Annotated in this window: 155 protein-coding genes, 4 tRNA genes and 1 pseudogene; 77 read left to right on the forward strand and 83 right to left on the reverse strand. The window is 64.4% G+C overall.

The features are described 5' to 3' along the window. Positions 1–115: 115 nt before the first annotated feature. Positions 116–1111 carry an aldo/keto reductase gene (locus tag ACVOKO_RS02625; RefSeq protein WP_346497011.1) on the reverse strand — a complete coding sequence of 332 codons (996 nt, stop codon included), beginning with the start codon at positions 1109–1111 and terminating at the stop codon, positions 116–118. A gap of 82 nt (positions 1112–1193) precedes the next feature. On the opposite strand from ACVOKO_RS02625, the gene ACVOKO_RS02630 reads away from it, so the two are divergent. Together ACVOKO_RS02630 and yccS are read left to right on the forward strand one after the other, a co-directional pair. Continuing rightward, positions 1194–2114 carry a LysR family transcriptional regulator gene (locus tag ACVOKO_RS02630; RefSeq protein ID WP_346497013.1) on the forward strand — a complete coding sequence of 307 codons (921 nt, stop codon included), beginning with the start codon at positions 1194–1196 and terminating at the stop codon, positions 2112–2114. A 90-nt stretch (positions 2115–2204) separates the two neighbouring features. Beyond that, positions 2205–4400 carry a YccS family putative transporter gene (gene yccS / locus ACVOKO_RS02635; protein ID WP_346497015.1) on the forward strand — a complete coding sequence of 732 codons (2196 nt, stop codon included), beginning with the start codon at positions 2205–2207 and terminating at the stop codon, positions 4398–4400. A 581-nt stretch (positions 4401–4981) separates the two neighbouring features. Here yccS and ACVOKO_RS02640 read toward each other — a convergent pair. Then, on the reverse strand, positions 4982–6181 hold the full coding sequence (locus ACVOKO_RS02640; RefSeq protein WP_430980700.1) for an MFS transporter: 1200 nt from the start codon (positions 6179–6181) through the stop codon (positions 4982–4984). A 108-nt stretch (positions 6182–6289) separates the two neighbouring features. Between ACVOKO_RS02640 and ACVOKO_RS02645 the strand changes: the two genes are divergently transcribed. The 5 genes from ACVOKO_RS02645 to ACVOKO_RS02665 all read left to right on the forward strand — a co-directional run bounded on the left by ACVOKO_RS02645 (position 6290) and on the right by ACVOKO_RS02665 (position 10332). Continuing rightward, a complete protein-coding gene (locus ACVOKO_RS02645) occupies positions 6290–7162 on the forward strand; it encodes a LysR family transcriptional regulator (RefSeq protein WP_346497019.1) in 873 nt (290 codons plus the stop codon). 82 nt (positions 7163–7244) lie between these two features. Then, complete coding sequence (locus ACVOKO_RS02650) at positions 7245–9134, forward strand: MFS transporter (protein WP_346497021.1); 1890 nt, start codon at positions 7245–7247, stop codon at positions 9132–9134. Positions 9135–9231: 97 nt separating this feature from the next. Beyond that, positions 9232–9564 (forward strand): hypothetical protein, encoded by a 333-nt coding sequence (locus tag ACVOKO_RS02655; RefSeq protein ID WP_346497023.1) that lies wholly within the window; start codon positions 9232–9234, stop codon positions 9562–9564. 21 nt (positions 9565–9585) lie between these two features. After that, positions 9586–9867 carry a CD225/dispanin family protein gene (locus ACVOKO_RS02660; RefSeq protein WP_346497025.1) on the forward strand — a complete coding sequence of 94 codons (282 nt, stop codon included), beginning with the start codon at positions 9586–9588 and terminating at the stop codon, positions 9865–9867. Positions 9868–9915: 48 nt separating this feature from the next. Then, entirely contained in the window at positions 9916–10332 is a 417-nt protein-coding gene (locus ACVOKO_RS02665) for a DUF2752 domain-containing protein (RefSeq protein WP_346497027.1), read from the forward strand. Between the two features lie 147 nt (positions 10333–10479). Here the strand turns inward: ACVOKO_RS02665 and ampE are convergent, their stop codons facing one another. The 5 genes from ampE to ACVOKO_RS02690 all read right to left on the reverse strand — a co-directional run bounded on the left by ampE (position 10480) and on the right by ACVOKO_RS02690 (position 14007). Continuing rightward, positions 10480–11364, reverse strand: a complete 885-nt coding sequence (ampE, locus tag ACVOKO_RS02670; RefSeq protein WP_346497029.1) for a regulatory signaling modulator protein AmpE — start codon at positions 11362–11364, stop codon at positions 10480–10482. A gap of 73 nt (positions 11365–11437) precedes the next feature. Further along, the gene (gene nudC, locus ACVOKO_RS02675; RefSeq protein ID WP_346497031.1) at positions 11438–12343 is read right to left on the reverse strand and encodes an NAD(+) diphosphatase; all 906 of its coding nucleotides are present in this window, start codon (positions 12341–12343) and stop codon (positions 11438–11440) included. A gap of 67 nt (positions 12344–12410) precedes the next feature. Next, a complete protein-coding gene (gene erpA, locus ACVOKO_RS02680) occupies positions 12411–12797 on the reverse strand; it encodes an iron-sulfur cluster insertion protein ErpA (RefSeq protein ID WP_057626417.1) in 387 nt (128 codons plus the stop codon). A gap of 32 nt (positions 12798–12829) precedes the next feature. After that, positions 12830–13264 (reverse strand): bactofilin family protein, encoded by a 435-nt coding sequence (locus ACVOKO_RS02685; RefSeq protein WP_346497034.1) that lies wholly within the window; start codon positions 13262–13264, stop codon positions 12830–12832. Between the two features lie 2 nt (positions 13265–13266). Next, positions 13267–14007 carry a DUF6776 family protein gene (locus ACVOKO_RS02690; protein WP_346497036.1) on the reverse strand — a complete coding sequence of 247 codons (741 nt, stop codon included), beginning with the start codon at positions 14005–14007 and terminating at the stop codon, positions 13267–13269. A gap of 168 nt (positions 14008–14175) precedes the next feature. On the opposite strand from ACVOKO_RS02690, the gene ACVOKO_RS02695 reads away from it, so the two are divergent. From ACVOKO_RS02695 to ACVOKO_RS02705, 3 genes are read left to right on the forward strand one after another with little or no spacing between them, the layout of a single operon-like run. Continuing rightward, positions 14176–14817, forward strand: coding sequence for a DUF4126 domain-containing protein (locus tag ACVOKO_RS02695; RefSeq protein ID WP_346497038.1), 642 nt, complete (start codon positions 14176–14178; stop codon positions 14815–14817). Positions 14818–14831: 14 nt separating this feature from the next. Further along, a complete protein-coding gene (locus ACVOKO_RS02700; protein WP_346497040.1) occupies positions 14832–16652 on the forward strand; it encodes an EAL domain-containing protein in 1821 nt (606 codons plus the stop codon). After that, complete coding sequence (locus ACVOKO_RS02705) at positions 16649–19069, forward strand: hybrid sensor histidine kinase/response regulator (RefSeq protein ID WP_346497042.1); 2421 nt, start codon at positions 16649–16651, stop codon at positions 19067–19069. The genes ACVOKO_RS02700 and ACVOKO_RS02705 overlap by 4 nt, the downstream gene beginning before the upstream one ends. Before the next feature lie 16 nt (positions 19070–19085). Here the strand turns inward: ACVOKO_RS02705 and bfr are convergent, their stop codons facing one another. The 3 genes from bfr to ACVOKO_RS02720 all read right to left on the reverse strand — a co-directional run bounded on the left by bfr (position 19086) and on the right by ACVOKO_RS02720 (position 20562). Beyond that, positions 19086–19556, reverse strand: a complete 471-nt coding sequence (gene bfr, locus ACVOKO_RS02710) for a bacterioferritin (protein WP_346497044.1) — start codon at positions 19554–19556, stop codon at positions 19086–19088. Positions 19557–19669: 113 nt separating this feature from the next. Continuing rightward, positions 19670–19870, reverse strand: a complete 201-nt coding sequence (locus ACVOKO_RS02715) for a (2Fe-2S)-binding protein (RefSeq protein WP_057626424.1) — start codon at positions 19868–19870, stop codon at positions 19670–19672. An 80-nt stretch (positions 19871–19950) separates the two neighbouring features. After that, positions 19951–20562, reverse strand: a complete 612-nt coding sequence (locus ACVOKO_RS02720; RefSeq protein ID WP_057626425.1) for an RNA pyrophosphohydrolase — start codon at positions 20560–20562, stop codon at positions 19951–19953. 118 nt (positions 20563–20680) lie between these two features. On the opposite strand from ACVOKO_RS02720, the gene ACVOKO_RS02725 reads away from it, so the two are divergent. The 3 genes from ACVOKO_RS02725 to ACVOKO_RS02735 all read left to right on the forward strand — a co-directional run bounded on the left by ACVOKO_RS02725 (position 20681) and on the right by ACVOKO_RS02735 (position 21034). Next, a tRNA-Met gene (locus tag ACVOKO_RS02725) sits at positions 20681–20757 on the forward strand. 26 nt (positions 20758–20783) lie between these two features. After that, a tRNA-Gln gene (locus ACVOKO_RS02730) sits at positions 20784–20858 on the forward strand. 101 nt (positions 20859–20959) lie between these two features. Further along, positions 20960–21034 (forward strand) — tRNA-Gln (locus ACVOKO_RS02735). A gap of 178 nt (positions 21035–21212) precedes the next feature. On the opposite strand, the gene rpsI is transcribed toward ACVOKO_RS02735, so the two are convergent. Together rpsI and rplM are read right to left on the reverse strand one after the other, a co-directional pair. Next, on the reverse strand, positions 21213–21605 hold the full coding sequence (gene rpsI / locus ACVOKO_RS02740) for a 30S ribosomal protein S9 (protein ID WP_057626426.1): 393 nt from the start codon (positions 21603–21605) through the stop codon (positions 21213–21215). 2 nt (positions 21606–21607) lie between these two features. After that, positions 21608–22036: a 50S ribosomal protein L13 gene (gene rplM, locus ACVOKO_RS02745; RefSeq protein ID WP_346497047.1), complete on the reverse strand. Its 429-nt coding sequence runs from the start codon at positions 22034–22036 to the stop codon at positions 21608–21610. 206 nt (positions 22037–22242) lie between these two features. Between rplM and coq7 the strand changes: the two are divergent. Then, positions 22243–22884: pseudogene (gene coq7 / locus ACVOKO_RS02750) on the forward strand (2-polyprenyl-3-methyl-6-methoxy-1,4-benzoquinone monooxygenase); the annotation flags it as partial. A 200-nt stretch (positions 22885–23084) separates the two neighbouring features. Here the strand turns inward: coq7 and ACVOKO_RS02755 are convergent. Together ACVOKO_RS02755 and speD are read right to left on the reverse strand one after the other, a co-directional pair. Next, complete coding sequence (locus tag ACVOKO_RS02755) at positions 23085–23399, reverse strand: DMT family transporter (protein ID WP_057626429.1); 315 nt, start codon at positions 23397–23399, stop codon at positions 23085–23087. Positions 23400–23541: 142 nt separating this feature from the next. Continuing rightward, a complete protein-coding gene (gene speD, locus ACVOKO_RS02760; RefSeq protein WP_057626430.1) occupies positions 23542–24336 on the reverse strand; it encodes an adenosylmethionine decarboxylase in 795 nt (264 codons plus the stop codon). Between the two features lie 150 nt (positions 24337–24486). On the opposite strand from speD, the gene crp reads away from it, so the two are divergent. Further along, positions 24487–25176 carry a cAMP-activated global transcriptional regulator CRP gene (gene crp, locus ACVOKO_RS02765; RefSeq protein ID WP_346497049.1) on the forward strand — a complete coding sequence of 230 codons (690 nt, stop codon included), beginning with the start codon at positions 24487–24489 and terminating at the stop codon, positions 25174–25176. A 756-nt stretch (positions 25177–25932) separates the two neighbouring features. Further along, complete coding sequence (locus ACVOKO_RS02770; protein WP_346497051.1) at positions 25933–26694, forward strand: sulfite exporter TauE/SafE family protein; 762 nt, start codon at positions 25933–25935, stop codon at positions 26692–26694. Between the two features lie 478 nt (positions 26695–27172). Here the strand turns inward: ACVOKO_RS02770 and ACVOKO_RS02775 are convergent, their stop codons facing one another. From ACVOKO_RS02775 to ACVOKO_RS02830, 12 genes are all read right to left on the reverse strand, one after another. Next, positions 27173–27895, reverse strand: coding sequence for a haloacid dehalogenase-like hydrolase (locus ACVOKO_RS02775; protein ID WP_346497053.1), 723 nt, complete (start codon positions 27893–27895; stop codon positions 27173–27175). Continuing rightward, positions 27892–28686, reverse strand: coding sequence for an indole-3-glycerol phosphate synthase TrpC (gene trpC, locus ACVOKO_RS02780; RefSeq protein ID WP_346497055.1), 795 nt, complete (start codon positions 28684–28686; stop codon positions 27892–27894). Before trpC ends, ACVOKO_RS02775 begins: the two co-directional genes overlap by 4 nt. A 63-nt stretch (positions 28687–28749) precedes the next feature. Beyond that, entirely contained in the window at positions 28750–29787 is a 1038-nt protein-coding gene (gene trpD / locus ACVOKO_RS02785) for an anthranilate phosphoribosyltransferase (protein WP_346497057.1), read from the reverse strand. 14 nt (positions 29788–29801) lie between these two features. Beyond that, positions 29802–30314 carry a DUF1543 domain-containing protein gene (locus ACVOKO_RS02790; RefSeq protein ID WP_346497059.1) on the reverse strand — a complete coding sequence of 171 codons (513 nt, stop codon included), beginning with the start codon at positions 30312–30314 and terminating at the stop codon, positions 29802–29804. Then, entirely contained in the window at positions 30311–30961 is a 651-nt protein-coding gene (locus ACVOKO_RS02795; protein WP_346497061.1) for a LysE family translocator, read from the reverse strand. The genes ACVOKO_RS02790 and ACVOKO_RS02795 overlap by 4 nt, the downstream gene beginning before the upstream one ends. Further along, the gene (locus ACVOKO_RS02800) at positions 30955–31539 is read right to left on the reverse strand and encodes an anthranilate synthase component II (RefSeq protein ID WP_346497063.1); all 585 of its coding nucleotides are present in this window, start codon (positions 31537–31539) and stop codon (positions 30955–30957) included. Before ACVOKO_RS02800 ends, ACVOKO_RS02795 begins: the two co-directional genes overlap by 7 nt. 10 nt (positions 31540–31549) lie before the next feature. After that, on the reverse strand, positions 31550–32317 hold the full coding sequence (locus ACVOKO_RS02805; RefSeq protein ID WP_430980703.1) for an SIMPL domain-containing protein: 768 nt from the start codon (positions 32315–32317) through the stop codon (positions 31550–31552). A gap of 70 nt (positions 32318–32387) precedes the next feature. Continuing rightward, positions 32388–33878, reverse strand: coding sequence for an anthranilate synthase component I (gene trpE, locus ACVOKO_RS02810; protein ID WP_346497067.1), 1491 nt, complete (start codon positions 33876–33878; stop codon positions 32388–32390). Positions 33879–34061: 183 nt separating this feature from the next. Beyond that, positions 34062–34991: a lipid kinase YegS gene (gene yegS / locus ACVOKO_RS02815; protein ID WP_346497069.1), complete on the reverse strand. Its 930-nt coding sequence runs from the start codon at positions 34989–34991 to the stop codon at positions 34062–34064. A gap of 256 nt (positions 34992–35247) precedes the next feature. Further along, entirely contained in the window at positions 35248–35739 is a 492-nt protein-coding gene (locus tag ACVOKO_RS02820) for a GNAT family N-acetyltransferase (protein WP_346497071.1), read from the reverse strand. 3 nt (positions 35740–35742) lie between these two features. Continuing rightward, positions 35743–36417 carry a ribulose-phosphate 3-epimerase gene (rpe, locus tag ACVOKO_RS02825; protein ID WP_346497073.1) on the reverse strand — a complete coding sequence of 225 codons (675 nt, stop codon included), beginning with the start codon at positions 36415–36417 and terminating at the stop codon, positions 35743–35745. Between the two features lie 11 nt (positions 36418–36428). Further along, positions 36429–36758 carry a J domain-containing protein gene (locus ACVOKO_RS02830; protein WP_346497075.1) on the reverse strand — a complete coding sequence of 110 codons (330 nt, stop codon included), beginning with the start codon at positions 36756–36758 and terminating at the stop codon, positions 36429–36431. Positions 36759–36923: 165 nt separating this feature from the next. Here ACVOKO_RS02830 and ACVOKO_RS02835 point away from each other — a divergent pair, with 165 nt between their 5' ends. From ACVOKO_RS02835 to ACVOKO_RS02870, 8 genes are all read left to right on the forward strand, one after another. Further along, positions 36924–37850, forward strand: coding sequence for a phosphoribosylaminoimidazolesuccinocarboxamide synthase (locus ACVOKO_RS02835; protein ID WP_057626444.1), 927 nt, complete (start codon positions 36924–36926; stop codon positions 37848–37850). A 92-nt stretch (positions 37851–37942) separates the two neighbouring features. Next, the gene (locus ACVOKO_RS02840; RefSeq protein ID WP_346497078.1) at positions 37943–38416 is read left to right on the forward strand and encodes an Mpo1 family 2-hydroxy fatty acid dioxygenase; all 474 of its coding nucleotides are present in this window, start codon (positions 37943–37945) and stop codon (positions 38414–38416) included. A gap of 535 nt (positions 38417–38951) precedes the next feature. Beyond that, positions 38952–41780, forward strand: a complete 2829-nt coding sequence (locus tag ACVOKO_RS02845; RefSeq protein WP_346497080.1) for a monovalent cation/H+ antiporter subunit A — start codon at positions 38952–38954, stop codon at positions 41778–41780. Beyond that, entirely contained in the window at positions 41780–42160 is a 381-nt protein-coding gene (locus ACVOKO_RS02850; protein ID WP_346497082.1) for a Na+/H+ antiporter subunit C, read from the forward strand. Before ACVOKO_RS02845 ends, ACVOKO_RS02850 begins: the two co-directional genes overlap by 1 nt. Beyond that, the gene (locus tag ACVOKO_RS02855; protein WP_346497084.1) at positions 42157–43707 is read left to right on the forward strand and encodes a monovalent cation/H+ antiporter subunit D; all 1551 of its coding nucleotides are present in this window, start codon (positions 42157–42159) and stop codon (positions 43705–43707) included. Before ACVOKO_RS02850 ends, ACVOKO_RS02855 begins: the two co-directional genes overlap by 4 nt. Continuing rightward, a complete protein-coding gene (locus ACVOKO_RS02860; protein ID WP_346497086.1) occupies positions 43704–44210 on the forward strand; it encodes a Na+/H+ antiporter subunit E in 507 nt (168 codons plus the stop codon). The genes ACVOKO_RS02855 and ACVOKO_RS02860 overlap by 4 nt, the downstream gene beginning before the upstream one ends. Before the next feature lie 38 nt (positions 44211–44248). Then, positions 44249–44491, forward strand: a complete 243-nt coding sequence (locus ACVOKO_RS02865) for a K+/H+ antiporter subunit F (RefSeq protein WP_312371080.1) — start codon at positions 44249–44251, stop codon at positions 44489–44491. Then, positions 44488–44820: a Na+/H+ antiporter subunit G gene (locus ACVOKO_RS02870; RefSeq protein ID WP_346497088.1), complete on the forward strand. Its 333-nt coding sequence runs from the start codon at positions 44488–44490 to the stop codon at positions 44818–44820. Before ACVOKO_RS02865 ends, ACVOKO_RS02870 begins: the two co-directional genes overlap by 4 nt. A gap of 118 nt (positions 44821–44938) precedes the next feature. On the opposite strand, the gene ACVOKO_RS02875 is transcribed toward ACVOKO_RS02870, so the two are convergent. Together ACVOKO_RS02875 and ACVOKO_RS02880 are read right to left on the reverse strand one after the other, a co-directional pair. Next, positions 44939–45892: a calcium/sodium antiporter gene (locus tag ACVOKO_RS02875; protein WP_346497090.1), complete on the reverse strand. Its 954-nt coding sequence runs from the start codon at positions 45890–45892 to the stop codon at positions 44939–44941. 76 nt (positions 45893–45968) lie between these two features. After that, a complete protein-coding gene (locus tag ACVOKO_RS02880; RefSeq protein ID WP_430980704.1) occupies positions 45969–46535 on the reverse strand; it encodes a lectin in 567 nt (188 codons plus the stop codon). 156 nt (positions 46536–46691) lie between these two features. On the opposite strand from ACVOKO_RS02880, the gene ACVOKO_RS02885 reads away from it, so the two are divergent. After that, positions 46692–47234 (forward strand): hypothetical protein, encoded by a 543-nt coding sequence (locus ACVOKO_RS02885; protein ID WP_346497094.1) that lies wholly within the window; start codon positions 46692–46694, stop codon positions 47232–47234. A 1-nt stretch (position 47235) separates the two neighbouring features. On the opposite strand, the gene hmgA is transcribed toward ACVOKO_RS02885, so the two are convergent. The 3 genes from hmgA to hppD form a co-directional block, all read right to left on the reverse strand. Beyond that, a complete protein-coding gene (gene hmgA, locus ACVOKO_RS02890; RefSeq protein ID WP_346497096.1) occupies positions 47236–48534 on the reverse strand; it encodes a homogentisate 1,2-dioxygenase in 1299 nt (432 codons plus the stop codon). 25 nt (positions 48535–48559) lie between these two features. After that, positions 48560–48958 (reverse strand): endonuclease domain-containing protein, encoded by a 399-nt coding sequence (locus tag ACVOKO_RS02895; protein ID WP_346497098.1) that lies wholly within the window; start codon positions 48956–48958, stop codon positions 48560–48562. 101 nt (positions 48959–49059) lie between these two features. Continuing rightward, positions 49060–50169 carry a 4-hydroxyphenylpyruvate dioxygenase gene (gene hppD, locus ACVOKO_RS02900; RefSeq protein WP_346497100.1) on the reverse strand — a complete coding sequence of 370 codons (1110 nt, stop codon included), beginning with the start codon at positions 50167–50169 and terminating at the stop codon, positions 49060–49062. A 128-nt stretch (positions 50170–50297) separates the two neighbouring features. On the opposite strand from hppD, the gene ACVOKO_RS02905 reads away from it, so the two are divergent. Continuing rightward, entirely contained in the window at positions 50298–50792 is a 495-nt protein-coding gene (locus tag ACVOKO_RS02905) for a MarR family winged helix-turn-helix transcriptional regulator (protein ID WP_057626456.1), read from the forward strand. Positions 50793–50805: 13 nt separating this feature from the next. Here the strand turns inward: ACVOKO_RS02905 and ACVOKO_RS02910 are convergent, their stop codons facing one another. From ACVOKO_RS02910 to ACVOKO_RS02925, 4 genes are all read right to left on the reverse strand, one after another. Next, positions 50806–51924: a hypothetical protein gene (locus tag ACVOKO_RS02910; RefSeq protein WP_346497103.1), complete on the reverse strand. Its 1119-nt coding sequence runs from the start codon at positions 51922–51924 to the stop codon at positions 50806–50808. Between the two features lie 262 nt (positions 51925–52186). Further along, entirely contained in the window at positions 52187–52780 is a 594-nt protein-coding gene (locus ACVOKO_RS02915) for a thioredoxin family protein (RefSeq protein WP_430980701.1), read from the reverse strand. 11 nt (positions 52781–52791) lie between these two features. Beyond that, positions 52792–54300: a peptide MFS transporter gene (locus ACVOKO_RS02920; protein ID WP_346497105.1), complete on the reverse strand. Its 1509-nt coding sequence runs from the start codon at positions 54298–54300 to the stop codon at positions 52792–52794. 205 nt (positions 54301–54505) lie between these two features. Continuing rightward, positions 54506–55366 carry a tryptophan 2,3-dioxygenase gene (locus ACVOKO_RS02925; RefSeq protein WP_346497107.1) on the reverse strand — a complete coding sequence of 287 codons (861 nt, stop codon included), beginning with the start codon at positions 55364–55366 and terminating at the stop codon, positions 54506–54508. A 521-nt stretch (positions 55367–55887) separates the two neighbouring features. Between ACVOKO_RS02925 and pdhA the strand changes: the two genes are divergently transcribed. The 9 genes from pdhA (at position 55888) to ACVOKO_RS02970 (ending at position 62888) form a co-directional block, all read left to right on the forward strand. Beyond that, on the forward strand, positions 55888–56976 hold the full coding sequence (pdhA, locus tag ACVOKO_RS02930) for a pyruvate dehydrogenase (acetyl-transferring) E1 component subunit alpha (protein ID WP_346497109.1): 1089 nt from the start codon (positions 55888–55890) through the stop codon (positions 56974–56976). Continuing rightward, on the forward strand, positions 56969–58048 hold the full coding sequence (locus tag ACVOKO_RS02935; protein ID WP_346497111.1) for an alpha-ketoacid dehydrogenase subunit beta: 1080 nt from the start codon (positions 56969–56971) through the stop codon (positions 58046–58048). The genes pdhA and ACVOKO_RS02935 overlap by 8 nt, the downstream gene beginning before the upstream one ends. Position 58049: 1 nt before the next feature. Continuing rightward, positions 58050–58403, forward strand: coding sequence for an SH3 domain-containing protein (locus tag ACVOKO_RS02940; RefSeq protein ID WP_346497113.1), 354 nt, complete (start codon positions 58050–58052; stop codon positions 58401–58403). After that, on the forward strand, positions 58400–59779 hold the full coding sequence (locus ACVOKO_RS02945; protein WP_346497115.1) for a dihydrolipoamide acetyltransferase family protein: 1380 nt from the start codon (positions 58400–58402) through the stop codon (positions 59777–59779). Before ACVOKO_RS02940 ends, ACVOKO_RS02945 begins: the two co-directional genes overlap by 4 nt. 347 nt (positions 59780–60126) lie before the next feature. Next, positions 60127–60468, forward strand: coding sequence for a hypothetical protein (locus ACVOKO_RS02950; protein WP_346497117.1), 342 nt, complete (start codon positions 60127–60129; stop codon positions 60466–60468). A 24-nt stretch (positions 60469–60492) separates the two neighbouring features. Next, positions 60493–61122: a DUF998 domain-containing protein gene (locus ACVOKO_RS02955; protein WP_346497118.1), complete on the forward strand. Its 630-nt coding sequence runs from the start codon at positions 60493–60495 to the stop codon at positions 61120–61122. 39 nt (positions 61123–61161) lie between these two features. Further along, positions 61162–61548 carry a VOC family protein gene (locus tag ACVOKO_RS02960; protein WP_346497120.1) on the forward strand — a complete coding sequence of 129 codons (387 nt, stop codon included), beginning with the start codon at positions 61162–61164 and terminating at the stop codon, positions 61546–61548. A 70-nt stretch (positions 61549–61618) separates the two neighbouring features. Further along, positions 61619–62041 (forward strand): hypothetical protein, encoded by a 423-nt coding sequence (locus tag ACVOKO_RS02965; protein ID WP_346497122.1) that lies wholly within the window; start codon positions 61619–61621, stop codon positions 62039–62041. A gap of 82 nt (positions 62042–62123) precedes the next feature. After that, positions 62124–62888 carry an SDR family NAD(P)-dependent oxidoreductase gene (locus ACVOKO_RS02970; RefSeq protein WP_346497124.1) on the forward strand — a complete coding sequence of 255 codons (765 nt, stop codon included), beginning with the start codon at positions 62124–62126 and terminating at the stop codon, positions 62886–62888. Positions 62889–63033: 145 nt separating this feature from the next. On the opposite strand, the gene ACVOKO_RS02975 is transcribed toward ACVOKO_RS02970, so the two are convergent. Next, positions 63034–63666 carry an NAD-dependent epimerase/dehydratase family protein gene (locus tag ACVOKO_RS02975; protein WP_346497126.1) on the reverse strand — a complete coding sequence of 211 codons (633 nt, stop codon included), beginning with the start codon at positions 63664–63666 and terminating at the stop codon, positions 63034–63036. A gap of 118 nt (positions 63667–63784) precedes the next feature. Here ACVOKO_RS02975 and ACVOKO_RS02980 point away from each other — a divergent pair, with 118 nt between their 5' ends. The 3 genes from ACVOKO_RS02980 (at position 63785) to ACVOKO_RS02990 (ending at position 66606) form a co-directional block, all read left to right on the forward strand. Continuing rightward, a complete protein-coding gene (locus tag ACVOKO_RS02980; RefSeq protein ID WP_346497128.1) occupies positions 63785–65326 on the forward strand; it encodes a GGDEF domain-containing protein in 1542 nt (513 codons plus the stop codon). Positions 65327–65393: 67 nt separating this feature from the next. Then, positions 65394–65939: an RNA polymerase sigma factor gene (locus ACVOKO_RS02985; RefSeq protein WP_346497130.1), complete on the forward strand. Its 546-nt coding sequence runs from the start codon at positions 65394–65396 to the stop codon at positions 65937–65939. A gap of 4 nt (positions 65940–65943) precedes the next feature. Continuing rightward, positions 65944–66606, forward strand: a complete 663-nt coding sequence (locus ACVOKO_RS02990) for a hypothetical protein (RefSeq protein WP_346497132.1) — start codon at positions 65944–65946, stop codon at positions 66604–66606. A 135-nt stretch (positions 66607–66741) separates the two neighbouring features. Here ACVOKO_RS02990 and ACVOKO_RS02995 read toward each other — a convergent pair whose 3' ends face one another. Then, a complete protein-coding gene (locus ACVOKO_RS02995) occupies positions 66742–67650 on the reverse strand; it encodes a DUF808 domain-containing protein (protein WP_346497134.1) in 909 nt (302 codons plus the stop codon). Positions 67651–67793: 143 nt separating this feature from the next. Between ACVOKO_RS02995 and ACVOKO_RS03000 the strand changes: the two genes are divergently transcribed. Both ACVOKO_RS03000 and ACVOKO_RS03005 read left to right on the forward strand, forming a co-directional pair. Beyond that, entirely contained in the window at positions 67794–69488 is a 1695-nt protein-coding gene (locus tag ACVOKO_RS03000; protein ID WP_346497136.1) for an ABC1 kinase family protein, read from the forward strand. Positions 69489–69954: 466 nt separating this feature from the next. Continuing rightward, on the forward strand, positions 69955–72054 hold the full coding sequence (locus ACVOKO_RS03005) for a phosphoglycerol transferase I (RefSeq protein WP_346497138.1): 2100 nt from the start codon (positions 69955–69957) through the stop codon (positions 72052–72054). Between the two features lie 452 nt (positions 72055–72506). On the opposite strand, the gene ACVOKO_RS03010 is transcribed toward ACVOKO_RS03005, so the two are convergent. Continuing rightward, entirely contained in the window at positions 72507–74933 is a 2427-nt protein-coding gene (locus ACVOKO_RS03010; protein ID WP_346497140.1) for a DUF3772 domain-containing protein, read from the reverse strand. 88 nt (positions 74934–75021) lie between these two features. Then, a complete protein-coding gene (locus ACVOKO_RS03015) occupies positions 75022–75270 on the reverse strand; it encodes a hypothetical protein (protein WP_346497142.1) in 249 nt (82 codons plus the stop codon). Positions 75271–75455: 185 nt separating this feature from the next. Between ACVOKO_RS03015 and ACVOKO_RS03020 the strand changes: the two genes are divergently transcribed. From ACVOKO_RS03020 to ACVOKO_RS03030, 3 genes are all read left to right on the forward strand, one after another. Then, positions 75456–75950, forward strand: coding sequence for a lipocalin family protein (locus ACVOKO_RS03020; protein WP_346497144.1), 495 nt, complete (start codon positions 75456–75458; stop codon positions 75948–75950). A gap of 28 nt (positions 75951–75978) precedes the next feature. Further along, positions 75979–77190: an NAD(P)/FAD-dependent oxidoreductase gene (locus ACVOKO_RS03025; protein WP_346497146.1), complete on the forward strand. Its 1212-nt coding sequence runs from the start codon at positions 75979–75981 to the stop codon at positions 77188–77190. A 106-nt stretch (positions 77191–77296) separates the two neighbouring features. Beyond that, the gene (locus ACVOKO_RS03030) at positions 77297–77749 is read left to right on the forward strand and encodes a hypothetical protein (RefSeq protein WP_346497148.1); all 453 of its coding nucleotides are present in this window, start codon (positions 77297–77299) and stop codon (positions 77747–77749) included. A 111-nt stretch (positions 77750–77860) separates the two neighbouring features. Here ACVOKO_RS03030 and ACVOKO_RS03035 read toward each other — a convergent pair whose 3' ends face one another. Further along, a complete protein-coding gene (locus tag ACVOKO_RS03035; RefSeq protein WP_346497150.1) occupies positions 77861–78184 on the reverse strand; it encodes a DUF6122 family protein in 324 nt (107 codons plus the stop codon). 179 nt (positions 78185–78363) lie between these two features. Here ACVOKO_RS03035 and ACVOKO_RS03040 point away from each other — a divergent pair, with 179 nt between their 5' ends. Continuing rightward, entirely contained in the window at positions 78364–78834 is a 471-nt protein-coding gene (locus ACVOKO_RS03040) for a YehS family protein (protein WP_057626481.1), read from the forward strand. Between the two features lie 207 nt (positions 78835–79041). Here ACVOKO_RS03040 and ACVOKO_RS03045 read toward each other — a convergent pair whose 3' ends face one another. From ACVOKO_RS03045 to ACVOKO_RS03060, 4 genes are all read right to left on the reverse strand, one after another. Next, the gene (locus ACVOKO_RS03045) at positions 79042–79497 is read right to left on the reverse strand and encodes a hypothetical protein (RefSeq protein WP_346497152.1); all 456 of its coding nucleotides are present in this window, start codon (positions 79495–79497) and stop codon (positions 79042–79044) included. A 355-nt stretch (positions 79498–79852) separates the two neighbouring features. Further along, positions 79853–80428 (reverse strand): OmpO family porin, encoded by a 576-nt coding sequence (locus ACVOKO_RS03050; protein WP_346497154.1) that lies wholly within the window; start codon positions 80426–80428, stop codon positions 79853–79855. 210 nt (positions 80429–80638) lie between these two features. Further along, complete coding sequence (gene cueR / locus ACVOKO_RS03055) at positions 80639–81094, reverse strand: Cu(I)-responsive transcriptional regulator (RefSeq protein WP_346497296.1); 456 nt, start codon at positions 81092–81094, stop codon at positions 80639–80641. Positions 81095–81118: 24 nt separating this feature from the next. Further along, positions 81119–83617, reverse strand: coding sequence for a heavy metal translocating P-type ATPase (locus ACVOKO_RS03060; RefSeq protein WP_346497156.1), 2499 nt, complete (start codon positions 83615–83617; stop codon positions 81119–81121). 132 nt (positions 83618–83749) lie between these two features. Here ACVOKO_RS03060 and ACVOKO_RS03065 point away from each other — a divergent pair, with 132 nt between their 5' ends. Further along, on the forward strand, positions 83750–83938 hold the full coding sequence (locus ACVOKO_RS03065; protein WP_346497158.1) for a heavy-metal-associated domain-containing protein: 189 nt from the start codon (positions 83750–83752) through the stop codon (positions 83936–83938). A 397-nt stretch (positions 83939–84335) separates the two neighbouring features. On the opposite strand, the gene ACVOKO_RS03070 is transcribed toward ACVOKO_RS03065, so the two are convergent. Then, positions 84336–84740 (reverse strand): hypothetical protein, encoded by a 405-nt coding sequence (locus ACVOKO_RS03070; RefSeq protein WP_346497160.1) that lies wholly within the window; start codon positions 84738–84740, stop codon positions 84336–84338. 140 nt (positions 84741–84880) lie between these two features. Between ACVOKO_RS03070 and ACVOKO_RS03075 the strand changes: the two genes are divergently transcribed. Next, complete coding sequence (locus ACVOKO_RS03075; RefSeq protein WP_346497162.1) at positions 84881–85270, forward strand: DUF6165 family protein; 390 nt, start codon at positions 84881–84883, stop codon at positions 85268–85270. A 247-nt stretch (positions 85271–85517) separates the two neighbouring features. On the opposite strand, the gene tsaC is transcribed toward ACVOKO_RS03075, so the two are convergent. From tsaC to ACVOKO_RS03110, 7 genes are all read right to left on the reverse strand, one after another. Continuing rightward, positions 85518–86078 carry an L-threonylcarbamoyladenylate synthase type 1 TsaC gene (tsaC, locus tag ACVOKO_RS03080; protein WP_346497164.1) on the reverse strand — a complete coding sequence of 187 codons (561 nt, stop codon included), beginning with the start codon at positions 86076–86078 and terminating at the stop codon, positions 85518–85520. Between the two features lie 229 nt (positions 86079–86307). Next, positions 86308–88809, reverse strand: coding sequence for a DNA topoisomerase I (locus tag ACVOKO_RS03085; protein ID WP_346497166.1), 2502 nt, complete (start codon positions 88807–88809; stop codon positions 86308–86310). A 188-nt stretch (positions 88810–88997) separates the two neighbouring features. Then, positions 88998–89948 (reverse strand): RDD family protein, encoded by a 951-nt coding sequence (locus tag ACVOKO_RS03090; RefSeq protein ID WP_346497168.1) that lies wholly within the window; start codon positions 89946–89948, stop codon positions 88998–89000. 33 nt (positions 89949–89981) lie between these two features. After that, positions 89982–90731: a GYF domain-containing protein gene (locus ACVOKO_RS03095; protein ID WP_346497170.1), complete on the reverse strand. Its 750-nt coding sequence runs from the start codon at positions 90729–90731 to the stop codon at positions 89982–89984. Between the two features lie 19 nt (positions 90732–90750). Further along, on the reverse strand, positions 90751–91224 hold the full coding sequence (locus ACVOKO_RS03100; RefSeq protein WP_282268100.1) for a DUF494 family protein: 474 nt from the start codon (positions 91222–91224) through the stop codon (positions 90751–90753). 45 nt (positions 91225–91269) lie between these two features. Continuing rightward, positions 91270–92421, reverse strand: a complete 1152-nt coding sequence (gene dprA / locus ACVOKO_RS03105) for a DNA-processing protein DprA (RefSeq protein WP_346497173.1) — start codon at positions 92419–92421, stop codon at positions 91270–91272. Positions 92422–92501: 80 nt separating this feature from the next. Next, positions 92502–93626: a LysM peptidoglycan-binding domain-containing protein gene (locus tag ACVOKO_RS03110; RefSeq protein WP_346497175.1), complete on the reverse strand. Its 1125-nt coding sequence runs from the start codon at positions 93624–93626 to the stop codon at positions 92502–92504. 129 nt (positions 93627–93755) lie between these two features. Here ACVOKO_RS03110 and def point away from each other — a divergent pair, with 129 nt between their 5' ends. The 4 genes from def (at position 93756) to ACVOKO_RS03130 (ending at position 97686) form a co-directional block, all read left to right on the forward strand. Next, positions 93756–94271 carry a peptide deformylase gene (gene def, locus ACVOKO_RS03115; protein ID WP_346497177.1) on the forward strand — a complete coding sequence of 172 codons (516 nt, stop codon included), beginning with the start codon at positions 93756–93758 and terminating at the stop codon, positions 94269–94271. Positions 94272–94442: 171 nt separating this feature from the next. Then, positions 94443–95366 (forward strand): methionyl-tRNA formyltransferase, encoded by a 924-nt coding sequence (gene fmt, locus ACVOKO_RS03120; RefSeq protein ID WP_346497179.1) that lies wholly within the window; start codon positions 94443–94445, stop codon positions 95364–95366. 4 nt (positions 95367–95370) lie between these two features. Then, positions 95371–96708, forward strand: coding sequence for a 16S rRNA (cytosine(967)-C(5))-methyltransferase RsmB (rsmB, locus tag ACVOKO_RS03125; RefSeq protein WP_346497181.1), 1338 nt, complete (start codon positions 95371–95373; stop codon positions 96706–96708). 210 nt (positions 96709–96918) lie between these two features. Continuing rightward, complete coding sequence (locus ACVOKO_RS03130; protein ID WP_346497183.1) at positions 96919–97686, forward strand: glycosyltransferase family 25 protein; 768 nt, start codon at positions 96919–96921, stop codon at positions 97684–97686. A 26-nt stretch (positions 97687–97712) separates the two neighbouring features. On the opposite strand, the gene ACVOKO_RS03135 is transcribed toward ACVOKO_RS03130, so the two are convergent. The 5 genes from ACVOKO_RS03135 to ACVOKO_RS03155 form a co-directional block, all read right to left on the reverse strand. Then, positions 97713–98630 (reverse strand): glycosyltransferase family 2 protein, encoded by a 918-nt coding sequence (locus tag ACVOKO_RS03135; RefSeq protein ID WP_346497185.1) that lies wholly within the window; start codon positions 98628–98630, stop codon positions 97713–97715. Then, on the reverse strand, positions 98627–99574 hold the full coding sequence (locus tag ACVOKO_RS03140; protein ID WP_346497187.1) for a UDP-glucuronic acid decarboxylase family protein: 948 nt from the start codon (positions 99572–99574) through the stop codon (positions 98627–98629). Before ACVOKO_RS03140 ends, ACVOKO_RS03135 begins: the two co-directional genes overlap by 4 nt. Positions 99575–99676: 102 nt before the next feature. Continuing rightward, a complete protein-coding gene (locus tag ACVOKO_RS03145; RefSeq protein ID WP_346497189.1) occupies positions 99677–100597 on the reverse strand; it encodes a glycosyltransferase family 2 protein in 921 nt (306 codons plus the stop codon). Next, complete coding sequence (locus tag ACVOKO_RS03150; protein ID WP_346497191.1) at positions 100594–101847, reverse strand: O-antigen ligase family protein; 1254 nt, start codon at positions 101845–101847, stop codon at positions 100594–100596. The genes ACVOKO_RS03145 and ACVOKO_RS03150 overlap by 4 nt, the downstream gene beginning before the upstream one ends. Before the next feature lie 239 nt (positions 101848–102086). Then, positions 102087–102914: a glycosyltransferase family 2 protein gene (locus tag ACVOKO_RS03155; RefSeq protein WP_346497193.1), complete on the reverse strand. Its 828-nt coding sequence runs from the start codon at positions 102912–102914 to the stop codon at positions 102087–102089. A 101-nt stretch (positions 102915–103015) separates the two neighbouring features. Here ACVOKO_RS03155 and ACVOKO_RS03160 point away from each other — a divergent pair, with 101 nt between their 5' ends. Then, positions 103016–104047, forward strand: coding sequence for a CDP-glycerol glycerophosphotransferase family protein (locus ACVOKO_RS03160; RefSeq protein ID WP_346497195.1), 1032 nt, complete (start codon positions 103016–103018; stop codon positions 104045–104047). Positions 104048–104206: 159 nt separating this feature from the next. Here the strand turns inward: ACVOKO_RS03160 and ACVOKO_RS03165 are convergent, their stop codons facing one another. From ACVOKO_RS03165 to ACVOKO_RS03180, 4 genes are all read right to left on the reverse strand, one after another. After that, positions 104207–105718, reverse strand: a complete 1512-nt coding sequence (locus tag ACVOKO_RS03165; RefSeq protein ID WP_430980702.1) for a PH domain-containing protein — start codon at positions 105716–105718, stop codon at positions 104207–104209. Next, positions 105715–106224 (reverse strand): PH domain-containing protein, encoded by a 510-nt coding sequence (locus tag ACVOKO_RS03170; protein ID WP_346497197.1) that lies wholly within the window; start codon positions 106222–106224, stop codon positions 105715–105717. Before ACVOKO_RS03170 ends, ACVOKO_RS03165 begins: the two co-directional genes overlap by 4 nt. A gap of 210 nt (positions 106225–106434) precedes the next feature. Beyond that, entirely contained in the window at positions 106435–107556 is a 1122-nt protein-coding gene (ribA, locus tag ACVOKO_RS03175; protein ID WP_346497199.1) for a GTP cyclohydrolase II RibA, read from the reverse strand. A gap of 74 nt (positions 107557–107630) precedes the next feature. Continuing rightward, a complete protein-coding gene (locus ACVOKO_RS03180) occupies positions 107631–108551 on the reverse strand; it encodes a lauroyl acyltransferase (RefSeq protein ID WP_346497201.1) in 921 nt (306 codons plus the stop codon). A gap of 63 nt (positions 108552–108614) precedes the next feature. On the opposite strand from ACVOKO_RS03180, the gene dtd reads away from it, so the two are divergent. The 3 genes from dtd (at position 108615) to ACVOKO_RS03195 (ending at position 111311) form a co-directional block, all read left to right on the forward strand. Continuing rightward, positions 108615–109055, forward strand: coding sequence for a D-aminoacyl-tRNA deacylase (gene dtd / locus ACVOKO_RS03185; RefSeq protein WP_346497203.1), 441 nt, complete (start codon positions 108615–108617; stop codon positions 109053–109055). A gap of 93 nt (positions 109056–109148) precedes the next feature. Beyond that, the gene (rpoD, locus tag ACVOKO_RS03190) at positions 109149–110999 is read left to right on the forward strand and encodes an RNA polymerase sigma factor RpoD (RefSeq protein ID WP_346497205.1); all 1851 of its coding nucleotides are present in this window, start codon (positions 109149–109151) and stop codon (positions 110997–110999) included. A gap of 236 nt (positions 111000–111235) precedes the next feature. Then, positions 111236–111311: transfer RNA gene (locus ACVOKO_RS03195), tRNA-Ile, on the forward strand. 235 nt (positions 111312–111546) lie between these two features. On the opposite strand, the gene ACVOKO_RS03200 is transcribed toward ACVOKO_RS03195, so the two are convergent. The 3 genes from ACVOKO_RS03200 to ACVOKO_RS03210 all read right to left on the reverse strand — a co-directional run bounded on the left by ACVOKO_RS03200 (position 111547) and on the right by ACVOKO_RS03210 (position 115183). Beyond that, positions 111547–112347, reverse strand: a complete 801-nt coding sequence (locus ACVOKO_RS03200) for an aminoglycoside phosphotransferase family protein (RefSeq protein WP_346497207.1) — start codon at positions 112345–112347, stop codon at positions 111547–111549. A 242-nt stretch (positions 112348–112589) separates the two neighbouring features. Beyond that, positions 112590–114401: an outer membrane beta-barrel protein gene (locus ACVOKO_RS03205; RefSeq protein ID WP_346497209.1), complete on the reverse strand. Its 1812-nt coding sequence runs from the start codon at positions 114399–114401 to the stop codon at positions 112590–112592. Then, a complete protein-coding gene (locus tag ACVOKO_RS03210; protein WP_346497211.1) occupies positions 114401–115183 on the reverse strand; it encodes a TonB-dependent receptor in 783 nt (260 codons plus the stop codon). Before ACVOKO_RS03210 ends, ACVOKO_RS03205 begins: the two co-directional genes overlap by 1 nt. A gap of 791 nt (positions 115184–115974) precedes the next feature. Between ACVOKO_RS03210 and ACVOKO_RS03215 the strand changes: the two genes are divergently transcribed. Continuing rightward, positions 115975–117072: a serine hydrolase domain-containing protein gene (locus ACVOKO_RS03215; protein WP_346497213.1), complete on the forward strand. Its 1098-nt coding sequence runs from the start codon at positions 115975–115977 to the stop codon at positions 117070–117072. Between the two features lie 112 nt (positions 117073–117184). On the opposite strand, the gene ACVOKO_RS03220 is transcribed toward ACVOKO_RS03215, so the two are convergent. Together ACVOKO_RS03220 and ACVOKO_RS03225 are read right to left on the reverse strand one after the other, a co-directional pair. Beyond that, complete coding sequence (locus ACVOKO_RS03220) at positions 117185–118315, reverse strand: alpha/beta fold hydrolase (RefSeq protein ID WP_346497215.1); 1131 nt, start codon at positions 118313–118315, stop codon at positions 117185–117187. A gap of 41 nt (positions 118316–118356) precedes the next feature. Further along, positions 118357–119223, reverse strand: coding sequence for a helix-turn-helix domain-containing protein (locus ACVOKO_RS03225; protein ID WP_346497217.1), 867 nt, complete (start codon positions 119221–119223; stop codon positions 118357–118359). Positions 119224–119362: 139 nt separating this feature from the next. Here ACVOKO_RS03225 and ACVOKO_RS03230 point away from each other — a divergent pair, with 139 nt between their 5' ends. Then, complete coding sequence (locus ACVOKO_RS03230; RefSeq protein ID WP_346497219.1) at positions 119363–119740, forward strand: SRPBCC family protein; 378 nt, start codon at positions 119363–119365, stop codon at positions 119738–119740. A gap of 52 nt (positions 119741–119792) precedes the next feature. On the opposite strand, the gene ACVOKO_RS03235 is transcribed toward ACVOKO_RS03230, so the two are convergent. From ACVOKO_RS03235 to ACVOKO_RS03245, 3 genes are all read right to left on the reverse strand, one after another. Next, positions 119793–120089, reverse strand: a complete 297-nt coding sequence (locus tag ACVOKO_RS03235) for a hypothetical protein (RefSeq protein WP_346497221.1) — start codon at positions 120087–120089, stop codon at positions 119793–119795. 31 nt (positions 120090–120120) lie between these two features. Further along, positions 120121–120762, reverse strand: coding sequence for a CDGSH iron-sulfur domain-containing protein (locus tag ACVOKO_RS03240; protein ID WP_346497223.1), 642 nt, complete (start codon positions 120760–120762; stop codon positions 120121–120123). A gap of 180 nt (positions 120763–120942) precedes the next feature. Beyond that, positions 120943–121785 (reverse strand): class I SAM-dependent methyltransferase, encoded by an 843-nt coding sequence (locus ACVOKO_RS03245; protein WP_346497225.1) that lies wholly within the window; start codon positions 121783–121785, stop codon positions 120943–120945. A 287-nt stretch (positions 121786–122072) separates the two neighbouring features. Between ACVOKO_RS03245 and ACVOKO_RS03250 the strand changes: the two genes are divergently transcribed. Continuing rightward, entirely contained in the window at positions 122073–123575 is a 1503-nt protein-coding gene (locus tag ACVOKO_RS03250; protein WP_346497227.1) for a SulP family inorganic anion transporter, read from the forward strand. Positions 123576–123982: 407 nt separating this feature from the next. Here ACVOKO_RS03250 and ACVOKO_RS03255 read toward each other — a convergent pair whose 3' ends face one another. Beyond that, positions 123983–125731 carry an acyl-CoA dehydrogenase family protein gene (locus ACVOKO_RS03255; protein WP_346497229.1) on the reverse strand — a complete coding sequence of 583 codons (1749 nt, stop codon included), beginning with the start codon at positions 125729–125731 and terminating at the stop codon, positions 123983–123985. A gap of 183 nt (positions 125732–125914) precedes the next feature. Here ACVOKO_RS03255 and ACVOKO_RS03260 point away from each other — a divergent pair, with 183 nt between their 5' ends. Continuing rightward, entirely contained in the window at positions 125915–126877 is a 963-nt protein-coding gene (locus tag ACVOKO_RS03260) for a hypothetical protein (RefSeq protein WP_346497231.1), read from the forward strand. 187 nt (positions 126878–127064) lie between these two features. Continuing rightward, complete coding sequence (locus ACVOKO_RS03265; RefSeq protein WP_346497233.1) at positions 127065–128135, forward strand: chitinase; 1071 nt, start codon at positions 127065–127067, stop codon at positions 128133–128135. Between the two features lie 146 nt (positions 128136–128281). Here the strand turns inward: ACVOKO_RS03265 and ACVOKO_RS03270 are convergent, their stop codons facing one another. Then, positions 128282–128590 carry an ASCH domain-containing protein gene (locus ACVOKO_RS03270; protein WP_346497235.1) on the reverse strand — a complete coding sequence of 103 codons (309 nt, stop codon included), beginning with the start codon at positions 128588–128590 and terminating at the stop codon, positions 128282–128284. A 121-nt stretch (positions 128591–128711) separates the two neighbouring features. Here ACVOKO_RS03270 and ACVOKO_RS03275 point away from each other — a divergent pair, with 121 nt between their 5' ends. Continuing rightward, positions 128712–129485, forward strand: coding sequence for a lytic transglycosylase domain-containing protein (locus ACVOKO_RS03275; protein ID WP_346497237.1), 774 nt, complete (start codon positions 128712–128714; stop codon positions 129483–129485). Between the two features lie 270 nt (positions 129486–129755). On the opposite strand, the gene ACVOKO_RS03280 is transcribed toward ACVOKO_RS03275, so the two are convergent. Next, positions 129756–130217 carry a hypothetical protein gene (locus ACVOKO_RS03280; RefSeq protein ID WP_346497239.1) on the reverse strand — a complete coding sequence of 154 codons (462 nt, stop codon included), beginning with the start codon at positions 130215–130217 and terminating at the stop codon, positions 129756–129758. Positions 130218–130304: 87 nt separating this feature from the next. Here ACVOKO_RS03280 and ACVOKO_RS03285 point away from each other — a divergent pair, with 87 nt between their 5' ends. Continuing rightward, a complete protein-coding gene (locus ACVOKO_RS03285) occupies positions 130305–132386 on the forward strand; it encodes a gluconolaconase (RefSeq protein ID WP_346497241.1) in 2082 nt (693 codons plus the stop codon). A gap of 82 nt (positions 132387–132468) precedes the next feature. Here the strand turns inward: ACVOKO_RS03285 and ACVOKO_RS03290 are convergent, their stop codons facing one another. Together ACVOKO_RS03290 and ACVOKO_RS03295 are read right to left on the reverse strand one after the other, a co-directional pair. Next, complete coding sequence (locus ACVOKO_RS03290) at positions 132469–135501, reverse strand: TonB-dependent receptor (RefSeq protein WP_346497243.1); 3033 nt, start codon at positions 135499–135501, stop codon at positions 132469–132471. Between the two features lie 381 nt (positions 135502–135882). Further along, complete coding sequence (locus tag ACVOKO_RS03295; RefSeq protein ID WP_346497245.1) at positions 135883–136257, reverse strand: YciI family protein; 375 nt, start codon at positions 136255–136257, stop codon at positions 135883–135885. Positions 136258–136421: 164 nt separating this feature from the next. On the opposite strand from ACVOKO_RS03295, the gene ACVOKO_RS03300 reads away from it, so the two are divergent. The 10 genes from ACVOKO_RS03300 to ACVOKO_RS03345 all read left to right on the forward strand — a co-directional run bounded on the left by ACVOKO_RS03300 (position 136422) and on the right by ACVOKO_RS03345 (position 146478). Continuing rightward, positions 136422–136853 carry a YciI family protein gene (locus ACVOKO_RS03300; RefSeq protein WP_346497247.1) on the forward strand — a complete coding sequence of 144 codons (432 nt, stop codon included), beginning with the start codon at positions 136422–136424 and terminating at the stop codon, positions 136851–136853. Positions 136854–136883: 30 nt separating this feature from the next. Further along, positions 136884–137324, forward strand: coding sequence for a VOC family protein (locus ACVOKO_RS03305; protein ID WP_346497249.1), 441 nt, complete (start codon positions 136884–136886; stop codon positions 137322–137324). Next, complete coding sequence (locus ACVOKO_RS03310; protein WP_346497251.1) at positions 137321–137728, forward strand: VOC family protein; 408 nt, start codon at positions 137321–137323, stop codon at positions 137726–137728. The genes ACVOKO_RS03305 and ACVOKO_RS03310 overlap by 4 nt, the downstream gene beginning before the upstream one ends. A 13-nt stretch (positions 137729–137741) precedes the next feature. Beyond that, positions 137742–138098: a DUF1428 domain-containing protein gene (locus ACVOKO_RS03315; RefSeq protein ID WP_346497253.1), complete on the forward strand. Its 357-nt coding sequence runs from the start codon at positions 137742–137744 to the stop codon at positions 138096–138098. A 222-nt stretch (positions 138099–138320) separates the two neighbouring features. Beyond that, on the forward strand, positions 138321–139571 hold the full coding sequence (locus ACVOKO_RS03320; RefSeq protein ID WP_346497255.1) for an RNA polymerase sigma factor: 1251 nt from the start codon (positions 138321–138323) through the stop codon (positions 139569–139571). 65 nt (positions 139572–139636) lie between these two features. Then, complete coding sequence (locus ACVOKO_RS03325; RefSeq protein ID WP_346497257.1) at positions 139637–141286, forward strand: M28 family metallopeptidase; 1650 nt, start codon at positions 139637–139639, stop codon at positions 141284–141286. Positions 141287–141523: 237 nt separating this feature from the next. Next, positions 141524–143497 carry a WD40 repeat domain-containing protein gene (locus ACVOKO_RS03330; RefSeq protein ID WP_346497259.1) on the forward strand — a complete coding sequence of 658 codons (1974 nt, stop codon included), beginning with the start codon at positions 141524–141526 and terminating at the stop codon, positions 143495–143497. A 499-nt stretch (positions 143498–143996) separates the two neighbouring features. Beyond that, positions 143997–145352 (forward strand): histidine kinase, encoded by a 1356-nt coding sequence (locus ACVOKO_RS03335; protein WP_346497261.1) that lies wholly within the window; start codon positions 143997–143999, stop codon positions 145350–145352. Then, positions 145342–146115, forward strand: a complete 774-nt coding sequence (locus tag ACVOKO_RS03340; RefSeq protein WP_346497262.1) for a LytR/AlgR family response regulator transcription factor — start codon at positions 145342–145344, stop codon at positions 146113–146115. Before ACVOKO_RS03335 ends, ACVOKO_RS03340 begins: the two co-directional genes overlap by 11 nt. 27 nt (positions 146116–146142) lie before the next feature. After that, positions 146143–146478: a hypothetical protein gene (locus ACVOKO_RS03345; RefSeq protein WP_346497264.1), complete on the forward strand. Its 336-nt coding sequence runs from the start codon at positions 146143–146145 to the stop codon at positions 146476–146478. A 318-nt stretch (positions 146479–146796) separates the two neighbouring features. On the opposite strand, the gene ACVOKO_RS03350 is transcribed toward ACVOKO_RS03345, so the two are convergent. Next, positions 146797–147399 (reverse strand): hypothetical protein, encoded by a 603-nt coding sequence (locus tag ACVOKO_RS03350; RefSeq protein WP_057629895.1) that lies wholly within the window; start codon positions 147397–147399, stop codon positions 146797–146799. 331 nt (positions 147400–147730) lie between these two features. On the opposite strand from ACVOKO_RS03350, the gene ACVOKO_RS03355 reads away from it, so the two are divergent. Continuing rightward, on the forward strand, positions 147731–148657 hold the full coding sequence (locus tag ACVOKO_RS03355) for an oxygenase MpaB family protein (RefSeq protein WP_346497267.1): 927 nt from the start codon (positions 147731–147733) through the stop codon (positions 148655–148657). Positions 148658–148753: 96 nt separating this feature from the next. Here the strand turns inward: ACVOKO_RS03355 and ACVOKO_RS03360 are convergent, their stop codons facing one another. Next, positions 148754–150856 (reverse strand): M13 family metallopeptidase, encoded by a 2103-nt coding sequence (locus tag ACVOKO_RS03360; RefSeq protein WP_346497269.1) that lies wholly within the window; start codon positions 150854–150856, stop codon positions 148754–148756. 321 nt (positions 150857–151177) lie between these two features. Between ACVOKO_RS03360 and ACVOKO_RS03365 the strand changes: the two genes are divergently transcribed. Continuing rightward, complete coding sequence (locus ACVOKO_RS03365) at positions 151178–154123, forward strand: bifunctional diguanylate cyclase/phosphodiesterase (RefSeq protein ID WP_346497271.1); 2946 nt, start codon at positions 151178–151180, stop codon at positions 154121–154123. Here the strand turns inward: ACVOKO_RS03365 and ACVOKO_RS03370 are convergent. Then, positions 154115–155017: a LysR family transcriptional regulator gene (locus tag ACVOKO_RS03370; RefSeq protein ID WP_346497273.1), complete on the reverse strand. Its 903-nt coding sequence runs from the start codon at positions 155015–155017 to the stop codon at positions 154115–154117. The two genes, ACVOKO_RS03365 and ACVOKO_RS03370, sit on opposite strands and share 9 nt — an antisense overlap. 97 nt (positions 155018–155114) lie before the next feature. On the opposite strand from ACVOKO_RS03370, the gene ACVOKO_RS03375 reads away from it, so the two are divergent. Both ACVOKO_RS03375 and ACVOKO_RS03380 read left to right on the forward strand, forming a co-directional pair. After that, positions 155115–155909: a DODA-type extradiol aromatic ring-opening family dioxygenase gene (locus ACVOKO_RS03375; protein ID WP_346497275.1), complete on the forward strand. Its 795-nt coding sequence runs from the start codon at positions 155115–155117 to the stop codon at positions 155907–155909. 251 nt (positions 155910–156160) lie between these two features. Then, entirely contained in the window at positions 156161–157804 is a 1644-nt protein-coding gene (locus ACVOKO_RS03380) for a Na+/H+ antiporter (protein ID WP_346497277.1), read from the forward strand. A 253-nt stretch (positions 157805–158057) separates the two neighbouring features. Here ACVOKO_RS03380 and ACVOKO_RS03385 read toward each other — a convergent pair whose 3' ends face one another. Beyond that, positions 158058–158306 (reverse strand): DUF3297 family protein, encoded by a 249-nt coding sequence (locus ACVOKO_RS03385; RefSeq protein WP_346497279.1) that lies wholly within the window; start codon positions 158304–158306, stop codon positions 158058–158060. A gap of 129 nt (positions 158307–158435) precedes the next feature. Here ACVOKO_RS03385 and ACVOKO_RS03390 point away from each other — a divergent pair, with 129 nt between their 5' ends. Continuing rightward, positions 158436–158978 (forward strand): DUF6630 family protein, encoded by a 543-nt coding sequence (locus ACVOKO_RS03390; RefSeq protein WP_346497281.1) that lies wholly within the window; start codon positions 158436–158438, stop codon positions 158976–158978. Between the two features lie 233 nt (positions 158979–159211). On the opposite strand, the gene ACVOKO_RS03395 is transcribed toward ACVOKO_RS03390, so the two are convergent. From ACVOKO_RS03395 to msrB, 5 genes are all read right to left on the reverse strand, one after another. Next, positions 159212–159490, reverse strand: coding sequence for a DUF4031 domain-containing protein (locus tag ACVOKO_RS03395; RefSeq protein WP_346497283.1), 279 nt, complete (start codon positions 159488–159490; stop codon positions 159212–159214). Positions 159491–159503: 13 nt separating this feature from the next. After that, entirely contained in the window at positions 159504–159983 is a 480-nt protein-coding gene (locus ACVOKO_RS03400) for a hypothetical protein (protein WP_346497285.1), read from the reverse strand. A 275-nt stretch (positions 159984–160258) separates the two neighbouring features. After that, entirely contained in the window at positions 160259–161200 is a 942-nt protein-coding gene (gene motB, locus ACVOKO_RS03405) for a flagellar motor protein MotB (protein ID WP_346497287.1), read from the reverse strand. Between the two features lie 12 nt (positions 161201–161212). Then, positions 161213–162067 (reverse strand): flagellar motor stator protein MotA, encoded by an 855-nt coding sequence (gene motA, locus ACVOKO_RS03410; protein WP_346497289.1) that lies wholly within the window; start codon positions 162065–162067, stop codon positions 161213–161215. Between the two features lie 242 nt (positions 162068–162309). Continuing rightward, on the reverse strand, positions 162310–162777 hold the full coding sequence (gene msrB / locus ACVOKO_RS03415) for a peptide-methionine (R)-S-oxide reductase MsrB (RefSeq protein WP_346497290.1): 468 nt from the start codon (positions 162775–162777) through the stop codon (positions 162310–162312). A gap of 122 nt (positions 162778–162899) precedes the next feature. On the opposite strand from msrB, the gene ACVOKO_RS03420 reads away from it, so the two are divergent. Continuing rightward, on the forward strand, positions 162900–163283 hold the full coding sequence (locus ACVOKO_RS03420) for a classical arabinogalactan protein 4 (protein ID WP_346497292.1): 384 nt from the start codon (positions 162900–162902) through the stop codon (positions 163281–163283). Positions 163284–163383 lie beyond the last annotated feature (100 nt).

Raw genomic sequence — 163383 nt, forward strand, 5'->3', positions numbered from 1 at the left:
AGCCATGCTCGGCAGGGGCTCTACCGGTAATGCCCCAGCCGAGCATGGCTCGGCTCTACATTTGCAGGCCCCAGCCGAGCGTGGCTCGGCTCTACATTTGAAGCAGAGCTCGGCCCTAGCGATGCACGCTACCAATGCTCGCCGCCGGGTAACGCAGGCCCGCGGCCGCATCCACCGGGAACACCGCATCAATCCGTGCCAGGTCCTGCGCACTGAGCACCACATCCAGCACACCAAGGTTCTCCTCCAGGTACGCCAGCCGCTTGGTGCCCGGGATCGGCACCAGGTCATCGCCCTGCGCCAACACCCAGGCCAGCGCCAACTGCCCCGGGGTCACGCCCTTGTCGGTGGCAATCGCATTTACCTGCTCCACCAGCGCCAGGTTGCGGGCGAAGTTCTCACCCTGGAAGCGCGGCGAATTGCGCCGGTAATCACCGTCCTCGAAATCGGCAGGGCTGCGGATCGCGCCGGTCAGGAAACCGCGCCCCAACGGCGAGTACGGCACGAAACCGATACCCAGTTCGCGCACCGTCGCCAGCACCTCGTTCTGCTCCGGCTCGCGTGACCACAGCGAATACTCGGTCTGCAGCGCGGTGATCGGGTGCACCACATGTGCGCGGCGGATGGTCTGCGGCGCCGCTTCGGACAGGCCCAGGTAACGCACCTTGCCCTGCTCGACCAACCGCGCCATCGCACCGACGGTGTCCTCGATCGGCACCTGCGGATCGACGCGATGCTGGTAGTACAGATCAATATGATCCACGCCCAGCCGCTGCAGGCTGGCCTCGCAGGCAGCCTGCACGTATTCCGGACGGCCATCGACCCCACGCGCCTGCGCATCGTTGGCATCCAGTCGCACGCCGAACTTGGTGGCCAGGAATACCTGCCCGCGACGGTCAGCGATGGCCTTGCCCACCAGCACCTCGTTGGTATGCGGGCCATACATGTCGGCGGTGTCGAGCAGGGTCACACCACGCTCCAGCGCCCGGTGGATCACCGCAATCGAGGCGGTGTCATCGCCACGGCCACCGTAGAACGCGCTCATGCCCATGCAGCCCAGGCCCAACGCGGAAACAACCGGGCCATCACGGCCAAGCACTCGGGTTTTCATGGGCAACTCCAACTCAGGAATGGGGATGGCCACTGTAGGCGCTCGCCACTATGCCGATAAAGACGGATACTCCGCACTGACCATGAAGCCTGACTTCACAGTAGAACCCTCACTGTTGCCGGCTCTGGCGGCTTTCGCCTGCGTGGCAAGGCATGCCAGCTTCCGCCATGCCGCGATCGAACTGGCGGTGTCGCCGTCGGCGCTGTCGCAGACCATCCGCAACCTCGAACGCCGGCTCGGCACCCGACTGCTGCAGCGGACCACGCGCCGGGTTGGCCTGACCGAAGCCGGCCAGCGCCTGCTGCAGGACACCGCGCCGGCTCTGGCCCGCATCGGCGAAGCCCTGCACGCGGTGGAAGCCAACCGCGACGTCGCCACCGGCCAACTGCGCATCACCGCGCCGCGCTTTGCCATCGAATACCTGCTGCTGCCGCACCTGCCCGCCTTCCATGCCGCCTATCCGCAGGTGGAAGTGGAGCTGGCGATGCAGGCGGCCCTGGTCGATGTGGTCGGCGAAGGCTTTGATGCCGGCATCCGCCTGGGCGAGTCGCTGGCCGATGGCATGATCGCGCTGCCGCTGGGGCCGCCGCTGCGCTGGACGGTGGTAGCCGCGCCCGGCTATCTGCAACAGCACGGCGCGGTGCAGACACCCGAAGCACTGATCGGCCATGCCTGTATCCGCCACCGCAACAGCAACGGCCGGGTCATGCCTTGGGAGTTCAGCCGCGACGGCCGCGACTTCACCCTGGATGTCAGCGGGCCGCTGCTGCTCAACGACAGCACCCTGGCCCTGCAGGCCGCGCGTGAAGGTGTCGGCCTGCTGCAGGTGTTCGAAGCCATCGCCCGTGCCGACCTCGCGGCCGGCCGCCTGCACAGCCTGCTCGATGATTGGCAGCCACCGTTTGCCGGCTTCCACCTGTACTACCCATCGCGCGAACAACTGGCACCAAAGTTGCGGGTTTTTCTCGATTTCATGCGCGCTGCCAACGCGTCCGCGACATGAGAGCTGACTTCCGGACGTGTCGCGCTTGCCTGCATGGCAACAGCACCGCAAGCTGATAGCCCAATACCTCCGCGAGCACCCGATTCCGGCATGCGCCGCCTCGACCGTCACCTGGGCCAGCTCTGGGCCCACGAAAAAGCCAGCTACGGGCTGCGCGTGTTCATCGCGCTCACTGCCGCCATCGCCTATGGCTGGTACGACGGTCATATCGAAGCCATCCCCGGCCTGTTCCTGGGCATCATCGCCAGCGCCATCGCCGAGACCGATGACAACTGGTGGGGGCGCACCAAATCGGTGCTGCTGTCGCTGCTGTGTTTTGCCGCCGCTGCGGCCGCGGTCATCGTGCTGTTTCCGCATCCACTGCCGTTCATCGCCAGCCTGGCACTGGCCGCGTTCGGGCTGACCCTGCTCGGCGCGCTGGGCGAACGCTACGCCTCCATTGGCCAGGCCACGGTGACGCTGGCGATCTACGCGATGATCGCGCTGGACCAGCACCACAATGTCAGCCAGCAGCAGGCACTGCGCGAAGTGGTGCCGCTGCTGGTCGGCGCGGCCTGGTACGGGCTGCTGTCGATCCTGTGGACGGCGATGTTCGCCAACCGCCCGGTGCGCGAGCGGCTGGCGCGGCTGTTCTTCGAACTCGGCCACTACCTGCAGCTCAAGGCCGATCTGTTCGAGCCGGTGCGACAAGGTGATCTGGAAGCACGGCGGTTGGCCCTGGCCGAGCAGAACGTGCGCGTGGTGCAGGCGCTGAACATCGCCAAGACCGCCATCCTCAGCCGCTTCGGCCGCTCCGGCCGGCCCGGCGTGCAGTCCGGCCTGTACTTCCGTCTGTATTACATGGCGCAGGATTTCCATGAGCGCGCCAGCTCCTCGCATTACCCCTACGAAGCCTTGGCCGACGCCTTTTTCCACAGCGACGTGCTGTACCGCTGCCGGCGCCTGCTGTCCCTGCAGGGCAAGGCCTGCCAGACCCTGGGCCAAGCCATCCGGCTGCGCCAACCCTTCGACTATGGCGAGCGCACCCGCATCGCCGGCCAGGACCTGCAGTCGTCCCTGCAGTACCTGCGCGAACAGCGCAATCCGCAGTGGACGCGCCTGCTGGGCTCACTGCAGCTGCTGGCCGCCAACCTGACCAACATCGAGCGGCAGCTGTCCGAAGCCGCCCTGGCCGACACGCCGCTGGAAGGCATCGACACGCGCCTGCGCGATTCCTCGCCGCACACCCTGCGCGAGATGGGCACGCGCCTGCGCCAGGCGCTGACCCCTGGCTCGCTGCTGTTCCGGCACGGCGTACGCATCGCACTGGCGCTGATCGCCGGTTACGCACTGCTGAAGCTGGTGCATCCGGAAAACGGCTACTGGATCCTGCTGACCATCGTCTTCGTCTGCCGGCCCAACTTCGGTGCAACCCGCCTGCGGCTGGTGCAGCGCATCGCCGGCACCCTGCTTGGCCTGGGCGTGACCTGGGCGTTGATGCAGCTGTTCCCCGGCACCGGCCTGCAGTTGCTGCTGGCGCTGGCGGCGGCGCTGTTGTTCTTCATCACCCGCACCGACCGCTACCTGCTGGCCACGGCCGCGATCACGGTGATGGCCTTGCTGTGCTTCAACCTGATCGGCAATGGCTTCGTGCTGATCTGGCCGCGCTTCCTGGACACCTTGATCGGCTGCGCCATCGCCGCCACCGCCTCGCTGCTGATCCTGCCGGACTGGGAAGGCCGGCGCCTGCACAAGGTGATGGCGCAGGTGATTGCCACCAGCACCGCCTACCTCGATGCCGTGCTGGCCCAGTACCGCAGCGGCATGCGCGACGACCTGCCCTACCGCATCGCCCGTCGTGACATGCACAACGCCGACGTGGCGCTATCGGTGGCCCTGTCGAACATGTTGCGTGAGCCCGGCTATGCGCGCGGCAATCTGGATGCGGGCTTCCGTTTTCTCGCCCTGTCCAACACCTTGCTGGGCTACCTGTCGGCCTTGGGCGCACACCGCGCGCAGGCCGATGCAGTCAATGAAGATGCCCTGGTCGCCAGCGGCCAGCGGCAGCTGCAGCAGTCACTGCTGGAGTTGGCTTCCGCGCTGGGCAAGCGCCAACCTGCAGCACCGCAGGAAGATGAGATCGCGCTGGCCGATGCGCTGGAGCAGATGCCCGATGAGATTGATGACAAGTCGCGGCTGGTGCGCACCCAGCTGGCATTGATGTTGCGGTTGTTGCCGAAGCTGCGGGCGGCAGCGGAAGAGGCGATCTTGCCAGCGTCTGTGGGAGCGGAAGCAACAGCGCGTTGAGCTGCTGCTGGGTGAATTGGGCTTTTGGTTTGCGGTTGGCTTTAGCTGTTGCTCTTCTCCTCTCCCCTTGCGGGAGAGGATGCCGAAGGCAGGAGAGGGGAAGCGGCGAAGCCGCTTGGCTCACGCAGCCTCAGATTGCATACACATCGGCCGCGCACTGTCGCCAGCTTCGCGGCTTACGCCGCTCCTACAAACGCGGGGTCACCGCCAACGTTGGCATTACGAGCTTCGCGGCTCATGCCGCTCCCACAACTTTGGCTTTAGCTTTAGCTTTGGCTTTGGCTGTCGTTCTTCTCCTCTCCCCTTGCGGGAGAGGATGCCGAAGGCAGGAGAGGGGAAGCGGCGAAGCCGCTTGGCTCACGCAGCCTCAGATTGCGGACACATCGGCCGCGCACTGTCGCCAGCTTCGCGGCTTACGCCGCTCCTACAAACGCGGAGTCAGCTTCTATCGATGGGTTGCTAGCTTCTCGGCTTACGCCGCTCCTACAAACGCAGGGTCAGCTTCTATCGATGGGTTGCTAGCTTCGCGGCTTACGCCGCTCCCACAAAGGCGGGGGCAGTGCTTACTGCGGATTCGCGGCTCATGCCGCTCCCACAGGCTTGCCGGCCTGCTTGCGCACCGGCAGGAAATACACCAGCAGGCTGATCAGCGCCAATACGCCGCCCAGCATGCAGACGCCGTTCCAGCCATAGCGCGTCCAGGCCATCGTGCTCGCTACCGAGCCGCTGGCGCCGCCAATGAAATAGCAGGTCATATAGGCCGAGGTGATGCGGCTGCGTGCACTCTCGTCCAGCTGATAGATCACGCTCTGGTTGTTGATGTGTACCGCCTGCACCGCGATATCCAGCAACACCACGCCAACAACCAGTACCGCCAGCGACACCGGTGCGAGTGCCAGCAATACCCACGACAGCAGCATCATCAACAGGCCACCTATCGCCACCGCGCGGCCATGGCCGCGATCGGTCAGCTTGCCGCCGCTGCTGGCGGCCAAGGCACCGGCCGCTCCGATCAACCCAAACAAACCGATCGTGGCAATCGAATAGCCGTACGCCGGGCCGGACAACAGAAACGCCAGCGGCGTCCAGAACACGCTGAAACCCGCGAACGACAACGCACCCAGCAGCGAACGCTGGCGCAGCACCGGCTCCTCACGCAGCAACACCAGTACCGAGCCGATCAGTCGCGGGTACGACATGCGGGCGCTGGGCTGATGCGCTGGCAGCAGCCGCGCCAGCACCACCGCCAGTACCAGCAGCGCCACGCAGGCCACCCAGTAAATGGTGTGCCAGGAACCCAGCCCGGCCAGCAGGCCGGAAGCCGTGCGCGCCAGCAGGATGCCCAGCAGCAGGCCGGCCATGACGGTGCCAACTACCCGGCCGCGATGCTCTGGCGCGGCCAGACCCGCCGCATGCGCCAGGATCACCTGCGCCGCAACCGCACACAGGCCGGACAGCGCCGTGCCCACCAGCAGCTGCGTGAAGTGGGTGGCGCTGGCGCAGATCGCCAAACCCACCGCCGCCAGCACGAACAAGCCCACGATCAGGCTGCGGCGTTCCAGCTTGTCGCCCAGCGGCACGATCAGCAGCAGGCCTGCGGCATAGGACAGCTGCGCCACGGTCACCACCCAGCCGGCCTGCTCGGCGCCGATCTGGAACGCATCGGCCAGGATCTGCAGCAGCGGCTGGGCGTAATAGTTACCGGCCACGATCACGCCGGTTGCCGCCGCCAGCAGCAGGACCAGCGCCTGGCTCAAGGGGCGATGGAGGGAAGAGGACACAGGGGTATTCATGGGCAGGCCTGGAGGGGTACGGCGCTCAGTCTGGGCCGCAGCCATTGATGACACAAATGTATTGTTTTCATCCCATCCATCTGTTTCAGTGATGGCATGTTCACATTGCGCCAGCTCGAATTTGCCGTCGCCGTTGCCGAGGAAGGCGGCTTCACCGCCGCCGCGGCACGCTGCCACACCGTGCAGTCGGCGCTCAGCCACCAGATCGCGCGGCTGGAAGATGCCTTTGGCTCACGCCTGTTCGAACGCAGCCACCGGCGCGTACGCCCCACCGCCGCAGGCGAGGTTTTCCTGCACAACGCCCGGCTTACCCTGCAGGCCGCTGCGCGCCTGCAGGAAGAAATGGCGCTGACCCTGGGCACGGTGCGCGGGCGTATCAACATCGGCCAGATCACCTCACTCAACGTGGTCGACGTGCCGGCCCTGTTGGCCGCCTTCCGCGCGGCCCATCCGGCCGTGGAGGTACACCTGAAAGTCGGTATGAGCGATGTGCTGCTGGCCGAACTGGAGGACGGCCGGCTGGATGTGGCCCTGGTCGGCGTCGGCCCGCAGATAAGCCTGCCGCCCCAGCACCGCCTGCTGCACGAGGAAGGCCTGTCGCTGGTGATGCCCATCGACCACCCGCTCACCCAGCAACGCACGATTCCGTTGCAGGCCTTGCAGGGCCTGCCGCTGGCGGCATTGGTGACCGGTGCCGGGGTGCGGCGCATGCTCGATGACGCTCTGCGCGAGCGCGGTATCCAGGCGCAGCTGCAATATGAGGTTACCCACAGCGAACTGCAGCAGCAGCTGGTCGCCGCCGGCCTGGCCGTTGCCGTGGTCCCCGACAGCATGGCCGCCCGCATGCAGCGCACGGTGGTGCGGCCGCTGGTCGAGGACTTCCGCTTCCGCACCTGTGCGGTATGGCGGGCCGATCCCACGCCGGCAGCCCGCGCCTTGTTGGGCCTGCTGCCTGCAAGCCAGGCCTGAGAGGCGTCTGCAATACACGCGCAGCTTGATCAATAGCGACACGCGGTTCTGCTAATGTGCCGCGCAGCACCGAGGAGACACGATGTCCGGCCACAACCAGTTCGCCCTGCTCAAGCAGCGCCGTTTCCTCCCGTTCTTCATCGTCCAGGCGCTGGGCGCGTTCAACGACAACATCTATCGCCAGGCGATCATCGGCCTGCTGTTCTATCTGGGCGTCAGCAGCGAAGAACGCACGCTGTACACCAACCTGGCGCCGGCGCTGTTCATCCTGCCCTACTTCCTGTTTTCCGCCCTGGCCGGGCAGATCGCCGAAAAACTGGAGAAGCAGAAGCTCATCGTGATCACCACCACCATGGAGATCGTGGTGATGTCGCTGGCCGCCGTGGGCTTCCTCACCCAGAACATGCCGGTGCTGCTGATCGCGCTGTTCTGCACCGGCCTGCAATCCACCTTGTTCGGCCCGGTCAAATACTCGGTGCTGCCGTCCATCCTCAAGCCCGAGGAACTGACTGGCGGCAACGGCCTGGTGGAAATGGGCACCTCCATTTCCATCCTCACCGGCATGATCGCCGGCGGCATGATCTTCACCCTGGCCGGTGCCTACGGCCCGATCGTGGCCGCTGTCGCCATCATCGCGCTGGCCCTGATCGGCAATATCACTGCGCGCATGATTCCCCGCGTGGATGCCGGCGCCCCCGAGCTCAAGATCAACTGGAACCCGATCAGCGAATCGCTGGCGGTGCTGCGCCTGGCCAAGAAGCAGAAAGCGGTGCGCAACACGATTCTGGGCGTGTCCTGGTTCTGGTTCTTCGGCACCGTTCTTACCTCGCAGCTGCCCACCTATGCCGTGGTGAATCTCGGCGGCGACGAGGTGCTCTACATCTTCGCGCTGGCGCTGTTCTCGCTGGGCACCGGGGTTGGCTCGCTGCTATGCGAGAAGCTGTCCGGGCGCATCGTCGAGATCGGCCTGGTGCCGTTGGGCGCGTTCGGCATGAGCGCGTTCCTGCTGGATCTTTACTTCGCGCGTACCGGCGTGGTGACCGCCACCGGGTTGGATGTTGTCGGCTTCGTCCAGCAACCTGGCAGCTGGCGCATCATCATCGACCTGCTCGGCATTGGCCTGTTCACCGGCTTCTTCGTGGTGCCGCTGTTTGCGCTGATCCAGAGCCGTACGCCGAAATCGGAAATGTCGCGCGTGTTCGCCGCGCTCAACATCCAGAATTCCGGCTTCATCGTGCTGGCAGCGGTGTTGGGGCTGGTCACGCAGAGTCTGCTCGACTGGACCATCCCGCAGTTGTTCCTGGCGCTGGCCATCGGCAACGCCCTGGTCGCGATCTACATCTTCAGCATCGTGCCCGAGTTCCTGATGCGCTTCCTCAGCTGGGTGATGGTGCACACCCTGTACCGGTTGCGGGTCAAAGGCGTGGAGACCAACGTGCCGGATGAAGGCGCGGCGCTGATCGTCTGCAACCACGTCAGCTTCATGGATGCGTTGATCCTGTCGGCCGTGATCCCGCGTCCGGCGCGCTTCGTCATGTATTACCGGATTTTCAACGTGCCGGTGATGCGCTGGATCTTCAAGACCGCCAAGGCCATCCCGATCGCCAGCCCCAAGGAAGACGCCGCGCTGATGCAGCGCGCCTTCGACGAGGTGGATGCGGCGCTGGCCGAAGGCGAACTGGTCTGCATCTTCCCCGAGGGCGCCTTGACCAAGGATGGCGAGATTGCCGCCTTCAAGTCCGGGGTGGAGAAGATCCTGGCGCGGCGGCCAGTGCCGGTGGTGCCGATGGCGCTGAAGGGCATGTGGTCCAGCATGTGGAGCAGGCGCGACAGTCGATTGGGGCAGATGCGGGTGCCTCGGCGCTTCCGCGCCCACATCGAAGTGGTCGCCGGGCCGCCGGTGGACGGGGCCAGTACCGATGCCCCCCAGCTGGAAATCCTGGTGCGCAAGTTACGCGGAGACGAGGCCTGAGTAGGAAAGACCACTTTCCAGAAATAGGACAAGTGGCTAGGCTAGCCTCCAATGTGTCTGCCGGGGAACGCAGCACAGCTCAGGAGCAAGGGGATAGATGGACAGCACCACGCCAGCACTGCCAGCCGTACCGCCTGCGCCGCCAAGCGCGCCGCAGCAGGTACATCACTACTATCACCCGCAGAAATCCGGCGGGATAGCCGCGCTGCTGGAAGTGCTGCCGGGGTTTTTCCAGGTTTTCGGTATTGGTCATCTGTACGCGGGCAATGTCGCCACCGGGCTGATCATCATGTTCGGCTACTGGGCGCTGGCGTTCGTCAACTTTCTGCTGTGCTTCGTCTTCATCGGTTTCATCACGTGGCCTCTATGCTGGGTTGCCACAATGATCATCTCGCCGCTGACTGCGGCGAATGCCTGCAAGTCGCGCTGATTTTTCAACAAGGAGTTTTACGTGAATACAAGCAGTCCCGCCGTATCCAACAACCTCGTCTGGGCGATCCTGTCCACCCTGTTCTGCTGCCTGCCGCTGGGTATCGTTTCCATCATCCACGCTGCCAAGGTCAATGGCCTGCTGGCTGCTGGCGATATCGCCGGCGCGCGTGATGCCGCCGACAAGGCCAAGAAGTGGGCCATCTATGCTGCTGGTGCGGGCATCGTCGTCAGCATCCTGTACATCGTGCTGGTGATGGTGCTCGGCGTCGGCGGCGCAATGAGCGGCGCTTCCGGCTACTGATGAAACCGACAGGCCGGCCGAATCTGGCCGGCCTGTTGTTGTCCTGACATGCGGTTCCCGCAACACCTGCTGCGCTACATGCCCTTGGCCGCGATTGCCGGCATCGGCGTGGGCGCGGTGGCGGTACTGAGCCGCATCGACCCGAATGCTCCGGGCAACCCGCTCCCCTCCTGTCCCTTCTATGCCTTGACCGGCCTGTGGTGCCCGGGCTGCGGCAGCACCCGCTGCCTGCACGCGCTGGTGCACCTGGACCTGCCCCAGGCGATGGCGATGAATCCGCTGTTGATCGTATCGATCGTGCCGGTGCTGGTGATGGCACTGCATGGTGCAGGGCTGTGGCCGGCAAAGCTGGGCTGGCTGGTACGGTTATTCGCGCAACCGATCCCATGGCTGGTGCTGATCGTGTCCTATTGGCTGCTGCGCAACCTGCCCTGGTACCCGTTCAACCTGCTGGCACCGGGCTGAAGGCCGGCTCGGCATTCGCGTAGCCCGGGTAAGCGCAGCGCACCCGGGGCAGCGGCCAACAGCCAACAGCCTTGGATCCAACCAGATTTTTGCTTCCCGGGTGCGCGGCGCTTACCCGGGTTACGGCCGCTTCCGATTGACGTTGGCTCAGCCCACCCAGCCGGCAATAACCAGCAGCGCCAGCACCGCCATCCACAGCAGCAGCGTGCGCCAGACCAGGCTCATCGCATCGCGCAGTTCCGGATAGCGCTCGTCCACCGGCACCTGCCCGGCCAAGCGCGCCTCTTCTGCTTCTTCGACCAGCTCGGCACCCACGCTGGCACGCGCGGCCTCGGCCAGAAAGCCAAGCTGCAGCGACCAGCGGTTGCCCGCCGCGCGGCGCCAGGCCGAAAACACCGTATCGAAATTGCCCACCAAGGCCATCGACAGCGTCATCAGCTGTGCCACCGGCCATTCCAGCACCGCCAGCAGCCAATCACCTGCGCGCCGCTCCTCGGCGGACAACAGCACCGATTGCGCGCCCTGCGAGGACTGCGCCAGCAAGCGGTATAGCAGCACACCCAGCGGGCCCAGCAGCAGGAACCAGAACAGCGGCGCAAACCAGCGTCGCAGTGCATTGAGCACGGTTGCCTCGACCAGGCCGGGCGCATCCTCGCGCAGGCTGCCGCCGGCCGACTGCAGTTTGGACACCGCCAGCGTGGCGGCCGCAGCGTCCTCGGCATCGATCACCGCTTCAACATCGCGGTCCAGGTCACGCGGCCCCCAGCACAAGGCCAGCACGATGATGCCGAACAACAGCGATGGCAGGCCGAACAGTCGCCCGTCCAGCGCCCATTGCAGCAGGCCCATCAGCACTACGCAGGGTGCGATCGCCAGCAGTACCGCATAGCGGCCCGCCGATTCACCCAGCTGCGCGCGCACCCAGCCCAGGTAGCGCCCGAACCAGCGCCAGTCGCGCAGGCTGGCCAGCAATGTGGGTGCCACATGGCCAAGTACCAGCGCTGCGATTACCGCTACCAAGGTTGTGAACATGCGGGTCCTCCGGCCTGCGATTGTAGGCCCTGGCGGGTCGTCCCCCGCCGCCGCTGCACCTGCCAGCCCGCACTCATGGGCGCTGGCTCTGGTACCAGTGCTCGATCAGGGTGCGAGCAATCGACAGCCGTTGCGGCAGCAGGATGCCCTGCCCGTCATCGTCAGTGTCACGTTGCAGGGCCGCGCCCACTTCCTCGACGCTGAACCAGCGCGCGTCCTCCAGCTCGCCGTCCACGGTCGGCACGTCGTCGTGCGCGCTGGCCCGGAAACCGACCATCAACGCGCCCGGGAACGGCCACGGCTGGGTGCCCTGGTAATCCGCCTGGATCACCCGCACCCGTGCTTCCTCGAATACTTCACGGGCCACGGTCTGTTCAAAGGTTTCACCGGGTTCGACGAAACCGGCCAGCACCGAATAGCGGCGCGCGATCCAGTTGCTCTGCCGCCCCAGCAGCAGCCGGCCATTGTTTTCAACGGCGACGATGACCGCGGGGTCGACACGCGGGTAATGCTCGGTGCGGCACTGGTCGCAATGGCCAATGAAACCGGAACGGCCAAAACGCACCGCCGAACCACACACCCCGCAGAACCGGTTGCGCGAATGCCAGTACGACATGCCGCGCGCATAGCAGAACACGTCGACCACCTCGGCCGGCCAGTTCACCGCTGCCTGCCGCAGGTCCATGCGTTGCGGTGCCTGCACGGTCAGCGTTGCTGCCTCGGCCACGAACCAGGCCCGGCCCTCACGCAACCCAAGAAAGATCGCCACGCCCGGGCCACCGCCCAGCTCGCCACCACTAAACAGCGCCGGCTGTTGGTGATCGTCAGCGAACGCGGTGCCATCGGCATCGAGTACAAGCACCTGTGCATTGGGCCACAAGGCCGCCAGCGCATCAGCGTCACCGCGCACGCCATCGGCACGGTCCAGCGGCGCGCCGACAAAGGCGTGCCCGGCAAAACGGGATTCAGAATTCAGCATCCGCCAGAGCCTGACGACAAAGCGCCGCCATCGCAAGCGTGGCCGGCCGCAAAGCGGCCGCAACGGCTTACATCGAGAAGCTGCTGCCGCAGCCGCAGGTGGTGCGGGCGTTGGGATTGCGGATCACGAACTGGGCGCCGGTCAGGCTTTCGCTGTAATCCACCTCGGCACCCATCAGGTACTGCAGGCTCAGTGGATCGACCAGCAGGGTGACGCCTTCGGTGATCACCGCCAGATCGTCTTCGGCACGGTTTTCATCAAACTCGAAACCGTACTGGAAGCCGGAACAGCCGCCGCCCTGGATGTACACACGCAGGGCGAGCGCATCATTGCCCTCGTCCTGGATCAGCTCACGCACCTTGGCCGCAGCCGCCGGGGTGAAATTCAGCGGACGGTCCAAGGATTGGTAATCAGGCGCCGGCTGAACGCCGGGCAGGGAAACTAGGGTGCTCATGGTGCTCAGGATGGGGGCGGCAGGCCCCTGTTTCAAGCTGCAGCGGCTTCAGCTTTCTTGGACTTCTCGGTGGTCTTGGCATCTGGTGCCGGCAGCGCGGCCATCGCGGCGGTATGCAGCAGGCGGCCATTGAGCTGGGCACCGGCGCTCATTTCGACCACGGTGTAATGCACATTGCCGGTGACACGGGCGCTGGGCGTCAGCTCGATGCGCTCACTGGCGTGCACGTCACCTTCCATGCTGCCACTGAGCACCACCACGGCAGCGCGTACTTCGCCCTCGATCCGGCCATGCTCGGCCAGGGTCAGCATTGCCTTGGCGTCTTCCTCGGCCACCACTTTGCCGATGATCCGGCCTTCCACATACAGGCTGCCGCTGAACACCACGTCGCCGCGGATTTCCACCTGCGAACCGATCAATGCGTCTACGGCCATGTCGCCGTCGTGCTTGGACTTGCTTTTGAACATGTTTATTCCCCTCTGCCGTTGCCGGCGAGTTTCCAATCGAATGTCTGGTTGGAGCCCCCCCCGGGTCCGGAGAGGGAGACTCGCACACGTTGCGGCGTGAAATCCCGGGGCAGCATCACGCTACCGTCCAGTTGTTGAAAATAACGGAAGGAATAATCCTGCCCCGGCGCACCTTTGCGCTGATGTAGGTCGTCCCAGCTGACTGTTGTCAGCTTTCCGTCCTTCACCCCCTCAACCGAGAACCGCAGCTGGCCCTGGCTGATCGCGCCGCGATTCAGGTTCTGGGTCAGCACCACGCTGTAATGCCAGGTGCCGGCCGCTTCCGGGGAAAACTCCACTGAATGGGCGTTCAGCCCCTTGCGCTGACTGGTGGAGCCCACCAGCCGTTCATAGAAAGCCACGTCGGCACGCAGGCCGGCAATCTCTTCATCGCGCTCGCCCAGCGAAGTCTGCACTTCATTGTTGGCGGCGCGGCTGATCTTGTCCGAGGCCTCCAGCGTGGCTTGGCGTTGCCGCAGCTCTTCCAGCTGGCTGCGCTGCTGGCTTGCCAGCGCCTCGCTCTGGCGCAGTTTTTCGCGCATGCCGCCGGCATCGGGCGAGGCGTAGCGCGCCGCCAACCAGCCAACCAGCAGCAGCGACAGCAGCCAGGCGCCAGCCAACAGGGCAATCGGCACCCAGCTCGGGCGCGTACTCGCACCGCCGCGCGGGGTGATCTGGAAACGGGAAGAAGGTCGGTGGGTCATGGCAGGCTCCAGTGGCCCCGGAAGGGCGGCACATGCGCTCAGTCTGAAACGACGGGCCAGTGTAAACGACACGCCTGTACACGCGCTTGCGGGTGGATGGCTGGCAATCACCGCAGCCATGCTCGATAGTTGCGATCCTGCTCACAGTACTCCGGCCGGACTCTCCCCATGACTGAAGCCCATGTATTCGTCATCGGCATCTTGCTGGCCTGGCTGGCCGGCATCCGTGTCTACCTGACCGTGTTCGGCGTCGGCATGGCCGGGCTGATGGGCTGGGTGGACCTGCCCCCGGCGCTGCAGGCCACCGAGTCCTGGTGGGTACTGGGCACCTCCGGCGCGCTGGCCGTGGCCGAGTTCTTTGCCGACAAGATCCCCGGCGTGGATTCGATCTGGGACCTGCTGCAGACCCTGGCGCGGGTTCCGGCCGGCGCCTTCCTCGCTGCCGCCACCCTGTCGCCCAATGGCGAACTGAGTACCGGCGTATTGGCCGCGGGCGCCGGCATCGCGCTGACCAGCCATGGCCTGAAGGCCGGCACCCGCGCCCTGCTCAATACATCACCGGAGCCAGCCAGCAACTGGGTGGCATCGTTTGCCGAAGACAGCGTGGTGATCGGCGCCCTGGCATTGGCCTTTGCCCATCCGTGGTTGGCATTGATCTTCGTGATCAGCGCCAGCGTCATCGGCGCCCTGGTTGTCTGGCTGGTTTGGCGCACGCTCTGGCGTGGGCTCAAGCGCATGTTCGCCAGCGCCGACACGCCAACATCGGCAATCCCCACGCCCGGCGACCACTCGCTGCCGCCCGCCCCCTGAACCATAATCCCCTGATGGCCAGCACCGACACACTCACCGCATCTGCCCGCCCGCTACGCGCGGAAACTCCTCCTGCCGATTACTCGCAGCGCTGGAGCGTGCGCAACGCGCCGCCTACCGAGGCGGTGCAGGCGCAGCTCAAGACCGGCCAGGACAGCGGCGCGGCGGCGCTGGCCAGCGATGTCGGCGATGACACCCCGTACCGGGTGCTGATCGTCGAGGACAACCGCTCGCAGGCGCTGTTTGCGCAGAGCGTGCTGCACGGCGCCGGCATGCAGGCCTTCGTGCAGATGGACGTGGAAGGCGTGCAGCAGGCCATCAGCGAACACCGCCCCGACCTCATCCTGATGGATCTGCACATGCCCGGGCTGGACGGCATGCGGCTGACCGCGATGATCCGCCAGCAGCCGCACCAGCAGCTGCTGCCGATCGTATTCCTCACCGGTGAGGCCGACCCCGACCGCCAGTTTGAAGTGCTCGACTGCGGCGCCGACGACGTGCTGGTCAAACCGATCCGCCCGCGCCATCTGGTCGCCGCCGTTGCCAACCGCATCCGCCGCAACCGCATGCAGCCGCTGGGCAAGGTCGAGGCCGGCCCGCTGTTGAACAACCCCGAAACCGGCCTGCCAACCCGCCACAACGTGATGCAGCAGCTGCACGCCGCTATCGCCGAGCGACAAGCGGCCGGGCTGCTGTTCATCGAGATCGCCAGCGCGCTGGGCCTGCGTGAGCGCTATGGCTACGCCAGCTACGAGCGCTTGATGGTGCAGGCCGGGCAGCGCCTGGCCGAGAACCTGCGCCCGCATCTGCTGGCCCGGCTCAATGACAACAGCTTCCTGCTGCTCAGCCGCGGCATGGACGCAGCCGATGTGCCGGCGCTTGCGCAGCGGGTCCGCGAAGGCCTGTCCGCGCAGCCGTTTGCGCCACGCGAGGAAGAATCGGTGTTCCTTCGCTGCGTGGTCGGCCATGCCCACCTGTCACAGGACCTCAACGACGCCGATGCCGCGCTGGAAGCGGTGGAGCGCACCGCCCTGCAGGCGCGGCTGAGCACGGCCGGCATCGCCGCCTATGAAAGCAACGACGTCGCCATCAACAACGAACACCTGGCCCTGCTGGAAGGCCAGATCGAGCTGGCCTACCAGCCCATCGTCGCCGTCGCCGGCGGCGATACCGCCCAGTACCAGGTGCTGCTGCGCCTGCGCCAGAGCAATGGCACGCTACTTTCTGCCGGCCAGGTTATTCCCGCCGCCGAGGCCGCCGGCCGCATCGCCGACCTTGACCAGCAGGTGGTCGAACACGCGCTGGGGCTGCTGCATCTGTACCAGTTCGCACAGCCGCCAATGCGTCTGTTCCTTTCCCAGTCGATGCGCAGCCTGGCGCGCAGCGCCTATGCGGAATGGCTGCTCAATGCGTTGCAGGAACGCCAGGTGGCCGGCAACGGCCTGGTCATCGACGTGCGCCTGTCCGATGCCCTGGTGCACGCGGTGAGCCTGCAGCAATTCTGCGCGCAGCTGATGCCGGCCGGGGTGCAGTTCTGCCTGAGCCAGTTTGAGCCCAGCGCCGAAGCCAATGCACTGCTCACCCAGCTGCCGTTGAGCTTTGTGCGCATGGCCGCGCGCTACGCCGAAAGCCACACCAACCAGAAGCTGCGCGACGAACTGCGCGGTGCGATCGATCTTGCCCACCGCGCCAACCTGCAGATCATCGGCCAGCAGATCGAAGACCCGCAGGCCGCCGCAGCCATGTGGATGGGGGGCATCGATTTCATCCAGGGCAATGTGGTGCAACGCGCAGGTAGCGAGCTCAACTTCGACTTCCAGAACGCGGTGCTGTGAGCGCGCCCACATCGGCGGCTTCGCGCGTCTGGGCGCTGCTTGCAGCCGGCAGCGCCGCGGCTGCGGGCGCGCTGGTATTTGTGCCGGCAGCACCTGCACTGGCTGTCCCTGGCTGCGCTGCGGCGGCCACGGTCGCGGCATTGCTGGCCGCCTTCTGCGCCAGCCGTCACCTGCGCCAGATCCACGCAATGCAGCTGCGGATCGAGGAAGCGCAGCTGGAAAACAAGCGCCTGCAGGTTGCGGCGCAGGGCCACAGCACGCTGGAACAGGCATTGCTGCAGGCCAAGCAGGCTGCCGAAGCCGCCACCTTGGCCAAGGGTGAATTCCTGGCCACGATGAGCCACGAAATCCGCACCCCCTTGAACGGCATCCTGCCGATGCTGGAGCTGGTCGCACAGGGCCCGCTGAGCCTGGAACAGCGCAACATGCTGGACACCGCCACCGACAGTTCACGGCAGCTGTTCCGCATCGTCGACGACATCCTTGATTACTCCAAGCTGGAAGCGAACCGGCTGGAGCTGGAAATCACCACCTTCAACCTGCGCGAAACCCTGGACGGCATGCTGCGGCTGATGCAGCGCGCCGCCGAGCACAAGGGCCTGCGCCTGTCACTGCAGATCGACCCGGCGGTACGCCTGTCGGTGCGCGGCGACCCGGTGCGGCTGCGCCAGGTGCTGGGCAACCTGCTGGTCAACGCGATCAAGTTCACCGAACTTGGCGAGATCAGCATCCACGTCAAGCGCCTGGGCGAAACCGCTGCCCAGCACCGCCTGCGTTTTGAAGTCCGCGACACCGGCATCGGTCTGGACGCCAGCCAGGCGCAGCGCCTGTTCAACGCCTTCACCCAGGCCGATGCCTCCACCACCCGCCTGTACGGCGGCACCGGTCTGGGCCTGGCCATCTGCAAGCGCATCGTCGACCTGATGCAGGGCAGTATCGGCGTGCAATCCGAACCGCTGCGCGGCTCGACCTTCTGGTTCGAGATCCCGCTGCTGAAAGTGATCGGCGACCTGCACCAGCCCGAACACCTGCGCAACGTCCGCCAGGTGCTGGTAGTCACCCCCGAGCCACGGCTGCGCCAGCGGCTGCAGCTGGTGCTGCCCAACTGGGGCTATGAGCCGGTGATCGCCAACAACCTGCAGGAAGCGCTGGAGCGCCTGCGCAAACCCACCGTCTCCGGCATCTTCCATGCGCTGATCGGCGACTTGGAGCCGCTGCGCAACAGCGCACCAGCGCTGCAGCGCGCAGTCGAGCGCATGGAAGACAACCGCCCGCGCGTGCTGTGGCTATACGGTGACGCGCCGATAGCCGATGCATTGCGCGACGGCGCTACCCTGCTGCCGCGGCAACTGCCCGACACGCAGCTGCGCAACGCCCTGGCCGAACCGCTGCAGCTGGCGCCGAGTCCGGACCCTGCACTGCAGTTGTGGAAAGGCAGTGATATCGCCGCACCGCCGCAGGCAATCCGGGCAACTGCCGCCTCCAGCGCGCCTGCGCTGGCGACGCCGGCCCAGGCTGCAGTCGCGGTTGCTGCACCGGCAACGACCAGCCCGGCCACCGCAGTCGCCGACCTGGCCGGCATGCAGGTACTGCTGGTCGAGGACAACTCGGTGAACCTGATGGTCGCGCAGAAGCTGCTCAAGATACTGGGCGCGCAGGTCGACACCGCCGAGAACGGCGCCATCGCCATCGACAAGATGCACGGCAAGCGCTACGACGCGGTACTGATGGACTGCCAGATGCCGGTACTGGACGGCTTTGCCGCCACCGGCCGCTGGCGCGAACATGAAGCCAGCAGCGGCGCACAAACGCGCCTGCCGATCATCGCCATTACCGCCAATGCGATGGCCGGCGACCGTCAGCGCTGCCTGGACAGCGGCATGGACGAATATCTGTCCAAGCCCATTTCACGCCCGCAACTTCTGTCCTGCCTGCTGGCGTTCAAGCCCGCATCCACTGCAACTACCGATCTGGTTACCCGCATGCCCACCGCCGACCTCTCCGCCAACGCACTGGCTGCCGCCTCCACCGCACATACCGATGGCATCACCGCCTCGGTGCTGGAGCGCAGCGTGCTGGACGAACTGTTTGACATTGCCGGTGAGGAAATCAACGCCATCATCGACGTGTTCCTGGAAGAAACCCCGCAGCTGGTAAGAGACCTGCAGGAAGCTGCGGTAATGCCCGACCTGCTGCGGCTGGGGCAGCTGGCGCACAGCCTCAAATCCTCCAGCGCCAATGTCGGCGTACTGGCCCTGTCCGAAGCCGCTCGCCGGCTTGAGCACGGCGCACGCACCGGCACCCTGGAGCGACCAACAGTGATGGTGGCCTTGATAGTGGCCGAGTTCGGGCGTGCGCGGCTGGCGCTGACCGACTATCAAGCCAGTCAGCGCGGGCAGGCCCCGGCCGCGTACTGATCGCGCTGCTGCGCGATCAGTCTTCCAGCTTGGTGAGCAGGTAGTTCGGCTCGCCGATGCGCGCGATCAGATCGAGCTGGGTTTCCAGCCAATCGATGTGCTCTTCCTCCGAATCGAGGATCTTCACGAACAGCTCGCGGCTGACGTAATCGCTGGTCGATTCGGCATAGGCCACGGCGTCGCGCAGCACCGCCGCCGCTTCGTTCTCCAGCGCCAGATCGCACTTGAGGATTTCGGTGGGGTTTTCGCCGATGCGCAGCTTGCCCAGCGCCTGGAAGTTGGGCAGGCCTTCAAGGAACAGAATGCGATCGGAAAGCACATCGGCGTGCTTCATCTCGTCGATCGATTCCTTGTATTCGTGTTCGGCCAGCTCGTTCAAACCCCAGTTCTTCAGCATCTTGGCGTGCAGGAAGTACTGGTTGATGGCGGTCAACTCGTTGTAGAGGACCTTGTTGAGAAATTCGATGACCTTGGCGTCGCCTTTCATGGCGCTGACTCCGACTATTGGAACCAGCGCACTTTACCGTTTGCCGGCAGACAATGAAGGAACGCGAATCGTGATCATTAGCCAGCGCTGTTGGCGCTGGCGGCAAGGCCGGCTCAGGCCGCCCGCAGCAATGGCAGGGGCAGTTCGCGGCTGGCGCGTGCCTGCTCCAGCAGGCCGGCGGCCATGTCCAGGCAGGACCCGCAATTGGAGCCGCAACCGGTACGCATGGTCAGCTCGGACACGCTGTCGCAGCCGGCAAGCGCGGCTTCACGGATCTGATGATCGGTAACCCCAGTGCAGATGCAAACGTACACGGCTTGACGCCCCTGAACCCGGCACGTATCGGCCGTGTCAGCATTCAATCGCAAATGCGAATGGTTGTCAATTTCGGGCGTTAATCATTATTAATCTTCTTGCCGCGCCACACGCCAGGCCGCCGCGGTCGCTTGCGCGGGCGCTCATGGCCGGCACTGCTGCCAGGCATCCACGCCTCCTGTGCGGCCGCTGGCATCGCCTGCACGCCCTGCCCGGCGATACCCCGCGCCAACGGCGCCAGGTGGCGCAGGGCGCGTGCATAGACGCCACGCTTGAAGATCACCACATGTTCCACCGGGTACCAGAAGTCCACCCAACGCCAGTGATCGAACTCCGGCGTATCGGTTTCATCCAGACGCACATGCGCCTCGTCACCGGTCAGGCGCAGCAGGAACCAGACCTGCTTCTGGCCGATGCAGACCTGTTTTTCGGTGTGCCGGATGGCCCGCGTAGGCAGGCGGTAGCGAAGCCAACCGGGGGTCGCCCCCAGGACTTCAACGTGTTCAGGCAGCAGGCCGGTTTCTTCCTGCAATTCGCGATACATGGCCTCGACCGGGGTTTCGTCGGTATTCATGCCACCTTGCGGGAACTGCCAGCCATCCCGGCGCACACGTCGTGCCCAGAACACCTGCCCGTCTTCCCGCATCAGCACAATGCCGACGTTCGGTCGATAGCCGTCCGGATCGATCACGATGCGGACTCCTAAAATTTCTACTGTCGACGACTCTGCCATGGCTGCTGTCATGCCACAAGCAAAGAAAAACCTGTTGACAAAATGGTGCGACACCACCAGAATTACCGGCTCCCAAGGCTATGTAGCTCAGCCGGTTAGAGCACAGCACTCATAATGCTGGGGTCGGTGGTTCGAGTCCACCTATAGCCACCATGGGACGCAGGTTTGACCTGCACTACAGCCCCGTCGCCAAGCGGTAAGGCATCTGACTCTGACTCAGACATTCGGAGGTTCGAATCCTTCCGGGGCTGCCAGACACAAAAGGGCCTGATCGAAAGATCAGGCCCTTTCTGTTTCATCCCGCTACACCCAGGCCAACCCACCGGCCAGATGTGCGATAATTGCCACACACAATAGCCCCGTCGCCAAGCGGTAAGGCATCTGACTCTGACTCAGACATTCGGAGGTTCGAATCCTTCCGGGGCTGCCATATTGAAAAAGACCTGATCGCGAGATCGGGTCTTTTTTTTGTCTGGCGTTCCGGTACTGGAGAGGCCAGCGGCGCGCCGAATCAAAACCGCCCAGCCAACCCCAAAACGACAAAAGCCCGGCCGAAGCCGGGCTTTTGCTTTCCCAGTGGGATTCCGAAGAATCCCACCCCGAAGCGATTAACGCTTGGAGAACTGGGTGGCGCGACGTGCCTTGTGCAGGCCGACCTTCTTACGCTCGACTTCACGAGCGTCACGGGTCATGAAGCCAGCCTTGCGCAGCTCGGACTTCAGGGTTTCGTCGTACTCGACCAGCGCACGGGCGATGCCCAGACGGATCGCACCGGCCTGGCCGGTGGTGCCGCCGCCGGCAGCAGTGACAAGAATGTCAAAGCTCTCGGTGTTCTGGGTCAGTTCCAGCGGCTGACGCACGATCATGCGTGCGGTCTCACGGCCAAAGAACTCGTCCAGCGGACGGCCATTGACGGTGATGTTGCCAGTGCCCTTGCGCAGGAACACGCGAGCGGTGGAGGACTTGCGGCGGCCAGTGCCGTAGTTTTGAGTGATAGCCATGATTAGATATCCAGAACCTGCGGCTGCTGTGCTGCGTGCGGATGCTCAGTGCCGGCGTAGACTTTGAGCTTGCGGTACATCTGACGGCCCAGCGTGCCCTTCGGCAGCATGCCCTTGACGGCGTGCTCGATCACGCGCTCCGGGTGACGCTCAAGCGCCTGCTCCAGAGTTTCGGTCTTCAGGTTACCGATGTAACCGGTGAAGCGATGGTACTTCTTGTCCTTCAGCTTCTTGCCGGTAACAGTAATTTTGTCGGCATTGATGACGACCAGGTAATCACCGGTGTCAACGTGCGGGGTGTAAACCGGCTTGTGCTTGCCACGCAGGCGGCGAGCCAGCTCGGTGGAAAGACGACCCAGCGTCTTGCCGGCGGCGTCAACGAGGTACCAGTCGCGCTGGACGGTCTCGTTCTTTGCAGTGAAAGTGCTCATAAAGAACTCAGGTAGGTCGGGCTGATTGCGGCGAGATGAACCACCGGAACTTTGCCACGCGTTGTGAAGGTGAAACAGAAGAGGCGGGATTGTACTGGCCGCAGGCCCCCGGCGCAAGCCGCGCCCCTGAACGGCCACCTGCCCGTGGCTTGGCAGGTCAAGGGCCAGCGGCGAGAATCGCCACATACCCCACAGCACTGCCCGCCATGATCACCGCCCGCGTACACACGCCACTGGACCACCTGCTGACCGAAGCCCAGCGCGCCCTGGATACGGTGTTCGGCAATCCGCCGGCCGCCCGCCCCAACCCGGCTGGCGACACCCCCGAGGTGGTACTGGAGCCGGCCGAGGTCCGTCATGCCGCCGGCCTGATGCGCATCAACCACGTCGGCGAGGTCTGCGCGCAGGGCCTGTATTTCGGCCAGGCAGCGGTCGCCCGCGACCCGGCCACGCGCGCGCACCTGCTCGAAGCGGCGCAGGAAGAGACCGACCACCTGAGCTGGTGCGCGGACCGCCTGCGCGAACTGGACAGCCGCCCCAGCCTGTTCAACCCGCTCTGGTATGCCGGCAGCTACACCATCGGCACCTTGGCCGGCCTGCGCGGCGATGGCTGGAACCTGGGCTTCGTGGTGGAGACCGAGCGCCAGGTGGAAGCCCACCTGGACGAGCACCTGGAAACCCTGCCAGCGGCCGATCAGCGCAGCCGCGAGATCCTCAAGGTGATGAAGATCGACGAAGCACGCCACGCAGAACACGCCGAACATGCGGGCGCGCGCAAGCTGCCCTTCCCGATCCCATCGGTGATGGCGCTGGCCTCCAAGGCAATGAAGGCCGTGGCGTCCCGGATGTCGCGCCGAGCCCTGCGCGGCTGGGGCCTTACCTGTTGCGCCGAGCCATGCTCGCCGGTGGCTTTACCGGGAAAGCTGCTGCCGAGATTGGCTCGGCACTACATGGCCACGGTTTCTGCATAAGGCCCTGCCGAGCATGGCTCGGCACTACATGGTCAGGGCTTCTGCATAGGGCCCTTGCCGAGTATGGCTCGGCACTACTAGCTGACCATTTTCAGGCCGATCACACCGGTCACGATCAGGCCGATGCACAGCAGGCGCGGCCAGCTGGCGCTGTCACCGAACAGGATCACGCCCGCGATCGCCACGCCCACGGCGCCAATCCCGGTCCAGATCGCATAGCCGGTACCCACCGGTATCGTGCGCAGCGCCTGGGTCAGCAGCCATAGGCTGATGCCGGCAAACACCACGGTGAACACACTCGGCCAGAGCCGGGTAAAGCCTTCGCTGAACTTCAGGCCCAGCGCAAATCCAATCTCGAACAGGCCCGCAAGCAGCAGGTAAATCCAGGGCATCGCCAACTTCCTTTACAAAAAAAAAGACGGCGGCCCGGTGAATTCACACCGGGCCGCCGTCGGCAAACGTCTGCATCAGATGCAGGGCGGGCCGTCCCGCCTGTTTTTGCGCAGACCGGCACGCCGGCCTGCGCGGTTTTGCTTACTCGGCCAGGTTGCGGCCGTGGAACAGCTCTTCGATCTCGCGGCGCAACAGTGCCTCGATCTTCATGCGTTCCTTGAAGGACAAGTTCTTTGCCTTCTCTTCGAACAGGTACTTGTCCAGGTCAAAGTCCTGCAGGTGCATCTTCGTGTGGAAGATATTTTCCTGATAGACATTGACGTCGAACATCTCGTAACGCGACTTGATGTTCTTGGCCAGGAAGTTCTGGATCGAGTTGATCTTGTGATCGATGTAGTGCTTCTTGCCCTTTACGTCACGGGTGAAGCCACGCACGCGGTAATCCATGATCACGATGTCTGATTCCAGACTCTCGATCAGGTAGTTCAGCGCCTTCAACGGCGAAATCACGCCACAGGTAGCCACGTCGATATCGGCGCGGAAGGTTGCAATACCTTCCTGCGGGTGCGTTTCCGGATAGGTGTGCACGGTGATGTGCGACTTGTCCATGTGCGCGACCACGGCATCGGAGATCAACTCCTTGCCGGCCTGCTTCTTGTCGATCACCGGTTCCTCGGAAATGAGAATTGTGACCGAGGCACCCTGTGGGTCGTAATCCTGACGCGCAATGTTCAGGATGTTCGCACCGATGATTTCAGCTACATCGGTGAGGATCTGCGTGAGTCGATCGGCGTTGTATTCCTCGTCGATGTACTCGATATAACGCTGGCGCTCTTCTTCAGTACGCGCATAGCAGACGTCATAAATGTTGAAGCTCAAGGCCTTGGTGAGGTTGTTGAATCCTTGCAACCTCAGGCGAGGCAACGGCTTGACCACGGCGGTCGATCCTGTAGATGGTGGGAAAGGCGGAAGTATGGGGCAAAGTTCCTCCCTGTGATACTTGCACCGTGATGCCCGTTTGCCCCTTATGCTCAGCGTCGTTAAGCTTGCCCATTAAGCAAGTTCATCCAAACTGTGAACGCCATCATGAGCCAAGGTAACGCCAACACCGTGTCCAACGTGCGTCTTGCCTCCAGCCCGCTGGCGCTGGACATCGCTACCATCGACCGATTCCTGGCCCACAGCCACCGTCGCCGCTACCCGGCGCGCACCGATGTGTTCCGTCCGGGTGACCCTGCAGGAACCATGTATTACGTGATCAGCGGCTCGGTCAGCATCATTGCCGAGGAGGACGACGACCGTGAATTGGTCCTGGGCTACTTCGGCGCCGGGGAGTTCGTCGGCGAAATGGGCCTGTTCATAGAGTCGGACAAGCGCGAAGTCATCCTCCGCACCCGCACCCCCTGCGAACTGGCGGAGATCAGCTACGAAAGGCTGCACCAGCTGTTTCTGGGCCCACTGTCAGTGGATGCGCCCAAGCTGCTGTACGCCATTGGCTCGCAGATTTCCCGCCGCCTGCTGCACACCAGCCGCAAGGCCAGCCGCCTGGCCTTCCTGGACGTGACCGACCGCATCGTGCGCACCCTGCACGATCTGTCCAAGGAACCGGAGTCGATGAGCCACCCCCAGGGCACCCAGCTGCGCGTCTCGCGCCAGGAAATCGCCCGTCTGGTGGGGTGTTCGCGGGAAATGGCCGGCCGCGTATTGAAGAAGCTGCAGGCCGACGGGCTGCTGCATGCCCGCGGCAAGACCGTCGTGCTGTACGGGACGCGCTGACCGGCGCTGATCCGTATTCACGTAGCAAGCCCGCGGGTTTGCGGCCCGCTGTGCGGCGCCGCAGACCGTGTGGCCACAAACAGGCGCGTAGCAACGCGCCTGACCGGGCCGGCGCCTCGAAACTGTTGAGGCACGGCCCCAGCGCATCAGCCTTCAAGGCCCCGCGCCTGACCTCGCCCCCTTTGCCAAAGGGGGCTATGGCCTGATTTACCTCGGGACAGCCCGCTGCCATGCAGCCCGGGCAAGCACCGCGCACCCGGGGCTTTGACGCATTGGTGGGCACAGCCGCCCACCGATGGCGCTTTCGCAAACTTCCCAGTGGCAGTGCGTTTACCGGGACTACAAGGGAGCGCCCTGTTCACCTGACTCGAAAAAGCGTGTTGCCGCGGCGCGCCGGCTACGGCACCGGGGCTCTGTACCCGTCATTTGGCGAACACCACGTGAGTGATTCCACCGACATCCGTTCACAGCATCCCCCTGTTGCGCAAAACAAGACACGGCCATTTGCTGCAGAAAATGACGCCTTCAAACTGTGAACTCTGTCGTCGGCCAAAATCTCAACACGTCCTGCGAATTGATCGATTTTCAGGATCTGTGTGGGTCCGCCGCTTCAGCCCCTTAAAAGCACGATGATTGAGGATATAGCGGCAACTTAGCTGCTGTTTGGCGCTGATTCGCGTAAGGAATCAACTCAATTCATTACTTGCCGATGTAGCTTTCCTTGACCTGCCCTGCCCCGGACCGCAGGCTTGGGGAATGGAATTTGGCAGCGAATTTTACTGGTTCATCCTGATCGGCCTGGGCGCGCAGCTGGTGGACGGCGCTTTGGGCATGGCGTTCGGGCTGATTTCGTCCTCGGTCCTGCTGAGCATGGGGCTGCCGCCAGCGGCGGTCAGCGCCAGCATCCATACCGCCGAGGTGTTCACCACGGGCGCGTCCGGGGTCTCGCACCTGGTCGCCGGCAACGTCGACAAGCGCCTGTTCTTAAGGCTGGCGATACCTGGCGCCGTTGGCGGTGCGATCGGTGCCTATGTACTGACCCAGCTACCCGGTGACGTGGTGCGCCCCTTCATCTACCTCTACCTGCTGGTGCTGGCGATCTTCATCCTGGCGCGCGCGGCGGGCAAGTTCATGGCCACGCAGGAAGTGAAGCGGGTGCCGGTACTGGGCTTCTTCGCCGGCCTGCTGGACGCCACCGGCGGCGGTGGCTGGGGGCCGGTGGCCACTTCCACCCTGCTGGCCCGTGGCGGCCAGGCACGCACCACCATCGGCTCGGTCAACGCCGCCGAGTTCGTCGTGACCTTGTCGATCTCGGCCACCTTCCTGTTGTCGATGGGCCTGCAGCACCTGTCCATCGTCGCCGGCCTGCTGGTCGGCGGGATGATGGCCGCGCCGGTGGCGGCCCTGCTGGTGAAGCGGGTCAAGGAGCGCTGGGTGCTGATCGCCGTCGGCGTGCTGGTGCTGTCGATCAGCCTGTTCCAGATCGGCATGGCGGTGGTGAAGCTGCGCGGGGCTTGAGGCGCTTGAGGCGATCTTGCTCTTAATAGCCCCTCTCCCGTTCACGGGGTGAGGCGTAGCTTGCGAACCACAGGTTCGCTGCCCGTCGAACGACCTTGCGCCAGCGCAAGGGCCGGGGCGCATAGCGGGGGTTGGGGGTGAGGGCAGCTTTTGCCTTGAAGCCTTAAAAGCTCCCCTCATCCGCCCTGCGGGCACCTTCTCCCGCATGCGGGAGAAGGGAGATTCCCACATGCCTGCAATCTGATAGCCCCTCTCCCGTTTAGGGGAGAGGGGTTGGGGTGAGGGCGCTTTTAAGCTCCAAAAGCTCCCCTCATCCGCCCTTCAGGCACCTTCTCCCGTAAACGGGAGAAGGGATGTCGGCTCCGGTGGGCTCTGCAGGTGCGTCAAGAGCGCCCTCATCCGCCCTACGGGCACCTTCTCCCGCAAGCGGGAGAAGGGATGTCGGCTCCGACTGGATCGTTGCCTGCTCCGCTTTGGATTACTTGGGCAGCGGCTCGCCGCCGCGCCCCGGGCAACCCCAGTTGAGGATCGGGGTGCCGGCCGGCAATACCTTGCCGAAGTAGGCCACGCGCGAATGCTTGGGGTTCACCACCACCGGCGCCTTGGCGGCTTGCAGCAACGGCAGGTCGGCGGTGCTGTCGGAATAGGCGATGGCGATGTCACCGTAGCCGCGTTCGCGCAGCATGCGCATCTTCTCTTCGTTGTGGCAGTGGCGGGTGGCGCCCATCGCGCCCAGACGCGGGCCTACTTCACTGCCGATCACCGGCACGCCCTGCTCGGCCACGAACGCCAGGATCGCGCGGGCCAGTTCCGGCGGCGCGCCAGTGGCCACGATCACCCGGTCCCCGGCACGCCGGTGCGCGGCAAATACCTGCAGGGCATGCGGCAGCAGATGCTGGCGGATCTGCGGCTCGTGCCTGAGCACGTACTGGTCGATCACCTTGTTGAACTCACGCGCCTGATGCAAGCCGAAGGTGGCGATCCAGACATAACCGGAAATACCGAAACGGCGCGTCGGCAGCAGCGCGACCAGCGGCCCCAGCAACGGCGTGGCGAGGATGGCCGCCAGCAACCGCAGCGGATTGCGCTTGATCAGCCAGGCGAACAGGTGGCTGCCGGAATCACCGTCATACAACGTGTGATCGAAGTCGAAGACGACCAGCTGCGCGTCGTCGCGGGGGGGCGGATAGGGCTCAGTCATGCGGGGAAGAATAGCTGACGCAGGCCCTCACCCGGCTCTTCAACGCGCATGAAGGTCTCACCCACCAGGAAGGCGTTGACGCCCGCATCGCGCATGATCTTGACGTCGGCCGGGCCCATGATGCCGCTCTCGGTAACCAGCAGGCGGTCACGCGGTACCGCGTCCTTCATCGACAAGGTGTTGTCCAGCGACACCTCGAAGGTGCGCAGGTTGCGGTTGTTGATGCCGACCAGCGGCACCGGCACCTGGATGGCGCGTTCCAGTTCGTCGATGTCGTGCACTTCCACCAGCACGTCCATGTCCAGTTGCATGGCCAGGTCGGACAGCTCGGCCAGCTGCCGGTCGTCCAACGCCGAGACGATCAGCAGGATGCAATCGGCGCCGAGTACGCGCGCCTCGACCACCTGGTACGGATCGATGACGAAATCCTTGCGCAGCACCGGCAATGTGCACGCCTCGCGCGCCTGCCGCAGGTACAGGTCGGCGCCCTGGAAGAAATCCACATCGGTCAGCACCGACAGGCAGCTGGCACCGCCCAGCTCGTAGCTCACCGCGATATCAGCCGGATGGAAGTCCGGGCGGATCACACCCTTGGACGGGCTGGCCTTCTTGACCTCGGCGATCACCGCCGGGTCGCCGTTGGCGATGGCCGCATTCAGCGCATTGGCGAAGCCGCGCACCGGTGAGGCGTCGGCCACGCGCGCCCGCAACTCGGCCAGCGGCACGCGGCTGCGGCGCTCGGCTACCTCCTGCACTTTGCGGGCGAGGATGGTGTTGAGGATGTCGCTCATGGATCTGCTTCCTGGAAGACGGGCGCTGCTGACGCGGTTGATCGGGTGACTACTGGGCAATTATCAGGGATTGCCGGCCAGACTGCGGCTGGTGGCAACGTACTGCTGCATGCGCGCGCGGGCGCTGCCATCGGCAATCACCGCGCGGGCACGGGCCAAGCCGTCGGCGATGCTGTCGGCGACGCCGGCCACATACAGCGCGGCGCCGGCGTTGAGCGCGACGATATCGTTGGCCGGGCCCGGCTGGTTGTCCAGCACCGCGCGCAGCATGGCGATGGATTCCTCAGGATTCTCAACCTTCAGGTTGCGGCTGGCCGACATGGCGATGCCGAAATCCTCCGGATGAATCTCGTATTCGCGCACCTTGCCATCGCGCAGCTCACCGACCAGGGTGCCCGCGCCCAGCGAAATCTCGTCCATGTTGTCGCGGCCCCACACCACCAGCGCACGCTCGGCGCCCAGCTCGCGCAGCACACGCGCCTGGATACCGACCAGATCCGGGTGGAACACGCCCATCAGGATGTTAGTGGCGCCCACCGGATTGGTCAGCGGACCGAGGATGTTGAAGATGGTGCGCACGCCCATTTCGCGGCGTACCGGCGCGACAACTTTCATCGCCGGGTGGTGCATGGGCGCGAACATGAAGCCGATGCCGGTCTGCTCGATGGCCTGCGCCACCTGTTCCGGCTGCAGCTCGATAACCGCACCCAGCGCTTCCACCGCGTCGGCACTGCCAGACTTGGACGACACACTGCGGTTGCCATGCTTGGCCACTTTGGCGCCAGCCGCAGCCACCACGAACATCGAGCAGGTGGAGATGTTGAAAGTATGCGAGCCATCACCACCGGTGCCGACGATATCGACCAGATGGGTCTTGTCGGCCACCTGCACCGGCAGCGCGAATTCGCGCATCACCGTCGCCGCGCCGGCAATCTCGCCCACGGTTTCCTTCTTGACCCGCAGGCCGGTGAGGATGGCCGAGGTCATGGTCGGCGAGATTTCGCCGCGCATGATCTGCCGCATCAGATCGACCATCTCGTCGAAGAAGATCTCGCGGTGCTCGATGGTGCGTTGCAGGGCTTCCTGCGCAGTGATGGTCATGACAACTCCAGAAATCAGGAAATAACGATGTAATCGCTTTGGCTGTGGATGCCAGCGTGCGCGCCGCCGCGCAGCTGCACGTGCAGGCCACCGATCGGCCCGACCGGCAGGCAGCTGTCCACTTCCAGCAGCGCATCGCGGTGCGGCATGATCCACTGCGCTTGCGCCTGTGCCAGCGCCTTGCGCTTGGCCTCGGCGACATCGGCAGCGACCACCAGCAGGTAGCTGTGGGCCTCGCCGAATTCGCCTTCGACGTAGCCGCCGAGATTGACGAAATACAGCGCCGGTGCACCGGCAGCGGGCGCGTCCTGTGACAGGCGCACCTGCCAGTCCTCGACGCCATCCACCGTCATCCACGAATCCAGATGCAGGCCGGCAGCCTCGCCGAACCATTGCTGGCGCAGCTGCGGATAGGTCTGTTCGATCGTGGGGCCGATGGCGAACACCACGTCATGCACTTCGGTGTTGGCACGCGCATGGCGGCCGCCGAGCATCACCACGAATAGACGGAAATCTTCCAGGCTCATGCCGTCGGCCTCGCACTCAGTGCCAGGCGCAGGCCAAAGCCAATGAAAAGCACGCCGGCCAACTTGTCCAGCCATTGCAGGCCACGCGCGGCCCAGCGGCTGCTGCGCACACGGTCGGCAGCCAGCACGTAAGCGGCATTGATCGGCAGCGCATTCACCATGAAGATCAAACCCAGCAGCGCGAACGCCAACGGCTTGTTCTGCACGGAAGGTGCGATGAACTGCGGCAAGAACGCAAGAAAGAACAGCACCACTTTCGGGTTCAGCACATTGGTCAGGAAGCCACCGGCAAACACCTGCCAGAACGAGCCGGCGCTGCCACTACTGGCCGCGATATCGGCCTGCAAGGTGGAGTCGCCGGTGTTGCGCAGCAGGCGCACGCCTACCCACAACAGATAGGCCGCGCCGATCCACTTGATCATCGTGAACAGCATGGCCGATGTCGCCAGCAACATGCCCAGGCCAAACGAGGCCAGCGCCACATGCACCAGGCAACCTGCGTTGATGCCGGCAATGGCGGCAAACCCCGCGCGGCGGCCGCCGCGCAGCGAGCGGCTGATGATGTACAGCACATCCGGGCCCGGCGTCAGGTTCAACAACCAGCCGGCCAGCATGAACAGCAGCAGCTGGCTGGGTTCGATCAACATGTGCGGTCCAGGAAGTTCTTCATCAGCGCGTGACCATGCTGGGTGAGGATGGACTCGGGATGGAACTGCACGCCCTCGACCGGATACTCGCGGTGGCGCAGGCCCATGATCTCTTCCATGGAACCGTCCGGGTTTTCGGTCCAGGCGGTGATTTCCAGTACCGACGGCAGCGTGTTCTTGTCCACCACCAGCGAGTGGTAACGGGTGGCCTCGTAGCGGTCCGGCAGGCCGGCAAACACGCCCTTGCCTTCATGGCGGATCGGCGAAGTCTTGCCGTGCATGATGTTGCTGGCGCGGATCACATCACCGCCATAAACCTGGCCGATTCCCTGGTGGCCCAGGCACACGCCGAACACCGGAATCGTCGGGCCCAGCTGGCGGATAACCTCCAGTGACACACCGGCTTCGTTCGGCGTTTTCGGGCCGGGCGATACCACGATGTGCGAAGGCTGCAGCGCGGCGATTTCAGCAACGCTCATCGCGTCATTGCGCACCACCTTCACTTCGGCACCCAGCATCTGCAGGTATTGCACGAGGTTGAAGGTGAAGCTGTCGTAGTTGTCGATCATCAACAGCATGGTCAGGAACTCATTGGGCGATCAGGAAGATCGCGTAGACGTTTTCGGAAAGAGTGATGCTGCCGGCTTCCAGCGATTCGGCGAGGCCATCAGCTGCGCGTGCATTTGCCTGGATGTCGGTGGGGGGCGCAGGTGGACCCGGAAGGCCGCCGGACCCGTGCGACCCCGGCCATGTCCCCGCTTGAACGCCGTAAGCGAAATTCGGAGCGACCTCGGAAATCGTGTACAGCCCACCCAGGCGCACGCCATAGGAATCAGCCAGTTTCTGGGCCGTATCACGGGTTTGTTGCGCGGCTTGGCGCTTCAACTCGGCGCGCACTGCGGCCTCATCCTTGTAGCTGGTGGTGATACCCGACACCTGCAGTTCTTCGCTGGTTTTCAAATTGCCGAGCAGGCGACGCACCTCGTCCAACGAAGTGAACTGAGCGGACAAGGAGCGCTCGACCTTGGTGCCGGAAAAAACTCGCGCGTTGTTCTCGTACTTGTACTCGGGAGCGATACTAAGCGCGGACGCCTGCACACTGTCGCGCAAGGCGTGCTGCGCCTTGAATGCGGCCAGTATCTGCACCGCATTGGCTTGCGCGCGATCGCGCGCAGCGGCGGGATCCTTGTCAATCGAGCGCAGAGTCACATTGATGCCGAATTGATCCGGCACAACTTCCCGCTGCGCCTGACCTTTCACCAGCAGATGTGGCTGCGACGGAAGGCTGTTGGCCTGCCCCCATGCCTGCGGAGCGACAGCCAGCAACAACGATGACCACAGCAACATGTTCGACAGCTTCATGCGGCACTCCTTGTCAGGGTGAAAAGAACAACGGTGAGATCACTACGGTGCAGTCGGGGGCCAGTTACAGCCCCTTCGCCGCCTGCGCCACCGCACGGAACAGCGCGCGGCCCTTGTTCATGGTTTCCTGCCATTCGGCATCCGGATCAGAGTCGTAAACCACGCCGCCGCCGGCCTGCACGTACAGGTAACCGTCCTGGATCACCGCCGTGCGGATGGCGATGGCGGTATCGGCATCGCCGTTCCAACCGATGTAACCGACCGCGCCGGAATAGACGTTGCGCTTGACCGGCTCCAGCTCGCGGATGATTTCCAGCGCACGGATTTTCGGTGCACCGCTGACGGTGCCGGCCGGGAAGGTCGCGCGCATCACGTCGCTATAGCTCAGCCCAGCCTTCAAGGTGCCGGTGACTTCGCTGACGATATGCATGACATGGCTGTAACGCTCGATCACGAACTGCTCGCCAACCTTGACCGAGCCCGGTTCAGCGACACGGCCGACATCGTTGCGGCCAAGATCAATGAGCATCACGTGCTCGGCGCGCTCCTTGGGATCGGCCAGCAATTCGACTTCCAGCGCCTTGTCCAGCTCCGGCGTAGCACCGCGCGGGCGGGTACCGGCGATGGGGCGCACGGTGACGATGCCATCGCGCAGCCGCGCCAGGATTTCCGGCGAGGAGCCGACCACCTGGGTGCCGCCGACATCGATGAAATACATGTACGGCGACGGGTTCAACGCACGCAGCGCGCGGTACACATCGATAGGCCGCGCACGGAACGGCACGCGCAAGCGCTGGCTCGGGACTACTTGGAAGATGTCGCCGGCACGCACGTATTCCTGCGCCTTGCGCACCACCGCGTGGTATTCCTCGCGGGTGAACGAGGATTGGAAATCCTGCTCGTCGATGGCATCGGATACCTGCGACTGCGGGTAACCGGCACCGCCCTGGCGCAGGCGATGGGCCAGCTCATCGAGGCGACGGTTGGCGCGTGCCCAGGCCTGCGGCTGCGCCGGATCGGCGTGCACGATCAGGTAAAGACGGCCCTTGAGGTTGTCGAATACTGCCAGCTCTTCGGACAGCATCAGCAGGATGTCGGGCGTGCCCAGTTCGTCAGGCTTGTCGCCCGCGCCCAGGTGCGGCTCGATGTACTGGATGCACTCGAAACCGAACCAGCCGACCAGGCCACCGGTAAAGCCCGGCAGGCCGTCCAGCTGCGGCACCGAGTACTGCTTGCGCAGCACTTCCACCTCGGCCAGCGGATCGGCCACTTCGCGGCGCTCGACCACTTCGCCCAGCTCGCTGACTTCCAACGTATGCCCGCGGAAGCTGTAGATGCGACGTGCCGGCATGCCGATGATGGAATAACGCCCGAAGCGTTCGCCGCCTTCGACCGATTCAAACAGGTAGGTATACGGGCCGTCGGCGAGCTTCAGATAGACCGAAAGCGGCGTGTCCAGGTCGGACAGCACTTCGCGGACGACGGGTACGAAATTATGCGGGTGTGCGGCGTGGCCTTCAGCGGCCAGCTGCTGGAACTGCTCTTGCGTGATCAAGACGGCTTTCCTTCCGGGAATCGACGGTGGCGGTACGGACGACGGCAACGGGCCACCATCGCCACCAGCGGCGAGCGGAAGAAAGGGAACGCTTGGTCGTCAAATTGAACACCCTGCAACTCTACCGCAAGAAGGCGCCCGTGTGCATCTGCAACATGGGCAGATGCTTGCAGCAGCAACGATTCAAGCGCCCAGCAAGGGGGTGTGCGCCGGCAGATGCAGGCGCACCCGGCCCACCACGCACTGTATGTGGAAGCGCCGTGCCTGCAGCGGCTCGCCGTCCAGATTCAGCGTCAGCGGCTGCTCCGCCTCGATCCATACCTCGCGCAGCCGCGCGCGTTCAGCCACCTCCTCCAGTGCGGCGTGCTTGCCTTCGCTGAACAAGGTACCCAGGGTCGACATGACTTCACCGGACAGTTCCGGCACCACGGTGAGGTCCAGTAGGCCGTCATCAAGCAGGGCGTCCGGACACAGCTGCTGGCCGCCGCCGGCCTGCCGACCATTGCCGACACCCAACGCGATGAAATCGCCCTGCCAGTCGAAGCCTTCGCCATGGATATGCGCCTGGATCGGCTCGATCCGGCCCAGCTTGGCCACGCCGGTGATGACATAGGCCAGGCCGCCAAGCATTTTCTTCAAGCCATCGTTGGTTTCGACGGTGACTTCGGTACCGAAACCGCCGCTGGCCAGGTTGGCGCACCAGTGCACCTTGCCGTCGCCGTCAACGCGCAGCAGATCGATCAGCCGCGCCGGCGCCTGGCTTGGCAGTTGCAAGGCTGCCAGCGGCTCGATCGGAATACCGGCTGCGGTGGCGAAGTCGTTGGCGGTGCCCAGCGGCAACAAGGCCAGCGCCGGCAGCTGCGCTGCATCCTGGCCGGTATGCGCGAGGGCCTCGGCCACTTCGCTCAAGGTGCCATCACCGCCACCGGCGATCACCACCGGTGCAAGCGCGGCGATGGCTTCGCGCACGTAGCGTTCGGCATCACCCGTTTCCCAGGTCACCCGCACCTGCAAGCCCTGCCCTTGTGCACGCAGCTGCGCGACCGCTTCACGCACGGCATCGTCACCGGCGGATTTACCATTGAGGATCAGGTACCAAGGCGCTGCTTGCATGCGGTTCTCCATTGAAGGCGCTCAGCCTAGCAAGCGGCTCACTGCAGGCAGATGAATGTCACACCCTTGTCATGAGGCATCCGGAGAATGAAAGGCCATAGCAAGGAAGACGGATGGAGGCAGGATCAGCCTCCCACAGCATTCCCCGGCCGCAACGGTAACGTTGCGGCTTTTTTTTGCTTCACCTGTAGAGCCGAGCCAAGCTCGGCTGGAGCATTGCCGGCAGAGCCTCTGCCGAGCATGGCTCGGCACTACCTCATTCGCCTTTGGCGAATTTCTCCAATGCATCGCCTTGCAGGCGATACACCGTCCATTCGTCCTGCGCTACTGCACCGGCCGCTTTGTAGAAATCAATGGCCGGTGTATTCCAATCCAACACCGACCACTCAAACCGCCCACAGCCCTGCTCCACCGCCAGCTTGGCGATGTGCTGCAGCAAGGCCTTGCCAGCACCGCTGCCACGCGCCTCGGGGCTGACGTACAGATCTTCCAGGTAGATGCCGTTGCGGCCCAGCCAGGTCGAATAATTGTAGAAAAACACCGCATAACCGATGGCCTGGCCATCGCGTTCGCAGATCAGCGCCTGCGCCTTGGCATCGGCGCCGAACAGGCTGGCACGGATGCCGGCCTCATCGGTCTGCACGGAAGATTCAGCCTTCTCATAGATGGCCAGTTCGCGGATGAAGTGCAGGATCAGGCCTGCGTCATCGGCAACTGCCGGACGAATCTGCACTTCAGCCGCGCGCATTACTCAGCCCCGTGCCGCAGCGACATTGCCGCGCATCCTGGCAATCATCGCGGCGTAGTCGGGTGCGTTGAAGATGGCCGAACCGGCGACGAAAGCATCCGCACCTGCGGCAGCGATCTCACCGATGTTGTCGGCCTTTACACCGCCGTCCACTTCCAGCATCACCGGCTTGCCGAGCTTGTCGATCATCGCCCGCACTGCACGCAGCTTGTCCAGCGTGGACGGGATGAATGCCTGGCCGCCGAAGCCCGGGTTGACCGACATCAGCAGCACCAGGTCCAGGTCTTCCAGCACCCAGTCCAGCACCTCGACCGGGGTGGCCGGGTTCAGCACCAGGCCGGCCTTGCAGCCGTGCGACTTGATCAGCTGGATGGTGCGGTGGACGTGGCGGCTGGCTTCCGGGTGGAAGCTGATGATGCTGGCACCGGCCTCGGCGAAGTCCGGCACGATGCGGTCCACCGGCTCTACCATCAGGTGCACGTCGATCGGCGCAGTCACGCCGTGCTTGCGCAGCGCCTGGCAGACCATCGGGCCGATGGTCAGGTTGGGCACGTAATGGTTGTCCATCACGTCGAAATGGACCCAGTCGGCACCGGCCGCCAGGACGTTGTCGACCTCTTCGCCAAGCTTGGCGAAATTGGCCGAAAGAATGGACGGGGCAATGATGCAGTTGGACATGACGGAGCCTTTCAGCGCTTGCGCAGGGATTTGATGCGGTCGTAGGCGGCGTTGATCTGCCGGGCCTTCTTCTCGGCCTGGGCGCGCAGTTCAGGCGCGGCGCCGGCCACTTTGTCGGGGTGGTACTGGGACATCAGGCGGCGGTACGCCAGGTCGATTTCCGCATCGGTGGCCTCACGGGTGACCCCCAGTTCACGGTAGGGCAGGTCCTTGCCCAGCTTGAACCAGTCGCTGTCGAAGGCGTGCCCGAGCAGCAGACCAATAATCCCGCCAAACAAGGGGTTGGGCCTGAAAAGCAGGGCCCCGGCGATGAAGCCGAACAGTTTTCCGTACCAGCGCATGAGTGAGTGAATGGCCTGAGGACAATCAAGACGTGCATTTTATGCCACAGCGGCCCGATCCGGCCGTACACTAGGCCGCCCGCCGACCAGCCGCGGGCCCTGCGGGTCCTCCAGACTCGGGTCCTCCAAGCCGGCGGCATTCATTGCCAAGTCCCAGGAGTGCCCGTGCCGACCACGCTGTTGCAATCCGATCTTCCCGGCCTGCCCTTGCGCCATCGCGGCAAGGTGCGTGATGTGTTTGATATCCCGCGCGAACGTCTGCCAGCCGGTACTCCCCCGGGCGAATACCTGTTGATGGTTGCCACCGATCGCCTGTCGGCGTTCGACGTGGTGCTGCCCGACCCGATCCCGGGCAAGGGCGAAATGCTGTGCCAGGTGTCCAACTTCTGGTTCGCCAAGACCGCGCACCTGATGCCCAACCACCTGACCGGCATCGACGTGGCCAGCGTGCTGCCCGAAGGCGTGGACCCGGCGCTGTATGCCAAGCGTGCGGTGGTGACCAAGAAGCTCAAGCCGGTACCGGTGGAAGCCATTGCCCGCGGCTATGTGATCGGCAGCGGCTGGAAGGACTACCAGCGTACCGGCAAGATCAGCGGCATCGCCCTGCCCGACGGCCTGCAGCAGGCTGAAAAGCTGCCCGAAGCCATCTTCACCCCGTCCACCAAGGCGGCGGTAGGCGACCACGACGAGAACATCGATTTCGATGCGATGGTCAAGGCGGTGGGCGCGGACATGGCCGAAAAGGTGCGCGATGCAACGCTGCGCATCTACAAGTTCGCCGCCGAATACGCGGCCGAGCGCGGCATCCTGCTGGCCGACACCAAGTTCGAGTTCGGTACCGACGCCGACGGCCGTCTGTACATCATGGACGAGATGCTGACCCCGGATTCCTCGCGTTACTGGCCGGCCGACGAGTACCAGGTGGGCATCAGCCCGCCCAGCTATGACAAGCAGTTCGTGCGCGACTACCTGGAAACCCTGGACTGGGACAAGACCGCCCCGGGCCCGGCGCTGCCGGCCGAGGTGATCGAGCGTACCCGCGCCAAGTACGCCGAGGCGCTGGACAAGCTGGCAGGCATCAGCGTCGACTGATCGCGCTGTCCATCACGGATGCGCACGGCCACCGTGCGCATCCGTAGGGAAGCCGCGCTATGCTCTGCCGCTCAACCCGGGAGGGACGTGGAATGAGTATTGCGCGACCGGTGGATCGTTACTTCGCCAGCTACTCCGGCGATCACGTCAACCACACCAACCAGGCCATCCACGTGTTCGCGGTGCCCGCGATCCTGTGGTCGGTGATTGCCCTGCTGTGGTGCATCCCGCCATTGGTGCCGTGGTTCCAGCATGGCATCTGGGCCGCATTCGCCATGTTCGGTACCTGGGCCTATTACAACCGCCTGTCGCGCCCGCTGGGCATCGGCATGCTGATCATCTTCTTCGTATTCGGCTGCACCTGCCGGCTGCTGGAAGACCGGCTCGGCATCCAGATGCTGCTGTACATCGCCATCGGCGTATTCGTGGTGGCATGGATAGCGCAGTTCATCGGCCACAAGATCGAAGGCCGCCGCCCCAGCTTCCTCACCGACCTGACCTATCTGCTGATCGGCCCGATCTGGGTGCTGGCCAAACTGTTCCGGCAGTTTGGATGGCGCTACTGAGCGGGGAAGATATTCCTGGCGGGCCTTGCACAGGAATGTCGTTCTCCTGGGAGCGGCCCTGTAGTGCCGAGCCATGCTCGGCAAGAGGCGTCACTGGTAAAGCTTCAGCCGAGCATGGCTCGGCGCTACCTCGGTGGTTCCGGCATTGCGTGCTTCGCGGCTCACGCCGCTCCTACAATCAGAGCGGCCTGGCACAGGAATGTCGTTCTACTGGGCGCGGCCCTGTAGTGCCGAGCCATGCTCGGCAAGGGGCGTCACCGGTAAAGCTTCAGCCGAGCATGGCTCGGCTCTACCTCGGTGGTTCCGGCATTGCCTGCTTCGCGGCTTACGCCGCTCCTACAAGCTGTCAACCCGCTCCGGCGGATCGGAGTGAGCCTCGGCAGTTCGCCACAATGCGGCACTTTTGCGTTTCCCGGCCGCAGCCGCTGGCAGTACTGGCTTGGGCGATCTAACCCGAACGGATCATTCATAAAAAGTCGCGGATCGAAAAAATCGCCTGTTAGACTGCAAAACCCCTTTATGAACCGCGCCCTACATGACGCCAGTCCTGTTGCTGCTGCTTGCGCTGCCCTTTCTGTTGGCAGCGGCCATCGCCCTGATAGGCCGCCTGTCCCGCGGAGCAGCCGCATGCATGGCCGCAGCCGCACCGGTGCTGGGCCTGGCCCTGCTCGGCAGCGTGACGCCGGCGGTGATCGATGGCGAGGTGATCCGCAACAGCTGGCAATGGCTGCCGCAGATCGGGCTGGACTTCAGCCTGCGCCTGGATGGGCTGGCATGGATGTTCACCGGCCTGGTGCTGGGCATCGGTGCGCTGGTAGTGCTGTACGCGCATTACTACCTGTCGGCCAAGGACAGCGCGCGCCGCTTCTACAGCTACCTGCTGCTGTTCATGGGCGCGATGCTGGGCATGGTGCTGGCTGGCAATCTGTTGCTGCTGGTGGTGTTCTGGGAATTGACCAGCATCAGTTCATTCCTGCTGATCGGCTTCTGGTCGCACCGCAAGGACGCCCGCGAAGGCGCACGCATGGCCTTGATCGTCACCGGCGCAGGCGGCCTGGCATTGCTGGCCGGCGTGCTGCTGATCGGGCGCATCGTCGGCAGTTTCGATCTGGACGTGGTGCTGGCCTCCGGTGACCTGATCCGCGCCAGCACCTTGTACCCGTGGGCACTGCTGCTGGTATTGGCCGGCATTTTCACCAAGAGCGCGCAGTTCCCGTTCCACTTCTGGCTGCCGCAGGCGATGGCCGCGCCCACCCCGGTCTCGGCCTATCTGCATTCGGCCACCATGGTGAAAGCCGGCGTGTTCCTGCTGGCGCGGCTGCACCCGGCCCTGGCCGGCACCGAGCTGTTCTTCTACGTGGTCAGCGGCATTGGCGCGATCACCCTGCTGGTCGGCGCCTGGAATGCGATCTTCCAGCACGATCTCAAAGGCCTGCTGGCCTATTCGACCATCTCGCACCTGGGCCTGATCACCCTGCTGTTTGGTCTGTCCACGCCGATGGCGGTGGTGGCGGGCGTGTTCCACATCCTCAATCACGCCACCTTCAAGGCCTCGCTGTTCATGGCCGCAGGCATCATCGACCATGAAACCGGCACCCGCGACATGCGCAAGCTCGGCGGCCTGCGCAAGCTGATGCCGATCACCAGCGCGCTGGCCATCGTCGCCTCGCTGGCCATGGCCGGCATCCCGCTGCTCAACGGTTTCCTGTCCAAGGAAATGCTGTTCGCCGAAGCGTTGGCGACGCAGGGCCCGGACTGGATGCGCTCGGCAATCAGCGCCGCCGCCCTGCTGGCCGGCGTGCTCGGCGTGGCCTACAGCCTGCGCTTCGTCCACGACACTTTCTTCGGCAAGGGCCCGGTCGACATCGACGTGGTGCCGCATGAGCCGCCGCGCTGGATGAAGGTGCCGGTGGAAGTGCTGGTGGTGATCTGCCTGGCGGTGGGCATCGCGCCGGCGCTGACCATTGCGCCGGTTCTGCAGACCGCGGCCGCTTCCATCCTGGGTGCCTCGATGCCGGCGTACAGCCTGTCGGTATGGCATGGCTTCAACCTGCCGTTGGCGATGAGCGCGGTGGGCGTGGTTGGCGGCGTGGCGTTGTATTTCGGCCTGCGTCGTTTCACCGATCTGTACGCCGCGCGCAACCGCCCCACCGGCAAGCACCTGTTCCACCGCGCCCTCGATCTGCTGTTCGGCTTCGCCCACAGCCTCACCACTGCGTTGGCCAATGGCAGCCTGCAGCGCATGTTGTTTGCCCTGGTGCTGGTTGCGGTGATCGTCGCCGCCGCGCCGTACATCGCCAACCCGGCCATGCCGGTGTGGCCGGCGCCGCAATCCTTGCCGCTGCTGGGCTGGACGCTGTGGCTGGTGATGCTGGCGTGCGCATTTGCCGGGCTGTTCCTGTACCAGCAGCGCCTGCTGGCGGTGATCGTGATGGGCGGCACCGGGCTGATGGTGGCGCTGACCTTCGTGTTCCTGTCGGCCCCGGATCTGGCCCTGACCCAGTTGATGGTGGAGATGGTGACGCTGGCGCTGATGCTGCTGGGCATGAACTACCTGCCAACGCAGTCACCGCCGGAACACTCACGCTGGCGCAAGCGCCGCGATGCGCTGCTCGCGATCATTGCCGGCACCGGCATCGCTGCGCTGGCCTATTCGCTGATGACGCTGCCGCCCAACACCATGTCCGGTGAGATGCTGCTGCGCTCCCTGCCCGAGGCTTACGGCCATAACGTGGTCAACGTGATCCTGGTCGACTTCCGCGGCTTCGATACCTTCGGCGAGATCACCGTGTTCGGCATCGCCGCACTGGTGGTGCACGCCATGCTGCGGCGCACGCGGATGGCGCCGGAACAGATCATGCCCGGCCCGCCGATCAAGCTGCCGGTACCGGCCGATCTGGCCCAGATCATGTTCCCGCTGACCCTGACGGTGTCGATCTTCCTGTTCCTGCGTGGCCACAACGCGCCGGGTGGCGGCTTCATCGCCGGCCTGGTGCTGGCGGTGCCGCTGCTGATCCAGTACGTGATCCAGGGCACGGTGTCGGTGGAGTCGCGCTTCGGCTTCGACTACATCCGCTGCATCGGCCTGGGCCTGCTGATCGCCCTGCTCAGTGGCGCGGCCTCGATGCTGTTCGGCGTGCCGTTCCTGACCAGCGGCCACCTGGACCTGGAGCTGCCCTTGATAGGTACCGTGCCGCTGGCCAGCGCCATTGGTTTTGATACCGGCGTCTACCTGGTGGTGTTCGGCGGAGTGATGCTGATCCTGTCGATGATGGGCACCATCAAGCCCTCGCGCACCCGCAATGCCCGCAATGGCGAAATCGATATCCACCGCCGTTCGGCACGCACCGGGGAGATGCACTGATGGAACTGGCACTGGCAAGCGCCATCGGCGTACTGGCCGGCATCGGCATCTACCTGCTGCTGCGTGCGCGCAGTTTCGACGTGATCCTGGGCATGACCTTCCTGTCCTACGCCACCAACCTGCTGATCTTCAGCGCCGGCCGGCCGGTGATCGGCAAGGCGCCGGTGCTCAAGGATGGCGTGGCCACCAGCCTGGCCCATTACACCGATCCCCTGCCGCAGGCGCTGGTGCTGACCGCCATCGTGATCGCCTTTGCGATGACCGCGGTGAGCATCGTGCTGGCCATGCGCAGCCGCAGCGACAACAACAGCGATCACGTGGACGCGCACGAGCCCGAGTTGCCGGCTGACGATGCGACCAAGCCGGGAGCCGGCGCATGAACCACCTGGTGATCCTGCCGATCCTGATCCCGCTGCTTGGCGCTGCACTGTCGTTGTTCATCGAACACCGCCGCTACGGCCCCAAAGTGCAGCGCAGCGTGGCCTGGGCCAGCATGGCGGCGCTGGCGGTGGCGGTGGCATTGCTGGTCGCGCAGACCAGCCAGGGCCAGATCTCGGCCTACCTGCTGGGTGACTGGCCGGCGCGGCTGGGCATCGCCCTGGTGGCCGACGGCCTGGCCGGCTGGATGCTGGCCACCACGCTGCTGCTGGCCATCCCCTGCCTGCTGTATGCCTGTACCGGTTGGGACCGGCGCGCACCGCACTTCCATGCGCTGTTCCAGTTCCAGCTGGTCGGCCTCAACGGCGCCTTTCTGACCGGCGACATCTTCAATCTGTTTGTGTTCTTCGAGGTGATGCTGATCGCCTCCTACGGCCTGCTGCTGTCCGGTGGGCGCGGCCTGCGCATGCGCATCGGCCTGCATTACGTGGTGTTCAACGTCACCGCCTCGACCCTGTTCCTGATCGCGCTGGGCATGCTCTACGCCACCCTGGGCTCCTTGAACATGGCCGAGATCGGCCAGCGTGTGGCCGAGCTGCCGCCCTCGCACCTGAAGCTGGCCAAGGCCGCCTTGGGCTTGCTGCTGCTGGTGTTCTGCTCCAAGGCGGCGCTGCTGCCGATGTACCTGTGGCTGCCCGAGTCCTATGCACGCGCGCCGGCCGCAGTGGCAGCGCTGTTCGTGATCATGACCAAGGTAGGCCTGTATTCGGTGCTGCGGGTGACCTCGCTGTGGTTCGACGCCGACGCCGGCGCGATGAGCGGCTATGGCAGCGACTGGCTGTTGTGGGCCGGCATCGCCACCCTGGTGGTTGGCGCACTGGGTGCGCTGGCAGCCACCCGCATGAGCGTGCTGGTGGCCTACCTGGTGGTGGTATCGGCGGCGACGCTGTTCATCGCCTTTGCCCTGGGCAATGCCGGCACCATCTCCGCCGGCCTGTATTACCTGCCGCACAGCACCTTTGCCGCCGCGGCGCTGTTCCTGATCGCCGACCTGATGCGCCGCCGGCGCGTGCAGGCTGACCGCCGCCGCGAGCATGAGCTCGCCGCCGTACTGCCGAGCAGAACCGTGCCGGGCCTGCTGTTCCTGGTCAGCGCGGTGGCGGTGGCCGGGCTGCCGCCACTGGCCGGTTTCCTGGCCAAGGTAGCATTGCTGTCAGCGGTACCCGATGCGCATACCGGCGTGGTCTGGACGGTGGTGCTGGGCAGCAGCCTGCTGGTGATCATGGGCCTGGCCCGTACCGGCATCCGCCTGTTCTGGCGCGTGCCCGGCGATGATGACGCCGCCATCCCGGACCCCGAACCCGTGGATGCACCAGCGCGCCCCTTTGAAACCACCGCCACCTGCCTGCTGCTGGGCTATGTGGTGCTGATGAGCGTGTTCGCCGCGCCGCTGATGCGGCAGACCGATGCCATCGCCGCGCAGCTGCTGGCACCGGATCAATACCTGCACGATGTACGCGGCACTGCGCCGCAGGTGAGGCAGCCATGAGCGAACGTCGCCCCTTGCTGCGCCGGGTGTTCCCCTCGCCAGCCCTGTCGATCACCGTGGTCGCGTTCTGGATGGTGATGTCCTCCAGCTTCGACCTCGGCCAGCTGGTGCTGGGCCTGTTGCTGGGTATCGTGATCCCGTTGTTCGCCGCGCGCCTGGACCGCGAGTTCGCCCGCCTCGGCACGCTGCGGCCGGTACCCAAGCTGATCGCGGTGGTGCTGTGGGACATCCTGGTGTGCAACCTGCGCGTGGCCGCCCAGGTGCTGGGCCGCGAAGACAAGCTCAAGCCCGGCTTCATCTGGGTGCCGCTGGATATCGCCAACATCCACGGTATCGCCGCGCTGACCAGTTTCATCACCCTGACCCCGGGCACGGTGTCGGCGGCGCTGTCCGAGGACCGGCGCCATCTGCTGGTGCACGTACTGCACCTTGAAGATGCCAATGCCCTGATCAACGAGATCAAGAGCCGCTACGAAGCGCCGCTGATGGAGATCTTCCCGTGAACGGTTACCAGATATTCGAAACCACGCTGGTGGTATGCATGCACGTGGTCGGCATCGCCATGCTGCTGGCGCTGTGGCGGCTGCTGCGCGGCCCCACCGTGCCGGACCGCATCCTGGCGCTGGACACCTTGTCGGTCACCGCCATCGCCGAACTGATGTTGTTCGGCATGTATCTGGACTCGGCCATCTACTTCGAGGCCGCCTTGATCATCGCCATGCTGGGTTTCTGCAGCACGGTGGTGCTGAGCAAATTCGTGCTGCGCAGGGATATCGTCGAATGATCACGTTTCTGCAGATCGCATTGTCGGCGCTGCTGGCCTTTGGCTGCTTCTTCATCCTGGTCGGCGCGCTGGGCCTGGTGCGCTTCTCCGATTTCTTCAAGCGCCTGCACGCCCCCACCAAGGCCAGCACGCTGGGCGTGGGCTGCGTGCTGGTGTGCTCGGTGGCGTACCACATCTTCCTCGGCCAGGACCCGCAGCCGCGCGAGCTGCTGATCACCGTATTCCTGTTCATCACCGCCCCGATCAGCGCCCACCTGATGGCCAAGGCGGCGCTGTCGCTGATGATGGAAAGCCGGCCCGAGCCGCCTAAAGACGACACCTCGCGGTAAGAGCGGTTGTAGGAGCGGCGTCAGCCGCGAAGCCAACAGCGTTCAAAGCGCCGGAATAAATGCACTTACAAGCCCCGTTGCCGCCGCAGTTGCAGTGGCTTCGCGGCTTACGCCGCTCCTACACGGCGAACAACGCCAGCTCTAGGCCGACCCACGCCAGAAACGCGACAAACAACACCGCGCCTTCGCCACGGCTGACCTTCAGGTCGCCGCGCAGCATCGGGTACAGCATCAGCACGAACACGATCGCCGCCGGCAGTTCCAGCCGCACGAACGAGGCCGGCAGCGGCATTGGCCGCAGTGCCGCCATGCCACCAATCACCACCAGCACGTTGAACAGGCTGGAGCCGATCACGTGGCCGACAACCATGTCACCCTGCCCGCGGCGAGCGGCGGCGATGGCTGCGGCAACTTCCGGCAGGGCGGTGCCGATGGCCACCGGCAGCAGGCCGGCCAGCAGCGGCGACATGCCCCAGCCGGCGCCGATCACCGGTGCGGACTGCACCACGAAGCGGGCGCCGTAATACAACACCACCGCGGCGATGGCCAGGCGGATCAGGTTCAAGCCCAGGCCGGTACGGGTGGTGGCGTAGTTGATGATGCTTTCCTGCAACGCCACCGGCTCATGCCGTGCGCGTTTGAGCAGGAAGGCCAGCACGCCGACAAAACCCAGCAGCAGCACGCTGCCTTCGATGCGGTTGATGGCACCGTCCAGGCCAAACACGATCAAGGCCAGCGTGGCCACCGCCAGCAGCACCAGCAAGGGCGAGAGCAGGCGCGTGCGCACCATCAGCGGGAAGGCCAGCGCAGCCAGGCCCAGGGTCAGCCCGACATTGACGATGTTGCTACCAACCGCATTGCCCAGTGCCAGTTCCTGCGCGCCCACCGCGAAGGCGCGGACATTGACCACCAGCTCCGGCAGCGAGGTGCCGAAGGCCACCAGCAACAAACCGGCGACGAACGGCGAGGCACCGAAGCGCTGGGCCAGACCGGAGGCGGCCTTGACGATGGAGTCGCCGCCCAGGGCCAGCAGCACCAGCCCCAGTACAAACCATATGAAAGCTTCGAACATTGCAGCTGACTCCCGGCGTTGATGACGGCAGTGGCGGGGCAATGCCCGCGCTACCGCCCGTTGCCGCAGCAGGGTATCAGCCGCAGCCTTCCACGTAATCCACCTGCGGCGGCAGGCCTACCCGCCACACCGTGGCCTTGCCGTCGGCGCCCAGCTCGAACACCAGCGCCCCCTGGCTGCCGTCGGTTGCCGGCACCCGCAGGACCTTGCCGTCGGCAACGTACTTGTGCGGCTGCACCGGTTCGGCCTGCGGATACAAGGACTGCAACTGGCTCAGATCCATGCCGATCTTGCCGCCGCCCGGCGCGGCGGTATCGCCACCGCGTACGTCATAGCGCACGAACTTGCCCTCTTCGAGCATGAAGAACGGCCCGCCCTCGGTGTGCGCGGCCGGCGAGAGGTAATAACAACCGCCGTCGGCCGCCGCGTCGCCCTGCAGTTCGCTGCCCCACACCGCACGCAGCTGGTCGACGTCGATACCCAGCTGGGCGGCGCCATAGCCTTGCCAATCGGCATCGCTGCTTGCCACCGGCGCGGTGCTTGCCGGCGCTGGCGCGGGCGCCGGCGTGGCCGCGGGTTCGACGGCCAGCGGCTCGGCGGGCGGCGTGCGCTGGCAGGCCACAAGCAACACGGCGGCGAACAATGACATCGGCAGGCTTGTGCGATTCATGCGGTGGCTCCAGGCAGGTCCGGGGCCGAGTCTAGCGGCAAGCATGGCCGCCGCGCGCGAAGACCGTTGTCATCGCGGTTTCACCTGACGGCGACAGGCTGGGCGCCTACGTCGCCCATGCCACCGCCCATGCACCCGCACAAGACCGAACTTGGCCACACCGTGCTGCAGACGCACCGTGCCGCGCTGGACCTGCGCCAACGGCGAGCGCTGATCCTGTGCGATGGCAAGCGCAGCCTGGCCGAACTGAGCGGCATGCTTGGCAATGATGTCCCCGAGCTCATCGCGCAGCTGCGACGCGAGGGCTATCTACAGGCCGATGCCGCCCCTGCCCCGCCCGCTGCAGCGCCCGCAACGGCGACCGTGGCCGCTGCCCTCGCTTCCGCCCCGGCACAGGCCAGCGCGGAACGGCGGCGTTCGATGGTCGCCGCACGCATCTATGTGCTGGATATCCTGGCACTGCAGCGCAATCCCACCGCCGCCCAGCTGCACAAGCTGTTGCAGGCAGCGCGCGAGGAAGGCGATACGGTGAATGCACTGAAGCTGGCGCTCAGCCACCTGCCGGCGATGACGTCGGCTGGCTACACCCAGCGTGTGCGTGGACGCCTGCAGGAAGTGCTGCCCGAGGCGCATCTGACAGCGGTGCTGGAAGCAGCACCGCTGCCGGCCTGACTCAGCCCTTGGGCGGGCTGAAGTTGTTGCGCAGCCCGCTCCAGCAGGCCTGGTAGCCACGCTGGCGGTGCGCGGCGTCCATCGCCTGCTCGGTCGGGCGGATCACGCCACGGGTTTCGAACATGAAGGCCATGGTGTCCTTGATCACATCGGGCTTGGACAGGTCGGCCTGCGAGGCCTTGTCGAAGGTCGCCGCATCCGGGCCGTGGCCGGTCATGCAGTTGTGCATGGACGCGCCGCCCGGCACGAAGCCCTCGGCCTTGGCGTCGTAGGCGCCGTGGATCAGGCCCATGAACTCGCTGGCGATGTTGCGGTGGAACCACGGCGGACGGAAGGTGTTCTGCGCCACCAGCCAACGCGGCGGGAAGATCACGAAATCCAGGTTGCTGGTGCCCGGCGTATCGCTGGCCGAATGCAGCACCAGGAAGATCGAGGGATCCGGATGGTCGTAGCTGATCGAGCCAATGGTATTGAAATGGCGCAGGTCGTAGCGGTACGGCGCGTAGTTGCCGTGCCAGCCAACCACGTCCAGCGGCGAATGGCCGATGTCCGCACGCCACAGCCGGCCCTGGAACTTGGCGACCAGCTCGAACTTGCCGTCCAGATCTTCATAGGCGGCGACCGGGGTTTCGAAGTCGCGCGGATTGGCCAGGCCGTTGCTGCCGATCGGGCCGAGGTCGGGCAGCTTCAACAGCGCGCCGAAGTTCTCGCATACATAGCCACGCGCCTGGCCGTCCGGCAGCTCGACCGCGAAGCGCACACCGCGCGGGATCACCGCGATCTGCTGTGGCTCGATATCGATCACGCCCATCTCGGTGCGCAGGCGCAGCCGGCCCAGCTGCGGCACGATCAGCAGCTCGCCATCGGCGTTGTAGAAATAGCGCCCGCGCATGTCGGCGTTGGCGGCGTACAGGTGGATGCCGGCACCGGCATGGGCTTCGGCCGAACCGTTGCCACCCATCGTGTACAGGCCATCGATGAAATCGGTGGGCGTGGCCGGCAGCGGCAGCGGGTCCCAGCGCAGCTGGTTGGGCGAGGCCGCGGCGTGGCTGAAATCGCTGTGCAGGTGTGGCTGCTCGAACGGAGTGAATTCACCGTGCATCGCCGCCGGGCGGATGCGGTACAGCCAGCTGCGGCGGTTGCTGCCACGCGGCGCGGTGAACGCTGTGCCGGTCAACTGCTCGGCACACAGCCCGTGCGCCACCTGCTGCGGCGAATTGCGTCCAACCGGCAAGGTGCCGGGCACAGCCTCGGTGGCGAACTCATTGCCGAAGCCGGATTGATAAGCGTTGCTGACCATCGCGAACCTGCCTGTATTAGGGCACTTAAAGCCCCTCTCCCTCCGGGAGAGGGGTTGGGGTGAGGGTAAGGCTTTCAGCCATCATAAAAATGGCTTCCAGCACCGCATCCACCTGCAGCAGCACATCGTTGTCCCAGAAGCGCAATACGGTCAAACCTTGCTGCTCGAGAAAGCGAGTGCGTACGCGATCGACGTCTTCATTGTGCTGTGAGCCATCAAGCTCCACCACCAACCGTTTGGCCTCACAGTAAAAATCAACGATATACGGCGGAACCGGATGCTGTCTGCGAAACTTCAGCCCACACAGCTGGCCATTCCTCAATCTGTTCCAGAGCTTGCGCTCGGCGTCGGTCAGGTTACGGCGAAGCCTGCGGGCACGACCAAGGGTGACCGTCGGTAGTGGTGGCTTGCTGCTGTAGCTCATGAAACGGCCTCCTTGCGCCTTTCATGATCTTTAGCAGCTTCGCCCTCACCCCAACCCCTCTCCCGACGGGAGAGGGGCTATGTCCTATAGCGCGTTGCGCCTTACAGCACGCCACGGTCCATCTGGTCGCGCTCGATGCTCTCGAACAGGGCCTGGAAGTTGCCTTCGCCAAACCCTTCATTGCCCTTGCGCTGGATGATCTCGAAGAAGATTGGGCCGATGCAGTTCTTGGTGAAGATCTGCAGCAGCTTGCGCTGCTTGGTTTCCGGGTCGGCGTCGATCAGGATCTTGTTCCTGCGCAGACGTTCCACGTCTTCGCCGTTGTCCGGAATGCGCAGGTCGACCACGTCGAAGTAGGTGTCCGGCGTATCCAGGAAATCAATGCCCTGCGCACGCATCGCTTCAACCGTGTCGTAGATGTTGTCGGTGAAGCAGGCGATGTGCTGGATGCCCTCGCCCTTGTAGGCGTCCAGGTATTCATTGATCTGGCTCTTCGGGTCGGAGGACTCGTTGAGCGGGATGCGCACGACGCCGTCCGGTGCCGTCATCGCCTTGGACACCAGGCCGGTCTTGGTGCCCTTGATGTCGAAATAGCGGATCTCGCGGAAGTTGAACAGGCGCTCGTAGTAATCCGACCACTGCTGCATGTTGCCCAGGTACAGATTGTGGGTCAGGTGGTCGATGAAGGTCAGGCCGAAGCCGACCGGGTTCTGCTCGGCGCCTTCAATGGCCACGTAGTCGGCGTCGTAGATGCTGCCGGCCTGGCCGTAACGGTCCACCAGGTACAGCATGCAGTCGCCAATGCCCTTGATCACCGGGGCCGGCACCGCGCGGGTTTCAGCCAGCAGGTCCACTTCCTCGGCACCGTTGCTCAGGGCCAGCGAAAGCACCTCGGCGGCCGGCTTCTGGAAGCGGATGGCGAAGCCACAGGCGCTCGGGCCGTGCTTGGTGGCGAAGTCGGCGGCGAACGAGTTGGGCTCCTCGTTCACAAGAAAGTTGACGCCGCCTTGACGGTAGACGGTAATAGCACGCTGCCGGTGGCGGAGTACGGCCGTGAACCCCATGTTCTTGAAGTAGGCGTGCAGCTGGGCAGCCTGTCCAGCCGGTGCGGCGAACTCGACGAACTCAAAACCATCGATGCCCATCGGGTTTTCAAAGGTGGTGACCTGCATGCCCAGGTTGGGCGCGTTGGATGCGGTAGGGGTGTTCATGGTGGCCTCCGGAAGCATGGCGGTCGCCGGGGTGCCGGCGATGAAAACAGGAAGATCCGCCGCAAAAAAGCGGGTCTGGACCGAAGGTTATAGTTTCACATGAAACCACCATCAAGGTGCACTGCAGCATGAGCTCTTCCGATTACAGCAAGTCCACCAGCATCCGCGCCTCGCACGTGTTGCTGGATCTTGAGCAGTTCCTGCCTTACCGCATCAGCGTGCTGTCCAACCGGGTCAGCGGCAACATCGCCCGGCTGTACGGCGAGCGCTATGGCCTGGCTATCCCCGAATGGCGGGTCATCACCATCCTGGCGCTGTATCCGGGCTCCTCGGCCAGCGAAGTGTCCGAGCGCACGGCGATGGACAAGGTGGCGGTCAGCCGCGCGGTGGCGCGCCTGCTGGAGCGTGGCTTCATCAAACGCGAGACCCATGGCGATGACCGTCGCCGCTCGGTGCTGGCGCTTTCTGCGGCAGGCTTCGAGGTCTACGAGACCATCGCGCCGATGGTGATCGAGATGGAACGGCGGCTGATGTCAGCGCTCACCGAGGAAGAGGAACAGGTACTCGAACGCCTGATCACGCGCCTGGCCGATGCCGGTCTGCAGCGCATGAACGAGGGTTGATCGTCACCGACGATCAACTCAGGTGCTTGCGCCGCGCATAGATCCACGGCGCGGCAAGGGCCGCGATCGCACCACCTGCAAAACCCAATGCCGCAGCCACCGCCGCCGCTTCCACGCGGCCGGGCAAGGCCAATGCTGCAAGCAGCAACAGGCCGGCCGGCAGGCCGATGAACGAGGCCAGGAAGAACCGCCAGCGCGGCACCCAGGTGTGCAGCTGCATCAGGCTGGCGCCGGTCCAGGCGTCGTTGGCCTGGTCACGTCCGATTTTGTCCACAAGCTTGACCAGGTCAACCTCGGCAGCCGCCTTGCCCATCCGCGCCAAGGCCAAGGCCGCGCCAACTTCGGTTGGATCGGGCCAATTCGAAGGCCATGCCTGCGGCGCGGCAACGCCATAAGCGGTCAACAGCGGCAGCGACAAGGCGGGCACCGGCAGCGCGCGCAGCCGCCGCTTGTCCATAACGCACCAGAACTGGGTCAGGCCATCATGATTGACCTGGTACAACGCCAGCTGCTCCGGCGCCGGATACGGCAAGGCGGTGACCCGCGCGGCCATCGATTCCACCCCCATCGTGCGCAGGAAGCCGACCCGGCTGCGCCCACTCTGCGCCCAGCCCAGGCCCAGCGGCGACAGCAGCATGACCTCGGCGTGATCGCTGGCACCGCCGTTGGCGCGCTCATCGCTGGCCAGAAAAGCCGACAAGGAATTGGGCTCGGCCACGTCGGCCTTGCCCCAGCGCTGCGAATGCCCGAGCAGGAACTTCAATGGCACCCGCGCGGCAACGGTTTCGCCGCGCACGCTGTCGGAGGCGAACGGCACCACGCTGGCGACGAAGGCGCGCAGCTCGTTGCCGGGCGATGCACTCCATTCCGGCGGCAGCAGACCAGCGAGCAGGCCGTTGCGCGCCAGCTGGTCGATCTGTTCCTTCTGCTCGACCAGCCGTGTCACTGCCGACTGCAACATGATGTTCGGCGGTACCGCGGCCTGCGGCAGCCGGTAGCGCGGCGGCGGCGCGGGGTCGTCCGGCGCCGCGCTTTCGTCCAGCAGTTCGTCCACCGTGGGCAGGCTGGTGCCGGACAGGTCCTGTTCGGCGGTCACGGCGGTGCTGGAATCGGAGCTGGCAACTGGCTGCATGATGAGTGAGGGCGATGAGCCGGATGCAGAGGGATTGATCCGTTAGCGGCCGCACGCGAACAAAATGAAGATGAAGGCTGTTGCTTTGCCCCCTCCCTTGCGCATCGCGCAGGGGAGGGTTGGGGAGGGGTGCTTTGGCTTTACTTCCAGCAAACAGCAAACAGCAAAATCAAAGGCACCCCTCCCCAACCCGATGCGCAAGGGAGGGGGCAACGAAAAACGGCGCCTTTCGGCGCCGTTTTCGTTCAATCACATCGCAGGCTTACTTCGCCGGCGGTGCCCATGCTTTCAGGAAGGCATCGAACTTGGCACGGTCGTAACCCTTGCCCTTCTCCAGATCGCCAGTGAACTGCGAATGCAGCAGCTCGCCTTCGGCGTCCAGCACGAACAGATGCGGGTAGCCCTTGATCTGCGGGAAGCGCGAGAGGAACTTCGCGTTCTCGTTCTCCGGGCTGTAGTTGACCTTCATCCACACGTAATTGGCATCGCGGAAGCGGCGCAGCTCCGAATCACCTTCCATGAAGGTGTCCAGCAGGTGGCACCACGAGCACCACTCGCCGCCCACATCCAACATGATCCGCTTGCCACCACGCTGGGCCTCGACCTTGGCCGTTTCCAGATCCGCAGCCGGGTCGCGGGCCGGGTCGAACTGCGCGTTGAGCCCAGCCACCGCAGCGATATCCGCTGCGGTGGGGGTATTGCCCGAGGCCACCGGTTGGCTGGTGTCGGCCACCGGCGCCTTCTGCTCGGAGGTATCCAGTGGCTGCACCTTTTCCGGTGCCGCAGGCGGTGGTTGATTGCAGCCAGCCAGCGCCACGCCAAGCAACAGGGGAACCATTCCGAACAGCAGTTTCATCGCGTAACTCCTTACTTCACACCGTGCATCAGTTTCTGTACCAGCGGGGCGATCAGGAACAGCAGCACGCCGCCGCCGATCAGGATCCAGAAGCCCATCGTGTAACCGGCATGGGCCGACTGTACGGTCATGCCACCGGCGCCGCTGACGTGGCCGGCGAACAGACCGGCCAGATTGTTGCCGATGCCGGTGGACAGGAACCAGCCGCCCATCGCGAAACCGACCAGCCGCACCGGTGCCAGCTTGGTCACCATCGACAGACCGATCGGCGACAGGCACAGCTCACCGATGGACTGGATCCAGTAGACCGCGAACAGGGTCCAGAACGGGATCTTGTTGGTGCCCGGCTCGAGCAGGCTGGACAGGGCGAACATCAGCAGCAGGAACGCCAGGCCGTTGAAGATCAGGCCCAGGCCGAACTTGCGCGGGATCGACGGATTGGCCTTGCCCAGGCGCACCCACAGCCACGCCAGAATCGGCGCCAAGGTGATGATGGCCACCGAGTTGACCGACTGGAACCACGCGGTCGGGAAGGTCCAGTCACCGAACTGGCGGTCGACGATGCGATCGGCCAGGAAGGTGAAGGAGCTGCCGGCCTGTTCGAAGAACATCCAGAACAGCACGTTGAAGGTGAAGATGATCAGCATCGCGATCACCCGGTTGCGCGCAACCTTGCCTTCGCGCACGCCTTCAATCAGCAGCATGATGCCCAGGCCGATGAACATCACCGTCAGGATCACCTGCAACACGTTGGCACCGGCATTGAGCAGGCCGTACATCACCGGGATGGCAACCAGGCAGGCGATGGCGGTCTTGATCACCGGGCCACTACCCTGCTTGTCCGGCAGCGGCGCGCCGATGCCCTTCAGGTGGTGACGTTCGAACTGGAACCACACCAGGCTGATCAGCATGCCGATGCCCGAGGCGATGAACACCATCTTGTAGGCCGGCATGGCCACGGTGCCAAACACCTTCTCAGCCAGGATCTGGGTGAGGATCGGCGAGATCATCGCACCCATGTTGATGCCCATGTAGAAGATGGTGAAGCCCGAATCGCGGCGTTCGTCATCCAGCTTGTAGAGCTTGCCGACCATGGTGGAGATGTTCGGCTTGAACAGGCCGTTGCCGACGATGATCGTGGCCAGGCCGAGGTTGAAAATCTGGTGGTTGGGAATGGCGATCATGAACAGACCGGCCGCCATGATCACCGCGCCCATCAGGATCGAGCGTTGGTAACCAATGATCCGGTCGGCGGCATAACCACCAAAAATCGCGCCCGCATACACCAGTGCCAGGTAGGCACCGTAGGTGTGGCTGGCCGATTCCTCGCCCTTGGCGTCGCCGCCAAAGAACTGCGACACGATGTACAACACCAGCGCCCAGCGGATGCCGTAGAACGCAAAGCGTTCCCAGAACTCGGTCATGAACAGCATCCAGAGCGGACGCGGATGGCCGAGGGTGGTCTTGAACTCCGGCACGGGCGCCGGGGTTGATGCGGAATTCGGCGCGGCAGCGCTCATGCGGTGTCCCCTGATGGTTTGGGCAAATACAAAAAGTCGGCCGGAACCGGCGCGACGGGCGAGGATCACAGAAGCGTCGGCTTCACGTCAAATACATACTGCTGCAACCAACGCCTGCGCCGGGCATGTGCCAGGCCATCAGCACCCGCTCGCGGGCGCTGCGCAAGTTTCTGAATAGGTTGGGTTTTCAACCCTGACGGCGGTCTCAGGCGTCGGCCCGGATGGTGGTGCGCACCTCGAACAACTCGGGGAAGAAGGTCAGCTCCAGTGCCTGCCGCAGGAAGCCCACGCCGCTGGAACCGCCGGTACCGCGCTTGAAGCCGATCACCCGCATCACCGTACGCATATGCCGGAAGCGCCACAGCTGGAACTGGGTTTCCAGATCCACCAGGTCTTCGCACAGCGAATACTCACGCCAATAGCGGTCGGTGTCCTGATAGATGTTCTCGAACACCTGGCGCAGGGCCGGGTCGGTGACATGCGGCTGGGTCCAGTCGTGGCCTTCGTAGGTCGCCGGGATGGCATGGCCGAAGCGCGCCAGGTAGGCCAGGAACTCCTCGTACAGGCTGGGCGCTTCCAGCACCTCACGCAGCTGCGCCTGCCCTTCCGGATCATGGGCGAACACGTTGAGCATGTCGGCGTTCTTGTTGCCCAGCAGGAATTCGATATAGCGGTACTGCAGCGACTGGAAGCCCGAGGACGGGCCCAGCACATCGCGGAAGCCCATGTATTCGGAGGGGGTCAGGGTTTCCAGCACCGCCCACTGCTCGGTCAGCAGGCGCAGTACCTGTTTGGCCCGGGCCAGCACCTTGCGGCACTGCCAGACCTCGTCGCGCTGCATGTGGCCGCGCGCCGCGCGCAGTTCGTGGGCCAGCAGCTTGAGCCACAGCTCGGAGGTCTGGTGCTGGATGATGAACAGCATTTCGTCGTGGTGCGGCGGGTTGGACAGTGGCTGCTGGGCGCTCAGCAGCTGGTCCAGGCGCAGGTAACCGCCGTAGGTGAGCCGGCCCTGCAGGTCGGTATGGATACCGGCTTCGAGCTCACGCTGGTTCTTTTCTACGGTCATCGGCCTGGCCATCGGATGGGGCGGCAAGGGTAACGCAGGCCACGCCATCTGCCCCTCCCTTTTGCCACAGGCAAAGGGGAGGGTTGGGGAGGGGTAAGCCCTTCGCGGACTGATCCGGTGCCAGCTTCGCGGCTTACGCCGCTCCCACAAAAAACCGCGGCGCTGAGGTGTAGAGCCGAGCCGTGCTCGGCTGGGGCATTCCTGGTGGAGCCCCTGCCGACCATGGGTCGGCACGACATGGGCGCTCGTGGTAGAGCCCCCTGCCGAGCCGGGCGCGGCACTACCCGTCTTCCCGCGCAAACGGACTCGAAACACGCTTGAAGCCAAGCGGCGCGACAATGTGCCGCTTGTGTGCTTTCAGCCTGAATACGTTGCGTTTGCTCGCCCATGCTGAGCCCGGCGGAACAAAACCGCCCTGTACCCGGTCAATCTTGCTGCGGCGCAGGACGGCTTTTTCGAAGGGAGTCCTTACCATGTGCAATTCCTATCATTTGAAACCATCTGTCTAAGGTGTTGCTGCAATGACGGTTTCCGCCCAGTTCCAAATCAATTATCTGCAGTACCTCGATGCCGACGGCAACCTGGTACGTGACGATCTCCCCGCCTCGCTGCGTGACCCGCGCTCGCTGCTGCCGATGTTCAAGCAGATGCTGGCCACCCGGGTGTTCGACACCAAGGCCGTGGCGCTGCAGCGCACCGGCAAGCTCGGCACCTTTGCCTCCTGCCTGGGCCATGAAGCCGCCCACGTCGGCATCGGCGCCGCCATGAAGTCCGGCGACGTGTTCGCCCCCAGCTACCGCGAGTACGGCGCCATGTTCATGCGCGGCGTGCGCCCGCGCGACGTGCTGATGTACTGGGGCGGCGACGAGCGCGGCAGCGACTACGACCGCGACAGTGACGCGGTCCGCGATTTCCCCATCTGCGTACCCATCTCCACCCAGTGCCTGCATGCGGCCGGTTCGGCGCTGTCGTTCAAGCTGCGCAACCTGCCGCAGGTGGCGGTCAGCGTCTGCGGCGACGGCGGCAGCTCCAAGACCGACTTCTACGCTGCGGTGAACTCGGCCGGCGCCTACAAGCTGCCGCTGATCCTGTGCGTGGTGAACAACGGCTGGGCCATCTCGGTGCCGCGTTCGGCCCAGACCGGCGCCGAAACCCTGGCCCAGAAGGGTCTGGCCGGCGGCCTGTTCTGCCTACAGGTGGATGGCAACGACCTGATCGCGGTGCTGGCCGCGATGGAACAGGCGCGCGAGCGCGCCCTGTCCGGCGAAGGTGGCACGGTGCTGGAACTGCTCACCTACCGCCTGTCCGACCACACCACCGCCGATGACGCACGCCGCTACCGCGACGATGCCGAAGTGAAATCGGCCTGGTTGAAGGAACCGCTGATCCGCCTGCGCAAGTACCTCACCGCGCAGGGCGTGTGGAGCGAAGAAGAAGAAAAGAACTGGATCGCCGAATGCGGCACCCGCGTGGATGAGGAGGTCAACGCCTACCTCAGCTGCCCGGTGCAGCCGGTCGAAGCCATGTTCGACTATCTATATGCCGATCCGCCGCCGGACCTGCTGGCGCAGCGTGCAGCCGCCATCGCTCTGGAGCAGCGCCATGGATGACATCAAGCGCAGCGCAACGGTCACCCCGGCCAGCCACGATCACGGCGTCGCGCACAGCGCGGCGAGCAACAGCGGAGACAACCCGATGACCGCCACCCCGATCACCCTCATCGAAGCCGTCACCCAGGCGCTGGCCTGGGAAATGGAACACGACCCCTCGGTGCTGGTGCTGGGCGAAGACGTGGGCGTCAACGGCGGCGTGTTCCGCGCCACCGCCGGCCTGCAGCAGCAGTTCGGCTCGCAGCGCGTGCTCGACACCCCGCTGGACGAAACCACCATCGCCGGCCTCACCGTCGGCCTGGCCGCACAGGGCATGAAGCCGGTGGCCGAAGCGCAGTTCGACGGCTTCGTCTACCCGATGGTCGATCACCTGATCTGCCACGCCGCACGCCTGCGCAACCGTACCCGTGGCCGCCTGCATTGCCCGATGGTGCTGCGCGTGCCGTGGGGCGGTGGTATCCGTGCACCGGAACACCACAGCGAAGCCAACGAAGCCATCTTCACCAATGTGCCGGGCATGCGCGTGGTGCTGCCGTCCAGCCCGCAGCGCGCCTATGGCCTGCTGCTGGCGGCGATCCGCGAGCCGGATCCGGTGATCTACATGGAACCCAAGCGCATCTACCGCCAGTACAAGGAAGTGGTCGTCAATGACGGCGAGGCACTGCCGCTGGACGTGTGCTTCGTGCTGCGTGACGGCACCGACGTGACCCTGGTCACCTGGGGCGCACAGGTCAAGGAAGCACTGGAAGCGGCCGACAAGCTGGCCGGCGAAGGCATCAGTGCCGAAGTCATCGACGTGGCCACGCTGCGTCCGCTGGATTTCGCCACCATCGCCGAGTCGGTGGCCAAGACCGGCCGCTGCGTGATCGTGCAGGAAGCGCCGAAGACCGCTGGTTTTGGTGCCGAAATCGCCGCACGCCTGGCCGAAGAATCGCTCTACGACCTGCTGGCACCGGTCGAGCGCGTTGCCGGCTATGACACCCACATCCCGCTGTTCCGCCTGGAAATGAAGTATCTGCCCAGTGTCGAGCGGATTGTGACCGCCGCCAAGCGCGCGGTCGCGGTGGGCTGACATGCTGGCACGTTTGATTGGCAGCTACCGCAGCCAATACCGCAATCCCCTGCAGTTCCGTACCGGGCAGATCGTCGAGCTCGGTGTACGCGACGAGGAATGGCCCGCCTTCGCCTGGGTGAAAACCAGCGAAGGCAGCGCCGGCTGGGCGCCGGTGGCCTGGGTGCGGGTATTGGACAATGGCCGTGCCGAAGCGCTGCGTGACTACAGCGCCCGCGAGCTGGACGTTGACCGCGGTGAGCAGGTACGGCTGCATCACGAACATGGTGGCTGGTGGTGGTCCGAACGCGCCGATGGCGCGCAGGGCTGGCTGCCGGCGCGCGAACTTGAATTGCTGGAAGAGAATTGCACATGAGCCAGACCAAGAATTTCAACCTGCCCGATCTGGGCGAAGGCCTGCCGGACGCCACCATCGTTGAGTGGTTCGTCAAGGAAGGCGACGTCATCAAGCTCGACGAGCCGCTGGTATCGATGGAGACCGCCAAGGCCGTGGTCGAAGTACCCTCGCCGTTCTCCGGCAAGGTGCTGAAGCTGGCCGGCGCTGCCGGTGACATCGTGGTGACCGGCCACGTACTGGCCAGTTTCGAGCTCGACCCCAACCTGCCGCAGCGCGCCGAAGGTCAGGACACCGGCCATCACCACGGCGCACCGGCTGAAGCCGCACCTGCCGCTGCGCCGGCTCCAGCGCCGGCCACCGCTGCCGCCGAACGGGCAGACGAAGGCACCGTGGTCGGCGCCATGGTCAGCTCCAATGCCGTGCACACCGAACAGGCCGTGGCCGTCGGTGGCGTCAAGGCGGTACCAGCCGTGCGTGCGATGGCGCGCAAGCTGGGCGTCGACCTGGCCCGCGTACGTGCCACCGGCGCCGAAGGCGCGGTGACGATGAATGATGTGAAGCAGGCCGCGGCGAATCCGTCGACTTTGCTCCCCTCTCCCACCGGGAGAGGGGCTGGGGGTGAGGGTCCGACCTCCACTGCAGCTGCCGTACCCTCACCCCAACCCCTCTCCCAGGCGGAGAGGGGCTCAAGCGCCCGCACCCCGCTGTCCGCTGCTGGCAAGCCGATGCGCACTGCCCCTCCGGGCGTGGTTGCCAAGGGCCAGCCGGAGCCGCTCAAGGGCGTGCGCCGCAACATGGCGCGGGTGATGGCCGATGCGCACAGCAAGGTCGTGCCGACCACGCTCAGCGACGACGCCGACATCCACGCCTGGGCGCCGGGCAACGACATGACCTCGCGTCTGGTCCGCGCCATCGTCAGCGCCTGCCAGGCCGTGCCGGCCATGAATGCCTGGTTCGACGGTGACAACCTCACCCGCACCCTGCACGCCCAGGTCGACATCGGCATTGCCGTGGACACCGACGATGGCCTGTTCGTACCGGCCCTGCGCAACGCCGACATGCTCGATGCACGCGGCGTACGCGAAGGCATCAACCGTCTGCGCCAGCAGGTGGAAGACCGCTCGATCGCCTCCTCGGAACTGAGCGGCTATACCATCAGCCTGTCCAACTTCGGCATGTTCGCCGGCCGTTACGCCACGCCAGTTGTCGTGCCGCCATGCGTGGCCATCGTCGCCGCCGGCCGTGCCCGCTTCCAGGTCACCCCGGTGATGGGCGGCATTGAAACCCACAAGGTCATCCCGTTGTCGGTCACCTTCGATCACCGCGCCTGCACCGGCGGCGAAGCGGCGCGCTTCCTGCGCGTGCTGATTGATGACCTGGCCAAGGTTCACTGATAGTTTTCGCAGTGTGAATTCGGGCCCGCAGCGATGCGGGCCTTTTTTTGTGCTGGGTTTGGGGTTGCTTTGGGTTTGCTTGCTTGGTTTTTGCTTGATTTGGTTTGCTTTGGGTTTGCTCTGGGTTTGCTTGCTTGAAGCTTCCCCTCACCCCAACCCCTCTCCCGTGAACGGGAGAGGGGCTAATGCACTGCGAGCGCAAGCTTTGCGAGCCCCTCTCCCGCCTGCGGGAGAGGGGTTGGGGTGAGGGCAGCTTTTGATCTTCAACCAAACATCACCCACCGGTAACCCGAACCCACACATCGAGCGCTACGATTGCCCTACCCACACCCGCCATCAAGACCGCCATGGGCACCTGGACCTGCAGCAACTGCAAGGAAATCAACGAAGACACATTCGACCAGTGCTGGAAATGCGGCACCCATGCCGATGGCGCGCCACCGCCACGCGGCTATCAACGCGAAGAAAGCACGTCCTGGACACAGCCACCGCGTCTGATCGAATGCCCGCGCTGCCCTGGCATGCGCATGGAGTTCATCGGCCGCAAGCGCTTTCATGAGGGTTCGCAGTCCATGCCCTTCCTGCTCGGTGACATCAGCGAGTTGTTCGTCAACCGCGAAGAGTTCGACCTGCATGCCTGCCCGAGCTGCGGCAAGGTTGAATTGTTCCTCGCCGACCGGGTCCGCTGAACCCAACAGACAGTGGGTGTAACAATGCGCAGCCGCCGTTGCCTGATCCTGCTGTTTGTCGCCATGTATCTGTTGATGCTGCTTGGCGGCGCCGCGCTCAAGCCCGGCTATTCACCGCTGTCGCAATACATCAGCGAACTCGGCGCCAGCGGCAGCGCGCATGCGCAGCTGATCAGTCTTTTCGGCTTCGTTCCGGTTGGAGTATTGGCAGCAATGCTGTTGTGGTCGTTTGCCGCGATAGTGCCGGTCACTGGAACCAGCCGGCTCGGCTACTGGCTGCTGATGTTCGAGCCCTTGGCGTGGATAGGGTCGGCGCTGGCACCTTGCGATCCTGGTTGCCCCAACAGCGGCAGTCTGTCGCAATCGCTGCATACCCTGCTCGGCGTGTTCACCTATCTTGGCACCGCCCTTGGGCTGATTCTGCTGGCCACCAATTCCGAAATCCGCCCTGCCACGCGCGCCCTGTGGATCGCCTTGGCCGCGTTCTGGTTGCTGATGTTTGCGCTGATGGGGCTGGAACCGCTACAGCCATGGCGCGGCCTGCTGCAACGCCTGGCCGAATGGAGTGTGTACGCCGCACTGTGCATCAGCGCATGGCGATTGAGCGGCCCAGCGCGCGTCGGCCACAGCGCGATAACACGCGCGCCCGGATAGCCGGTGTACGCTGCGCTCCTCTGCCACCGGAGCATCCGCATGAGCCACCGCAGCCGTCTGGCCGGTTTCATCATTGATTGCCAGGGCACCGACAGCGATGCCGCCGCCGCATTCTGGGCGCCCGCACTCGGCTTGCATGCCGAGCCCGCCTACACCGAAGACGATGGTGCGCAGTACGCCGAGCTGTCAGGCGCACCGGCTGAGCTGCATGTCGAGGTACAGCGCGTTGAACATGCACCGCGTGTGCATCTGGATATCGAATCTGACGATATCGACGCTGAAGCAGACCGGCTTGAAGCACTCGGCGCACGCCGCATCGGCAAGATCAAACGCTGGTGGGTGATGGAAGCCCCGACCGGCCACCGCTTCTGCATCGTGCAGATGAAACATCCGGAACGTGGCCCAGTACCCACTACCTGGAAGTGATGAACTTTTTTCACGACTTCATGCGTTGTGATGTGTTGCAATGCGCGTTCAACTTCAAGGAGCGAACAGCATGGGTTTGATCACCGGAATGATTGTGGGCGGTCTGGGCGGTTTGGCCGCCATCAACATCCTCGCGCTGATGGCAAAAAACAGCGGCAGGCCGCACGACATCACCACCTTCAGCTCCGATGAGAACGTGCTGGCCAAAGTTGATGCCTGGGCAAGTGCACATGGCTACCGCCAGGTCAGGGACATCGACGGCACCCGCGTCTATCGCAAGGGCAACAACATCCTGACCTCGCCGATGTACCTGGAAGTCACCCAGGACGGCAACAAGTACAGCGTCAAGAGCTATACCCAGGTCAATGGACTCATCCTCAGGGGTGATCTTGCGCTCACCGGCGACACCTTCATCGCCAAGGTGCCGCGCTCGATGGCCAAGAAAGCACAGAACACCTTGTTCGCTTCATTGAACGTGCCCGGCCTGCCCTGACCGAGCGGGCAGCGCTGCATCCGTCGCCGCTGCGCAACGACACGGGGATAATGTGCGGCCTGGGTCTATCGGAAGCGCAACAATGAATCCCCCTGTTTCTCTACACAATGCACGTGTATTGGTTGCCGGCGGCAGCCGTGGCATCGGCTTGGCCATCGCTGCTGCCTTTGCCCGCGAAGGGGCAAACCTCAGCATCTGCGCACGCGGCGCAGCGGCGCTGCAGCAGGCCGCTGAAATGCTGTTGCGCGAAGGTGTAACCACCGCGCACACGCAGCAATGCGATCTCGCCGATCCGGCGCAGATCCACGCCTGGATCGATGCCGCCGCAGCCGCGCTGGGCGGTGTCGATATTCTCATCAACAATGCCTCCGGCTATGGCAACGGCAATGACGATGCCAGCTGGCAGGCCGGTTTCGATATCGACCTGATGGCCGCGGTGCGCGCCAGCCGCGCCGCCCTGCCCCATCTGCGCCACAGCACGCTGCCGGCCATCCTCAACATCAGCTCGATCAATGCCTCGGTACCCACGCCGCGCGCGGCGGCCTATTCCGCCGCAAAAGCCGCACTGAACTATTACACCGTGTCGCTGGCCACCGAGCTTGCGCGCGAGAGCATCCGGGTCAACGCACTGGCACCGGGCTCGATCGAGTTCCCGGGCGGCCTGTGGGACCAGCGCCGCAGCAGCGCACCGGAACTCTACGAACATATCCGCGCCAAGATCCCGTTCGGCGGCTTTGGCAATGTCGAGGATGTGGCCAGCACGGCAGTGTTCCTGTGCTCGCCAGCGGCGCGCTGGATCACCGGCCAGGTGCTGGCAGTGGATGGCGGGCAGTCGCTGCCGGCGTAAGCAAGCCGTAGGCGGGTGTTTGTAGGAGCGGCGTAAGCCGCGAAGCTTGCGCCGTCACAGATCCAGGGCTTCGCGGCTTACGCCGCTCCTACAAATCATCTGGCTTCGCGGCTTACGCCGCTCCCACAACGCAAGGCTATCGGCCTCACACCAGCTCCGCCGAGCCCACGATCCGCACGCCCGGGCGCGGGCTCAAGGCCGCCTCGACCAGCGCATCGGCAATCCGCGTGGCCGGATTGATCCGCCATGCGCGCGGCAATACCGGCGCCAGCGTTCCCAACACCACACTGGCCAGGTGCTCACCGGCGCGCCGCTGCGCACGTTCGCCGCCTATCAGGCCCGGGCGGACCAGGGTCAACGAGGCAAACCCCAGCGTGCGCAGGTCCTGCTCCAAGGCACCTTTGACCCGGCTGTAAAAAAACGGTGAGCGCGGGTTGGCGCCGGCCGCCGAGTTCAGCGCGAACACCTCGCAGCCATTGCCGCGCACCGCCCGTGCGATGGCCAGTGGGTAGCCATGGTCAATCCGCTGGAAGGCCTCGCGTGAGCCGGCCTGCTTCATCGTCGAGCCCAGGGCACAGATGGCCGCGTCCACCTGCCAACCGCCTGCCACAGTGGCCAGGTCCTCGAAATCCAGCACCGGGTTCAGCAGCCGGGCGTGCGTTTGCGCCAGCGCGCGCCGGCTTGGCGCGATCACCGCGCTGCAGCGCGGGTCGGCCAGCAACCGCTGCAATACCTGCGCCCCGACCAGGCCGGTGGCGCCAGCCAGCAATACCCGCATGATGTGCTCCTGTGATCTGCTGCAATTCAAGCCCGCTGTTACCTTGCCGATAATGGGGCTTGGATACCACCTCCGGTTGCGCACAGGCGCGGCCACAACCCGCCCGGACCTCTTCGCAATGGCCGATAGCCCCGACGACTCTTCCCCCTCCCGCAGCAGCGGACTGGGGCGCATCCTGGCGCGCCGGCCCACGCCGCCGCCGGTAGCGGCCGTGGAACTCGTCGCCAGTGGCGGCGCGGGCGCGGCGATGCTGCAGCGGCTGTTTATCGGTGCCAACGCGCCGGAGCCAGTGTTGGCGGCATTCGCCCAGGGCATGTGCACCCTGCCCGGCGAGTTGGGCGACATGGGCCAGCGCCTGCACAGTGCCCACGCCGAGAAGGACTGGGAGCGTTACGCGCGGCTGTTGCGGCAGCTGATCGACAAATACATCCGCACGGTAGAGCTGGAATCCAGCAACACCCACAACAGCCAGGCCGAGCAGTTGCGCGACATGTTGCGCGATACCCTCGGCGCGGTGCTGGCCAGCCTGATGCAGCAGTCGCCGGAGCTGGAGCAGCAGGCCCAGCGCATGGGCGAGGAACTGCGCAACTGGCGCAGCGGCCAGCCGCTGCAGCCGGTCGCCGTGCATCTGCGCGAGCTCTGCCACCAGGTTGGCGTGCGCAGCAGCAGCCTGCAGGAACAGCGCGACCTGCTGCTCAACCTGTTCGACATGCTGCTGGAAAACATCGCCGAACTGCTCGATGGCGACAGCTGGCTGCAGGGCCAGATCCGTTCGATCCGGCAGCTGCTGGCCGGGCCGCTGGACGCCAGTTCACTGGAGCAGACACGCAACGATCTGCGCGAGGTGATCTACCGGCAAGGGCTGCTGCGCGAAGGCATCGACCAATCCAAGCAGGCGATGAAGGACCTGATGGTGGACTTCGTGCAGCAGGTGGACGGCATGGTCACCGAAACCGGCGAATTCCATGACCGCATTGCCAGCTATGCCATCGCGGTACGCCAGACCCGCAGCATTTCCGACCTCACCCAGCTGCTGCAGGACGTGCTGCAGGACACCGCGCGGGTACAGGCGCAGGCGGCACGTGCACGCGACCACCTGGCCAATGCCCGCGCCGAGGCCAAGGCCGCCGAGCAGCGTGTGCAGCAGCTTGAACGCGAGCTGGAAGAAGCCGGCAGCCAGCTGCGTACCGACCCCCTGACCGGCGCCCTGAACCGGCGCGGGCTTGAGCAGCAGCTGGGCGAATTACTGGCCGACACCAACACACCGTTGAGCGTGGCCATGCTGGATCTGGACCACTTCGGCCAGACCAATGCCCAGCACGGCCATGCCGGCGGCGACCAGGCCCTTCGCCATCTGGTGGCGGTAACCCAGCAGCGCCTGCGCGGCCGCGACTGCCTGGCCCGGCTCGGCGGCGATGAGTTCGTGCTGGTGCTGCCCGGCCTCAATCGCGCCGCCGCCCTGGAAACCCTGCGCCAGTTGCAGCAGCAGCTGGCACAGCGCCCGTTCCTGCACGAAGAACAGCGGGTGCAGGTGCGTTTCAGCGCCGGCGTTGCCCAGGCGCAGCCCGGCGAAGCCCTGCAGGCCCTGCTGCAACGTGCCGACCAGGCCCTGTATGCAGCCAAGCGTGTCGGCCGCAACCAGGTGCTGCCGGCCGACTGACTGGCCGCCTGCCGGGTAATCGACGCGCGCCTGTGATATTTCCTGCGCTGGTGCGAATCACCCGGGCATGGACATCACTGCGACCGACCCCATTGCCGATCTGCAACAGCGCTTTGCCCACCTGCTGGCACAGCATCAGGGCATCGTGCTCAAGGTTGCGCGTGGCTACTGCACGCAGCGCGAGGACCGCAGCGACCTGATCCAGGAGATCAGCACCCAGGCCTGGCGCGCGTTTCCCGGCTTCGACCCGCAGCGCGCACAGTTCAGCACCTGGCTGTACCGCATCGCCCTGAACATCGCCATCTCGCAGCTGCGCGCCCGTGAGCTGCGCCGGCATTACCACAGCGACGTCACCCTCGATGACGCGCAGGCCAGCGTCGCCGACAAGGCCGAGGACAGCGCAAGCCTGGCCCAGCTCAACCAGTTGATCCACGCCTTGCCGGCGTTGGACCGGGCGCTGTTGCTGCTGCATCTGGATGACTGCAGCCACCGCCAGATCGGCGAAGTACTCGGCATCAGTGCCAGCAATGCCGCTACCCGTCTGCACCGGCTGCGCCAGCAACTGCGCAGCCAGTTCGACCCCGTCCCACCCACACCCACCCAGCGAGACTGAGCACATGCAACTGGACCAACTCAAAGCCGCCTGGGCAGATCAGGCGCAACGTATCGATCAGCTGGAAGCACACGCCCTGCAGGCCTGGCAGCAACCACGACAGCACGCCGTGCGGCGCCGCCTGCGCTGGTTCGGTGGCCTGCAGCTGGCCTGGTTGCTGGTATGGATCGGGGTGACCGTGCTGGCTGCCGGCTTCTGGGTCGAACACCGGCAGGTGCCGCAGCTGCTGTTGGCCGGGCTGGCCTTGCATGTGTATGCCATCGCCGCGATCTGGGTCTCGATCACCCGCGCCCTGCTCGCCAGGCATGTGGATATGGCTGCGGCACCGGTATTGATCCAGCAACAACGGCTGGCCCGCCTGCGCCGCTTCACTGCGCTCACCGAACTTGGCCTTGGCCTGCCCTGGTTCTGGCTATGGCTGCTGGCCCTGCAATGCCTGTGCGTGCAGTGGCTGGGACTGGACCTGTATGCGATGGCGCCGGCGTGGTTCCTTGGCACCTTGGGGTTCGGCGTGGTGGTGATGCTGGGCAGCGTTGCTGCAGCACGTTGGATGATGCGACGCGTGCCGGCAAGCCATCGATTGCAGCGGCTGCTGGATAGCCTGTCCGGGCAATCGCTGGCGCGTGCACAGCAGCAGTTGCAGGAGTTGGAGCGAGGCCTGCACTAGTTGTGCCTGCGGTTGTAGGAGCGGCGTCAGCCGCGAAGCAGACAATCTTTCAGACACCTACCGCGCAGTGAATCGCATGGCGGGGCCGGTGACGCTATCTGCTTCGCGGCTGACGCCGCTCCTACAAAATCAAATTCAATGCGCCGCTTTCGCCCCGCGCATACGCTGGATCATGGTTACCACGGTCAGCACTACTGCGCCGATGATGATGCCCACCACCATGCTGCCCAGCGCATTGGCCAGCCATTCCAGATTGGAAGGCGCCAAGCCGATCACGAAGTGATGCAGGGCCGGAATGGCATGCACCAGGATGCCGCCGCCGACCAGGAACATCGCTGCGGTACCGGCAACCGACAAACCGCGCATCAGCCACGGCGTCGCATACAGCAGGCCGCGACCAAACGCTGCCAGTACGCGGCCCTTGTCCAGCAACCAGGCGCCAATGTCATCAAGCTTGACGATGCCGGCTACCAGGCCATAGACGAATACCGTCATGCCCAGTGCAATGGCAATCAAGGTCACAACCTGCTGACTGAACGGTGCGTGCGAGATCACCCCCAGCGACAGCACGATGATCTCCGCCGACAGGATGAAATCGGTGCGCACCGCGCCCTTGATCTTGTCCTTCTCGAACGCCACCAGATCGACCTTTTCGTCGGCGATGGCTTTCAGCCGTTCGGCCTTGTGCGCCTCGTCCTCGTCCTTGGAATGCAGGAATTTGTGCGCCAGCTTTTCCACGCCCTCATAGCAGAGGAAGGCACCGCCGATCATCATCAGCGGCGTGATCGCCCACGGCAGCCAGGCGCTGATCGCCAGCGCCGCCGGCACCAGGATGGCCTTGTTGACCAGCGAGCCCTTGGCCACCGCCCACACCACCGGCAACTCCCGGTTGGCGTTGACGCCGGTCACCTGCTGCGCGTTCAGCGCCAGGTCGTCGCCGAGCACGCCGGCGGTCTTCTTGGCCGCGACCTTGGTGAGGATGGAGACGTCATCCAGCAAGGCGGCGATATCGTCTAGCAGGGCAAACAGGCTGGCTCCAGCCATGGGTCACCGTCAGGTCATAGGTCAGGGGAAGGGGGATTCTCACTCATTCAAGGCGCAATCGGGGCGGAGCGCTGCGTATTCACCCCTCTGCAACCCGCCAGCAGCGACACTGCCAACTCTGCCGACAGGGAGACACCCGCTTGATGGAACCGACCGCCAGCGACAACCCGACCACCGTGGGCGGCAACAGCCGACGCCAACAGATCGTGCGGCTGCTGCTGCGCTATCGCAACTCGGGCGTGTTTTCCGGCATCTCGCTGGATGGCGAAATACCGCGCCTGGGCCGGCCACCGGCCACCGGCAACCCCACCCAGTTCGTCGCCGACCTGGAGGCGCTGGGTACCACCTTCGTCAAGCTCGGCCAGGTGCTCTCCACCCGTCCGGACATGATTCCGCCCGAATACGTGGCCGCGCTGGAGCGCATGCAGGAGCAGGTTGCGCCGATCCCGGTCGAGCAGATCCGGGCGGTGATCGAGGAAGACCTGGGCGTGCCGGTCAACAAACTGTTTGCCTGGTTCGACCCGGAACCACTGGGCTGCGCGTCCATCGCCCAGGTCCATCGGGCCGAACTGCACGATGGCCGCGAGGTCGCCATCAAGGTGCAGAAACCCGATATCGCCGCCCAGCTGCGCTCGGATATCGGCGTGCTGCGCAGTTTCGCCAGCGCCGCCGACCACCTCACCCGGGTCGGCCGCAGGGTGCGTTTCTCTGACTGGCTGGGCGAGTTCGCCAAGACCCTCCGCATGGAGCTGGACTACGAAGCCGAGGCCGCCAACCTGGCACGCTTCGGCCAGCATCTGGCGCCCTACCCCGAGCTATGGGTGCCGCAGCCGGTATGGGACCTGTGCGGGCGGCGGGTGCTGACCATGGAACTGGTGCACGGCGTGCGCGTTGATGCCATCCCGCAGGTGCGCCGCACCGAGCAGTCGATGGTGCCGCTGGCCGCCGCGCTGGTGCGCGGCTATCTGGACCAGATTTTCGTGCATGGCGAAATCCACGCCGATCCGCATCCCGGCAACCTGCGGGTGACGCCGCAGGGCCAACTGGCGATCTTCGATCTGGGCATGGTGGCGCATGTGCCACCGCGCCTGCGCCAACGCCTGCTCAAGGTGTTGTTCGCCGCAGTGGACGGCCGTGGTGAGGAAGTGGCCGACGAAATCATCGGCATCAGCACCCGGCTTGAGGACTACGACGAGGAGCGTTACCTGCGCGAGACCGGGCAGATGATTGCCCGCTACGCCGCCAACGGCACCTTGTCCGAAGGTCATGTGGTGCTGGAGATCGTACGCATCGCCACCGCCAGCAACCTGCGCACGCCGCCGGAGCTGAGCCTGCTGGGCAAGGCCCTGCTCAACCTGGAAGGCGTATGCCGCTTCCTCGCGCCGGAAATGAAAACCCGGCGCGTGGTCGAAAAACAGCTGCAGCATGTGATGCGCGCGCATTTCCGCAAATCCTTGTCGGCGGCAAATCTGGCCAGCGAGGCAATGGAACTGCAGCAGCTGCTGCGCAACGGGCCACGGCGCATGTCCGACATCCTCAGCCTGCTGGCCGAGAACCGGCTGCAGATGAAGGTCACCGGGCTGGACGAATCGCGGCTGATGGAGAACATCCAGAAGGTTGCCAACCGTATCGCCGGCGGCCTGATCACCGCCGCCCTGCTGCTCTCCTCCACCCTGCTGATGCGGGTGCCGACGCGCTTGAACCTGTTCGGCTATCCGGCCTTTGCGATGGTGCTGTTCCTGCTGGGTGTGTTCATCGGCCTGGGCCTGATCGTCAGCTCGCTGCTGTTCGATCGCCGCACCCGCGCGCGTGCACGCGAAGAACGCGGCCACCGCTGAACACAAAGCAGGCCACGTAGCCCGGGTAAGCGCAGCGCACCCGGGACCATGCAACAGATGCACGACTACAGCAGCCGAGCGATCGAATCTTGCTGATGTGATCAGTGCAAGGCATCACTTCGATCATCCCTCACTGTGTAGGAGCTGCATGTCCCGGGTGCGCTGCGCTTACCCGGGCTACGTCGCTGCGCCGCACTACGTGACCAGTTCAATTGCGGCGTGAGAAGCGACAGTGGAAGTCGCCAGTAATTGGCAGAAAAGCACACACTCTCACCTCGCCTCACACGCGTCAGCGCGCCATGCATACCGCGACCAACGGTTGATGAATACAACTCCGCTGTCCGAACATTTCAGTCAGGTTACGGCAGGCAACATCCAGTTGCCTTTGCCACACCGCTGAAACAGCCGTGTGGCAGGCGATAGCGGCTGCGGCCGTTGCCCCTGTCTCCGCTACCCACGTGACCGCATGCATTGGATCATCTGGCTGTCTCTGGCAGCACTGTTTGTATTGTTGATGTTGTCACCCACCCTGGCACGGCTGAAGGCAGGCCTGCTCTCACTGTTGTTGCTGGCCATGAGCGGCTGGTGGCTGATCGACCAGCTCAGCGGCGATGGCATCAACTCGGCCACGCTGTACCACCTGCGCAGCGACATGGAAGGCGCCGGTGTCGGCGATTTCAGCGCCTACATCATCGGCTTCATCGCGCTGCTGCTGCTCTCATTCACGCCTTTGTTGCTGCTGCGTGTGCGCCGCCTGCAGCTGCCGCGTCATGGCGTAGCGATATTTGCCGGGTTTACCTCACTGCTGCTGAGCACCGTGCTGCTCAGCCCCTTGTATGCCGATGCCAAGCGCATCCACCAGCAGATGCAGCCGGTGGATTACAGCGTGGTGGCGCCGGAGTACCAACTGCCGTCCAAGCCGCTGGCACAGCGCCCCAACATCGTCTGGATCTACGGCGAGAGCCTGGAACGCACCTATTTGAACGAGGCCGTGTTCCCCGGCCTGATGCCCAACCTCACCCGGCTTGCCGGCGAAGGCCTGGATTTCCGCAACATCGCCTCGGCCGATGGCAGCGGCTGGACCATCGCCGGCCTGGTCTCCTCCATGTGTGGCGTACCGCTGACCACCGCGCAGGGCGATGAGAACAGCATGGGGCGGATGGGCCGCTTCTTGCCCGAGGCCTTCTGCCTTGGCGACTATCTGAAGCAGCAGGGCTATAGCAATCACTACCTGGGCGGCGCCAATGGCCAGTTCGCGGCCAAAGCCGATTTCCTGACCTCGCATGGCTTCGACGACGTGCGCGACCTGGAGTGGTTCCAGCAGCAGAAAATCGCCAAGCAGCACTTCTCCAACTGGGGCGTGCACGATGACGTGTTGCTGGAGCGCGCCTATGAGCGCTTCCTTGAACTGTCCGAGCGCGGCCAGCCGTTCATGCTGACCGCGCTGACCATGGACACCCACCATCCTGCCGGGCACCTGCCGGTTGCCTGCAGGAACACACGCTATCGCAGCGCGCACGGCAACATCGGCCTGCTCAATGCGCTCAAGTGCAGTGACCGCTTGATCTCGCGCCTGGTGGACCGCATCCGCAGCAGCCAGTTCGCCGACAACACCCTGGTAGTGGTGGCCTCCGATCACCTGGCCATGCCCAATGATCTGAGCCATGTACTGGAACCGCAGAAGCGCGAGAACCTGTTGCTGTTCCTCGGCAACAAGCTGCAGCCGCGCCAGATCAACGTGCAGGCCGGCACCACCCTGGACTCGGGCGCCACCGCACTGCAGCTGCTGGATCCAGCCATTGATGCGATTGGCTTTGGTCGCTCGCTGTTGAACCCGCAGCGCCCGGCCAGTGCCAGCGTCGCCGCCACCGGCGGTGACACCCTGGCCTATGCCCGCTACAGCGCTTTCGCACGCTCGCTGTGGCTGGGCGAACAGACCCGCATGCTGCGGCTGGAGCAGGACCAGCTGCTGGTGGGTGTGCAGAAAGTGCAGCCGCCGGTGTTGCTGGAATACGACCAGCAGTGGGACCTGAAATCGGTGTACCTGGAAAACACCACGCGCAAGTTCGAGGAAGCCGATCCGCAGCACCGCCTGGCCTATGTCGACCGTTGCACGGCATTTGAAGATGGCTCCGGCGATGGCCAGTGGTGCGCGCTACTGCTCGACAGCGACCAAGGCATGCGCCTGTACCGCGACGCGCAGCTGCGCCGTGGCATTGCCGTAGACGCACCGCTGCAGACCTTCAGTGGCCCGCGCCCCAGCGTGCGTCAATCACGCATGATCAGCCAGAAGCCGCGTCATGCCGGCCCCGGCCAGTACGTGCTGGAGTTGTACGCCGCACAGCGGCCGACGCGCGCGTTCTGGGTGGAGGCCGTGTCCTCCAAACGGCAAGTGGTGGTTGCCCAGCAATGGGTGCAGGCCGACAGCCAGGGCCGCATCCGCATGCCGGTGGGCGTGGACCAGGAAATCGACGATCTGGAAATCCGCGCCTGGCTCAACCACGCCGAACAACTGGCCATCGACGACTACGCACTGGTCCCGGCCAGCGATCATCCGAGGTCGTGACAGACCGTCAAGCTGTCTGTAGGAGCGGCACAACCCTGTAGGAGCGGCGTAAGCCGCGAAACCGGAAATGCCGCAGTTACCGGTACATCTGCAATCTGATGAACCATCAGCTTCGCGGCTGACGCCGCTCCTACAACCAAAAGCGGCTGATGAACTTGGCCGCACACGCCGCTTCCTTGTGGGAGCGGCGTAAGCCGCGAAGCCGGGAATGCTGCAGTTACCAGCCCGTCTGCAATCAGATGGACCATCAGCTTCGCGGCTTACGCCGCTCCTACAGCCAAGCGCGACTGATGGATTTGGCCGCAACCGCCGCTGTTTTGTAGGAGCGGCGTAAGCCGCGAAGCCGGGAATGCTGCAGTTACCAGCCCGTCTGCAATCTGCTGAACCATCAGCTTCGCGGCTTACGCCGCTCCTACAGGCTGACGCCGCTCCCACAATTCAACCGCGCGCGATCATTGCTCCGGGTCGCGCACCAGATGGATATCGGTGGGCGTCACCAGCGCGATGCCGGCCGCGGCGCTCTGCTCCAGCAGGGCGAACAGCACATCACTGCGCGTGCCGTAGACATTCCGCGCCGATGACACATAGGCAAAGCTGTTCACCGCCACCTGGCCGCCACTGATCGAATCAATGAAGAACGACGGCGCCGGGTCGATCAGCACGCTTTCGTTGGCCGCGTAGATCCCCAGCAACAAGCTGCGCAGCTGCCCCACATTGGTGCCCAGCGGCACCGAGAACTGCACCTGGATGCGGCCTAGGGCATTGGCCATGGTCATGTTACGGATGGTCTTGGTGATCAGCTCCGAGTTGGGCACGATCAAGGTCGAACGGTCACCGACCTGGATCTCGGTCGAGCGCACCGAGATGCGGCGGATATCGCCTTCCTGGTCACCGATCTTGATCCAGTCACCGATCTTCACCGGCCGCTCGGCCAGCAGGATCAGGCCCGACACGAAGTTCTGGGTAATGGCCTGCAGACCAAAACCAATACCCACCGACAAGGCACTGGCCAGCAAGGCCACCTTCTCGAAACCGATGCCCAGTGCCGCCAGCGCCCACAACGCGGCAAGCACGATGCCCAGGTAATGGGCGACGGTGCTGATCGAATTGCGCGCACCGATGTCCAGCTCGGTCTTGGGCAGATAGGTATCCACCAGCCAGCGCTGCACCACGCGCATCAAGGCCAGGCCCAATGCCAGCACCAGCACCGCGCTGAAGATCGATGCCGGGGTCAGCAGGTTGCCGCCGATCTTGATGCCGGCAGACAGGCGTTCCAGCCAGCTGTACAGCGCACTGACATTGCCGAACGGCGCAACGAACGCGGTGATGCCCAGCATCACCAGGGCAACCCGTGCACTGGCCGACAGCAATACCCCGGCCTGCTCCAGGCGGCTGGCCGACAAGCCGGTGGACAGCCGCAGCATGCGCCCGACCGCACTGTCCGGCGCCAGCAGCCACAACGCGAAGTCATCGGCAAAGCGCGTCAGCAGAGTGGTCGCCAGCACCACCACCGTGCCCCACACCATCTGCTGGGCGATGAACATGGCGAAGTTGAGGTAGCCCAGCAAGGTCGCCACCAGGGCGGCGGAAATGCTCAGGTAGCCGCCCAGCCGGGCGACGATCAACCAGCCGCTACGCGGCGCCCGTGGCGTGCGGCCACTGCTCGCATCCTCCTGCTCCACCCGCGCCGCCTCGGCCGCGCGGCGCCGATGCAGGCCGGCCAGCGTTGCCAGCATGCTCATGATCAGCACCACGTAGGTGAGCGCGATCAGGCCATCCAAGGTCACCGTGCCAACCGCCGAGGTACGCGCGGCGCGATTGACCTCGCGCAGCAGCATGGTCAGCCAGGTCAGGCTGGCCGCGCCCCAGGCGAAGTGGCGCAGGCGTGATGCGGCCACATCATCGATATCCAGCAGCCGCCAGGTGGGCCGCGACGGCACCAGCAGGCTGGCTGCGACCGCACCGATGAAGGCGGCGACAAACGTCGCGGCGACAAAGGTGTTGGCTACCGATTCCAGCCGCGGCGCAATCGCATCGATGGCCTGCAGGCTGGTCACCAGCACCTTGGCGGCCAGCCCCGGCAGCAGGGTGCCGACCAGCAGCAGCCATACCGCAAGCCCGGTACGACGCAGGCGCCCGGCCGGCGCACGCTCGGAAGCGGCATAACGGCGGCCCAGATGACGCAGCCAGATGCGCAGCGGGAACAGCATCAGCAAGGCCAGCGACGCACCCAGCAAGGGAGCGCCCCAACCCTGCTTGCCCACCGCTTTCAGCAGCGTCGTACTGGCCTGGCGGTACAGCGAGTGGAAGCGGCTGTAGTCATCGGGCAGGTGTTGGGCAAACTCCCGCCACAACGCCGGTGACAAGGGCGAGCCCACCTTGCGGCCGAGCTGTTCACCGAACTGCTGCGCACGGGTTTTCTCGATCGACTCGCTGGCCTGCTTGGCCTCCTCGGCCAACAGCTTGCCGCGCTTGATATCGGCATCGATCTGGCTGCGTTGCTGGTCCAACAGTTTGCGCTGGCGGGCGATGTCGGCTTCTTCGCCACCTTCCGGGGCCGGCCCCAGTTGCTCGATGCGGGCATCGAGCTGGCTCAACTCCGGCTGCAGGGCCAGCACGCTGGCCTCGGCTTCCCGCTGCGCCTGGTTGGCACGCTCGGCCAGCGTCTTCAGGGTTTCCGGGGCGTCGGCATCATTGACCGCGCGCTTGACCGACTCGACCGCCCGCGAGGCCTGTTCAATGCGGGCCTGCGGGCTGGACTCGGCCGCCACATTCGGGGCCGCTGCCAGCGCGGTACCGCTGGCAAACAGGCCAGCCTGGGCCACCAGGAAAACAAACAACAGCGCGCGCAGCGGACGCAGGAAACGTTGGGCAGGCAAGGCAGGGCACCGGATCGCGCGGACTACCGCGCCTGCGGGGCACTATATGTCAGCACGTGTTCACATCCTGCAAAACAGCGCCCATTACTCAGTATTTCAACGCCAGTTCGGGGATATGGCCGCGGTTGAGCTCGTAGATTTCCTGGAACTCTTCCTCGGTCAATTCGTCCGGCGCATACACCGCCACCTGCTCCCACACCTGGGTGGTGGGCAGCGGCTGGCGGGGGCCGGCACGCAATGAAAAACCATGCCCTTCGTACTCGACCACCTCGGGCACCTGCTGCCAATGCTCGCGCGCATAGCGGTTCTGCCCCTTGAGCAGGATCACGACAAACATGGATAACTCCCGTCTTCGGATGCGGCCAGCCTAGCGCAGCCATGTTTGCCCGGCGCGAAGAGAGCGCAGCGGCGCCGGTACCGTGCAGTGAATGGCAAATCGACCTGGCCGGCACAATGCCTTAACCGGCGGTGGCCTATAGCTGGTGCCCCGCGCAACCTGCGCCGCAGCCGAAGAGGTCATCCATGAATCAACACTCCTCCCTGGCAACCGTCCCGCACGTGGATCTGCAACGCTATCTGGGCACCTGGTACGAGGTGGCACGCCTGCCGATGCGGCATGAGCCCGAAGATGCCACCGACATCAGCGCCCACTACTCGCTCAACGAAGATGGCAGCGTCCGTGTGCAGAACCGCTGCCTGCGCGGCGGCAACCTGGAAGAGTCCATCGGCCAGGCCAAACCCATCGATGACAGCAACAGCAAACTGGAAGTGAGCTTCCTGCCCGAAGGCCTGCGCTGGATCCCCTTCACCAAGGGCGACTACTGGATCATGCAGCTGGACGCGGCCTACACCAGCGCACTGGTCGGCAGCCCGGACCGCAAATACCTGTGGCTGCTGGCGCGCCTGCCGCAGATGGACGCCACCACCCGCGACCATTACATCGCCTATGCGCAGCAGCAGGGCTTTGATACCGGGCCGCTGATCCATACCCCGCACACCGGCCACCCGACCGGCTGAGCCCGGCTGCATCGGCGCGGAGGCCGGCATGGACCTGAAAAGTGGCTACCCGTTCTGGGCCATCCGCAATGGCCTGATGCAGGCCTTCCCGCCCTTGCAGCAGGATCTGCGCTGCGAGGTGGTGGTGATTGGCGCCGGCATCACCGCCGCACTGATCGCCGATCAACTGCTGCAGCATGGCCACGAAGTCGCGGTCATAGAGCAGCGCGATGTTGGCTGGGGCTCCACCGCCGCCAGCACCGCGCTGCTGCAGTATGAAATCGACACGCCAATGCGTGAGCTGGCAAAACGCCATGGCCTTGACGCGGCCCTGCTGGCGTACCGCGCCTGCGCGCAGGCGATCGAGCAACTGCAGGAACTGGCGGCACAGGTAGGCGAGGTCGATTTCCGCGACGCACAGAGCCTGTACTACGCCAGCCGGCGCCGGCACCTGCGGCCGCTGCTGGAAGAATTCGAGCTGCGCAGCCGCCACGGTTTCGCGGTGGACTGGCTCGATGCTGAAGGTGTTGCCAAAGACTATGGCTTCGCCGCACCCGGCGCCATTCTCAGCACGCCTGCAGCGAGCATGGACCCTTACCGGATGGCTTACCGTCTGCTTGGGCGCGTGCAGGCGCAGGGCGGCCGGGTGCATGACCGCTGCCGTGTGAATCATATCGAGAGCAACGCCAGGCACGTCCATCTGCGCACCACCGAAGGCATCAACATCCGCTGCCGGCATCTGGTCATGGCCGCCGGTTACGCCAGCCAGCGCTGGCTGCAGCAGCGGGTGGCGCGCAACCGCAGCAGCTACGCCTTCGTCACCGATCCATTGCCCGCCGACGCACTGGGGCCACTGCGCAACACTCTGTTATGGGAAACCGCCCGCCCCTATCTCTACCTGCGCAGCACCGCCGACAACCGCCTGTTGATTGGCGGCGAGGACGACGCGGTGGACGTGCCGTTGCGGCGCGATGCACAGGTCGACCGCAAGGCAAAGCGCCTGGCCGGCAAGGTCGCCCGGCTGTTCCCACATCTGCCGATCCAGCCCACCTTCGCCTGGGCCGGCACCTTTGCCGAAACCGAGGATGGCCTGCCGTTCTTCGGCGCACATCCGCAATGGGGCCCGCGCGTGCATTTCGCCATGGCCTACGGTGGCAATGGCATCACCTATTCGATGATCGGCGCCGGCCTGGTGCGCGCCGCCATCGAGCGACGCCGGCACCCGCTGGCGCAGCTGTTCTCCTTCCAGCGACTGGACTGAGGTAGCCGCCGCCACCGGCAGGCGACAGCCATCATTCAAATCATTTCTGGTAGCGTTCAGGCTGCCTCACCATCGCGGTGCGGCCCTGTAGCGGAGCGGTTGCACCATGATCCGAACATTCCTATCTGCGGTTGTGCTGCTGGCCCCGGCTGTTGCCATGGCGCAGGACACCGCAACCGCACCGGGCGGCTTGGACCTGAGCGTGCCGCAGGCGCCGTTGCGCTACCTGGGCGAGACCGACTACAAGGGCGATGCACCAGGCACCTACTACGGCGACCAGAGCGGCCCGGCACCGCGCAAGGACCAGCCCGGCGCCCAGGTGATGGACGACAAACTGCAGGTGCACGGCGCGGTGAGTGCCGGCATCGGCTATTCCAAGGCCTACGGCAACAGCAACTGGCAGGCCGTGGACCTGAACCTGGGCAAGAACTACAACAACGACGAAGGCGAAAGCCGCCGCGTCAACCTGAACATCCACATGAGCAAGAGCGAAGGCCCCGGCCCCTATGGCTATGGCCCGGGCCCGGGTTTTGGCCCAGGCCCCTGGGGCGGCTGGTAAGCCGCACCAAACCCCTTCTGGCGGCTGCCAAGCCGGCACCAAAACCCTTCTGGCGACTGCTGAGCCAGCCGCACGCCACTTGGCTGCGGTAAACCCGTCACTCGCCAGCCGCTAGCTGCTGGCGCGCATCCACAGGCAATCCAGCGCGTCCAGCGCGATATGCACCAACAGGCCGATGCCGAACAGGCGGGTGCGCTTGGGCACGGTCAATCCGGCATACAACACGATGGCTGGCGCGGTATGCAACGGGTGGAAGCCGATGCTGCAACGGCCCGGCGCGTAGATCGGGTCGGCCAGCAGATGGTCCAGGTCGATCACCCAGCCCAACAGCAGCAACATCCACGCCTTGCCGAACTGCGGGCGCCAGAACAACCAGGCCAGCAAGGCCGGCACTGCCACATGCAGGCACAGGTGCAGGATCGCGCGCAGGCTCATCGCCAACCCTGCCCGGCGGGGACAGATCGGGCGGTATTGGGCGCGGCGGGAGCAGGTGCGGAAGGACGCATGCAGGCGGATTTGGCTGAACCGGCCCCAATTGTAGGCCGGAGGCCCGCCGGTGCGGCGTTACACTATGCCCCCGCAGGCAGTTCCGCCGCGGTGGTTCCGGAGTGGCAATGATCAACAACGACGTACTGCGCAGCATCCGCTACATGCTCGACCTCAGCGACAGCATGGTGGTGGACACCATTCACTTGGCCGATCCCAGCTTCGAGGTGGATGCGGCACAGGTGCACGATTTCCTGCGCAAGGACGACGAGCCGTTGTTTGAAGCCTGCCCGGACGCGGTGTTGTCGCGTTTTCTGGACGGCCTGATCTACCACTACCGTGGCCGCGACGAATCGCAGCCGCAGCGCCCGCCGGAAAAGCGCATCACCAACAACATCGTGCTGAAGAAGCTGCGCGTGGCCTTCGAACTGAAGGACATGGACATGCACGCGATCTTCGAGGCGGCCGGCTTCCCGATGTCCAAGCCGGAGCTGTCGGCACTGTTCCGCCAGCCGGACCACAAGAATTACCGCGAATGCGGCGACCAGGCCCTGCGCAACTTCCTCAAGGGCCTGACCCAGCGCGTGCGCCCGGCGTAAGGTTCGCTGCGACCGCTCCCCTGCTTTGTTGTGGGAGCGACTGCTCCCTTGTAGGAGCGGCGTCAGCCGCGAAGCTACCGTTCCACCCGAAGCAGCAGATTATTCAGATCCGGTCGAAGAAAGGCCGTCGCACGGATGCATCCGTTGCTTCGCGGCTGACGCCGCTCCTACAAGCCGGCGCCGACAAGCCCCGAATCCATCCGGCGCTTACAGAATCCGGTAAACCCGCGCCTTCGGCAGGTCTTCATCCACCTGCAGGAACCAGCGCCCGGCGATGCCGGGGATCACTTCGATCTCAGGCGACTGCAAGGTATTGCGCAGGCGCATCTGGCCCTTGAGCACCTTCCACTGCTGGCCATTGGCCAGCACGAACACGGTGCCCGGCTCCCAGCCTTCCACCGCACCTTGCACCTGGCTATGCACCGGGCCTTCCTCCAGGCCGATCTGCATGGGGGCAGGCGTGGGTGTGCCGGCAACGGCTGCAATCGGCGCGGTTTCGCTGAGCATGCGATTGAGCAGCTGCAACTGCTGCGCACTCAGCCCGACCTGCTGAAGCTGTTCGGCGCTCAGGCGCTGCTCCAGCGGCAGATAGTCGCGCTGCTGGCTCCAGGCCAGCGGGGTGATAGACAGCAGGATTGCGGCAAGCAGCAGGCGGGTTTTCATGCTCAAGGTCCTTCCGGCCGATGCCGGTTGAGGCGCACTTTGCTGCAGTTTGGTTGCAGTGGCGTTACATGAAGCAGAGCAGGAGCTTGCCCTCACCCCAACCCCTCTCCCGCACGCGGGAGAGGGGCTCGCATTGCTTGGCCTCGCAGTACATTAGCCCTCTCCCGCAAGCGGGAGAGGGGCTCGGACCGCTTGCGCTCGCAGCGCAGTAGCCCCTCTCCCGCGTGCGGGAGAGGGGTTGGGGTGAGGGGAAGCTTCCAGCTAGAAATCCAAAACCCAAAACCAACCCAAAAGAAAAGGCCCGGCATAAGCCGGGCCTTTCTTCGCTACATGGCGCTAAAGCGCCTTGTGCGTCTTACCAGCTGAAGCGCGGACCCACGGTCCACTGCTTGTCACCGTTGTTGAACATCTTGATGTCGCCATTGATGCCCCAGTTCTGGTTCAACTTCACCTGGCCACCAAGGCGGCCGTAGAAGTCACCTTCCGGGCTGATGTCGTGCTTCTTGCTGAAATCTTCGTAGCCAGCCATTGCATACACTTCAGCGTGCTGGCCGAAAGCGGTGCGGATACCGGCTTCAGCGCTGTAGCCGTTGAAATCCAGGCCCTGGGCAAACTTTTCGTCGTACTTTTCGTAAGCCACGCGAGCAACGAAGTCGGTGGTCGGGGCGATTTCCTTGTTGAAACCGGCACCGACGCGCCACTGGTCGACGTCAAGGTTGGTGCGCGAGATTTCCTGACGGGTGTATTCGCCAAACGCGTGGAAATTCGGCAGGAACGCGTAGGAACCCTTTACACCCCAGCCTTCGGCCTTGCCGTCAGCCGAAGTCTTGGCGTAATCGGCTTCGGCATAGTTGTAGGACAGGCCGTCAGCAGCAGAAGCGGCAAACGGAAGGGCGGCAACCAGCGCCAGGGCAATCAACGAAGTCTTCATGGGGTACTACCTCTGCATTACTGAGCTTGATGGCACGACAGCAAAGAGCTGTCTGCGTCCGTATGTAAGTTTTCCGTTAGTCGCCCCAACAAACCCTGAAACAGCCCCTGCAATAAAACGTCGATTTTTGGCTTCTATTCAGGCGATTTCTGGCACGCGCGGGGCGCGTGCACGTTGAATCGCATTCATTTGCGCAAATGCACGCAATATTCAGCGTGCGCGCTTACCCGCCGCAACGCCGCCAAAGGTGGTCGGCAAGGCCGCGTCATGCAGGGGCACGCCGGTCTCGATGTCCCGCAGGATCGGGCAATCCGGGCGCTCGTCGCCGGCGCAGCAGTTGGCCAGCGCCTGCACCGTCTGCACCATGTCCTGCAGCTCGGCGATGCGCTGCTGCAGCACCTGCACGTGCTCCAGCGCCATGCGCTTCACATCGGCGCTGTGCCGCGAGCGGTCGCGCCACAGCTCCAGCAGTTCACCGATGCGCTCCACGCTGAAGCCCATGTCGCGCGAGCGCTTGATGAAGCCCAGGGTGTGGATGTCGCGTGGCGTATACACGCGGTAACCGGCATCGGTGCGTGCCACCGGCCCGATCAGGCCGGTGTCCTCGTAGTAGCGGATCATCTTGGCCGAGATGCCGGTGGCCTTGGCGGCCTGGCCGATGTTCATGCCTTCATCCATCATCATCGCTCCTCACGCCTCGCTCTGTGGTGCACGGAAACGCTTCAACCGCAGCGCATTGCCGAGCACGAATACCGACGACAAGGCCATCGCCCCGGCCGCGAACACCGGTGACAGCAGGATGCCCCAGACCGGATACAACACGCCGGCAGCAACCGGAATCAGCGCGGTGTTGTAGGCGAAGGCCCAGAACAGGTTCTGGCGGATATTACCCATCGTCGCCTTGCTCAGCGCGATGGCGTTGGGAACGCCCTGCAGGCTGCCCGACATCAGCACCACGTCGGCGGCCTCGATCGCCACATCGGTGCCGGTGCCGATCGCCATGCCGACATCGGCCTCGGCCAGCGCCGGTGCATCGTTGATGCCGTCGCCGACATAGGCCAGGCGGCCATGCGCGGCCTTGAGCCGGCGCACCGCGTCTACCTTGCCTTCCGGCAGCACTTCGGCCACCACTTCGTCGATGCCCAGCTGGCGGGCGATGGCTTCGGCGGTACGGCGGTTGTCGCCGGTGATCATCGCCACCTTCAGGCCCAGCGCATGCAGGCTGGCGATGGCGGCGCGGGTGTCGTGCTTGATTGGATCGGAGACGGCGATGATCGCCGCCAGGCGGCCGTCCAGCGCGGCGTACAGCGGGCTCTTGCCCTCCTCGCCCAGCCGCTGCGCATCGGCGGCAAACACCGTCACGTCCAGGCCGAGTTGCTGCATGAAGCGGTCCGCGCCCACTTCCACGCGCACACCGTCCACGTTCGCACGCACGCCGTAACCGGTCACCGATTCAAACGCATCCACGGCCGGCAGCTGCAAGCCTTCCTGCTGCGCGGCGGTGACGATGGCGCGGGCAATCGGATGCTCGGAGCGGTCTTCCACCGCCGCCACGCGCGCCAGCACATCGCCGCGCTGGAAGCCTGCGGCCAGCTGCAGATCGGTCAGCAGCGGGCGGCCTTCGGTCAGGGTGCCGGTCTTGTCCACCGCCACCACCTGCGCTTCCTTCAGCAGCTGCAGCGCCTCGCCCTTGCGGAACAGCACGCCCAGCTCGGCACCGCGGCCGGTACCGACCATGATCGAAGTCGGCGTGGCCAGCCCCATCGCACACGGGCAGGCAATGATCAGCACCGCCACCGCATTGACCAGGCCGAAGGTCAGCGCCGGATCCGGGCCGAAGATCAGCCATACCACGAAGGTCAGCGAGGCCAGCCCCATCACGATCGGCACGAACCACAGGGTAATGCGGTCGACCAGGGTCTGGATCGGCAGCTTGGCGCTCTGCGCCTGTTCCACCAGGCGGATGATCTGCGCCAGCACCGTTGCCCCGCCCACCGCGGTGGCACGCACGCCGAGCGCACCTGTCTGATTGACGGTGCCACCAATGACGGTACTGCCCGGCGCTTTCTGCACCGGCACCGGCTCGCCGCTGATCATCGATTCGTCGACGTAGCTTTCGCCGTCCATCACCTCGCCATCCACCGCGATGCGTTCGCCGGGGCGCACATCGATCACGTCGCCACTGACGATCTGTGCCAGCGGCAGTTCAACCACGCTGCCATCGCGGCGCACGCGTGCGGTCTTGGCCTGCAGCTTGAGCAGGCGCTTGATCGCCTCGGAGGTGCGGCCCTTGGCCTTTGCCTCCAGCACGCGGCCAAGCAGGATCAGGGTGACGATCACCGCCGCCGCTTCGTAGTAAACGTTCACCGTGCCGGCCGGCAACAGGCGCGGCAGGAAGGTCGCCACCAGCGAGAAACCAAACGCGGCCAGCGTGCCTACCGCGACCAGCGAGTTCATGTCCGGAGCGGCGCGCAGCAGCGCCGGGATGCCCTTCTGGTAGAAGCGGCGGCCCGGGAAAACCAGTACCAGCGTCGTCAGTACGAACTGCAGCAGCCAGCTGTTCTGGGTGCCCAGCGTGGCAGCGATGTAGTGATGGAAAGCGGGCACCAGGTGGCCGCCCATTTCCAGCAGGAACACCGGCAGGGTCAAGGCCGCCGCCACCCACAGGTCACGCTTGAGCACGCGCAGTTCCTCGGCATGCCGCTGCGCCTGCTGGTCCTCGTTGCTGCCGGCGCTGCCAATCACGCTGGCCGCATAGCCGGCTTTGGCGATCGCTGCCAACAACGATGCCGGATCGGCACTGCCCTGCACGCTGGCGCGCTCGGTGGCCAGGTTGACGCTGGCCGACTGCACGCCGGGCACCGCCTTCAGCGCGCGCTCGACACGGCCCACGCAGGAGGCGCAGGTCATGCCTTCAATCAGCAGCTCCAGCGCCTGCGTGGCGGGCACGCTGACCTCGTAACCGGCCTTGTGGATGGCCTGCACCAGCAGCTCACGCGGCACGCTGCCATCGGTTTGGACCGTGGCCCGTTCGGTGGCCAGATTGACGCTGGCCTGGCTGACCCCGGGGACGGCCTTGAGCGCCCGCTCGACGCGGCCCACGCAGGAGGCGCAGGTCATGCCTTCGATCGTCAGGTCCTCGCTGCCGGGGCCGGAACCCGGGCCGCCCGGGTGGGTGCTGCTGCTCATCGGCTCATCTCCATTTCAGGGTCTGGAGCCACCTTAAAGCTTCCAACGATGGGAGGGTCAAGCACGGATCGAGCGCTTGACCTTGCCATCATTGGAAGGTCCACGCTGCCCTCTCCCCAACGGAGAAACCTCATGAAACTGCATATCGAAAGCATGACCTGCGGCGGCTGCGCACGCAGCGTGACTGCCGCGCTCAAGGCCGTGGACCCCGCCGCGACGGTCGAGATCGACCTGCCCGGCAAGAACGTGAAGATCGAATCCAGCCAGCCCGTGGAAAGCTTCACCAAGGCCCTGGAAGAAGCCGGCTTCCCGCCGCGCTGATGGCAGGCTGTAGGAGCGGCGTCAGCCGCGATGCTGATGGATTGTCAGATCCGGGCATTACCGGACCGTCTGCGCTGTCGGCTTCGCGGTTTACACCGCTCCCACAAACAGGCTGCTAGAAGGCCGGCTCCTTGTAGGAGCGGCGTCAGCCGCGAAGCTGATGAATCGTCAGCTCGCGGCATGGCGATGATCTTGCGGGCTACGAGCTTCGCGGCTTACGCCGCTCCTACAAACAGCCTGCTTCCCCTCCCTGCATGCTGAAAACGCCGGTTGCATGTGGGAGCGGCGTCAGCCGCGAAGCTGATGGAGTATCAGCTCGCGGCATGGCGATGATCTTGCGGACTACGAGCTTCGCGGCTTACGCCGCTCCTACAAACGCGATGTTCCCGCAACCGTTTCAGCGGGCGCGTTTCCAGACTTCACGCTCGACCCGGCGCTCGCCATCCCAACGCTCCAGCGTCCACACATCGCCTTCCAACGTATAGTGGAAGCTGTAACTGCCGCCATTTTCCAGCGGGTAGGACGCCATCAATGGCGTTTCCACATACTGGCCGGCGTCGCTGCGATAGGTGCCTGAGCCACCGGCCCAGAACTTGCCATCGCTGGTGGTGGTGAAGGCAAACCGGCCATCAGCCAATATCTTGGTGCCGGCCAGCTTCTTGCTGGCGTAATCCACCAGCGCACCTTCCGGGTTGATGAATTCCCCGGACTGCAGCTGCCAGGCACCTTGCAGGCCATCGGCGCCGTGCGCGCTGGCCGCGCCCAGCAACAGTACCGCGGTGGCGAAAGAACGCAGCAGCATCGGCAACTCCAGATCAGGTCGGGCCCGCATTGTGCGCATTGGCAAGGGATCAGCGCCAATACCGGTGCATCGGCAACCTTTGCCCGTGCCGGCGCAGCGCTATCATTGCCGCCATTACAGGAATCAACGGCGGCCACCCCATGCAGACCCTACTCACCCCGGTATCGATTGGCGAGTTGATCGACAAGATCACCATCCTCGAAATCAAGGCCGAGCGCATCCACGACACCGCCAAGTTGGCCAACGTCCGCACCGAACTGCAGGGCCTGTGGCCGTTGTGGCTGTCGCAGCAGGAATCGCGCCCGTCGCTGACCGCGCTCAAGGACCAGCTCAAGGCCATCAACGAACGCATGTGGGAAATCCAGGACCGCCTGCGCGAGAAGGAAGCCGCGCAGGATTTCGGTGCGGAGTTCATCACCCTGGCACGTGGCGTTTACGGCACCAATGGCGAGCGCATCGTGGTGAAGAACGAGATCAACCGCATCGCCGGTTCGGCGCTAGTGGAAGAGAAGCAGTACCAGGGCGAGTAACCCGCTCAGCGCCCGCCCCACCTGTAGAGCCGAGCCATGCTCGGCTGAGGCTCTACCGGTGAAGCTCCTGCCGAGCATGGCTCGGCACTACCGCCGCTCTTGCAAGCATTGCTGGGCACGTCCCTGTAGAGCCGAGCCATGCTCGGCTGAGGCTCTACCGGTGAAGCTCCTGCCGAGCACGGCTCGGCACTACCGCTGCTCTTGAAGCATGGCTCGGCTCTACCGACCAGGCCTCGGACTGGGCGGCTCAGTCGCGCAGCACTTCGCCGGTGGCGGCGACGCGGATGCGGGTGGGTTGGGCCAGGCCGCCGGTGGTGCCGTCCAGTACGCCATCCAGCAAGGCAAGCAGGGCGGGGTCCAGTTGTTCACGGGCGCGGGCCGGGGGCTGGCCGGCGAGGTTGGCACTGGTCGATACCAGCGGGCCGCCCCAGGTCTCGCACAAGGCCTGTACGAGCGGGTGGGCGCTGACCCGCACGGCGATGCCGGTGTGCTCGCCGGTGATCCAACGCGGCGCTTGCGGGCCGGCCGGGACGATCCAGGTGTTGGCGCCGGGCCAGCTGTCCAACACCGCTTGGCGGCGCGCGTCGGCCAGCGCATCCAGCCGCACCCAGCCGTCCAGCTGCGCCGGGGTGGCGGCAACCAGGATCATGCCTTTCTCGATGGGCCGCTGCTTGAGCGCCAGCAGCTTCATTACCGCCGCTTCGTTGGAAGGATCACAGCCCAGGCCCCAGACCGCTTCGGTCGGGTAGGCGATCACGCCGCCGGCCTTGAGGGCCGGGACGAGGTTGTGCAGGTCGAGTTCGAGCATGGTCAGCACCGTTGGTGGGCCGGCGCACACAAAGCGGCCAACCCGCGAAAGGGACGCAAAACAAAGGCCGCCCGGTGGGCGGCCTGCTGCGGGTGGTGCTGATTATCCGCTTGTTGGCGAGGGAGGGAAGATGAAAGCAGTAGCAGTGCTGGTTCCCACCCTCGGGAGCAAAGCCCACCCTCTTCCGCCCTTCGGGCACCTTCTCCCGGAGGGAGAAGGAAGTGCAGGATCAGAACGGCGGGGCGTCGTCGGCTGCCGACTTCTTCACTGCCTTCTTGGCGACGGTCTTCTTGGTGGCCTTCTTTGCCGCGGTCTTTTTGGTCGCTGCTTTCTTGGTTGCCGCCTTCTTGGCCGGTGCCTTCTTTGCAGCGGCTTTCTTGGGTGCGGCTTCCTTCTTGACCGTGGTCTTCTTGGCGGCCTTCTTGCCGAAGCCCTTGCGTACCGGCTTGCCGGTGTCGGCCATCAGTTGCTCGACCTCGGCCAGGGTCAGCGAGGCGGGCTCGCGGTCCTTGGGGATCTTGCCGTTCATCTTGCCGTCGCTGATGTACGGGCCAAAGCGACCGTTCAACACCTGGATGTCCGAGCCTTCGAACTCCTTGATGATGCGGTTGCGCGCGATTTCTTCCTTTTCTTCGACCAGGAAGATGGCGCGGGTCAGGTCGATCTTGTACGGGTCGTCTTCCTTGGTCAGCGAGGCATACGTGCTGCCACGCTTGGCGAACGGGCCAAAGCGGCCGATGCCGACCGTGACTTCCTCGCCATTGGCGTCGGCGCCGAGCTTGCGCGGCATGTCGAACAGCTTCAGCGCGTCATCCAGCGAGATCGAGTAGATGCTCTGGCCCGGCTGCAGCGAGGCGAACTTGGGCTTCTCTTCGTCATCGACGGTACCGATCTGCACCATCGGGCCGAAGCGGCCTATGCGCGCGGTGACGTCCTTGCCGCTGACCGGGTCCGGGCCGAGCACGCGCGCGCTGCCGGCGTCGGTGCGGTCCAGCGATTCGCTCTTGTCGGTGACCAGTTCCTTGAACGGGCCCCAGAAGCGTTCCATCAGCGGTATCCAGTCTTCCTCGCCACGCGACACCGCATCCAGCTCGTCTTCGAGCTTGGCGGTGAAGTCGTAATCGACGTACTGGGTGAAATGGCTGGAGAGGAATTTGCTCACCGCGCGGCCGACGTCGGTCGGCTTGAAGCTGCGGCCTTCCATCTCGGTGTACTTGCGGAACAGCAGGGTCTGGATGATCGAGGCGTAGGTGGACGGACGGCCGATGCCGTATTCCTCCAGCGCCTTGACCAGCGCCGCTTCGGTGAAGCGCGGCGGCGGCTGGGTGAAGTGCTGGTCGGCGACGATGCGGTCCAGCGGCACGCGGTCGCCGGGCTTCATCAGCGGCAGCTTGCGGCCTTCGTCTTCGTCCTCGGCACTCTTGTTGTCCTTGCCTTCCTCGTACACGGCGAGGAAGCCGGGCACCACCACGGTGGTGCCGCTGGCGCGGAACACGTGCTCGCTGCCGGCCGAGAGGTCGACGCTGACGGTGTTCAAGGTGGCCGGGATCATCTGGCAGGCGACGGCGCGCTTCCAGATCAGCTCGTACAGCTTGCGCTCGTCGTCGGTGAGGTACTTGCCCACCTGTGCCGGGGTGCGCAACGCGGAGGTCGGGCGCACGGCTTCGTGGGCTTCCTGCGCGTTTTTGGATTTGGTGGTGTAGGTGTTGGGCTTGTCCGGCAGCGAGCTGATGCCGTAATCGCGGGCGATCACGTCGCGGATCTCGGCCAGCGCATCCTGTGACAGGGTCACCGAGTCGGTACGCATGTACGAGATCAGGCCGACCGTGCCTTCGTCGCCGATGTTCACGCCTTCATACAGCTTCTGCGCAACCTGCATGGTCTTGCGGGTGGTGAAGCCGAGCTTGCGCGAGGCTTCCTGCTGCAGGGTGGAAGTGGTGAACGGCGCAGCCGGGCGGCGCTTGCGCTCCTTGCTGGCCACGTCGGTGACGTGCAACGTGCCCTGCGCGGCCTGCTGGATGCGCAGGCGGGCGGCTTCGGCGGTGTCGCCGTCGGTGACGGTGAACTGTTCGAACTTCTGCCCGTCCAGCTTGATCAGGCGTGCATTGAAATGCTGCGAAGGATGCGCGCAGTTGGCTTCGATGCTCCAGTACTCGCGCGAGATGAAGGCTTCAATCTCTTCCTCGCGTTCGACGATCATGCGCAGCGCCGGGCTCTGCACGCGGCCTGCGGACAGGCCGCGCTGCACCTTTCGCCACAACACCGGCGACAGATTGAAGCCGACCAGATAGTCCAGCGCGCGGCGTGCCTGCTGGGCATCGACCAGGTCCGCGGCGATTTCACGCGGCTGGGCGATTGCTTCCTTGATCGCACGCGGGGTGATTTCAGTGAACACCACGCGCTGTACCGGCTTGCCGTCGGACAGGCCGCGCTCTTTCAGGATCTCGGCGATATGCCAGCTGATGGCCTCACCCTCGCGATCCGGATCGGTCGCCAGCAGGATGTCATCGGCGCCCTTTGCGGCTTTGGCGATGGCTTCGACGTGTTTTTCGTTCTTTTCGATCAGGTCGTAACGCATGGCGAACCCGTTCTCGGGGTCGACCGCGCCTTCCTTGGGGACCAGATCACGCACATGCCCATACGAGGCCAGGACCGTGTAGTCCTTGCCGAGGTATTTATTGATCGTCTTGGCCTTGGCCGGCGATTCGACGATGAGCAGGTGCTTGGGCATGTCAGTACATTCTTGGGGCGGAACGCCCGTGTGGGGGCGCTAGGGTGGCTTAAACCGGGACGATAGTGAAGCCGATGTTTGAGTTGTGCATAAGCCGACGCCCGGGTTGCGGCCCGGGCGTTCAGCTTGGTTCCTTATTAGAGGAATCATGCCGGAGGGGCTGATGTCAAGCCGCCCCCGGCAATTTGTCAGTTGAAGCCTGCTGCGGCAACGCCGATAAGCACCAACAGCCCGATCAGGCAAAGGATGCCCAGGCCGGCCAGCGACAGGATCACGATGGTCACCGTACCCAGGCCCTGCTGCTGCCATTCCGGGTGCTCGGTGAAGGCGAACTTGTCCACCACCAGGGTGTCGCAGATGATGTCATGCAAGGCCTGCTTGCGCTCGGTGAAGGCGGCCATCACAAAGCCTATGCACAAGGTGATGCTGCTCAGGATGTAGGCGAAGAAGCGGCCAATCGCGCGGCCCAGGGTCAGGCGCTCGCCGTTGCTGCGGACCACCTTGATGCCCACGGCCATCTTGCCCAGCGTGGCCTGGTACTTGGACGAATGCATCCATGCCGGGTACATCATGTTGGCGGCAAAGATGATCAGGTAGCCGATGCCCAGGGTCAGGAACATGCCGATCGAGCCGGCGGCGGAATCCGAGTTGCCCGATACGCCACCGACGATCGCACCGAGGATGCTCAGCGGGATCAGCACGATGTAGGTAAACACCGTCATGATCACGTAGTCGATGAAGTAGGCGGCCACCCGCTTCCAGAAGCCTGCCTGCACCACCAGCCCGCCCTGTACGGCGGCCGGGTCCACATCCTGCGGACGGCTGGCAGGTGCGGTGTAGGGCGAATAGGTTTCGCTGGGCGCGGCTGCAGGAGCCACGTTTTCAGCAGCCGGTGCCTCCAGCGCCTCGCCACTTTCGATGGCGGCGTAGTCCTTGCGCAGATCGATGCCGGTGCTGGCCTGGGCCAGCAGCTGCAGCTCCTCGCTCACCGCTGAAAGCGGCTGCCACTGCTGCATGCCTTCGCGCCACACCAGGGTGCCCAGGTCGATCTCGCCTGCGCGGAATTTCTCGCGCAGATCATCCGCTTCAATCGGCCCATGCCGTTCGCGCTGGCTGTCAGCGTAGTACCACTGGCTCATCGTTTTCCCCGTAGAAGTTCTGGCCGCCGCCAATCAGCCGCGACAGTTGATTGGCAGGTATTTGTCCTCGACATCGGAACTGCATTCCCACGTGTCGGTATGCATATCGTAGTCGAGCCAGATGCTTTTGCCGTCAAGCTTCGATTGCTTTGGGACACGCAGGAAGGCTTCCAGCCCGCAATGCCCCTCTTCAAACCGGCCGATATGGACCTGGGCGACATCGCCATTGGCGTAGCTGTCCGGGTCGCCAAAGCCGTCGTCATCGTTGATCGGGCAGCGCTCGTGGGCGGCGGCGAATTCGGCAACCTGCTGCTTCAGGGCGATCAGCTGGCCATTGGCTGCCGCGGTCTTGGAGCGCAGTACATACTCCTGATAGGCGGGCATGGCGATGGCCGCCAGGATGCCAACAATGGCGACCAGGGTTACGCCGACCACCGCGGCGATGATGCCGGCAATGGCGCAGCCGGACAGGCCCTGCTTGGGCGCTGTGGCGGGCGAGGCGGCATGCTGCGCCTGGGTCTGCAACGGTGGCGGCAGTGATGGCGGGCCGGCAGTGGCGGCGGCTGCAGAGGGTTCGGCCGTGGCCAGATCCAGGCCGAGTTCACTGGCGAAATCACGCAGCGGCCGCCAGTCACCGGCGCCTTCGCGCCAGACCAGGGTGTCTTCATCGATGCGGCGGGACTGGAACAACGCGACGATGTTCTCGTCGGTAATCGGGCCCCGGCGTTCGCGGTTGCCCTCGGCGTAGAACCATTGGCTCACGTAGGTGTTGTCCTTATGCATCCCTGCACGCCGCGTGGGCTCAGTGCAGGGGTTCGGGTTCGTCGACGAACATCTGGGTTTCCATCCAGGCATAGGCCGCTTCGGCGCCGGGTTGGTTGAACAGCACCATCAGCACCACCCACTTCAGGTCGTCCAGATCCAGTTCGTCCTGGTCCAGGGCCATGGCGCGGTCCAGCACGAGTTCGCGCTGGTCGGCATCGAGCACGCGCTGTTGTTCAAGGAACAGCAGAAAGCCGCGGCTTTCCACGTCCAGCTTGTCCAGCTCGGGGCCGTGGAAAACGCGTACCGGCCCGTCAACGCGTGGCTGGGCCACGGCTGGGCGTTGTTCGGCCAAGGCATCGAGCCAATCGAAGGCCTTGTTGATTTCGGCGGGACTGAAACCGGCCTGGATCAGGCCGTTCTGAAGCGAGTCGCGGTCTCGGATGAGATCAGCATCTTCGCTGAAATAGTGTTCAAACAGGTACAACAGGACGTCCAGGATGCTCTCTTTCATTGCCCCTCGGCCTGCGCCATTGGCGCTGTGGAGGTGAAGAAACCTTCAGGTGCGGGTGTAGCGGCCGTGTGCGGACGCGACCCTGCCTTCCAATTCCATGAGCAGCAGCATGGAGGACAGGCTGGCGGCCGTCAATCCAGTGCGCTCGATCAGTAAATCCATACCGGTTGGGTCATAACCCAAGGCATCCCACAATCGCTTGTAGTTTGGATCCACTGGTGTGACGGCCGGGTGCTGGCCGGACGGTACAGGGGAGATGGGGGTATGAAGCCGGGTTTGCAAGGCGCAGGCCAGTTCGCCGGCCAGATTGGCCACGCCTTCAAGAATGTCGTCGGCATGTGTCACCAGGGTTGCACCCTGGCGTATCAGCCGGTGGCAGCCGCGCGCCATCGGGTTGTGGATGGAGCCGGGCACGGCAAAGATCTCGCGCCCGGCCTCGCTGGCCAGTCGCGCGGTGATGAGCGCACCGGAGCGCTCAGCCGCCTCGATCACCACCGTGCCCAGCGCCAATGCCGCCAACAGCCGGTTGCGGGCGGGGAACTGGCCGCTGCGTGGCACAGTGCCCGGCGGGTATTCACTGACAACCGTGCCTTGGCTGGCGATCTGCGCCTGCAGCTGGCGGTGGTGGCGCGGGTAGGCCAGGTCGGGGCCGGTGCCGATCACCGCGTAGGTGCTGCCGCTGCAGGCCAATGCCGCGCGGTGCGCGGCAGCGTCGATACCGGCGGCCAGGCCGCTGGCGATGGCAAGGCCGTGGCCTGCCAGCGCGGTGGCGAAATCGCGCGCGCTGTCGCGGCCACCGGCGGTGGGGTTGCGGCTGCCGACGATGGCGATCGCTGGTTGCCATAGCCGGGTTGGTTCGCCGGCGATGAACAGCGCCAGCGGCGGGTTTGGGCTGTCGCGCAACAGCGGCGGATAGTCGGGCTCGCCCCAGCCGAGCAGGTGGTGGTTGTCGTCCTGCAGCCAGGCATTGGCCTTGGCCCAGGCGTCGGCGTCCGGACGTGAAAGCGCTTGGCACTGGGCAGGTGTGCAGCCTGCCGCGCGCCATTGTGCCGGGCCGGCGGCGATGGCGGCAGCGCTGCTGTCGTACTGATCGCGCAGCTGGCGTAGTGGTTCCAATGGGCCGCCGGCCAGTGCCAGGCTCAGCAGCGCCGGGCAACAGGGCAGGGTGTGTGTATCCAGGGCATTTGATCGGGGCATGCCCCACAGCCTGCCGCCACATGCAACAACGGCGCCCTCAGGCGCCGTTGTCGTACATCGTAAGGCTAGGCCGCAGGCGCTTACTGCGCGTCCGGATGCTTCAGTTCATAGCCAAGGCGTGCCGGCTTGGTGCCTTCCATGATCAGCGCGTAGCTGACCTTGTCGAAGGTGCGGAACACCATGGCATGCGCGGCATACTCATCAGGCAGGGAGACCCGGCCTGCACCCGCCTTCATTGCATCGTCCGCGCGCGAAGAGCCCGGCGAATGCATGCGGTCAGAGACATGGCTGCCGTTGCGCCAGATCGAGAACACCGTGCCGTTGTTGATGCCCTCGCGTGCGCCGCCGGAAATGGCGATCACATCGCGTGGACCACCGCTGGTGAAGGTGTCGGTAACTGCCAGCACACGCAGCTGGCCCGGTGCCGTGGCGGTGGCCGGGGCATGCGGGATGAACTGCAGGTCGTACGGATTGATCTGCACCGGCATCAGGCGGTCGCCCCTGCGCACCTCGCTGCCGCTGTCTTCCAGCTGCAGGGTGGAGGCTTGCACGTCGCCGCTGGCGACCTGGGTCAGGGTGCCGACATTGACCTTGGCCAGCTCATAGCCGAGAACTTCCTTGCGGTCACTGGAGGCAACATAGCTGCTCCACAGATTACCGCTGCCCGGGGTGACCTTGCCGCGGCTGTCCAGGTCCTCGGTGGGCTTGGGCTGGGCAAAGCGCACGGTTGGACGAACCACCATGTAGCGCTGGCCGGGCTGGGCCGCGTCGAGGCCTACGACGTAAGCCTTCTGCCCGCTGCTGGCGCGCAGACGGTTGTCTTCCAGGCCAACCACGTAGGGCAGGTCCTCGAAGCTGTCTACAACGTTCAGGTTTCTGAGGAACGGTTCAACGTCCGACAGCGGTACGCCGGTGATCGGTGCTTCCTGGCGCGGGCCGGCCTGGGCCGTGACACGGTCCAGATAGGCCAGGCTCAGAACATCGCCCGGATAGATCAGGTGCGGATTCTTGACCTGCGGGTTTGCCTGCCAGATTTCCGGCCAAAGCCACGGCTTTTTCAGGAAACGTGCCGATATGTCCCACAAAGTATCGCCCTTGCGCACCACATAGGTGTCAGGGTGAGTGCCGTTCATTTCGACGGCCACGGCATAGGTCGTGACGGTCAGCATCGCCACGGCGGCGACCGTACGTAGTTGTTTCAACATGGTTGCGCTCTGCCTGATTCCCCAACAGGTTGGCGCACTATATTGCAGAAACGGGCGCGCCGGGCAAGCGCAAGCGTTAGAATTGCGACATCTTGCCGAAATAAGCGGCATTCCCAGATTGGTACCACCATGGCCCTCCTGCCCATTCTTGAGTTCCCAGATCCGCGCCTGCGCACCAAGGCGGCCCTTGTTGAAGCGGCCGAAGTGACCACGCCTGCGTTCCAGCAGCTGCTCGACGACATGCTGCAGACCATGTACGACGCCCCCGGCATTGGCCTGGCCGCCAGCCAGGTGGACGTGCACAAGCGTTTCATGGTCATCGACGTCAGCGAAGAGCACAACGAGCCGCAGGTGTTCATCAATCCGCAGATCATCAACGCCAGCGAAAGCGGCCGCGTGTATCAGGAAGGTTGCCTGTCGGTGCCCGGCATCTATGCCGATGTCACCCGTGCCGATTCCATCGTGGTGCGTTTCCTGGACCGTCAGGGCAAGCAGCAGGAACTGGCTGCCGAGGATCTGCTGGCCACCTGCATCCAGCACGAAATGGATCACCTGGACGGCAAGCTGTTCATCGACTACCTGTCGCCGCTCAAGCGCGAGATGGTGCGCAAGAAACTGGCCAAGTCGCGCAAGCACGTGGCTTGATCCGGGGCCGGGGTTGGGGATGGTAAGAGCAGGCTTGGCCGCGCTTCCTGCAGTCCTGGCGTTCTGTTCTGGATCCCGGATCTGCACCTTCCTTTTTCGATTCGTGAGGGCTGATGGCTGCCGCTGCGCCGCTGTCGCCCCTCCCGCATCCCGCATTGCGAATCCCGCCCAATGAAAATCGTCTTCGCCGGTACGCCGGACTTTGCCGTCGCCTCCTTGGCTGCCGCCGCCCGTCTGCATGAAGTGGTGGCGGTCTATACCCAGCCGGACCGCCCCGCTGGCCGTGGCCGCGGGCTGATGCCCTCGCCGGTGAAGCTCGACGCGATCGCACGCGGCATCCCGGTATTCCAGCCGGAAAGCCTGAAAACACCCGAAGCCCAGCAGCAGCTGCGCGACCTGCAACCCGATCTGATGATCGTGGTGGCGTATGGCCTGATCCTGCCCAAGGCGGTGTTGGCCATCCCCACCCACGGGTGCTGGAACGTGCATGCCTCGCTGCTGCCGCGTTGGCGCGGCGCTGCGCCCATCCAGCGCGCGATCGAGGCCGGCGATGCCGAAACCGGTGTCTGCCTGATGCAGATGGAAGCGGGCCTGGATACCGGCCCGGTGCTGCTGCGCCAACACACACCTATCAGCGACAGCGATACCGGCGGGCAGCTGCATGACCGTCTTGCGCAGATGGGTGCACAGGTGCTTTCCGACGGCCTGGGCCTGTTGCGTGCCGGCCTCAAGCCGGTGCCGCAGCGTCAACCCGAAGCCGGCGTCACCTACGCACACAAGCTGGACAAGGCCGAAGCCAAGCTCGACTGGGCCGAACCTGCGGCCGCGTTGGCGCGGCGCGTGCGCGCCTTCAACCCGTGGCCGGTGGCCGAAGCCACCCTGGCCGGCGAGCGCGTGCGCATCCATGGCGCGGTCGCCCTCGATGACAATGCGGGCCAGGCACCGGGCACGGTGATCGGCGCAACGCGCGAGGGCATCGACATTGCCTGCGGGCAGGGCGCACTGCGCCTGCGGGTGGTGCAGCGCGAAGGTGGCAAGGCAATCACCGCAGCGGATTATCTGAACGCACGCCGCGATCTGCGGATCGAGGGCTGAGCGGATGACGGCTGCTACTTCCTCACCGTGGGGTAAATCCGCGGCGGCGCAACCCGGCGTGCAGACCCGCGCGCTGGCGGCCAAGGTGCTGGCGGCGGTCGTCGGCAAGGGCCGCTCGTTGAAAGCCGAGCTCGGTGCGGCACTACCCAAACTCGACGACAGTCGCGACCGCGCGCTGTTGGAAGCCATCTGTTTTGCGGCACTGCGCCGCCGGGTGGTCTACGACCAGGCATTGCGGCAGTGGCTGCAGAAACCGCTTGGCCCGCGCGACAGCGATCTACGCGCGCTGCTGATGGCCGGTTTCGCCCAGCTCGACGTATTGCAGCTGCCCGCCCATGCTGCGTTGTCGGCGACGGTGGATGCAGCGCGTGCACTTGGCCGCGAGCGTCAGGCCGGCATGGTCAACGCCCTGCTGCGGCGTGCCCAGCGCGAAGGCTTTGCCGAGGCGCGCGCCGAAGACGCATGGCCGGCGTGGCTGCTTGCACAGGTACAGAACGATTGGCCGCAACAGGCCGCTGACATCATCAGCCAGAGCCTGCAGCCGGCCCCGATGTGGCTGCGCGTGAACCGCCAGCAGTACACCCGCGAGGCGTATCTGGAATTGCTGGCCCAGGCCGGTGTCGACGCTGCTGCCGAGCCCTTGTCGGCCGACGCGGTGCGCCTGCCGGCCGCAGTGCCGGTGAGCAGCCTGCCAGGCTTCGCGCAGGGCGCGGTGTCGGTGCAGGACCTGTCGGCGCAACAGGTGGCCGATGCCCTGCAGGCGCCACCCGGCGCGCGGGTGCTGGACGCCTGTGCGGCGCCCGGGGGCAAGTCCGCGCATCTGCTGGAGCGCGATCCATCGCTGCGTCTGCTGGCGCTGGACGTTGATGCGCGGCGTCTGCAGCGCATCCGCGAAACCTTTGCCCGTACCGGTGTTGGCGCGCAGGCGCAGGTGGTCGCGGTGGATGCCGCCGATACCGCTGCCTGGTGGGATGGAACCGCCTTTGATGCGGTGTTGCTGGATGCGCCGTGTTCGGCCACCGGCATCATCCGCCGCCAGCCCGATGTGCTGTTGCACCGCCGCGCCGAAGACATCACCGCATTGGCCGCGCTGCAGGCACGCCTGCTGGATGCCTTGTGGACGGTGCTGCGCCCCGGCGGCGTGCTGCTGTACTCGACCTGCTCCATCCTGCGCGCGGAAAACGGCGGGCAGGTGGCGCAGTTCCTCGCCCGTACCCCGGATGCGCAGGTGCAGGCATTACCTGATTCATTCGGGCATGACGTTGCGGGCAGCCGCCAGCGATTGCCCGGTGAGCAGGGCGGCGATGGCTTCTTCTATGCGCGGTTGGTGAAACTGGCATAGGTATTTGTCCGTGGATTACGGACAAATACGATCAAGCTGGCGGCGTCGCTGCCGATGAATGGAAAGCCCCGCTGCAAGTTGTTGGCGGGCTGGTATTGAAAAAGGTGGCAGCGTGTTGATCAGGTACTATCATGGCTCGCAGCTGTGCTCAGGATGGCTCCTGAAGCGTCGGGAGCCTGTGTTGATTCTTTTCCAGGATCGCTTCGCGCAATGACCCGGCCGTCCGCAGACCTGCCCCTGTATGTGATCAATCTGCCAGCATCGGCGGATCGTCGTGCCTCGGTCCAGCGGCAGGCGGCAGCATTGGGTATCGAGCTGACGCTATGGGAAGCCGTCAACGGTAGTGTCCAGCATCCGCTGTTTGCCAAGGTAGACGAAAAGCGTCGGCTGGCCTGCAAGGGGCGGCCGTTCCGCGCGGGCGAAATCGGCTGCTGGGCCAGCCACTATCTGCTGTGGCAGCAGTGCGTGGACAGTGGTCGGCCGATGATCGTGTTTGAAGACGACATCACCATCGATCCGCGCTTTCTGGATGTCTTGCGTGACCTGCCTTCATTACCGGATTCGGTAGGCTACTTCCGCCTGCATGCCGCGGACCGGCCCAGCTCGCCCTGGGTCCAGTTTGGTGACTTCGTACTGCACCGTTATTGGCGCAGCCCGCTGTGTGCATTTGGCTATTACCTGGCACCGTCGGCGGCGGAAAAATTCCTGCGCCATGCCGAGCGCTGGGTGCTGCCGGTCGACGATTACATGGACCTGGCCTGGTTGCACGGCGTGGAGTGCCTGGGGCTGAAGCCCGGCGTGGTGCGCAGCGGTGACCTGTTCGCATCGGTGATCCAGGCGGGTCGCAAGACCAAGCCGGGTGTCGGTGTATTGGGGTGGTTGAGCCGCGAGAGCTACCGTGCGCGCCTGAGCGTGCGCTGGTTTGTGCACAACCTGATGTCCCGGCTGCGCTGGCGCGCGCCCAGCAGCAACGGTTGATTGCCTGCGCACGTCACGCGCATTGCTCAAGGGCGTTGTTGGGTACGCCCGAACAGAATGCTGATGGCTTGTTCGTAACGCTCCCACCAAGGCGCATTGCCGCGCAGCGCAATGCGTGCATAGCGGCGCCGCTCCTTGCCGCTGGGTTGCGGTTTGGTGCGGTATTCGCGCTTGCCCAGGCTGCAGCAACCTTCGTCCAGGCTATTGCGCGCCGCGTACACACGGACAATGCCGTAGTTGCGCAAGCTGTTGCGGTAGCGGCTGGTTGGTTCGCGGCGGCCGGCCCACCAGCCGTTGTTGCCGTGGGTGCGGTACTCCACGCAGGCGGTGGGCAGGTAGTACTTGCGTGCGCCCAGGATGCTGGCGCCATGCACCACGCAGGCATCGGCACACAGCTTCCATTGGCGGCGGAAACTGTGCGGCAGGTCGAGCACGTCGACAGCCCAGCTGCGGCGCAGTGACAGTGCCGAGGTGGGCGCGCCGTACCACGGCAGCAGCAGGTAAGTGCTTACCGCGGTGTAGCCCAGATCGATGGGTTGCGGGCTGTTTTCATAACGAATGCTCAGCTGGTCGATGCCGAAGGTCTGCAGGTCGCTGAAGACAAAATCCACATCGCGGCGGGCGTCATAGATAGCGCCGACTTTTTGCAGGTACTCGGGCTTCCAGCGGTCATCGGCATCAAGGAAGCAGACCACATCGGCATTGGCGGCAGCCACACCGCGCTGGAACGCCGCCAGCTGGCCTTCGTTCTCGCCAAACAGCAGGCTTACCCGCGCGTCGTCGCCATAGCGCTGGCGCAGCAGTTCCGGCGAGCCGTCACTGGAGCCGTCGTCGATCACGAGGATCTGTGTAGCCGCGCGGGTCTGGGCCAGCACGCTGTCCACCGCTTCGAAAACGAAGCTGGCGTAGTTGTAGTTGGTGATGACTACCGCAAACGTGGTCATGCGGCGTCCTCCGCCAGCAGCTTGCGGAAGTAACCAATGGTTTCCTTCAAGCCGTCTTCCAGTGCGACCTTGGGTGTCCAGTCCAGTTTTTCACGGGCCAGGCGAATGTCCGGCTGGCGTTGACGCGGGTCATCCGAAGGCAGTGGCCGGTACACCAGGCGCGAACGCCCGCCGACCAGCCGCAGCACGGTTTCAGCCAGTTCCAGCATGCTGAACTCGCCGGGATTGCCGATGTTGATCGGCCCGGTGAAGCCCGCTTCGGTATCCATCATCCGCAGCATGGCTTCGATAAGATCATCCACATAGCAGAAGCTGCGGGTCTGGGTGCCGTCGCCAAAAATGGTGATGTCTTCGCCGCGCAGCGCCTGCACGATGAAGTTGCTCACCACGCGGCCATCATTGGGATGCATGCGTGGGCCGTAGGTGTTGAAAATGCGCACGACCTTGATGTCCAGCGCGTGCTGGCGGTGGTAGTCGAAGAACAGGGTTTCAGCGCAGCGCTTGCCCTCGTCGTAGCAACTGCGCAGGCCGATCGGATTGACCCGGCCCCAGTAGCCTTCCTGCTGTGGATGCACTTCCGGGTCGCCGTAGACTTCGCTGGTGGATGCCTGCAGGATGCGGGCGTTCAGCCGCTTGGCCAGGCCCAGCATGTTGATCGCACCATGCACCGAGGTCTTGGTGGTCTGCACCGGATCGTGCTGATAGTGCACCGGTGAGGCCGGGCAGGCGAGGTTGAAAATGCGGTCCACCTCCACATACAGTGGGAAGGTGACGTCGTGCCGCAGCAGCTCGAATTCGGGTCTACCCAGCAGGTGCGCGATATTGCGCTTGCTGCCGGTGAAGTAGTTGTCCACGCACAGGACCTCATGTCCTTGCTGGATGAGTCTGTCGCATAGATGAGAACCAAGAAATCCCGCACCACCTGTGACCAGGACGCGTTGCATAAAAGACTCTAGATTGGGAGGTAGCCGGTGCTGTACTCAGCCCCCATCCGGCAACGCCATTCTGCCACGGTCTGTACCCGGGCCGGGGCAGTCAGTGCTGAATCAGGCGTTGGATACCGGGGACGCAGGCGCAGGCTTGCCTCGCCCTGGTACCAGGTCCAGCCCCAGTGCGGCGGAGAATGCCGCCGATCCCCATGCCGCCCACTTGATCACGTCACGGCGTCGCAGCAGCAGGCTGTAGACCACCACTGCCGGCAGCGCCGCGACCATCAGCTTGGCCAGGTGCAGGCGCCCGGCGCCATTGCCCATGTAGCGGCGGATCGCAATCTGCCGTGAGCGGGCGTAGTGGAAACGCTTGATGAAATCGGTGCGGATGCTTGGAGCGGAGGAGGCGCCACCCTTATGGAAGGCGCGTGCGGCAGGTTGCAGCAGGCATTGATAGCCGGCCTGGGCCATGCGCAGGCACAGGTCATCGTCTTCGTAGTACAGGAAAAATATCTCATCGAAGCCGCCAATCTCGCGGAAAGCGCGGGTTCGCAGCAGCTGACAGCAGCCGTGGATCCAGTCAGCGACGACGATCGTGTCCGGCACCTTGCAGGTGCTGTCGACATCGGGCTTGAAGAAGGCATCACGGTGCGAGATCTGCGGGACGGTTTCACTGCGCCAGTTCTGCGGGCCAACCACCCCGGCCTGCGGGTGATCCTGCATGCAGTCCAGCAGGTATTGCAGGTCCTCTGGCGCGATCAGGCAGTCTGGATTGAGCAGCAGGGCGAAGGGGGTCTGTACAAGCGCCATCGCCTGGTTGTTGGCGCTGCCATAGCCGGCATTGCCTGCGCGCGTTACCAGCCGGGCATGGGGGATGCGCTGGGCGATGTGCGTGGTGGTGTCGTCGCTGCTGCCGTTGTCGATGATGACGACATGCGGAAACCTGGCCAAGGTGCTGGCCATCGCCTCCACAAGGGTCGAACTGTTGTAGGTGACGCAGACTACGGTCACCTCATCAAACGACGGGCAGGGATTCATGACGTGGGTTCGCGCTCTTTAGCAGCACCGTACCAAGGGAAGCTGCCCAACGGGATGCAGGCCAGCAGCAGGACAAAGACATGGCGATGGGTGAAGTTGCTCCAAAGCCCATTGGCCAGGCCGGCGGCGACATAGATGATCAGGATGCTGGCAAAGATACCCTTTTGTGGATCGGGCAGCTTGCGCGTATGGACGGCAAAGCCCAGCAGCAGGCCGGCAAAGACCAGCAGGCCTGCGGTGCCTTCCTCAGCCAGGATGAGCAGCGCTTCCTGGTGCGGGTGGCCGGTGATGAATGGCGCCGAGCCCGGAATGTCGCGCATCTGTTCCAGATAGAGGGGTTCCCACTGATTCAGCCCGTGGCCGAAGACCGGCGCATCGGCAATGATCGGCAGGGTTTGCTGCCACAACCAGAGACGGATCCCGCTGGAGGTCGGCTCCTGGGTGATCAGGTAGCTGTCGACTTCTTCGCTGATCGAGCTGAGCATGCGTTCGCGGATGCTGGGGGTCGACCACAGTGCGGAAATGGTGACAAGGATCAGGCCGCCGCTGATCAGCAGCGTGCGCCAGCCGTTGAAGCGATGCGCGACCAGACGGTAGATCCAGTAGCCCAGCAGCGGCAACAGCACGAGATAGGTTGTCCGGCTCTGTATCAGCAACACCACGTTGGCCAATACCACTGCCGCCGCCAGCAGGGCCACGTTGCGCCAGCGTCGGCTGGGGCTGCTCATTGCTGTGGCCACCAGCATCGACATCAGGATCAGGCTGGCCAAGCCTTGCTGGGTGTATTCCTTGAACACGGTGTTGCGCATGGAAGGCTGGATTTCAGCCACTGCGCGCTGCGGCACCAGGCCGAACTGCATCAGGTAGGAAATCACCACCACCAGGCCGGCAGCCACGGCAAACGCGGCCAGCGCGCGCCAACGCCAGCGCGAATCGCGCAGCAGGCTGGCGATCAAGGCCGGGTAAAGACAGCCCCATAGCGACGCTTCGCTGAACACCGAGGCGCCGGTGCTGAGGGTGGAATGCAGCGCGCTGGCGAGCAGTACGGCAAACCAGACCAGAAAACCGATCACCACCGGCTCACGCCAGGCGGCGCGCCAACGCGCCAGCAGCTCGGTGCCGGCCAACGAACACAGCAGGCTCAGGCCGATCAGGATATTGGTGGCCGGCTTGTTGATGGGCGCGGCAAACAGCGAGAGCACCGCGCACCACTGACCGATCGTCAGCAGCCGGGCTCGAAATGCGTACAACAACGGGGGGGATTGGACCGCAGTCAAATGATTCACGTAATGGATCACACCGGTGGGGCGTGGAGACGCCGCTGGGAGGGTGGCAGTGACAGCGGGACGGCCACCGTGCAACCAGTCTGATTCTCAGTCGCTAGAACGAACAATTCTAGCGATGCGAACCTGCATCTTCAACGAACAGAATTGCATGTGCGTGGCAATTGCCGGGCAGGGTTCAGTAAGTACTGTGACCCTTGGCAGGCTTACTTGCCCTGGCTGTTCCCGGCGGACGGGGTCACCAGCGGCTGCCCGTTCTGCAGCAGCCACAGCATGATGGTTTTCTGCCGCACGTAATTGGCGCTGACGAAGGCTTCGATCAGCCCCGGCCAGCCATCCAGGAAGCCGCGTTTGACCACGTAGCTGCGGACGAAGCGCCAGCTCGGGGCGATGATCAGCTTGCCCAGGCTGGCACGCTTGCCCTTGCCGAACTCGTGTTCGGCCATCATCCGCGCGTATTTCTGCTTCTTGTCCAGCAGTTGCAGGAAGCTGCGGTAGGGGTGGTGCAGCAGGTCGCCCTTGAGCAGGGCGGCTGGGCCGTCCAGCGATACTGCTTCATGGATCTCGCGATCACCGCGCCAGCCGCCATGACGGCGGTCGAACAGGCGCAGCACGCGGTCGGGATAGGCCGTGCCATGGCGCAGGAAACGGCCAAAGTATTCCGAACAGCGCGCGAACCGGTAGCCGACGGCGCGGGGAAAGCCGGCATCGCGTTCGGATTCGATGGCCTTACGCAGTTCCGGGTTGACCCGCTCATCGGCATCCAGGCACAGCACCCAGTCGTGGCTGGCCTGTTCAACGCAGAACGCCTTCTGGCTGCGGAAGCCATCAAAGGCCCGCTGCACCACGCGCGCGCCGGCCGCCTCGGCGACGGCAACGGTGGCGTCGCTGGAAAACGAATCCACCACCACGATCTCGTCGCAGAACGCCAGCGAGGCCAGGCAGTCACCAATGCGGTCGGCTTCATTGAAGGCGATGATGCAGGCGGACAGGCGCGGGCGCTGGGTGGGCAGGGTGGTGCTTGGGCTGGGCATGCGGCGTCTGGCACGGGGGATGGGCCAAAGCCTAGCAGCGACGGCTCCCACTGGCGATGCGATAATTGCGCAATATCCGGGATATTCAGGAGTTCCCCGCCGTGCCACGCCACTATCTGCTGTACGGGTCCGAGCGTTATGCCCTGGCCATCCTCCGCCCGCTGCAGGCGGCGATCCGCTCACGTGGCGATGAGGCGGCATGGTTTTTCGACGGCCCCGGCGCGGAAGACCTGACCGCCGATGAAACCCTGCTCACGGTGGCCCAGGTGCGCGCATGGAACCCCTGCGCGGTGATCACCTCGTCCAACGCGGTGCCGCACTTCTTCCCCGGGGTGAAGGTGGAAACTTTCCACGGCTTCGACGCGGGCAAGCCACGGCATATCTACATCCGCGGCTTTTTTGACCTGTACTGCACCACCGGGCCGCGCGATACCGCCGCTTTTTCGGAACTGGCACAGAAGACCGGACATTTTTCGGTGGTGGAGACCGGCTTCCCGAAGATCGACCCGTTCATGAGCCAGCTCAAGGACCAACCCGACCCGGTGCGCGAGCCGCCGGTGATTCTGTACCACTCCACCTTCTCGCCGTCCTGGAGTGCCGCCGGCATCCTCTACGACGAGATCAAGCGGCTGTCGCAGACCGGCGAATGGCGCTGGATTGTCACCTTCCACCCGAAGATGGACCCGGAAATCGCCGCCAAGTACCGCGCGCTGGAAGGCCCGTACCTGCGCTTCGCCGATGACGACAACATCCTGGACCTGTTCCCGCAGGTGGACATGATGTGCTCGGACACCTCCTCTGCACTCAACGAGTTCCTGCTGACCTACAAGCCGGTGGTCACCTTCAAGAACCGCCGGCCGGGCCCGCAGCTGATCGACATCGATGACCCGGCGCAGTTTGAAGGCGCTATCCGCACCGCCTTGTCGCGGCCGCCCGAGTTGATGGCGGCGGTGCGCCAGTTTGCCGATCAGCTGCATCCCTACCGCGATGGCCAGTCCAGCGAGCGCATCCTGCAGGCCATTGATGACTTCATCGCCAAGGGCGGGCGCAACCGCAAGCCCAAGCCACGCAACTGGTGGCGCAAGATCAAGCTGCGCAAGCGCATCGGCTATTGGGGGCCGGCGCGGGTTTAGTTGCTGAAGCTTTCTTCCTCTTCCGCTCCTTCGGAACCCTTTCCCGCAAGGGGAGAGGGGGAAAGCTGCAATCAGGGGCAATGCTTCAACTCGCGATGACCGCTCACTCTCCCATCGCGGGAGAGGGTGGCCCCAAGGGGCGGGAGAGAAGGGGAGCGCTCACCAACGCAGCTTGCGCCGCACCATCTCCCGCTCAAGCTGCGCCATCAATGCACGCGCCTGTGCTTCTTCCAGGAAGCGCAGTTGCAAGGCCGGCGCGCCGGCCGCGCCTGCGGTATCCAGGGTCAGCGTCGCGGTGCCGAAACGCCGGTCCAGCGGCGAGCGATCCAGTCGCAAGGCCTGCAACTTGTCCAGCTCGGCCACGCGCCACCAGCGGTTCCACCAACCGCCGCGGATGGCGACACGCTGCGCATCGATGTTGTAACCGATCCGGCTTACCTGGCGATGCGCCTTCAGTGCCGACCACGGCAGCCACAGCAGGGGCAGCAGGCCCCATGCGCGCCCGGTCTCGTAGACCAGCAATGCCGACAGGCTGCCCATCAACAGCAGCGCGGGCAGACATAGGCGCCACCAGCCGCGGGTGCTGACCGGCTGCCATTGCGCCGGCGGCCATTGCAGTTGCGGCAGCAGATGCTGCAGCAGGCCGTCACAGGTGGCCGGCGGTGCCAGCGGCGCAAGTTCCTTCAGCGCGCGCCCGTCCTGCTCCTGCTGCTGGCCGCCACTGGCGATGTCCACCCGCAGTTGCCGGCGTTTGAACAGACGATGCAGTGCGCCTTCGCGCAGCGTCCAGGCCTGGATGCGGCGCTGGGCGACGCTGCTGCGCACACGGGTAAACAGGCCGCGCTCGACAGTAAGGCGGCGGTCGGCCTCGCTCAGGCGGAAGCCGTAGTACTGCACGATGGCCAGGCCGACCGACAGCAGCCGCATCAAGACCAGTGCGAACGCCAACAGCAACAGGCCGCTGGCGACCATTGTCAGTGTGCCCAACTGCAACTGGCTGGCATAGCCGAAGGCATGCCGGCCTTGTTCCTCGATGAAATCAGAGGTGGCCCGGCGCGGAAACAATTGATACGCCGCGCCGATCGCCGCCACCAACACCACCATCGCCCGGTTGGAAATCAAGCCTTGGCGTACCAGTTCTGACAAGGGCAGGCTGAGCAGCACGCCGTCGCTTGTGATCTCGGTCTGCGTGGTTGCCGCGGCCCCACTGCCGCCTTGGCGGATCAGCTGCTCCAGCTCCAGCGCCTGCGCCAACTTGAGCACGCGCATTTCCGCCTCGGGCTTGTCGCCGCCGGCCGATTCCAGGCGCAGTTCGGCCACGCCGAACATCCGGTGCAGCAGGTTCTGGTGCACCACCACGTTGTGGATGCGCGCGAACGGGATTTCGCGGCGGGTGCGCTCAAAAATGCCGCTGCGGATGCTCAGCGCATCGCTGCCGATGCGGTAGCGATAACTCAGGTATTGCAGCACCGCTGTGGCCACCAGCGCCAGCACGATCGCGCCGCTGATCCAGTGGTGGTAGGGCAGGTCATCATCGCGGCGGCTGCCGAATACCAGCAGCGCCAGCAAGGGCAGCAGGAACTGCTGCACCTGCTGCTGCAGGGCAAACAGCCACGACCACGGGTGCAGGCGTTGCTCTTCGTTGGGCAGCGGCGGTGGCAGCTCGCTCACAGTGCGTCGTCGTCGTGGTCGAGCTGGCGCGCCAGGCGGTCACGCAGGCGTTCGGCGTCGGCCTGTGCCAGCCCAGCCACCGCCACGGTGTTCATGCGGGTGCCGGCGGTGTGCACGATCAGCGTGGCCAGCCCGGCCATGCGCTCCAGCGGGCCGCGGCGCAGGTCCAGGTGTTGTACGCGCGATACCGGTACATGGCTTTCGCTCTGCCACATATGGCCGCGGCGCACGCCCAGCGACTGGCTGTCCAGCCGCCAGAAGGTGAGCCGATGCCGACGCCAGCCAAACCATGCGCCGAGCAGGGCGCCAACGGCGGCGGCCGCCAGCGGGACGACAAACAGGTGGGATCGATCGATGGCCAGCATCACCACCAGGCAGGCTACGCCGAGCAACAGCGCCATGCTCAGTGCCGTACCGGCGGCGGCAAACAGCGCGCCGCGTGGCGGCAGGGCCTGCCATTGTTTGTCGTCCAGCGCGGGTGTATCGAAGGCAGGGGGTTCAGTCATGCACAGACGATATAACGGCGGGGCCGTACAACGGTAGTTGGGGTGGCGATGGCTGTTGTAGGAGAGGCTTAAGCCGCGAAGCTGGCGAGGCGGCAGGACGCCGGAAAGCCTGCGCTCGGAATTTCAAGGTGGGGCGCCGTCGCGGCGCCGGGTGGTGTGGTGGTTTCGCGGCTTACGCCGCTCCCACAAATACCGCGAAAAGCAGGGCCGTTACTGCGCCGCCATGATCAATGCATCCACATCCAGGTGGTGGCCGGCACGTGCAGCCTTGGTGCGCAGGTACTGCTCGTTCTCGTGGGTGATCTCGCCGGTGATCGGCACGCAGCCCACTACTTCAATGCCGGCGTTGCGCAGGCGCTGCACCTTGGTGGGATTGTTGGTCAACAGCTGGATGCGCTGTACGCCCAGCGCGCGCAGCATGGCCACCGCGCTGCCATAGCGGCGCTCGTCGGCACCAAAGCCCAGCTGCGCATCGGCATCAATGGTGTCCAGGCCTTCGTGCTGGTAGCCGTAGGCGCGCATCTTGGCGGCGATGCCAGTGCCGCGGCCTTCCTGGTCCAGATACAACAGGATGCCGCCGCCCAGGTCCTTGAGCGTGCGCAGGCCGCGCCGCAGCTGGTCGCCGCAGTCGCACTTGAGCGAGCCGAACAGGTCGCCGGTGAGGCAGGACGAATGCACGCGCACCGGTACCGCGCCGCCCATGTCGGGGGTGCCGACAATCACCGCGACCTGGTCGCGCTGGGCCACGCCGCCACGGAACACGGCGAACTCGCTCATGCCGACATCACGCAGCGGCACCGGCGAGCGGGTGACCAGTTCGTAGTCCTGGCCGGCCTGGCCGGCACCTTCATACAGGGCGGTGGTGTCCAGCTGCAGGCAGTCATCGAACGGGCTGGCGGCCGCGTCCAGTTCCACCGACACCATGGCCGGCAACAACAGGCCCAGTCGCGCTACTTCCATCGTTGCTGCGTCCAGGGCGTTGCCGCTGGCTGCTGCATCGGCCGACGCGACGGCATCGCGCAGGTAGGCCAATGCCGGCAGCTCGGCAAAATCGCGGCCGGCCAGCGGTACATGGATGCCGTTGGCGGCGCTGATGCCAAGGGTCTGCGCGCGCGCTGCGCTCAGGAACAGGTAATGGCGGCCTTGCGCGGCCCCCGCAAAGGCGGCGAAGCCCTCCGGTGAGCTGCTGTCCAGCGCGATGCTGGCCAGCCGCTGTTGACCATCGCTGATCACCACCGGGCGCCCGGCGCGGAGTTCGGCGGCAGCGCGCTCGCAACGGATGGCGGCGGTCTGGCCGAAGTAGGACGGGCGGGCGAGGGCAGGGCTGTTCATCTGAAACCTTATGGGGGCCGTTGGCTGTCGAATCAATCAAGCAGCACGGGTGATGCAGTGTTGCAGGAGCAGGTTCAATGCGGGTGACGGGCGGTGGCGTAGGGGTCGTGCTCGCCACTGCCGGGTGGCCGCAGGGTGTAGCGCTTGTAGGTCCACTGGTATTGCGCCGGATCGCGGCGGGCGATGCGCTCGATGCCGGCGCTGAGGGTGGCGGCGGCCAGCTGCAGGTCGGGGTCGGCGATTTGCGCTTCGGCCGGTTCGATATGCAGGGCGAAGTCCAGATTGGGCCCGATGCGCTCGCACCAGCCATACAGAATGGTGGCGCCGGTGCGTTCGGCCAGGCGGTTGACCAGGGTCATGGTGAGCGCCTGGATACCGAAGAACGGTACGAACACGCCGTCGCCGTTCTTGGGTTGCTGGTCGGGCAGGATGCCGGTGGCGCCGCCATCCTTGAGTACCTTGAACAACTGCCGCACCGCCGGGCCTTCGGCACGCACCTGGCGTACGTTGTCGCCGCCGCGCACCAGCTGCAGGAATTCATCGCCAACCGGGTTTTCCGGCGGCGCATAGACGATGGCGATGGGGCCGCGCGATGCCAGCCATTGGTTCAGCAGCTCCCAGTTGCCGTAATGCGGGGCGACCACGATCACGCCTTTGCCCGAGGCCAGCGCGGCGTCATACAGCTCTTGGCCATGGCGCTCACGCAGGTGCCGGGACAGGTTGCTGGCCGGGTCGTGGGTCCACAGGTACAGGGTTTCCAGGGCCTGGCGGGCGGTGGTGCGCAGTACCTCGCGGTGCAGGCGCGCGCGCTGCGCCGCGTCCAGCTCGGGGTAGGCCAGCTCCAGGTTGCGGCGGGTCACCCGGCTTTCGCGGGCGTTGATGCTGCGCCACAGCCACGCCACCGTATCGGCCAGGGTTCGCTGCCAGGACCAGGGCAGGTGGGTCAGGGCACAGGCGAGGCGGTAATAGAGCTTGGCGACGGATTGCGGTTTCATTCCCCCAAGTTTAGCCGCTGGCGCACGGTGCTATGGTGCCCGGCCCCCACTGCAGGAGCTGCCATGCTTTGCCTGATCCAGCGCGTTACCCAGGCCTCGGTCACTGTCGACGATGCCGTAGTCGGGCAGATCGGCCCTGGGCTGCTGGCCTTGGTCGGGGTGGAGCCGGGGGATGACGAGGCGATGTTGTCGCGGATGGCGGACAGATTGATCGGTTACCGGGTTTTCGCCGACGATGCCGGCAAGATGAACCGTTCTTTGCGCGATACCGGCGGCGGGCTGTTGCTGGTCAGCCAGTTCACCCTGGCCGCCGATACCCGTTCAGGCATGCGTCCGAGCTTCACCAGCGCCGCCCCGCCGGCCGAGGCTGAACGGCTTTTCAATCGTTTGGTGGCTATCTGCCGTGAAAAGCACGCGCCGGGGGTGGAAATTGGTCAGTTTGGTGCCCATATGGTTGTCAGCCTGATCAACGATGGGCCCGTAACCTTTCTGCTCAGACCATAACGCGCCGCGAACCCACCGCCCCGGCAAGCGTTATGCTGCGCTGGTATAATGCTAGGTTCCCATCTTCACAATCGCCGGTGGCGCGAGCATTACATGGCCAACGAACGTCCTGCCCAGCAAAACGACATCAAGCTTCTGATCAGCAAGGGCCTGGAACAGGGCTACCTGACCTACGCCGAAGTTAACGACCATCTGCCCGACGACATGGTCGATCCGGAGCAGATCGAAGACATCATCGGCCTGATCACCGGCATGGGCATCGATGTCCACGAAGTTGCCCCCGACGCCGACACGCTGATGCTCAGCGACGGCAACACCGGCAACCGTGAAGTCGATGATACCGCCGCTGAAGAAGCAGCTGCCGCACTTACCGCACTCGACACCGAAGGTGGCCGTACCACCGACCCGGTGCGCATGTACATGCGCGAAATGGGTACCGTCGAGCTGCTTACCCGCGAAGGCGAAATCGCCATCGCCAAGCGCATCGAAGAAGGCCTGGGCCAGGTGCAGGCTGCATTGGGCACCTTCCCGCTGGCCGTTGAGTCGGTGCTGGCCGATTACGAACTGCACAAGGAAGGCAAGAAGCGCCTGGCCGAAGTGATCGTCGGCTTCAACGACCTGGTCGAAGAAGCACCGGCTCCGGCCGTTGCTGCCGAAGACACCAGCGATGACGCTGCCGAAGACGCCGACGAAGACGCTGACGGTGACGACGTCGAGGAAGAGGCCGGCCCGACCGGTCCGGATCCGGTCGAAGTTGCCAACCGCATGGAGCAGCTGGCCAGCGATCTTGCCAAGTTCAAGAAGGCTCACGCCAAGGGCGACACCAAGGCCCAGACCAAGCTGCGCGAAGAAATCTCGGCCACCTTCGTGACCCTGAAGCTGCCGCTGCCGCTGACCGACGTGCTGGTGCGCCTGCTGCGCGAGACCATGGGTCAGGTCAAGTCGCAGGAGCGCCGCGTGCTGCACCTGGCCACCATCACTGCCCGTATGCCGCGTAAGGATTTCATCCGTTCGTGGGAAGGCAACCAGACGAATCTGGAGTGGGTGGAAGACGCGATCAAGCGTAAGCAGAAGTGGTCGTCGGCCCTGCGTGACGTCAAGGACCAGATCGTGTCCGAGCAGCAGGCCACCATCGACCTGGAAAAGAACACCCAGCTGAGCCTGGACGAGCTGAAGGAAATCAGCCGCGTCATGGCCTACGGCGAAGCCAAGGCGCGCAAGGCCAAGAAGGAAATGGTCGAGGCCAACCTGCGCCTGGTCATCTCCATTGCCAAGAAGTACACCAACCGCGGCCTGCAGTTCCTGGACCTGATCCAGGAGGGCAACATCGGCCTGATGAAGGCCGTCGACAAGTTCGAATACCGCCGCGGTTACAAGTTCTCGACCTATGCCACCTGGTGGATCCGCCAGGCGATCACCCGTTCGATCGCCGACCAGGCCCGCACCATCCGTATTCCGGTGCACATGATCGAGACGATCAACAAGTTGAACCGCATTTCCCGCCAGATGCTCCAGCAGTACGGCCGCGAGGCCACGCCGGAGGAGCTGGCCAAGGAAATGGACATGCCGGAAGACAAGATCCGCAAGGTGATGAAGATCGCCAAGGAGCCGATCTCGATGGAAACCCCGATCGGCGACGACGAGGATTCGCATCTGGGCGACTTCATCGAGGACACCAATGTGGAGTCCCCGATCGAGAACACCACCAACATCAACTTGTCGGAAACCGTGCGTGACGTACTGGCTGGCCTCACCCCGAGGGAAGCCAAGGTGCTGCGCATGCGCTTCGGCATCGACATGAACACCGATCACACGCTGGAAGAAGTGGGCAAGCAGTTCGACGTGACCCGCGAGCGTATCCGTCAGATCGAGGCCAAGGCGCTGCGCAAGCTGCGTCACCCGAGCCGTTCGGAGCAGCTGCGCAGCTTCCTCGACATCGAGTGATCGCTGGTTTGCAGGTGACGGCTGGCGCGTAAGCGCCGGCAAGGAGAAACCCCGCCCCGGCGGGGTTTTTCTTTGGGCGTGCGGCGGTGGGGTGCGCACAGCGGCGTTGCTGTCCGGCGGCAGCCGGTGCTGCGCCCCTGCAGTCGAGCGCTGCAGTGCGCAATACGCGCACATCAAAAGCAGACACGTGGAAGTAGTCGCACGCAGCCGGCTCCACTACACTGTGTCGTCGCTAAGGGCCTATAGCTCAACGGTTAGAGCAGAGGACTCATAATCCTTTGGTTCCAGGTTCGAATCCTGGTGGGCCCACCAAGCGAATCAAATTCTTGCGGTGTTTTTCCCCGCCAGGCATGCCTCCGCAGAATTTTCTGGTGCCCGTTTGGTGCCCGTACTGCCAGAGCGAAATGCGCACATCAGTTTTCGACGAGGCGACAGGTACTCTTCAGTGCGCCTTGATTGGCCTTCTCGCAAGTGTCGGTGAAAACGGCGGGTGAACCCGCTTCGGTACATTGAATTTCACCAACTACCTCAATTTGGAACGCCAAACCTAGTAGGGGATATCGAGCGCCGACGCGGCTAGTTTCGCTACCTCAATGTTGCTCCCCGGCGCGACGTTGTCGTTGAGCATCCAGATTGCCGACAAACCAGTCCAGGCGAGCACCCACTGCAATAATCTGTGGCGGTCCATATCTGAAGCCGCGGCTACCACTTCTATTCGCTTTGCGAAGCGACCTGGCGCAAGCGCGCTCATAGCATCGGGATTGCAGAAGATGTTCGCATAGTCAAAGCCGCGTTCACCGCACAGCCCTTTGGGATCGATCGCAAGCCAGCCGGAAGTGCCGAAATCAAGCACGTTGCCATGGTGGATGTCGCCATGCAGTACCGTTACATCGCGCGGATCTGAGAGCAGCTCGCGTGCGGTTCTTGCGCAGTGCTCAAGAATGCCCCCGTGCGTCTTCGCTCCGCACAAGAGAGCCTCGAACCAGCGCTCCAATGGAACCAATGGCGGTGGTGGCGCAGTACGTGGTTTGTGAAGCCGTGTGCAAACGCTGCAGAGGATGCGACTGGCTTCGTCGTCCAAGCCACTACCCACCATCTGCACCAGTGACGCCGATCCGAGTGCGCGCTGCATGAGCAAGGCCTCGCCTTCCTGTGCCAGCACGGGCGCTGCACCGTCACCGTTCCACCACGCCATCAGCAAGCTTCCTGCCTGCTCTTCGGCAAGTTTCGAAATTTTAAGCATTGCGGGAAGGCCGCGCTGACGAACTGGAAGCAGGTAGCCATTCAACGAAGCAAACGGGTCGCCGTCCTTCGTTAGATCCCATTTTTCCAGATATTCATCAAACATCGTTTTACTCAATCAAGAATCTCTTGATGATACCCGTGAGGATTCGCTTTCGATAAGCGTACAGGTGACACTTGGCCTTGTTGTTGTTTCGTTACCCGGAGTTCTGCGGTGTAGGCATTGGGATCGAAGCAGCGCAATGGCCCGGACGCCGCTGCGTACCACTCTTGCTTGCGATGGATCATGGGGAAGAACAGAAAAGGGGGCGCTTTAATCAGCGCCCCCTTCTGTTCACAGCGGTTGCATCAGAAGTCGTAGGTCACGCCAAGGCGCATGCTGCGTGGAGTCTGCCAGGACAGGACCTGGCGATAGATGCCGGGGCCGTAGTCCGGCTCCAGACGGGTAGCCTTCTGTTCGTTCAAGGCATTCAGCACGTCAACGGTGAAAGCCAGTTTTCCGTCAGCGAATGAGGGACGGTACTCGGCACTGAGGTTGAGATTCTTGATCCAGGGCGTTTCACCGGCGTCGCCCATCTTGGCCGGCTTGCCGCCACACCAATGGTAGTAGTTGCCAGGGTAGGCCGGGTAGGTCTCATCCGGACCATAGGCCCCCTGACAGGAGTTCGGCGTCCCGCTCATGATCTGCAACGTACTGCTGACGCTCCATTCCGGGTTGATCTGCCACATGCCCATTGCCTTGAGCTGGTGGGTACGATCATTCGGAAGGTGGCCACCGGCATATTCCATCAGGGATGGGTAGTCCCAGTCCTGCGTAGCCGAGATGTCGCTTTGGCCGATGTCGGACTTCACCTGACCTTCGGTGTTGCCGCGACTGTGGGCGAAGGTGTAAGTCACGCGCCCCCACAGCCTGCCGTCGAACGGGTGTTCGATATAGGCATCCAATGCCGTATAGGTGCGCTTTACCTTTGAATAACCGAAGTCTGCGTTGGTGATGGCCAGTTCGGTGTAACCGCCCTGGCTATTGGGCAGGTTGAACACCGCGGCCCTACCGGGGTTGAAGAAATAGCAACCGCGTAGGCCAGTGGTATCAATGCCTTGAGCAGCAGCCATTTCCTCGAATTTCTCGATGTAGCAGGTGTCGTCGATGGCGTTGTTCAACTTGCGGTATGTCAGCTTGGCGCCGTAGTTCCAGTTCTCGTTGAAGACCTTGTCAAAGCCCACGATGTACTCATCCTGCGATTGGGCCTTCAGGTTCTTTGCCGTAACCGTCTTCGGATCCGGCGACTGGCCGTATTCGCGATTGGCCGAGTAGGGGGCGCCCGGGCCGTTGATTGTGTCGATCGCGGTCAGGCCGGTCGGGTTGCCGTTCGCATCGATGCCCGTGTAGGTGTAGTACTCGTTGGTATAGATGGAACCCGCGGCGCCGCGTGCAGCCAGTGAGTTTGGCAATGCGAGGTAGTAGCGCCCAGCGTTACCGTAGACCTTGAATGTGCTGTCGCCATTGACATCCCAGGCGAAGCCCAATCGCGGTGCCCACTGCGGCTTGGTCTGCCTGATGTAGGCCTGGCCTTCCGGGTTGTAATTGATGAACTGGTCATTGCGCAGGCCGAGCTTGACCAGCCAGCGGTCGTTTACCTGCCAGTTGTCCTCGATGTACTGAGCGCGCTGCATGACTTTGACCGAGGCGCGGGTTTCCTGGATGTACTTGGAAACGTAGTAGCCGGTCTCGCCGCCGGGATAGTTGCCGGGAGCGCCCACTCCTCCTTCGCTGATGGGCGTCATCGCGTTCGGCTTGCGGCCGTAGAGCCAAAGGTAACCGGCGTCCGGCGCCATGATGGTGCTGTCGTTGCGGTCTTCGGTCCGCTGGTTGTCGATGCCGGCGGTGATCGCGTGATCGCCCAGATGGTAGGTCACATCCAAGCGGTAGTTTGCGCCAAACGTCTGATGCCTGGGGTCGGATATCTGCGCCAGCTTATTGGCATTGGTGATGGGAATTCCGCCGTTCAGGGCCGGGTTCTGATTGACGCTGCCACTGACCGGTATCAGGTTGGAGAACTTGTTGTCTGGATCGGACTCCAGGTCCGTCTTCTGTTCGCCATACTGGGCATTGACCGTCAGGTTGTCCGTCAGATAGCCCGTGTACTTGGCGATCCACATCACCGCCTTCGTGTCAGTCGCGGTCGCGTTGCTGAGGTAGTCACCGCGGTTGAAGGTGTTGTAGTTGTAGCGGTAGTTCTACCAATCTGGTTGATGACGCCACCGGTGGTGCGCCCGTACGCAGCGCCATAGCCGCCGGTCAACACTTCCTGCTGCTCAATGGAGCCATAAGGCAATTCAATGCCGCCGAAACCTTTCAGCGGATCGGTGACGTTCATGCCGTTGATGTAATAGGCGTTCTCGGAAACAGAAGCACCGCCGAAGGAGGACAGTCGCTGACCGTTGGATGCATTGACGAAGTCGTTGGACCCTTGAATGACGCCAGGAGCCAACTGTGCGATGGCATCAGCGCTACGCGCGATCGGCAGCTTGGCCAACTGTTCGGCCGTGATGACCATGCGTGAATCGACCTGGGTCACGTCGATGGGCTGCATTCGCGTGCCCACTACTTCGACAGCCGACAGCGTCGTGGCGTTGAATGAAGCATCTGCGGTGGATGAAACCGCAACGGTGATACTGCGGGTGCCAACGGTAGCGCCATCCTTGATCTGCTTCACCGTATAGGCGCCAACCGGCAAGCTACTCACGCTGTAGCGCCCGTTTGCGTCTACCACCACGGAGCGCGAAAGGCCTGATGTACTTTCAATAACGATGGTGCTTCCAACTTCGGCCGAGCCGCTGATGGCGCCCGATGTGGATTGTGCGTGTGCACTGAAACTCAATACAGCACTCATCAGGGCAACCGTAAGCCCGGAACGGGCCAGTACCTTTATTGTCGTCATCGCTGTTCTCTCCTGCTTAGGAATGCGCTTCGCCTGGGAATGAACGGAAGACGGAGCTTTGGTTGCTGATGTATCCAACTTCCACGAAACGCCCGAACTGTAGTTGACGGTTCAGCAGTGGTCACTGACATAAGTTATGAACTCAGCTACAGAATCGCTGACATAATTGAATTCAGAGATATATTGAAAAGTTCTATTCTTTATCTCTTCAGTGCATGCTCGCCGCCCGCGATGAGCTGATGCCATCGGTCGTAGCAAGGCCCGAGCTTTCGGGCATCGAGCTTGGCAGAGCGCAGCACTGCTGCCGACATCTACGCCTGCCTTCCGTATTTGATGAATCTGCTTTCTTCGCGGATCGGATGCCGTTGGTGGGCCGGCAGTTTTTTTCAAAGTCTGCTGAGACGGCTTTAGCCAGAAGTCAGGGGCCAAAAAGCCCTTGGCTCAACGTTGGATTGAGTCGTTGGGAGTCGCACGAAAGGGGCAACGCGGTTGTGCCCGGTGGCATAGTGGGTGCGACACGTGTGATGTCAGTGCTGGTCGGGTGATCTCAATTCCGCCATTTTTCGATCACTAGGTTTAGAACTCCGGCTAAGCTGAGCCCTCCACAAGGGAGACTGCTGGCAATGTCGATACGCACGGTTCCAGGTCGTCGCCGCTTCATCACACAGTCCGCCACGTTGGGGGTTCTCGCCGCGTTACCTTCAGCCCAAGCGTTGGCCGCTTCGTGCAAAGACACCGCCAGCAGTTCCTGGATTCCCGACGACACATTCCTCGCTGAGTTGCCTCGGATCATGCAGGCCTTCGCGGTTCCTGGCGTGGGCATCGCGGTGGTTGAAGACGGTGCTGTGGCATGGAGTCGGGGTTTTGGCTTGGCTGATGTACAGACCGGCAGACGCGTTGATGCGCGCACGGTGTTCGAGGACGCCTCGCTCAGCAAGCCGGTGTTCGCGTATCTGGTGATGCAGCTGGTGGAGCAGGGGCGGATCGATCTGGATGTTCCGTTGGTTCGATATCGCCGCCCTGATTACCTTGGCGATCATCCGTGGGTTGCGCTCATCACCGCGCGCGATGTGTTGCGACACACCACCGGGCTGCCCGATTGGCGCAAGTCGCCAGCCACCGAGAAGCTGGTGCCGATGGTGAAGCCCGGCACGCGCATCAACTATTCCGGTGAGGCATTCGTCTGGTTGCAGCTGGTCGTTGAAACGGTCACCAACCAGAGCCTGGATGAGTCGATGCAGACCTGTCTGTTTGGTCCTGCCGGGATGAAGGACAGCAGCTATACCTGGAATACGGATCTGGCCGCGCGTTCCGTTTTTGGCCATCGCGCACACGACCGCGCTGATGCGGGAATGCCGCCGCAGGTGTTGCGCGAACAGTGGAGCGCCGCCCAACGCGTCGCCGAGCGCTGGGGCAAGCCGCTGTCTGCATGGAAGTACGAAGACGCCCAGCGTGCGCTGCCGGAAGTGCAGGCCTTGTCGCCGTCAGGCTTGGTAACGTGGCCGGGCGACATCCTCGCCAACGCCGCCGCCAGCTTGCGCACCACGGTGCAGGACTATGCGACCTTCCTCTGCTTGATGATGGCGGGCCGGCAGCGTGCGGCATGGGAGATCAGCGAGACTGCGCGCCAGGCCATGCTGACACCGCAGATCAGCTTGCCGGGGCGATGGACCGAGAAAGGCCTGGGTTGGAATACCGAGCAGACCCGCGACGGCCCGATGTTCTATCACTCGGGCAGCAACAGCGGCATCTTCAAGAACTTCGCCATTGGCGATGCGCAGCGACAGCGGGGCATTGTGGTGTTGACCAATGGCGGCAGCGGTTCCTATGTGCACCGGCGGGTGGTGCGTGCTGCGACCGGATACGATCTGCTTTCGTACGATCTTTGATCGTATGCGGGTATCCGTTGTTCACGCATCCGCAGCGTGATTGCTATCTGCGATAGCCCCGCTGCCAATCAACTCGGGCCGCGCCTGCTGCCAATGCCGCGCGGCATTTTTGTCAGTGCTCGAAGACGCCATCGCCAGCCTGCTCGGCGATGGGCCGTACCTCCTGCACCAGGCTCAGCAAGGTCTTTCCCGGTTCTTCATTCATCACCTCATGCGCGGACTGTTCGAACCAGATGAGTTTCTTCTGCGGCGCATCTACGCTGGCGAACCATTCGGCAGCCAGCTCCGAGGAGACGTTGCGGTCGTGCCGGCCCAGGAACAGGAACAGCGGCGTCTTGAGCTGGCGGGTGGTGCTCATGTCGAGGGTCAGCGCATCCGCGAGCAGATGCTGCATGGAAAAATCGTTGCCCTTCCGGGCCGCGGCTATATCCGCGTCGGCATACTCCGGTGACAGCGCAAAGGCTGCGGCCTCGGCATCGCCGCCGCGACGGTTGTGGACCATGCCGCCGTAGTGGTTCAACCAATGTCGCTGCTTGAACAGTGCATCCAATGCAACCGGGGTGTTGCCTTGGGCATAGGGTGCTATTGCCTGCAGGTCAGCGATGGCCTGCGCGTTGTGGTCGTGTTGGGCCTGTTGCATTGTCCATGCCCAGCCGCGCCGCTCGCTCTCCGGCGCGTTGGATATCTGGCCCATGCCGATATAGGCATGCAGCCACTGCGGGCGTTGCTTGGCCACTTCCAGGCCCAGATAGCTGCCCCAGGATTGGCCGAGCACGAAAATCTTCTGCTTGTCGAATTCCTGACGCAGCCACGCCACCATTTCCAGCGAATCGGCGACCATGCGCTCGCGGGTCATGGTGGGTGCCAGCTGCGCTGGGTCGTTGCTCGCAAAGGTCTTGCCCGCGCCGCGCTGGTCCCACTGCACCACAGTGAAGTATTCCTCCCAACCGCGCTGGAAGTACCAGCTGGTCGGCATGGCTACCCAGCCCGGCCCACCGTGCAGCATCAGCAAAACCGGGTTGCGGGCATCGTTGCCGCGGATCGATACCCATTGATCTATCCCGCCGATGCGCACCTTCTCCAGGCGTTCGATGCCATTGTCGGCAACCACGCGGCGCATATCGGCAACGATGGCGGTGGCCTGCGCCCGATCACGGGGCGCGGGTGCTTCGGGCACGGCGGCGCTTGCGCCGATACAGACGCCAGCGGTGATGCAGAGCAGGAGCAGCGGCAACAGCTTCATAGGTTTCCCAGGGTTGGTGTCAGTTGCAGGGATGAAGCCTGTCATGTGCTGGTCGCAACGGCACCTGCAGCAGGTTTGCAAGGTTGGCCGGGCGACATGCGGAAGCCACTTGGCGTTGTGCCCAACTCCCGGCGGAAGCGCCGGTTGAACTCCGAGATATCACCAAAGCCGGCATCCAGCGCAATCTGCAGCACGCTCTCATCGCCGTCGCGCAGGCGTTGTGCGGCCTGACGCATGCGCTGTGCGAGCATGAACTGATGCGGCGTGGTTCCGGTAATGCGTTTGAACTCGCGCAGCAGATGGGCAGGGCTCAGCGCTACATGTTGAGCAAGAGTGGTCAGCGACAGCGGCTGCTGGTAGTTGGACATCAGCCAATGCACCAGTTCCTGCACGCAGCGTGTATTCCTGGCACGCGCCGCGTTCGAGGCGGAGACCAAACCGCTGCAGCCGGCATGCCGGGACATGACCGTTTCCAGCAGTTGGAAGGCGAACGCTTCTATCTGCTGCGGGTTCTCGACCACCTGGTCCGCGTGCGGCAACAGGCCGGGGCCACATTGGCGGGGGGCGAACGCTGCCTGCTTGAAACGCAGCGGGCGTGCGCCGGGCAGGGCGGCGACAACCGCTTCCTGCACTGCAGGCTCAAAATGAAAGGCAAGGCAGCGGTCGCCGCGGCTGTGTTGGTGGCCGCATTCATAACAGTCACCCGGATTGCCCAACAGGATCGCGCCGGGCACCAGAATCGACATGCCACAACGGTTGCGGTAGCCGAAGCTGCCTTCCAGCACTACCGCGATGCTGACCCCGGCATGCTGTTCTTCGAAGCGGGGATCGGTGGGGCCGGCGCTGCAGGTCATCATCGCGCTGGACCAGCCCGGGCCGCTGCCCAGCGGCTGTGCGATCAAGGTCATTGCATCGGTTCCATCAATTTTCCCCAAGATCGTATCCCAGCCTGAGCGCAGCATCCGTGTCTGCATCCCAGAAGCGCGGATGCATCACCCAGGACAACAAGGAGGCGGTTGGATGGCAACAATATGGTGGGAGCAAGCGGTGGCGGTGCCGGCAGCGGTCGCCTGGGCGGCCTTGCGCCGCGTCGACAGGGCGCAGGTGTTGTTCAGCCCGGTGCTGGTTGATGGCTGCATGCATGGCGATGTCCGCGAGTTGGTGTTTGCCAGTGGCCTGCAAGTGAAGGAGCGTATCGTCAGCGTCGATGAGCACAGGCGGCGCGTGGCCTATAGCGCGCAGGGCGCGCCCTTTGAACATCATTCCGCATCGATGCAGGTCGTGGAGGACACGCGCGGCGGTTGTCGATTGATCTGGGTAAGCGACTTTTTGCCCGATGCGCTGGAGGAGGCGGTCCGGCCCTTGGTCATCGAGGGAGCCGCGGCGTTTGCGGCAAACCTGGAAGCGGGCCGGTCACTGGATTGAGCATGAGCGGCCGCACCGGAGGCATATTCGTTGTGGCCGCTGCCCGCTGAATTCAGTCCTGCGTATCGGATTCGATCTCCAGCACCGCACCCAGTCTCTCGGCCAGGGCCTGCGCGGCGTCCAGCACGCGCGCCCGGCTTTCGTCGTTGATGGTTTCCACCTGGATCAGATAGGAGCCGGGGCCTTGGTTGTCGCTCAGGCCCGCCGAGCTGCTGTCCTCATCATCGGCGGCAAATGCGGGTTCGGTGATGTCTTCGGCTGAATCCACATCGTCCATGCCCTTGAGCATGTCGAGCATGGCCTGGGTGACGGCTTCGTCGGCGGTGAGGCGGAGTTCGAGGTTTGCCATGTAAATCTCCTTGCGGACGTGAGGGGACGGCTTATTCACCTTCGGCCTGGAAGCCCACGTTTCGGTGGCTGCCATCGCAGAAGGGCTTGTTGTTGGAATGACCGCAGCGGCACAGCCAGGTTTCACTTATGCGGTGCAGGGTACGGCCGGTGCCGCTGACCACCTCGAGGTTGCCGATGACGTGCAGTGGGCCGTTCCGGGTCGGATTGACCTGCAGGGGGCCATCGCGTTGCGGCAGTGCCTCGGATTTCTGTTCGGCCGGCTCGCCGCTGGCGGTGAAGCCACAGTCGACATGGCGGTGGTCGCAGAAAGGCTTGTTGTGCGATTCGCCGCAGCGGCACAGGGTTGCGCGCATGCCTTCATCCTTGCCGGCAATGCGCAGCGGTGCAGTGAAAGCCAGCGGGCCGTTCTCGCGGATGTGCACCAGGTTGACTACCGGCGCGGGCTCGTTGTGGGAGCCGTCGTTGTATTCGTAGCGGATGGCGCCGGAGGGGCAGTTGCGCGCGATCAGCTCCACTTCCTGCGGGGCGACCGCATCGGGGTGGATCCATTCGCCGACCACGTTGGGCACGAACACATCCGGATGGCTGAGCACGCAGTTGCGTGAGTGGATGCAACGCTCGCCATCGAAGTGGATGGTGACGGTTGTGCCGCGTACGGTTTCGGTTGCCATGGGCTGCCTCCGCTTCGGAAAGCACAGTGTCGCGCGCGGGACGTTAAGGCGGGGCGTATGCAGCCATGTCTGCTTGTAGGAGCGGCGTGAGCCGCGAAGCAAGGGCCAATGGAACAGCTATCGGGCTGGGGCTTCAGAAGGTAAGCGCTTCGCGGCTTATGCCGCTCCTACAAAACCCGGTTATTTGCGTACAGCCAGCACCCCATCCAGCGCCAGCTCGGCCTTGAAACCGGCCTTCTGTAGGCGGGTGGCCACTTCGCGCGGTACATCGCGGCCGCTGGTGAGCTTGTTCGGCGCGCCGGTGTAATGGAACAGGCGGCCGCCTTTGCGCAGCACGCGCGCCAGTTGATCGTAGAACACCTGCGAGTACAGCTCGCCGGCAATGCCGAAGCGCGGCGGATCGTGCAGCACCGCGTCCATCGAGGCATCACCGATGTGTTCGATTTGTTTGGAGATATCGCCGTGGGTCAGTTGCAGGCGGCCAGCGGTGTGCTCGCCTTCCGGATCCGGCGACCACGGGTTGAGGGTGCGCAGCCAAAGAACTTCGGTGCTCTTTTCGAAGGAGCGTATGCCAGCCACGCCTTCATCCAGGCAACAGGCGGCGAAGTAACCCATGCCGCCGCAGGTATCGAGCAGCTGCTTGCCGCGCGGCGCCACCAGCGCCACCTTGCGGCGGGCATCGTCCAGCGGCGAGATCTGCGCGCTGACCAGCATCTTGATGCCGTCGATCTCGAAGGTGGGAATGCCCCAGTCAGTGGGTACCAGCTTGTACAGGCCGCTGCCAAAGCGCGAGGCCGCGCTGAATTCGTCGCCATCCCAGTAGTAGATGGTGCGGTCCTTGAGCTTGGCCGGCCACGGGTAGTGCTGGCCGCCGTACTGCCAGCCATCGGCGCTGAGGCTGACCGTTTGCTGGCTGCGGCCCAGGTCGAGCGAGGCGCTTGCTTCGCTGTTTCCCTTCTTCAGGGCGCTTTCCAGCTGCTCGAGCAGGGGGCGGGTCAGCAGGGGGCCGGTGTAGTGAGGCATGGGGATGGCAGTGATGCGGGGGAGGGAATGCTACCGCAGGGAGGGTTTTGGGTTTTTTTGTTCTTGGCGAAGAGCCCCCTCCCCAAGCCTCCCCTTTGCTTCGCAAAAGGGAGGGGCAGAACTCCCTCCCTTTGCCGCAGGCAAGGGGAGGGCCGGGGAGGGGTAGCTTTGGATGTCCGCCCCAAGCCAACCAGCGTTCAGCCGCCATCAGCAGGCATAATTTGCGCCCCTCCCTTCGATTCCGCCCGCTCCGCCGCCTTGCCCGTCGGTGCCGGCGGCCAGCCCGTATGTCCTTCCTTCATTCTGAACTGGCGCAGTGGCGCGCCCATCCCCTGCGTGAAATGTTGGCCGGCGCCGTGGCCACCTTTGCGCTGATCCCCGAGGTCATCGCGTTCTCGTTCGTGGCCGGGGTGGACCCGCAGGTGGGTTTGTTCGCGTCTTTCGTGCTGAGCATCGTGATCGCGGTGTTCGGTGGGCGGCCGGCGATGATCACTGCGGCTGCCGGTTCGGTGGCGCTGGTGGCAGCGCCGCTGATCAGTGCGCACGGCCTGCCCTATCTGTTCGCCGCAGGCCTGCTGGCCGGCGTGATCCAGATCCTGTTCGGGGTGCTGCGGTTGGGCGTGTTGATGCGGTTTGTCAGCAGTTCGGTACGCACCGGCTTCGTCAACGCGCTGGCGATCCTGATCTTCGCCGCGCAGCTGCCGCAGCTGCACGGTGCCACCGCCGCCACTTGGGCGATGCTGGCGCTGGGCCTGCTGGTGATCTACGGCTTGCCGCGCCTGCCGCTGCCCGGCGTGCGCGCGATTCCTTCGCCCTTGATCTGCATCGTGGTCTTGAGCGTGTTGGCAGCGTGGTTGAAGCTGGATCTTCCCACCGTGAATGACCTGGGCAAGCTTCCCGAGGCGCTGCCGCAATGGATGGGCTTGCCGTCCTTGCCGTTTGATCTGCAAACCCTGCGCATCATCGCGATGCCGGCCCTGGCCATTGCGATGGTGGGTTTGCTGGAATCGATGATGACGGCGCGCGTGGTGGACGAACTCACCGACACACCCAGCTCCAAGAACCGCGAGTGCACCGGTCTGGGTGTGGCCAATATCGCCGCCAGCCTGTTCGGCGGCATCGCCGGCTGCGGCATGATCGGGCAGACCGTGGGCAACGTGAAGTACGGTGGCCGCGGACGATTGTCGACGTTGTTTGCCGGCGTGTTCCTGCTGGTGCTGATGGTGCTGTTGAAACCGTGGGTGGGGCAGGTGCCGGTGATCGCGCTGGTGGCGATCATGGTGATGGTCAGTGTGTCCACGTTTGACTGGCGCAGCCTGGGCGCGCTGGTGCGGCATCCGCGCCTGTCCGGCGTGGTGATGCTGGCGACGGTGGCGGTGACCCTGGGCACGCACAACCTTGCGGCGGGTGTCGGTGTTGGCGTGTTGCTGAGCGGCGTGTTCTTTGCACTGAAGGTGGCGCGTCTGCTGCGTATCGAGCAGCAGGACCAGGCCGATGGCAGCGTGCGCTATGCGGTGAGCGGGCAGGTGTTCTTTGCCTCGGCGGATGCCTTCATCGATGCGTTTGATCCGCGCCTGGTGCAGGGGCGTGCGGTGGTGATTGATCTGTCAGCGGCACAGCTGTGGGATATCACCGCGGTGGCGGCGTTGGAGAAGGTGGTCAGCCGCTATCGTCATCACGGCATCAAGCCGCGCGTACTGGGGCTGGATCGGCACGGGCGGGCGCTGCTGCGGCGCGTGCTGCGTGAGGGTGATCTGGCCGTAGAGGATGCGCCAGCGTCAAGCTTGTAGGAGCGGCGTCAGCCGCGAAGCTGGTAAAGGCCAATGGCGGCACAGTGTTCGCAATTGCATGGCTGCCCGCAGCTGAGGGCGCGGTGGTTTCGCGGCTGACGCCGGTCCTACAGTTGTCGGGTGGCTGGATTGCCGGTGTAGGAGCGGCATAAGCCGCGAAGCTGATGCTGTTGCCGGTTGTTGAGGTATCTGCAATTGCAGTGGCTTCCGCAACGGACAGCGCGGTAGCTTCGCGGTTTACACCGCTCCCACAATCGTCGGGTGGCTGGGTTGCCTGTGTGGGAGCGGCGTCAGCCGCGAAGCCGGTGGTGATGCCAGTTGTTGAGGTATCTGCAATTGCAGTGGCAACCGCTACGGACAACGCGCTGGCTTCGCGGCTTACGCCGCTCCTACAAATAAAAGCTGGGTTACATCACATCCCAGGCGTAACCGCCGCGCTCCAGTACCGATGCCGCCAGCGATTCGACAATGTCGTCTTCGTTGCGCTCCAGCCCGCGTACGTTGCGCGCCATGCGTCGGCGCGCCTGGCGGGCAAACAGGCGGGCGATCTTCACTGCGTCGTCGGCTGCCGGGTGTCCCGCCTGCAGCAGGCTCTCCACGCGCGACAGTACACACAGCCCGACAAACAGATCGATGGCGATATCGGCCACGCGCTTCTGTGCATGCTGCTGGTCGGCGATCTTCTTGCCGTGCTTGCGCAGCAGCCGGTCCGATGCCTTCGAAAGTTCCACCGTGTACTTCTCGCACAGGCGCGCCAGTGGCCGCAGCGCGTCGTTGATCGGTGCGCGAATGCGGCCGGTGCCGTAACCGGTGGCTTCGCGCACACGGCGGCCGGCGTAGTCGCTGAGCACGCCGAAGCCCTTGATCGGGTCGTTGAAGATGCCGCCAACCGCGCTTTGCAGTTCGCTGAGGGTTGCGCCCACGCCCTTCAGTCCATTCAGCGCCACGTACAGGCGCAGGATCTCGTTGGTGCCCTCGAAGATCGACAGGATGCGCGTATCGCGGGTCATCTGCTCATACGGCAACTCGCGCATGAAGCCGTTGCCGGCGGCAATCTGCAGGGCTTCGTAGCAGCTGCGCTGCACCGCCTCGCTGGCGAAGATCTTGCTCATCGCCGCTTCCACCGAATAGTCGGTGCGGCCGCTGTCGATTAGATGCGCCACCATCCACACCGTGCTTTCGGCAGCGAAGCAGTCGGCAGTCATCTGCGCGATCTTCTCGCGCACCAGCCCGAACTCGGCAATCGGCTGACCGAACTGCTTGCGCTCGCTGGCCTGTGCGCAGGCCATGCGGATCAGCGCACGCATGCCGCCGACGGCGCCACCGCCCAGCCCGGTGCGGCCACTGTTGAGGATGTTCATCGCCACCTTGAAGCCCTTGCCCACCAGGCCCAGTACATTGGCCGCCGGCACGCGTACCTCGTTGAAGGCAACGGTGGTGGTGGACGAGGCGCGGATGCCCATCTTGTCCTCGTGCGGGCCGTGGCTGACACCCTCCCAGCCGGCCTCGACGATGAAGGCGGTGACCTTGCCTTCCGGTGTGTCGGTGCGCGCGAACACGGTGTAGAAATCGGCGATGCCGCCGTTGGTGATCCAGATCTTCTCGCCGCTCAGGGTCCAGCTGCCGTCGTCGTTGCGATGGGCCTTGGTGCGGATGGCGGCGGCATCGGAGCCGGCGCCGGCTTCGGTCAGGCAGAACGCGGCAATCATCTCGCCGCTGGCGAGCCTGGGCAGATAGCGCTGCTTCTGCTCGTCGTTGCCGAACAGCAATAGCCCCTTCATGCCGATGGAACTGTGCGCACCGATGGTCAGCGACACCGAGCTGTCATGGCTGCTGGTCTGGCCCAGTACCCGCGCATAGGCGCCGTTGGACAGCTCCAGTCCGCCGTATTCCTCCGGGATGATCAGCCCGAACAAGCCCATCTCACGCAGCGCCTGGATGAACTCCGGCGGCTGCTCCGCGTCGCGGTCGTATTGGCGCAGATCGGCGGTCTTGTCGGCCAGGAACTGGTCGATGGCATCTGTCATCGCGCCCAGCATCTCGCGGTCACGTTCGCGGATCTGCGGATAGGGGAACAGCACATCTTCGGCGATATGGCCGAAGAACAACTGCTTGGCGATGCTTTCATCCAGGTTCTGCGCTGCAACGGTATTCACGTACGGCTCCTTGGGTGCGGGCGATGACGGCCTTTGTTGAATGATGGCCCACTCTTGCCGCGGGTTCACCCATTCGCAAGGCACAATCGTGGAACTCGTTGCGCTCTTGTCGGTCTCTGAACTGTGCGCTTGTACCGTGACAGGGCCGGTTACCGCCCTGCGTTGTGTGGCTGATGGAGTTGCATGCGTTCTGACCGTTCCGCCGAGCCGCTCTGGATCCGCCTGACTGCCGCGGTGATTGCCTTGGCATTCATGGCCGGGCTGGCGCGGCTGATGCTGCAGTTGCCAACGCTGAACGTGGTGGAAGAACAGACGCGGATACAACTGCGTTGGCTGTTGCCGGCTCACGCTACAGACGAACAGCCGCAGCCGCGTTCAGCGCCGCTGCCGCGTTTGGTGCAGGCAGACATCGCTCAGGCCGCTGACGCTCCCACGTCACCGTCAGCGCAAGCGCAAGCACCGGCCATGCCTGCGGCGCCCGCAGAACCGGCCGCATCGGCGCCCTCCCAGGCGGCATGGTCGCAACGTCTTTATGGGCGCGATGGCAGTCTGGCGGTGCCGCAGGGCGCTGCGGCATCTGCGCAGAAGAATGCTGCGCAGCGGTTATTCGAGCATCGCGATGAATTGGCTACGGGCGTGGGCGAGCGGCCGTTGGAGAAGATGGTCTCCGGTATGTTCGAAGACAAGAAAAAGCCGCCGACGCTGGGCGAAATGGGCGCGCGCTTGATCCACGGGCGGGACATCCAGCCGGCGCAGGCGCGGCGTCCGCCGGATATCGCGTTCAATCCCAGCCTGCACGAGCGCCCGTCTGATCTGGGTAGCGAAGCCACGGGGGATGCCTACAAGGCCGCACCCATCCGCTACGAGAAGGCGCCGGACATGAAAGGCGAGGCCAGCCGTCGCATTCGTGTCGCCATGGGGGCGTTGGAACAACGCTATCCGCGTTGCAATGGCGAGCAGCGCCGACGCTGGCTCGGCACCGCGCAACAGCATCTGGACGCCTTGCAGCGCGTGGAGTACCGCTACAACAACGGCGCCGATCCCGTCGAAGCCGAGCACAGCCTGCTCAGCGCGGCCGACAGTGCCTACGACCTGGCACGGCGTGCACTCTGGGACGCGGAGCGGCGCATGAAAATGTGCACTTGAGCGCAGGTCATCGCAGGCCAGTGGCGAGCCTTGTTGCCGACATTGGCAGTTCCGGTTGATGCGGCCGTATGTCACCCAACGGACAAACCGGGACAAACCAGGACGACTTTCCTAAGTTGTTGTCTTTGAATGGCTTTTTGCTGGATTTGCATGCCTAGAATCGGGCGTCTTCCATTCTGGGGTTGTGATGAAGTCGATCAGTGTGTTGTTTTCCGTATTGGCGCTTGTTTCCACATTCGGCTGTCAGGCAACGTCCAAGGCCGCTGCTGCGACCGGCGCGGGCGTTGCGCCCGGCCACAGCCATGCGCTGCCCAAGCATGCGTTGGTGGGTTATCTGCACAACTTCGACAATGGCCAGGGGCTGTTGCCGGTGGCCAAGGTGGATGACAGTTGGGATGTGATCGTGCTGGCGTTCGCCGATGACATGGGCGAGGGCAAGGTGGCGTTCAACCCGGACCCGGCGCTGGATCGCACTCAGTTGATCGCGGACATTGCCGCCAAACGTGCGCAGGGCAAGATCGTGGTGCTGTCCTTCGGCGGTGAGCTGGGCACGGTGACCTTGAACACGCAGCGCGATGAAGACAACTTCGTACGCACCACCGCCGATGCCATCAACACCTTCGGCTTCGACGGCATCGATGTCGATCTGGAAAAAATCGCCGGCGTGGTGCACGGCGCGCCGGTGATCCCGCACCTGGTGTCCGCAGTGAAGCGGCTGCATGAGATGTACCCGAACCTGTATGTGTCGATGGCACCGGAGCATCCCTATGTGCAGGGTGGGCTGGTGTCGATGGACGGTATCTGGGGCGCCTATCTGCCCTTGATCGACGGCCTGCGCGACGAACTGGACCTGCTGCACGTGCAGCTCTACAACAACGGCGGCCTGCCCACGCCCTATCGTGCCGAGAAGTACCCGGGCGGCAGCGTCGACATGATGGTGGGCTCGGCCAAAATGCTGATCGAAGGCTTTGAGCTGGCCGGCGGCAAGGGACGGTTTGCCGGGCTGCGCGCGGACCAGGTTGCACTGGCGTTGCCGTCAGGCCTGCGCGCCGCCGGCAATGGCTATGCGACAGCGACGGATATCAACCGTGCCTTCGACTGCCTGACCACTGCTACCCAGTGCGATGAGGTGAAGCCCAGCCAGCCGCGTCCGGATTTCCGTGGCGTGATGACCTGGTCGATCAACTGGGATGTGGCCGACGGCCGCGCGTTTTCCGAGCCGGTAGGCCAGCATCTGCGGGCGGCGCGCGGCCGCTGAGTGTGTGGGGAGCGTGTGCGCGTGGTGGTGCTGGACGTGTGCCGGAACGCAAACGTAGACGCTCCCTTTCATTCAGTGCCACGCACCGGCTTGCGCCCAACATGCGCAGGCCGGTGCAGGTGAAGAGGGCTGGGACAGCAGCCGCCTTACTGCACCTGGAAGTGCACCAGGGTTACCAGCTCGTCACTGCGGAAACCCGGATACAGGCGCTGCATCACCGCCAACAGCCCAGCCGGGGTACGGCATGCAGGGTCATGTTCGTCGCGCAGATCCGCTTCTTCCAGCGCATCGAAACTGCGCAGTTCGGTGTGCAGGGGCAGGGGACCCAGCTGCCCCCCTTCGCCCAGTGCGATGCAGGCCTGGGTCACGCCATGCCAGCGGGCGCCACGCCGTACGCTTGTGTTGCGCCCGGTATGGAACTGCGGGTTGTCGAAGCCTAGCAGGGGTACGCTCATGGGCTTGGGGCAGGAATGGAAAGCGGCTGTTCATTCTGGGCGCGATTGGCGTATTTTTCATCACCTGCCGTTCAAGCATGCAGGCTCAGCATCGTCCTCCTTCTGTTGATGGAATCCGGCCATGCCGCGCGCGGCTGCGCTTGTGCTGTTGCTGCTGATCTACGGGCTGTGCGGGCCGTTGCAGGCGCGCACGGTGTACCGCTGTGTGCAGAAGGCCACCGTCAGCATGGCCACTGCGCCCGAGCCCGGCTCTGTCTGCAAGGCCATCGAAATCGACGACAACGCCGTGCAGACGCCCAATCTATGGGGCAATTTCGGGGTGTTCAGCGGCACCCTGTACGAGCGTGAGCAGGACGGCAAACAGGTTTATTCCACCCGCAATCTGCCGGGCTCGACGCCTTACCTGCGCTTCACCGTGGCCACGCCGCCGGGCGAGCCCGCGCATGCCGGGCTGGGGCGGGTGGGTACACCGCAGTTGAACCGTCATGCACCGCAGTTCCGCGCTGCCGCCAAGGCCACCGGCGTGGATGATGCATGGCTGCGTGCGGTAGCCCATGCGGAAAGCGCGTTCGATGAAAAAGCGGTGTCGCCCAAGGGCGCGCAGGGTGTGATGCAGCTGATGCCGGAAACCGCGAGCGAGTATGGCGTAAGCGATCCGCTGTCGCCGGCGCAGTCCATCAACGGCGGTGCGCGTTACATGAAATCGCTGCTGCGTCGTTACAACGGTGACCGGACCTTGGCTGCGGCAGCCTATAACGCAGGCATCGGCGTGGTTGCGCGCTATGGCGGCGTGCCGCCGTATGCGGAGACGCGGCAATACGTGGACAAGGTATTGGCCTTGTACGGCCGGTATCGCGAGGCGATGGGAACCGGGCCGGAGCGGCCGGCGTTGTAGTTTGATTGTTGGGGGTTGGAGTTGGAGTGGGGCGAAGGTGACTTCACAGTTGGAGTTGGAGCCGGGAGCCGGGAGCCAAAGCCAAAGCCAAAGCCAAAGCCAAAGCACCCCTCCCCAACCCTCCCCTGCGCTGCGCGCAAGGGAGGGGGTGATAGTGCAGTGCTGACGCTTTGGCTTGAGCTCCCTCCCTTTCGCCGTAGGCGAAGGGGAGGGTTGGGGAGGGGTGCTTTGGCTTTGCGGTTGTTCCCGCTTTCGCCCCCAGCTTCCCCCTCAATCCACCCCAGCCTCAAGCAAGCGCAACTGCTGCCACCCCACGTGATGCATCAACTCGCGCACCACCACCAGGGCAGCAACGAAATTCGCCCGCTCCGGCAGCCCCATGGACTTGGCTGGCATGCCGGACGCTACCTGCGCCAGCTGGTTGAATGCCCGTTCCACCTCTTCAATATCCAACTCCCAGATCGGCTGTTGCGGGTAGCCCAGCACGCCCGGCAAGGGCGCAAGCGCTGGATCGGCACATTCCAATACCTCCAGCGAATCCTGGCGCAGGGCCGGAATCCAGGGCATGAGGGCATCCTCGATGCTGGCGATGGCCTGCTCCAATGCCTGTTCCGACGGCGGAAAGTGCTGCAGGCCCGCCTCCAGCAGCGATGACAGCGACAGCGGCAGGCTGATGTCGGTGGTTTGCCCGGCGCGCAGCCGGATCAGGTCTTCTTGCAGATACAGGTGCATACACTTCTCCAGCAGGCAGGGCTTTCGGCGGTTCCGCCGCGGGCCGTGAGCGTCTATCGTGCCGGGTCCGCAGTTGGTTGGGTGTACATGGATCGCAAACATTGGGTAATGGCCGTCATCGTCGTCACCGCTGCCGCCTTGGGTGCCAGCTTCCTGTGGCCGCCCACGGCGCCCGAACCGGCAGCGCCACCGGCGACACCGCTGGGCTGGCAGGCACGGATCGATCTGCTCGGCGGTGACGGGGTGGCGGGCAACGCTGCCGGCACTGCCGCGCAGACCCGCTTCAGTGATCCCTGGGGCCTGGTGATGGGCGGTGGCGTGCTGTTCGTAGCCGATGCCGGTGAAAACAACCGCATCCTGTATCGCGGCCTGGATGGCCGCTTCCAGCTGCTGGCAGGTAGCGTCGAGGGCCTGGCCGATGGTCAGGGCAGTGCGGCGAAGTTCAATACGCCCTCGGGTATCGCCTTGGACGCGCAGGGCAACCTGTATGTCGCCGACACCGGCAACCACGCCATCCGCAAGATCAGCACGCAGGGGCTGGTCAGCACGCTGGCGGGCAATGGCAGCCCCGGTTTTGCCGATGGCAACGGCGCACAGGTGCGCTTCAACGGGCCGATGGGGGTGGCAGTTGGGGCCGATGGCCGCGTCTATGTTGCCGATACCTGGAACGACCGCATCCGCGTGATTGCCACCGACGGCACGGTCACCACCTTGGCCGGCGGCGCGCAGCCGGGCTGGGAAGATGGCCCCGGCGCGCAGGCGCGTTTCGATACGCCCACCGATCTGAAGTTCGACGGCCACGGCAATCTCTGGGTTGCCGACCTGCAGAACAATGCGCTGCGCAGCATTGATGGCAACGGCATGGTCAGCACCCGTGTCGGCATGCCCAATGCCGAGCGCGTGCTATGGGGGCCGATGACGCTGGCGATCACCCACGACGACGTGGTCTATGTGGGCGAACGGCAGACTGGCCGCGTGGTACAGCTGTCACCGCATGGCCACATCGTCGCCGTGGCCGGCAACGATGCCCTGCGTTTTGCGCGCCCGGCCGGGCTGGCGCTGGCGCCGGATGGCAGCCTGCTGTTGAGCGATGCCGATGCCTATCGCATCCATCACCTGGTGCCACGCACGGCAGACATGCCGGAGGTGCCGCCGGAGCTCGGGCCATCGGCGGACAACCCCTTGCCAGCAAACCAGGGCCGTTGGCCACTGGCACCGCAGTCGGGCTGGCACGAGGTGACCGGCACCCTGGGCGAGGTGCGCGGCAACTTCAGCGGTGAGAGCAGGCACCATCTGCACAGTGGTTTCGATGTGCGCGGCGACGTCGGCCAGACGGTACTGGCCATCGCCAGCGGCAAGGTCAGCAGCCCGGCTTCAACCTGGACCCTGGGCGGGCAGGCCGAAGGCTTGTCGCTGGACAAACTCGATTACATCCACATGAAGGTTGGCCGCGACGCATCCAACCGCGCGCTGGACCCGGCGCGCATGCAACTGGTGTACGACGACAGCGGCCAGCTCGATCGTGTGCGCGTGCGTCGTGGCACCCGCTTCCAGCCCGGTGATGCGTTGGGCAGCATCAACAACCAGGCGCATGTGCACCTGGCGGTGGGGCCGTCCGGCTATGAGCGCAATGCCGTGCGTCTAGGTTTCTCGAACTATGCCGATCATGTTGCGCCGAAGATCGACGACATCGCCGTGCTCGACGCTGACAATCAACGCCTGGTCGAAAAAGTGGATGGGCGTCTGCGCGTGCCGCGCGATGGCGCCGGCCTGCAGCTGGTGGTGGAAGCCTGGGACCAGGTCGACAACAACCTGCCGCGACGCCGGCTTGGCCTTTACAGCCTGGGCTATCAGATCCTGGACGCCACCGGCCGCGCGCTGCCCGGCTACGAGCAGCCGCGCACCAACATCATCTTCAATCGCATGCCGCCGCAGCGCGAAGCGGTGAAGCAGGCCTATGCCGCCGACAGCGGCATCACCGTGCACGGCAGCAGCAGTACCCGCTTCCGCTATGTGCTGACCAACACCGTGCGTGACGGGCTGCTGGCCGGCGTTGCGCTGCAACTGGCCGAACTGCAGCCGGGCAATTACACGATCCGGATCAGTGCCAAGGACTTCAGTGGCAATGAGGCGGTGGCAGGGCGTGAGCTGCAGTTGCTGTTGCAATGACGGATAAAAAAACCCCGGCGCTGGGCCGGGGTTTCAAGTACTTCATTATTACAGAGAGATTGCGTTGTTGCGGTAGTTCAGATCAGAAGTCGTACGACGCGGTCAGACGCACCGAACGCGGCGCGGTGTAGTAGGTGCCCATGCCGTAGGTGTTGGAAACTGTGTACGGGATGTCGTCCTCGTACTGCGCTTCGGATTGGATCTGACGCAGCTGGTTCAACACGTTGAACACATCCAGGCCAAAGGCCAGCTTGTGCTCGGCGAACGCCGGGCGATACATCACGCCCATGTCCAGACGCGTGGTCCACGGCTGGCGTCCAGCCTGGCCGGGGCGCGAAGGTGAACCGTTGCAGTAGTGGTACGAGGAGTAATAGCCGCCAGCCGGATCGCTGCCGTCCGTACCGTAGAAGCCCAAGCAGCTCTTCGGCATGCCGGAGGTGACGCGCAGCGTTGCCGATGCGGTCCACTCATCGTTGAACTGATAGGCGCCATAGCCTTTCAGCTGATGACGACGGTCGTTGGCCAGATAGCCGCCTGCATATTCCATCAGGTACGAGCTGTCCCAGTCCTGGGTCTTGGCGACGTCATCCTGGCCGATGTCGGACTTGACCTGACCTTCGGTATTGCCGAAGTTGCGCGACCAGGTGTAATCCAGGCGGCCGTACCACTTGTCGCTCAGCGGGTGCTCGACGAACAGATCCACCGCGATGTACTCGCGCTTCGCTTTCTGGCCGTGGTAGCCCCAGTCATTGCCGCTCATCTGGAACGCGGTGTAACCCGAGCCATCGATGTGCTTGGCCATGAACGTATTGGTCTTGCCCGGGTTGAAGATCACGCAACCGGGAACATCCAGGTTGGCCGTGTCCACGCCTATCGAATCGAGCTTTTCGTACATGCGATCGGAATCGCAGGTGTCGTCGATGGCGGTCTGCAGGCGACGGTAGGTGAACTTGGCGCCGGTGTTCCAGGACTCGCCAAGGGTCTTCTCGAAGCCCAGGATCAATTCATCCTGGTACTGCGACTTGAGGTCGGTCGGGGCGACCGACAGCGGGTCGGGTGCCTGGCCATATTCGTTGTTGGTGGAAATGGGGCCCGGGCCCATTGCCGTCAGGTCGATCGGATTGCCGTTGGCATCGATGCCACCGTACGTGAAGTATTCACGCGTGTAGGTCGAGGCTGAGGCGCCGCGGATGGCAACGCTGTTGGGCAGGGCCAAGTAGTAGCGGCCCAGGTTGGCGAACACCTTCAACGAGGAGTCACCGAAAACGTCCCAGCTTGCGCCCAGACGCGGTGCCCACTGGTCGCCACTTTCAACATAGGCGATAGCGTCGCTGTTGTAGTTGGTGAATTTGTCGTTGCGGATACCCAGCGTTACCAGCCAGTTCGGCGTGACCTGCCAACGGTCTTCCAGGTAGTAGGCCTTCTGGTCGACCGACATGCTGGTGGTGGTGGAGAAAATGTACTGTGCAACGTAGTAGCCCTCGCCACCTGGGGCAGCAACACCGGCACCAGCGTTCGGGGAAACATTCGGGTCGCTGGCCTTGCTGTAGATCCACGCGTAGCCGGGGCCCGTCATTGCCTGGCCTTCGTTGTGGCCGTCGTAACGCATGTTGTCGATACCGGCGGTCAACTCATGGTTGCCGATACGGTACTGCAGGTCCATGCGCAGGCCGCGCGTCTTGCTGCCCGCATCGCCCGCCTTGGTGTACAGGTCGGGCTGGTCGTTGCGGATCGGCGAGCCACCGGTCAGAGCCGTGTTCTGGTTGCCTGCACCGCTGATGTAGGGGTTGAGTGAATTGCCGGGGTTGGATTCCAGGTTGCTCTGCTTGCTGCGGCCCCACACTGCGCTCAGCGTCAAGTCATCGGTCAGGTAACCGGTGTACTTGAAGATGTCGAAGTCATCCTTGATCTTGATGGTGTTCGGGCTGGCGCCGGTACGACCGCCTTCTGACAAATCGTCGTAATCAAAGGCGGTGTAGTAGCCGGCCTGACGGTCCGTGTTCTGCACGCGGGTGTATTCCAGCGTGTTGCTGTCGTTGATGTTCCAATCGATCTTGCCGTAGAACTTCGGCGCGCTGTAGCTGTAGTTGTTGCGGGCCTGCTGTGCGGATGCAACGCTGTTGGTGGACACGCCGTCGGTCTTGTCCGACTCGGCCGCCAGGTGCACGAACAGACGATCTTCGATCAGCGGACCGCTGACGTAGCCGCTGGCCGTGGTGCGGGTGGCAGTGTCGTTGTTGCGAGAGCGGTACAGCGTGCCTGGCAGGCTGTCGTCGGTGTAACCATAGCCATCGGGCAGCTTACGGTTCGGGTAGTACACGTCACGGGGTGATGCCGCCAGCGAGTCCGGCGCCCAGGTGGTCTGGACACCGAAGTGCCACTCATTGGTACCGCGCTTGCCGAGCTGGTTGATCACGCCGCCGGTGGAACGGCCGTAACCTGCGCTGTAACCACCGGTATAGGTTTCCTGCTGGTCGATCGAGCCATAAGGCAGGCTGACGCCACCCAGATTGCTCAACGGATTGGAGGCATTGAAGCCGTTGAGGTAGTACGCGTTCTCGGTGACGCTGGAACCGCCGAAGGAGAGTACAGAGCGCGAACCATTGGTGAACGCGCTGCTGCCGGCGACCACACCCGGGGCAAGCAAGGCGATGGCTTCAGCACTGCGGCCCAGCGGCAGCACATCCAGCTGTTCGGAGGTGATCACCGACTTGGAAACGGTGTTGCTCACGTCGATCTTGGGGATGTTGGCGGCAGTGACAGTCACCGCATCCAGCGTGGTGGCGCCTTCGCCACCGAAGGAGACTTCGGTACCCGCGCCGACGCGCAGCAATACGTTCTCGCGCTTGTCCAGGACCTGGCCATCACGCTCCAGGCTGATCGAGTACTTGCCCACCGGCAGCGAGCCGAGGTTGTAGCGGCCATTGGCATCAACCGCAACGCTGCGCTTGAGGCCGGATTCGTTCTGGACGGTGATGGTGGCACCGGCGGCAGAGGGGGCGTTGCCGAACAGGGAACCGGTGGTGCTCTGGGCAGCGGCGGCGCCGATGACCGAGGTCAGGACGAGGGCCAGCGCGGTGCGCTTGAGCCGGGTGACGTTGGTGCTGCGGGTCATCAAATTTCCTTCTCTCATTGATTTGGCAAACTGCTGTTGCAACCGCGCTGCACTGAAATGTAGTTTTCGTTACAGCTGAACGAAATCTTAATTTCACTTGAATGCATTTTGCAATATCAGCTGAAACTAATTTCAAGACATTGATTTTTATAAATAAAAATAGTGTTAATGAGAGTTTGTTCGCATTCATTTTCGCAGCTCTCGCTTGCTCGCATCGCCGTTGCGCTGAGGCCCGGTGGTGTTTGGGGCACAAAAAAACCCGGCAAGTGCCGGGTTCGGAGGAGGCATGAACATGTGTGGGGAATCAGTGCGGACAGCGTGCTCGACCTGCCTGCCGCGGCCCTCGTGATCGGCCGTCAAGGCCTTGCTGGCCCATCGTGATCACGCCCCAACCCGCGCCCGCTCAACGGCCATGTCAGCCACCGCCCGTACCTCGATGCTGCCGTAAGCCGCCCATGGGAACTGTCTGGCGATACGCATCGCCTCATCCGCATCAGCGGCCTCGATCAGATTGAAGCCGGCCAGGATTTCGCGGGTTTCGGCGAAGGGGCCGTCGGTGACCTTGCTCTGACCCTGGCGGCTGCGCAGGGTCTGGGCGCTGTCCGCTGGCTGCAGCCGTTGGGACATCAACAGGGTGCCCTTGGCCTGCAGTGCGTCGGCGTGTTGGATGCAGCCACGCATCAGGACGTCGTACTCGTCGGCGGGCAGGGCTTGCCGCAGTTGCGGGTCGATGTAGATCAACAGCAGGAATTTCATGTGCCCAGCCTCTTACGAATAGGGGCACATCATGTCGCATCCAACCTGCTGCGTTGCCGCATGAATTGATTCATAAAAAATCGACGCAGCCGTGTCGAGATTGCCTGTGTTGGTTCGTCGTACCTGTTGTGAAGCGGGCATTCCGCCTGCAACGGAGTACGGCGATGAAAGTGATGGTGTTGGTGAAGGCGACCCCCGAGACCGAAGCCGGGGTCATGCCCACGCAGGAAGAAATCGCGGCGATGGGCGCCTTCAACGAGGAACTGGTCAAGGCCGGCATCATGCTGGCCGGCGAGGGTTTGAAGCCGACTTCGCAGGCGGCGCGGGTGCGCTTTGCAGCCGATGGTCGCAGCGTGATCGACGGCCCGTTTGCTGAAACCCGCGAACTGGTGGCCGGCTTCTGGCTGTGGCAGGTGCGCTCGCTGGACGAGGCCATCGAGTGGCTCAAACGTGCCCCGTTCACGCCTTCCAATGGCAGCGCGGTGGAGGTGGAAATCCGCCCGTTCTTTGAAGCTGAAGATTTCGGCGCGGCCTTCACCCCGGAATTGCAGGCGCAGGAGCAGCGTCTACGCGAGCAGATCGAGCGCAACAACTGAACCCCAACCCCGAGCAGCAGGAGCAGGACAATGAAATTGATTCCGTTTTTGGGCTTCAACGGCCAGACCCACGAAGCGATGGCGTTCTACGCCAAGGTGCTGGGCGGTAGCGTGGTGGCGGAAACGAGTTATCGCGATATGCCGATGACCGACGAGATGAAAGGCTGCGGTGACATGCCGGTGGAAACCCTGGATTGGGTAGCCCATAGCCAACTGGAAGCCAAGGGCGCGGTATTGATGGCCGCTGACAGCCCGCAAGGCGCCGGCCCCAGTGCCACCACCATCAACATCGACGTGGACAGCATCGACGAGGCCGAACGCATCTTTGCGGCGCTGGCCGAAGGCGGGCAGGTGCAGATGGCCTTGGGCGAAACCTGCTGGGCGCACCGCTGGGGCATGCTGCTGGACCGCTACGGCAAGCCGTGGATGGTCAACTGCATGAAGCCGATGCCGGCGGAGGGCGGAGCATGAGTAATCCGCAGATGATCTTCGTCAATCTTCCGGTGCGTGATCTGCAGGCGACGCGGACGTTCTTTGCTGCCTTGGGTTACAGCTTCAATCCCCAGTTCAGTGATGACAACGCGGCCTGCATGGTGATCAGCGACAGCATCTTCGTGATGCTGCTGGTGGAACCGTTCTTCCAGACGTTCACCGTGCAACCGCTGAGCGACGCACGCCGCCAGACGGAAGTGATCATCGCGTTGTCGGCCAGCAGCCGTGGAGCGGTCGACGAAATGCTGGAAAAGGTTCTGGCTGCCGGTGGCAGCGAGCCGATGCCGGCGCGCGATTACGGCTTCATGTATCAGCGCGGTTTCGCCGACCTCGATGGTCACCTGTGGGAAGTAGCCCATATGGATGGCGAGCCCGGCCAATAACCAGGAGACGATCATGGCTTACGTGGACGGATATGTGTTGCCGGTACCCAGCGCCAGGCTTGATGACTACAAGCGTATGGCGCGCAAGGCCGGCAAGGTGTGGAAGGAGCACGGTGCGCTGGCTTATGTCGAGGCAGTGGCCGAGGACGTGAAGCCCGGCAAGCGCACCTCGTTTCCGCAGGCGGTGAAGCTCAAGGAGGACGAGGTGGTGGTGTTCGCGTACGTTTTGTTCCGCTCGCGCGCGCATCGCGACAAGGTCAATGCCAAGGCGATGGCCGATCCGCGGCTGGCAGGCATGAGCCCGAAGGACATGCCGTTCGATGGCAAGCGCATGTTCTGGGGTGGCTTCCAGCCGTTCGTGCAGTTGTGAGCCTTTGCGCTCTTGCCTTCATGTAGCGAAGGAGGCTTTCGCACCCTCCCTTTCGCGTAGCGAAGGGGAGGGTTGGGGAGGGCTTGGCTGTTGCTCCCTTCTGCGCTTCAGCAATGGACGTTCTTGAATCGGATACTTCGCCCGCTTCGCGGCTTACGCCGCTCCTGCAAGAGCGTTGTCCGCACTTGCAGCAGTCGCATCGCGATGCTCTGATCGCTGCCTATGACCGATCCACAACTGCAGCGGCTGCTCGATACCTTATGGCGCATGGAATCGCCACGTCTGGTCGCGCGCCTTGCGCGCATGCTGGGTGACCTCGACAGTGCCGAGGAACTGGCCCAGGACGCATTGCTGGCGGCGTTGGAGCATTGGCCGGAACAAGGCATCCCCGACAATCCCGCCGCCTGGTTGATGGCCACCGCGCAACGGCGTGCCATTGATCGGCTGCGGCAACGGCGCCTGCATGCGCAGCGGCAGGCACAGGTCATCGACGAACAGCAGGACTACGCCATGGGCGCGGAACAGTCCGAGCATCTGGACGACATCGGCGATGACCTGCTGCGGCTGGTGTTCGTCGCCTGCCACCCGGCGCTGCCCGCCGATGCGAGGGTGGCGCTGACGCTGCGTCTGCTGTGCGGCCTGAGCACCCATGAAATCGCCCGCGCCTACCTGCAGCCCGAGCCCACCATCGCCCAGCGCATCGTCCGCGCCAAACGCCTGCTGGCCGAGCGCAAAGTGGCGTTCGAAGTGCCGCGCCGGCAGGAACTGCCGCAGCGGCTGCAGTCGGTGCTGGACGTGGTCTATCTGGTGTTCAACGAAGGCTATGCCGCCAGCAGTGGCGAGGACTGGGTGCGCCCAGCGCTTTGCGAAGAAGCGCTGCGGCTGGGCAGGGTGCTGGTCGGTTTGATGCCAGACACGGTATCGGTACTCGGCTTGCTCGCCTTGATGGAGCTGCAGGCCTCGCGGCTGCGCGCGCGGGTGGCTGCAGATGGCGCGGCGGTGCTGCTGCTGGATCAGGACCGCAGCCGTTGGGACTGGCTGCAGATCGCCCGTGGTCAAGCTGCGTTGACGCAGGCCGTAGCGCTTGGCGGTGCAGACGATGCCTACGTGCTGCAAGCCGGTATCGCCGCCTGCCACGCCCGCGCCCGCCAGGCCGAACAGACCGACTGGCAGGCCATCGCTGCGCTGTACGGTCGCCTGCTGGAGGTGATGCCCTCGCCGGTGGTGGAACTCAATCGCGTTGTGGCGGTGGCGCAGGCGCAGGGTGCGGCGACGGCTTGGTTGTTGCTGCAACACCTGGTCGATGACCCGCAGCTGCAGGGTTACGCGCCGCTGCAGGCGGTGCGCGCCGACCTGCTGGCCCGGCTTGGGCGTGCCGCCGAAGCGCGGCAGGCGTTTGAACAGGCAGCGGCTTTGAGCGGCAATGCGCGTGAGCGCGAGGCCCTGCTGGCCCGCGCGGCAGCCGTGCAATAAGGCACTGCACGCCTTCGCGCGTGGCTGGCTACACTCCGGGGGTTGCCTCACCACTGGAGTACCGCGTGAAACGAGTCGTAATCAGCCTGTTGGCGATGTCCGTGTCCACGGCCTTGATGGCCGCCCCGCCGAAATTTGACGGCGCCCGCATCTCGGCTGACGTCCGGGAGCTTTCCTCCGACGCCTACGAAGGCCGCTCACCGGCGACCGCGGGTGAGGAAAAGACCATTGCCTTCCTGAGCAGGCAGTTTGCCGATGCTGGCATGCAGCCCGGTGGCGACCTGAAGGACGGCCAGCGCCTGTGGACCCAGGCCGTGCCGTTGCTCAAGGGCGACATCGTCGGCAAGCCGGCGCTGTCGTTGAGCAGCCAGGGCAAACCGCAGGCGCTGACACAGGGCCAGGAAATCGCCGTGCGTGCGGCGATGAACGGTGTCAGCCAGGTCGATATCCGCAACGCGCCGCTGGTGTTCCTGGGCTATGGCGTCAAGGCGCCAGAGCGCAACTGGGATGACTTCAAGGGCGTGGACCTGAAGGGCAAGATCGCCGTGGTGCTGATCAACGACCCGGATTTCGAGTCCGGCGCCGGTGATTTCGACGGCAAGGGCATGACCTATTACGGCCGTTGGACCTACAAGTTCGAAGAGGGCGCGCGCCAGGGCGCCGCCGGCGTGCTGATCGTGCATGAAACCGCACCGGCATCCTATGGCTGGGCGACGGTGGCCGGTTCCAATACCAACACCATGTTCGACGTGGTCCGGCAGAACCCGGCCGAGGCGCACCCGGCGCTGGAAGGCTGGATCCAGCGTGATCTGGCAGTGGACCTGTTCAAGCGCGCCGGCCTGGATTTCGAAGCGCTGAAGAAGCAGGCGCAGTCGCGCGACTTCCAGCCGGTGGAATTGAAGGGTGAGACCTTCTCGGCCAACTACCAGGTCAAGAACGAGGTGATCACCTCGCACAACGTGGTCGCGCGGCTGGAAGGCAGCACGCACCCGGACGAGACCCTGATCTATTCCGGCCACTGGGACCACATCGGTGTTGGCGAGCCGGACGCACGTGGCGACCGTATTTTCAACGGCGCGATGGACAATGCCTCGGGCACCGCGGCACTGGTTGAACTTGCCCGTGGTTTTGCTTCGCAGCCCAAGCCGCAGCGTTCGGTGGTGTTCCTGGCGGTAACCGCCGAGGAGAAAGGCTTGTTGGGCTCGGAGTACTACGCCAACAACCCGCTGTATCCGCTGGCCAAGACCGTGGCGGTGATCAACATGGATGGCATGTCGCCGTACAGCCCGTCGCGTGATTTCGGCATCTACGGCACGGCCAAGGTGGAATTGCTGGACCAGCTCAAGGACGTAGCCAAGGCATGGGATATCCGCTACACCCCGGACACCAAGCCGGAGGCCGGTCTGTTCTTCCGCTCCGATCACTTCCCGTTCGCCAAGCGCGGCGTGCCGGCGCTGTCGTACGGGGCAGGGCAGGACTGGATCGACGGTGGCGTGGCCGCTGGCAAGAAGGCCTCCGACGAGTACACCGCCAAGCGCTACCACCAGCAGGGCGATGAATGGCAGGCCGACTGGACCTTCGCCGGCGCCGCCCGCGATCTGGAAGTGCTGTACACGCTCGGCGAGAAGCTGGCCAACTCGCGCGACTGGCCGAACTGGAGCCCGGAAGAAAGCTTCCGCGCGGTCCGCGATGCGAGTGCCGCAGAGCGTAAATAAGGCGTGACGCAATAGCGCTTGAAGCCCCTCTCCTGCGGGAGAGGGGTTGGGGTGAGGGCAGCTTTGAAGCTTCAAAGTGAAAAGCACCCCTCCCCAACCCTCCCCTTCGCACGATGTGCGAAAGGGAGGGAGCATGAAGCCCCTCTCCTGCGGGAGAGGGGTTGGGGTGAGGGCCGCAGCTGCACAGCGCTCAAAGCTCGTCCCGACCCTCGTTCGCCGCACCACCAAGGAAGACCCATGACAAACACCAGCGCATGCCGCGCAATCCTCTGCCTGGCCTGCACGATTTTCCCGCTGCTGGCACTCGCCTCACCATTGCCGCCGAACTGGCAGATGCTGCCCAGCAATCAGCAGCAGCCGGAGAAAGGCCTGCCTGCCGCGCTGCAGGCGCCGCTGTTGGCAAAGAACCAACGTCCGCTGGGACAGGTGGAACTGGTGGTGTCCCTGCCGTTCGAGCAAGTACTGCCGGTGGTGCAGGCCAGCCTCGCACCGCTGGGCACCTTCAACGCGCCGGTGCAGCGCACCCGCGTGGCCTATATGGACCACGGTTGGGGCAATGTATTGATCGCCCGCCGTCCCGAATTGAAGGCTGAATTCATCCGTCGCTATCGCATGCCTGCGCTGCGCACAGCGGTGGAGCAGGGCGCACTGCTGGCCGAAGAGTTGCCGCTGCGCGAACAGCGCCTGCAGCACGACCCAACGGTGGATGCGCTGAGCGACAAGCTGGCCGAGCTGCAGGTTGACTTCGCCAGCTGGCAGGCCAGCGCCGAACACAGGCATGGTCTGCTAGGGCGCGCGAAAAGCACAATCGAAGTACGCGTCATGCAGGTCGACGAAGCGCTGGGCAAACCTGCTACGGCGATTACCTTGAGCCGCGTCGATGATTGGCCAAACCCGAATGGCGGTGTGATCGATCAGCTGCGCGAGTTCAACGTAATGGGCGGCGGCCCCGCGCCGAGGTTGATGCGTCGCGGTGTGCCGGAGGCTCTGTTCGCGCCCGTGTACGACGCATTGCGCAGGCTGCCCGGCGCGGCATCGCAGATCGGCGTGGGTGCCGGTGATTGGCAGCCACCGTTGGCGGCTGACAGCCGCATCGTCGAGCCGACGCTGACAGCCCCAGGCAGTGCCACCGATGCGGCGAGCGCACAGCGTCTGCTCAAGACGGAAGGCGGCCAGTACTACGACATGCGGCCGCTGGCCGACGGCAGCGTGCTGCTGCTCAGCGGCCATCCCGATGCCTTGTGGCGTTGGGCACCGGGCATGGGCAATACGCCCCAGCGTCTGTGGCAGGCCGAGGGGGATGCCGGTCGCGCCGCTTTGAGCACCGACCTGCAGGGACGCAATGCGTGGCTGGCCGTGCAGCGCCAAGTGGTCACGTATGCCGTTGGCCAGGCCGCAGCGACATCGCACCCCGTGCAATGGGCGGCGAACGTACGCCAGCCGATCAGCGGTGGCTGGAACTGGCTGGCGGATGCGCAGGGGCGTCCCGTGCCCTACGACCATGCGCTGGACGGACGCAATCCCATCCGCGAGGTGTTGCGGGTGCTGCAACTGCAGGCGGCACCGCCTGCCGAGGGCGCGGCCTGGATCTACGCACAGCGCTTCGACGCGCCGCGGCAAGGCGTGCTGGCAGGCTATCCGGGCAACACCCGGATCAAGCCGGTGCGTTGGGACGGTCCGGGGCAGGGCTTCTGGGTCGAGGACCCGGCCGGTTTGACCGAACTGGAGGCTGCGAGCGGGCGGGTCAGTCGCGTGTTGTCGCTGCCACGTCGCTTTGGCAAGGCCGATGGCAATGACGATGCGGGCATGGCGCAATGGGTGCCGGCGCCGTTGGGTTCTGCGGCCGGTGGCTGGATCGCGGTGGGTTTCGTGCTGATGGAAGGTGAACGTCGCAATCCGGGCATGCACGTGATCGACGTGGCCAACGGCAAGCTGAAACATTCGCTGGTATTGCCGGGGCTGAATTCCTTGAACGCCGCTGCGGCGTCGGCCGACGGCCGATTGCTGGCCTTGGGCAGCAACGACGGCAGCACCCCGGTACTGACGATATGGAACCTGGACAGCGGCAAGTCGCTCAGCTTGAACCCCAGCCGCTCGGCCTGCTGGGACTTGCGCCAGTTGCAGTGGGCGCCGCAGGGCGATGCCCTGCTTGGCCTGTGCGGCGACGGGGTCGCGCGCTGGTCGCTACCCACCGATTGGCACGCCCGGTAGTGCCGAGCCATGCTCGGCAGGGCTTTACCGGCAAAAGCCAACCCCTCCCCAACCCGTCCGGCCCGAAGGCACAGCCTTCGGTCGTTCATCAGGCCGCGCGCCAGTGGCGCGCAAGCAGGCCTTCTTCACCCCCTTCGCCTGCGGCGAAAGGGAGGGAGCAAAGCGGTAGTGCCGAGCCATGCTCGGCAGGGGCTTTACCGGCAAAAGCCAACCCCCGGGGTTGTTGGCTCCCCCCGGGTGCGCTGCGCTTACCCGGGCTACCAGCGGGCTGAGGTTGTGGGAGCGGCGTGAGCCGCGAAGCTGACGCCAATGAAACGCTGGACAAGGCCGTCTCCGGATACTCCACCTGCTTTGCGGCTCACGCCGCTCCCACAAGACCTCCTGCACTCCATCGCGGCCAATCCGGGTCTGGTCGCGCTTTTTGCGGGTTTCGTCGCAGGCCGTTTGCGGCCTTGCCGGGGATGCCTATGCTCACCCCCAATCCCTATGGTGATTGATCATGTTCGCCAGCCTCTTTCTAGGTTTCCGCATCCTCGCCGCCTGGGCGCTGACCATCCTGGTTGCCGCCTTCCTGTGGAGCGGCCTGTTCAGCGGCATGGACCAGTCGCCGGGCTGGATCTTCGGCCTGGCTGCCATGGCCTTGATGGTGTTCGCGCTGACCGCCGTGGTCGGCCATATCCGCCGGGTCGCCCTGATCGCCGACCGGCTCGACTCGCAGACCCTGGCCAACCGCCATCGCCGCCAGGTCGAGTTGCCGCTGGACGCGTCCACCGCGTTTGCACTGCTGGAACAGGTGATCGGGCAGATGCCGCGGATCGAGCAGCTGGAGCGTTCGGTCGGTACCCTGCAGTTGCGCGCTACCCAGCGCCGCGCCGATCCCTATGGCGAACGCCCGCCGTCACGCTGGAATCCGATGGCGCGGCTGGCCATCAAGCACAACCAGATCACCGCCCGTGTCATTCCCGGCGCCGATACCAGCAGCGTCACCCTGTTCTTCGAACCCGATGCCGGGGCCTGGGTCGACCTGCTGCTGCTCGATGAAGGCAGCAACTACGAAAACGCAGAAGCCGTCACCCATGCGCTGAGCGGAAAGGTCGCCCAGCAGCGCCGCGAGGAACGCGAACACGCCGCACGCACCGAAGCTGAAAAGGAGCTCAGCGTGGCCCGCCTGAACCTGCTGCATGCGCAGGTGGAGCCGCACTTCCTCTACAACACGCTGGCCAATGCGCAGGTACTGACCCGCAGCGATCCGGCCCGTGCCGAGCAGATGCTGGGCCACTTGATCCAATACCTGCGCAGCTCGCTGCCCGGCATCGACCAATCGGTCTCCACGCTGGGGCAGGAACTGGAACGGGTGCAGGCCTATCTGGAAATCCTGCAGATCCGCATGGGCTCGCGGCTCAACCTGCAGATCGATGTGCCCGAATCGCTGCATGGCGTCAGCCTGCCCTCGATGTCGCTGCAGACGCTGGTCGAGAATGCGATCAAACACGGCCTGGAGCCCAAGACTGGTGGCGGCACGGTATGGATACTGGCGCGCGAACTGGACGGGCAGTTGACCATCACCGTGGCCGACGACGGCCAGGGCATCAGCACTGACAACAGCGGCACCGGCATCGGCCTGAAAAACCTGCGCGAACGCCTGCGCCTGAGCTGTGGCGAACAGGCCACCTTGGCCCTGGTATCCAATTTCCCCAGCGGCATGGCAGCCACCATCAGCCTGCCCAGGCGCGCTGCATCGATGCCTACCGCAGCGGCGGCGCCGCTGCCCAGCACGGCGGCTGGCGCAGCCGCACCTGCACCTGCAGCTGCACCGGCAACGCTGAACATGCCGGAGTTGCCGCATGCACCTTGAAGCCCTCATTGCCGAAGACGAGCCGCTGCTGCGCCAAGCGCTGCTGGCCCAGTTGCAGCGCCTGTGGCCGGAGCTTGAGGTGGTGGCCGAATGCGAGGACGGTGCCGCCGCGCTGGAGGCACTGGAAACGCACAAGCCGGATCTGGCCTTCCTCGACATCCGCATGCCCGGCATCACCGGCCTGGACGTGGCCCGCGCGCTGCAGCAGCTGAGCCCGCAGACCGAAGTGGTATTCGTCACTGCTTACGACCAGTACGCGATCAGCGCGTTTGAACAGGGCGCGGTGGATTACCTGCTCAAGCCGGTCAGCGATGAGCGCTTGCTGGCAACGCGCCAGCGTGTGCTGGCCCGCCGCCAGGCCGGCAGCGCTGACCCGGGTGTGCTGGAACGCCTGTTGCAGCAACTGGCAAGGCAGCCTGCCGCGCCACTGGCCGCGCCACCGTTGGCCTGGATCACCGCCAGCAACGGTCGCGAAACCCGCTTGGTGATGTTGGACGAAGTGCTGTATTTCCGCGCCGACAGCAAATACACCGTGGTGGTCACCGCCGAGGAAGAACTGCTGCTGCGCAGCTCGCTGCGCGAGCTCTCAGCCGCTCTGGACGCCAACCACTTCCGCCAGATCCACCGCGCCACCATCGTCAACATGAAAGCGGTGGCGGCGGTGAGCCGCGAGGACAGTGGTCGCGGCGTGCTGCGGCTCAAGCACCGCAGTGAGACGCTGGTGGTCAGCCAACCCTTCATGAGTCTGTTCCGCGGCATGTGATGCCGCGCCGTATGCCGGAGTATTGCCATGCATTACCTGACAGTTTTGATCGGCAGCCTGCTGTCGATGCTGGGCATCCACGAATCTGCGGGGCAGACCTCGATCACCCGCATCAGCGGTGAGCAGAGCCTGCTCAGCCGCACCACGGTGGTGGCCGGGGTCAGCCGTTTCCAATGCCTGCAGAGTGACAGCGGGCGCTGCGGCTACCAGTTGTATCGCGAGCAGTGCAGTCGGGCAGATGGTGGCGCTGGCCAGGTCTGCAGTCGCGAAGCACTACAGGATTTCGTGGTGGTGGTAGGAAGCACGCGGGTAGTGGATGGATTGCCGGCTGGCTTTGCGCAGCAGGTGACCATTCGGCGCTGAGGGCGGCTTTGGGCGCGTGCAGACGCAGCCAAGCCCACTCCCCAGCCGCCGTCCCGCGCCCCGGCCCTTGCATTGACGCAAGAGCGCTTGAGAGACCTCGAACCGGTTTGCAAGCGGCCGCTCCAGCCCCGCAAGGAGATGACTTGAAACTCCGCGAGCGCAAGCTGCGATTGCAACTGCAACTGCAACTGCAGCTGCAGCTGCAGCTGTAGCCCTCTTCCCTTGCGGGAGAGGGGTTGGAAAGAGGGGAGCTTCACCATCCGCAAAAAAAATCGCCGCGACAAAGCGCGGCGATTGCAGCAGGAAATCCCGGCTGGCTCAGAACGCAGGCTGCAGTCGCAAGCCATCATCCCCGATGTGGTTGAGCTTGCCGACCAGTTCCGAATGCTGCCGCATGCGGCCCAGCTCACGCATGATGCGCACGTCTTCATGGCGCAGCTCACGGGTGTTGGTGACGGCCTGCTTGTAGTCCAGTACTTCCGGATAGTGTTTGGCCATCTCCAGCGCTTCGGCCACTTCGTCCACGCTGTCGGCATCGGAGCTGATCCGGGCGCGGCTGTTGAAGGCCTTCATCCAACGCTCGAAGCCGGCGGTGTGGTCGAACATGTTGGCCATGAACCAGATCACGAACAGGATCGACACCCAAGAGCCGAGCACGATCACCACGCGGGTGAAGGTGATATGGAAGTCATCGCGCCACAGGTAGTTGGTGATCAAGCCCAGGATCAGCAGTGACGAGGCCTGCCACAGCACGATCGATGCCATCAACCACTGGCACTTGGCCTTGGCCAGTACCGACACTTCCTCGCGTATCTGCTGATCGCTCAGGTTTTTCCAATGATCAACCTGCTTCTCGAACGGGCTGTTGTACAGCTCGTTGTCTTGCAACAGCAATCCCAAACCTTTGAACAGTGCGATCATGTTGAGCTCCTTGCAGATACTTGCTGGAACGAGCGACGGATGCAGGTTGAAGCGGTCAGGCAGGCTCAGTTCTAGCACTTTCGGCCGGCTTGGCAATGGGGGCCGTGCGAAGAGCCTTCCCGTGATGCCCGCCGTAGCGCTGTAGCAGCGCGAAATTTTTGCGGTGCGTCATGGCCCAGCACGAAGGACGTTTCAACTCCCGTCACATTCCTTGCTGCGGTTGCACATGCCGCACGCCGGGCGGGCGCTGGGCCTTGATGGCGGCTGTACAGCTGCCAGATCGGGGCTCCACGCAAGCCAGCTGCGCAGCCAGACCGGTACGATAGGCGGCATGTCATCCCTGTTCAGTCCCGTTTCCGCCGCCGCCACCGCCCACATCCGCCGCTGGGTGCTGGATGCCTTTCCACGTAACCAGAATGGGGTGGAGTACGACACACCCTTGGGCGACCCGGGCTGGTTTGGCCCGGGCAGCGTCACCTGGCGTATTCATTCCGAATTTCCCGGCATGTTGGCAGGCGGGCTGTGCGCGCTGATGCTGCAGCTGCTGCACCCGCGCGCGCTGGCCGGGGTCTATGACCATTCCAACTTCCGCCAGGATCTGGTCGGGCGGCTGCGCCGCACCACCAGTTTTGTCGCCGGGACCAGTTATGCGCCAGCGACCGAAGTGGAGAAGTTGATTGCCAAGGTGCGGCGTATCCATGCACAGGTGGTGGGCACGCTGCCCGATGGCCGGACCTATGCCGCGGACGATCCGCAGTTGCTGACCTGGGTGCATGTCACTGAAGCCTATGGCTTTCTGGAAGGTTGCCGGCGCTATTGCCGCGAGGTTCCAGCCGCCATTGCCGATCGCTATTACGACGAATACCGGCGTGTGGCCGAGGCCCTGGGCGCGCGCGATGTGCCTGCCAGCGAAGCGCAGGTACGTGAGTACTTCCAGGCGCAGCAGTCGCAGCTGAGCATGGATGCGCGCTCGCGCGAGGTATTGGAGGTGCTGAGCGAGGTGCGCCTGCCGGTGCCCTTGCCGGGCGTGTCGCGCGATGTGTTTCTTGCAGCCGGTGCGGCCTTGTTGCCGGACTGGGCAGTGCAGCTGCTCGGACGCAGCCGTGGCCAGCAGTTGCAGTCGGTGGTGGCAGCGCGGGTGCTGCGCAGCGTGGCGCCGTTGTTCCGGATCGCCTTGAATGACGGTATATCCACCCGCGCCTGCAAGCGGGTAGGGCAGGAGCCTGCAGTGCTGTCTGCGTGGCCAGAGTCGCCGTAGTGCCGAGCCATGCTCGGCAGGGGCGTTACGAGCGAAAAGCGACCCCTCCCCAACCCTCCCCTTGGCCTTCGGCCAAAGGGAGGGAGCGCAAAGCCTTTACCAGACCTTGACCCGCTGCTCAGGTGCCAGATACAGCTTCTGCCCCTGCTTTACGTCGAACGCCGGATACCACGCATCCAGATTGCGCACGGTCAGCGCACGGAACTGGCCCGGCGCATGCACATTGGTCAGCAGCGAATTGCGCAGCGCCTGCTCACGCGCCTTGCTGCGCCAGGCCTGGGCAAAACCGAGGAAGAAGCGCTGGTCCGGGGTGAAGCCCTCCAGCGTCTGCTCCTGCTTGCCCTGCAATGACAGCCGGTACGCGTCATAGGCGGTGCCGAGGCCAGCAACGTCGGCGATGTTCTCGCCCAGGGTCAGGCGGCCGTTGACGTGCACGCCGGGGAACGGTTCGTAGCTGTCGAACTGCATGGCCAACGCATCGCCGGCGGCGTTGAATTTCTTCAGGTCATCGGCCGTCCACCAGTTGTGCAGCTTGCCGGTTTCATCGAACAGTGCACCGGCATTGTCGAAACCATGGCTGATTTCATGGCCGATCACCGCACCAATGGCGCCGTAGTTGATCGCATCGTCCGCCGCACCATCGAAGAACGGCGGCTGCAGGATCGCGGCCGGGAACACCAGGCGGTTTTCCAGCGGCACATTCATCGCATTGATGGTCTGCGGCAGCATCGCCCACTCGCTGTGGTCCACCGGCTGGCCGAGCTTGGCGATGTTGCGCTGGTATTCGAACAACGAGGCACGCTGGGCATTGCCCAGTGCATCGTCGCGCTTCACCTCCAGCGCGCTGTAGTCACGCCACTTGCTCGGGTAGCCCATGTCCACCTTGAGCCCGGCAACCTTGGCCTTGGCGTGTGCCTTGGTTTCCGGTGACATCCATGCCAGCGCGTCGATGCGCTTGGCGAAGGCGGCGATGATGTTCTTGGCCATCTCATCGGCGCGTGCCTTGGTGGCCGCATCGAAGTGGCGCTCGACGTAGATCTTGCCAACCGCCTCGCCAACCGCGCTGTTGGTATCGGCCACCGCGCGCTTCCAGCGGTCGCTCTGCTGCGGGGTGCCGCTCATGGCGGTGCCGTGGAAGGCGAAGTGGGCGTCGGCGAAGGCCTTGGGCAGATACGCTGCTGCCTCATCCAGCGCGTGGAATGCCATGTAATCCTTCCACACATCCAGCGGCTCGCTGGCGACCAGCTTGGACAGGCCGGCTACGGCCTTGGGCTGCCAGACGATGAAGTCCTGCTGCGCACCCAGGTTTGCGCCTTCCAGGAAGGCCTTCCAATCCATGCCCGGTGCTTTGCCGGCCAGGTCGGCCTGCTTCCAGGCGTTGGCGCCCTTCTGCACGTCGTTGGTTTCTTCCTGGGTGGCGTGGGCGCGGGCGATCCTGGTTTCCAGCGCGACGATGCGCTCGGCCTTGGCGGCAGCGTCCTTGTCGCCCGACAACGTCAGCAGCTGGGCGACATAGGCTTCATAGGCTTTGCGCAGCTCGGCCATGCGACCTTCCTGCAGGTAGAAGTCGCGGTCCGGCATGCCCAGCCCGCCCTGCACCAGGTAGGGCGCGTTGCGGTCCGGTTGCAGCAGGTCCACCGACACCCACACGCCGAACAGGTGCGGTGTATAGAAATTGGTGGCATTGAGCAGGTCGACGTCGGCGCGCATGCCGGCGCCCAGTGCCTTGGCCAGCGCCGGCTTGTCGGCGATGCCGGCAATGGCCTGCAACGCCGGCTGCACCGGCGCGGTGCCGCGCGTCTCGATGCCGGCTTCGTCCATGAACGCGGCGTAGTAATCGCCAATCCTGCGCACATCGGCGGCATCGGATTTGCCGGCTTCCTCCATGATGGCGCGCGTGTCGGCCAGGGTTTTCTCGGCGATCACATTGAAGCTGCCATAGTTGGAACGGTCAGCCGGAATCTCGGTGCGCTGCACCCACTGGCCATTGGCAAAGTCAAAGAAGTTGTCGCCGGCGGCGATACTGCGGTCCATGCCGTCGGCATCGAAACCAAAACTGCCCAGCTGCGGTTTGGCTGCGGCGGCCGGCTTGGGTGGTGCGCTGCTGTCAACCGCAGGCGCGCTTGCCTCTTTGCCGCAGCCGCTGAGGGTAAGCACGGCACCGATTGCCAGTACGAGGAAGGAACGTTGCAGGACCATGACGGTATCCGGAGGATGTGTGCGACAAGTCTAGACCTCCAACCCCGTTCATAAAGATATCGATTCTGGCACTTGACGAATGTGCACAAGTACGGGGAATGCGAGAAAATTGGTCACGCACTCTTCACGCCGACGGTGGTTGTGCTGCATGCTTGAGCGAACGCGCTGTAGATGGTGTCTGGGGAGACATCGGCAGCACGGGGTATGTGGTGTTCGCATGCGGCCGGTGCAGGTCCCCACCTGACGGCTCCTAGTTGTAGTGATGCCAGGACCAACATACGTAATGCCAGCTGACCACCTACTGATGCGTTGGACTCACCGGTGACCAGAACGCCGGCTCATCCATTGCGGGTCATGGTCATTGCCGGTGTGGCGGTGGCGTTGCTGCTTGCTGCCGCCCTGATCACGATGCTGTGGAACGACCGTAACAGCCGCCTGGAAGCAGCGCAGCGGCAGTCGATGGCACTGGCCAGTGGCAGCAGCCGCCTGCTGCGAGCACAGCTGGTTACCTGGGAACGCGCGTTGCGCGGCAGCGCCAGTGATTGCCGGGAGTTCTACCGCCAGGTGCCTGATCAGGCACCTGCTTTGTTTGAGGCCAGCTTGCGGGGTGTGCTTGAGCGCAACCAGGATCTGGCCTCGGTGACCTTGGTGGATGATCACGGCACGCCGCTCTCGGCCGGTGTTGGCGATCCCACTTTGCAGAGTTGGGTGCTTGAGGAGAACCGCCTGCTCACCGGTGGCCTGTATCTGGGCGCGCTGGAGCGCATGCCTGACCAGCATTGGGTGCTGCGCGCGGCGCTGCAGGTGCAGCCGGGCCAGTGGCTGTTGACGCGGGTTCGGCTGGGTGCGTTCCAGGACGTGGTCAGCGGCCTGGACCTGGGCCGCGACGGCACTGCCTCGATTGGCAACCGATACGGTCAGTTGCTTGCCCACAGCCGTGACCCGGCCCAGTTGGTTGGCAAGGAGCTGGCACGGCCGATGAAGGTCCTGCAGCCGTCAGCGGAAGTGATCAAGCAGGGGACGGTGATCAGTCCCTACGATGGCCAACGGCGCATCGCGGCGGTCAGCGTGCCGATGGATTACCCCTTGAGCCTGTACGCGTCGCTGTCCTACCAGGAAGTGATGGCAGGCTGGTATCTGCTGCTGTACGCCTCGATCGGCATCTTCCTGTTGTACCTGGCCGGTTTTGCCTATCTGTTGTACCGCGTGGGCCGCAGCACCCGGCACCAGCGCCAGCTCAGCGAAGAGGTGCAGGCCGGCAATGCCGAGCTTGCGCTGGCCCATGAAGTGGGCAAGGTCGGTACCTGGTCCATCCATGGCGCAAGGCCAATCGTGTATTGGTCGGCGCTGACCCAGCAGATGCTGGGCCTGCCCGGGCGCAGCGCGTCGCTGGAAGGATTCCTGGCGCGGGTACACGAGGAAGACCGTGCCTGGTTGAACGACATGCTGTTGCGGGCCTTGGCCGGCAAGGGTGCCTTGAACGCGATGTTCCGCCTGCGCGGTGGCGATGGCTCATTGCGCTGGCTGTCGGCGCGCGGTGAACTGGTCGACGATGTTGGTGACAGCAAACGCCTGGCCGGCGCGGTGGTGGATATCAGCGAACGGGTCAACACCGAGGCGCGCGCACAGGAGGCACAACGCCAGTTCCGGCTGGTGTTTGATCGCAATCCGGCGCCGTTCTGGATCTTCGACCTGGTCACCCTGCGCTTTCTGGAAGTGAACCAGGCCGCGATTGACCAGTACGGCTACAGCCGCGAAGAGTTTCTGGCGATGTCGATCCTGGATATCCGCCCGGCGGTGGAGTGGGACGAGATCCGTCAGAGTGCAGGCCGCGCCTTGAGCGGTGACCTGCTCGGCCTGCAGGTCAGCACCCATCTGCGCAAGGATGGCAGCGCCTTCCTTGTGCAGGGGCACTTCGCCAAGCTGGAATTCGACGGCCGCAATGCCTGCCTGGTGCTGGCCGAAGATGTCAGCCAGCGCCTGCGTTACGAGAACGAGCTGGCCTACCGCGCCAGTCACCATGCCGGTACCGGCCTGTTGACCGTGCGCGCGCTGTCCGAGCGCCTGGATGCCGGCAGCCGTGGCTATACCATCGCCCACGTGCAGCTGCGCGGTCTGCAGATGATCACCGACACCCTGGGGCGCGACGCCGGTGAGGAGGCGCTGCGCGCCGTATCGGTGCGCCTGGGGGGCTTGGCCTCGCGTTACGGTCTGTTGGCACACCAGCCGGCCGAGGATTTCGTACTGGCCATTGAAGGCGAGCGCGATCCGCAGCTGGCACTGGATGCGCTGATGGCGGCGGTGGCCGAACCGATCCGTGGCCGCGATACCTACCACCAGCTGGAAGCGCGCATCGGCGTGGCCAGTTGCCCGCTGGATGGCGAGCTGGCCGAGCAGGTGCTGGGCCGCGCCGCGCAGGCCGCGCATGCCGCGCGCGAAACCGGCGTGGCTCTGCTGAATTTCAACGCAGGCATGGCGGCTCATTACACCGAACGCCTGCAGTTGGCCGGGCGTATCCATATCGCTATTGACCGCGGCGAATTCGTGCTGCACTTCCAGCCCATCATGGATGCCGCCGAAGGCAGCCCGGTGGCGCTGGAGGCCTTGCTGCGCTGGCCACAGCTCGACGGCAGCTTCATTCCGCCGGCCGATTTCATCCAGCTGTGCGAAGACACCGGCCTGATCATCGCGCTTGGCCGTTGGGTCATCCACGCGGCCGCGCGCGCGCAGCAGCAGTTGTCGGCGGCCGGCTGGCAGCACCTGCCAATCGCGGTGAACGTATCGGCGGTGCAGTTGTTCAACAGCGACCTGGTCGGTGAATTCAGCCGTGCCATGCAGGACCACGGCCTGGCCCGTGGCGCGCTGCAGATGGAGCTCACCGAGAGCGTGCTGATGCGTAATCCGACCCAGGCCCTGCAGACGCTTGGGCACCTGCATGCCAACGGCGTGGGCGTGGCGCTGGATGATTTTGGTACCGGCTTCTCCAGCATGTCCTACCTGCAGCATCTGCCACTGGATTCGCTGAAGATCGACCGCGGTTTCGTCACCGATGTGGAAAGCAATCCACGCAACGCCGCCATCTGCCGTGCGCTGCTGTCGCTGGGCCACAGCATGGGCTTGTCGGTGATTGCCGAGGGCGTGGAAACCGAGGGCCAGCGCCGCTGGCTGGCCGCGCACGGTTGTGACCAGGTGCAGGGCTATCTGCTGGGGCGGCCGATGCCGCTGGAGCAGGTCCTGCTGATGCTGGATGAAAGCCGCTCAGCCTGAGCCGGCAGCGCTCGGGTCCAGGCACTCGACCAGATAATCGATGAAGCTGCGCAGCTTGGGCGCCAGGTGGCTGCGGCTGGTATACACCGCATGGATGCCGATGGCCGGGCTTTCCCAATCCGGCAGTACCGGCAGCAGGCGGCCGTCGGCCAGCGCCTGCTCGATGATGAAATCCGGCTGGGCGATGATGCCCATGCCGGCGATGGCGGCCTCACGCAGCACTTCGCCATTGTTGGCGCGCAGGTGGGGCACGAACGGCACAGTGATTTCGCCCTGCGGCCCCAGCAGCTGCCAGCTGTCGCCACCGGCGGAGTAGGTATAGGCCAGGCAATCGTGGGCGGCCAGATCCTCCGGGCTGACGGGCGTGCCGCGCCGGGCCAGATAGGACGGCGCCGCGCACAGGCGGATGCGCACCTGCGCCAGCTGCCGCGCGATCAGGTTGGGTGCCGGGTGCCGGGTGATGCGGATAGCCAGGTCAAAGCCTTCCTCGACCATGTCCACCTGGCGGTCGGACAACTGCAGGTCCAGTTCCACCTGTGGGTAACGGGCGCTGTAGGCCGGCAACAGCGCGCCGAGTCGGGCGATGCCATAGCTGACCGGTGCGTTGATGCGCAGCCGCCCGGACGGTTGCAGCGCCTGCGCGCCTACCGAGGCTTCCAGATCGTCGAATTCGGCCAGCAGCTGGATGCAGCGCTGGTAATAGGCCGCGCCGGTGCTGGTCGGGCTGACCCTGCGCGTGGTGCGGTTGAGCAGGCGCGTGGACAGGCGCTTTTCCAGTGCGGCTACCTGGCGGGTGACGGCGGCGGTGGAGATGTCCAGGGCATCGGCGGCGGCGCTGAAGCCGTTGCGCTCGACCACCGTGACGAACACACGCATGGCATCGATGGTGTCCATTGTTTCCGTTTTTGAAATAAAACGTTGACGTTGAGGTTATTTGTTGCTCGAGCTCCGCGCAATAACCTGTGTGCTCCGCAAATCCCGGGAGCTTTCAATGCGCCGCCCCTTGCCTTCCCTTTATATCTCGCATGGTTCGCCGATGACCGCGCTGCAGCCGGGTTTGGTGGGGCCGCGCCTGGCTGAACTGGCCGCCGGGCTGGAGCGCCCGCGCGCCATCGTCATGGCCTCGGCGCACTGGTTGCAGCGTACGCCGCAGGTGTCGGCGGCGGCGCAGCCGCAGACCATCCATGACTTCGGTGGTTTTCCCGAGGCGCTCTATCAGCTGCACTACCCGGCGCCGGGCGCGCCTGAGCTGGCCCAGGACGTGGCCCAGCGGCTGGCCGCTGCCGGCCTGCAGCCGGGCATCGCCCCTCAGCGCGGGCTCGATCATGGCGCCTGGGTGCCGCTGCGCTACCTGTACCCGCAAGCCGATATTCCGGTGCTGCAGGTGTCCATCCAGCCCTCGCTGGGCCCCACGCATCAGTTTGCGATGGGCCGTGCACTGGCCCCGTTGCGCGAGCAGGGCGTATTGCTGATCGGCTCGGGCAGCATCACCCACAACCTGCACGACTGGCACCACTACGAGGCCGGCAAGGAGGCGCCTTATGTGCGCCCCTTCATCCAATGGGTGGAGCAGAAGCTGCACGCCGATGACCTGCAGGCGATGTTCGATTACCGCCAGCAGGCGCCGTTCGCGATGCAGGCACATCCCACCGATGAGCACCTGTTGCCGCTGTACTTCGCCATGGGCGCGGCCGGCAGTGACCGGCTCGGTGCACAACGGATCGATGCCGGCATTGATATGGGCTTTCTGGCGATGGACATCTATCGCTTCGACGGCGCGGCCTGAAAACTGGTGCTGCGTGCTGCGTGCTGCGTGCTGCGGGTGCAGTGGCAAGGGCACAGCGCACAGCCGACCAAGCTGCGTGGCTGGCGCTGGCCGATGCGGCCGCCGCCAGCCACGGCTTTCATGCATCTGCGCGTAATAAGCAACAGCAGCGACACCAGCAACATCGGATTGCTGTGGTAATTTCCCGGTATTCATCCGCCACTGCCAGTGTCGGCAGCCTGCTGTCGTGGTAGTGATTCCGTGGAACGGGCATGCACACGATTGAAGTTGTTCTGGCGATGCTGGTGGCGGTTGTCGCCAGTGGCTATCTGGTAAGAATCCTCCCCTTCTCATTGCCGTTGCCACTGGTGCAGATCGGCTTGGGCGCGCTGATTGCGGGCGTGTTCAATCGCGGGCACGCGCTTGAGCCGGATATGTTCTTCCTGCTGTTCCTGCCGCCGCTGCTGTTCCTCGATGGCTGGCGCATTCCCAAGCAGGGCCTGTTCCGCGACAAGGGCGCCATCCTGGAACTGGCGTTCGGCCTGGTGGTGTTCACCGTGGTCGGCGCCGGCCTGCTGATCCACTGGATGATTCCATCGATGCCGCTGGCCGTGGCCTTCGCGCTGGCGGCGATCATCTCGCCCACCGACCCGGTGGCGGTCAGCGCCATCGCCTCGCGCGCGCCGATTCCCAAGCGGCTGATGCACATCCTGGAAGGCGAGTCCCTGTTGAACGACGCCTCGGGCCTGGTCTGCTTCCGCTTTGCGGTGGCGGCAGTGATGACCGGTACGTTCTCGCTGGCCCAGGCCTCGCTGACCTTCCTGTGGGTGGCTCTGGCCGGCCTGATCATCGGCGTGGCGGTGACCTGGGGCGTGTCCACCTTCCAGCGCTGGCTGTGGCGCAGCTTCGGCGAAGAGCCCGGCGCTGCCTTGCTGGTGAACCTGCTGATCCCGTTCGCGGCCTACCTGTTGGCCGAAGAACTGCATGCATCGGGCATCCTGGCGGCAGTGGCGGCAGGCGTGACCATGAGTTACGTGGAGTTGACCGGCCGCATCAGCGGCAGCATGCGCGTGCAGCGCAACGCGGTCTGGAACATGGTGCAGTTCAGTTTCAACGGCATCATCTTCGTGCTGCTGGGCGAGCAGTTGCCGGGCATCGTCGAGCGTGCGATCCAGACGATGTCGGCTACCGGCCACCACAGCGCCTGGTGGCTGCTGGTGTACGTGCTGGCGATCAATGCGGTGCTGGTGGTGCTGCGGCTGGTCTGGGTGTGGCTGTCGCTGCGCTGGAACCTGCTCCGGGCGCGGATGCGTGGCGAGAAGGGAACCAGTACCTCGTGGCGGGTGGTGCTGGCGATGTCGGTGGCCGGTGTACGCGGCGCCATCACCCTGGCCGGTGTGTTGACCTTGCCGCTGATGGTCCCCGGTGGCGAACCGTTCCCGGCGCGTGACCTGGTGATCTTCCTTGCCGCGGCAGTGATCCTGGTATCGCTGGTGGGCGCCAGCCTGATGTTGCCGCGCCTGCTCAAGGGCCTGGAGCTGCCCAAGGACGATGACAGCCGGCGCGAAGAGGATCTGGCCCGCAGATCGTCCTCCAAGGCGGCGTTGGCGGCTGTGGAAAAGGCCCGCCAGGAATTGGTGCAGGGGCAATCCACCACGGCGGTGCAGCTGCTCAACGATGCGGCGGCAAGGGTGAGCCTGCTGTACCAGCGCAATCTGGAAAAAGGCCAGGGCCCGGACGAAGACCCGGAACAGGTGCGGCGCATGGAGCAGGCGTATCGCAGCCTGCGCACGGCCGGCTTGAATGCCGAGCGTGAGGAGTTGTTCCGGCTGACCCGGCGCGGGCAGGTATCCGATGAGATCGCGCGCAAGCTGATCCGCAATCTGGATTTGCTGGAGACCCGGCAAAGGGATTGAGGGGTGTGTTGTGGGGTTTGCTTGCCAGGGGCTTCCCCTCACCCCAACCCCCGCTCCGCGCCCCGGTCCTTGCGCTGGCGCAAGGCCGTTCAAGGAGCAGCGAACCAGTGGTTCGCAAGCTGCTCCTTTCACCCCGCAAGCGGGAGAGGGGCTAGTGCGCTACGAGCCGCCACAATCCGAGCCCCTCTCCCGTTCACGGGAGAGGGGTTGGGGTGAGGGCAGGCTCCTAGCTAGCCATGCAGGCTTTCAAGCTTTAAACGTTCTTCAACTCAAGAAAATACGGCTCAACCGTACCCTTGATCTTCAGCGTCATCGGGTTGCCACGGCGGTCGCGGGCCTTGCCGGCCTGTACGCGGATCCAGCCTTCCTGCACGGAATACTCTTCCACGTCATCGCGCTCGACGCCGTTGAAACGGACGCCAACACCACGCTGCAGGGCTTCAGCATTGTGGAACGGGCTCTGCGGGTTGATCGCCAGATGATCGGGAGGGGTATCGCTCATATCAGTGCTTCAGTGAAGGCCACCGTGGCCCTCTTCGGGGCGCAAGGATACCCGCTGTGACGCGCCAAGGCTTTCGCTGGCGCGCCGCTGGCCGCAGAATGCGCGGCATTACGTAGTGGAAACCGCCTCATGCCTGACAACAGCGCCGATTACGAAGACTCTGACGAACTGCAACCGGACTTCGACGAAGACGACCATCCGGCGCGGGTCTGGAACCTGCTGTGGCTGATCAATCCCGGTGACGAAGACGCCGCGCTGGCGCAGTTCGACGCCTGGCGTGAAGCGCGCGCCGGCGCCGAGGAAGATTCCAGCGACGAGCAATGGCTGTGGGACCTGAAGGATGCCATCGACTGGCGTTCAGGTTTCTACGTGGACTGGAAGGACACCGATTCCTTTGTCGCCGCGCTGAACGAAATGGCCGTGCGCTGGAACCTGGACATTGCCTGGGGGGGCGACTTCGATGACGAAGACTTCACCGCCGACCTGGACGTGCCCATGCTGATGACCACCGCCCATGACCGCCTGCGTGAGCACGGTTACACGGTGTGGAACTGGAATACCGGTGAAGACGCCTACGCCGGCTGGGTGGCCCTGAGCCGTGACGACGAAGCGATGCTGGCGCTGTGCTCGTTGCTGGGCGTGGAAGTGCGCCCCGGCAGCGACCCGTTCTAAGCCCGCAGCCCCTGTAGAGCCGAGCCATGCTCGGCTGGGGCGTTACCAGTAGCGTCCATGTGTAGAGCCGAGCCATGCTCGGCTGGGGCATTACCAGTAGTGTCCATGTGTAGTGCCGAGCCATGCTCGGCTGGGGCAGTACTAGTAGAGCTGCTGCCGAGCATGGCTCGGCTCTACATATCAGGTTTGCCGGTAAAGCCCCTTGCCGAGCATGGCTCGGCACTACGCTGCACTTATTCCGGCTGGTACAGCGCCCGCGCATTGGCAATCACGCGCCGCACCAGTGTGCGATCGGTATGCCGCGATATCGCCTGTGCGCCCAGCACGATGGCCTGCGCATGCAGCGGCGCCGGCACGTCGTAGTGCACGCCGCTGGGGCGGTTCTGGAACGCCCTGCGGGGGATCCCGAGCTGCTGCGCCAGCGCATGCAGCTCGGGCAAGGTGTCGGCCATCAGATGCGCCCAGCGCTCGCCGCGCCAGGGATGTACCGCATCGTCGATATAGACCGTCACGTTCGGCCCTGGATCAGGCCTTGGGCTTGCCGTCGGCGTCGACTTCAGCGTCCGGCACTTCTTCGGCAATGGCGATGGCGTCGTCAGCCACTTCCGTGGCCTCTTCGCCTTCGATGCCTTCAAACTCGGAAACCAGGTTTGCCAGGTAGTCGTCGGCGGTCTTGCCTTCGTCGGCGGCCAGGTCGTCGATCATCTGCTGCAGCGCTGCGGAGTACTCCAGGGTGACCTTGCGGCCTTCCTTTTCCTGCACATTGGCCAGGTGCTTGAGCATGGCCAGCATCGGCACCGGGTTGTCGGCATTGCCCATGGTCTGGCCGCCGATGGACAGCAGCCATTCGGTGCCCTGCAGGCCGATGGCGGCCACGACCTGACCTTCTTCATTCACCAGCACAGCGTGGTTCTGCACCTGCTGCTGGCTGTTGAGACGGGCGAATGGACGGCGCGGGGCCTGCTTCTTGCGCTTGTCGCGCTTGGCTTTGGAGAGCTTGGACATGGGATTCGGCTAGTGGAAAACGATGCCTATTGTAGGCGCCAAGCCGGTTTGGCGTTTGCTGGGGCTGGGCAGGGAGGTTTCATCCTGTGGGGTGAATGCTGGAATCACCCCTCCCCAACCCTCCCCTTCGCTGCGCGAAAGGGAGGGGGCTGTTCGTGCAGCCCGGCGAAATCTGGGCGCAGGCCCGCTTTCGCCCCCTCCCTTTGGCCGCAGGCCAAGGGGAGGGCTGGGGAGGGGTAGCTTCAGGTCTCCGATCGCCGAGAGAGCAACAGCCCTCACTCCACCGCCGAAGGCACCCCATCCACTTCCAGCTCTGCTGACGCAGTGGGCGGCAAGGCCAGCGTGGCGGTCTCATTGAGCGCCGCGGCCTCGGCCTCCTTGGTCATCACCACGATGCTGATGCGGCGGTTGATCGGGTTCTGCGGGTTGATCTTGTCGAACAGCACCGAGGAGGCCAGGCCGACCACGCGCGCCACTTTGATCTCCTCCATGCCACCTTCCAGCAGGGTGCGTCGCGCGGCGTTGGCGCGGTCGGCACTGAGCTCCCAGTTGCCGTAGCCGAGCTGGGTGGAATAGGCGGTGGTGTCGGTGTGGCCAGTGATGCTGATGTGGTTGGGCACCTGGTTGATGAAGTGCGACAGCTCCAGCAGGATCGTCTTGGTATACGGCATCAGGCGCGCGCTGCCGAGGTCGAACATCGGCCGGTTCTGCTTGTCCACGATCTGGATGCGCAGGCCTTCAGGGGTGATGTCCAGCAGCAGCTGGTCCTTGAACGGCTCCAGCGCCTGGCTCTTGCTGATCGCTTCCTGCAGCTCCTGCTTCAGTGCCTCCAGTCGTTGCCGGTCGCGCTCGCGTTCCTGCACCGGCGTCGGCACCGCTTCCTGCTTGTTCTGGAACGGGTCATTGCTGGTGCCGCGCGACACATCGGTGGCGCCGCCGAGTTTGATCATCGAGGTACTGGCGCCGCCGGGGCCGGCCATGCCGGGTGCAGGCGTACTGCTGCTGCCAGCCAGTGGGCTGGGGTTGCGGAAGTATTCGGAGATCGCCGCGCGCTCGGGCTTGGTGGTGGCGGCCATCAGCCACAGCACCAGGAAGAAGGCCATCATCGCGGTGACGAAGTCGGCGTAGGCCACTTTCCACGAACCGCCGTGGTGGCCGCCGCCCTGGACTTTCTTCACCCGGCGCACGATCACCGTGGGTTTGGTGTTCTCGGTCATATGCGTGGCGCCTTACTTGACCGACTTCAGATGCTGTTCGAACTCGCTGAAGCCCGGGCGCAATGCCGACGGCACGGTCTTGCGGGCAAATTCCAGCGCGATCTTCGGGTTGTAGCCGCGCAGGCAGGCCAGCAGCGCGGTCTTCACCGATTCGTAGATGCGTGCGTCCTGTTCGGCGCGCGCTTCCACCGCCGCGGCCAGCGGGCCGATGAAGCCATAGCCGAGCAGGATGCCGAGGAAGGTACCAACCAGCGCACCGGCCACGTGCGCACCCACTTCCTTGATGTCACCACCGATGGCACCCATCGTGATGACGATGCCCAGCACCGCGGCGACGATGCCGAAACCGGGCAGGCCATCGGCCACCTTGTTGAGCACGTGGGCCGGTTCCAGCGCCTCGTGGTGGTGCTTTTCCAGCTCCAGTTCCAGCAGCGGTTCCAGCTCATGCGGCTCGATGTTGGAGCCGATCATCAGGCGCAGGCAGTCGGTGATGAAGTCCAGCAGGTGATGGTCGGCCAGCACCTTTGGGTAGTTGGCGAACACCGCGCTGTCCTGTGGGTTCTCGACATGCTCTTCCAGCGCCATGAAGCCTTCGCGGCGCGCCTTGTTGAGCAGTTCGTAGAGCAGGCTGAGCACGTCCAGATAGTCCTGGCGCTTGTACTGCGGGCCCTTGAACACGCTGACGGTGGCGCGCAGGGTCTGCTTGACGGTCTTGAGCGGCGTACCGATCAGGAACGCACCCAGCGCCGCGCCGCCGATGATGACCAGCTCGTAGGGTTGCCATAGCGCGGCCAGGCGGCCGTGCGCACCGACGTAACCGCCCAGGACAGCGAAGATGACAATGAGCAGGCCGACGATGATGAGCATGGGGAACAGACGCGGGGATGGGGATATCCCGTTGTCGGCCGTCAGAGCAGAATCTGTAGAGCCCTGCCTTGTTTGGCGGATTCAGCAACCTGCCCTTGTAGAGCCGAGCCATGCTCGGCTGAGGCTCTACCGGTAAAGCTTCTGCCGAGCATGGCTCGGCACTACAACGGTAAAGCCCCTGCCGAGCACGGCTCGGCACTACGGCGGTAAAGCTTCTGTCGAGCATGGCTCGGCACTACGGGCTAGGCCGCTGGCTGTGCCTCGGCACCGCCGCGCTGCAGCGGGTCAGGGTAGGGCTGGCCGTTCTCTACGAAACCCAGCGATACCGAGTTCAGGCAATGCCGTTCAAAGGTCGGCGGTGGGCCGTCCGGGAATACATGGCCCAGATGGCTGCCACAGCGGGCACAGACGATCTCGGTGCGGATCATGCCGTGGCTGATGTCGCGGATCTCGCGCACATGCGCCGGGTCGAAGGGGGCGAAGAAGCTTGGCCAGCCAGTGCCCGAATCAAACTTGGTGCTGGAACGGAACAGCGGCAGGGCACACATCCGGCAGCAGTACACGCCGTCACGTTTGTTATCCAGGAATACGCCGCAGAACGGTGCCTCGGTGCCGTGCTGTAACAGTACGCGCTGCTCCTCGGCGCTGAGGCCGGCAACAAGGGCGTCGCGCTGGGCGGGGCTGGGAGGGCTGAGGTCGAAAGCGGTCATGGCGCGGAATCCGTGGGGCAGGTATCAATGGTAGGGGCGGGCCGGCGCCAGTCCAAGGGCGCATTCATCGCCGCGCAAGCTGTGCCGGCGCATGCTTCTACGTGCAACAACAGGAGGGGCCGATGAAACGGGCGTTGTATCTGGTGATGGCATTGCTGGTGGCCTGGCCGCTGGTGCTGCAGGCACAGCTGAAGCAGCCACCGGCACCGACGGCGACGCGCCCGGTGACCTTGCCGCCACCGCAGCTGCCGCCATCCACGCCGCGGGAGCCGCAGGGGGTGCGTCCGCCGTCGGTCAAGCCGCCCAAACCGGCTCCGAAGGTGAAGCCGATCGTGCAGCCGGCGCAGCCTGCGCGGCCGATCTACGACAGCAAGGGCCAGCCGGCGCCGCATATGCGCCAGACCAGCCCGGGCCGGGTGCTGGATACGCGTACCAATCGCTATTACGACACGGTGCCCAGCGGCGTGGGCCAGCAGGTGGTGCCGCCGCCGGCAGGCACGCACTGACCCTGTAGTGCCGAGCCATACTCGGCAGGCGTTTGGCCGTGTAGTGCCGAGCCATGCTCGGCTGGGGCATTACCGGTAAGGCTTCTGCCGAGCATGGCTC

Source organism: Stenotrophomonas sp. STEN240 (genome assembly GCF_056756175.1).

What these genes read in the sequence shown, in the direction of transcription:
- ACVOKO_RS02910 (WP_346497103.1), bottom strand. Translation starts at nt 51,924, where the DNA reads ATGCAGCCAGTTGCCAGCTCCGATTCCAGCACCGCCGTGACCGCCGAA.
- ACVOKO_RS02960 (WP_346497120.1), top strand. Translation starts at nt 61,162, where the DNA reads ATGAGCCACCGCAGCCGTCTGGCCGGTTTCATCATTGATTGCCAGGGC.
- cueR (WP_346497296.1), bottom strand. Translation starts at nt 81,094, where the DNA reads ATGAACATCGGCCAGGCCGCCAAGGCCACCGGCATCTCGGCCAAGATG.
- ACVOKO_RS02990 (WP_346497132.1), top strand. Translation starts at nt 65,944, where the DNA reads ATGCAACTGGACCAACTCAAAGCCGCCTGGGCAGATCAGGCGCAACGT.
- rpsI (WP_057626426.1), bottom strand. Translation starts at nt 21,605, where the DNA reads ATGGCTATCACTCAAAACTACGGCACTGGCCGCCGCAAGTCCTCCACC.
- ACVOKO_RS03045 (WP_346497152.1), bottom strand. Translation starts at nt 79,497, where the DNA reads ATGAAAACCCGCCTGCTGCTTGCCGCAATCCTGCTGTCTATCACCCCG.
- ACVOKO_RS03315 (WP_346497253.1), top strand. Translation starts at nt 137,742, where the DNA reads ATGGCTTACGTGGACGGATATGTGTTGCCGGTACCCAGCGCCAGGCTT.
- ACVOKO_RS02840 (WP_346497078.1), top strand. Translation starts at nt 37,943, where the DNA reads ATGAGTATTGCGCGACCGGTGGATCGTTACTTCGCCAGCTACTCCGGC.
- ACVOKO_RS03025 (WP_346497146.1), top strand. Translation starts at nt 75,979, where the DNA reads ATGGACCTGAAAAGTGGCTACCCGTTCTGGGCCATCCGCAATGGCCTG.
- ACVOKO_RS03370 (WP_346497273.1), bottom strand. Translation starts at nt 155,017, where the DNA reads ATGGACACCATCGATGCCATGCGTGTGTTCGTCACGGTGGTCGAGCGC.
- ACVOKO_RS02830 (WP_346497075.1), bottom strand. Translation starts at nt 36,758, where the DNA reads ATGCGCTGGTACGGAAAACTGTTCGGCTTCATCGCCGGGGCCCTGCTT.
- ACVOKO_RS02870 (WP_346497088.1), top strand. Translation starts at nt 44,488, where the DNA reads ATGATCACGTTTCTGCAGATCGCATTGTCGGCGCTGCTGGCCTTTGGC.
- ACVOKO_RS03330 (WP_346497259.1), top strand. Translation starts at nt 141,524, where the DNA reads ATGACAAACACCAGCGCATGCCGCGCAATCCTCTGCCTGGCCTGCACG.
- ACVOKO_RS02950 (WP_346497117.1), top strand. Translation starts at nt 60,127, where the DNA reads ATGGGCACCTGGACCTGCAGCAACTGCAAGGAAATCAACGAAGACACA.
- ACVOKO_RS03085 (WP_346497166.1), bottom strand. Translation starts at nt 88,809, where the DNA reads ATGCCCAAGCACCTGCTCATCGTCGAATCGCCGGCCAAGGCCAAGACG.
- ACVOKO_RS03050 (WP_346497154.1), bottom strand. Translation starts at nt 80,428, where the DNA reads ATGAAGACTTCGTTGATTGCCCTGGCGCTGGTTGCCGCCCTTCCGTTT.
- ACVOKO_RS02985 (WP_346497130.1), top strand. Translation starts at nt 65,394, where the DNA reads ATGGACATCACTGCGACCGACCCCATTGCCGATCTGCAACAGCGCTTT.
- ACVOKO_RS02655 (WP_346497023.1), top strand. Translation starts at nt 9,232, where the DNA reads ATGGACAGCACCACGCCAGCACTGCCAGCCGTACCGCCTGCGCCGCCA.
- ACVOKO_RS03140 (WP_346497187.1), bottom strand. Translation starts at nt 99,574, where the DNA reads ATGCAACGCGTCCTGGTCACAGGTGGTGCGGGATTTCTTGGTTCTCAT.
- trpC (WP_346497055.1), bottom strand. Translation starts at nt 28,686, where the DNA reads ATGAGCGACATCCTCAACACCATCCTCGCCCGCAAAGTGCAGGAGGTA.
- ACVOKO_RS02905 (WP_057626456.1), top strand. Translation starts at nt 50,298, where the DNA reads ATGAGCTCTTCCGATTACAGCAAGTCCACCAGCATCCGCGCCTCGCAC.
- ACVOKO_RS03015 (WP_346497142.1), bottom strand. Translation starts at nt 75,270, where the DNA reads ATGTTTGTCGTGATCCTGCTCAAGGGGCAGAACCGCTATGCGCGCGAG.
- ampE (WP_346497029.1), bottom strand. Translation starts at nt 11,364, where the DNA reads ATGTTCACAACCTTGGTAGCGGTAATCGCAGCGCTGGTACTTGGCCAT.
- ACVOKO_RS03090 (WP_346497168.1), bottom strand. Translation starts at nt 89,948, where the DNA reads ATGAGCCAGTGGTACTACGCTGACAGCCAGCGCGAACGGCATGGGCCG.
- ACVOKO_RS03265 (WP_346497233.1), top strand. Translation starts at nt 127,065, where the DNA reads ATGAAGTCGATCAGTGTGTTGTTTTCCGTATTGGCGCTTGTTTCCACA.
- ACVOKO_RS03305 (WP_346497249.1), top strand. Translation starts at nt 136,884, where the DNA reads ATGAAATTGATTCCGTTTTTGGGCTTCAACGGCCAGACCCACGAAGCG.
- ACVOKO_RS03310 (WP_346497251.1), top strand. Translation starts at nt 137,321, where the DNA reads ATGAGTAATCCGCAGATGATCTTCGTCAATCTTCCGGTGCGTGATCTG.
- ACVOKO_RS03075 (WP_346497162.1), top strand. Translation starts at nt 84,881, where the DNA reads ATGCAGACCCTACTCACCCCGGTATCGATTGGCGAGTTGATCGACAAG.
- ACVOKO_RS03375 (WP_346497275.1), top strand. Translation starts at nt 155,115, where the DNA reads ATGCGCCGCCCCTTGCCTTCCCTTTATATCTCGCATGGTTCGCCGATG.
- ACVOKO_RS02970 (WP_346497124.1), top strand. Translation starts at nt 62,124, where the DNA reads ATGAATCCCCCTGTTTCTCTACACAATGCACGTGTATTGGTTGCCGGC.
- ACVOKO_RS02755 (WP_057626429.1), bottom strand. Translation starts at nt 23,399, where the DNA reads ATGCCCTGGATTTACCTGCTGCTTGCGGGCCTGTTCGAGATTGGATTT.
- ACVOKO_RS03100 (WP_282268100.1), bottom strand. Translation starts at nt 91,224, where the DNA reads ATGAAAGAGAGCATCCTGGACGTCCTGTTGTACCTGTTTGAACACTAT.
- ACVOKO_RS03110 (WP_346497175.1), bottom strand. Translation starts at nt 93,626, where the DNA reads ATGTTGAAACAACTACGTACGGTCGCCGCCGTGGCGATGCTGACCGTC.
- ACVOKO_RS03280 (WP_346497239.1), bottom strand. Translation starts at nt 130,217, where the DNA reads ATGCACCTGTATCTGCAAGAAGACCTGATCCGGCTGCGCGCCGGGCAA.
- ACVOKO_RS03350 (WP_057629895.1), bottom strand. Translation starts at nt 147,399, where the DNA reads ATGATCGCACTGTTCAAAGGTTTGGGATTGCTGTTGCAAGACAACGAG.
- ACVOKO_RS02965 (WP_346497122.1), top strand. Translation starts at nt 61,619, where the DNA reads ATGGGTTTGATCACCGGAATGATTGTGGGCGGTCTGGGCGGTTTGGCC.
- ACVOKO_RS03225 (WP_346497217.1), bottom strand. Translation starts at nt 119,223, where the DNA reads ATGACCTTGATCGCACAGCCGCTGGGCAGCGGCCCGGGCTGGTCCAGC.
- ACVOKO_RS02980 (WP_346497128.1), top strand. Translation starts at nt 63,785, where the DNA reads ATGGCCGATAGCCCCGACGACTCTTCCCCCTCCCGCAGCAGCGGACTG.
- ACVOKO_RS02645 (WP_346497019.1), top strand. Translation starts at nt 6,290, where the DNA reads ATGTTCACATTGCGCCAGCTCGAATTTGCCGTCGCCGTTGCCGAGGAA.
- rplM (WP_346497047.1), bottom strand. Translation starts at nt 22,036, where the DNA reads ATGAGCACTTTCACTGCAAAGAACGAGACCGTCCAGCGCGACTGGTAC.
- dprA (WP_346497173.1), bottom strand. Translation starts at nt 92,421, where the DNA reads ATGCCCCGATCAAATGCCCTGGATACACACACCCTGCCCTGTTGCCCG.
- ACVOKO_RS03270 (WP_346497235.1), bottom strand. Translation starts at nt 128,590, where the DNA reads ATGAGCGTACCCCTGCTAGGCTTCGACAACCCGCAGTTCCATACCGGG.
- ACVOKO_RS03345 (WP_346497264.1), top strand. Translation starts at nt 146,143, where the DNA reads ATGCATTACCTGACAGTTTTGATCGGCAGCCTGCTGTCGATGCTGGGC.
- ACVOKO_RS02865 (WP_312371080.1), top strand. Translation starts at nt 44,249, where the DNA reads ATGCACGTGGTCGGCATCGCCATGCTGCTGGCGCTGTGGCGGCTGCTG.
- ACVOKO_RS03340 (WP_346497262.1), top strand. Translation starts at nt 145,342, where the DNA reads ATGCACCTTGAAGCCCTCATTGCCGAAGACGAGCCGCTGCTGCGCCAA.
- ACVOKO_RS03060 (WP_346497156.1), bottom strand. Translation starts at nt 83,617, where the DNA reads ATGAGCAGCAGCACCCACCCGGGCGGCCCGGGTTCCGGCCCCGGCAGC.
- rpe (WP_346497073.1), bottom strand. Translation starts at nt 36,417, where the DNA reads ATGTCCAACTGCATCATTGCCCCGTCCATTCTTTCGGCCAATTTCGCC.
- pdhA (WP_346497109.1), top strand. Translation starts at nt 55,888, where the DNA reads ATGACGGTTTCCGCCCAGTTCCAAATCAATTATCTGCAGTACCTCGAT.
- ACVOKO_RS03220 (WP_346497215.1), bottom strand. Translation starts at nt 118,315, where the DNA reads ATGAAGCTGTTGCCGCTGCTCCTGCTCTGCATCACCGCTGGCGTCTGT.
- ACVOKO_RS02955 (WP_346497118.1), top strand. Translation starts at nt 60,493, where the DNA reads ATGCGCAGCCGCCGTTGCCTGATCCTGCTGTTTGTCGCCATGTATCTG.
- ACVOKO_RS02845 (WP_346497080.1), top strand. Translation starts at nt 38,952, where the DNA reads ATGACGCCAGTCCTGTTGCTGCTGCTTGCGCTGCCCTTTCTGTTGGCA.
- ACVOKO_RS02895 (WP_346497098.1), bottom strand. Translation starts at nt 48,958, where the DNA reads ATGAGCTACAGCAGCAAGCCACCACTACCGACGGTCACCCTTGGTCGT.
- ACVOKO_RS03020 (WP_346497144.1), top strand. Translation starts at nt 75,456, where the DNA reads ATGAATCAACACTCCTCCCTGGCAACCGTCCCGCACGTGGATCTGCAA.
- crp (WP_346497049.1), top strand. Translation starts at nt 24,487, where the DNA reads ATGAGCCAAGGTAACGCCAACACCGTGTCCAACGTGCGTCTTGCCTCC.
- ACVOKO_RS03420 (WP_346497292.1), top strand. Translation starts at nt 162,900, where the DNA reads ATGAAACGGGCGTTGTATCTGGTGATGGCATTGCTGGTGGCCTGGCCG.
- ACVOKO_RS03000 (WP_346497136.1), top strand. Translation starts at nt 67,794, where the DNA reads ATGGAACCGACCGCCAGCGACAACCCGACCACCGTGGGCGGCAACAGC.
- ACVOKO_RS02700 (WP_346497040.1), top strand. Translation starts at nt 14,832, where the DNA reads ATGGCCAGCACCGACACACTCACCGCATCTGCCCGCCCGCTACGCGCG.
- ACVOKO_RS03065 (WP_346497158.1), top strand. Translation starts at nt 83,750, where the DNA reads ATGAAACTGCATATCGAAAGCATGACCTGCGGCGGCTGCGCACGCAGC.
- yegS (WP_346497069.1), bottom strand. Translation starts at nt 34,991, where the DNA reads ATGCAAGCAGCGCCTTGGTACCTGATCCTCAATGGTAAATCCGCCGGT.
- ACVOKO_RS03320 (WP_346497255.1), top strand. Translation starts at nt 138,321, where the DNA reads ATGACCGATCCACAACTGCAGCGGCTGCTCGATACCTTATGGCGCATG.
- ACVOKO_RS02630 (WP_346497013.1), top strand. Translation starts at nt 1,194, where the DNA reads ATGAAGCCTGACTTCACAGTAGAACCCTCACTGTTGCCGGCTCTGGCG.
- ribA (WP_346497199.1), bottom strand. Translation starts at nt 107,556, where the DNA reads ATGAACAGCCCTGCCCTCGCCCGCCCGTCCTACTTCGGCCAGACCGCC.
- ACVOKO_RS03380 (WP_346497277.1), top strand. Translation starts at nt 156,161, where the DNA reads ATGCACACGATTGAAGTTGTTCTGGCGATGCTGGTGGCGGTTGTCGCC.
- erpA (WP_057626417.1), bottom strand. Translation starts at nt 12,797, where the DNA reads ATGAGCACCCTAGTTTCCCTGCCCGGCGTTCAGCCGGCGCCTGATTAC.
- rsmB (WP_346497181.1), top strand. Translation starts at nt 95,371, where the DNA reads ATGACGGCTGCTACTTCCTCACCGTGGGGTAAATCCGCGGCGGCGCAA.
- ACVOKO_RS02650 (WP_346497021.1), top strand. Translation starts at nt 7,245, where the DNA reads ATGTCCGGCCACAACCAGTTCGCCCTGCTCAAGCAGCGCCGTTTCCTC.
- ACVOKO_RS02625 (WP_346497011.1), bottom strand. Translation starts at nt 1,111, where the DNA reads ATGAAAACCCGAGTGCTTGGCCGTGATGGCCCGGTTGTTTCCGCGTTG.
- ACVOKO_RS03095 (WP_346497170.1), bottom strand. Translation starts at nt 90,731, where the DNA reads ATGCATAAGGACAACACCTACGTGAGCCAATGGTTCTACGCCGAGGGC.
- ACVOKO_RS03290 (WP_346497243.1), bottom strand. Translation starts at nt 135,501, where the DNA reads ATGACCCGCAGCACCAACGTCACCCGGCTCAAGCGCACCGCGCTGGCC.
- ACVOKO_RS02800 (WP_346497063.1), bottom strand. Translation starts at nt 31,539, where the DNA reads ATGCTGTTGATGATCGACAACTACGACAGCTTCACCTTCAACCTCGTG.
- ACVOKO_RS02975 (WP_346497126.1), bottom strand. Translation starts at nt 63,666, where the DNA reads ATGCGGGTATTGCTGGCTGGCGCCACCGGCCTGGTCGGGGCGCAGGTA.
- ACVOKO_RS03335 (WP_346497261.1), top strand. Translation starts at nt 143,997, where the DNA reads ATGTTCGCCAGCCTCTTTCTAGGTTTCCGCATCCTCGCCGCCTGGGCG.
- ACVOKO_RS02915 (WP_430980701.1), bottom strand. Translation starts at nt 52,780, where the DNA reads ATGAAACTGCTGTTCGGAATGGTTCCCCTGTTGCTTGGCGTGGCGCTG.
- ACVOKO_RS03130 (WP_346497183.1), top strand. Translation starts at nt 96,919, where the DNA reads ATGACCCGGCCGTCCGCAGACCTGCCCCTGTATGTGATCAATCTGCCA.
- def (WP_346497177.1), top strand. Translation starts at nt 93,756, where the DNA reads ATGGCCCTCCTGCCCATTCTTGAGTTCCCAGATCCGCGCCTGCGCACC.
- ACVOKO_RS03360 (WP_346497269.1), bottom strand. Translation starts at nt 150,856, where the DNA reads ATGGTCCTGCAACGTTCCTTCCTCGTACTGGCAATCGGTGCCGTGCTT.
- trpD (WP_346497057.1), bottom strand. Translation starts at nt 29,787, where the DNA reads ATGACCATCACTGCGCAGGAAGCCCTGCAACGCACCATCGAGCACCGC.
- ACVOKO_RS03385 (WP_346497279.1), bottom strand. Translation starts at nt 158,306, where the DNA reads ATGAGCGATACCCCTCCCGATCATCTGGCGATCAACCCGCAGAGCCCG.
- ACVOKO_RS02945 (WP_346497115.1), top strand. Translation starts at nt 58,400, where the DNA reads ATGAGCCAGACCAAGAATTTCAACCTGCCCGATCTGGGCGAAGGCCTG.
- ACVOKO_RS02925 (WP_346497107.1), bottom strand. Translation starts at nt 55,366, where the DNA reads ATGACCGTAGAAAAGAACCAGCGTGAGCTCGAAGCCGGTATCCATACC.
- ACVOKO_RS02695 (WP_346497038.1), top strand. Translation starts at nt 14,176, where the DNA reads ATGACTGAAGCCCATGTATTCGTCATCGGCATCTTGCTGGCCTGGCTG.
- ACVOKO_RS03300 (WP_346497247.1), top strand. Translation starts at nt 136,422, where the DNA reads ATGAAAGTGATGGTGTTGGTGAAGGCGACCCCCGAGACCGAAGCCGGG.
- dtd (WP_346497203.1), top strand. Translation starts at nt 108,615, where the DNA reads ATGCTTTGCCTGATCCAGCGCGTTACCCAGGCCTCGGTCACTGTCGAC.
- ACVOKO_RS02855 (WP_346497084.1), top strand. Translation starts at nt 42,157, where the DNA reads ATGAACCACCTGGTGATCCTGCCGATCCTGATCCCGCTGCTTGGCGCT.
- ACVOKO_RS02940 (WP_346497113.1), top strand. Translation starts at nt 58,050, where the DNA reads ATGCTGGCACGTTTGATTGGCAGCTACCGCAGCCAATACCGCAATCCC.
- ACVOKO_RS03205 (WP_346497209.1), bottom strand. Translation starts at nt 114,401, where the DNA reads ATGTGGATCGCCAAGTACACGGGCTATCTGACGGACAACCTGACGGTC.
- ACVOKO_RS02790 (WP_346497059.1), bottom strand. Translation starts at nt 30,314, where the DNA reads ATGAGCCTGGAAGATTTCCGTCTATTCGTGGTGATGCTCGGCGGCCGC.
- ACVOKO_RS03040 (WP_057626481.1), top strand. Translation starts at nt 78,364, where the DNA reads ATGATCAACAACGACGTACTGCGCAGCATCCGCTACATGCTCGACCTC.
- ACVOKO_RS03200 (WP_346497207.1), bottom strand. Translation starts at nt 112,347, where the DNA reads ATGTTTGATGAATATCTGGAAAAATGGGATCTAACGAAGGACGGCGAC.
- ACVOKO_RS03260 (WP_346497231.1), top strand. Translation starts at nt 125,915, where the DNA reads ATGCGTTCTGACCGTTCCGCCGAGCCGCTCTGGATCCGCCTGACTGCC.
- ACVOKO_RS03285 (WP_346497241.1), top strand. Translation starts at nt 130,305, where the DNA reads ATGGATCGCAAACATTGGGTAATGGCCGTCATCGTCGTCACCGCTGCC.
- ACVOKO_RS03215 (WP_346497213.1), top strand. Translation starts at nt 115,975, where the DNA reads ATGCAGGCCTTCGCGGTTCCTGGCGTGGGCATCGCGGTGGTTGAAGAC.
- ACVOKO_RS02795 (WP_346497061.1), bottom strand. Translation starts at nt 30,961, where the DNA reads ATGTTGATCGAACCCAGCCAGCTGCTGCTGTTCATGCTGGCCGGCTGG.
- ACVOKO_RS03355 (WP_346497267.1), top strand. Translation starts at nt 147,731, where the DNA reads ATGTCATCCCTGTTCAGTCCCGTTTCCGCCGCCGCCACCGCCCACATC.
- ACVOKO_RS02690 (WP_346497036.1), bottom strand. Translation starts at nt 14,007, where the DNA reads ATGACCCACCGACCTTCTTCCCGTTTCCAGATCACCCCGCGCGGCGGT.
- ACVOKO_RS02995 (WP_346497134.1), bottom strand. Translation starts at nt 67,650, where the DNA reads ATGGCTGGAGCCAGCCTGTTTGCCCTGCTAGACGATATCGCCGCCTTG.
- ACVOKO_RS03390 (WP_346497281.1), top strand. Translation starts at nt 158,436, where the DNA reads ATGCCTGACAACAGCGCCGATTACGAAGACTCTGACGAACTGCAACCG.
- tsaC (WP_346497164.1), bottom strand. Translation starts at nt 86,078, where the DNA reads ATGCTCGAACTCGACCTGCACAACCTCGTCCCGGCCCTCAAGGCCGGC.
- ACVOKO_RS03235 (WP_346497221.1), bottom strand. Translation starts at nt 120,089, where the DNA reads ATGGCAAACCTCGAACTCCGCCTCACCGCCGACGAAGCCGTCACCCAG.
- bfr (WP_346497044.1), bottom strand. Translation starts at nt 19,556, where the DNA reads ATGAAAGGCGACGCCAAGGTCATCGAATTTCTCAACAAGGTCCTCTAC.
- ACVOKO_RS03400 (WP_346497285.1), bottom strand. Translation starts at nt 159,983, where the DNA reads ATGTCCAAGCTCTCCAAAGCCAAGCGCGACAAGCGCAAGAAGCAGGCC.
- msrB (WP_346497290.1), bottom strand. Translation starts at nt 162,777, where the DNA reads ATGACCGCTTTCGACCTCAGCCCTCCCAGCCCCGCCCAGCGCGACGCC.
- ACVOKO_RS02685 (WP_346497034.1), bottom strand. Translation starts at nt 13,264, where the DNA reads ATGTTCAAAAGCAAGTCCAAGCACGACGGCGACATGGCCGTAGACGCA.
- ACVOKO_RS02860 (WP_346497086.1), top strand. Translation starts at nt 43,704, where the DNA reads ATGAGCGAACGTCGCCCCTTGCTGCGCCGGGTGTTCCCCTCGCCAGCC.
- ACVOKO_RS02935 (WP_346497111.1), top strand. Translation starts at nt 56,969, where the DNA reads ATGGATGACATCAAGCGCAGCGCAACGGTCACCCCGGCCAGCCACGAT.
- ACVOKO_RS03245 (WP_346497225.1), bottom strand. Translation starts at nt 121,785, where the DNA reads ATGCCTCACTACACCGGCCCCCTGCTGACCCGCCCCCTGCTCGAGCAG.
- ACVOKO_RS03145 (WP_346497189.1), bottom strand. Translation starts at nt 100,597, where the DNA reads ATGAATCCCTGCCCGTCGTTTGATGAGGTGACCGTAGTCTGCGTCACC.
- ACVOKO_RS02850 (WP_346497082.1), top strand. Translation starts at nt 41,780, where the DNA reads ATGGAACTGGCACTGGCAAGCGCCATCGGCGTACTGGCCGGCATCGGC.
- ACVOKO_RS03170 (WP_346497197.1), bottom strand. Translation starts at nt 106,224, where the DNA reads ATGACTGAACCCCCTGCCTTCGATACACCCGCGCTGGACGACAAACAA.
- fmt (WP_346497179.1), top strand. Translation starts at nt 94,443, where the DNA reads ATGAAAATCGTCTTCGCCGGTACGCCGGACTTTGCCGTCGCCTCCTTG.
- ACVOKO_RS02885 (WP_346497094.1), top strand. Translation starts at nt 46,692, where the DNA reads ATGCACCCGCACAAGACCGAACTTGGCCACACCGTGCTGCAGACGCAC.
- ACVOKO_RS03180 (WP_346497201.1), bottom strand. Translation starts at nt 108,551, where the DNA reads ATGAAACCGCAATCCGTCGCCAAGCTCTATTACCGCCTCGCCTGTGCC.
- ACVOKO_RS03155 (WP_346497193.1), bottom strand. Translation starts at nt 102,914, where the DNA reads ATGCCCAGCCCAAGCACCACCCTGCCCACCCAGCGCCCGCGCCTGTCC.
- motA (WP_346497289.1), bottom strand. Translation starts at nt 162,067, where the DNA reads ATGCTCATCATCGTCGGCCTGCTCATTGTCATCTTCGCTGTCCTGGGC.
- ACVOKO_RS03275 (WP_346497237.1), top strand. Translation starts at nt 128,712, where the DNA reads ATGCCGCGCGCGGCTGCGCTTGTGCTGTTGCTGCTGATCTACGGGCTG.
- ACVOKO_RS03030 (WP_346497148.1), top strand. Translation starts at nt 77,297, where the DNA reads ATGATCCGAACATTCCTATCTGCGGTTGTGCTGCTGGCCCCGGCTGTT.
- ACVOKO_RS02665 (WP_346497027.1), top strand. Translation starts at nt 9,916, where the DNA reads ATGCGGTTCCCGCAACACCTGCTGCGCTACATGCCCTTGGCCGCGATT.
- rpoD (WP_346497205.1), top strand. Translation starts at nt 109,149, where the DNA reads ATGGCCAACGAACGTCCTGCCCAGCAAAACGACATCAAGCTTCTGATC.
- hppD (WP_346497100.1), bottom strand. Translation starts at nt 50,169, where the DNA reads ATGAACACCCCTACCGCATCCAACGCGCCCAACCTGGGCATGCAGGTC.
- ACVOKO_RS02820 (WP_346497071.1), bottom strand. Translation starts at nt 35,739, where the DNA reads ATGCGCGCGGCTGAAGTGCAGATTCGTCCGGCAGTTGCCGATGACGCA.
- motB (WP_346497287.1), bottom strand. Translation starts at nt 161,200, where the DNA reads ATGACCGAGAACACCAAACCCACGGTGATCGTGCGCCGGGTGAAGAAA.
- ACVOKO_RS03070 (WP_346497160.1), bottom strand. Translation starts at nt 84,740, where the DNA reads ATGCTGCTGCGTTCTTTCGCCACCGCGGTACTGTTGCTGGGCGCGGCC.
- ACVOKO_RS03035 (WP_346497150.1), bottom strand. Translation starts at nt 78,184, where the DNA reads ATGAGCCTGCGCGCGATCCTGCACCTGTGCCTGCATGTGGCAGTGCCG.
- ACVOKO_RS03240 (WP_346497223.1), bottom strand. Translation starts at nt 120,762, where the DNA reads ATGGCAACCGAAACCGTACGCGGCACAACCGTCACCATCCACTTCGAT.
- ACVOKO_RS03250 (WP_346497227.1), top strand. Translation starts at nt 122,073, where the DNA reads ATGTCCTTCCTTCATTCTGAACTGGCGCAGTGGCGCGCCCATCCCCTG.
- nudC (WP_346497031.1), bottom strand. Translation starts at nt 12,343, where the DNA reads ATGCTGAATTCTGAATCCCGTTTTGCCGGGCACGCCTTTGTCGGCGCG.
- ACVOKO_RS03295 (WP_346497245.1), bottom strand. Translation starts at nt 136,257, where the DNA reads ATGAAATTCCTGCTGTTGATCTACATCGACCCGCAACTGCGGCAAGCC.
- ACVOKO_RS03005 (WP_346497138.1), top strand. Translation starts at nt 69,955, where the DNA reads ATGCATTGGATCATCTGGCTGTCTCTGGCAGCACTGTTTGTATTGTTG.
- ACVOKO_RS02775 (WP_346497053.1), bottom strand. Translation starts at nt 27,895, where the DNA reads ATGACTGAGCCCTATCCGCCCCCCCGCGACGACGCGCAGCTGGTCGTC.
- hmgA (WP_346497096.1), bottom strand. Translation starts at nt 48,534, where the DNA reads ATGGTCAGCAACGCTTATCAATCCGGCTTCGGCAATGAGTTCGCCACC.
- ACVOKO_RS03210 (WP_346497211.1), bottom strand. Translation starts at nt 115,183, where the DNA reads ATGACGACAATAAAGGTACTGGCCCGTTCCGGGCTTACGGTTGCCCTG.
- ACVOKO_RS02770 (WP_346497051.1), top strand. Translation starts at nt 25,933, where the DNA reads ATGGAATTTGGCAGCGAATTTTACTGGTTCATCCTGATCGGCCTGGGC.
- yccS (WP_346497015.1), top strand. Translation starts at nt 2,205, where the DNA reads ATGCGCCGCCTCGACCGTCACCTGGGCCAGCTCTGGGCCCACGAAAAA.
- ACVOKO_RS02875 (WP_346497090.1), bottom strand. Translation starts at nt 45,892, where the DNA reads ATGTTCGAAGCTTTCATATGGTTTGTACTGGGGCTGGTGCTGCTGGCC.
- ACVOKO_RS02920 (WP_346497105.1), bottom strand. Translation starts at nt 54,300, where the DNA reads ATGAGCGCTGCCGCGCCGAATTCCGCATCAACCCCGGCGCCCGTGCCG.
- ACVOKO_RS03135 (WP_346497185.1), bottom strand. Translation starts at nt 98,630, where the DNA reads ATGACCACGTTTGCGGTAGTCATCACCAACTACAACTACGCCAGCTTC.